Here is a 230,686-nt window from a genome sequence, read left to right on the forward strand (position 1 = left end):
CCGCGGCGTGGCTGCGGTGGTCGGCCCGGTGATGCGGAAGGCCAGCGACATCGCGATGAAGCCGTACGCCGGTGCCGAGCGCGGCTACCTGCGGTTGCTGCCCGGCGCGCTGGCCCACCCCGGCAAGGTGCTGGGCCTGGCCGCACTGGCGTTCGTCGGCACGATGGCACTGGTGCCGATGCTCGGCGCCGACCTGATCCCGCAGCTGGCGCAGGACCGTTTCGAAATGACGGTGAAGCTGCCGGCGGGCACGCCGCTGAAGCAGACCGATGCGCTGGTGCGCGAGCTTCAGTTGGCACACGGCAAGGGTGAAGGCGTGGCATCGCTGTACGGCGTCAGCGGCAGCGGTACCCGCCTGGATGCCAGCCCGACCGAAAGTGGAGAGAACATCGGCAAGCTGACCATCGTGATGGAAGGCGGCGGCAATCCGCAGACCGAAGCGGAGATCACCGAGCGCCTGCGCGACACCATGGGTCAGCACCCGGGTGCGCAGGTGGACTTCGCGCGGCCGGCATTGTTCAGCTTCTCCACGCCGCTGGAGATCGAACTGCGCGGCCAGGACATGGCCACCCTGGAAGTGGCGGGCCAGCGCCTGGCGGCGCTGCTGCGTGGCAACGCGCACTACGCCGACGTCAAGTCGACCGTGGAAGAGGGCTTCCCGGAAATCCAGATCCGCTTCGACCAGGAGCGTGCCGGTGCGCTGGGCCTGACCACCCGCCAGATCGCCGACGTGGTGGTGAAGAAGGTGCGCGGCGATGTGGCCACCCGCTACAGCTTCCGTGACCGCAAGATCGACGTGCTGGTGCGCGCACAGGAAACCGACCGTGCCAGTGTGGAGAGCATCCGCCGCTTGATCGTCAATCCGGGCAGCACCCGTCCGGTCACCCTGGACGCAGTGGCTGATGTGGTCGCCACCACCGGCCCGAGCGAGATCCATCGCGCCGACCAGACCCGGGTTGCCGTGGTCTCGGCCAACCTGCGCGACATCGACCTTGGCGCGGCCATGCGCGAAGTGCAGCAGATGGTGTCCGAACAGCCGTTGGGCGCCGGCGTGGGCCTGCACATCGGTGGCCAGGGTGAGGAACTGGCACAGGCAGCGAAGTCGCTGATCTTCGCCTTCGGCCTGGCGATCTTCCTCGTCTACCTGGTGATGGCCTCGCAGTTCGAATCGCTGCTGCATCCGTTCGTGATCCTGTTCACCATCCCGCTGGCGCTGGTGGGCGCGATCCTGGCACTGATGCTGACCGGCAAGCCGATCTCGGTGGTGGTGTTCATCGGCCTGATCCTGCTGGTCGGTCTGGTCACCAAGAACGCGATCATCCTGATCGACAAGGTCAACCAGCTGCGCGAGGCCGGCGTGGCCAAGCACGAGGCGCTGGTGGAAGGCGCCCGCTCGCGCCTGCGGCCGATCATCATGACCACGCTGTGCACGCTGTTCGGCTTCCTGCCGCTGGCGGTGGCAATGGGCGAGGGCGCCGAGGTGCGCGCACCGATGGCGATCACCGTGATCGGTGGCCTGCTGGTGTCGACGCTGTTGACCCTGCTGGTGATCCCGGTGGTGTACGACCTGATGGATCGGCGCGGTGATGCCTACTACCGCGAACGTGGCCGCAAGCATGCCGGTGAGGGCCTGCGCGGCGCCGAGGGCAGTGCAGCGGGCGCGGAGGAACCGGCATGAGCATTGCCGAGTTCTCCATCCGTCGGCCGGTCACCACCATCATGTGTTTCGTGTCGCTGGTGGTGGTCGGACTGATCGCCTCGTTCCGGCTGCCACTGGAAGCGCTGCCGGACATCTCCGCACCGTTCCTGTTCGTGCAGATTCCGTATACCGGCTCCACACCCGAAGAAGTCGAGCGGACCATCATCCGCCCGGTGGAGGAGTCGCTGGCGACGATGACCGGGATCAAGCGCATGCGCTCCTCGGCGACGTCCGAAGCCGCGTCGATCTTCATCGAGTTCAGCGACTGGGATCGTGATATCGCCATCGCTGCTTCCGACGCGCGCGAGCGTATCGATGCGATCCGCAGCGATCTGCCCGACGACGTGCAGCGCTACAACGTGTTCAAGTGGTCCAGCAGCGACCAACCGGTGCTGAAGGTGCGCCTGGCCAGTACCACCGACCTGACCACCGCCTACGACATGCTCGACCGCGAGTTCAAGCGGCGTATCGAACGGATTCCGGGCGTGGCCCGGGTCGAGATCACCGGCGCGCCGCCGAACGAGGTGGAGATCGCGATTGATCCGAACCGCCTGAACGCCCACGGCCTGAGCATCAACGAGCTGAGTGATCGCCTGCGCACGCTGAACTTCTCGATCTCGGCCGGGCAGATCGATGACAACGGCCAGCGCGTACGCGTGCAGCCGGTGGGCGAGATCACCGACCTGCAGGAAATGCGTGATCTGGTCATCAATGCCAAGGGCCTGCGCCTGGGTGACATTGCCGACGTGCGGCTGAAGCCGGCGCGGATGAGCTACGGCCGCCGCCTGGATGGCAATCCTGCCGTCGGCCTGGACATCTACAAGGAACGCAGCGCCAACCTGGTGGACGTCTCACGCGGCGCGCTTGCCGAGGTTGAAGCGATCCGCGCGCAGGACTCGATGCGCGACGTGCAGATCAAGGTGATCGACAACCAGGGCAAGGCGGTGACCTCATCCCTGCTGGAGTTGGCCGAGGCCGGCGGCGTTGGCCTGATCCTGTCGGTGACGGTGCTGTTCTTCTTCCTGCGCCACTGGCCGTCCACGCTGATGGTGACGCTGGCCATTCCAATCTGCTTCACCATCACCCTCGGCTTCATGTACTTCGCCGGCGTCACGCTCAACATCCTGACCATGATGGGCCTGCTGCTGGCCGTGGGCATGCTGGTCGACAACGCCGTGGTGGTGGTCGAGAGCATTTACCAGGAACGCGAGCGGCTGCCGGACCAGCCACGCCTGGCCTCGATCATCGGCACCCGCAACGTTGCCATCGCGCTCAGTGCCGGCACCTTGTGCCACTGCATCGTGTTCGTGCCCAACCTGTTCGGCGAAACCAACAACATCAGCATCTTCATGGCGCAGATCGCGATCACCATCTCGGTCTCGCTGCTGGCCTCGTGGCTGGTGGCGGTCAGCCTGATCCCGATGCTGTCCGCACGCATGGCCACGCCGAAGCTGGTGCATTCGCAGACCGGCGTGATCGCGCGCCTGCAGCGCAGATACGCGCAACTGCTGGACTGGTCGCTGCGCCATCGTGGCTGGAGCCTGCTGGGCATCCTGCTGGTGGTGCTGGTCAGCCTGGTGCCGATGAAACTGACCAAGATCGACATGTTCGGTGGTGATGGTGGCAAGGACATCTTCATCGGCTACATGTGGAAGGGCGCCTACACCTACCGGCAGATGTCCGAGGAAGTGGCCCGCGTCGAAGCCTGGGTCGAGGAGAACCGCGAGCGCCTGCACGTGCAGCAGGTCTATTCCTGGTACAGCGAACAGGAAGGCAGTTCGACCGTCGTCACTCTGGACGAGAAGTACGCCAAGGACATCAAGGCGCTGCAGGAGGAGCTGCGCAAGGGCCTGCCGAAGTCTGCCCGTACCGACTACTTCGTCGGCAACCAGGGCGGTGATGGTGGCGGCGGTGGCGGCAACCAGGGCGTGCAGGTACAGCTGGTCGGCGACTCCAGTGCCATGCTGCAGGAGATCGGCCAGGAAGTGCTGCCGCTGCTGGCCCAGCGCGCCGAGCTGCGCGATGTGCGCATCGACAATGGCGAGAAGGGCGGCGAGCTGAAGGTACACGTCGACCGCGAGCGTGCAGCGGCGTTCGGATTCAATGCCGAGCAGGTGGCCAGTTTCGTCGGCCTGGCGCTGCGTGGCGCGCCGATGCGCGAGTTCCGTCGTGGTGACAACGAAGTGCCGGTGTGGGTGCGCTTTGCCGGTGCCGAACAAAGCAGTCCCGAAGACCTCGCAGGCTTCAGCGTACGCACCGGTGATGGCCGCAGCGTGCCGCTGCTGAGCCTGGTCAGCGTCGATGTGGGTTCATCGGCGACCCAGATCGGTCGCACCAACCGCCAGACCACGCTGACCATCAAGGCCAACCTCGCAGAGAAGGTCACCGCGCCGGACGGCCGCAAGGCCATGGAAGCAGTGCTCAAGCCGATGAACTTCCCGGCCGGCTACGGCTTCACCTTCGACGGCGGTGACTACGGTGATGACAACGAGGCGATGCAGCAGATGGTGTTCAACCTGCTGATCGCGCTGGTGATGATCTACGTCGTGATGGCCGCGGTGTTCGAATCGCTGCTGTTCCCGGCGGCGATCATGAGCGGCGTGCTGTTCTCGATCTTCGGCGTGTTCTGGCTGTTCTGGATCACCGGCACCTCGTTCGGGATCATGTCCTTCATCGGCATCCTGGTGCTGATGGGCGTGGTGGTGAACAACGGCATCGTGATGATCGAGCACATCAACAATCTGCGCCGGGGCGGGATGGGGCGTACCCAGGCGCTGGTCGAAGGCTCGCGCGAGCGTCTGCGCCCGATCATGATGACCATGGGCACGGCGATCCTGGCGATGGTGCCGATCTCGCTGACCGATACGCAGATGTTCGGCAACGGGCCGGAGTACTCGCCGATGGCGCGTGCAATTGCCGGTGGCCTGGCCTTCTCCACTGTGGTCAGCCTGCTGTTCCTGCCGACGATCTACGCGGTGCTGGATGACCTGCGCAATGCGGTGGTGCGCCTGATCCAGCGCGCCCGTGGGCTGGAGAGGGTAGAGCCGGGCGCTGCCCGGCTGTAATGCACGACACAACGTGTTTGTGGTGGGGGGAGACCGGTCGTAGTGGGGCGGTCTCCCCCGTTTTTTTGTTCGCGGGCCGGGTCAGGCCTTGCGCAGGAACCAGGTGCGACGCGTGTATTCGTGGCCGAAGTCGACATGCCTGAACCGCGCGATCTCACGTGGACCACGCCGGTAGTAGCGCCAGGGCGCCTTCTCTGCCGGACGGGTCTGGCCATAGAAGACATCCATGTGGCCCACGGGCATCGACTTCGGTGTCACGTGCATGACCACGCTGCGACGAGTGCCGGCCGATGGGTGCGGGGCGCCGCCATGGAACAGCTGCGGGTGCCAGACGATCACGTCACCCGGCTGCACGTGCACTGCCTCCGGTTGCAGCCCAGCATCTTCGCACTGGCGTGCTACCGCGTCCTGATACGCCGTCCAGCCTTCCGGAGACATCGCGCTGACCGGGCCGTCGCCGAAGACTTTGCGGCGCAGTGCCTGCACATCGATGGGTGGTAGCAGGTGGCTGCGCGGAACCACGCGCAGCGGGCCATTGCTGTCATCAACTGCGTCCAGTGCCGTCCACACGCCCATGTAGCGTTCACCCGGGGAAGTGCAGAACACCGGCGTATCGCGGTGCAACGACTGTTCCGATCCGCGCTCGTAGTAGAGGCTGGTGTAGAGCGTGGTGGGCTCGCCGAAGAAGCGGTCACAGACATCGATGGCCGGGTTGTCGGTAAGCAGGCGCGTCATCGCATCCACCACCAGGTGCAGATTGACAACCCGATACAAGCGTTGGTGATCGTCAAGGTTGCGCGACACCGACTTGGGATTGCGCTGCTTGAAGCGCGCGATGCGCTCGTTGATGTCTTCCACCAGCGCGGGCGCGATGGCCTGGCGCACCACCACGAATCCATCGCGCATCAGCGCATCGTATGCATCCATCGCTGTATTCCTTCCTTAAATGTCGACTATAGCCATGCGTGGCCAGACGTTACCCCGCCACCTTGCTCCACACCTTGCCTGCAGTCAGCCACAGGCCCAGCATGCTGCCCAGGTTGGTCAGCATGAAGGTCAGCACCACGCGGGTGACGCGGTTGCGGTACCAGCCCTTCAACGACTGCGCGTCATCACGCAGCTTGAGGAAATCCTCGTAGGTCGGCTTGCGCAGGCGTGCCTCCACCAGTGCCGCGAACGCACCGGTGGGGATGCTCAGGCGGAACGGCTTGAACGGCGCCACCACGATCGCGGTGAGGATACTCAGCGGGTGGCTGCCGGCCACCAGGCAGCCCAGGCCGGCCAGACCGCCGGTATACATCGCCCAGGTCGCCAGCAGCTCGGTGCCCACGCCCAGTCCACCACGATAGAAGCCGACACCGATGCCGGTGGCCACGATGGCGAGGATCGCCAAGGTGAACCACGGGATGTTGCGCTTCTTCGGCACCGCTTCCAGCTGCTCGCGCAACGGCGCGGGCGCCTCGGTATCGGTTTCCAGGTAACGCGCCAGGCCGGCCAGGTGACCGGCACCGACCACCGCCAGCACTTCGCGCTGTTGCGGATCATGAGCTTCACGCAGACGTGTCGCCATGTAGCGGTCGCGCTCGCCGATGATCGTTTCGTACAGGGCCGGGCTCTCGCTGGCGAACTCGCCGAAGCTCGATTCCAGCATGTCACCCTGCTTCAGCTTCTCGATCTCGTCTTCGCCGACATCCTCGGACGAGAACAGGCCGGCGCCGAGGCCGGCCACCAGCTTCAGCTTGCCGAAGAAGCCCAGTCGCTGCGAAGCGCGGCGGAACGTCAGGCCCACTTCGCGGTCGATCAGGTGCACCGGCAGATTGCGCTCGCGCGCCAGGTCCACGGCACGCTTCAGTTCCGCGCCCGGTTCGATGCCGAGCTGTTCGGCCAGTCGACGCTGGTAGGCAGACAGCGCGAGGTTGGCCGCGAACAACGCGACGCGGCCCTTGCGGATCACTTCCACCAGGTCCAGTTTGGCCAGCGTGTCCGGGTCGCTCAGTGCCTGCAGGCGCTGCGGGTCCAGCTCGACGGCCACCGCATCGAAACGGCCGCTGTCGATGGCTTTTTCCACTGCCTCGACGCTGGCATGGGAGACGTGGGCAGTGCCCAGCAGGGTGTAGCGCACGCCATCGCGTTCGACCACGCGTACGGGCTGGCCGGCGAACAGATCGTCGCCGGTTTCGGGAAGGGTTTCGGTCATGGAATCATTCATTGGAAGGAGCGGAATCGGCGCCATCGCCGAGCGCGCGCTGCATCTGCACGGTGTCCAGCCAGCGGCCGTGCTTGCGGCCGAGGCCACGGAACACGCCCACCAGCTGGAAACCGAAGCGTTCGTGCAGCTTGATGGAGGCGGTGTTGGTCGGCTCGCCGATCACCGCCACCATCTGTCGATGGCCGCGCGCGGTGCAGGCATCGATCAGTGCCTGCAGCAGGCTGGTGCCGACGCCACGGCCCTGGAAACGGGCATCGACGTAGACCGAGTTCTCAACGGTCCACTGGTAGGCGATGCGCGTGCGGTAGGTGTTGGCATACGCGTAGCCGGCAACCTGGCCGTCGACCTCGGCCACCAGATAGGGGAAGCCGCGGTCGATGATGTCGCGCATGCGGCGCAGCATCTCGGCCTGGTCGGGAATGTCGTACTCGTAGGTGTTGACGAAGTCGGTCACTTCCACCGCGTAGATCGCAGTGATCGCAGCAATGTCGGCAGGGCCGGCATCACGGATGAGTACGGCCATGCGCGGGCTCCGGGTCAGTCGATGTAGCGCTTGAGCAGATCGCCGTAGGCGTCGATGCGACGATCGCGCAGGAACGGCCAGATGCGGCGCACGTGCTCGCTGCGTTGCAGGTCAACCTCACACATCAGGATCGTCGCGTCGGTGCCGGCTTCGGCCAGGAACTCGCCCTGCGGGCCCAGCACGTGGCTGTTGCCCCAGAACTGGATGCCCGAGGCGCCCAGCGGCGACGCTTCATGACCCACGCGGTTGCAGCTGAGCACCGGCACGCCGTTGGCCACGGCATGGCCACGGTGGCTCAGCACCCAGGCGTCGCGCTGGCGGGTCTTCTCGTCCTGCACGTCATCCGGGTCCCAGCCGATCGCGGTGGGGTAGAGCAGCAGTTCCGCACCGGCCAGCGCCATCAGGCGCGCCGCTTCCGGGTACCACTGGTCCCAGCACACCAGCACGCCAAGGCGGCCGACCGAGGTGTCGATCGGCTTGAAGCCGATGTCGCCTGGGGTGAAGTAGAACTTCTCGTAGAAACCCGGGTCGTCCGGAATGTGCATCTTGCGGTACTTGCCCAGCAACGTACCGTCTTTTTCGAAGACCACGGCGGTGTTGTGGTACAGGCCGGCAGCGCGGCGCTCGAACAGCGAGCCGACCAGCACCACGCCGTGCTTCTTCGCCAGCGCGCCCAGGCGCTCGGTGCTCGGGCCCGGAATCGGCTCGGCCAGGTCGAATTCATCGACCGATTCGTGCTGGCAGAAGTAGGGGCCGTTGTGCAGTTCCTGCAGCAGCACCAACTTCGCGCCCTGTGCCGCAGCGTCGGCAACACGCGCTTCGATCACCGCCAGGTTGGCGGCGGCATCACCGTGGTTGCGCTCCTGGATCAGGGCGACGGTAAGAGGGCTGCGCGAGTTCATGCGGGGCGATCCTGCGGGGGAAAACCCGCATGTTAACGCGGATGCGGCATGACAGCGTGTTGGCTGCTGAATGGTGCATGCAACCGGTAGCCGCCGGTCCATGCCCGGCGGATTCTGCAGATGCCGCTGCGCTCGCCGGGCATGGCCCGGCGCTACCGCGTGGATTACGCCTTCAACAGCCCCGCGGGCAGCTGCATGGTGATGCAGTGCAGGCTGCCGTTCTGCCAGATCAGCGAGCGGCAGGGCACCTGCACGATCTCGCGGCCCGGATGGGCCTGTGCCAGCACATCGCGGGCCAGGTCGTCGGCCGGGTCGCCATAGGCCGGCATCAGCACCGCACCGTTGACGATGAGGTAATTGGCATACGAAGCAGCCAGGCGGCGGCCTTCATCGATTACCGGCTTTGCCCACGGCAACGGGAACAGGCGGTACGGCTGGCCGTCGCGCGTGCGCAGTGCGGCCAGCTCGGCACCCATCGCCTGCAGTTCGGCGTAGTGCGAATCGCTGGCGTCGTCGCAGGCCTGGTAGACGATGCTGTCGGCCGAGGCGAAGCGGGCGAGGGTGTCGATATGGGCGTCGGTGTCGTCGCCTTCCAGATAGCCATGATCCAGCCACAGCACGCGTTCCTGCTGCAACCAGTTCCCCAGATCGGCGCTCAGGCTGTCGCGGTCACGGTCGGGATGGCGTTCGTGCAGGCACTTCCAGGTGGTCAGCAGGGTGCCTTCACCATCGGTCTCGATGCCGCCGCCTTCCAGTGCGAACGGAATGCTGCGCACCGTCGCGTCGTTGAACACGCCGGCCTGGTCGAGCACGCCGACCAGCTGGTCATCGAGGGTGGCATCGAACTTGCCGCCCCAGCCGGTGAAGCGGAAGTCCAGCAGCTGGAAGCTGCCGTCGGCGCGGCGCAGGGTGATCGGGCCCGAATCACGCAGCCAGGTATCGTCGTACGCGGCGGTGGTGAAGTGGACCTTGTCCATGTCGATGCGGTTGGAGCGCAGCCGCATCTCGGCATAGGTCTCCACGTCATCGTCGGCCACGCAGATCAGCACCGGCTGGAAGCGGGTGATCGCCGCAACCAGGGCGATGTAGGTCTCTTCCACCTGGCCCAGGCGCTCGGCCCAGTCGGTGTCGGCGGTGGGCCAGGCAATCAGGACGCCGCTCTGGGCTTCCCATTCGGCAGGAAAACGAAGGGTCTGGTTCATGGTCTCGCTACACGCGCCCGCCGGTGGCGGGCATGGGGGTCAACGGATCGGCGGCTTGGGGCCGATTTCGTTCGGATCCGCCTGGTTTGCCACCACGTCGATCACCTTCTGCTTCTCGAAGTAGACGGTGAACTGCGGGTACACCCAGCGGTGGATGGTCGGCCATTGCCGTTTCTGTCCGCCGCGCGGCTGCAGCTGCTCTGCCGGCGCGCCGAACTGGGACTGCACCTGCTGCATGCTCTGGCCGCGGACGGGCAGGGCGCCGGCCGGCTTTTCGCGGGCGCGGTCGACAAGCAGGGTATCGGCCAGCGCCGGGGTGGCGGCAGCCAGGGTGGCCAGTACGGCCAGGGTGCACAGGTAACGCGTCATCTCGATCTACTCCCCAGTGGTCAAGAACAGCGATTACAGCAAAAACGGCAGGAAAAAACCGCATAAACAAAAAACCGCCCGAAGGCGGCTTTTTGCATCGGGTCGGCCCCGCGTGGGGCCAGCCGCGGTCACAAGGACCGTTGGGCTTAGCGCTGACGCGCCTTGAAACGCGGGTTCGACTTGCAGATGACGAAGATCTTGCCACGACGACGCACGACCTTGCAGTCACGGTGACGGGCCTTCGCCGACTTCAGGGAGGACAGAACTTTCATGGCATACCTCGGCGTAAACAGTAGTTGTTCGGGTGGAGCGTGGCCGCGATATGCGAAAGACAATCGGCAGTTGACGCTCGTTCAAGCCCGCCATTCTACCGGGCTTTTCCCCATGGTTTCAAGTGGTTGCACAAATGGCCCGTTGCGGGGTGTCTGGCAGGGGCTAGAATGCCCCCTTCACACGCGCAAGGACCCCCATGAATCCACTCGTTCCCGTCCTGACCATCGACGGCCCATCAGGGGCTGGCAAGGGTACCATCAGCCGCATCGTGGCGCGCCGGTTGGGCTGGCACTACCTGGATTCGGGCGCTCTGTACCGCGCCGTCGGCGTGGCGGCCAGCTGGGCCGACATCGACACCTCCGATGCCTCCGCGCTGGTGCGCTGCACCTTTGATACCCATGTCCAGTTCGTCGAGCAGGGCGATGCCATGCGGGTCCTGGTCAATGGCACCGATGCCACCGACGAGCTGCGGCTGGAGACCACCGGAGCGCTGGCGTCGGCCATTGCCGCCATTCCCGAGGTCCGGGCCGCCCTGAAGGAGCGCCAGCGCGCATTCAGGATGGAGCCGGGGCTGGTCGCCGACGGCCGCGACATGGGCACCGTCATCTTCCCGGACGCCCCCTACAAGGTCTTCCTGACCGCCAGTGCCGAGGAGCGCGCCGAGCGCCGGCATAAGCAGTTGAAAGACAAGGGGGTTTCTGTTAACTTTGAAGACCTCCTGCGCGAGATCATGGCCCGCGACGCCCGTGATGCTCAGCGTACCGTGGCGCCCCTGAAGCCGGCAGACGATGCTGTCCTCATCGACACCACAGGCATCGGCATCGAAGATGTCGTTGCCAGAGTGATGGATCTGCTTCCGGTTCCGGCTGCCTGATCCGTTCGCGCGGGAGCTCTGCCAGCAGCATCGGTGGAGGTCGCGCATCTGCAGTGCTGTAAAAGCTCCGTCGCGCAATGATGCGTGGCGGTTTTCCTACTTCCACACACGACCTGCATTTCCGGGGTCGACCAACAGGCGGGCGGCAGCCATTCCCTGAAGGGAAGCCAGCCGACCCATGTGTCCAACAGAGTAAATCTAATGACCGAATCATTTGCCGAACTGTTTGAAGCCAGCCAGGCCAACCTGGCCAAGCTGAAGCCGGGCGCCATCGTCAGCGGTACCGTTGTTGAAGTCCGCGGCGACGTCGTGGTGATCAACGCCGGGCTGAAGTCGGAAGGCATCGTGCCGATCGAACAGTTCCGTAACGACGCTGGCGAAATCGATGTTGCCGAAGGCGACATCGTCAAGGTCGCCCTCGACTCGATCGAGAACGGCTTCGGTGAAACCGTCCTGTCGCGCGAGAAGGCCAAGCGCGCGATGGTGTGGGACGAGCTGGAAGAAGCGTTGGAAAAGAACGAAACCATCACCGGCCGCATCAGCGGCAAGGTCAAGGGTGGTTTCACCGTGGACATCAAGGATGTCCGCGCCTTCCTGCCGGGTTCCCTGGTCGATGTGCGCCCCGTGCGCGATCCGGCCTACCTGGAAGGCAAGGAGCTGGAATTCAAGCTCATCAAGCTTGACCGCAAGCGCAACAACGTCGTGGTCTCGCGCCGCGCTGTCGTCGAAAGCGAGCACTCGGAAGAGCGTGAGCAGCTGATGGACAAGCTGCAGGAAGGCGCGATCCTGAAGGGTGTCGTCAAGAACCTGACCGATTACGGCGCATTCGTGGACCTGGGCGGTATCGACGGCCTGCTGCACATCACCGACATGGCATGGAAGCGCGTGCGCCATCCGTCCGAAGTCGTGAACGTCGGCGACGAGCTGGACGTGCGCGTGCTGAAGTTCGACCGCGAGCGCAACCGCGTTTCGCTGGGCCTGAAGCAGCTGGGCGAAGATCCGTGGGATAACATCGCCCGTCGTTACCCGGCCAACAGCCGCGTGTTCGGCAAGGTCTCCAACGTCACCGATTACGGCGCATTCGTCGAAATCGAGCCGGGCGTCGAAGGTCTGGTGCACGTTTCCGAGATGGATTGGACCAACAAGAACGTCAACCCGTCCAAGGTTGTGCAGGTCGGTGACGAAGTTGAAGTCATGGTCCTGGACGTCGACGAGGAGCGTCGCCGCATCTCGCTGGGCATGAAGCAGGTTGCCGCCAATCCGTGGGAAACCTTCGCTGCCACCCACAAGAAGGGTGACAAGGTGTCGGGCCAGATCAAGTCGATCACCGACTTCGGCATCTTCATCGGCCTGGACGGCGGCATCGACGGCCTGGTTCACCTGTCCGACATCAGCTGGGCGACCACTGGCGAAGACATCGTTCGCAACTTCAAGAAGGGCGACAACCTGGACGCAGTGGTCCTGGCCGTCGATCCGGAGCGCGAGCGCATTTCGCTGGGCGTCAAGCAGCTGGAGCAGGATCCGTTCGGCCAGTACATGGCGACCAATCCGAAGGGCTCCAAGGTCGAAGGCGTGGTGAAGGAAGTCGACGCCAAGGGTGCGATCATCGAGCTGTCCGACGGCATCGAAGGCTATGTTGCAGCTCGCGACATCGCCAACGAGCGCGTCGACGACGCGACCCAGCACCTGAAGGTCGGCGACAAGGTTGAAGCCAAGTTCGTGGGCATGGATCGCAAGGGTCGTACCCTGCAGCTGTCGATCAAGGCCAAGGACGACGCTGAAATGCGCGAAGTGCTGGAGGAATACCAGTCCTCTTCGGCTTCCAGCGGCACCACCCAGCTGGGCGCGCTGCTGCGTGCACAGCTGAACGGCAACAAGTCCGAGTAATATCGGCCTTACGCTGTTCGTTGTTTCCTGGACGGCCCGGGCACTGCCCGGGCCGTTTCAGGCTGAGATGCCCCTGATGTGAGCCGGTAATGACCAAATCCGAACTGATCGAAATCCTCGCGCGCCGTCAGGCGCACCTGAAGGCCGATGATGTCGATCTGGCGGTCAAGTCATTGCTGGAAATGATGGGGGGCTCACTGTCGGCCGGCGATCGCATCGAGATCCGCGGCTTTGGCAGCTTTTCGCTGCACTACCGTCCGCCGCGCCTGGGTCGCAACCCGAAGACCGGCGAATCGGTTGCCCTGCCGGGCAAGCATGTCCCTCATTTCAAGCCAGGCAAGGAATTGCGCGAGCGGGTCAGCAGTGTGCTGCCGCTGGACGCAGATCCGGCCTGAGCCATCCGTCGCGCGACTTCGTGCGAATCCCACCACGAGTCGGATAAGCTACGGCCTCCTGCCAATGGAGCTGTCGCATGAAAGTTTTTCGTCTGCTGGTCCTGCTGGCGGTTCTCATCCTTGGTCTGATCATCGGTGCGGTCAACATGACGGCCATGTCGATCAACCTGCTGTTTACCCAATTGAACACGTCCGTCGGCGTGGCGCTGATTGCCGCCCTGCTGATCGGTGTCGTGGTCGGTGCTGGCCTGGTGCTGGTAAGCGTGGTCATTCCGCTCTACAGCCAGCTGCGCCGTGCCAACAAGTCGGCGGCTGCACCGTCGGCGCCGGTGGCCCCCTCCCAATCTTTTGATGGACGTTGATCGAAGATGGAATTCGTTTCCGAGTGGTTCTGGTTCTTCCTCTGTCTTCCGTTGGCGGCGCTGGCCGGCTGGGTAATCGGACGCCGCGGCGGTCAACGCCACGGTGACAACCAGGTCAGCCACCTGTCCAGCACCTATTTCCGTGGCCTGAACTATCTGCTCAACGAGCAGCCGGACAAGGCCATCGAACTGTTCCTGCACATCGCCGAGCTGGACAAGGAAACCTTCGAGACCCAGGTCGCGTTGGGCCATCTGTTCCGCCGCCGTGGTGAAGTGGATCGCGCGATCCGTCTGCACCAGGGCCTGGTCAACCGCCAGGACCTGAGTGACGCGCAGCGCGTGCAGGCCCTGCTGGCACTGGGCGAGGACTACATGAAGTCCGGCCTGCTGGACCGTGCCGAAACGGTGTTCACCGAACTGGCGCAGCTGGACCAGCGCGCACCGCAGGCGCTCAAGCACCTGATCGGCATCTACCAGGCCGAGCGTGACTGGGAAAAGGCGATCGACAACGCTACCCGCTTCGAAGATGTCACCGGCGAGCCGATGGGCAAGCTGATCGGGCAGTTCGAATGCGAGCTCGCCGAGCGCTTCCGTGGCGCTGGCAAGCTGGAAGAGGCGAGGGCGGCCATCGCCCGCGCTTACCAGGCCGATGCGATGTCGGTCCGTGCCGGCATCATCGAGGGCCGCCTGGAAACCGATGCAGGCAACGCCGAGGCTGCCGTGCGCGCCTTCGAGCGTGCTGCCCGCAACGATCCGGAGTACCTGCCGGAAGTACTGCCGGCGCTGATGGAAAACTACCGCAAGGTCGGTGACCTGGGCGGCGCGCGCGCCTTCCTGTCCGAGATGACCGAGCACTACCGCGGCATCGCCCCGGTGCTGGCGCTGACCCGCCTGATGGAAGAGCAGGAGGGTGTCGCACCTGCCCGCGCCTATCTTGGCCGCCAGCTCAAGGATCGCCCGTCGGTGCGTGGCGAATCGGCACTGATCGACCTCACTCTGGCCGAGGGCGCAGATTCCACCGCGACCCTGCACGACCTCAAGCACATCACCGACCAGTTGCTGGTGCGCAATCCTGCCTACCGCTGCACCCGCTGCGGATTCGGCGCGCGTACCCACCACTGGCAATGCCCCAGCTGCAAGGAGTGGGGCACGGTCAAGCCGCTGTTGAATTACGCGGTGCTCTGAACCATGCCGTGGCTTGTGATGGCCGCGCTGCTGGGCCTGGCCCTGCTCAGCGCGGCATTGACCTGGGCGGCGCGCGTGTACGCACTGCGCAGGCAGTTGCTGGACCAGCCCGGCGAGCGCCGCAGCCATAGCGTCGCCACCCCGCGTGGTGGCGGTATCGCCATCGTGATCAGTCTGCTGGTTGCGGCGGCCGTGGCCGCTTGCGTCTGGCCGGACGCTGCAGTCAGCCTGGCTGTCGCCAGCCTTGGCCTGGCGCTGGTTGCTGGCATTGGCTGGTGGGATGACCATCGGCCGCTCCCGGCCATGCGCCGGTTGCTGGTGCATTTCCTCGCCGCCGCCTTGCTGGCGGGACTGGTCAAGATGCACGGGGGCAGCTGGCTGCTGAGCCTGCTGGTGCTGTTCTTCACCGCCTCGCTGATCAACATCTGGAACTTCATGGATGGGATCAACGGGATTGCCAGCAGCCAGGCAGTCATCGTTGCGCTGGGCTTCGCGATGGTGCTGCCCTGGCCCTATTCGCTGGTGGCCATCGTGCTTGGCCTGGCGTGCCTGGGTTTTCTGCCATTCAATTTTCCGCAGGCCCGGATCTTCATGGGTGATGTCGGTAGCGGCGCGCTGGGCTATGCCGTGGCGGTGGTGCTGGCCGTCGCTGCAGTGCACACCGACATCAACTGGATCCTGCTGCTGCTGCCGTTGTCCGCCTTCCTTGTGGACGCGGGCTTCACGCTGTTGGCGCGCATGCTTTCCGGGCAACGCTGGATGGAACCCCACACCCAGCACGTCTACCAGCGCGCGGTCCAGGCAGGAGCCAGCCATCCCCAGGTGACAGGGATGTACTTTGTTTTGGGCCTGTTCAGTATTACAGTGTTCAATATCTGCACCAATTTGCAGCCGAGGTGGGAGGCTGCCGTAGCGGTCGCGTGGTTTGCCGCGTTGACCCTGCTGTGGCTCCTCCTGCGCAATGGATTGCGCCACCGATAAGGAATTACTCGATCTATGTCTTCACCCTGGCGGGACAGAATCCTCGGTCTGATGCCGCGTACGGCCATCGTCTGCCACGACTTGTTCATGGTATGGGCCTGTTGGCAGCTGCTGCATGCAGGTCGTTACTCGATCCTTGCCGACGCTCCCGCATTGCCGCTGTGGAACGTGGACACCACGCTGGTGCTGGCGCTGCAGGGCCTGGTGTTCTGGCGTATCGGCCTCTATCGCGGGCTGTGGCGCTTCGCCAGCGTCAGCGACCTGCTGAACATCTTCAAGGCCAGCTTCATCGGCCTGATCGCCATTGTTCTGGTGCTGGCCTGGAAGCGCTTCAACGGCGTGCCGATGTCGGTGCTGGTGATCTATCCGTTCGCACTGTCGGCACTGCTGGGCGCGCCGCGCCTGTTGTACCGGGCGTGGAAGGACTACCAGTCGCTGCAGTCCGATTCGTCCGCGCGCCGCGTGCTGATTCTTGGCGCCGGCCAAGCCGCTGAGACCCTGGTGCGCGACCTGCGCCGATCCGGCAATTTCGAGCCGGTTGGCCTGCTCGATGATGCACCGCACCTGCGTGGCGCCAAGCTGCAGAGCCTGCCGATCCTGGGCACGCTGGACGACGCACCGGCGGTGGCCCGGGAGACCGCGGCCAAGCTGCTGGTGATCGCCATGCCCTCGCTGGATGCCGTTGGCATGCAGCGCGTGGTGGCCATCTGCGAGAGCACCGGCATTCCGTTCCGCACGGTGCCCAAGCTCAGCGACATCCTGCAGGGTCAGTCGCTGCCGGGCCAGTTGAAGGAAGTGGCCATCGAAGATCTGCTTGGGCGCAAGCCGATCATGCCGGACTGGAACCTCATCCGCGGCTGGTTGGGTGGGCGCACGGTGATGGTCACCGGTGCCGGTGGCTCGATCGGGTCCGAGTTGTGTCGCCAGTGCGCGCGCCATGGTGCCGGTCGTATCGTGCTGCTGGAGATCAGTGAACTGCTGCTGTTGACCATCGAGGGCGAGCTGCGCCGCAGCTTCCCCGATGTCGAGATCGAAGCCGTGCTCGGTGACTGTGGCGATCCTGCGGTGATCCGTCATGCGCTGTCGCTGCACCCGGTCGACACCGCCTTCCATGCGGCCGCCTACAAGCATGTGCCGGTGCTGGAGCGTCAGCTGCGCGAAGCCGTGCGCAACAACATCCTGGCCACCGAGAACGTGGCCCGCGCCTGCCTGGAAGCCCGCGTCGAGCACTTTGTGTTCATTTCGACCGACAAGGCGGTGGACCCGGTCAATGCGCTGGGCGCCAGCAAGCGCTATGCGGAGATGATCTGCCAGAGCCTGGACCAGAAGTCCACGCACACCCGTTTCGTGACCGTGCGCTTCGGCAACGTGCTGGCGTCGGCCGGCAGCGTGGTGCCGTTGTTCCGCGAGCAGATCCTCAAGGGCGGCCCGGTTACGGTGACCGACCCGGAGGTCAGCCGCTATTTCATGACCATTCCCGAGGCCTGCCAGCTGATCCTGCAGGCGGCCGCGTCGGCGTCGCACGGCGCGATCTATACCTTGGACATGGGCGAGCCCGTGCCGATCCGGGTGCTGGCCGAACAGATGATCCGCCTGGCGGGCAAGCAGCCCTACAAGGACATCCCGATCATCTACACCGGCATGCGCCCGGGCGAGAAGCTGCACGAGACGCTGTTCTATTCCGACGAGGACTACCGGCCGACCGCGCACCCGAAGATCCTGGAAGCCGGCGTACGTGCGTTCTCGCGTGACGTCGTGCTGGGCAACGTGCCCAAGCTGCGCGAGGCGATTGCCAGGTACGACATCGATACGATCCAGGAAATCCTGTTCGCGACCATGCCGGAATTCTCGCCAATCGAACAGGATGCTTACATTTCTTCCGCTAAGGTTGTGCCCTTTCCGGCACGTGAGGCCAGCAGGCACCAATGAGCAAGCGCATTCGCAAGGCAGTATTTCCAGTAGCAGGTCTGGGCACGCGTTTTCTTCCGGCGACCAAGACGGTGCCAAAGGAGATGCTGCCGATCATCGATCGGCCGCTGATCCAGTACGCCGTGGATGAGGCGATCGAAGCGGGCTGTGACACCCTGGTGTTCATCACCAATCGCTACAAGCACGCTGTCGCCGACTATTTCGACAAGGCCTACGAGCTGGAGCAGAAGCTCGAGCGCGCGGGCAAGCACGAGCAGCTCGAATTGATCCGCCATGTGCTGCCGGAAGGCGTGCGCGCGATCTTCGTCACCCAGGCCGAGGCTCTGGGCCTGGGCCACGCGGTACTGTGCGCCAAGGCGGTCATCGGTGACGAGCCGTTCGCCGTGCTGTTGCCGGATGATCTGATCTGGAACCGCGGCGCGGGTGCACTGAAACAGATGGCCGACCTCAACGAGGCCAGCGGCGCCAGCGTCATCGCTGTGGAAGACGTGCCACACGACAAGACGGCCAGTTACGGCATCGTCGCCACCGAGGCGTTCGATGGCCGCAAGGGGCGTATCTCGCAGATCGTGGAGAAGCCGAAGCCGGAAGACGCGCCGAGCGATCTGGCGGTCGTCGGCCGCTACGTGCTGAGCCCGAAGATCTTCGAGCTGCTTGAGCAGACCCGGACCGGTGCCGGCGGCGAAATCCAGCTGACCGATGCGATCGCTGAACTGCTGAAGACCGACGAGGTCGATGCCTATCGTTTCGAAGGCACCCGTTTCGACTGCGGCACCCATCTGGGGCTGGTCGAGGCGACGATCCGCTTTGCGCTGGACAACCCGAAGCTGGCCGGCCCGGCGCGGGAGAAGCTGACGGCGATGCTGGCGGAATAAGGTTTTATCAAGCGCTCCGTCAGCGCCTTCCTGCCAAAGTGGGGGAGGCGCGGGCAGGCCGCTGCAGGACACGCCGTAAACCCATCCCTGGGGGCTCGATGGCGCCATCCATGGCGCCAACGGTCCTGCAGCGGCCTGCCCACGCCTCTCGACAGTTTCCTGCGGGCGCGGACGGGAAGGGTGGAATCAAGGGCAAGAGCAAAAGCAAAAAGGCAGCCGATGGCTGCCTTTTTTGTTTCCGCGAGCGTCGAGTCGGGGTCGGATCCCTTTGCGTAGCAAAGGGCTCTGACCCCAGCCTTTGATCCTGCCTTTGCTCATCCCTCCGCCGCGGGGAGGCTGGAAGGGCCGGGTTGGCAGGGCTGCCCGGGACCGTTGGCGCCATGGATGGCGCCATCGAGCCCCCATGGAAGGGTTCACGGCGTGTCCCGGGCAGCCCTGCCAACCCGGCCCACGCCATGAAGCCCAACGAGGCAACGCTTTGAACCTTACAGCGCCTCGAAAATACCCGCTGCGCCCATGCCGGTACCGATGCACATCGTCACCATGCCGTACTTCTGCTGGCGACGACGCAGGCCGTGCAGCAGGGTCGCGGTACGGATCGCACCGGTCGCACCCAGCGGGTGGCCCAGGGCGATCGCGCCGCCCAGCGGGTTGACCTTGCTCGGGTCCAGGCCGCAATCGCGGATCACCGCCAGCGACTGTGCAGCGAAGGCTTCGTTGAGCTCGATCCAGTCCAGCTGGTCCTGGGTCAGGCCGGCCTGCTTCAGCGCCTTCGGAATCGCGGCGATCGGGCCGATGCCCATCACTTCCGGGCGCACGCCGGCCACCGAGAAGCTGACGAAACGGGCCAGCGGGGTCAGGCCGTAATCCTTGATCGCCTGCTCCGAGGCCAGCAGCACCGCACCGGCGCCATCGCTCATCTGCGAGGAGTTGCCGGCAGTGACGGTGCCGCCGAACTGGCCGTTGCGGAACACCGGGCGCAGCTTGGCCAGGCCTTCAGCGGAGGAATCCGGACGCGGGCCTTCGTCGGTGTCGGCCACCTTGTTGCGGGTGATGATGCGCTTGCCGTCGGCCAGGTCGGGCTGGTGCGAGACGATCTCGTACGGGGTGATCTCGTCCTTGAAGTCGCCGTTCTGGATGGCGGCCATGGCCTTCTGGTGCGAGGCGAGGGCGAACGCATCCTGGTCTTCGCGCGAGACCTTCCATTCTTCAGCGACCTTCTCGGCGGTGATGCCCATGCCGTAGGCGATGGCGACGTGGTCGTTGTCGAACACGCTCGGGGCCATCGCGATCTTGTTGCCCATCATCGGCACCATCGACATCGATTCGGTGCCGCCGGCCAGCATGAGGTCGGCATTGCCAAGGCGGATGGCGTCGGCCGCCTGCGCCACGGCCTGCAGACCGGAGGAGCAGAAGCGGTTCACGGTCTGCGCGGCGATGGTGTTCGGCAGGCCGGCCAACAGCACGCCGATGCGGGCGACGTTCATGCCCTGCTCGGCTTCCGGCATCGCACAGCCGATGATCGCGTCATCGATGCGGTTGACGTCCACGCCCGGCGCCTGTGCGACGACGCTGCGCAGCACGTGGGCGAGCATGTCGTCGGGGCGGGTGTTGCGGAACATGCCCTTGGGCGCCTTGCCAACCGGGGTACGGGTGGCGGCGACGATGTAGGCGTCCTGGATTTGCTTGGTCATTGCAGTGATCTCTCGAAGTTTTTTGCCGGTGTGCCCACCAAGGTGGGCACCTACCAGAGGCAGAGGGATGCCGACCCGAAGCCGGCACCCACCATCAATCAATTACGCAGCGGCTTGCCGGTCTTGAGCATGTGCGCGATGCGGGCCTGGGTCTTTTCCTGCTGGGCCAGTTCGACGAAGTGCTTGCGCTCCAGGGTCAGCAGCCACTCTTCGTCGACCAGGGTGCCGCGGTCGACCTTGCCGCCGCACAGTACGGTGGCGATGCGCTCGGCGATCTCGTAGTCGTACGGGCTGATGAAGCGGCCTTCCAGCATGTTGACCAGCATCATCTTGAAGGTCGCGATGCCGACGTCACCGGCCACCTGGATGCGGCGTGCCGGCAGCGGCGGACGGTAGCCCGCTTCGGCCAGCGCACGTGCTTCGGCCTTGGCGATGTACAGCGCTTCGTAGCTGTTGAACACCACCTTGTCGGTGCTGCGCAGCAGGCCCAGTTCCTGGGCGTTGACCGCCGAGTTGGACACCTTGGCCATCGCCACGGTCTCGAAGGTCTTCTTCAGTTCGGCGAACACGTCACCGCCCGGGCCTGCGGCCTGCGAGGCGCGCACGGCCAGTTCCTTCAGGCCGCCACCGGCCGGCAGCAGGCCGACGCCGGCCTCGACCAGGCCGATGTAGCTTTCCAGGAAGGCCACGGTCTTGGCGCTGTGCATCTGGAATTCGCAGCCGCCACCCAGGGCCAGGCCACGCACCGCAGCCACCACCGGCACCAGTGAGTACTTGATGCGCTGGCTGGTGCGCTGGAAGTTGTGCACCATTTCCTCGAACTGGTCGACCTTGCCGGCCTGCAGCAGGCCGAGCGCGCCGGCCAGGTCGGCACCGGCGGAGAAGGGCTCCTTCTGCTGCCAGATCACCAGGCCCTGGAAGTCCTTCTCGGCGCGCGTGACGCACTCCTGCAGGCCATCCAGCACGTGGTCGGACACGGTGTTCATCTTGGTCTTGAAGCTGACCACGGCGATGCCATCACCGTCGTGCCACATGCGCAGGCCGTCGTTCTCGAACACGGTCTCGCCCGGTGCGAACTTCTCGCCCAGCAGCGGATCGGGGAAGCGCTGGCGCTGGTACACCGGCAGCGACGAGCGCGGCAGCTTGGCGTTGCGCGACGGGCTGTAGCTGCCCTCGGCGGCGTGCACACCGTCGCGGCCATCGAACACCCAGTCCGGCAGCGGGGCGTTGCTCATGCTCTTGCCGGCCACGATGTCATCGGCGATCCACTGTGCGACCTGCTTCCAGCCGGCGGCCTGCCAGGTTTCGAACGGGCCCAGCGACCAGCCGTAGCCCCAGCGGATGGCCAGGTCGACGTCGCGCGCGGTCTCGGCGATGTCGGCCAGATGGTAGGCGCTGTAGTGGAACAGGTCGCGGAAGGTCGCCCACAGGAACTGCGCCTGCGGATGCTGGCTCTCGCGCAGCTTGGCGAACTTCTCGGCCGGGTTCTTGATCTTCAGGATCTCGACCACTTCCGGTGCGGCGGCGCGGTCAGCCGGACGGTAGTCCTGCTTTTCCAGGTCCAGCACCACGATGTCCTTGCCGACCTTGCGGAAGATGCCGGCGCCGGTCTTCTGGCCCAGTGCACCCTTGGCAATCAGCGCATCCAGCCACTTCGGCGACTTGAAGAATTCATGCCACGGGTCATTCGGCAGGGTATCGCCCATGGTCTTGATGACGTGGGCCATGGTGTCCAGGCCGACCACGTCGGAGGTGCGGTAGGTGGCCGACTTCGGGCGGCCGACCAGCGGGCCGGTCAGGCCGTCCACTTCATCAAAGCCCAGGCCGAACTGCTGGGTGTGGTGGATGGTGGACAGGATCGAGAACACGCCGATGCGGTTGCCGATGAAGTTCGGGGTGTCCTTGGCGTACACCACGCCCTTGCCCAGGGTGGTGACCAGGAAGGCTTCCAGGCCTTCCAGCACGCTGGCGTCGGTGGTAGTGGCCGGAATCAGCTCGGCCAGGTGCATGTAGCGCGGCGGATTGAAGAAATGCACGCCGCAGAAGCGGTGGCGCAGCTGTTCCGGCAGCACGTCGGCCAGCTTGTTGATGCCCAGGCCCGAGGTGTTGGAGGCCAGCACCGCGTGGTCGGCCACGAACGGGGCGATCTTCTTGTACAGGTCCTGCTTCCAGTCCATGCGCTCGGCGATGGCCTCGATGATCAGGTCGCAGTCCTTCAGCTGTTCCAGCCCGGTCTCGTAGTTGGCCGGGGTGATGGCTTCGGCCAGCGACTTGCTGGCCAGCGGTGCCGGGCTCAGCTTGCCGAGGTTGGCGATCGACTTCAGCACGATGCCATCGGCCGGACCTTCCTTGGCGGGCAGGTCGAACAGTACGGTGTCGACGCCGGCATTGGTGAGGTGGGCGGCGATCTGGGCACCCATGACGCCGGCACCCAGCACGGCGGCGCGGCGGACTAGCAGGGAATTGGACATGGTGTAGGGCCTTTGTTGGTCAGCAGTTACTGGGTGGAATCAATGGAGGCGGGCAGGGCGCTGCCGCTGCGGGCGGCGGCGCGGAATCCGGCCTCGGCGAAATGGATCAGTTCATGCGCGGCATGGGCACGATGCGCCGTTTCGGTGACACCGGCGGGTCGCTTGATCAGCCCGAAATCGGCCATGGCATAGGTCAGCGAGCCGGCCAGGAAATCCAGGCGCCAATAGAGCTCCTCTTTGCTCAGGCCAGGCACGCAGGTGGCGATCGCCTTGCCGAACTCACGCAGCACGTGGCCGTAGTGGTCGGACAGGAACTTGCGCAGGTTGTCGTTCTTTTCAGCGTAGGCACGGGCGATCACGCGGACGAAGGCGCCGCCGTTCTGGCGGTCCTGGGCCAGCGCCAGGGCCGGCTCGACGAAGGCGGCCAGCACCGGCCGCAGTTGCCCAGGGTGTTCGTTGCGGGCGCGCTCGAGCTGGGCCAGGCGGGCACCGGTCATCTCGTCCATGCGGCGGCGGAACACCTCGTTGACCAGGTTTTCCTTGGAGCCGAAGTGGTAGTTCACCGCAGCGATGTTGACGTCGGCCTGGCTGGTGACCTGGCGCAGCGAGGTGCCGGCAAAGCCGTGCTGGGCGAACAGCTCCTCGGCGGCGCCGAGGATCCGGTCCTTGGTCGAGAAGTGGGCGGGCTTGGCCATCGGGCGGGCGGACCTTAATCAAACGATTGTTTGATACTAGAACCAGACGGTACCGTATGGCATTTTGCAGTGCAGCAAAAATGCCTGGGCCGGTCAGATTTCACTCAGGTGGGTGAATGGGCGGACCTGAACCTGTAGAGCCGAGCCCATGCTCGGCTGCTCTTCGGCCCAAAGGCCAGCCGAGCATGGGCTCGGCTCTACTGGAGGGCCGCACGGCCCTCTACCACGCGCGGGCTTTATCTTTTACAATCCGCACACGTTTATCAGGCTAAGCCCGCGTTTCGACGCGGCTTTTTTTTTGTTACCCTTCGGGCCATCAGCGGCCCGATTCCATTGGAGACATCCCATGGCGCTGGAGCGCACCCTTTCGATCATCAAGCCGGACGCCGTTGCCAAGAACGTCATCGGCGAAATCTACGCCCGCTTTGAAAAGGCTGGCCTGAAGGTCGTGGCCGCCAAGTACAAGCAGCTGTCGCGCCGTGAAGCCGAAGGCTTCTACGCCGTGCACCGCGAGCGTCCGTTCTTCAACGCACTGGTCGAGTTCATGATCTCCGGTCCGGTGATGATCCAGGCCCTGGAAGGCGAGAACGCCGTCCTGGCCCACCGCGACCTGCTGGGCGCCACCAACCCGAAGGAAGCCGCTGCGGGCACCATCCGCGCCGACTTCGCCGAATCCATCGATGCCAATGCCGCCCACGGCTCGGACTCGGTCGAGAATGCAGCGATTGAAATCGCCTACTTCTTCGCCGCCACCGAAGTCGTCTCGCGCTGAGAGTAATGCCGTGAACGAGGTCGTACAGAAAATCGCCATCCAGCCGCTGCCGAAGTCGGCACCCACGGCTGGCAAGCAGAACCTGCTCGACCTCGATCGCGCGGGCCTGGAGAAGTTTTTCGTCGAGGTTCTCGGCGAGAAGAAATTCCGCGCCCATCAGGTGATGAAGTGGATCCACCATCGCTACGTCACCGAGTTCGATGAGATGACCGACCTCGGCAAGGTCCTGCGCGCCAAGCTGCAGGAGCATGCCGAGGTCCTCGTCCCGAACATCATCTTCGACAAACCCTCTGCCGACGGCACCCACAAGTGGCTGCTGGCGATGGGCGTTGATGGCAAGAACGCCATCGAGACCGTGTACATCCCCGACAAGACCCGCGGCACGCTGTGCGTGTCCTCGCAGGTCGGTTGCGGCCTGAACTGCACGTTCTGCTCCACCGCTACCCAGGGCTTCAACCGCAACCTGACCACCGCCGAGATCATCGGCCAGGTGTGGATTGCGGCGCGCCACCTGGGCAACGTGCCGCACCAGATGCGCCGCCTCACCAACGTGGTGATGATGGGCATGGGCGAGCCGCTGATGAATTTCGACAACGTCGTGCGCGCCATGAGCGTGATGCGCGACGATCTGGGCTACGGCCTGGCCAACAAGCGCGTGACCCTGTCGACCTCCGGCCTGGTGCCGCAGATCGACCGCCTGTCCACCGAAAGCGACGTGTCGCTGGCGGTGTCGCTGCATGCGCCGAACGACGAGCTGCGCGAGACCCTCGTGCCGCTCAACAAGAAGTACCCGATCGCCGAGCTGATGGCCTCCTGCGCACGCTACCTGCGCGCCAACAAGCGCCGCGAATCGGTCACCTTCGAATACACCCTGATGAAGGGCATCAACGACCAGCCCGAGCATGCCCGCCAGCTGGCGCGGCTGATGCACCAGTTCGACAACGCGGTGCAGGCCAGGGACTCGGGCAAGGTCAACCTGATCCCGTTCAACCCGTTCCCGGGCACCCGCTACGAGCGTTCCGAAGAAGCGCATATCCGCGCCTTCCAGAAGATCCTGCTCGACAGCAACGTGCTGACGATGGTGCGCCGTACCCGTGGCGACGATATCGACGCCGCCTGCGGCCAGCTCAAGGGCCAGGTCATGGACCGCACCCGCCGCCAGGCAGAGTTCAACAAGACACTGCAGGCAGGGAAGGGGAGCGATGCGGCGGCCTGATCGCCTGCCGGTGGCCCTGTTCGCAGGCGCGCTGGCACTGGCAGCGGGCGGTTGCACGACCACGAGTGAGATTCCGATCGGCCCGGGCGGGGTCGCGCCGATCCACAGCGTCCGTGATGCACCGGGCGTACGCCAGAAGTTCCACTACGAGGATCTGCTGGCGCTGGCCGCCCGCGACATGCAGGTGGGCAATCTGGACGAGGCCGAGCGCAAGGTGCGCCGTGCGCTGAAGCTCCAGCCCAGCGGGGTGGATGCGGTGATGCTGCTGGCCGGAGTCGAAGACCGCAGGGGGCGCGAGCAGCAGGCGGGGGATGGTTTCCGTCGCGCTGCGGAGCTGGCGCCGCAACGCGGTGACGTGCTCAACAATTACGCGGCATGGTTGTGCCAGCACGGCCACTCGGCCGAATCGCTGGTCTGGTTCGATCGTGCCCTGGCTGCCCCGGACTACGCCACGCCCGCTGCTGCCCTGGCCAATGCCGGTGGTTGTGCGTTGGACGCTGGCCAGCTTGAACGCGCCGAGCGCGACCTGCGGGCCGCTCTGGCGCAGGTGCCGGACAACCCGGTCGCCCTGGAGGCGATGGCCCAGCTGAGCTTCCGTCGCGGCCAGTTCATGGAGGCCCGGGCCTTCGCCGAACGTAGGATTGCGGCTGCACCGGCCACGCGTTCCGTGTTACAACTTGCGTCTGAAATCGAGGCGCGACTGGGTGATCAGGCGGCATCTGATCGCTATCTTCAGCGGATTCGACAGGAATTTCCGCAGGACGCGGGCTCCTAACTCCAGGGTTGATGCATTGTGATTGATGACCAGACTGTGAGCGATCTCGAGACTGTGGCCGGCTGCGGCACCCGCCTGCGCCAGGCCCGCGAGGCCGCCGGACTGACCCTCGAAGACGTCGGCCAGCGCCTGCGCATGCCGGTTCAAGTGGTGAAGTCGCTCGAGCACGAGCAGTGGCAGAAGCTGGGTGCGCCGGTGTTCGTGCGCGGCCAGCTGCGCAGCTATGCCCGTCTGCTCGGTGTCGATGTCAGCGAACTGCTGGAACAGGCCCAGGTTGGCCCGGTGGTTCCGCCGACCCTGGTCAGCCACACCCACACCCCGCGTGCGCGCCGGATCGCCGAGAATCTCGGCCGCCGTGCGCTGTATGTCGGTATTACCGCCGTGCTGGCGGTCCCGGTCTGGTTCGCCACCCGTGGCCACTTCGATGGCACCGCGCCTTCGCCGAACACCGCCTCGCTGGACGTGATCCCGGCCGCCGTACCGGTTACCCCGGCCGGTCCCGGGTCCGCCGCTGCAGCGCCCGCCGAAGTGGCGGCCGCGCCCGTCATCAAGCCGACCGCTACCCCCTACGTCGCCTCGCTGGCCCCGGTGCCGCGGGCTGCGCCGGCGCCGGCCGCCAACCTGGACATGCAGTTCAGCGGCGACAGCTGGGTCGATATCGGTGGCCCCGATGGCGCCACCGTGGAGAAGGCGCTCATCAAGTCCGGTGAGAGCCGTAGCTTCACACCGGGCCAGGTTGCCCGCGTCACCTTGGGCAATGCTTCGGCGGTCCAGGTTCAGCAGAACGGCGCTATCGTCGATCTGACGCCCTATCAGCGAGCCAACGTGGCACGCTTTCAGGTATCCTCTGAAGGCTCCGTTGTCCCGGTTTCACACTGAGGCGCGGTTTCACCACCTTCGATAATCCCAATGGTCCCTCCCGACGGGCGGGGCGAGAGTACGCATGGCGATCGACGACCTGCTCGACGAGCACGAACAAAGTGAACGCGTCCGCAGCTGGCTGCGGAAGAATGGTGCCAGCATCCTCGGTGGCGTAGTCATCGCCATCGGTGCCATTGCCGGCTGGCAGTGGTACCAGAAGGACCAGGGCGGCAAGCTGGCCTCGGCCAATGTCGAGTACCAGAAGGCCCTGGCGGGTCTGCAGGCAAACAAGCTCGATGACGCGGCCAAGGCGGTCAAGGCGTTGGAGGCTGGCCCGTCCAGCATCTACGGCGACCTGGCGGCGCTGCAGCTGGCCAAGGCCCAGGTCGATGCGGGCAAGAATGAAGAAGCGCTGGCTACCCTGCGCGCGGTGAAGGTCGAAGGCGACCTGCAGCGCGTGGTCGACCAGCGCGTGGCGCGCCTGCTGGTGGCTACCGGCAAGGGCGATGAAGCGATCAAGCTGCTGGGCAGCGCCACCGACAGCAGCAGCCTGGAAATCCATGGCGATGCGCTGATGGCGCAGGGCAAGCGTGACGCGGCCCGCGAACAGTATGAGAAGGCGCTGAAGACGCTGGACGTGGCAGCGCCGCAGCGGCGACTGCTGGAAACCAAGGTTATGGACGCCGGCGGCACCGTCGCCGCCCCTGCGGAGTCGGTTTGATGAGTCAGAAGGTCATGATCACGCGCGTCGCCACCGTACTCCTGCTCGGTATGGCGCTGTCCGGTTGCAGCACCATGAAGGGCTGGTTCGCCGGCAAGGACGCAGCAGCGAAGAAGGCACAGGAGCCGGCGGAACTGGTGAAGTTCGAGCCGACCCTGAAGGTCAACAAGGCCTGGTCGGTCAACCTCGGCAAGGGCGAGCGCCGCATCGGCGTGCGCCAGGGCCCGGCAGTGGCCAACGGTCACGTGTTCGCCGCGGCGATCACCGGTGGCGTGCACGCCATCGACCTGCAGACCGGCAAGAAGGTCTGGACCTGGGAGCCGAAGAAGGAAAAGAAGAAGGCCAAGCTGCGGCTGTCCGGTGGTCCGGGCGTCGGCGAGAACCTGGTGGTCATCGGTACCCTCGATGGCCAGGTGATCGCGCTGGACATCAACGATGGCAGCGAGAAGTGGCGCGCACGCGTGCCGAACGAAGTCATCGCCGCGCCGGCCATTGCCCAGGGCATGGTCTTCGTGCGCAGCAATGATGGCCGCGTCACCGCGTTCGATGCCGGCAACGGCACCCAGAAGTGGTTCAACCCGAGCGAGCTGCCGGCGCTGACCGTGCGTGGCAACGCGGCGGTGGTGGCCGGTCCGGGCGTGCTGTTCATCGGCAAGGACGAGGGCAGCGTTGCTGCGCTGGCCATGCAGGACGGCCGCACGCTGTGGGACCAGAACGTCGGCACCGGCGAAGGCCGTACCGAGCTGGACCGCATGGCCGACGTTGATGGCGCCCCGGTGCTCGACGGCAATACGCTGTTCGTGAGCAGCTTCAAGAACCAGACCATGGCCATCGAAGGCCCGACCGGTCGCCCCCTCTGGGCGCGTGACCACGGCGGTGCCGGTGGTGTGGCGGTGTCTTCGGGCAATGTTTTCGTTACCGACAACAAGGGCGGCGTGTTCGGCCTGGACAAGGCCAGCGGCGCGGCGATGTGGTCGCAGACCGCACTGGCCCGGCGCTCGCTGACCGGTCCGGCGCTGCATGGCGACTACGTGGTGGTCGGTGACTACAAGGGATACCTGCATTGGCTGCAGGCCTCCGATGGCGCGATGGCGGCGCGGGCGAAAAGCGGCGGTGATGCGCTTCTGGCCCAGCCAATCGTCGTCGATGGGGTGCTGCTGGTGCAGAACGTTGATGGCAAGCTGACCGCATTCCGGTTGGCAAATTAATACGGAGTAATCGCGATGCTGCCTTTGGTCGCCCTGGTTGGACGGCCGAATGTCGGCAAGTCGACCATATTCAATGCACTGACCCGTACACGTGACGCCCTGGTCCATGACCAGCCCGGCGTCACCCGGGACCGCAACTATGGCGTCTGCCGGCTTGACGAGGACAACCATTTCCTCGTCGTCGATACCGGCGGCATCGCAGAGGAAGAAGAAGGCCTGGCTGGCGCTACCACGCGCCAGGCCCGCGCTGCCGCTGGCGAAGCTGACCTGATCCTGTTTGTCGTTGATGCCCGCGAGGGCACCTCGGCGATGGACGATGAGATCCTGGCCTGGCTGCGAAAGCTGTCGCGCCCGACGCTGCTGCTGATCAACAAGATCGACGGCACCGACGAGGACACCGTGCGTTCGGAGTTTGCCCGCTACGGCTTCAGCGAGATGCTGACCGTGTCGGCGGCCCACCGCCAGGGCCTGGACGACCTGCTGGACGAAGTCATCCAGCGCCTGCCGGAAGAGGGCAGCGGCGAAGAGCTGGACAACGATCCGAACCGCGTGCGCATCGCCTTCGTCGGCCGCCCGAACGTGGGCAAGTCGACCCTGGTCAATCGCATCCTCGGCGAAGAGCGGATGATCGCCTCGGACGTGCCGGGCACCACCCGCGATTCGATCTCGGTGGACCTGGAGCGTGACGGTCGTGAGTATCGCCTGATCGACACCGCCGGCCTGCGTCGCCGTTCGCGCGTGGACGAGGTCGTCGAGAAGTTCTCGGTGGTCAAGACCATGCAGTCGATCGAGCAGTGCCAGGTGGCCGTGCTGATGCTCGACGCCACCGAAGGCGTGACCGACCAGGACGCCACCGTGCTCGGCGCCGTGCTGGATGCCGGCCGCGCGCTGGTGATCGCGATCAACAAGTGGGACGGCCTGACCGACTATCAGCGTGAGCAGGCGGAAACGATGCTGTCGTTGCGCCTGGGCTTCGTGCCGTGGGCCGAATCGGTGCGCATCTCGGCCAAGCATGGTTCGGGCCTGCGCGAGCTGTTCCGTGCGGTGCACCGTGCGCACGAATCGGCGAACAAGACCTTCACCACCAGCGAAGTGAACAAGGCGCTGGAAGTGGCCTACGAGACCAACCCGCCGCCGACCATCCGCGGCCACGTCTCCAAGCTGCGTTATGTGCACCCGGCCGGCGCCAACCCGCCGACCTTCATCGTGCACGGCACCCGCCTGAAGGAACTGCAGGAGTCGTACAAGCGCTACCTGGAGAACTTCTTCCGCAAGCGCTTCAAGCTGATCGGTACGCCGGTGCAGTTCATCTTCCGCGAGGGTGCCAACCCGTACGAAGGCAAGAAGAACGTGCTGACCGAACGGCAGGTCAAGGCCAAGCGGCGCTTGATGAAGCACGTCAAGGGCAAGTGATCCACGAGAAGGCGGCCGCAGGGCCGCCTTTTTCGTTGTGGCGCGTTACGGCGCGCTTTCTCAGGCGCTGCCCCACGGCAGCAGCACCCCGCGGAACCTCATCCTGCCCGATGCCAGGCGGTCATAGGCCTCGGTCGCGTGGTCCAGGTCAAAGGTCTCGACCATCGGCTTTACCTTGCCGGTGGCGGCAAGCGCCAGCACTTCGCCAAGATAGTGCTGGCCACCATGGGTGGCGCCGATCACGCGCTGGCGCATCATGTGGAACGGTACGCCGTCGGACGAGATCGAGAAGGGCTGGCTGAAGTCCAGCCCGCACAGCACCACGCGTCCATCGACACGCAGGCCGGTCATGGCTTCTTCGGCCGAGCTGAATTCGTTGGTGGTCACCAGCAGCACGTCGGCGCCGCCGATCGTCTTCAGTTCCTTGCCACTGGCAACGACCTGGTCGGCGCCCAACTGCAGGGCAAGTGCATGCTTGTCCGCGGAATGCGTGATTGCGATGGTCTCGAAGCCACAGGCTCTGGACAGCTGCAGGGCGACGTGGCCAAGCCCGCCGATGCCAAGTACCGCGATCTTTTCCCGTGGCTGGGGTGCCGCATCGCGCAGCCCGCTCCAGGTCGTGTAGCCGGCACACATCATCGGCGCCGCATTCACGTAGGAGAGTCCGTCAGGCAGCAGTACCGTGCCTTCGGCGGAGATCGCGATGTACTGGGCATGGCCGCCCTGCGCGGCGAAGCCGGTGGTGCGAGGTGCATCGCAGTTCATTGCCGTCTGTCCGGACAAGGGACGGTTCTCGCGGCAGTAGGGGCAACGCCCGCAGGAGGACTGGACCCACGTGGTGCCCACGCGATCGCCCACCCGGCGCGAGTGCACGCCGGCGCCCACCTCCACCACTTCTCCGACTACTTCGTGCCCGGGCGTCTGCGGATAGATGTCGCCACCGTAACCCTGGGTTGCCCACACATCGGTGTAGCACATGCCGGACGCGTGAACCTTGACCAGTACCTGGCCCGGTTCGATCGCGGGTACCGGGACCTCCTGTACCTGCCACGGCTTGTTCGGCCCGGTCATCACAACCGCCTTCATCATCTTCATCGTCTTGATCCTGTCTCGGTGGATGAGCGCCGAGGGCCTGCGCCCGCGACAGCGCTGAGCGTAGAATCCGCTGACTATCAAGACAATCGCTTCAATATCTGACGACATGGTGAATATCATTCAGCAATCGGGTGGGGGTGATCTGGCGGCCTTCACCGCGTTCCTCGCAGTGGCAGCGCACCGCAGCTTCCGCAGTGCGGCGGCGGAGTTGAACATCACCCCGTCGGCGATCAGCCATGCCATCAAGACGCTGGAGCAGCGGCTGGGCGCACGCCTGTTCAATCGCACCACGCGCAGCGTCTCGCTGACCGACGCCGGCGAGCGCCTGGCGGAAAAACTGCGGCCAGCAATGGCGTCCATCGAGGAGGCGCTGCAGTCGGTGGATACCGAAGCGGGCACGCCGCGTGGCACCGTCCGCATCAATGCCAGCGAAGGGGCGATACGGCTCGTGCTGAAACCGGTGCTTGCACGGTTCCTGCGCCAGTACCCGCAGGTGCATCTGGACATCGTCAGTGACGGCAGGTTGGGCGATATCGTTTCGGACGGTTTTGATGCGGGAATCCGCCTTGCCGAAGCCGTGCCGCGGGACATGGTGGCGGTAGCGGTGACGCCGCCCATGCAGTTCGCGGCGGTTGCCTCACCGGCGTACCTGCACGCGCGTGGACGGCCACTGCGGCCACTGGATCTGCATCAGCACGACTGCATCCGCTTCCGGTTCGAGAGCGGGGCGATCTATCGCTGGGAGTTCGAGCGCCAGGGCGTCACCGAGCGGGTGAACGTCTCCGGGCCGATCACGCTGACGGACCAGCCGTTGATGGTCGACGCCGCCGTTGACGGCATCGGTATTGCGTTCGTTCCCGAGCATCTGGCGTTGGAGCCGTTGGCCGATGGTCGCCTGCTTCGGTTGCTTGAGGACTGGTGTCCCGAGTTCCCCGGTCTTTCGCTGTACTACCCGGGCCATCGGCATGTTCCTCCCGGGCTGAAAGCGCTCATCGGTGTTCTTCAGCAGCAGGTTGGAAGCAGGCAGCCGGCATAGCGCCGGGCTACGCTTGTAGTGCATCTGTAGAGCCGAGCCCATGCTCGGCTGCTTTTCGCGCATTGCCGCGCGCCAGCCGAGCATGGGCTCGGCTCTACAGATCCTGGTCAAGGCGGGCCGATGCCACGTGCGCGATAATGCGGCCATGAGCATTCCAGAGCTTTCCCCCGAACAGGCGCGAGTGCGCGTGGCCCATGGCGCGGTGCTGATCGACGTGCGCGAGGCGCATGAGCGGGCCGGCGGCATGGCCGAAGGCGCGCGTGGCGTCGCCAAGGGTGAATTGCTGGCTGACGCGGTCGCGCACCTGCCGCTGCCGGAACAGGAGATCCTGCTGATCTGCCAGAGCGGCAAGCGCTCGGCCGATGCGGCGCAGGCGCTGCTGGATGCGGGCTACACGAATGTGAGCTCCGTCGCTGGCGGCACCGTCGCCTGGCGTGAGTTGTCGCTGCCGTTGGTGCAGCCGCTGACCAGTGCCGCCGACCGCGATTTCTACGACCGCTACTCGCGCCATCTGCTGCTGCCGCAGGTGGGCGAGGGCGGCCAGCGCCGGCTGCAGCAGTCGCGGGTGCTGGTGCTGGGCGCCGGTGGGCTGGGTGCACCGGCCGGCTTCTATCTGGCGGCGGCCGGGGTAGGGCACCTGCGTTTCGCCGACCACGACCGTGTCGAGCGCAGCAATCTGCATCGGCAGATCGTGCATACCGAGGCCAGCGTCGGCCAGCTGAAGGTCGATTCGGCACGCGAGCGCCTGCTGGCGTTGAACCCGTCGATCGAGGTCGAGGCCGTGCCCGAGCGGGTGACCTCAGAGAACGTGGACCGCCTGTTGCAGGACGTCGACGTGGTGCTGGACGGCTCGGACAACTTCCCGCTGCGCTACCTGCTCAACGACGCCTGCATCAAGCACGCCAAGCCGATGGTCTATGCCGCCATCGAGCGCTTCGACGGCCAGGTGAGCGTGTTCGACGCCGGCCGCCAGCGTGGCGTGGCGCCGTGCTACCGCTGCCTGTTCCCGGAGCCGCCGCCGCCGGAGTTTGCGCCCAACTGCTCCGAGGCGGGCGTGCTGGGCGTGCTGCCGGGCCTGGCCGGGGTGCTGCAGGCCACCGAGGTGCTGAAGCTGCTGCTGGGCATCGGCGAGCCGCTGGTGGGGCGCCTGCTGCGTTTTGATGCGCTGGGCATGCGTTTCCGCGAGACCGGCATCGGGCCGGACCCGCAGTGCCCGGTGTGTGCACCGGGCGTGCCGTTCCCTGGGTATATCGATTACGCCGCGTTCTGTCGGGGCGGGTGAATCCGGCCGGGGGAACGCTCTGGTAGATGCCGACCTTGGTCGGCGCTCGTGTGCCAACCAAGGTTGGCACCTACCGAAGCGGGTGCATGGTTGGCGCCGACGAAAACATATGCATGGTTTCGGGATGATATTGGGGGTCATTCCCGGCATCGTTCCATCTCCAAGACAATAAAACGCAACACACGTGCTATTGCCGTCATCGGTGTTGCTCTATCGTTGAGTCCGATTTCGATTTCCGGGGAACCCACCGCATGGCGGTAGAAGCAGCGACCAGCGAGCTGGTCAAGGTCGTCGCCCTGTTGGGCGCAGCGGTGGTGATGGTGCCGCTGTTCCGTCGGCTCGGCCTGGGCTCGGTGCTGGGCTACTTTGCCGCCGGCCTGGCGATCGGCCCGTTCGGGTTGGGCTGGTTCTCCGACCCGCAGGCGATCCTGCATACCGCCGAACTCGGCGTGGTCATGTTCCTGTTCGTCATCGGCCTGGAAATGCGGCCCTCGCACCTGTGGAGCCTGCGCAAGGAAATCTTCGGGCTGGGCACGCTGCAGATCGTCACCTGCGCGCTGGTGCTGACCAGCATCGCCAAGCTGTTCGGGCTGCCGTGGCAGATCGCCTTCATCGGTGCCACTGGATTCGTGCTGACCTCCACCGCGGTGGTGATGCAGCTGCTCGCCGAGCGCGGCGATATCGCGCTGCCGTCGGGGCAGAAGATCGTCTCGATCCTGTTGTTCGAAGACCTGTTGATCGTGCCGCTGCTGGCGCTTGTCGCGTGGATGGCGCCGGCTGCCGGCAGCGCCGACGGTGAGGGCTCGCGCTGGATGTCGGTGGCGATCGGCGTGGGCGCCATCGTCGGCCTGGTGCTGGTCGGCCGCTTCCTGCTCAATCCGCTGTTCCGCGTGCTGGCCGAATCGAAGGCGCGCGAAGTGATGACCGCCGCCGCACTGCTGGTGGTGCTGGGTGCGGCGCTGCTGATGCAGCTGTCCGGGTTGTCGATGGCGATGGGCGCGTTCCTTGCGGGCGTGCTGCTGAGCGAATCGACCTTCCGCCACCAGATCGAAGCGGACATCGAGCCGTTCCGCGGCATCCTGCTGGGCCTGTTCTTCCTCAGCGTGGGCATGGCGCTGGACCTGGGCGTGGTGGCCGGCAACTGGCCGATGATCCTCGGCCTGGTGGTGGCGCTGATGGCGGCCAAGGCGCTGTGCATCTACGTGGTGGCGCGCTTGATGGGCAGCGACCATGCGCAGGCGCTGGACCGTGGCGTGCTGATGGCGCAGGGCGGCGAATTCGCCTTCGTGCTGTTCTCGGCGGCTGCGAGCGCCGGCGTGATCAGCCTGGACATCAATGCCAACTTCACCGCCGTGGTGGTGCTGTCGATGGCGCTGACGCCGCTGGTGGTGCTGGTCTACAAGCGCGTGGCGCCGAAGCCGACCGTCAGCCTGGAAGGCGTGGATACCGCCGATGGCCTGTCCGGCAGCGTGCTGCTGATCGGCTTTGGCCGCTTCGGCCAGGTGGCCAGCCAGTCGCTGCTGGCCCGCGACGTGGACGTGACCATCATCGACAACGACGTGGAGATGATCCACAACGCCGAGCGCTTCGGTTTCAAGATCTATTACGGCGACGGCACCCGTCTGGACGTGCTGCATGCGTCCGGCGCGGGCAGTGCGCGGGCGGTCGCGGTGTGCGTGAACAATGCCGAGGACGCTGACCGCATCGTCGAGCTGGTGGCCCATCAGTTCCCGCAGGCCAAGCTGCTGGTGCGTTCGTTCGATCGCGAACATTCGCTGCGGCTGATCCATGCTGGCGTGGACTTCCAGATCCGCGAAACGTTCGAGTCGGCGCTGCTGTTCGGGCAGGCCGCGCTGGTGGAGCTGGGCGCGGAGGAAGACGACGCGCGCGAGATCGCCGAGCAGATCCGCGAGCGCGACGCCGAACGCTTCGAACTGGAAATGGCCGGCGGCAATCTGCGTGCCGGCGCGCACATGGTGTTCGGCACCGCGCTGCCCGGCGTGCCGACGCCGACGCCGTTCACCGCGCCCAAGCGCAAGGCGCGCACGCTCAATGCGGATGAAGTGCCGGAAGAAGAAGAGGAATGATCGCCACGCGCCGCGCTTCGCGCTCGCCGGGCATGGCCCGGCGCTACCGGGGTGTCGCGCGATTCGTGGGTAGCGCCGGGCCATGCCCGGCGAGCGCAGCGGGCGATCGCGGCGGTGGGCGAGGGGCCGTGAATCGGGGACAATAGCGTCCCCGCCGCCCCACGCCCGCACCCGATGACCGACTCCGCCCCCCAGCTTCCTGCCCGCATCCTCGATGGCCGCCGTATCGCCGAGGACCTGCTCGACAGCCTGAAGGTGCGGGTCGACGCCCGTGTTGCCGCCGGTGGCAGCCGCCCGGGCCTGGCCGTGGTGCTGGTAGGTGGCGACCCGGCCTCGACCGTGTACGTGCGCAACAAGCGCCGCGCCGCCGAGAAGGTCGGCATCGGGGCTTATGACTACGATCTGCCGGCCGGCACCACCGAGGCTGAGCTGCTCGACCTGATCGACCAGCTCAACGCCGACCCGAAGATCAACGGCATCCTGATCCAGCTGCCGCTGCCGGGCATTCCCGATGCGCGCCGGCTGATCCAGCGCATCGACCCGCGCAAGGACGTGGACGGTTTCCACCCGGAAAACGTCGGCCACCTTGCCCTGCGCGAGTTCGGCCTGCGCCCGTGCACCCCGCGCGGCATCACCACGCTGCTGGGCCACACCGACCAGCCGGTGCGCGGCCGCAACGCCACCATCGTCGGCGTCAGCAACCACGTTGGCCGGCCGATGGGCCTGGAGCTGCTGATTGCCGGCTGCACCGTGACCAGCTGCCACAAGTTCACCCCCAAGGACGTGCTGGAACAGGCCGTGCGCAATGCCGACATCCTGGTGGTGGCGGTGGGCCGCCCGGGCATCGTGCCGGGCGAGTGGGTGAAGCCGGGTGCGGTGGTGATCGACGTGGGTATCAACCGGTTGGATGACGGCCGGTTGGTGGGCGATGTCGGGTTCGAGGCCGCAGCGCAGCGGGCGAGCTGGATCACCCCGGTGCCGGGTGGCGTGGGCCCGATGACCGTGGCCACGTTGATGCAGAACACGCTGGAAGCGGCGGAAGCCGGGGCCTGATCGGGCTGGGCTGCTTGCGCTGGGGCGTGGTAGCGCCGGGCCATGCCCGGCGGATTGTTGCGCCGCCGCTGCGCTCGCCGGGCATGGCCCGGCGCTACCGGGATCGCGTCGATGCCCCGTAATTCCCGCCGGTCCGCATGACCCGCTCCAGGTGGGTGCCAACCTTGGTTGGCACGATTCGTCCGGCATCGGGGCCCAGAAGGGGCGAAGGCATCTGCCTGTTTGTGCCAACCAAGGTTGGCACCTACCAAAGGCGGTTCAAGGGGGGGGCCAGCGCGGTGCGGGGGTCCCGGTCCATCGGATGAACAAACCACCGGCCGCGCGACACTGCGTCGCATCTACCCCCTGCCACAGGCCGCCAAAACAGGGTAAAATGTCGCGCTTCCCCACATCTCGGGTATGCCGATGCTGCGCATCCAGGCTGAAGCTCTCACCTACGACGACGTCTCGCTCGTCCCCGCTCATTCGACCATCCTGCCCAAGGACGTCAACCTCGAAACGCGGTTGACACGTGACCTGAAGCTCAAGCTTCCGATCCTGTCCGCCGCCATGGATACCGTCACCGAAGCACGCCTGGCCATCGCCATGGCACAGCTGGGCGGCATGGGCATCATCCACAAGAACCTGAGCGTGGAGCAGCAGGCCGCCGAAGTGGCCAAGGTCAAGAAGTTCGAGGCCGGCGTCATCCGCGACCCGATCACCGTCGGCCCGGAAACCACCATCCGCGACGTGCTGGCCCTGACCCAGGCGCACAACATCTCCGGCGTGCCGGTGGTGGGCAGCGACGGCCTGCTGGCCGGCATCGTGACCCACCGCGACATGCGCTTCGAGACCGAGCTGGACGATCCGGTCCGCCACATCATGACCAAGAAGGATCGCCTGATCACGGTCAAGGAAGGCGCCGCGTCTGATGAAGTGCTGCAGCTGCTGCACCGCAACCGCATCGAAAAGGTGCTGGTGGTCAACGATGATTTCGCCCTGCGTGGCCTGATCACCGTCAAGGACATCCAGAAGAACACCGACTTCCCGAACGCTGCCAAGGACATCGCCACCCGCCTGCTGGTCGGCGCCGCCGTCGGCGTGGGCGGCGATACCGATCGCCGCGTGGAAGCGCTGGTCGCTGCCGGCGTGGACGTGATCGTGGTCGATACCGCGCACGGCCACTCGCAGGGCGTGCTGGACCGCGTGACCTGGGTCAAGAAGAACTTCCCGAACGTGCAGGTCATCGGCGGCAACATCTGCACCGGTGAAGCCGCGCTGGCGCTGCTGGACAGCGGCGCGGACGCAGTGAAGGTGGGCATCGGCCCGGGCTCGATCTGCACCACCCGCGTGGTGGCCGGCGTGGGCGTGCCGCAGATCACCGCGATCGACCTGGTGGCCGAAGCGCTGCAGGACCGCATCCCGCTGATCGCCGACGGTGGCATCCGCTACTCCGGCGACATCGGCAAGGCGCTGGCCGCCGGTGCCTCGACCATCATGGTCGGTGGCCTGCTGGCCGGTACCGAGGAATCGCCGGGCGAAACCGAGCTGTTCCAGGGCCGTTCGTACAAGAGCTACCGCGGCATGGGCTCGCTGGCCGCGATGGAGAAGGGGTCCAAGGACCGCTACTTCCAGGACGCCGCCACCGCCGACAAGCTGGTGCCGGAAGGCATTGAAGGCCGCGTGCCGTACCGCGGCCCGGTGGGCGGCATCATCCACCAGCTGATGGGCGGCCTGCGCGCCACCATGGGCTACGTGGGCTGCGCCACCGTCGAGGACATGCGCAGCCAGCCCAAGTTCGTGAAGATCAGCGGCGCCGGCCAGCGTGAGAGCCACGTCCACGACGTGACGATCACCAAAGAGCCGCCGAACTACCGCTCCTGATGCGGGACGAGCAAAGAGGAACGAGGAAGCTGATTCCCGTTCCTCTTTCTCCATCTGCCGCTGAAAAATTCTGACGTTTTCGTTTTCCCTACTGCATTGCCGGGGCGCCATGACCAACATCCATAACGACAAGATCCTCATCCTCGATTTCGGCGCGCAGTACACGCAGCTGATTGCCCGCCGCATCCGCGAGCTGGGCGTCTACTGCGAAATCTGGGCGTGGGACCATAACCCGGCCGAGATCGCGGCGTTTGGCGCCAAGGGCATCATCCTGTCCGGTGGCCCGGAATCGACCACGCTGCCGGGCGCGCCGGCCGCACCGCAGGAAGTGTTCGACAGCGGCCTGCCGATCTTCGGCATCTGCTACGGCATGCAGACCCTGGCCGCGCAGCTGGGCGGTGCCACCGAAGCGGCTGACCAGCGCGAGTTCGGCCACGCCGAAGTTAACGTGATCAACCCGGATGCACTGTTCAAGGGCCTGAGCGACCACGGCGGCGAGCCGAAGCTGAATGTCTGGATGAGCCACGGCGACCACGTTTCCGTTGCACCCCCGGGCTTCACCATCACCGCCACCACCGACCGCATTCCGGTGGCCGCCATGGCCAACGAAGAAAAGCGCTGGTACGGCGTGCAGTTCCACCCGGAAGTGACCCACACCCTGCAGGGCCAGGCGCTGCTGCGCCGCTTCGTGGTGGACGTGTGCGGCTGCCAGACCCTGTGGACCGCCGCCAACATCATCGACGACCAGATCGCCCGCGTGCGCGAACAGGTGGGCGATGACGAAGTGATCCTGGGCCTGTCCGGCGGCGTCGATTCGTCCGTGGTGGCGGCGCTGCTGCACAAGGCCATCGGCGAGAAGCTGACCTGCGTGTTCGTGGATACCGGCCTGCTGCGTTGGCAGGAAGGCGACCAGGTGATGGCGATGTTCGCCGAGCACATGGGCGTAAAGGTGGTGCGCGTGAATGCCGCCGACCGTTACTTCAACGCGCTGGAAGGCGTGAGCGACCCGGAAGCCAAGCGCAAGATCATCGGCAACCTGTTCGTTGAGATCTTCGACGAAGAGTCGAACAAGCTGAAGAACGCCAAGTGGCTGGCGCAGGGCACCATCTACCCGGACGTGATCGAGTCGGCCGGCAGCAAGACCGGCAAGGCGCATGTGATCAAGAGCCACCACAACGTGGGCGGCCTGCCGGAGCACATGAAGCTGGGCCTGGTGGAGCCGCTGCGCGAGCTGTTCAAGGACGAGGTGCGCCGCTTGGGTGTTGAGCTGGGTCTGCCGCGCAGCATGGTTTACCGCCACCCGTTCCCGGGCCCGGGCCTGGGCGTGCGTATCCTGGGTGAAGTGAAGCGCGAATACGCCGAACTGCTGGCCAAGGCCGATGCCATCTTCATTGATGAGCTGCGCAAGGCGGATCTGTACGACAAGACTAGCCAGGCGTTTGCCGTGTTCCTGCCGGTGAAGTCGGTGGGCGTGGTGGGCGATGCGCGCGCTTATGAGTGGGTGATTGCGCTAAGGGCGGTGGAGACGATTGACTTCATGACCGCGCACTGGGCGCATCTGCCGTATGAGTTCCTGGGGACGGTGAGCAACCGGATCATCAATGAGTTGCGGGGGGTTTCAAGGGTTGTTTATGACATCTCGGGGAAGCCGCCGGCGACTATTGAGTGGGAATGAGTTGAAGGAACGAGGGCGCCGAGAGGCGCCCTTGTTGTATGTCAAGTGCTCCTGCAAATGGCGCACAGCTTGTGAGCTGATTGCCGCTGATCATCCCCAGTCAGTCATGCCGGCCACCTGCGACCGGGCCAAGGTTCAGAGTGGGGTGGCCAGACGCCGCTAATGGGGCAATTGCGTGGGAAATGCCGCATTTAATGGCTATGATTACCGCATTTGCGCCGCGCGGTCAGCTGAAGCTCTCATAGGTCCATGCCATAGCGCAGCGTTGGTATGCACAGAGTCATCTGGCCGGGTGAAGGGCAGGGACGGGGTGCGGCGTACGAAGCGGAAGCGCATCGCAGCAGGCGCCTCCGTCAGTGCAGTGGTTCTGGTGATTGGCCACAAGATGGAGCAGTGAGGAATATCCATGGATAACGTTTTCCAATTCCGCGATCAGCTCATCGAACGATACGGCAGCTTTTCTCGCAGTTTCGTTCGCATTGCTGCGTCTGATATCCAAGCTGAAGTCGAACACCAATATGCGCAAGGTCGCTATTGGCCTGAGCCGCTGGTGCAGATCAACCCGAATTACCAACGCCAAGGTACGGTGCAAAACCTCGCGGCTCAGGGGGTCTTGCATGCTGCCTGCGCAGAGATCTTCCAGGTCGGAAAGTCTGAAGGTTCGCCAGAACCCCTGCATCTTTACAAGCACCAGATGGAAGCCTTGGCCAAAGGCCAGGAGCGCCAAAGCTATGTGGTCACTACCGGAACGGGGTCGGGGAAGTCCCTGTCCTTTTTCATCCCGATCATCGACCGCATACTCAAGGCCAAGCAATCCGATGGCAAAGCACGTACCAGAGCCATTGTCATCTATCCGATGAATGCTCTGGCCAACAGCCAGCTGGAAGAACTCGACAAGTTTCTGCATGGCTATGAGCCAGAGCTTCGTCCCTTCACCGTCAAGCGCTACACCGGCCAGGAAAGCAGGGCGGAGCGCAGCGCCATTGCGGATGACCCGCCCGATATCCTGCTCACTAATTTCATGATGCTGGAGTACATCCTCACGCGCTTCGACGAAGTGGATCGGCGTGTGGTGGAACACTGCGAGGGACTTGAGTTCCTGGTGCTGGATGAGTTGCATACCTATCGTGGCCGTCAAGGGGCGGACGTTGCCTTGCTAGTTCGGCGCCTGCGAGAGCGCTTGAAAGCCGAGCAACTGGTCTGCATCGGCACGTCGGCCACCATGTCCAGCACAGGTAGCCAAGCCGACCGCAATCGTGTGGTAGCCGACGTGGCTAGCAAACTTTTTGGCACCCAGATTAGCGAGCATGACGTCATCGGCGAGACCTTGGAGCGCGTCACCAACCCGCTCAAGGACGTCAACGCCATCCGCACAGAACTGCCGGCGGCCATTACGCGGAAGCAGGATATCTGGGCTGACTTCGACGCCTTTCGCAATGATCCGTTGTCCATCTGGGTGGAGTTGAACCTGGGTATCGAACTACCTGCCGACGAGCCTCCCAGGCGGGCGAGACCCATGATGTTGGAAGAGGCCAGTCGCCGTCTCGCCGAAGACGCGCGTTGCCCGCCTGAAGCCGCTCGCACCGCCCTGCAGCGCTTTCTAGTGGCTGCCCATGATGTGCGCACGCCCCAGGGCAGGCCGCCTTTCGCGTTTAAGCTGCACCAGTTCATCAGCGGTCCCGGCAAGGTACTCACCACGCTGGAGGCGCGAGGTAAGCGCCATGTCACGCTCGATGCTCAGCGTTTTGCGCCGGGGCGACAGCAAGAGAATGTGCTGCTTTACCCGACTCACTTCTGCCGCGATTGCGGCCAGGAATACCTACCTGTCTGGCACGCACAGCAACCGGTCAACTTCAGCTCACGTGAAATCGACGATATCGCAGCAGAAGACGACGCCAGCTATGGCTTCCTGTGTCCTCTAGTGCCCGGGCAGCAATACGGCGGCCTGCTCGAAGACTTGCCGGAAACCTGGATCGACCTCAGCCGTAGCGAACCCAAAATCAAGCCAGCCTACAAGAATGCCGTTCCCTATATGGTCACGGTCGATGCCAAAGGGCAACCGGGCTCGGGGACGGAGTTCTGGTTCATTCCAGGAAAGTTCCGCTTCTGCCTGAACTGCGGTATGACACACGAAGCCCACGGCAAGGATGCCAACCGCCTCTCCAGTCTGTCCGGCGAAGGACGCTCTTCTGCCACTACCATGATTGCCCTGGCGGCCTTGCAACAATTGTTCGCATTTCCCGAAGCCGCGCCAGGGCAGCCTGACCCACGCAAGTTGCTTGGCTTTACCGATAACCGCCAGGACGCCGCTCTGCAGGCGGGGCATTTCAACGACTTCATTTTCCTGCTGACGCTGCGTGCCGGCTTGATCGGCGCACTGCAAGGCAGCGGTGGCCAACTCGATGAAGAACACTTGGCCGAAAGCACATTCAAGGCCCTCGGCTTTCAAGGGGTCGACGAAGCGACCTTGGTGGAGTATCTACGCGCCCCCAAGCTCATGGGACTGGCCCGACAAGAAGCGCAGCGCACATTGCGCTTCATCATCGCCTATCGGCTACTGCGTGATCTGCGGCGTGGCTGGCGCTTCAATAATCCGAATCTGGATCAACTCGGCCTGTTGCAGATTCGGTATCGGGACCTAGAGAGCTTTTGCGCTGACGCCAGCATCTTTGGTGCAAACAGCACCTTGACCAAATTGACGGCAGTGCAGCGGACAGTTTTGTTCGAACTACTGTTCGACGCCTTGCGCCGCCATCTTTGCTTGGAAAGTCGTTACCTCGACCCGGTCGAGCAGGACAAGGCACGCACCAATGCCCACACTTACCTGAATGAACGTTGGGCCTTCGCTCCCGACGAGAAACTCGATACTGGCCGCTATCTCATCCTCGGTAAGCGCCCGGAGTACAAGGGTAAGCCGCGTACCGACTTGGTGACAGGTGGTCCACGCTCCCGTCTGCTACGGCAAGTAAAGACGGCCGCCTTCTGGCGTAACAGCGCCTGCGCCAGCGAGGTCGCGCAGTGGAAAGATGTTGAGTGGGCTAAGCTGATCGAAGCGCTGCTGGAGTCCGCCAAGGACTATGGCTATGTACAGCGCCAACCTATCGACGCCCAGCTCGCAGGCTGGCGCCTAAACGCAGCTGCTCTGGACTGGTGCCTGATTGCCGATCAGCCACAAACTGACAGTAATCGAATCAACCAATATTTCCGTACCCTGTATCTCGGTATTGCCGATCTGCTGCGTCGGCCCTCGCATCCGCTGTTCGACTTCGAGGCCCAAGAGCACACGGCGCAGGTGGATGCGCCACGCCGGCAACTGCTGGAGCAGCGTTTTCGCTACACCGAGAAAGATAGGCAGGATTGGGCGCAGAACCCGGCCCACGAAGCGCCGCTAGAACGTCTGCCGGTAATGTTCTGCTCTCCCACGATGGAGCTCGGCGTGGATATCTCCGCGCTCAACACCGTGTACCTGCGCAATGTGCCGCCGACCCCAGCCAACTACGCCCAGCGCAGCGGTCGTGCGGGTCGCTCGGGTCAGCAGGCGCTCGTCATCACCTACTGCGCGGCACTCAGTCCGCATGACCAGTGGTTCTTCCACAATGCCGAGCAAATGGTGCATGGCGTAGTGCGAGCGCCAACCCTCGACCTGAGCAACCGCGATCTCATCGACAGCCATCTGCAAGCGGTCTGGCTGGCCAGCACCCAAGTGCCGCTGGACGACAGCATTGCGCCCATGCTGGATCTTGAACAGTCCGGCAAACCACTGAAACAGCCCTTGAACGAAGCGCTCCGGGCGCAGGCTGTCCAGTTGCGGGCCTTGGCCAGTGCGGGACGGGTCATCGACCAGCTTGAGGGGGAGCTTGAAGGCAGCGCCTGGTTCACTTCTGACTATGTGCGCCAGGTCATCGACAATGCGGCGCAAGCGTTCTCTGGGGCGCTGGAGCGCTGGCGCGTGCTGTTCGATGCTACCCGCCAACAGATGGATATGGCTGATCGCATCGTCAAGAGCCATACCGCTACGCACACGGAACGCCAGAATGCCCAGCGTCGCTACGGCGACGCCGCGCGCCAGTACGCTGTGTTGCTCAAGTCCGGCAACGGCCAGAACAATGACTTCTACACATATCGCTACTTGGCCAGCCAAGGCTTCCTGCCCGGCTACAACTTCCCGCGCCTGCCGCTGATGGCCTGGATTCCCGCCCGTGGCGGCCAGGCCGCCAATGGCAAGGATGACGAAGGCAGCATGGTCAGCCGGCCACGCTTCCTGGCACTGTCCGAATTCGGCCCCCGCAGCCTCATTTATCACCAGGGCCGCATGTATCGCGTGGTGCGTGCCAAACTCAACGTAGGCAATACAGACCACATTTCCGGCAGCAGCCAATTGGCCACTATTGCCTCTCTAGTGTGCAGCCAGTGTGGCTACGGCCATCTCGGCGAGCCGGGCGGCGAACAGCCGCTGGTCAATCGCTGCGAGAACTGCGACGCCTTGCTCACCGAGCACGATTGGGTGCGCGAGCTCTACCGCATCGAAACCGTGGAGACCGTGGCCACCGAGCGCATTTCCATCAACGACGAGGAGCGCCAGCGTCAGGGCTTCGAACTGCAAACCACCTACCGCTTTCTACCCGGCCCCGATGGTCGTATCCAGCAGCAAAAGGCCACGATCCAACAAGGCGAGGACGTGCTAGGCGAGCTCACCTACGCGCCGGCTGCGCAAATCTGGCGCATCAATCGCGGCTGGCGCAGGCGCAAAGACAAGGAGCAACTGGGCTTCTACATCAACCCCATCACGGGCACCTGGAGCAAGCAGGATGCACCGGATGCGGAAGACGACCAGGGCGGCGACGATGCTTTGCTGGAGAAGGTGCCTAACCAGCGCATCGTTCCTTTTGTGGAAGATCATCGCAATCTACTGATCTTCGCTCCCGTACATGCCCTGCCGCTGGAGGCTATGGCCACTTTGCAGGCCGCGCTCAAGCGCGGCATCGAAATGACTTTCCAGATCGAGGAATCCGAACTGGTGGTCGAGCCACTGCCGAAGTCCGACGAGCGCCGCGCCTTGCTGTTCTACGAAGCGGCGGAAGGAGGTGCGGGTGTGCTCACTCGCCTGGCAAACAATCGCAACGACCTTGCACTCGTAGCCAGCAATGCCCTGCAATTGATTCACTATCGCAATCCGCAGAGCGGCATTTGGAAGTTGGACGATTTGCAGTCGCTGGAACAGACCGATGCACTTGGCAATCATCAGTGCGAAGCCGGCTGCTATCAGTGCCTGCTGTCCTACTTCAACCAGCCGGATCACGAACACATCAACCGTCGCAATGCGGATGCGCTCAAGCTGCTGGTCGCGCTGGCTAATGCTCAGGTACAGCCTGTGGAATGCAACGCGGCCCCCGTTGCAGCGACGATCTTGGCAGACGAGCCACTAGACGCCTGGCTGTCCGCGCTCAGCCAGGCAGAGGGCGTGCAACCTGATGCGGTCAACGTGTCCGTCAACAATGGCGTAGCCACTGCGGCGGCTCAGTACAAAGCATCTCGTGCCTTGGTGTTTCTGTCCGCTGTGGACGATCAGACCACCAGCGTATTGCAGGACAAAGGCTGGCAGGTGCTCGATTTCTCGGACGCTTCACGCTGGCCAGAACAATTCGCCGCACACGCCGATGTGTTCGGTACCAGGGAATAAGCGCACATGACGATCCTCGAACACGACTTTCTGCCCGGAAATCTAGTGCGCGCCCGAGGCCGCGAATGGGTGGTGCAGAGCGACTCCCGCCGCGACTGGCTGCGCCTGCGCCCATTGAGCGGCGCTGATGACGAAAGCATCGCCCTGATCCCTGAGTTGGAACTGCATCCCGTCGAACCTGCCACCTTCGACTGGCCTGATCCTGCACGCGCCGGCAACCATGCCGCAGCGCTGTTGCTACGCGATGCCTTACGCATGACCTTGCGCGCAGGCGCTGGCCCGTTCCGCTCCTTTGGCAATATCGCGGTGGAGCCTCGCGGCTACCAACTTGTACCGTTGCTGATGGCACTGCGCCTGTCCACTGTACGCCTGCTGATCGCTGATGACGTTGGCATCGGCAAGACCATCGAAGCCGGCCTGATTGCACGAGAGCTCATGGATCGTGGCGAAATCGCCCGCCTGGCCATTCTCTGCCCGCCACACCTTGTCGAGCAGTGGCAAAGTGAGTTGGAAACCCGCTTCAACCTTCAGACCGTGGCATTGACTTCGTCTTCGGCATCCCGCATCGAACGTGATCTTCCGCACGGAGTGCGCCTGTTCGACCATCATCCCGTGGTGGTCGTCAGCCTGGACTACATCAAGAGCGAACGCCATCGCGAACAGTTTCTCGCCACCGCCCCCGAGTGCATCATCGTTGACGAGGCCCACACCTGCGCCAGTAGTGGCGCGGGCAAGCAATTGCGCTTCGAGCTGCTGCAACGCCTTGCCCGTGACGCGCAGCGACATTTGATCCTCCTGACCGCCACCCCTCACTCTGGTGACGAAACCGCCTTCTACAACTTGCTGTCGCTGCTCGATCCACGTTTTGCCGCATTACAAGGTCGCATGACAGCCTCCGACCCGCTGCGTCAGGAACTGGCCCGCCACTTCGTCCAGCGCCGTCGCAAGGACATCGTTGAATGGCAGGCCGAGACCCATGACGGACGAGGTTTTCCCCGCCGCATGAAGACCGAGCTCACCTACCAGCTCAGCGGCGAATGGGGCGCGTTCTTCGACGCCGTGCAGGATTACTGCCGCGAACTGGCTGAAACCGTTGAGCAGCAAGAACAGCAAGGCGGCGCGCGCCTCATCTGGTACGCCACCCTGGCATTGTTGCGCTGCGTGGCATCGTCGCCCGCAGCCGCCGTCAAGGCGTTGACTACACGGCTGGAAGGCACTGTGCCGGATGAGGCGCTTCTCGGCGATGAGCGCCTGCACGATGGCGAGGCCGACGACCTCTCTGGTAGTGATCTGGAGCCGCCTGCCCAGGTGCAAGACGCTGCGCCGCGCCTGCAAGCCCTGATCGCCGACGCGCAACGTCTTTCCGGCAAGGCGGGTGATCCAAAGCTGGCTGCGCTCCTCCGGCATATTGATCTTCTTGTGAAGGATGGCTACCACCCGGTGGTGTTCTGTCGCTACATCGCCACCGCTCATTACGTGGCCGAACACCTCAAGGCCGCTTTCCCCAAGGCCACCGTCGATGCTGTCACTGGCGAGCTTACCCCCGAAGAACGCCGCGAGCGCGTCGATGAGTTGGAGGATGCCGAGCAACGCATCCTGGTCGCCACCGACTGCCTCTCCGAAGGCATCAACCTGCAACATCTGTTCACCGCTGTCGTCCACTACGACCTGGCCTGGAACCCCACCCGCCACGAACAGCGCGAAGGCCGCGTCGATCGTTTCGGTCAGCAGGCCGATGAAGTGCGCTGCACCATGCTCTACGGGCAAGACAACCCGGTGGATGGCTTCGTGCTCAACGTCATCCTCAAGAAGGGCGAGGCCATTCAGAAGGAGCTCGGCGTGCTCGTTCCCATGCCCGAGGACGAAGCCCGCATCAATGCCGCCTTGGTCAAGGCGGCATTGATGAAACGCAGCGACAGTCGCACCGCATCGCCGCAGGTCGCATTCGACTTCGGTGAGCCGGAGCAATTGCTCGCTCCTCTGCAAGCCCAATGGCGCGACGCGCTGGAAAAAGCCAAGGCCAATCGCACTGTGTTCGCCCAGCGCCGCATCAAGCCAGACGAGGTGCTGCCAGAATGGCACAAACAGCAGCAGGCCTTGGGCACCCAGGCTGACGTGCAGCGTTTCCTGCAAAGCGCTTGCGTGCGATTAGGGTCACCACTGGAAATCGGTCGCAAGCAGACTGCACGCTTCTTGCCGCAGCACCTCCCCGAAGCCCTGCGCCAACGCTTGGCCGACGAAGGCATAGACAAACCCCAGTTCATCGACTCCAGCGAACTGCACCGCAGTCACCCGCTGGTTGGCCTTCTTGCCCAGCATCTGTTGGAAGACGCACTTGGAGGCGAACGTCCGCTGGCCGCCCGTTGTGCTGCCACTCTTACCAATGACGTGGAGGTCGTCACCACGCTCTACCTTCTGCGCCTGCGCCACCAGCTCAGCTACGTGCGCCGACGCGAACCCTTCCAAATGATGGCGGAGGAAACCGTTGCCCTGGCTGTGCAGGGCCGCAACGCTCCTCAATGGTTGGCTGACGACAGCGTGAGTCGCCTGCTCGAATGCACGCCCAGCGGCAACCTGCCGCAAGAGGCGGCACAGCGCGAAATCCGCACCGCGCTCGACTTCCTCGCTGCTAACCCGCAGCAACTGCAAGCGGTGGCCCAAGAGCGGGCTGATGCCCTGCTGGCCGACCACCAGCGCGTGCGAGAAGCCACCCGTGACGTCGGCCAGTACAGCGTCAGCCCCTGCCTGCCGGTCGATGTGATGGGCGTGTACGTGCTGCTGCCTGACTCGCTATAAGCCTCGGCCTGGAGAAGAACAACCATGAAACGCATCCGCAAGGCCCAGGCCACGCTGAACCTGCCCACCCTCAAGCTCGAAGGGGGGCTATTCCTGCCCGATCAACTGGAAAAAGCCGCTCAGGGTCGCGCTAACGCACAGCTAGAGGCCGACTATGGCACCCCCAAGGGCGTCAAGCTCAAGGACGAATACAGCCGCGCTTTCCAGATCGCCTGCGCCCAATGGCAGCACTTTGCCGCGCAGTTGGAGCGCGCCGACGTCGATGCTGCGCAGCTCACCACCGCCTTCGTCCACGAACTGCTGCGCGATGCCTTTGGCTACGCCGCCTTGCAAGCCGCGTCAGCACAGCAAGTGGGTGAACTGCGTTACCCGGTCAGCCTCATGGCAGGCACTTTACCCGTGCTGGTGGCCCCGCACACTCTGGGCCTGGATGAGGCCGACGCGTGCTTTGCCGTGCAGGGCGGCGGCAACCGCAAGAAGGCCCCATTCCAGGCCATGCAGGAATTGCTCAACGCCAGCGAACCGCTGCAATGGGGCATCGTCAGCAATGGCAAACAACTGCGCCTGCTGCGCGACGCGGCTAGCCTCACCCGCCCCAGTTTTCTCGAAGTCGATCTGGCTGACCTGCTCGGCGGCCAGCGCTACGCCGAATTCGCCAACGTCTGGCGCTTGCTGCACGCGAGCCGCGCAGCCCGCCTCGGCCAGAGCGTTACGGCGTGCATCTGGGAGCAATGGCGCAGCGAAGGTCAACAGGAGGGCACTCGCGTGCGCGACGGCCTGCGCAATGGCGTCGAGCAGGCCCTGCTGACCTTCGGCGCAGGCTTCCTGCAACACCCCGCCAACCACGCCCTGCGTGCTGCCCTGAACGACGGCACGCTTAGCAAGGACGATTACTTCCAACAACTGCTGCGCCTGATTTACCGGCTCATTTTCGTGTTCACCGTGGAAGAGCGCGGCGTGCTGCATCCGCAGGGAGACAGCGCCGAGGAACAAGCCGCCCGCCGCGCCTATGCCGAAGGCTATGCCCTGGCTCACCTGCGCGAACTCTGCCTGAAGCGTCGCGCCCGCACCCGCCATGACGACCAGTGGCAGGCCATTCGAATCGTGATCCGTGGTCTGGCGCGGGGAGAGCCGCGCCTGGCGCTGCCCTCGCTGGGCGGGCTGTTTGCCCCCGAACAATGCCCCGATCTGGATACCGCCAGCCTAGACAACACCCACCTGCTCACGGCCTTGCAACATCTGCGCTGGGCGGTGGTCTCGCAGGGCAAGGGCAGCAGCCTCACGCCGGTAGACTACCGCAATATGGGGCCGGAAGAGCTGGGCAGCGTCTATGAAAGCCTGCTGGAACTGGTGCCGGCCATCGACCTACCTGCACGCACTTTCGGCTTCGTCGGCCGTACCGAAGAAGGCAGCACCGCAGGCAACGCCCGCAAGCTCACCGGCAGCTACTACACTCCCGACAGTCTGGTGCAGGAACTGATCAAGAGCGCACTCGATCCCGTTATCGAGCAGCGCCTGGCGGCTCATCCGGCCAACCCCACCGAGGCGCTGCTGACCATCCGCGTAGTCGATCCGGCTTGCGGCAGCGGCCACTTCCTGTTGGCCGCCGCCCGCCGCTTGGCGGAAAAGCTGGCACAGTTCCGCAGCCTCGAAGGCGGGCAGGAAGGTGCCATCCAGCCGCAGGACTACCGCCACGCCCTGCGCGAAGTTGTGGCCCGCTGCATCTATGGGGTTGACCGCAACCCCATGGCCATCGAACTGGCACGCATGGCACTGTGGCTGGAAGGCTACGAGGAAGGCCGCCCGCTGGGTTTTCTCGACCACCACTTGCAAGTGGGCGACGCCCTCCTGGGCCTGACCGACCTGAACGTGCTGGAAAAAGGCATTGCCAAGGATGCCTTCAAGCCCTTGAGCGGCGACGACAAGGACGTCTGCAAAGAACTGGCCAAGGCCAACGCCGCCGGCCTCAAGCAGATCGCCAAGGATCTGCAAGGCATGCAGATGCTGCTGGGCGTGGACAACCACAGTGGCCTGGAAGCCCTGCGCGCCATTGAGGCCTTGCCCACCGACACGCCAGAACAGGTGGTGGGCAAGGAACAGGCCTGGCGCCACTTTTTGGAGGATTCCGCTCACAGCCCGCTGGCGCAAGCCGCCGATGCGCTGGTGGGCGCTTACCTGCTGCCGAAGACGGAGGGCACAGCAGAAGCCGTACCTACCAGCATCACCCTGCACGCGCTACTGACCGCGCCAGAACGCGCCAAGACCGAGCATGCCGCTCCTATCATTGCGGCCCGCGACGCCTGCGAGCAGTCCCGCGTGTTCCACTGGCCGCTGGCCTTCCCGCAGGTATTCGCGCAAGGCGGCTTCGACTGCGTACTAGGCAATCCGCCGTGGGAGCGCATCAAGCTGCAAGAAGAAGAATTCTTCGCCACCCGCCACTGCGACGTGGCGCAAGCCCGCAACAAGGCCGAACGCGCCCAGCGCATCCAGTGGCTCAGTGAAGGCATCCTGGGACGCCACCTGCACCCCAACCTGGCCCATGAGGTGCATGAGGACGAGGCCGAGAAGCGCCTCTACCGCGAATTTGTTACCGCCCGCCGCACAGCGGAGGCGGCCAGCGTGTTTGCCCATGTGAAAGGCACCGACGGCGGCCGTTATCCACTGACCGGCGTGGGCGACGTGAACACCTATGCGCTGTTCGCCGAAACCATCCTGCAAATCCATGCAGACAGTGGCCGCGCCGGCTTCATCGTGCCGACCGGCATTGCTACCGACGACAGCACCAAGGCGTACTTTGGCCACATCACCCAGAACCAGAGGCTGGTCAGCCTTTACGACATCGAAAACCGCGACGCGGTGTTTCCTTCCGTGCACCGTAGCTACAAGTTTTGCCTGCTCACCCTAGGCACAGCGGAACAGGCCGAGTTCGTCTGCTTTGCCTCCCAAGTCAGCCAACTGGCCGACTCGCGCCGCTGCTTCACCCTCACGCCCGATGAGTTCCGCCTCATCAACCCCAACACACTTACGTGCCCAGTCTTTCGGAGCGAGCGTGATGCGGAACTGACCAAGAAGCTATACCGTGCCGCCTCGGTGCTGATGCGCGATGCCGTAACCGTAGGCGAGGGCAAGCAAGCCAAAGTGGTGGAGCCTGAGCAGAATCCGTGGGGCATTTCGTTCATGCGCATGCTGGACATGTCCAACGACAGTCACCTGTTCAAAGACGAGCTAGTCGCCGACCACCTGCCGTTGTACGAGGCCAAGCTTATTCACCAGTTCGACCACCGCTGGGCTACCTACACGGTGGACGGCAACAGTCGCGATGTCACACTGCCTGAAAAGGCCGATCCGGATTTCACCGTCACTCCTCGCTATTGGGTCAGTCGCACCGAGGTGGAAGAACGTCTATGCAAGCGCGACCGCGATGGCCGCGTGATCTGGCAGTGGGAGCGGGATTGGTTGATGGGCTGGCGCCGCAATGCGAGAGCTACGGATGAACGCACAACTATTGCAACAGTGATGCCCATAAGTGCGCAAGGAGACAGTGTTTTCCTGTGGCTTGTAAATGAGGCAATTTCAGTCGAACACTCTGCTGCGCTCCTTGGTAGCCTAGGAAGCCTTACATTTGATTTTGTCGCAAGACAGAAAGTGGGAGGGGTTAACTTCAGTTTCTACTACTTTAAGCAGCTCCCGGTACTCGCTCCCACTGGCTACACCGAAGCCGACCTCGCCTTCATCGTCCCGCGCGTACTGGAGCTGACCTACACTGCCCATGACCTCTCCAGTTGGGCCAAAGACTTGGGCTACGACGGCGAACCTTTCCCTTTCGACTCCGACCGTCGCGCCACCCTGCGCGCCGAACTCGATGCCTGGTACGCCAAACTCTACGGTCTCACCCGCGACGAACTGCGTTACATCCTCGACCCCGCCGATGTCATGGACGAGGACTACCCCAGCGAAACCTTCCGTGTGCTCAAGAACAAGGAACAGAAGGAGTTCGGCGAATACCGTACTCAACGGCTGATCCTGGCAGCTTGGGATGCATTGGAAACCCAACAACCCCTCACGACTCCCTCACCAAAGCCTGCACGTCGTACGGCCGCCCTTCCAATTTATGCACAAGGCGGCACACCCGCTACCGAAGCCGAGGACTGGCTGGCAGGGTTGGTCTGCGACGTGCTCCTGCAAGCCGGACCGTGTGACGATAATCGCCTGCGACGCATTCTTGGGGGACGATTGTCGGAAGACACGCCACATGCCGAGAGACTGCATGATTGGCTGCGGCCGGTGAACACAGAGCGCTGGACGCTCATTTGTGATTGGCTTCGTGATCTGTTGGGCGTCGCTGCAACGGCACCGCTGTCCATCCACAACCCGGAAGCGCTGGCCGACATTATTGGCGATCATCGCACCGCATCGCTGGCTCGCTACTTGATCGAGGCTCGTCGCCACCATGAGACCGCTCTGGCAGAAGTGATGGCGGATTCGGCGTCGAATGCGCAGACAGACGAAACGCGCAAAAGGGGATAAGTGTCTATGAATGGTGTCACGCTTTCGACGACAGACCATGCTAAGCCACGCCTCTGGGTCGAAACAATGTGGTTGCTAGAGTCGTTGACATCCCAGCGCCTCATTCGCGAGATCCCCTTGCGGCGCGGGCTCAATCTGATCGTGTCGCCACCTGGAGCGGGCAGCTCCGGTCACGGCGTCGGGAAAACAGCCTTCTGCCAGTTGTTGCGCTTCGTACTGGATGATCCGCTTTGGTCCGGCGGTTCGACCTTACGCGACGAACTGCTGAGCAGTCGCGAGCTGAAAGAGGGGGCCGTCGCCGCCCGTGTGCATATGGGTGGTGAGGTGTGGACGGTCCTGAAGCCGTGGCTGCATCAGAAACACTATCGAGCTTCACGATCTGCTGATTGGCGTCAATTGGCAGCCAATGAAGCCGAGAACGAGTTCAGTGCCTACCAGGCTGCGCTGCGCCAGCATCTGGTCGAAATTTTGCCCGTTCGCGAGTTGCCAACCTCGAAGCAATCCATCGAGTGGCACCAGATTCTGGCCTGGTGTTCCCGCGACCAGAATGCGCGATACCAGAACTATTACCAGTGGCGCGCCGATGGCGTTGGATTCAGTCCGCCAGCGAGGTCGCCTGCAGCACTCGTGCAAATCGTGCTGGGTTTGTTGACTGACGCGACAACACTGCGCGACCTGGACAGCACCGCCAGGGAGATGGAGGATCAGAAATCGAAGTTGCAAGCACTGCGCAAGGAGCCCGCGCGTTTGTTGAAATACGTGCGCCGCCAACTGACCCGCCGCCTCGATGTCTCTGCCGCTACTCCGTTCCGGCAGGACGGCTTGCTTGAGCACCCAAACTTGATCGGAATCGCCAAGCAGCGTCATGAGGCTTATCAACAGGAGCTGTCGGCCATCGATGCTGAGCGGCAAGAGCTCGCGGAACAGCGTCAGGCGTGGGTGGAAAAGCGTGCGCCGCTGAAAGCTGGCATTGAGCGTCTGAGCAATGAGATCAAGCAGAACGAAGCCATGCTGGCCGGTGATATGCAGCGGGTAGCCGAGCTTCAGGAAGAAGCATCGTCTTTGCAACAACAGCTACCCACCCACTGCGACGCAGGAAGCCGATTGCTCAGGGATTGCAGTCATGTGATGGAGCGGGTCGAGCAGGCGCAGATCGATCGGAAGCAGCGGATCATTCTGCATCAGCGCTCCAAAGGAGATCTTGAAAGCGAACTGGCGCCCCAACGTCGCCGACGGGATGAGCTGGAGGCCGAGACAGCGCCCATGAATGCACAAGTTGCAGCCATCGATCAACGGGAAGCTGAGCTCATGACGAGGCACGCACAATCCTTGTCAGCCGACCAGCTTCTCAGTGATGCCATCGAAGACTACGAACACTACGAGAGCATTGCATCTGGAAAATCACAGTCAACCGATATCGTGACAGTAGAGCGAAAGCTGGAGTCGACTCGGCACCGTCACGAGCAACTTCAAATGCAGCATGAGAAGGAGCGTGAGGCAGTGAAGGGGCGTCGTCGGGCGATCAGTGAGTCTATGCAAGCTGTTGCCAAGTCGTTGCCCTCTTTCTTGTGGGGCGTTTTCAACGATGAGGATAAGCACCGCAACCATCCATTTCAGATGGGGCCAATGCATTCAACAACCTTCAAGGTTCTGGAAATTCTGGCCGGGGATATCGCCTGCTTGCTCGACAGCATATCTGCGGATAGCTTCCATCCTGGATTTCTGCTGCACGACTCACCTCGCGAGGCGGAAATGAGTGAGGCCATACTGTGGTCACTGCTCGGGCATGTCGCAGCGAGTAGAGGTGATTCTTTCCAGTACGTCGTCACCACATCGACTGAACCCTCAGACGCGTTCAAGTCTTTTGAGAGGCTCAGGCTGTCATCCGATAGCGAGGATGGTCTTTTGCTTCGTCGGCGGGTGGGTACAGAACAGGCGTCTTTGACATGAATACCGCGGTGAACCCACTACAGCGGGCGTTGGCAGAAAAAGCCGGCCACGACAACGGCTTCGAGCACGTGCTGTCATCTGCTAGCGATGCGGTGATACTGGCTTCGGCCCGTCATCGAAGCCAAGCGGTGGTGACAGCATTGGTCGGAGGCTTCGAGGTACGCTTTCAACCGGCAACGCCCGCACTGCTGCCGGAGTTGCTGCGTAGCTTCCAACCTTGGGCCAGAGCCGATGACGTTTTTTGTGTGCCGACTCTGCCCGATTTGGCGGCTCTCCTGCGCCGCACGGCCAGCCTGTCGCAGGCCTTGCCGAATCAGGCAGTGCGCGATTACCACGCGGTCGTGGCCCAGGCAGTCGAAACGATGCGTGCCGAAGCACTAGGCACGGAAGTCGAACGCCTGGTGCGTCAGCGCGTGGGGCAGGCGCGTTACCGCGATGCCTTGCTGACCTACTGGGGTGGTTCCTGCGCAGTGACCGGCGTCGCTGTGACTGAAGCGCTGCGTGCCAGCCATGCCAAACCCTGGGCTGAATGTGCCGACGATGCCGAGCGGCTGGATGCCTTCAACGGCTTTCTGTTGGTGGCCAATCTCGATGCGCTGTTCGATCGCTTTCTGATCAGCTTCGACGATACCGGGCATCTTCTGACCAGCCCCCGCCTGTCCCAAAGCGATCTGCCTGGGCTTGGCATTCATTCGGGAATGACGTTGCGCTGGCTGGCCAGCGAGCACCAGCATTATTTACAGTGGCACCGCGAGCGCTTCCTGCTCGGTGCCTGATCGAAGGAAAAACATGGCCAAGGCCGAAGCAAGCGTTGAAGAACTGGTATCAATGATCGAGCGGGGCGAACTGCGCTTGCCAGAGATGCAGCGCCAGTATGTGTGGCGCTCCACGCGAGTGCGCGATCTGCTGGATTCGCTGTATCGCGGCTACCCATCGGGCGCAGTCCTGCTTTGGGAAACGGATGAAGCTGTACCGCTGCAGGATTTCGCGATCAGCCAGAGCACGAATCCTTACCAGAGTACGCGGCTTCTGCTGGATGGTCAGCAGCGTCTGACATCGCTCTCTGCCGTCATTCGCGGCGAGCCAGTATCGGTGCGTGGTCGCCGCCGGCCTATCGACTTGCTGTTCAACTTGGAACATCCCGACCAGTTGGCGGTGGTGACCGAAGTGGAAGAGAACGGCGACGACGAGGACGATGCTGACGACGATAGCGAACTGATTGGCGATGAGACGGACTCGACCGAGGACGAACTGCTCAAGCGCTTCAACAAGATGACGTTCGTGGTGGGCACGAGGAAGCTGGAGCAGTTGCCGCATTGGGTGAAAGTGTCAGAAGTGTTCAAGACCGACAACGATGCGCCTTTCCTCAAACGTGCTGGCATTAGTGGTTTTGACGATCCGCGGTACGAGAAGTACAGCCAGCGCCTGGCCCGGCTACGTGGCATCCGCAAGTACGTTTATCGGATGGACGTGCTGGAACGCACGCTTTCCTATGATGAGGTCACGGAGATCTTCGTCCGGGTCAATTCACTTGGAGCCAAGCTGCGCAGTTCCGACCTGGCTCTGGCGCAGATCACTGCCAAGTGGCGGCACTCGCTACAGACGTTCCAGGATTTCCAGAAGGCATGCGCCAAGACGGGCTTTGACCTTGATCTCGGTTTGCACTTGAAGAATTTGATGGCGTTTGCCACCGGTCAATCACGTTTTCAGATCGTGGGTAGCCTGAATGTGGAGAAGCTGCAGAAAGCATGGAAAGAAGCCTGCAATGGCATGGAGTTCGCGCTCAACTTCCTGCGCAGCAATCTGGGCATCGATAGCCCGGCACTGTTGTCGTCGCCTTTCCTGCTGGTGGTGCTGGCGTATTTCGGGCATAGCCGCAACTATGCGCTGAGCAACGATGAGGCCCGCCAGCTGCGCTACTGGGCGCTGATGGCCAATGCCAAAGGCCGCTTCTCCCGAGGTTCCAGCGAAACCATTCTGGATCAGGATTTGGCAAATATTCGTCAGGGCGGAGCGGTGAGCGAGCTGATCGACCGGCTGCGGCTGCAGTTCGGCCGTCTGGACATTACCGCAGAGGAGCTGGAAGGGCGCAACCAGCGTAGCGCGCTGTTCAAGACCATGTTCCTGGCTTTCCGCGCTGCCGGTGCGAAAGATTGGTGCAGCCAATTGACCATTGCTCTGGATCATTCGGGCGCCCAGCATCGCTTGCAGTTCCATCACATTTTTCCCAAAGCCGTATTGAAGACCAGCTTCACTGCCCGCGAGGCGGATGACATCGCCAATCTGGCATTCATCGGCGGCAAGACGAATCGCGCGATCAGCGACAAGGCCCCGGCGGTTTACCTGCCCCCGCTGGTGGACCAGCTTGGCGAGCTAGCGTTCGCAGCACAGTGCATCCCGGTTGAGGCATCGCTGCTGGAAGTGGAAAGCTACAAGGCTTTCTTGCTTGAGCGACGCAAGAGGATTGCAACGGCGCTGAATACGTTTGTTGGGCCTGCAGAGTGAGCGGGTGGGCGGCTGTGTGTGTATGGCAAGTGTCTCATACCGCCTGACCTAGGGATGCTCTGATCAACTCCGTAGGTAGCGCCCGCCGCTGGTCGGAGGCCTGGGAGAAAGTGACGGCACGCGTTGAGGATGCATGCAACTGGCATTCGGCGACGGCAAGAGATCCTTCCTGGAAGTCCGCTTCTGACGGAAACGGAAGTTGATGCAACGAATGGCGTTGACCTTGCCAAATGTGAGCGCAGTCACTCCGGCCTAACCTCGTGGCACGCCCACTCAACCAACCCTCGGCAAGCCAGAAACAACCCATCAACCACCCCCTCATCCAAATGCCGCTCCGGGTCCGCTGCCACCCGGCAGCGGTCCGCCGCATGCAGCAGCTCCAGCACCGTCAGCGCCCCCACCATCGCGCGCTCGCTCCTGGCCAGGCTCACACGTCGACCGGGTGACACATCGGTTTCTGGCCAAGGATGCCCATCAGCCCCCTCGCAGCCGCGCATGCGCTTGAGGATGCCAAGCAGGTAGTTCAGGTCGGGCAGGGAAGCGTCGTCGTTGATGGGCTCAACAACGGTGTACGAGGAGAAGGTGTCGGATTCGCTCATGACGTCGGTTTCCTTGGCTGTGCTTAACAGCGCCACCGCGAAGAGGGTGGCGGACGATGCGTGGCTGCAAACCGGGATGATGTAGCGTCATAGAACCGGTGGATCCGAAGATCCCCACGCACCGCCCGCCAGAAAGGCCGACGGATTGCCCGCCGGCACCGGTTAAGGACGGTGCCGGCGGGCAAGCGCAAACTACAGACGCGTACATCAATGCGGGTTTGCAGACCCGGCCACCCGTTGTCGGTGGCGCGTCATGGTGTTTACGCCGCCGCTTCGAATGCAAATCGAAATTCGCGAAGAAATCGCGTGATTCGAGAGCGAAGATCCATTGTTGCACGCAGCATTCGTGCAACACGCGACGCCACAAGACGCATTCGCGCAGATGCCCTGCGGATTACGAATCAAAGTGGCGTAATGGCCCATGCCGCAAGTGCATAGCGCGACGGCCTTCTTTACAACAGTTCTTAGTCAGCCTCGGCAGACAACGGCACCCGATCAGTCGTACATCCCGAAAAGCGGTTCAAATACGACACACCAACGAGCATCGCAGCCTCAACCAACGCCGTCCTCGACGACCGCCGCATTCCCCACCAGCAACTCAATCATCGCTCGTGCCGCCGCAGACTGCCGCCGATGCGGTGCATAGATCACCGAAAACGGCCGCGATCTTCCCCGCAGCTGCGGCAGCACTTCCACCAACTGCCCGCGCCGCATCCGCTCGCGCACGATGAACGCATAGCTCTGGCAGATGCCGATGCCCTGTTCGGCCAGCGAGACCACGCCCAGCACATCGTCGGAGGTCTCGATGGACGAGCGCGGCAGCCAGTCCACGTCTCGCCCGCCGTCGCGGAAGATCCACGGCGCCAATCGCCCAGTACGCGGCATCACAAACGGCAGGCACAGGTGCTGCTGCAGGTCGTCCAGCGTCTGCGGCGTACCCCGGCGCTGCAGATAGTCCGGCGCGGCCACCAGCAACAGCGGCGCATCCTCAAGCTTCCGCCCCACCAGCCCGCTGTCCGGCAGCTGGCCCAGGCGGATGGCCAGATCGAAGCCTTCGGCCACCAGGTCCACGTTGCGGTTGGTGATGTTCAGTTCCACCTGCACCTGCGGGTACTGCTGCGCAAAGCGCGCCAGCACGGGCGGCAGCCGGTAGTGGCCATAGGTGGTGGGCACGCTCAGGCGCACGCGGCCGGCCAGCGCACCGTCCTGGGCCAGTACGTCGCGCTCGGCGTCGTCCAGCAGGCCGAAGGCGGTGCGCACCTGTTCCAGATAGAGCCGCCCGGCGTCGGTCAGGCCCACGCGGCGGGTGGTTCGCTGCAGCAGCTGCCGGCCCAGCCGCGCTTCCAGCCGGGTGACCGCGCGGCTCAGCACCGAGGGCGTCGTGGACAGTGCCACCGCGCCGGCGGTGAACGAGCCGTGCTCGACCACCGCCAGGAACACCTCCACATCGCCCAGGTAGTCGAACTTGCGGCTCATTTGGCTCTCCGGGGAACAGATGTTTTGCGATGGGGTCAATTTATCGCCGCTGGGGCGATGAATAAAGTAGCGACCATTCCCCGATAGGAGCTCCCCATGAACCTGATGACCCGGCTGGCCGCCGCGCTGGCCCTGACCCTGGCCGCCACCGGCGCGCATGCCGCCAACGTGCTGGTGGTGCTGTCCGACGAAAACCACCTGGACCTGAAGGACGGCAAGGTGCTGTCCACTGGCTTCTATCTCAACGAGCTGATGCAGCCGGTCAAGCTGCTGCTGGACGCCGGCCACGAGGTGACCTTCGCCACACCGCAGGGGCGGGCGCCGACGGTGGATGCGTCCTCGGTGACGCCGGCGTACTTCGGCAACGATGCTGCGCAGCTGACGCTGCACAAGGACCTGCTGGAGAAGCTGGCGCTGACCTCGCCGACGGCCTCGCCGGTGGTCAGCCTGGCGCGCGTCGAGCAGCAGGGCTACGCGCGTTTCGATGCGGTCTACATTCCCGGTGGCCACGCGCCCATGCAGGACCTGCTGAAGAGCCCGGCGCTGGGCCGGCTGCTGGCTGACTTCCACCAGCGCAACAAGACCACCGCGCTGGTCTGCCACGGGCCGATCGCGCTGCTGTCCACGCTGCCGGATGCCGCGGGATTCGTGGCAAAGCTGGAAGCTGGGGCGACGCCGGCTACGCCGAAGTGGATCTACAGCGGCTACCAGATGACGGTGATCAGCAACCAGGAAGAAGAGCAGGCCAAGCCGCTGCTGGGCGGCGGTGAGATGAAGTTCTACCCGCAGACGGCGCTGCAGCGGGCGGGGGCGAGGTTCAGCAGCAATGCCACGCCGTGGACGGGGCATGTGGTGGTGGACCGTGAGCTGATTACCGGGCAGAACCCGGCGTCGGCGCTGGAGGTGGGGCAGCGGTTGGTGGAGCGGTTGAAGTAAGTCGGTTTTTTCATCGCCTGCTGCGTCATGGCACCATGGTGGACTGGCCTCGTCCCTTTGGGCGAGGCCGGTTTTCCAGGGAAGCCATTCAACACGACATGCGAACGTCCATCCTCTTCACTCTCTCCATCCTGTGCCTGACCCTGCTGTCTGGCTGCGCCAGTGGGCCGGACTACCACCATTCCAATCGCGAGATCACCGGCGCGTTCGTGGCCGACGACGGCAAGCTGTACCTGTTACCGGTCTATGACGAGCCGATGCGCTTCGACGCGGCGCCGTTCCGTGATTACCGTGCGCTGATGGACAGCCCGCTGCGCGAGGCCGTGGTCTGTGCGCAGCTGTATTTCCGTGAGGACTGGCGCGTGCCGGCCGACAGGAGCAAGGTGCATGGCAGCTACGCGCTGCTGCTGCGGCCGGAGCAGGTGACGCCGGAACAGGCGGCGCGGTTCAAGCTGGAACGGTTGGAGATCAGCCCGCGGGTGGCCAAGGCCATCGATGGGTTGACGCGCCGGCCGTACATCCTTGAAGCCCGCACCCGCTACGAACTGGCGGCCAACCCGGACTGCAATCTTTCCAGGCAGGGCGGCAGCTATTACAGCGCGCTGTTCGAGAGTGATGGCGAGCGGGTGAAGTTGCCGGACGCTGCGGCGCTGACGGCGAAGGCGAAGCTGGCGCAGCCGATTACCGCGCGGGCTGAGCGGATTCGGCCGGAGGATACGGACAAGCCGGGTGTGGGGACGACGGCCGGGAAGGTGCTGGGCGCGGCGTTGGTGCCTGTGGCCGTTCCGGTGTTTGTGTTGAGCCTGCCGTTTTTGGGGCCGGATCATTGGAAGTGATGGGGTGTTGAAGCCAGAGCATCCACGAGTGGCGTGGATCTACTGGAGTCGCCGGTGCCTGAACGTTAATCGTGGAGATCTGTGTGGCAAGCACACTGGAAGCTGTGTTGAAAATCCTGGCCTTCGCTGTCCTTGCGGCACTTCCGCTGCTGACCATCTGGCTGATCCATCGGCGAGCGTCACTGAGAGCCCGTTCTGCGTTGGGATCAGGGCTGCGATTGAATTCCCCTCGCCGGATTTCTGGTACGTCCATGACCTTGGTGATGGTGGATGGGAAAGAGGATCGGGAGCACTATTTCTTTGATACAGAGTCCTTTTACCTGCGAAGGGGTCCGGTGCCCACGGTTGTTCCACTGTCGCAGATCACCTCAGTCACACGGACGTCTGACAGGATCTACGGGCGCTATGTCTGGCAGGTGTGCTTCAGCAAAGCAGCGGGCAGAAAGAGCGTAACGTTCACCAACAACCTGACGCTGTTCAACCGCGATTTTCTGCTTTTCCTGGAGGCGGTGCGGAGAGCCAATCCCCTGGCGACCGTTGAGCGAGCGGGCGTCCTCTTCTAACCGTGGTCCGCGACATGGGTAGCGCCATTCAAGGGGGCGGGCCCGTGAGGCTACACTGGCCACCTACGCCCTCATGGAAGCTCGCCCATGTTCAATGGAAAAGTCGCGGTAGTTACCGGCTCCACCAGCGGTATCGGTCTTGGCATTGCCACCGCACTGGCGCGACAGGGCGCCGACATCATGTTGAATGGATTTGGCGATGCGGCGGAGATCGAACGCATCCGTTCCAGCCTGGAAACCGAGTTTGGTATACGGGTGGCGCATGATGGTGCCGACCTTTCGCGTGGCGATGCGGTGCGGGATATGATCGCCAACGCCGTTGCGAAGATGGGGCGCATCGACATCCTGGTGAACAATGCGGGCATCCAGCACACCGCGTCGATCGAGGAGTTTCCCGTAGCGAAGTGGGATGCGATCCTCGCGCTGAATCTCTCGGCGGTCTTCCACTCAACGGCGGCGGCCTTGCCTTACATGAAACAGCAGGGATCCGGTCGCATCATCAACATCGCGTCGGTGCATGGGCTGGTTGGGTCGGTGAACAAGTCTGCCTATGTGGCGGCCAAGCATGGCGTGGTGGGGTTCACCAAGGTGACCGCGCTGGAGAACGCGGGCACGGGCATCACCGCCAACGCGATTTGCCCGGGTTGGGTGCGAACGGCGCTGGTCGAGCAGCAGATCACGGCATTGGCCGAGAAGGACGGCACGGATCAGGAGTCCGCGGCTCGCGCGCTGCTGGCCGAGAAACAGCCCTCGTTGCACTTCGTGACACCCGAGCAGCTGGGGGAGATGGTGGTGTTTCTGGCCTCGGATGCTGCGGCGCAGATTACGGGCACGGCGCTTCCGGTGGATGGCGGCTGGACGGCGCGCTAGCTGGCCGGCTGCCCGCCGGGCATGGCCCGGCGCTACCGGGAGATCGGTGTGGGGTCCGGTGTTGTCGGGAGGTTGGCGCGGTGGTTCGGCGTTACCGAAGCCGCGTTGGATCGATCAGGGGAATCTCGCCGAGCGCGCCCAGCGTGACGTGATGGCTGCAGAACCCGAACGGGATAGCTGTGGCGGGCCGCACCTTGTGGCGCGGCACGCTTTCGATTTCCCGTACCTCATCGACGGCCAGAGCGAGCGTTTCCGCGCCCGCCTGCATCAGCAGCATGGCCGGGCAGCCGTGGGCGAACGCGGACAAACCAATGGCCTGGCGCAGGTCGACCACCGGCAGGGCGTTGCCGCGCACGGTGAGGTGCGGACTCGTGCCACTGCCGGGGCGATCAAAGGTTTCCGGCCCGCGGATTTCAATCGCGGCGTCGACATCGATGGCAAACAGGTGGGTACCGGCCCGCACAACAACAACTTCAATGAAGGCAGGCGACGACGGGGCCGGTTCACCGGCCGAAGGGGAAGAGGGCTGCAAGAGGAACCTGTGGAAGGGTATTTAGACTGCGTCGCAATGATGCCGTGTTGACGTGATGTAACGCGTGCTTGACGGGTGAGCGGCCAATACGCGTTGCATGCGTCGTTCAGCAGAATCAAGGCGCCTTCACGGGTTGGCTTGGGCCGGGGGATCGCCAGCCATGGGCTGGCGCTACTGGGGTTTGGCGAAGACGTCCAGGCCTTTGCCAGTTTCCAGCAGCGACTTCAGGCTCGACAACACGATCGGCCAGCCCTGGCGGATGCCGGTATCCATGCCGCTGCCCGGTTCCAGCTCGTCATGGGTCACCGTCAGCTTGACCATGTCCTCATACGGCACGATCTCGAACGTCACCCGGCTGTAGGCCTTCGGGTTGTCTGCCTGTGAAGCGGCCGCCCAGGTGATCACCAGCCGCGAGGGTGGGGTGTTTTCCACCACTTCGCCAATCAGCTCGACCTTGCGTTCGTCGTTGGCGCGCACATGCTGCCAGCGCGAGCCGGGTTTCCAGTCCGAGACGTTTTCGTGGCCCCAGTAGGTGCGGGCAATCTCCGGCCGGGTGATGGCCTCGAACACCTTCTGCGGTGTGGAGGCGATATAGATCACGTGGATGAAACGGGTGGATTCAGCGCTCATCGTTATTCTCCTTCCAGTTCCTGTTTGAGGTCATGCAGCAGGCTCAGGCGCTGCTGCTCGAACTTGCTTACCCAGCGCGTATAGACGTCGTGCAGCGGCACCGGGTTGATGAAGTGCAGCTTCTCGCGGCCACGCCTGACGGTACTGATCAGGTTGGCGTCTTCCAGCAGGCCCAGGTGCTGGGTGACCGATTGCCGGGCCATCTGCAGGTGCTCGCAGAGCTGCCCGAGCGTCTGCCCGTTGCGCTCGCACAGCAGGTCCAGCAGGGTGCGGCGCGTGGGGTCGGCCAGTGCCTTGAACACCTTGTCTGCATCCATGGGGGCCTTCAGTTCCAGTTGTCGATCTTGATGTCGTGCGGGCTGGGCTGGCCGCGCCCGGTTTCCAGCAGGGATTTCAGGCTCATCAGGAAGATGGCCCATTTGGTGCTGCAGTGGTGCATGAATTCCACGCGTTCTTTCCAGCCTTCGTGAGTGAACAGCACGATGCAGTAGTCGCCGTCCTGGTGCAGGGCGAAACGCGCGGTGGTGCCGATCCATTCCGGCGGGCCGTCGATGAATTCCCACAGCACCAGCTCGTTTGGCTGCAACTGCAGCAGCTTCATCTGCATCGCGCCGATTTCCTGGCCTTTGGCGGTGAAGCGCGCGGTGACGGTGCCGCCGGGATGGCGGTCGCCGGTGGTGTCTTCGGCCCACCAGGCGGCGATGCCTTCGGGGCTGGCCAGGGCCTGGTAAACCTGGGCCGATGCGGCGTTGATGCCGACTCTGTGCGCGATATCCACCATGACTGCGGCTCCACGGTGGGCGGCGGGGTGCCGTCCGTGGGATCACAATAGGCAGGTAAATGCCTGCATGTCAACTCCGCCGCCGTGGAGCCTTGCCCGTGGTAGTGCCGGCCGCTGGCCGGCAACCAGGGTGGAGTGGGTGATTGCAGCTGCCGGCCAGCGGCCGGCACTACCGGTTGGCGGCGCGCAATGGACTTTTGGCCGTGGTGATGGCGGCTGCGCGGCGGCATTCTGGGCGGAGCTGGGCGATTGCAGTCGTTCGGGTTTGTTGAATGAAAGGAGCACTACGCGTGAGTGATGCAGGAAAAGAGGCGCTGACGATCCGTCGCGCCAGCGTGGCCGATGCGCCTGCGGTGCTGGGCTTGTTCGATGAGGTGATTGCGTGGTTCGTGGCCATCGGCAATCCGCAGCAGTGGGGTACCGAGCCGTGGTCGTCCATTCCGCGCCGTATCACCCAGGTGACCGATGCCTGCGCACTGCCCGGTGCGTGGGTGGCGGAAACCGCGCAGGGCGAGGTGCGTGCGTTCCTGGCGTTGGGCGAGGCCATACCGTATGTGCCTGCGGCGACCGAACCCGAGCTGTACGTGCGCGTGCTGATTGCTTCACGCGATGCGCGGGTGCGTGGTATCGGCCGTCGCCTGATGGCGTTCGCCGACGAGCAGGCATGCGCGGCGGGATTGGATTACTTGCGCGTGGATTGCTATGGCGGTGGCAATGGCGAGCTGGTGCGCTTCTACGAATCGTGCGGTTACGAACGGCTGTCGACCTTCAACGTGGATGGCTGGCCGGGACAGGTGTTGGGTCGTCGTCTGTGAACTGACGGCGTCTCAGTTCTCTGCGTCCTGCAGCGCCGCATGCAGTTTGTCGGTGATCTGCTGCAGCGCGGCCAGGTCATCGGCTGAGAGGTGGTCGAGGAAATTCCGGCGCACGCTGGTGACATGGACCGGCCGTGCTGCGCCAAGCTGGGTGCGGCCTTCTGCGGTCATGCGGATCACCACGACGTTGTCGCTGTCGGTGTCGCGCTCGATCAGCCCACGGCCGGCCATGCGGGTGAGCTGGTGCGAGAGCCGCGTCTTGTCCCATTCCAGGTAGTCCAGCAGTTCGCGCTGGCGGCGACAACGGTCCTTGGCCTTGCTCAGTTCCATCAGCACGACGAAGTCGGCACTGGAGAGCCCGGTGCTGCGGGTGATGTCGTGGACGATGCGGCCGGAGGTGATCTCGGCCATGCGCCGGAAGCCGCGCCAGGCGGCCCACTCGTCGGGGGTGATGGTGGGTGCGGTCATGAGTTCACGTTGCCTGTGTACGGTTGACGTGTCAACCATAACATTCTACGGTTGATATGTCAACCACTCCATGGGCTGCCTCATGCCGCACCCTCCACGTATCGCCATCATCGGCGGAGGCCCTGCCGGCCTGACCGCCGCCCTCATCCTGCATCGCGGCGGCCACCGCGTGTGCGTGTACGAGGGCGAGTCGTCGGGGCAGCAGCGCACCCAGGGCGGCACGCTGGATCTGCACGAGGATTCCGGCCAGGTGGCGCTGCAGCGCGCCGGTCTGCTGGAGGCGTTCCGCGCGGTGGCACGCCACGAGGGACAGGAACAGCGGACGGGCGATCCGTGGACCGGAGAGATTGTCGCCGGCGGATTCGGGCCGGAGGGAAGCATGGACAAGCCGGAGATCGACCGCGGCGACCTGCGCCAACTGCTGCTGGATGCGCTGCCGGCCGATACGGTGCAGTGGGGCCATTGCCTGACCGAGCTGGTGCTTGCACAGGCAGGCCAACACAGCCTGCGCTTCGCCAATGGTGTGCAGGCCGAGGCGGACATCGTGATCGGTGCCGATGGTGCGTGGTCGAAAGTGCGCGCAGCGCTGAGTGCCTGCCAGCCGTTGCCGACCGGTATTACCTTCTTCGAAGGCTGGATCGCACAGCCTGCGGCGGATATCGCGGCCATGGTGGGGCAGGGCAGCCTGTTCTGCTTTGGCGGCGAGGAGGCGCTGTTCGTGCAGCGCAACAGCGGTGATCGGTTCTGCGTGTATGCGGCGCTGAAGCGGCCTTCTGATTGGCTTGATGCGCAGATCGCGCAGCAAGGCATGCGCGCGCTGGTGACAGGCAGCTATACGGGTTGGGCCCCGAACCTGCGAAGGCTGCTGGACGCGTGCACCGACTTCGTGCGACGGCCGATCTACAGCCTGCCGGCGGATTTCCGTTGGGCACCGCGCAAGGGCGTGACGCTGCTCGGCGATGCTGCCCATCTGATGCCGCCGGTGGGCGTGGGCGTGAACCTGGCGATGCTGGATGCCTCGGATGTGGCGATGGCCCTGTGCACGCAGCCGGATGCAGTGAGTGCCATCCGCCAGGCCGAAGCGGTGGTCTGCGAGCGCGCCAGTGCGCTGATGCCGGACGCCATCGACGGGTTCCAGCGCTGGTTCACTATAGAAGCGACGGCTGACAGCGGTTGAGCCCGCTTGCAACGCGGGGACAGGAAGCACCTGCGTCACTGCGTCGCAGCCTCTCTGCAGGATGCGGTACATCGGTTCAGCGCTAGAGTGGGCATACCCATCCAGGAAGGAGACGCCCATGTACTACAGCAGTGGCAACTACGAGGCCTTCGCACGCCCGCGCAAGCCGGCGGGCGTGGACAACAAGACGGCCTGGTTCGTCGGCTCGGGCCTGGCTTCGCTGGCCGGTGCGGCGTTCCTGGTGCGCGATGGGCGCATGCCCGGCGAGCGCATCACCATCCTGGAGCAGCAGCAGATTGCCGGCGGCGCGCTGGATGGCCTGAAGGTGCCGGAGAAGGGTTTCGTGATCCGCGGCGGCCGCGAGATGGAAGACCATTTCGAGTGCCTGTGGGATCTGTTCCGCTCGATTCCGTCGCTGGAGATCGACGATGCCAGTGTGCTGGACGAGTTCTACTGGCTGAACAAGGACGACCCGAACTATTCGCTGCAGCGTGCCACGATCAATCGGGGCGAGGACGCGCATACCGATGGTCTTTTCACCCTGAGCGAGCAGGCGCAGAAGGACATCATCGCGCTGTTCCTGGCTACCCGGCAGGAGATGGAAAACAAGCGCATCAACGAAGTGCTGGGCCGCGATTTCCTCGACAGCAATTTCTGGTTGTACTGGCGCACGATGTTCGCGTTCGAGGAATGGCACTCGGCGCTGGAGATGAAGCTCTACCTGCATCGCTTCATCCACCATATCGGCGGGCTGCCGGATTTCTCTGCGCTGAAGTTCACCAAGTACAACCAGTACGAATCGCTGGTGCTGCCGCTGGTGAAGTGGCTGCAGAAGCGCGGTGTGCGGTTCCAGTACGGCACCGAGGTGACCGATGTGGACTTCGCGCTGCAGGAAGGGCGCAAGCAGGCCACGCTCATCCACTGGACGCGGGATGGCCAGGCCGGCGGCGTCGATCTGGGCGCGGACGATCTGCTGTTCATGACGATCGGCTCGCTCACCGAGAATTCCGACAACGGCGACCACCACACTGCTGCGCGCTTGAATGAAGGCCCGGCACCGGCGTGGGACCTGTGGCGGCGCATCGCGGCCAAGGATGCGGCGTTCGGACGCCCGGATGTGTTCGGCGCGCATATAGCGGAAACCAAGTGGGAATCGGCGACGGTGACCACATTGGACGCGCGCATTCCGGCGTACATCGAGAAGATTGCCAAGCGCGATCCGTTCAGTGGCAGGGTGGTGACCGGCGGCATCGTGAGCGTGCGCGATTCACGCTGGCTGATGAGCTGGACGGTGAACCGCCAGCCGCATTTCAAGAACCAGCCGAAGGACCAGATCGTGGTGTGGGTGTATTCGCTGTTCGTGGATACGCCGGGCGATTACGTGAACAAGCCGATGCAGGACTGCACGGGCGAGGAGATCACCCGCGAGTGGCTGTATCACCTGGGCGTGCCGGTGGAGGAGATCGACGAGCTGGCGGCGACCGGTGCGAAGACGGTGCCGGTGATGATGCCGTACATCACCGCGTTCTTCATGCCGCGCCAGGCCGGTGACCGCCCGGACGTGGTGCCGGAGGGCGCGGTGAACTTTGCCTTCATCGGCCAGTTTGCCGAATCGAAGCAGCGCGATTGCATCTTCACCACCGAGTATTCGGTGCGCACGCCGATGGAAGCGGTGTATACGCTGCTGGGCATCGAGCGCGGCGTGCCGGAGGTGTTCAATTCCACCTACGACGTGCGCACGCTGCTGGCGGCGACCGGCCGCCTGCGCGATGGCAAGGAACTGGACATTCCGGGACCGGCGTTCCTGCGCAACCTGCTGATGAACAAGCTGGACAAGACCCAGATCGGCGGGCTGCTGCGTGAGTTCAAGCTGGTGCAGGACGACTGAGCGAGCGCGGTGTAGGTAGCGCCGGGCCATGCCCGGCGGCTTCTTTCGGCACCGCTTCGCTCGCCGGGCATGGCCCGGCGCTACCGCCTGCACTTACACACCGCCGTCGGTGGAACGGCTGAGACTTTCCCAGGTATCGATGCGCTCTGCCATCGCAGCCAGCTTGCCGCGTACCAGTTGCAGGGCATCGCTGCCCAACAGCAGGTGCGTGGGTGGGTTGGGGGTGTCGATCACCTGCAGCATGGCCTGCGCGGCCTTGATCGGGTCGCCCAGCTGATGGCCGCTCTTTTCCTCGCGTGCGCGGCGGATCGGGTTGAACAGCGCGTCGTAGTCGCCGATGCTGCGCGAGGCCCGCACCATCGAACGACCGGCCCAATCGGTGCGGAACGAACCCGGCGCGATAGCGGTCACGTGGATGCCGAACGGCGCGACTTCCTTGCCCAGCACTTCGCTGATGCCTTCCAGCGCGAACTTGCTGCCGCAGTACCAGGCGATGCCGGGCAGGGTGATGAAGCCGCCCATGGAGGTGATGTTGAGGATGTGGCCGCGACGGCGCGCGCGCATGTGCGGCAGCACGGCCTTGATCAGCGCGGCAGGACCGAACACATTCACTTCGAACTGATGGCGCAGTTCGTCCAGCGTGGATTCTTCGAGGATGCCTTCGTGGCCGTAGCCGGCGTTGTTGACCAGCACGTCGATGGCGCCGATGTCGGCTTCGACGCTGGCCACCAATGCATCGATGGCGGCGGCGTCGGTGACGTCCAGCAGGCGGCCGAAGGCGTGACCCGGCGCGAGGGCTTCGAAATCCTGACGGGCGGTTTCGCTGCGCACGGTGCCGACCACACGATGGCCGGCCAGCAGGGCCTGCTGGGCCAGGGCGCGACCGAAGCCGCTGCTGACGCCGGTGACGAGGAGGAGGCGGGATACGGTCATGGCTGAGGGCTCGTGGCTGGGGTCTTGCACGTTAGTGGTTGAGCGCGGGGCGGCCCAGGCCTAAGCTTCGGTCGTTCTTGCCTATTCCTATGGGGCACCCGATGCAATTGACCGATGATCCGCTGCAGCATCCCGCACAGGCGCGCATGGTCGGCCTGTTGCAGGCGCTGGCCGTGGACGAGGGCTACACGCTGACGGCAGTGCCCGGTGTGCGGCTGCTGCGCTCGAACCGGCCACTGGCGCGCACGCCGGTGCTGTACGACCCGGGCATCGTGATCGTCTGCCAAGGCGTGAAGCGCGGCTATCTGGGCGGGCAGGTCTACCAGTACGACGCGCAGCACTACCTGGCGGTGTCGGTGCCGGTGCCCTTCACGATGGAGACCGAGGCCACGGCGGAGGCGCCGCTGCTGGCGATCTACCTGCATCTGGACCTGCAACTGGCGGCGGATCTGCTGATTGAACTGGGCGAGCGCGCCGCCGGCACTGAAGTGCCGGCACAGAGCATGATGTCCAGCCCGATGCAGGGCGCGATGCAGGCCACGGTGCTGCGCTTGCTGGAAGCGCTGGCTGATCCGTTGGAGGCAGACGTGCTGGGCGCCTCGCTGGTGCGCGAGCTGTATTTCAGGGTGCTGACCGGCGCACAGGGCGGGGCGATGCGCGAGGCGCTGGCCATGCGTGGGCGCTTCGGCCGCATCAGCAAGGTGCTGCGGCATATCCATGCGGCCTATTCGACGGCGCTGGATGTTGACGCGCTGGCGGCGCAGGCGGAGATGAGCGTGGCCACGTTCCATGATCACTTCCGTAGCATTACCGGCACCTCGCCGATGCAGTACGTGAAGTCCACGCGGCTGCACCAGGCGCGGCTGCTGATGTTGCGGCAGGGCATGACGGCCGAGGCAGCATCGTCGGCGGTGGGGTACGCCAGCCCGTCGCAGTTCAACCGGGAGTTCAAGCGCTTGTTCGGGTTGCCGCCGGCGGCCGAGGTGGCGCGCATGCGGCGAAGTTTTGCGTTGCCGCCGGCGCCGGCCGATGCGGTGTATGTGTCTTCGCATTGATTGCGGCATTCGCCGGGCATGGCCTGGCGCTACCAGGGAAGCCCGTGTCAGGTAGCGCCGGGCCATGCCCGGCGAACGAGGCGGTTGACAGGATGTCTACCTACTAGTAGGTTTGCACCCATGAAAGAGACACTCTCCCCCAAGGCCCACGAGATCCTGGCCCAGGCCCGTTCGCTGCTGGAGGCCGGTGGCTACAACGGTTTCAGCTATGCCGATGTGTCCGCGCGGGTGAAAATCAGCAAGGCCAGCATCCACCACCATTTCCCCAGCAAGGCCGACTTGGTGCGCACGGTCGTGGAGTTGTACCGCGCCGAAGCCCGCGAGGGCCTGGCGCTGCTGGACCGGCAGCTGGGCGACCCGTTGCAGGAGCTCAATGCGTACGTGGACTACTGGTCGACCTGCATTGCCGGTGGCACGGCGTCGTTCTGCATCTGCGCGATGCTGGCTGCCGAGATACCGATGATTCCGCTGGAAGTTGCCGACGAAGTGCGCGGGCACTTCGAGGATCTGACCAGCTGGCTGACCGTGACGCTGGAGAAGGGTGTAGCCAGCGGCCAGCTGCGCCTGCAGGGCACGCCTGCCGAAGAGGCCAAGGCCTTCATGGCGTCGGTGCATGGCGCGATGCTGGCGGCGCGCGGTTTTGGTGATGCAGCGACGTTCGCGGCGCTGGCACGGTTGTCGATTGCCCGGGTGAGCGCGGCGGTCTGAGTGATTCCCGGAAGGCCTGCGCGAAGCGGGTCTTCTTTTTGTCCATCGAATCTACCTACTAGTAGGTTCATAACTCCAACTGAGGTTGCCATGAGTCATCCGCTTTCTCCCTTGGGCGTCGTACACACCGCGATCAGCCTGATTCCCATCGTCGCCGGCGTTTACGGATTCATCCGCCATCGCGCTATTGATCCGGCTACGCGCGCCGGCAAGCTCTACCTGCTGGGATTGGTGCTGTCGGTGGTGACGTCGTTCACCGTCTCCAGCACCGGGGGCCTCAATCCGGGCCATGCGTTTGGTGTGGTGATCCTGCTGATTGCATTCGGTGGCGTGCTGGCGGCGCGGCTGCGGTTCCTTGGTCGGTTGGCGCCCTATCTGTCGGCATTCGCGCTGTCTTTCAGCTTCCTGCTGTCGCTGGTGCCGGGCGTGAATGAAACGCTGACGCGACTGCCGGTGGCGCATCCGATTGCGGCCGCGCCGCTGGCGCCGGTGATCCTGCAGACGCTGCTGGGGTGTGCGGCGGTGTTTGCGATCGGCTTCGTGGCGCAGTGCTGGCGGATACATGCGCGCAACACACGCGCAGGCGGCTGACGCTGCGCGGGACCGTACGGGTGATCAGTCTGCCAGCGGTGCTGGTGCGTGTTCGCCGTAAGTGGCGTTGGCGCTGCCGCAGGTCGCGTACGCCGCCGCGGCGGCAGGCAGGCCGGTGGCTTTGACGCCACGCCGCGAATCGCCCGCGAGCACTTCCACGTAGCGCTCTGCTGCCAGCGTGTCGTCGGGCAGAACGTAAAGCAGCACGCGCTGCAGGGTGGATTGGCCGTCCAATGGCTGTGGCTGGCGGAATGCAGGAACCTGCACGCGCGCGCTGTGCCATTCCTGCGGTGCGGCGGCAGTCTGCCAGCGAACCCGCAACGGCTGCTCGAGATTCAACAGCGCGACACCGGTGGTGTGGTTGGACGCCGTGCACGCAGCGGGGGGCGCAGCAATGGGCAAGATGGCGTCGTCGCCGATGTCCAGCGTCGCGCCGTTGATTTCCAGGCGCACGATCGGCGCGGCGCCGTAGTTGTGCGTCCTGAACTGCACCAGCCCTTCCACGCGGCTGCGCTCGAGCTCGTATTCGGTAGCGCCGGCCAGACGCGCCAGCGCGGGGGCAACCTCGACGTGGTCGGTATAGTGGTAGTAGAGGTGGACGATGTCTGGCCCCCCCGATGTGCCCCACACGGGGGTGAGCGCTGTGGTATCCGGATAGGACTGGCGATGCAGTGGCAGGCGGGTGCCGGTGCCCCCGGGCGGGGCGCCGTAATGGTAGTGCTTGATGCCTGGTTTCAGTCGTGCGTTGTCGTAGGGGAAGGCGCTGTCTGCATCGGACTGTGCGTTCGGGTAGCGGTGGAAGGCAACGAAGCGCTCGGGACTATCGCCTTGCATCGGCAGGTCGGGCCCGGCACCGGAGTAGGTGGAGGCATAGGGTGAGGTGTCCAGCCACAGTGCATTGCCACTGAGGTTGATGTGCGTTTCTGCGATGGCTGCGCGTGAGCCGCCGGTGGTGGTGTCCACGGTACTGTGCAGCGCGTGCCCCAGCGGAACGATGAGCAGGGCGAGGACAGTGGGCAGGAACATCAGGGCATGCACGCCGCCCGGCACGTGTCCGCGCTCGCGCACCATGTAACGGATCCAGGCCAGCAGGAGCACCAGCAGCAGCGGCACGCCAACCCACAGCGCGAGGGTGACCAACGCCACTACGCCCCAGCCGGGATTCGGGGTGCAGACTGCGATCAGGCCGAGCGCTGCGAGGAAACTGGCCAGTACCAGCGAAACGCCGATACCGAAGCGGTAGTTCCTGTACGGGGTAGCAGTCATCACCGTTCCATCGGCAGGCCGGGGCGTGCCTGCATCTTGCCGGGCGGATGGCTGCGTGGAAAGACCGGGCGGCTGTCAGCAGCCCACCAGCCGGTCGGCGCTGATGCCACTGCGATGCTGGTTGCGGTATTCGATGGGGCTGGCGTCGACCATGCCGCGGAAGTGCCGACGGAACGATTCCTGCGAACCAAAGCCCGCCTGTTCGGCCACCCATTGCAGTGGCCTGTCGGTGGTTTCCAGCAGTTCGCGCGCGTAGGCCACGCGCTCGCGGATGAGCCAGTCGATGGGCGACAGGCCGGTGGCTTCGAGGAACTGGCGCTGCAGGGTGCGCTGGCTCAGCGCGGCCTGTTCGGCGAGGCTGCCCAGCGAATGCGGTTCGCGCAGATTGCGCCGCATCCATTCCATCAGTTTCGCCAGCCGCGTGGGCTCGCCCAGCGGGATCGCGCGGCTGACGCGCTGGCTGCGTTCGGCATCGCGCCACGGCGCCAGCACCAGCCGCTCCGCTACGAGGTTGGCCACGCGTGCACCGTAATCCTTGCGCACCATGTGCAGCATCATGTCCATGCCGGTGGCCGACCCGGCCGAGGTGATGATGCTGCCGGCGTCCACATACAGCACGTCGTCGCGTACGTGGATGCGCGGGAACTCGCGGGCCAGTGTTTCGGTGAGCCGCCAGTGGGTGGTGGCCTGGCGGCCATCGAGCAGGCCGGCCCAGGCGAGCACGAACGCGCCGGAGCAGATGGAGGTGATGCGGGCGCCGCGCGCATGGGCGCGGGTGAGGGCATCGAGCAGGGCCTGCGGTGGGCGCTCGCTGGGTTCGCGCCAGCCGGGAATGACGATGATGTCGGCGTCGTCGACCGCACTCAGATCGTAGGGCAGCTGTACCTGTGCGCTGCCGAGCATGCGCAGCGCACCGGGCTCGCCAGCGCAGAGCTGGGTGCGGTACCAGGCCACGCCCAGTTCGGGGCGGATGGGTGCGAACAGGCCGACCGCGCAGCCGAATTCGAACAGGCCCTGGCCGTGGCAGGCCACGATGGCGACGGTGGGCGCGTTCGGTTCGGCAGGCAGGGTGGGCATGGCTTGATGCTACCGATGCAGGCACGTGCCGCTGAGTGGCGCGCGGGCATGAGGTGATGCCAGTGGGGTATATGGAGCGATCGCTCCCTTCTTGTAGAGCCGAGCCCACGCTCGGCTCAATACCGGAAGGGGGGGATGCATTCTGTCGCGGTCGCGAAGAGCAGCCGAGCGTGGGCTCGGCTCTACAGACAGTAGTGCACCGGCGCGGCCGCCTAACCTCATTACCAGCGGTCATGTGGCTGGCGCGATGTGACGGTCACATGACGCGATATCCGCTGTTGCGCGTTGGGCGCGGGCCCTTGAATGGAGGTGTGTCTCCGGCCCACCCCCACGAGCCCCCATGCCTGCTGCCCATATTCCTGCGCTGTCCACGCTCTCCCTTCTGATTGCGGCCGCCCTGGCCGCTGCCCCGGCGTATGCGGCTGATGCCGATGCGCCGTCGGCGACCACGGCCACTTCTGCGAACCTTGCCGCGTCCACGCTGGATGCGGTGGTGGTGACCGGCTCGCGTACCAGTACGCGCACGGTGAAGAACAGCTCGACGCCGATCGACGTGATTTCCGCCGAGGACCTGGCGGCTACCGGCCAGGCCAATCTGCTTGAAGCCCTGCAGCGCAGCCTGCCGTCGCTCAGCCAGATCGGCGGTTACCAGAGCGACCAGGAAAGCCTGATCCGCGGCTACCAACTGCGCAACCTGTCGCCGGGTTACACGCTGGTGCTGGTGAACGGCAAGCGCCGCAACGCCAGTGCGTACGTCAGTGGCGCCAACGGCGGTGGCTATCCGGGCCACGCCTGGGCCGATCTGGCGCTGATTCCGGTATCGGCCATCGACCACGTAGAGGTGCTGCGTGATGGCGCATCGGCCATCTACGGTTCGGACGCGATCACCGGGGTGATCAACGTGATCCTGAAATCGCAGGCGCACGGTGGCGATGTGTCGGTGGAGAGCGGGCAGAGCACCGATGGCGACGGCAGCCGCACCAGCGTGCGCGCCAACATCGGCCTGCCCTGGGGCGAGGATGGCTTCATCAACCTGTCCGGCGAGAGCACGCGCCAGCACCATGCAATCCGCACGCGACGCTACATCGACGGCTACCTGAGCTATCCGGCGGTGGACGGCAACGGCAACCTGGTGGCGCTGCGGCCGAACAACCGGCTGCCGGCCGGGGCGTCGCCGAACCCGGCCGAGGCCGGACGCGATGCCGAGGCCAACATCATCCTCAGCTCGCCGTCGTATGCGTTGAAGGCCTTCGCGGTGAACGTGGGCCATGGGCTGGGCGAGAACGCGCAGTTCTACGCCAATGCGACGGCCAGCGACCGTACCGCGCAGGCGATCCAGAATTTCCGGCTGCCGGCGACGATCTTCACCACCTACCGGGCGCCGGGCGTGCTGAACGTGTTTCCCGACGGCTTCCTGCCGGTGCTGGAAACCAAGGAGAAGCAGTACACCGGCACGGCCGGGGTGAAGGGCCAGGTTGCGGGCTGGGACTACGACGTCAGCCTGACCGGCAACCGCAACACGGTGCGTACCTACACCCGCAATTCGGTGAACTATTCGCTGCCATATCCCGGCTCGCCCACCGACTTCTACGACGGCAAGCTGGACTACCAGCAGGGCATCGCCAACCTCGACCTGCGCCGTGGCTTCGAGGTAGCCGCCTTCGCATCGCCGCTGGAAGTAAGTGCGGGTGCCGAGTACCAGCACGAGCAGTACGAACGCGGGGCAGGGCAGTGGGAGTCCTACACCGGCTTCGGTGCCGCTGCGTTCGTGGGCTATTCGACCGCCGATGCGGTGAAGGCCACCCGCAACAGCAAGGCGGTATACGCAGGTGCGGCGACCAACATCACCTCGCGCTGGTACCTGGATGCGGCCGCGCGCTGGGAAGACCATTCCGACTTCGGCACGGTGTCCACCGGTCGGTTGACCACGCGCTTCGACTTCACCGATGCACTGGGCGTGCGTGCCACGGTCAGCAACGGCTTCCACGCGCCGAGCCTGGGGGCGCAGTTCTACCAGGCTACCGGCAGCTGCCCGTGCGGTACCACGCTGGTGGCGCAGGTCGCTTCGCCGGCAGCGGTGGCGCTGGGCGCCACGCCGCTGAAGCCGGAGAAAGCCACCAACTACAGCATCGGTGTGACCTGGGACCCGAGCCCGGCCTTCCATCTGGCGGTGGATGCGTACCAGATCGACATTCGCGGCCAACTCGGCCAGTCCAGCCAGATCGGCTACAACGCGCAGGACCCGGCGCGGGTGACCGACAACAGCGGCACCGTGCTGACCGCCGCGCAGAAAAATACGATTGATGCGCTGCTGGGTACGGCTGGCATCAGCATCCTGCCCGGTGATGCGTTCTACGCCAGCTATTTCACCAACGTGGGCGACACCCGCACGCGCGGTGTGGAGCTGACCCTGGAAGCGAACCAGGAAACACAGTGGGGCAAGCTGCGCTGGACCTACGCGGCCAACGTGGGCCGCACCACCATCCAGAAGGTGAGCGCGATTCCGCAGGCGCTGCAGGGGCTGCCGAACATCAACCTGCTGACCAAGTCGAGCGAGTACGCACTGCGCTTCCGCACGCCGTCGCACACGCAGGTGGCGGGGCTGGGCTGGCAGAACGGGCGCTGGCGCTCGAACGTGGACTTCACCTACTACGGCCCGATCAAGCGCCTGAACAACGGCGTGGAGTACAAGCAGCCGCCGGTGCTGGTGACCAACCTGTCCGGTGGGGTGGAGCTGGGCGAGGGCTGGAGCGCGGCGCTGGGCATCAACAACGTGTTCGACAAGCGCACCCGCAAGGTGCCCGCGTACGCACGCAGCGCCACCGATGTGGCCAGCATCGAGACCACCTGGGACAGCGGTGATGTGCTGAGCAACGTCGGGACGTTCTGGTACGGGCGCGTCAATTACCGGTTCTGAGGTTCATGCCACACGCAGCCGAGCGTGGCTCGGCGCTACATGGGAGCGTTTCATGTCATCTGCATTGAATGTGGTTGCGTTGATTGGTTCGCCGACGGCATCGGCCAACTCGCGCACGTTGCTGCTGGTGCGGCATCTGCTGGAAGAACTGCGCGAGCGGATCAACATCAGCCTGGAGCTGGTTGAGCTGGCGCCGATCGCGCGCTCGCTGGGGCAGGCGCTGCAGCGTAGTGAAGTGGAGCCGCAGGTGGAGCGCGCGCTGGCCACGATTGAATCGGCGCAGCTGCTGGTAGCGGCCACGCCGGTATATCGCGGGTCCTATCCGGGCCTGTTCAAGCACCTGATCGACTTCATCGAACTGGACGCGCTGGTGGATACGCCGGTGCTGCTGGCCGCGACCGGTGGCAGTGAGCGCCACGCGCTGGTGATCGACCATCAGCTGCGGCCGCTTTTCAGCTTCCTGCAGGCGCATACGTTGCCGATCGGGGTGTATGCCACGCCGGCCGACTTCGACGGCGACCGCATCAACAGCGCTGCACTGCAGGCGCGCATCCAGCTGGCGGCCGAGCGTGCAGCGGGACACGTGGCGCCTCGGGCGGCGGCGCTGCCGGCGCCGCTGCGCAGGATCGCCTAGGACGTGGCGGTGCAGCTACGGCACCTGGCGTTCCTCACGCCCGGAAGCTATCTACCGGAACAACCCCGCGCGGGCCTGGACGCGACGCTGGCCTTGATCGCGTTTGCCGAACAGCTGGGCTATGACGGCGCGTGGGTGCGCCACCGCCACCTGGAACCGGGCATCAGCTCGGCAGCAGTGTTCCTGGCAGCGGCCAGCCAGCACACCACCCGCATCGAGCTGGGCAGTGCGGTGATCCAGCTGGGCTATGAAACACCTTTCCGCCTGGCCGAGGATCTGTCGTTGCTGGATGCGCTGGCCGGTGGCCGGCTGCAGGTGGGCGTCAGTACCGGCGCGCCGCCACACGGGGAACTGGTTGGGCCACTGCTGTACGACAGCGACCCTGCGCACATCGACTTTTCCCATGGCCGGGTGGCGCGGTTGCTGGAAGCGCTGCGGGGTGAGCCGTTGGGTGCCGCCGATGCCGAGGTTGGCAATGCTGCCACGCGCTATCGTCCGCGACTGCAGCCGCATGCACCGGGGCTGGTGGACCGGGTCTGGTATGGCGCTGGCTCTCTGCAGTCGGCGCGTTCGGCGGGTGAGCAGGGGCTGCATCTGCTGCTGGGCAACGTCAACCGCGCCGAGCTGAGTGATGACTTCTTCGTCGCCCAGCTACAGCACCTGCAGGCCTATCGCGCGGCATTGCCGTTGGGCAGCCCGCGCCGCGTGGCGGTGGGGCGTGTGCTGGTGCCCACCGATGGTGTGGATGCGGCCACGCGCCGGCGGATCGACGTCTTCAGTGCGCAGCGGCATGCGCGCACCCTGGCGCCGCAAGGGCCACGCCGCACCATGTTCGCGCCCGACGTGGTCGGCAGCACGGCACAGATCATCGCGCGGTTGCAGGCCGATCCGCTGCTGCAGCAGGTGGACGAGCTTCGCGTGGAGCTGCCCTATGAGCTGCCCGAGCAGGACTACCGGCGCATCCTCACCACGGTGATCGAGGACATCGCGCCGGCGCTGGGTTGGCGCGCGCCCGCGCAAGCGGCGTGACGTTACCAGCGTCCATAACGGCCAGCAGTCTGCTTATTGCCAACCTGCATCTGCATGGCCGGATCCGACCGTGGATTGTCGAGTTCTGGCGCTGGCATGCAGCCTTCCTTCTCTAGCATCGATATCGAAGCGGCAGTGCATTGCCGGCCCCTACGAGGACGATTCCGTGGCTGTAGACGCAACCCACAAACCCATCCTGTTCCTGCTGGACCGCGAGTTCGAGGACGGCCAGTTGCCCGGACAACGCTTCTTCTGCCGGCACAGCCTGCTGCTGGAAGGTGCGCTGTCGAGCATCGACGGCCTCGACGCGCAACTGGATGTGCGCCGCATCGGTTTCAGCCGGCCGCGCCGCGAGGTGATCGCCGAGATCGGCGAGCAGGACCAGTCGCTGCCGAAGCTGGTGCTGCCGCAGGGTGTGGTCAATGAACACGCCAGTGGTGAGTACCAGCAGCGCCAGTACATCTCCGGTGCCGAACCGATCCTGGCGGCACTGAACGGCCTGCTGGGCATTCCCGTGGCCCATCCCTGAGCGAGGACGTGACGATGAGCTACCTCACCAGCGTGTTGGACAAGAGCCCAGTGGCCGACGGCAGCACGCCGGAACAGGCGTTGCGCAACAGCCTGCAACTGGCACAGCGTGCCGAGCAGCTGGGCTATCACCGTTACTGGTTTGCCGAGCACCACGCGGCGCCGACGCTGGCCAGCCCGGCACCGGAAGTGCTGGCGGCGTGGGTGCTGGCGCAGACCCGGCGCATCCGCATCGGCAGTGGCGGGGTGATGCTGCGCCACTACGCACCGTACAAGGTGGCCGAGAACTTCAATCTGCTGGCGGCACTGGCGCCGGGGCGCGTGGATCTGGGCGTGGGCAAGGCACCGGGCGGTCTGCCGGCATCGACTGCCGCATTGGCCGCCGGTCGCCCGGCATTCGCCGATTTCGACCAGCAGCTGCGCGACCTGGAAGGCTATCTGTCCGATGCGCAGGCTGATGCGCAGGCGCGGCCGATTCCACAGACGTCGCCGGAGCGCTTCCTGCTTGGTGCTAGCCCGCAGAGCGCGCGGCAGGCTGCGGAACTGGGCTGGCGCTTCGTGTATGCCGCGCATTTCGACGGTGACCCGAAGCACATCGAGGCCGCCTTCGAGGCGTATCGCACGGTGTCCGCGCACGCCCCGTTGCTGGCAACGGTGGCCTTCGCCGCGCCCACCAGCGAGGCCGCTGCGCGCCATATCGGCGCGCTGCGGGTCTACAAGCTGCACCTGGGCCCCGGACAGACGGTGAACCTGCCCAGCCCCGAGGCCGCTGCCGAGTACGCACGGCAGGTGGGTGTCACTGATTTCCGCGTCGAAGAAACACGCCCCAGCGTGCTCTCTGGCGACGCGCAGCACGTACGCAGCGAGCTGGATGCGCTGCATCGACGCTTCGGCGTGGGTGAATTCATCCTCGACGCGCCGGTGGCCGACCTCGACGCACGCCTGACGTCCCTTGAACTGCTGTCGCCCGCACCCCGCGCGGCGGTGGCCTGACTGCTGGAGCGACCCCATGAGCACGACCCCGCGTCCCATCCCGTTCGGCATCATGCTGCAGGGCCCCGGCAGCCACATGCATGCCTGGAAGCATCCGTCCAACGCGCCCGATGCCAGCGTCAACCTGGGCTATTACATCGACATCGCGCGTACCGCCGAGGACAACGGCATCGCCTTCGGCTTCGTTGCCGACGGCCTGTACATCAACGAGAAGTCGATCCCGCATTTCCTCAACCGCTTCGAGCCGATCTCGCTGCTGTCGGCACTGGCGACGGCAACGAAGAAGATCGGTCTGGCCGGCACGCTGTCCACCTCGTACAGCGATCCGTTCACCGTGGCGCGCCAGTTCGCCTCGCTGGACCTGCTCAGTGGTGGCCGCGCCGGCTGGAACGTGGTGACCTCGCCGCTGGAAGGTTCGGGCCGCAACTACGGCCGCCCGCATCCGGAACACGCGCTGCGTTATCAGATCGCCGATGAGTACCTTGAGGTGGTGCAGGGCCTGTGGGATTCGTGGGACGACGATGCGTTCGTGCGCGACCGCGACAGCGGCACGTTCTTCGCACCGGAAAAGTTCCGTCGCCTCGACCACAAGGGCCGCTTCTTCCAGGTGGAAGGTCCGCTCAACATCCAGCGCTCGCCGCAGGGGCAGCCGGTGATCTTCCAGGCCGGCTCGTCCGACGATGGCATTGCGCTGGCCGGCAAGTACGCCGATGCGGTGTTCACCCACGCGCCCTCGCTGGAGGAGACCCGTGCATTCACCCAGAAGGTGAAGAACTCGGCGATCGCCCATGGCCGCAGCGCCGGTGACGTCAAGATCTTCCCGGGCATCGGCCCGATCGTTGGCCGTACGGCGGAAGAAGCCGAGGCCAAGTACCAGGCGATTGCTGCGCTGGCCGGGCTGGATGATGCCTTGGCGTATCTCGGCCGCTTCTTCGACCACCACGACTTCAGCCAGTACGACCTGGATGCGCCGTTCCCGGAGCTGGGCGATATCGGCGCCAATTCCTTCCGCTCCACCACCGACCGCATCAAGCAGGACGCGCGCGAGCAGGGCCTGAGCCTGCGCCAGGTGGCACTGCAGGCGGTCAGCCCGCGGCCGAATTTCATCGGCACGCCGGAACATGTGGCCGACGAACTGATCCGCTGGTTCGACGCCGGCGCCAGCGATGGCTTCATCCTCGGCTTCGCCGCGCAGCGCGAAGGCCTGGATGATTTCGTAACCTTGGTGTTGCCGCTGCTGGAAGCGCGCGGCTACCACCGCAGCGCGCTGGAAGGACAGACCCTGCGCGACCACCTGGGCCTGCCGCGCAAGGCAAGCCGGTATGCGACCGACGCCGAGCCGGCGCGGAAGGTGGGATAAGGCAATGAGCGGAGACATCTCGGTAGCGCCCGGCCATGCCCGGCGGAATGCGCCGGCAACGGGCGTACTGCCCGAAATCGCGGCACGTGCCGACGAGGCCATCGCGATCCGCCATGACCTGCACCAGCACCCGGAACTGGCCTTCGAAGAACACCGCACCAGTGCCCGCGTGGCGGAACTGCTGCAGCAATGGGGCTACGCGGTCAGCACCGGCATCGGTGGCACCGGCGTGGTCGGTACGCTGCAGCGCGGGCAGGGCAGTCGCCGGTTGGGCCTGCGCGCCGACATCGATGCGCTGCCGATCCATGAAGAATCCGGGCTGGCCTATGCCAGCCAGCGCGAAGGCCTGATGCACGCCTGCGGCCACGATGGCCACACCGCCATCCTGCTCTCGGCCGCCCACTACCTGGCACACCACGGCCGATTCGATGGCACGTTGCAGCTGGTGTTCCAGCCGGCCGAGGAAACCGGGTCAGGTGCTTCGAAGATGATCGCCGATGGCCTTTTCGAGCGCTTCCCGGTCGATGCCATCTATGGCCTGCACAACTGGCCGGGCGTTCCAGTAGGGCACTTCGGCTTCGTCGACGGACCGGCGATGGCGTCGGTGGACTGGGCGCGGCTGCGGGTGATCGGCAAGGGCGGCCACGGCGCCGAGCCGCAGGGCAGCGTCGACCCGATCCTGGCCGCTGCACACATCATCACCGCGCTGCAGAGCGTGGTGTCGCGCAATGTCGATCCGCGGCAGATGGGCGTGGTCACCGTCGGTTCGATCCATGGTGGGCAGGCCGCCAACGTGATTCCCGATGTGGTCGAGCTGAAGTTGACCGTGCGTGCGTACCTGCCGGAGGTGCGCGATACCCTGCGCCGACGGGTCACCGACATTGCCGAGCAGACCGCCGCTGCGTTTGGCGCGCGTGCCGAGATCGAATTCCCGCGCGGCTTCCCCAGCGTAATCAATCATCCGGAGCAGACGGCGTACATCCGCGAGGTGGCGGTACAGGGCTTCGGCGCCGGGCAGGTGGTGGAGGCCTTCGCACCGCGTACCGCCAGCGAAGACTTCGCCTTCCTGCTGCAGGCGCGGCCGGGCAGTTTCGTATTCGTCGGCAACGGCGACAGCGCGCCGCTGCACAGCCCGCGCTATGTGTTCAACGATGCGGCCATCGCCCCCGCGGCCAGCCTGTGGGCGCGCCTGGCCGAGCACTACCTGGTGGAGGACGTGGCATGAGCGTGCGGTACGACAACGATCGCTTCCTGTACACCGCGGTGGATGACCCGTTGGCGCGGCCGCTGTTTGACGGCCTGGAACAGGAATATGACAACCGCTACGCGGACGTGCGCCGTCGGATTGGTGGCAGCGCCCGCGAAGAGCTGCAGCGCTATCCTGCGGAGGCCTTCGCGGCCCCGGTGGGTGCGTTCGTGCTGCTGCTGCGCGACGGCGTGGCAATCTCCGGCGGCGCGTTCATGCCGCATCGCGATGAGGACACCGCCGAGTTCAAACGCATCTGGACGCTGCCTGGTCTGCGCCGGCAAGGCATCGCCCGTCGCGTGCTGCAGGAACTGGAAGACCAGGCTGCGCGGCAGGGCTATCGACGCGTGTTCCTGACCACCGGCTTCCGCCAGCCGGAGGCAGTCGGCCTGTACCTCAGCCACGGCTACACCGCGCTGTTCGACCTGGATGCAGACCCGGAAACCATCGCGCATCTGCCGTTCGAAAAACAGCTGGTGCCGCAGCCGCAGGTGGGTGTCGCGCCCGCCATCGCACTGCACGGAGCAGTGGCATGAGCACACCGTCCACTGCTATCGAGGGCATTCCCCGCCAGCCGGCCACGGCGCTGAAGATCGTGCCGGCGCGGCACCCGCTGCAGGTGATCGGTACGGTGCTGGCACTGGCGCTGATCCTGATCGGGCTGCAGTCGGTGCTGGGCAACCCGCGCTGGGGCTGGGGCACGTTCGCCGAGTGGTTCTTCGCCCGCCCGGTACTGGAAGGGTTGGGGCGGACCTTGTTGCTGACCGCGCTCGGTACCGGCCTCGGCTTCGCGCTGGGCACCCTGCTGGCCTTGGCCCGCGTCTCCGGCTCACCGCTGCTCTCGGCGGTGTCGTGGGGCTACGTGTGGCTGTTCCGTTCGATTCCGCTGCTGGTGCTGTTGCTGCTGCTGAACAACCTCGGCTACCTGTACAGCACCATCGAACTGGGCGTGCCGTTCACCGGCATCAGTCTGTTCTCGTACCCGACCACGCAGCTGATCGGCGTGTTCACTGCGGCGGTACTCGGCCTCACCTTGAACCAGGCGGCGTTCTCGGCGGAGGTGATCCGTGGCGGCATCCTGTCGGTCGACCACGGCCAGTACGAAGCGGCCGCAGCGTTGGGCCTGCCGCGCGGCCGACAGGTGCGCCGCATCATCCTGCCGCAGGCGATGCGTTCGATCCTGCCGGCGGCGTTCAACGATGTGATCGGGCTGGCCAAGAGCACCTCGGTGGTCTATGTGCTGGCGCTGCCGGAGCTGTTCTACACCGTGCAGGTGATCTACCGCCGCAACCTGGAGGTGGTGCCGCTGCTGATGGTGGCCACGGTCTGGTACCTGGTGATCCTGACGGTGCTGTCGCTGCTGCAGCGGCGGGTGGAGCAGCGTTTCGCGCGTGGCCAGCTGCAGCATGAGCGCAACGTGTCGCGGGTACCGTCGACGCTACCGCGCCCGGTGGTGCCGGCCATTGCACGCGTACCCAGCCGAGCGGCTTTTGCCGTGCCGATCGAGGCGGGCACGGGCGCCGCCGTTTCATTGCAGGGTGTGGGCAAGGCCTTCGGCGAGCAGACGGTGCTGGATGACGTGCACCTGGAACTGAAAGCGGGCAGCGTGACCGTGCTGATCGGTCCGTCCGGTGCCGGCAAGTCCACGCTGCTGCGGCTGATCAATCATCTTGAACGCGCTGACAGTGGCTTCGTCACCGTGGGCGGTCAGCTGATCGGCTACCGCCGAGACGGCGACACCCTGTACGAGCTGCCGGAAAGCGAGATCCGCCGGCGCCGCGCCGAAGTCGGCATGGTGTTCCAGGGCTTCAACCTGTTCCCGCACATGACCGCACTGGAGAACATCATCGAAGCGCCCATCGCCGTGCGTGGCATATCGCGCGCCCAGGCCGAGCAGCAGGCGCGCACGCTGCTGGAGCGGGTCGGGTTGGCCGACAAGGCCGATGCCTTCCCGCGGCAGCTGTCCGGTGGCCAACAGCAGCGCGTGGCCATTGCCCGCGCGCTGGCGCTGCAGCCGAAGGTGCTGCTGTTCGACGAGCCGACCTCCGCGCTGGACCCGGAGCTGGTGTCCGAGGTGCTGAGCGTGATCGAGGAGCTGGCCAGTTCCGGCACCACGCTGGTGATCGTCACCCACGAACTGGGCTTCGCCCGCCGCGTGGCCGACCACGTGGTGATGATGGACCAGGGCCGGGTGATCGAACAGGGCACGCCGGACGCGCTGTTTGAGCACCCGCGCCAGCAACGCACCGCCGATTTCCTGGCCAAGACCCTGTAACCCCTTTCGAGAAACCCCATGAGCCCAGCATCGCAGCGACGTCCCGCACGCAGCACCCTGTTGATCGTCGGTGTGCTGGTCATCGGCATCGCCGGCATCGTCTACTCACGCGTACGCCAGGGCCCTGATGGCGTGCCCGTTGCGGCGACATCACTTGCAGCCAGCAACGCGGAGATACTGAAGGGCACGCCCGATCCGAAGGCGCAGGCGCTGATTCCGGCCGGCTACCGTTTCGTCACCCCGGGTGCCTTCACCATCGCCACCCATCCCGGCCAGCTGCCGTTGGCCGACTACGGTGCCGACAGCAAGGAAGTGGTGGGCGTGGAGCCCGATATCGCACGATTGATCGCCGATGGCCTGGGCCTGAAGCTGGTGGTGGTGCCGGTGGCCTGGGCCGACTGGCCGCTGGGGTTGGAATCGGGCAAGTACGATGCGGTGCTGTCGAACGTGACGGTCACCGAAGAGCGCAAGAAGAAGTTCGATTTCTCCAGCTACCGTTTCGACCTGCTGGGCATCTACACCCGCACCGATGGACCGATCCAGAAGATCGCCACGCCCGCCGATGTTGCCGGGCTGAAGGTGGTGGTGGGCGCCAGCACCAACCAGGACCAGATCCTGCGCCAATGGGACAAGCAGAACATCGCCGCTGGCCTGAAACCGGTGGAGTACCAGTACTTCGATGACGCGGTGATCGGGCGGCTGGCGGTGATCACCGGGCGCGCCGATGTGTCGTTCGAGCCGAATGCCACCGGCGCCTATTCGGCACGCGATGGCAAGGTGCGCCGGGTTGGCCTGTTCCCGGGCGGCTGGCCGGATGCGGCGGCGATCTCGGTGACCACCCGCAAGGGCAGCGGCCTGGCCGATGCGGTGACCCAGGCGCTGAACACGCAGATCGGCAGCGGTACCTATGCGAAGGTGCTGGCGCGCTGGAACGTGGCCGAAGAGGCGGTGCCGCAATCGCAGACCAATCCACCGGGGTTGCCGGGGTTCTAGCGATGCCGCCTGGTAGGCGTCGAGCTTGCTCGACGGACGGCGTGCCGACCAAGGTCGGCTTCAACCGGGGTCAGGACTGCCAATCGATGTGGTCCGGGCGGGCGCCTGCATTGCCGTGAAAGAAACTGATCGCAGCAAAGCACGCTTCGACGTCGATGCACCATGCCAGCGGATAGCCATCCACCTGGCCGTTGTCGAGCCGGAAATAGGCATTGCCGGCGCGATGTTCGTTTCCGCAGGAATGGAAGCCGCCGTCGCCCGGCTCGTGCAGGTACATCAGCCACGCGTGTTCCGCATTGCGCAGCATGCACAGCGTTGGCCCATCGGGCACCGATGCCCACAGCTCGAACTGGGGCATCGATGCGGCCAGCGCCAGTGCGCTGGCCAGCTGTTCGTCGGTAGTGGCGGCGACCTGGCCGCCATTGAGTAGAAGTTCGATCACTTCGGTTCCTGCAGGGGCGTCATTACCAGCGTGCCTCAAGCATACGGAACGGGCCATCGAGCAGCACCCCGTCCTTGTCGAAGTTCTGTACCGATCGCCCGTCGACCCGCACATCCTTCGGCAGGGTGCGGCTCGGCCACCACACACGTACCGGCGTGCCCTTGCGCAGTCCCTTGCCGAGCGAGATCTGCAGCGTTCCATCGCGTTGGTGCGCCTGCATCTGCAGGGTGCCATAGGCAGTGGGCAGGCGGTCCACGGCCAGGCCTTCACCGGCCACCCAGGAAGGCGGCGTACCTGGCAGCAGCGACAGCGCATCATCGTCCTCGCGCATCAGCATGCCGAACAGGGTGCGGCCGTATTCGGCGCCGATCCAGGTGTGCGGCATGTCGCCCAGATAGCGTGGGAAACGCAACCGCGAATGCACGACCTCGGCCAGCACCTGCCATTCCAGCGGCCGGCGATCGTGCAGCAGGCCCTGCAGCAGCTCATCGGCCGCTTCAGGCTGGCCCAGGTGCACGTAGCTCAGCACGTTGCGGATTTCATACGGCGTGTAGGCATACAGCGCACCGGGCTGGCTGCGCTTGCGCACATCGTCCAGGTAACGGGCGAAGGTGGTGCGCAGGGCCTCGGCGGGCAGCACGCTCTGTGCGCCGGTCGGGTCCAGTGCGATCGACACACCGGTCGGGTCGCCGTCGCCGAGGTCGGCCGACGAGGGAATGAAATCGATGCCCTTCCATGCCATGGTCGCGCGGATCGAGGCATGCAGGGCGTCATACAACGCCTTGTACTGTTCGCGCGCCCACTTCGCGGTTTCGTGGTCGCCCAGTGATTCAGCCAACCATGCGCCGTCATGCCAGCCCTTCAGACCCCAGTAGTCGTCCCAGTAGCTGTGGGTGGGCGAGGGGTAGCCCTCGTGGCTGATCGACGGCGCAAGAATGCCGGCGAAGCGCTCCGGTGCGGGCTGGTCGGCCATGTAACCCGGCACCAGCGTGCGTTCGCGCAGTTCCTGCAGGAAGCGCAGCGCGGCCTTCACCTTCGGCAGATAGGCACGTACGCTTTCGGGCCCGCCATCCAGCCGTGCAACGTCGGCCACCAGGGTGACGTACTGGCCTTGGCTGTCGTACTCGATGTCCGAGCCGAAGCCGGTATTGACGCTGCCATCGTCGTTGAGGATGGGCGACACCAGGCCGTTGCCGTGCACGCCGTGTTCGCTGTACCAGGCCAGGTAGTCGCGCGCGACCTTGGCTTCGCCCATGCGCAGCAGCACGGCCGAGGTGGCCATGCCGTCGCGGATGAAGGAACGGTTGTAGTTGCGTGGGCCGGGCTGCATCGCCGGGCCGGTCTGGTTGATCAGCATGTACGCGGCCTGCGCGCGCAGCATGTCCACCAGCGAAGGATCGGGCAGGCGCAGGCCGACCTGGCCCAGGCGTGCCTGCCAATCGGCGGAGGCACGGCTGGCCAGCGTGTCGAAGGCCTTGTCGCCATCGCGCGGCAGCGATGCGAGGTCGAGGGTCGGTGCTTGCGGCAGCACGCCATTGGCATCGGCGGTGGCGGTGCCAAGTGGGAAGGCCACCACCACCGCATCGCTCGCACCGGGGGCCAGGCTGACGCGATAGCTCAACGCCGCCGCTGCCAGGCCTGCGCCGTCGCTTGCCTGCTGTGCGGCAGGCAGTTGCCCGCTGGCGATGGCCGACGTGATCTCGGTGTCGCCTTCGTTGACGAAGGGCGCGGCGCCGGCGGCATCCACCGCAGTGAGTGACTGCAGCAGCGTGCGGCCATTGACGCGCACGGCATTACCCTCGACGGCCACTTCGTGGATCGGCGACAGCCCGCCGTTCTGCCACGGCGGGTTCATCTGCATCGGTCGCACCGCCAGGGTCAGCGTGCCTTCGATCGCCGTGCTGCCGGTGTTGCGCAGGCGATGGCGCACGAAGGTGACCGGTTGCCCGTCGCGCTCGATGGCGAAGGCCTCGCTGCGCAGCTCCAGCCCCGGTTGCGGTGACCAGGTGGCCGATGGCATCGGCTTCCAGCCATCGCGAAGGGCGTGCTGCACCGGTTGTTCGGCGGCACCCGCCGCGCGGCCATCGGCACTGCGCCAGATCGGCTGCACCAGCGGTGCGCCCTTGTAGGCCTCGATGTTGCCGTACTCATCGAAGATCGATTTCTGCCGGCCGGCGTGCACGCCCACCGCGGTCCAGTAGGTCTGCTGCATGTGCAGCGACGCGGGGAACAAGGCGCGCTGCGCGCCGCTGGCGGCGATCTGGTAGCGCTTCATCGGCGTCATCACCGCCTTCGGGCCGAGCAGGCGGATGCGTTTGACCTGGGGGGCATCGCCTTCCACGGTCAACCGCAGTGCCTGCAGATCGAGTGGCGCGTCGGCCGCCAGCCAGCTCTGCTGCCGGGTCGCCGCCTGCGCATCGCGCGCCAGTTCGTGCCAGCGGCCTTGCGCATCCTGTGCCTGCAGGCGTGCAGCGCCATGCACGTTGGCCCAGTCCACCGCCAGCCCGGTGCTGGGCTGTGCACGGGGCAGGGTGATGTCGAGCGTATGCACGCCTGCTTTGCCCGCGGGGATGGCAACCGAGCCGCTACCCTGCCACAGCGCCGCGGACTGGGCGGCATCCAGCCCGGTCACCTGTGCAGTGAGCGCGGTGTCGAGCGGTTCCATTTCGAAGATGGAGACGCCCCAGTCGGAGGTGCGTTGCGGGCTGGCCAGGCGCAGGTAGCGGGCCTGGCGCGGTGCGAAGTACAGGGTCTCGATACCGCCCAGCGAATCGGCCATGACATAGGCCGTCTGCCACTGCTTGCCATCGAGCGAGGTCTGCAGCGAATAGCCTTCGGGGTTGGAGACATCCCAGGTGAGGCGGGTACCGGCCAGCATCGCCGGTTTGCCGAGATCGATCTGGAACCAGTGGCCGGGACTGAACGCGCCACCGGTCACCGTCCTCGGATCGTTGTCGATCAGGTGGCTGATCGCCATCGCCGGAACCTGCTGCGATGACGCGCTGGCCTGCCATTGCGCACGAGGCGGCAGGTTCTGTGCGCTTACGGCTGCAGCCAGTGCGAGGGTCGGCAGCAGCAGGGCCAGGGCAAGGCGCCGGTTCGGCGGGCAGGGGGCGATCCAGCGGTCGGCGCACAACGTCATTGCGAAGGCCTCACATCAGCAGGGCCCGGGAACGGGCGGGCCTACGCTAGCAAGGGATGTAACCGGTTACATGACGCGTCGCAATATTTCCCGGACATGCTCCAGCCCGACGTTTCATGAATGCGCACAGATCCGCTCGCGTAACCATCGATGCGCCGGATCGCGATGCACGCTGCGTGTACGCCCTGACGGGGATGGCTCTGGAACCCGGGCGGAGAGGCTGTAGGGTCGAAGCGACCAAGCTCACCCATTGAAGGTTGTCACTTGACAACCTGTGCAATCACATCCAGAGTTCGAGGGAAAGGAATGCCCCGTTCGCGCCATCCAGACAAAGACATTGAAGCTGCCCTCCGTTTCGCCGAGTCGCGTGGATGGTGGCTGCGGATCGGCGGCAGTCATGCCTGGGGACGAATGTACTGTCCCTACAACGACAAGGACTGCCGATGTGGCGAATTCTGTGTGGTGAGCATATGGAGCACGCCCCGGAATGCCTTGAACCATGCGCGAGCCTTGTGTCGCGTTGTCGAGAACTGCAGCCGTGAGCGATGACGCACCCGGCATCCTCCCAAGGACACGTAGATGATGGAATTCACCTTCATTCTCAAATATCGTCTGGCGGATTCAGGTACCGACGCTGGCTCGCTTGAGCAACGCCTTGCCGATGCCGGCTGTGATGATGCGCTGCTGGGCATTGGCAGGCCGGGCAGGTTGGCGCTTGAATTCTGCCGCCAGGCGGCCAGTGCCCGGGAGGCCGTGCTTTCCGCGCTGGCAGACGTCCAGCGTGCCGTACCCGATGCAGAGCTGATCGAAGTCAGTCCCGATCTGGTAGGGCTGACGGATGTCGCTGATCTGCTGGGCATGTCACGGCAGAACATGCGCAAGTTGCTGCTCGCGCACCCGCAGACGTTTCCGGCACCGGTGCACGAGGGCAGCGCGTCGATCTGGCACCTGGCCGATATTCTTTCGTGGATGCAGGCGCGCGGCAGCCAGAAGGTCAGCAGCGAGCTGGCGGAGCTCGCTGCTGCGGCGCTTCAGATCAATGTGGCGAAGGAGCAGGAACGACTGCTTCAGCATCCCGGCTGAGGGTCGCTGCGCGACTGGCCGTTACAGTTCCACCCGCTCCCACCAGCGCGTTCCCGCGGTCGGTGCCTGCATGTCCAGTGCCTCGCCCATCATCGGCGTGGCCACCGGCACGTTCTTCGCCGCAGCCAATGCGCTGATGCGTTCGAACGGCTGCTGCCACTCGTGCAGGGCCAGGTCGAAGGTGCCGTTGTGGATCGGCAGCAGCCACTTGCCGCGCAGGTCCAGGTGCGCCTGCAGCGTCTGTTCGGGTTGCATGTGCACGAACGCCCAGCGCTGATCGTAGGCGCCGGTTTCGATCATCGTCAGGTCGAACGGGCCGTACTTCTCGCCGATGGCCTTGAAGCCATCGAAGTAGCCGGTATCGCCGCTGAAGAAGATGCGGAAGTCGCCGTCCTGGATCACCCACGAGGCCCACAGGCTGCGATCGCTGTCACCCAGGCCGCGGCCGGAGAAATGCTGGCCGGGCGTGGCGGTCAGGCGCAGGCCAGCGGCTTCGGTGGACTGCCACCAGTCCAGCTGTTCAACCTTGGCCGCATCCACGCCCCAGGCAATCAGCTGGTCGCCCACACCCAGCGGCGCGATGAAGCGCGCGGTCTTGCCGGCCAGCTTCATCACGGCCGCGTGGTCGAGGTGGTCGTAGTGATTGTGCGAGAGGATGACGCCGGCAATCGGCGGCAGTTCGTCGATGCTGATCGGCGGTGCATGGAAGCGCGCCGGGCCCATCCATTGCACCGGTGATGCGCGTTCGGAGAACACCGGATCGGTCAGCCAGTACTGTCCGCGCAGCTTCAGCAGGATCGTCGAATGGCCGAGCCGGAACAGGCTGCGGTCAGGCGCTGCGTCCAGCGTGGCGCGGTCCAGCGTCTGCACCGGAATGGGGTGGTTGGGCACGGTGCCCTTGGGCTTGTTGAACAGGAAGGTCCACCAGATCTCCAGGCCATCGCGCAGGCCCATCGCCGGCTTCGGCAGGGCATTGCGGAACTTGCCTTCGCGGTACTGCGGCGAATCGGGGAAGTCGGGGAGGGACCAGGATTTGCAGAAGGTATAGGCGGTCACGGCGAGGATTCCGAGCAGGAGGACAAGGAGCAGGCGCTTCATGGGTGACGTCCGCAGGGTACACTGCACAGTGTAGTTTCCGATTTCCGGAAAGTACACTGTCGGGTGTAAAATGAGGGCGTTCGTTCAGCTATCTGGTCCCGCCATGTCCCGTGCCCCGCAACGCCTTACCGACCGCAAACGCGAGGCCATCGTCCGCGCGGCGGTGGAGGAGTTCCGGTCGGCCGGCTACGAGGCGACCAGCATGGATCGCATCGCGGCGGTGGCTGGCGTCTCCAAGCGCACCGTCTACAACCACTTCCCGAGCAAGGAAGAACTGTTCGCGCTGATCCTGGAAGAGCTGTGGCACAGCAGCGTGGCCAGCATCGAGCTGCCGTACCGCGCCGACCAGCCGCTGGACGTGCAGCTGCTGCAGCTGCTGCGGCAGAAACTGGACCTGCTGGGCGATGCCAACTTCATCGATCTGGCGCGGGTAGCGATGGCCGAGATCATCCATTCGCCCGAGCGTGCGCAGGCGATCGTCTGCCGCATGGGCGAGAAGGAGAGTGGCGTCAGCGCGTGGATCCGCGCGGCAATTGCCGATGGGCGGCTGCGCGAGGTCGATCCGGAATTTGCCGGCCATCAGCTGCAGGGGCTGGTGAAGAGCTTCGCGTTCTGGCCGCAGGTGACGATGGGTCAGGCGCCGCTGGCACCGGCCGAGCGCACGCGCGTGGCCGAGTCGGCGGTGGCCATGTTCCTCGGCTTCTACGCGGTGTAGAGCTCAGCCTGCGCGGTCACTGCGCGCCCAGATGCCGGAGGTAAGCGCAGAACATGTCGGCCACCGCATCGGAGTAAGTGCGTATCTGCGCTGCGGTGCGCGGTTCACTGGAGAATTCGCGGCCGGTGGCACCCAGCGTGGTGTCGATCAGATCAACCGCCAGCTGGCGCGTGCCCACCGAGGCCTGCGGCAGCACTTCGGCCATGAACGCGAGCATCGCATCGTCGGACTCGCTGCGTGCTTCCTGCGCTTCCGGCGCATCGCGGTACAGCGGCGCGGCATCGTTCAACGCGCCACGGGTCTGCGCTTCCTCGCATTCCGACACGATGAAGGCATGCACCCACGTGCGCAGGCGCTGCAGGTGCGGTTGCCGTGTGTCCTGCAGGATGTCGCGCAGCATCGCGCCGGTCTGCTGCCACTCGTCGCGCTGCAGGCGGAACAGGATCGCTGCTTTGTTGGGGAAGTACTGGTACAGCGAGCCGACGCTGACGCCGGCGCGTTCGGCCACCCGCGCGGTGGTGAACCGAGGGGCGCCTTCATGCTTCAAAACCTGAGCAGCGGCTTCGAGGATGGCCGCGACCAGGTCGTTCGATCGTGACTGACGAGGCTGTTTTCTCGAGGAAATCTGCGGCGGGCGGCGCTCGGGCATGGCGGTTTTCCAATGCGAATAGGCGGAACGGGGGATGGTCCGTATTCTTGATTGCGACGAATCATTCGCATTCCAACCCCGCCACCGAAAGGAACACCCGCCCATGTCCACCCTGATCTCCGCCCCGGTTGCGCCCCTGCTGGCGCGCCTGTTCACCGAAGCCGACAGCGCGCTCAGCCCGGCCTTGACCGCTGTTTCCGCCGAAGAGCGGCAGCGACTGCTCGGCAGCCGTACCGAATACCGGCGCCTGTACGGCGAGCTGCTGAAGGACCTGTGGCTGCCGGTGTCGCCGGAAACCGGCAACCTGCTGTACCTGCTGGCGCGCAGCAGCGGTGCCCGTACCATCGTCGAGTTCGGTACGTCGTTCGGCATCTCCAGCATCCATCTGGCCGCTGCGTTGCGTGACAACGGCGGCGGCCGCCTGATCACCACCGAATTCGAGCCGGAGAAGGCACGGCGTGCCGCCGGCCACCTGCGTGAAGCGGGTCTGGACGACCTGGTGGAGATCCGTGTGGGCGATGCACTGGAGACCCTGGCAGTGGACTTGCCCGATACCATCGATCTGGTGCTGCTCGATGGCGCCAAGGTGCTGTACGACGATGTGCTGGACCTGCTGCAGGAGCGGCTGCGTCCGGGCGCGCTGGTGGTGGCCGACAATGCAGACGACAGCCCGCGCTACCAGCAGCGCATGCGCTCGGGCAGCGCCGGCTATCTGTCGGTGCCGTTCGCCGAGGATGTGGAAGTGTCGGTGCGCCTCGCCTGAAAGATGCTCACGCCAGCTGCCGGAACTGTTCCGGCGGCAGGGCGTGTGCATACAGATAGCCTTGGCCGACATCCACTCCCAGCGCACGCAGCAGTTGTTCCTGTGCCGTGGTTTCGGTGCCTTCGGCGACGACGATGGCACCGCAGCGGTGCGCCACCTCCACGATGAAGCGGACGATGGACTGCGACTTGGCATCGGCCAACGTGGCGATCAGCGCCCGTTCGATCTTGACCTCGGCCACCGACAGCTGCGACAGCAGGATCAGCGTCGAGTAGCCGGCGCCGAAATCATCCAGTGACAGGCTCATGCCGGCGGCCAATAGAACCACGACGTTGGCGTCGACGACGTCGCGCTCGACGATCTCGGTCCACTCGACGATCTCCAGCCGCAACATCGCGCCGGGTATGCGCTGCTGCTCCAGCAAGGTGCACAGCCGCGCGCCGAAGCCGGGTTGGCGCAACGATTCGGCGGACACGTTTACCGCGATTGTCAGCGTGTGCCCGTCATCCCTGCAGTGGCCAAGGAAAGCGGCGGCCGCCTGCAGCGTGGCCCATTCCAGTTCGGCCAGGCGGCCGCGGCGGCGCAGCAGCGAAACCACCCGCATCGGCGCAATCAGGTGGCCGTCGTCATCGCGCATCCGCAACAGCGCTTCGGCGCCGACCAGGTGGCGGTCATGCAGGCGGAACTTCGGCTGGTAGTACAGCGGTGCGTCGGCGTGCTGCAGCCAGTGGTCCAGTGCGGTCTCGATCAGTGCATCCACTTCGCTGTCGCGCTGGATCGGATCGTCGAAGAACACCACGCCGGAGTCGATCGTGTTCAAGGCCAGGGTGACGGCGCGGAATGGGATGGAGCTGTCGTCCTGCGTGGGTGGCTTCAACTCGACCACTGCGCAGCGGAACACCGGGCGGAAGCCCGGCCAGTCATCGCCGATCACCGTGGACAACCGATCGGCCAACGCAGGCAGTTCGGTATCCGCGCGGAGATCGGCAAGGCTTGCGTCGAACAGCAGGATCGCCAGCGCGTTGTCTCCGAACTGATAGACCTCCATCGTGCCGGTCGGCCTTGCATGCAGCAGGGTACGGCGCACGGCTTCGGCGGTGTGCGGATTCCACAGGCCGCTGTCATTCAGGGAGCCATAGCGCAGCAGCAGATCCTGCAGGTTGCCCATCTCGGTCACGATCAGGCACGCATTGCCGCGATCTTCGCTGCTGCGCCAGTGGCGTTGCAGACGCTCGTCGAGGGCGCGCAGGTTGGGCAGGCCACTGATCGGATCGATGCGCATCCAGGCATGTTCACGTTGGCGCTGGGCATCGATCTGCGCGTCGTTGTAGACCAGTGCGAGTACCGCCGCCAGCACCAGCAGCGACACCGGCAGGGCCAGCACCCGCTGGGTGGCCAGCTCCAGCAAGGGCAGCTGCGCGCTGCCGATGATCGCCACGCCCAGCGCCAGTCCCAGCAGGGTCACGGCAATGCGCACCCCCCAGGCCTGCAGGATCAACCGCAGCGAGAGGTGGGTGAGCATATGCGGGTACATCCGCCCACGCAGCCAGATGCCTGCAAGCACCTGCAGCGCCGCTTCCAGGCCGGCCGGCAGGAAATACTGGGTGCCGGAGAACTGATAGCGCGCCAGCAGGCTGGCCAGCAGGCAGGTCACGCCGCCGCGCCAGCCGCCCAGCAGGCCGCTGATCAGCAGGATGTCGATGCCGAGGTTGAGCTTGACCACGCCTTGCGCGTAGCCGGCCACGAACCAGGAGTTGAACAGATAGATCAGGCCAAGAATCGCGCCGATGTAGACGCGGCGCCCTTCGATGGCTTGACCTTGGCGGCGGGTGGCGATCAGGAACACGCCGATCATGCCGATCACTGCGGTGGCCTGCAGCAGGTACAGCGGCAGGCTGGGCAGGGCGCTGTCCAGGATCCGGGTCGAAACCCTTGATAGCGCATCCATAGCCATAGCCGGTCCTGTGTGCGGCCAACTGCCAGTAGCCGCAGGGTAAACCACGGCCGCGTGTGCGGCCAAACCGGGGATGCCAGCGCGTGCTGAGCGTTAGTAACGTGGATCGGCGATCGCAGGCAGTACCAGCTCGCGAACGAAACTGGAGGGCGAGAGCTGCAGCAGGGCGCGCACCATCGCCACCACGTCGTGCAACGGCACGTACTCGCCATTGCCGCGTGCGGCGGCCTGCTGCAGGGGCACCGACAGTGCATCGTCGGTATTAAGGTAGCCCAGCTGCACCGTCGTCACGGCCAGCCGCTGCTGGCGGAAGCCTTCGCGCAGGGCATCGGCGATGCCGTTGAGCGCGAACTTGGACGCGCCAAAGGCCACCTCGGGGCGGCCACTGCGCGGCAGCGCCGAGGTTGAGCCGGTCAACACCAGCTGCGGGCGGCGTCCGCCGAGCACGCGCGGCAGCAGCTGCTTGAGCAGCAGCAGGGTGGCGGTGATGTTGACGTCCACCAGTTGCGCCAGCGCGCTGTCACTTTCGTTGAGGAAATCGTATTCGTCACTGAATGCGGTCTCCTCCCAGATGCCGAGATTGTGGATGAGCACATCGAGATCCGCCGGCGCCTGGGCTGCGATGCTGGCGGCCGCCCGTGCCGGCTGGCTCAGGTCTGCTTCTATCCAGTGCAGGTCGACGCCCTCGTCGGAGTCCAGCTGCGTGGGGCGTGTACGCGACACACCGATGACGGTATCGCCGGGCTGGCAGAGGCCTTCCACGAAGGCGCGGCCGAGGCCTTTGCTGGCACCGATGACCATGAGTTTCATGCGATGTCCTTTGCTGTGAAGTGTCCGCTTCGGAGAGAATCCAGGCTGTGACCGGGGCCGGAGCGGTGGAGATGGAAGCAGGATCGAGCGATGGCGATGTCATGCCCTTGCCGTCGCAGTGGTGCATCGCGCTGCGCGATGCGGATATCGAGATGCAGAGCATCGGCGTGTCGCGCGCTGATGTAGCGCGGGTGCGACGCCCGGGGTTGCCGGATGCGTTCCTGAAATCGGAAATGATCGATGCCTTCAGCGAGCTGGATGGCGAGATCCTTCGTCTGCGCTGGCTGCGGGCACAGGGACAGCCGGCGCCCAAGGTGCTGGATATGACGGAGGAGGGGGGGCGGCGCTGGCTGCTGATGAGCGCGTTGCCCGGCCATGATCTGGCATCGTCGCCGACGCTGCAGCCCACCCAGGTGGTCGTGCTGCTGGCCGACGCGCTGCGCGCCCTGCATGCGCTGCCGGTCGCCGCTTGCCCGTTCGATCATCGCCTCGCTTCGCGCCTGCCAGCGGTAGCCGCGCGCGTTGCCGCGGGGCAGATCGATGCGGATGATTTCGACGATGAGCGCCTGGGCAAGAGCGCGGAACAGGTCTATGCCGAACTGCTGGCAACCCGTCCGGCGGATGAGGATCTGGTGGTAGCGCACGGCGATGCGTGCCTGCCGAATCTGATCGCGGTCGACGGGCGCTTCAGTGGTTTCATCGATTGCGGCCGGCTGGGCGTGGCTGATCGTTGCCAGGACCTGGCGTTGGCCGCGCGCAGCCTGGTCCACAACTACGGCGACACCCGCTGGGTCGCACCACTGCTGACCCGCTATGGCATGCGTGCCGATGAAGATCGACTGGCGTTCTACCGCCTGTTGGACGAATTCTTCTAGGAGCATGCGCAGTCCGCTGGTGTTGCATGGCGCGTCAGGATCGGCCCTCAACAGCGGTTGAGGTCAAGCGCAGCGGCCTGAACGGCGACTGGCCGGAGGCTTTGGCTGCTGTGTAAAATGGACGAACGTTCGTTCATTGTTTGCCGCATGAACCGAACCGACCGCAACGAACAGCGTGCCTCGCAGATCCTGCAGGCTGCCCTGCAGTGTTTTCTGGTGAAAGGCTTCCACCAGACCAGCATGCGCGACATCGCGCAGGCGGCCGCGGTTAGCCTGGGCAATCTCTACAACCATTTCCCCGGCAAGGAGGCGCTGATCCTGGCCACGGCCGAAGCCGAGCAGGATGAGCTGCAGCCCCTGTTGCAACGGTTGACGGACTGCAACGGCGAACGTGCGCAGGTGCAGGGATTCCTGCAGGATTTTCACGCCTTGTGCCGGCAGCCGGAATGGGCGCTGCTGAGCGTGGAAGTGCTGGCCGAGAGCGCGCGCAACCCGGCGGTGGCGGCGGCATTTGCGGGCAACCGCGCGCAGTTGCAGCGCGGTCTGGCCGGGGCGCTGCAACAGGTCGTACGGCGTGAGCGCCGCCGTCCTGCGCTGCCGGCCGCGCTGCAGGCGCAGGTATTGCTGGATGCGATTGAAAGCGATGCGCTGCGGCAGGGGTTGGGCGAGGCGCGCGCTGCGGATGCCGACGTGCTTGATCCTGGCCTGCTGGCGGCGCTGCTCGGAGGGCGTTCGTGAGCAGCGACGATCGACGGTTGCATGGGCTGGACCTCGCGCGCTATCTCGCGCTGGCCGGCATGGTGCTGGTCAACTTCCGTCTGGCGATGGCCGTTGAAGCCGACGGTGGCGGGGTGCTTGCTGGATTCTTCCATCTGCTGGAAGGCAAGGCCTCGGCAACCTTCGTGACGCTGGCCGGGGCGGGGTTGATGCTGGCTACGCAGCGGCAAGCGTGGTGGCAGGCGAGCATGCAGACCTGGCGGCGGGCAGTGTTCCTGGCCGTACTCGGCCTGCTCAACCTGACCGTGTTTCCCGCCGATATCCTGCACTACTACGCGGTGTACTTCGCGGTGGCGGTGCTGTGGCTGCGCGCCTCGCCTCGTGTTCTGCTGGGCAGCATGATTGCCCTGGCGACGGTCTCGTTCTGGGCCTTGCTGCGCTGGGACTACAGCCAGGGATGGAACTGGCAGACGCTGGCTTACGAAGGTCTGTGGCAATGGCCGGGTGCGATGCGCAACCTGCTGTTCAACGGTTTCCATCCCGTGTTGCCGTGGCTGTGCTTCTTCCTGCTGGGCATGCTGCTGGCGCGGCTGCCGCTGTCGCAGCCACGGGTGCAGCGCGCCCTGCTGCTGCTCGGCCTGTTGTTGATGGGCGCCGGCCAGGCGTTGCAGCAGTGGGGCCACGGCACGGCGTGGCAGCTGTGGCTGGCGACGCAGCCGATGCCGCCCGGTCCGGCGTATCTGCTGACCGGCGCAGGCGCGGCGTGTGCACTGATCGCCACGTGCCTGTGGCTGGTGCGGCTGCATCCCGGTGATTGGCTGGAGCCGTTCACTGCGGCCGGACGGATGACGCTGAGCCTGTACGTGGCGCACATCCTGATTGGCATGGGCGTGCTGGAATCGCTCGGCCTGCTGGACGGAAACGCCAGCCTGTCGTGGGCGTTGATGGCCGCATTGCTGTTCGTGATGCTGGCTACCGCAGCAGCCTGGTTGTGGTCATGGCAGTTCGCGCGCGGTCCGTTGGAAGCGGTGATGCGACGCGTCGCCGGCTAGTTCTTTTGTCGCAGGACACCGATGTTGTGACCCGTTAGCCTGTGCGGATGCAGGGTCATCTGCGATAGTAGGTGTCGTCACCAAAGCACGCCTGCATCCATGTCATTCGCTTCGGCGCAGCAGATCGTTGAGGTCCTGCAGCAGTCCTACGACATCAACGCGACAGCGGTGGTGCCGCGTCCGGTGGGTGCCGACGCCAACGCGTGCGTGTTCCGCATCGATGCCCGCCACGACCACTGGTGGTTGAAGTGCCGCAACTATCAGGTTGCCCCAGCGGTCTGGGACAGCCTGCATTGGCTGCGTGGCACGTTGGGCATCGAAGAGATCGTTGCGCCCTGGCCGGCATTGGCCGGCGGTGCCTCGGTGCAGCGCTGGGGCCTGCAGTTCACGTTGTTCCCCTATATCGAAGGGCAATCGGGCTTCGAGGCCCCGCTGAGCCGTGCGCAATGGCGCCGGCTGGGCGAAGTGCTGCGGCGCCTGCATGAGGCCGAGGTTCCGCCGGCGCTGCGCCAGGCATTGCCGACGCTACGGCTTGAAACCGCGGCGGTCGATACGGTGGGTGCGTGGGTGCAGGATCCCTCGACGCTGGCCCAGGCGCAGGATCGATCCGGCAATGCGTTCCTGGCGCTGTGGCAGCAGCAGCGGCCGCGCATCGCCGAACTTCACCAGCGTGCTGAAGCACTGCGTCGTGCATTGCAGGACGAAGCACCCGCACTTTGTCTGTGCCACACCGATCTGCACGCCGGCAATCTGCTGATGGGGCAGGACGACGCGCTGCACCTGATCGACTGGGACGGCCTGGCGCTGGCCCCGCGCGAGCGCGACCTGATGTTTGTTGGCGCTGCGGTGGGTGGCCGCTGGGGGCGTGAGCATCCGCTGGGCTTCGCCGAGGGATATGGCGACGACCTCGGCGATCCGCGCTGGATCGCATGGTATCGGCACTGGCGCATCCTGCAGGACCTGATCGAGTTCGAGCAGATGCTGCTGGGCCCCGGCGCGGCGCAGCGCTCGCTGCAGCAGCACCGGCAATCACTGCATTACCTGGGCGAGCAGTTCGCGCCGGGCAATGTATTCGATGCGGCCGAGCGCGCGTATCGGGTGCTGTAGGGGTTTCGGCCGGGCTGCGCCCGGCACCTGCAGAGGCCGAAGCAACAGCAACAGCAACTGCTGCTTCCCGTGGGATGACGGGGTGGGTCCGGTTGTGGGGGACGCCGTAAATACGTCCCTGTAGGCTTGGGCGCGCCATCCATGGCGCTTACACCCCCACAACCGGACCCACCCCGCCTTCGACAGATCTCCGCAATCTGTTGGGATGGCATGACTTGCTCTTGGTGTGTGTCGACCTTGGTCGACACGTAGATCCATGCCATGCGTGGATGCTCTTCGATCATTTGATCAATTGTCGAAATGTTCGATTTCGATGGAGATTCATCCACGCATGGCGTGGATCTACCCGATCGCGGAGATCTGTCAGAGGTGGGGTGGTGTCGGATTGCGGGGTGTCAGCCGCATGGATGCGGCTGCCAAGCCTACAGGGACGTATTTACGGCGTCCCCGCAATCCGACACCACCCCGCCATCCCACGGAATGCCCGCTGTTGCTGTTGCTTCGGCTGTTGCAGTTGCTCCGGCCTCTGCGGGTGCCGGGCGCAGCCCGGCCAGACCCCTTACTCAGCCGGCTTGGCTGCCGCGCTCGCGGCGACGCTCGCTGCACGCCGTGACAGCACGGCTTCGCGATGCGCGATGTAGGCGTTGGCGGCGAGGATGATGCCAGCGCCAACGATCGTCCAGCGATCAACCGTCTCGGCGAACAGCAGCCAGCCACACAAGGTCACCAGCGGCAACTGCAGGAAGCTGATCGGGGTCAGCGCGGAGACTTCGCCCAGACGCAATGCGCGCGTCCACAGCAGCTGGCCGATGGTACCCAGCACGCCGGTGGCCAGCAGCCAGACCCAGGCGATGCCGGCGGGCCAGACCCAGACGAACAAGGCCGGAATCAGTGACAGCGGCACCCAGAACACGTAGGTGTGGAGCACCACGGTGTCGGCGCTGTCGATGCGGGTGAGCTGCTTGATCTGGATCGCCACCAGCGAGCTGAGCACGGCGGCGGCCACGGCGATCAGGCTGCCGGACGTGAAACCGGCAGTGCCTGGCCGCACGATCACCAGCACGCCGATGAAACCGACCACCACCGCCGCCCAGCGCCGTATGCGGACCTTTTCGCCCAGCCACAGCACCGCAGCGATGGTGACGAACAACGGCGTGGAGTAGGACAGCGAAACGGCCTGTGCCAGTGGCAGGTGGCCCAGCGCCCAGAACGCGCACAGCATCGACCCCAGGCCGATCGCGCTGCGCATGAAATAGCGCGGCAGCTGCTGGGTCTTCAACGGCGCGTGGCCCGGCCGCAGCAGCATCGGCAGCAGCGCAAGCAGGCCGAAGGCATTGCGGAAGAACGCCACTTCCTGGGTCGGCACGTAGCGGGTGGCATAGCGGATCGCCACCGCCATCAGGCCGAACGCCATGGTGCTGCCGAGCATCAGCAGCGCCGCCCGCAACGGGGTGGCGCTGGCGGGTAGGGCCGGTGTGCTCACCACTGTGCGCCGAGCAGGCGGGGCTCCGGTTCGATCGGCACGCCGAATTTCTCCAGTACCGAGGCGGAGATCCGCCGCGCCAGCGCCAGCAGTTCGGTGCCGGTGGCGTTGCCGTAGTTGACCAGTACCAGCGCATGGCTGGGCGCAACGCCGGCATCGCCCTCGCGGTAGCCTTTCCAGCCGCAGGATTCGATCATCCATGCGGCCGAGACCTTGCGGCGGTCGTCACGGTCTGCGGGGAACACCGGCAGCTCGGGGAAGTGCTGCAGCAGGACTTCCACCTGTTCCAGCGGCAGCACCGGGTTCTTGAAGAAGCTGCCTGCATTGCCCAGCACATCCGGGTCGGGCAGCTTGCGGCGACGGATCGCGATCACCGCATTGGCGACGTCCACCGCACTCGGCAGTTCCACGCCCTGCGCCTGCAGTTCTTCGCGGATGCCGGCGTAGCCCATGCGCAGGTCATGCAGCAGAGGCAGCTTCAGTTCAATGGCGGTGATCAGGTAGCGGTCCGGCTGCTGCTTGAACACGCTGTCGCGGTAGGCGAAGCCGCACTGTTCGTTGTCCAGCCGTACCCAAGTCCTTTCCTGGCAGTCCCAGGCCTCTACGGTCTGGATGAATTCGCCGACCTGGGCACCATAGGCGCCGATGTTCTGGATCGGCGATGCACCGGCCGTGCCGGGAATCAGCGCCAGGTTTTCCAGCCCGGACAGGCCTTCCTGCAGCGACCACATCACCAGCCCGTGCCAGGACACGCCGGCGCCGGCGCGGATCACGGCGTGGTCGGCGCGATGTTCAAGGAAGGTGATTTCGCGGTTGCCGAACACCAGCACGGTGCCGGGCAGGTCGTCGGCGATCAGCACGTTGCTGCCGCTGCCGAGCACCAGCAGCGGGCCATCGGCCACGTCCGGCAGGGCCAGGACCTCCGGCAGCAGCGCGGCATCGTGCAGTTCCAGCAACTGCGCGGCGCTGGCCTGCACGTGGAAGGTGTTCAGGGCCTGCAGCGGCGCGTTGCGGGTGAAGGTCCAGCGCAGCGGTGCTGCAGTGTTGTTGGTGTCGTCCATGGGGGTACTCACAGCGGTGCCACCGCGCCACGGCTGGGCGCTTCGCGTCGGCGTCGGATCGCCTCCACACAATCGGCGACCAGCGCCGGGCCCTTGAAGATCAGACCGCTGTAGCACTGCACCAGCGCCGCACCGGCGGCCATCTTGGCCACGGCGTCGGCACCGGACAGGATGCCGCCGACACCGACCAGCGGCACCGATTCGGGCAGGCGCGCGCGCAGGCGGCGCAGCACCAGGGTGGACTGCTCCAGCACCGGTGCACCGGAAAGCCCGCCGGCTTCATTGGCCAGCGGATCGCCGGCAACCCGGCTGTGGTCGACGGTGGTGTTGGTGGCGATCACACCGTCCACCTGCAGTTCGCCCAGCACGCGCGCGGCGGCGTCGATGTCGCGCTCGTTGAGGTCCGGGGCCACCTTGACCAGCATTGGTACGCGCCGGCCATGCTGCGCGGCCAGCGCTTCCTGGCGCTCACGCAGCTGGCTGACCAGCTGCCGCAGCGCGGTCTCTTCCTGCAGTTCGCGCAGGCCGGCGGTATTGGGCGAGGAAATGTTGACGGTGATGTAGTCGGCCAGCGGGTACACCTTGTCCATGCAGGCGATGTAGTCATCGGCCGCCTGTTCGTTGGGGGTGTCCTTGTTCTTGCCGATGTTGATGCCGAGCAGGCCGCGCCGGTTGCGCGCGCGTTCGACGTTGCGCACCAGCGCATCCACGCCTGCATTGTTGAAGCCCATGCGGTTGATGATCGCGTTGTGCGCCGGCAGCCGGAACAGGCGCGGCTTCGGGTTGCCGGCCTGCGGCCGCGGCGTGATCGTGCCGATCTCCACGAAGCCGAAACCCAGCGCGAACAGCGCATCGATGTGCTCGCCATTCTTGTCCAGGCCAGCAGCAAGGCCGACCGGATTGGGGAACGTCAGCCCGAACACCGTGCTGGGCATCGGCGCGATGCGTGCGGCCACCAGCGGCGTGGTGCCGGTGCGATAGGCCAGGTCCAGAGCGGACAGGCCGAGACCGTGAGCGCGTTCGGCGTCGAGCGAGAACAGGAAGGGGCGGGCAAGCGAATACATGCGTAGGTTTCAGTCCAGCGTGCCGAGGAAGGCTCGGGTTCGATATTCAAAAGCGACCTGGCCGTCGACCGCGTGGGCGGCGAACAGGTCCTGCAGCGCAGCCAGCATCGGCGCGTGGCGCGGATGGCCGGGCTGCGGCGCGTAGGAAGAGGACAGCAGGCGTCCGCTCAGGGCGTCCAGGTCCAGGTGCTGCACGTTCGGCAGTTGCACCATGCCGCGCAGGCCGGAGCCGAACCAGGCCTGCATGGTGGCGTCGTCCTGGTAGCGTTCGGCCACCGCGGTGTAGTCGGTGCCGTAGTCCAGCAGCAGTTGTTCGTAGCCGACCAGGAACGGACTGGCATCGAGCAGGCGCGAATTCCAGTAGATCAGCGCCAGGCCGCCCGGGCGCAGGATGCGCTGCCACTCGGCGCGCACGGCCACGGTGTCGAACCAGTGAAAGGCCTGCGCGGCACTGACCAGGTCAACGCTGGCATCGGCCAGGCCGGTGGCCTCGGCGCGGCCATCGACGGCGGAGAACTGCGGATACTGCGGCGCCAGCCAGTGTTCGGCGGCGGCGCGCATTGCCGCGTTGGGTTCGACGGCGACCAGTGGATGGCCGGCGGCCAGGAACTGCCGGCTGGAGATGCCGGTGCCTGCGCCGATGTCAGCAACCAGCGCGCTGGTTGCCACGGCCATGGGGCCATGCAGCCAGTCCATCAGCGCGACCGGATAGTCGGGGCGGTAGCGGACATAGTCCGCGACGCGGCTGCTGAAGCGTTCAGTGCTGTCCGGGGAGGTCATCGTGCTTTCACCAGCGCAGTCCAGGTTTGGCGTCGGCACCGGCCGCCACCATCGCGAAGATCAGGATGGCCACCAGGCCCACCGCAGCGAGGATGTTGAGCCAGCCCATGATCAGCCCGGCCAGGGCCATGCCATCGCCTTCCTGTTCGCCAGCACGGCGGCGGATCTCGGCGCGAGCCAGGTGCCCGGTGATGATCGCAACGAGGGCGGCGACACCCGGCAGCACGGTCCAGCTGCAGATGCCCGCGATCAGGCTGACCACGGCCAGGGCGTTGCTCTGTCGGGGTGGCACGCTCATCGAGTCCTCCGTGGCAGTGCCGACATGATAGTGCCTCTGCTCCGGCAATCCCATGGTCCGGCCAATGTCAGGCTGCCAGGCAAGGTTGGCAACCCTCGGAGCCGGGAGCGGGGTGGCGTTGGTAGGCGTCGACCTTGGTCGACGAAGGCACCGCCAACCAAGGTGGGCAGCTACCGAGGTATCGGCGCTAGCCCATCAACACCTGGCCGCCATCGACGTTGAGCACGTGGCCGGTGATCCAGCGCGCCAGCGGCGAGCACAGGAACAGCGCGGCATCGGCGATCTCGCGCGGCTGCCCGAAGCGGCCGAACGGAATCTTCGCCAGGGTGCCGTGGTACAGGGCGGGATCTTCGACGCGACGTCGATCCCAGAGACCATCGGCAAATTCGATCGAACCCGGGGCAATGGCATTGACCCGGATCCGGTCCGGGGCCAGAGCCAGCGCCTGCGAGGTGGTGTAGTGCGAGAGCGCGGCCTTGGCCGCCGCATACGGTGCACCGCCGGGACGCGGCTGCTGCGCGGCGATCGAAGAAAGATTGAGGATGCAGGCATCGGACGAGGCGCGCAGCCACGGCAACGCAAGGCGCGATGCGCGGACAGCGGCCATCAGGTCGATCTGCAGGCTGGCGGCCCAGCCGTCTTCGTCATCGGCCATGCCGTAGCCGGTGGCGTTGTTGACCAGCACATCGATGCCGCCGAGCGTGTCGGCAGCGGCCTGCAGCCAGGCGCTGATCCGGGCAGGATCACCCAGATCGGCGGAGAGGGTGTGCAGTTGCGTGCCCTGTGCCTGCGCATCGGCCTGCAGGGCGTCGAGGCCGGCCTGGCCGCGCGCGCAGGCCGAAACCTGCGCACCGGCGCCGGCAAACGCCAGCGCCAGTTCGCGGCCAATGCCCTTGCTGCCACCGGCAATCAATACCCGGCGGCCGGTGAAATCGATCACCGGCCGGCCGTCGTGCAGAGACGCGGTCTCTGCCATCACAGGTCGAACTTGATGCCCTGGGCCAGCGGCAGCGAATCCGAATAGTTGATGGTGTTGGTCTGGCGGCGCATGTAGACCTTCCATGCATCCGAGCCAGATTCGCGACCACCGCCGGTGTCCTTCTCGCCACCGAAGGCACCACCGATTTCCGCGCCCGAGGTACCGATGTTGACGTTGGCGATGCCGCAATCCGAACCGGCCGCCGACAGGAAGCGCTCGGCGGTCTTCAGGTTGGTGGTGAAGATCGAGGACGACAGGCCCTGCGGCACGCCGTTCTGCATGTCGATGGCTTCGTCCAGCGTGCTGTACTTCATCACGTACAGGATCGGCGCGAAGGTCTCGTGCTGCACCACTTCATCGCTGTTCTTCAGGCCGGTGACAATGGCCGGCAGTACGAAGTTGCCGGCGCGGTCGATGCGCGTACCGCCGGTTTCGATGGTGCCGCCGCTGGCCTTGGCCTTTTCGATGGACGCCAGGAACTGCTGCACAGCACCGTCGCTGTTCAGCGGGCCCATCAGGTTGGCCGGGTCAGTCGGATCGCCGATCTTGCCTTCCACCTGCTTGTAGGCCTTGACCAGCGTGGCCAGCACGTCGTCATGGATGGATTCGTGCACGATCAGGCGACGGGTGGTGGTGCAGCGCTGGCCGGCGGTGCCGACCGCACCGAACACGATGCCGGGGATCGCCAGCTTCAGGTCGGCGGTTTCGTCGAGGATGATCGCGTTGTTGCCGCCCAGTTCCAGCAGGCAACGGCCGAGGCGATGCGCAACCTTCTCGGCGACCGTGCGGCCGACCTGGGTGGAACCCGTGAAACTGATCAGCGGCACGCGCTTGTCGGCCACCATCTTTTCCGACAGTGCGGTGCCGGCGTCGTTGATCAGGAAGAACAGGTCCGGGAAACCGGCATCGCGCAGCGCTTCATTGCAGATGCGCATCGAGGCGATGGCGGTCAGCGGGGTCTTGTTGGACGGCTTCCACAGGCAGATGTCGCCGCAGATGGTGGCCAGGAACGAGTTCCATGCCCACACCGCGACCGGGAAGTTGAACGCGCTGATGATGCCGACCAGGCCTAGCGGCTGGTACTGCTCGTACATGCGGTGGCCGGGGCGCTCGGAATGCATGGTGTAGCCGTACAGCATGCGGCTCTGGCCCACGGCGAAGTCGGCGATGTCGATCATCTCCTGCACTTCACCATCGCCTTCTGGCTTGCTCTTGCCCATTTCCAGCGCGACGAGCGAACCGAGGGCATCCTTGTGCTTGCGCAGCGCTTCGCCGCACAGGCGCACGGCTTCACCGCGACGCGGGGCCGGGGTGGTGCGCCAGACCTTGAAGGCTTCCTGCGCACGCGCGATGACGGTCTCGTACTCGGCTTCGGTGGTGGCGCGGACCTGCGCGATCGGCTCGCCGGTGGTCGGGTTGATCGGGGTGATCAGCTCACCGCCGGTAGCGCTCGACCACTCCCCGTTGCCCAGGTAGGTGCCAGCGTTGATCGCGTCCAGACCAAGGGACTTGAGCAGCTCGGAAGACATGCAGACTCCTGTGTTTCGTTACGTTGTGTTTGGTGCCGTCGCGGGCAGGTGGGGGCGCGATGGACTGAACCGGCGATGGTAGCAGAGGGAGATTGCTGGGCTTTGGTGCGGTGCGGGGTGGATTGGACGTCAAAGACTCGACGTTGAACCCATCGACAGGCGTCCCGTTTGACATTAAATGATCCGCTTTGATGCAGTTTGACACATCAAAATCTAGCAATAGTTGCAATGACTTACACCGCAGCATGGACGTGCGGTCAGGCCTCGGTCCTGCCGAAACTTCTATCTTTTGGCACAGATATAATTCACAATTCAGTCACGCCTGATTGACAAACCTTTGACAATCGCGTGCTGGCTGGGGAGTCCACGCACGTGAAGACGAACAATTCAGCGTTCGGTCGAGTCGTGAATGGAGAAGTGCTTTGCTACATGGATCAGTAGAAGAACTTCCCGCAGAGCGGGCCCGGGTGGGCGGCCGCCGCGTCGAAGCCCGGGCTGCCCTTGAGTTGGGTTTGCGCCTGGGCGATCTGTTGCTGCTGCCAGGCATGGCGGTGCTCTCCCACATCGTGTTGTATGGCGCAGCTGCGCCGGATTCTTCCCAGCGAATCGTGTTTGGCGCGGTGATTCTCAGTGCCATCGTCTGCTTCTCCGTCGCGCCGCTGTATCGGAACTGGCGGATGCGCGGGTTGCTGGCCGACCTCTGGATGCTGTTGCTGGCCTGGTCCGCCACCTTCGCGCTGTTCTCGCTTTACGCCGTGGTGGTCGGACTTGCCGATGCAGTCCCGTCTACCTGGCTGATTGGCTGGTATGCATTCGGCCTGGGCTCGATGGCGGCGCTACGCGTCTTGCTGAGGGTACAGTTGCATCGCCTGCGTTCACGCGGGATGGACCACGAGCGGATCCTGCTGGTCGGGCTACGAGCCCCTGCTTTGAGGCTGCATCGCTTGTTGCGTGGGAAGCCGGAGCTCGGCAAGGACGTCATTGGCTACTTTGCCAGTGCGGGGGATATCGCCACCCGTCGCGGTGGTGACGCGCCGTGCCGCCTGGGGCAACTGGAAGACGTTCCGCAGTACATGGATCAGCATCGCGGCGAGTTCGATCAGGTCTGGGTGTCGATGCCGATGGGGCACGCGGCCGCGATCAAAGACATGCTCAAGCAGATTGAGCGATTTCCGGTGCCCGTGCGTCTGATCCCTGATACCACGGGTCTGGGGGCGCTCAACCCTGGCGTTCACCAGGTGGGTGATGTGACGATGATCGGTGTACGTCAAGGATTGGTGGATCATCGGTTTCGCTTGTTCAAGCGAGTCGAGGATATTGTCGTTGCCGGTGCGGCGGTGATCCTGCTGGCGCCGCTGTTTGCCGTGCTGGCCATCGGCGTGAAACTCAGTTCGCCGGGCCCGGTGCTGTTCCGACAGAAACGCCACGGGTTGGGCGGCAAGGAATTCTGGATGCTCAAGTTCCGCTCCATGCGCGCGCATGCAGAGAGTGCGGGGCAGATCACCCAGGCGACGCGTGGTGATTCACGTGTGACCAGGTTCGGTGCCTTCCTGCGCCGCAGCAGCCTGGATGAGCTGCCGCAGTTCTTCAATGTGCTCGGTGGGAACATGTCGGTGGTGGGGCCGCGGCCGCACGCGATCCAGCACAACAACCACTACGAGCGGGTGATCGAGCGCTACATGCATCGTCACTACGTCAAGCCGGGGATCACTGGCTGGGCGCAGGTGCATGGGCTGCGTGGCGAGACCCCGGAGCTGCGCTCGATGAAGAAGCGGGTTCAGTACGACATTGATTACATCCGGCGCTGGAGCCCGACGTTGGACGTGCGGATCATCGTACTGACGGCGTTGAAGGTGCTCGGTCAGAAATCGGCGTACTAAGGTGGCCGATCTCCGGAACTGCGACGTAATCCCATGAATCTGCTGGCGATTTCATCGCCTGTAACGCGCTTGTAAGGTATGCTGTGCGGCTGCCGCCGGCCCGTATGTTCTGGTCGCGCGTGCCGCAAGGAATGCCACAGGATCCAGATCAGTGTTCAAGAACGTTCTTTTTGTATGTGTGGGCAACATCTGCCGCAGTCCTTCAGCAGAGGTCATGCTGAGGGAGGCTGTCGCTGGCAAAGGCATCCAGGTGTCTTCGGCCGGTCTCGGTGCGCTGGTTGGCCACGGCATTGATGCCACTGCACAGGAGTTGCTGGTGGAGCAGGGCATGGATGGTCTGGATCATCGCGCACGCCAGATCGATGACGCGATTCTGGGGGCCGCTGATCTGGTGTTGACCATGGAGCGAAAGCACGTGCGTCGTATTGCCGAAATCGCGCCGCAGGCTTCCGGCAAGACCTTCCTGCTGGGCAAGTGGCAGCAGGATCGGGAGATTCCCGATCCGTACCGCCAACAGCGCCCGGCGTTCGAGCATGTCTACAAGCTGATGGCCGAGGGCGTGGAGAGTTGGGCGCGTCATCTTTGATGATGATGATCCACATCATTTGACTTTGGCTTCTAACGATCAGAATTGAATATGACTAGTGATACGCGCAACCCGCGCCCTGAAGAGGGCGAAGATTTTGATCTTCGTCAGATGTTTGGCACGCTGCTTGACAACAAGTGGTGGATCGCTGGGATCACAAGCTCGCTCGTTGCTGTGACAGCGGCGTATGCGCTGTTTGCAACGCCGATTTATCGCGCCGACGCAATAGTCCAGGTTGAGCCGAAGGCCCCCTCGATTCCGGGCCTCAACGACCTGAGCCAATCGCTTGGCATGGGAACTGCTGAATCCACGACCGAAATCGCGCTACTGCGCTCACGTACGGTCATTGGAACTGCAGTGCAGAAGCTCGGTCTGGAAATCGAAGTCGAACCGCGCAGGTTCCCTGTTGTCGGCGGCTACCTTGCTCGTCGCCACGATGCGGATGAGCCGGACACGCTTGCCGCAACCGTACTGGGCATGTCTAGCTTTGGCTGGGGTGGTGAAGATCTGAAGATCTTTCGGCTTGACGTTCCAGACAAGCTCCTTGCAAAGAAGCTGACGCTGATTGCCGGTGAGCAGGGGGCCTTCACCCTGCTTGACGACGATGGAGATGTCCTCGTTGCGGGGCGCGTTGGCGAGACGCTGAAGGGGCATGGCGTTCTGATGCAGGTCGAGCAGATGCATGCCGTACCGGGCGCGCGCTTTTCCGTGGTCAAGCAACGGTTGCAGGCTGTGGTCGGTGATCTTCAGGAGGCATTGATGATCGGCGAGGCGGGCAAGGATTCCGGCATCCTGAAGCTTGCCTACGACAATGCAGATCCCGCGCTTGCGCGATCGTTCCTGCAGGAGGTCGCGGAAGCCTATGTGCGGCAGAATGTCGACAGGAACTCTGCTGAGGCTTCCGCGCAACTTGAGTTCGTCAACAAGCAGTTGCCCGTCATTCGCCAGCAGGTGGATGCAGCGCAGAAGGCGCTGAGCGCCTACCAGACCCGCGCAAATTCGGTGGATCTGACGCTGCAGACCAAAGGACTTCTTGAACAGGAAGTGGCGGTCGAGACCAGTATTCAACAGCTCCGCCTTGAGCGGGCTGAGATGGATCGAAAGTTCACCAAGGATCACCCGGCTTACCAGTCGCTCATGAAGCAGATTGGAGATCTGGAGTCACGCAAGGCGGGCTTCCAGGGCCAGGTCAAGCAATTGCCGCAGGCCCAGCAGGAGCTTCTTCGTCTCACGCGTGACCTGCAGGTCAGCAATGAGATGTACATAGCCATGCTGAACCAGGCACAGCAACTGGATGTCGCCAAGGCAGGCACCGTGGGCAACGTCCGGATCGTTGATCCGTCCGACGTTGATGCAACCACGCCCGTAAAGCCTCGTCGTGGGCTTCTGGTCCTGATTGGCTTGGTGCTTGGCCTTGCGCTTTCCGTTGGATTCGTGATTCTGCGTCAGTTCCTGCGTCGGGGCGTGGAAGATCCGGCGGAGATCGAGGACATCGGCCTGCCGGTGTACGCGTCGATCCCCGTGAGCGTCAGTCAGCGGAATGACTCCGTGCGAGGCAACTTCAAACGGGATGGAAGAATGCATCTTCTGAGCATCCGTGAACCTGCAGATCTCGCTATTGAGGCCATGAGGAGTCTCAGAACGAGTCTTCACTTTGCGAGGCTCGAAGCAAAGAACAACGTCCTGCTGATTTCCGGAGCCAGCCCCAATGCCGGCAAGACCTTCGTTTCGTCAAACCTCGCAGCGGTCATTGCCCAGACTGGACAACGGGTTCTCGTCGTCGATGCTGACATGCGAAAGGGAACCCTCCATCGTGCATTCGGTGTAACGCAATCGCCAGGTCTTCCGGATCTGCTCGTGGGGCGCGCTGAACTGTCCGATGTAATTCGCCCGATTGAGGGGGTGAGCGGACTCCACTTCATTCCCCGAGGGAATGTTCCGCCAAACCCATCAGAACTGTTGATGCACGAGAACTTCACCCGGTTCATTGCAGGGGTGTCTGGCGCGTACGACATCGTCATCATCGATACTCCGCCGATCCTCGCCGTGACCGACGCTGCGATCATGGCCCATCACGCCGGGACCTCTCTTCTGGTTGCGCGTTTCGGGCTCAACCAGAAGAAGGAGCTTGAGTTGGCGCGTCGCCGCTTTGAACAGAACGGAGTAAAGCTAAAGGGCGCGATCTTCAATGCCGTTGAGAAGCGCGCGGTCGGTTACTACAGCTATGGTTACTACGAGTACAAATCGAGCGCCAACTGATGAATCTGAAGATTCAAACTTTCCAGTTCCAGGCGAAGTGATCTGCACTGCCGTTTGTTATCGACGTAGGCTACCTCGCCGAATCACCTGGCAGCTGTAGTTCGGAGCTGTGAAAAAATGAAAGCGCGAACCGCTTGGAGTTCCATCCGCAGACACCGTTTCATCTACGGCGGGAAGATGACGTTTGCCAGGGGGGTGCCAATCTTGGCCCTCCTGCTCGCGTCGATCCTGCTTACGGGTGATGCATTTGGCAGGGTTTCCATCGTGGTGACCGCGCTGGCTACCGCGTCGCTGCTGTCTGACTCCGGAATGGATGCCGCTGCAACGTGGTTGCTTGGAGGGGCGGATGAGGCCGCCAGCCCGGCACAGACCCTCTCGACGCTGATTGTGCTGAGAGTCTGCGTATCGATTGTCGCAGTGGTCGCACTCATCGCGCCGCAGGCTAGTGCGCTGGCGGGCGGCGGATCGGGCCTTGTGCTCGTCCTGACCTGCTCGCTTGCCGCTGCCGCCATGGCGTACTGCTCTGCCGTCAGGATTTCGCTGAGGGTTGCAGGTGCAGGTGAAGTTGAGGCACTTCTGTGGGAGAAGCTGGTCGGTGGGATGCTCTTCCTGCTGGCCCTGTTGTTGCTGGGCAGTAGTCTCGCTGACCATGTCTGGATCTATCCTGCGACGTGCCTGCTGGGCTGCCTGACCGTTCTATTAGGGCGCCGGCTCGGGCTCGCCGCGTTTGCGGTGAGCGATGTTCTCAGGTTGCTGAGATCGGCGGCGCCCTTCATGGTGACCACGATCTGCGCAGCGGTGGTGTGGAGACTTCCGGTCTTCCTGTTGGGCGCGGCGGGCAACTATGAGGCTGCAGGCTTTCTTGCCCTCGCAAGTTACCCCATCCTTCTCCTGAGCAGCATCTCTGTACTGTCCGCACCGCTGTTGTTCCTTCGCCGGGCACAGGATGCCCGGGAAGGGGGGGGCTTCAGGTCAACCGTCGCGATGGGGGGAGCATGCACCGTCGCGATCTGGCTGGGATATGCCGCTGTGGAGATCTCTGGTCTGTCACTTCCTATCGATGGGAGAGCGTTGGTGGTGCTGGCGGTCTTCGCGCCGGTTATGGTTCCTCTATGGCTGAATCCGCAGCTGTCCGCGTGGCTTCGCCTTCATGTATCGCTATGGGTGCCCACCGTTCCCGCGCTGTTCGGTGCGGCAGTTGGCGTAGCCGTGGTTTCAGTTTCCCTCAACAGTGCGCTGTCTGCCGTGGTCGGTATTCTCGCCGCGGAGTATTCGTCGCTTGCTTTCTACCTGGTTCTCAGGGGGCGGCAGATGAAGAATGACGCAGGAAAGGTGTAAGGGTTATGTTTGAGACGGACAAGCCTTATCTGATTGCCCTGCATCTCCTGGTTACGGTGCTCGCCGCGCTGCTGTGCTTCTCCGTTCAGGGGCGCCGCAACTACGGGCTTCCGTACCCGCTGACACCTGCGTCAATTGGCATCATTTCTATTGTTGTCGGTTCGCTTGCAGCCCATCTTCTGGCAGGTGATGACTACTTGGAATATCTGTTCCTGTGGGGGCTGCAGGTGGGCGGCGTGCTGGCAGGACTGGTTGCGGCAAAGCAGCTTCGCTCGGGTGGGCGACCCATGTGGACCTTGCCAAAGCGCCTGTCGATGCTCTGCTGGTTGACGATGGCCGCCAGTGTCTTGTCTGCCTTGGTATTCTTCGCCATCCAGGGCGTACCTTTCCTTGGTGGGGACGTCGAGCAGGGGCGAGTCGATGCGGCGGTTTCCGGAACCGGCTATCTGCGCCTGATGGCGTACATGAGCATCCCTGCATCTTCCCTGCTGGTTGCGCTGAGAAGGCGCTTTGGCTGGTTGAGTGCCGGGATTGCCTTCCTCATCATCGTCGGCCTGGCAAACCGCAGCCCGTTGCTCTATCTGATCTGTCCCATCGCACTCGCGACTTGGGCATATGGGCTCTATAAGCTCACCGGCCTGAGGGTCCTGGCGGGTGGCGTTGCCTTGGTTCTGATGGTGGCCGCAATTGGTGGCTATCGCGTGGTGAGCCAAGAGGCGTTCTACGATTACGCTGAGTACAGCGAGGATCTGGCAGCTGGGAACTACGCCGGCGTGGCGCTGACGGCGCTGACCCATTACGCAGGGGTTGTCCCAAGCAATGCAGTGCTGACCAAGCACCTGATTGATTCGGGCCAGATGAATCTGAAATTTGGCGAGACCTACTTCACCCTCTTCATTTCAGCGCTGCCCGGCGAACAGCTATCGCTTGACCGCGAAATCAAGGAACTTTCCGGAAAAGACTTCATCGGCGGCGGCACGCCACCGACGTTGATGGGCGAGGGGTATGCGAATTTCTGGTACTTCGGAACCTTCTTCAGTAGCTTCTTCCTGATTCTCGCCTTGTGTGCGATGGCCGGCAGGTTCTCCACCGCGGCCCGGGAGTCTGACGGTGATACGAAGGCGGTAGCAGCCTGCATCTACGGCTTCTTCGTATGCTGGGCGATCATGGCGCAGGTGGCGGGTCTGGCTGGAGCCAGTACCTTCCCGGTTGCTGCGGCAATCTTCTATGTATTTGCGTGGCGCGCTTGCAGCCGTGGAATGGGATACAAGTAATGGACGCACGTATTGAATCGATTGCATGGGCAATCCAATCCCCATCACGAAAGGTTGAGACTCGGCCCGCACGTTTGGTGCATGAGCTGACTCTGCTGGACGTGGTTGCCAAGCCAGCAGCTCATCAGTTTCATGGGCGTGGCGAGACTTCGGAACGCAATGAGAACAGAGGGCGTTGGCATCCGGTGCCGCGTGCCGGGGCGAAGAATGTCGCTGTCTTGTCTCCGGTTTTCCAGGGCTGGTCTCGGGAGGACGTGGTCTGGGCTGATTTCTATGACGACTGGTCGATAGCACCGGATATCAATCTCTGGCATAGGCTCCTGGCGACCATGACTTATTCCCGTATCCGACAAGGCGGGGCGAGAGGAGTGGTGGTCACCTGCAATACGCCTTATATGGCGGCAAAGTTGGGGCTGGGTCCGGAGTCGGTGGTTGCCAACGGCGTGGATTGCACCATCGCGCACTTGCCCTCGGGTGGCGACGACCGGAGACGGTTGATTGTCCTCGGCCATCTATTCAAGGGCCGAACAGACATAGAACTCCTTCGTTCGGCGCTCCTCGAGTGGCCATTTGATGACATCGTGATCGGTGCGCCCGGTACGGATCCGGCGGTACTCGGCATTCTGGATGCGTCGATTTCAGCCAATCGCCCAGTCAGGACATTCGCGTGGTTGTCATCGGAAGAGCTCGCCATGATGACCGGTGTCAGGACCGTGGGCCTTGTTCCGCACGTTGTTACCGACTACACGCTCAGCCAGGATCTCATGAAGGTCTACCAGCTGCTCGCGCTTGGCATCAAGGTGATCTGTCCGCGTCTTCTCTGGCCCAATGGCATTGATGATTCGATGGCCTTCCTTCATGGCATCGGAAGCGATCCTGGTGCGGTAGACGATTGGAACAATGCTATGTCCATTTCCCCGGCTCGGCGATTGGATTTCGTGGCCAGCCACTCCTGGAAGTCACGGGCGAGCAAGATTGCACAGCTGATTACACAGGGAGCGTATGCTTGACATCTCACTCGTAGTATTCAGGCCAAGCCTGCCCGATCTGCAGCGAACGCTGCATTCGCTCGCGGCCATCCGGAACGAGTTTGGTACGCTGTGGATCCTGATTTCCGGCAGGTCGGCGCTCCGTGCTTCCGTACAGTCGATGATCGACGACGCCGGCCTCGGCCAGTCGGTCCAGGTTGAACATCGCTTCGACAATCTGGGATTCGCCTCCGGCCACAACAGGCTGTTGAAGCGGGCATTCTCGGCGGGTGCCGTCCGTGTACTGGTGCTCAACCCGGATGTTCTTCTGGAACCGGGTGCGGTCTCGGCGTTGTCGGCTGCGGTGGAACAGCAGCCTGAGAACTGCCTGTATGGCCCAGCATTGGCGCGGATTGGTGCCGATTCAAGCTCGGTTGCACTGGTCGACAGCCTTGGGATTGCCTGGTCCCGGTCTGGCCGGCATTTCGATATCGATCAGGGCCTACCGCTGCCTCGGCTTGATGGAACCATGTCCGACGTCTGCGGCGTCACCGGTGCCTGCATGCTTGTTTCGGCTGGGGCGTTCGACACAATCGTGAGCGGTACTGGATATTTCTTCGACGATACATTCCTTGCGTATCGTGAAGATGCGGAACTCTGTATACGCGCGGGCCAGGTCGGCGTCGGCAGCAGGTCGGTCATGCTTTCAGGGTTCGGCCACGTCCGGTCGGTACGCGGTTTCCAGAGAGGCAAAGTGATTCCTGATCTGCTGGGTGTAAGGAATAGGTTTCTGATGAAGTGGCGATTAGGAAAGCATCGGCCAGGAAATTCGGTGCTGGCGGGATTTCGTGATGTTTTGGTGATTGTTGCCGTATTGCTTGGAGAGAGAAGTAGCATGCCTGGTCTGAAAGAGTCCTTTGCAATCAGGCGATATTCCATGGTGACGTCCAAGTTGCGGAGAACGAACGCATGAAGACGGTGCGGATTCTGGGTATTCGTGGCGTGCCTGCCACACACGGTGGGTTCGAGACGTTTGCCGAGCACCTGTCAAGATACCTCGTCGATCGCGGCTGGCGGGTTGTGGTGTATTGCCAGAAGGAGGGGGCTGGCCAATCGTACGACAGCAGCTGGGAAGGCGTTGAGCTCGTGAACATTCCCGTCTTCGGAGATGGTGCTCTGGCAACGGTGAAGTTCGACCTTCATTCGACGATTCACGCGTCGAAGTTCAAGAATGATATCTGCCTGATTCTCGGCTATAACACTGCGTCGTTCGCGGCGATTCTGCGCGCTCGCGGTGTCAGGACGGTCATGAACATGGACGGTATTGAGTGGTCCCGCGCCAAGTGGGGAATCGCGGCGAAGTCGTGGCTATGGCTCAACGAACGCGCCGGCTGCCATATCTGTGACGCGCTCGTAGCAGATCACCCGGAAATCGCCAGGCACCTGCAGACGCGCGTGTCGGCGAAGAAGATCACGACTATTGCCTATGGTGGCAAGGACGTCATGCATGCAGATCGCTCCCTGCTGGATTCGTTCGATGTTGTGCCCGGCCGATTCGCTACGGTGATCGCTCGGCCAGAACCCGAGAATTCGTTGCTTGAGATTGTCCAGGCCTACTCACGTACCAGGCGTGGGATGCCACTGGTCGTGTTGGGGAAGTATGACGACGGTATCGCTTACCACCGCTCGGTGATTGCGGCCGCAAGCCCTGAGGTCCGCTTTGTCGGGGCGGTCTATGACAAGAGTATCGTTCAGGCGCTTCGTTATTTCTGCGCGTTCTACATGCACGGCCATCAAGTTGGCGGGACCAATCCCTCATTGGTGGAGGCAATGGGTGCAGGCAACGCCATCATCGCCCATGACAATAGATTCAACAGGTGGGTTGCGGGTAGCGGGGCGCTGTACTTCAGTAGTGTTGAAGAATTGAGTGATCGTATTGCAGCAGTCCTTGACGGGGCCTCTGAGAGGGACAGGCTCAGTCGCGAAAGCAAGGCAAGATTTTCAGACGAGTTCACTTGGGATTTCATTCTTGCAAAGTACGAGACTTTGCTCGCCAAGACAATCAGAGCGAGTGCCGAGTAGTTCTAGCTTGATTTAAGGCTGCCGCTTGGTGGCGTCAGGAATATCGGGTTGCCGCGGCCCTCGTCGTAGCCGTTTTGCAAACGGCCGCCTCAGACCTTGGCCGACTCCGTGGCGGGTTCTTTCGCTGTTCTGGACGGGAGGGGCGTGCAGCGATATGGCTCCAGCCATGTGTTCTTCCAGAATGAATCTCCGGCGGCCAATGCGCTGCCTGGGATTTGCCACTTACTTAGTGCTGTTTCGTTGGTGCGGTGCCGGTGGGGCGGTGCCGGTGGGGCTGAAGGCAGCACATCGCCACAATGCAATCGATCTTGACGCATGATGCTTGCAGGGTGGGAGAGTCCCGGGCGAAAGCCTAGCTGTATGTGGTGGTCAGAGTTGTCGCGCTTCTGCGTGATTTCTTTCGCGTGCGTAAGAAGTCGTTCTGGCGAAATAGACGTCGCACGCCGCACGCCGCACGCCGCTCTGAGCGTCTAGTGCGTCAGGCAGTGCTCTCAATCGTCGATCGTACGCATGTTGTCGTAGAAGAAGCGTTCGTCGCGGTCGCCCGTCATGCCGTAGAGGCCGTACTTGCGTCCAAGCATGGCGCCGCCATCGCGGATCAGTGGGTTCCAGTTGAAGGCCGCGCGACCGCGCGTGGAGCGCGGCAGGAAGCCATCGAGCGGAATGCTGAAGTAGATGCCCTTGTCGAAGCTGCCTTCACCAAAGTCACGCGCCGAGACATTGGTCTTGGTCGCGTAGGCGCCCATCGTCACACCGTTGTCGAATACGCGGGCCAAGTCCAGAGTGGCACCCTTGTCGCCAGCGAGGTACTGGCCGACCGAGAGCGAGCCGATGATTCGCTCACGGGCGTCGAAGGCGTAGTAGATCGTGGCGTGGCCAGTGGTGATGCGATAGTCACGCAGACCCCAGTGCTGGTCGTAGTCACGCTGCTGCACCCGGTTGAGGTTTGCGCCGACCGCCCAGCGCTCTCCGCTAGGACGATATAGCAGCTCGCCGCCGACGCCCGCATACATCCACTCCAGATAACCCGCGTAGGCAATGCCATACAGGTCCGGTGCCAGCCGTCCGGCGATGTTGGCCTGCAGGTTGGGCAGCATCACGTCGGAGGTGGTCAGATACTGGCGGATGTCCGTGCGCACGCGTGGCAGGCGGCTGGGCGCGTTGTACTTGAACTTGTGGTAGTTGTTGATGATGTCTGCACTGACGGTGCCGGTCAACCAGATGTTGTCGCGTAGGAGCAGACTGCCTGAATAGTTGGCCGCAACCTGATACAGGATGAAGCCATCAGGGCCGCCGAGGTTCTGCCGGTAGCCGATGTTGAAGCCACCGCCAAAGGGGCTTCGTTTGGGCTTGTAAAGCGTTTCGCGCGCACGCGCATCTGCCGGCTGGAGTTCCGTGCTCCGGCGTAGCACATCCTCGCCGACTGTGCCGTCCAGGTAACCGGCGAAGGCTTCACGGTTGATCGACAGATCGGCGATGGGCATGCCCACGCGGGCGGTGCGCAGGGTGAACCAGTCGTAGTCATTGCCGGTTGCGTTGGCGAGGATGCGGGTGGCCCGGCCCAGGCCCTTGGCAGCGTGCAGGTAGCGTGTCTGGTAACCGTCGACGTACAACTCGTCGCCACGGCGTGAGATGCGCTCGACACGGAAACCTGCATTGCTCTGCAGTTCCGCGCTGATTGCGGCCCAGTCCAGCGCTGTCGCAGGCGGAGTGCTGCTGCTCTCGTCGCTGGAAGCAATCATACGGGTGGCAACGACTGCCCTGGGCAGCAGTCGCTGAGGTGGTGGGTCAAACGGCTTCGGTGCCGCAGGGGCATTGCCGGGGTTGCCTCGCAGGGTGAGCGAGAACATCGCCGCGTCGCCTCGCTCCCATGCTGCGGTCAGCTCGACATTGGGATTGGGCAGGTAGACCAGGCCCACGTTGATGGGCGTGCGCTGGCGCAGATTGTTGTTGCGGGGTTCGCGGCGATAGTCGTTGCCGTCGTATTCGATTTTGAGCAGCAGCTCATCCATCGGCGTTTGGTAGGTGATGCCACCAAAGATGCCGACCGGCCCCTTGAACATGTTGCTGAGACCAAATTTGCCCGCCTGCGAGATTTCGCTGTTTGCCACGGGGCGTCGGTTCTTGAAGCGATCATCGAGCGTTCCGAGAGGATTGGAAAAGTCTCCGCGGTTGCCGATGTAACCGGTGGCGAGCCCGAGGGATGCATCGATCGGCCCAAAGTTCTTGTTGGCGACTATGTATTCGCTGGAAAAGAAGCCCGTGCCGCCTAGGTCGCGAACGCCAAAGGCTACCTCCGGCAGCAGGCGTGACTCTTCCCATAGGCGCAGCTTGAAATCGATGGATTTGTCCTTGTAGTGCTGGTCACCGGCTACGCTCCTGCCATACAGCAGGTTGTTGACGTTGATGTAACGGAATGAGGTCTCCAGCCATGGGAATGGCTGCATTGTCAGGTTGTACCGCGCGTAGGGTGCGTTGTAGGAAGCCGTGAAGCTCAGATCACCATCGTCGGCCATGCGCGCCGTCGGCGTCTGCAGCAGGCCTACTCCGCCCCATTCATTGGAGGTGGGTGGCGGTGCCTCCTGTGCGTGCAGGGCGCTGGAAAGCGACAGGGCAAGCGCGCTCAGCGCAAATCGGGCGGGGCGCACCAAGCGCGCACGCGGGTAGGACTGGGTCATCACGGGCTGACAGGCTGGGTGGCGATGAACGCGGCAAAATCGCTGTTGAACAGCGGATCGATGCGCTTGATGAGCGAAGCACGTACGGGCACGAACACCGTGCCGCCGGCAGCGACAGCCTGGAGATCTGCGCGGTTCCAGAAGGCGATACCCAGCTGCTGGACGTGCCCATCGGGTTGGATTACATAGATGTTGTCGCGGTCGGCAAACACACTCGGACGACAGTCGCGCAGGTAGTCACGCGCGTCGCGCTGCGGGGAGTGGGGTAGCCGGCAGGTCTGCTCCACCGCACCCATGACGGTGATCGTGCGCGGCTGCAGCGGGAACCGCAGCGTATCGCCCGGAGCAAGTACCGGGTTGTTCGCGGGCTGCACCTGGATCAGCCGCGCGGCACCAGCAATGGGGGCGCGGCCGGTCGCCTGATGCGTGTCCAGCCAGGTCAGCAGTGTGTGCGCAAGTGCCGCAACCTGTGCGTCAGCAGACTCTGCCAGCTGCTCAGCACCGTACTGCAGCCCGGCACGCAACCGCGTCTGAGCTTGCACTGCCTGTGGTCGCTCGAAGCTGGCACCCAGCAGGTAGGCGTCGACGCGTGGGCGGGCCAACAACATGCCATCTGCCAGGCGGGCGCCGGCCGTCAGTTCGTACGCCCCGGCCGCGTCAGCCGCACCTTCAATATGCACCTGCGCGGCCTGGGCAGCACTGGCGGCAAACAACGCGGCGAGGATTGCTGGGTTGAGAGTTCTGAACGTCATGGCTCAATCCTTGGCCGGGCGATAGGGTTTGAGCTGGGTCAGCTCCGCAATGCGGCCGGGCGCCAGATGCTGGCGGCTCTTCCAGATGAAGCCGGTGGCGGGATCGGCCCAGTAGACATTGCGGCCATGCATGCCCCCGCCCTGCAATTGTTCGTCGAAACGCTGCAGGGTGCGGCTCGTGCCGAGGATGTCAACCTGCTCGAGTACGCCCCTGCTCAGGATGCCGGTCACGGCCACGCTGACCTGGTAGGCGGGCACCCAGTCATAGCGGCGTTGCACGGTCACTGGCGTGGTTACAGCACGCAGGTCGTTGAACGGAGAAGGGCCGTCGATGCGGGCACGCCATTGCTGCCCCAGCCCACTTCCACCCAGCAGCAGGCCGTGGCGATCCATCTCGAACACTGCATGTGAACCAGCGAACCACTGCTGACGGCCAGCGTCGACGTAGCCGAGCACTGCCACGGCAGCGATATCAGGCGCGTCCACTTGCATCTGCGGAAAACGATTGCTGGCCACGCGCTCGGCAGTTACCTGTGCCGGGCGATAGGTGATCAGCCGGAAGGCGTCCACTGTTGAACGGCTGCCGGTAGTGCAGCTGGTGAGCAGCAACGCGGCGACGATGGCCGGCAACAGCACGCCAAAGGCGCGATGTGCCAGGCAGTGGCGGGCCGCGTCCATGCGTGCCATATCAATTGTCCCTGATTTCGGTTCCGGTACGCGCCGCGTTGTACAGGATATTAGTGAAAGGCAGCAGCTGATTCACGAAGCGGTTCCAGCGGCTGACGCCGGCAGCGCCGACAAATACCACGTCGCCCGGTCGCAGGTGGAACTGGCTGCCGGCGGCAAAGGCAGTTGGCGAGCGCGCCTCCAGCTGGTACACAATCGAGGGCTCCTGCTGCAGGTCCGTGCTACCACGGATGACATACACGGCGTTGCCATTTGCGGTCTGCTGCAGCAGGCCGCGTGCACGGCCAAGCGCCTGATTCAGCGAGACATCGCCGGTGCGGAAGCTGTAGGCGCCGGGCTGATTGACTTCGCCCACCACGAAGATCTCCTTGCGATCCAGGTAGGGCACGAAGATGGAGTCGCCATCCTTGAGGAGTAATTGGCGACCGCCAAACTCGCGGGCCAGGGTTTCCAGATTGATGGTGTAGGTCGTGCCTTCCCGGCTGAGCTGGATGCCGGACAGATCGGCCTGCATGTTGTCCAGCCCGGCTTGGCTGATCGCGTCCGCAAGCGTCATCGGCGATGTGCCCATGGCGATCGGTGATGAGCGCTGGGCGGCGCCTGTCACCCAGACGCGCTGGCTGCCGTAGTTGAGGACGGACACATCCACCTGAGGCGACTCCACGTACTTGGCCAGACGATTGCTGATTTCTTCGCGGAGCTCCATTGGCGTCTTGCCCGACGCCATGACCTTGCCGATATAGGGATAGAACAATGTGCCGTCACTCTGCACAAGGCGCCCCGCCAGAGTGCCTTGCTGCTGTGGACCTGCCGGTACTGTCAGTTCTGGGTGATCCCATACGGTGACATAGAGAATGTCGCCGGCGCCGACGGTGTATGGCGCAGGTTGGTAATCGAACAGCGCAGCTGGCAGCGAATTCTGCGCCCGCGCGGCATTCTCCTGCGCTACAAGCTTCGGAGTGATGGTGACGATTTCCAGCTGGCCATTGCCGCTCTGGCGGTCAATGGCAAGGTCGCTACGGCGCAGGTGCTGCCCGGGTGCAAGCGCACAGCTGGACAGTGCCGCTGCGGCAAGCGCAGCGGCAAGAAGGCGAGGGGTAATGTTGTTCATGAGAAATGAGAGTCTGGCAGGCATAAAAAACCCCCGCCGGGTCGCGCCCGGCGAGGGCCTGAGTGATACGCAGTGCGTTGATCAGCCGCCGGTGCCGCCCGTGCCACCCGTACCACCGGTGCCACCCGTACCGCCGGTGCCGCCCGTACCGGGGCCGCCCGGGCCCGGGCCACCGGGATCGGTGCCGCTGCCACTGTCGTTGCTGCCGCTGGTGCTGTCGCCGCCGATGCTGTAGGCAACGGCCGCCGCAGCGACGGAGAGCACAGTGGTGCCGACCACGGCAGCAGTCGAGACGCCTGCAGCTTCTGCTCCGGCGACTTCAGCAGCAGTCTCGGTGCCGGCCGTAGCCTGCGCTTCCTGTGCGAAGCTCATCATCGGGGAGGCGGACAAGGCCGCCAGTGCCGCAACTGCGATCATCTTCTTGAACATGGGGATGCCTGCTCCGTCAGGGAAAATTCCTCGCTTATGTTCGGTGGACGAATCCTGGCTGTCAAGGTTTGTGAAAGTTACGTGTCAACGGTTGTGTTTGGCTGGCGTCGGGTGGCCGCGCAGATCGTGGCGTTCAAACGCTTGTCCGCGGCCGGACATTGTCCTCGCCGTGGCCTTCACGAGGTCATGGGTATGCAGGTCCGCAAGCAACGCCGGGATGGTCGTGGCGGCGGCAATGGCCATCAACGCGGCGCGGCCACGCACGGCCAAGACGCTTCCCCGCATCTGCGAGCCGTGCAGCACCCAAGCAGACGCGGCTAGGCCGAGGCTGAGTCCGATGACGATCTCAGACAGAGAGTGTGCTTGCAAAGGCAGTCGAGAGACGGCGATCGCCACGGCAAGCCCTGTGCCGGCGAGGGCCCAGGCCCGTAGACGTCGACTCCGACCGCTTGCCAGCAACCAGAAGGTCACGGGATAGACAGCGCTGGACATCGCGGCATGGCCAGAGATACCAGTGAAATCCAGATACTCCAAACCGAAACCCCAACCCATGAATGCGATCTTGCTGGCCAGCGTGATAGCGGCGACCACAATGACGACCGCCGCCCATCGCCACAGCAGGCGGCGGTGAGATGTTGGCAGGAACAAGGCTAGTACAGTGGCAAGTGGAAATAGGGCGCGGCTGTCGCCGAGTGCAGACAGGCTCTCCCAGAAGGTCATCATGCGTTTACATTGCGGGTGCAGCGGATGGAGACGAACAGAATACCGATGCTGGGCACTCTGCAGGAGACGCGCCGCTTGGTCCATTCAGCTGGACACGGTATCCTTTGCCGCTGCCGATGGCCCCGTAGCTCAGCTGGATAGAGCGTCCCCCTCCTAAGGGGAAGGTCGCCCGTTCGAATCGGGCCGGGGTCACCACAGTCGATCGTGAAAGTCCTCATGGTTCCGGCTTGCAGGTGGCAGCGCGGAACGGGGCGGGTCACGGCCTGCCGTCTTTGCTGGTAGCTGCCCTGGGCTAGAGTGCGGAGTGACATCCCCTCGCCAATGATCATGTCCGAGCACCTGCAGCCTGTGCAGTCATTGCACTACGCCACCATCGTCAGCTGGCTTGATTCGGCCGCGGCCACCCAGCGTTGGGCAGGGCCCGGCGTCGCATTTCCGCTGGCGCCGGATCGCCTGGCCCACGCCCTGGAACTGGAAGTCCGCCCTGGCTGGGTATTGCTGGACCCGCAGGACAACTGCCTTGGCTTCGGCCAGTACTGGCTGACCAGAGCCGATACCGCCCATCTCGGTCGGATCATTGTTTCTCCGCAGGCGCGCGGGCGTGGCCTTGGGCGTGTACTGATGCAATCCTTGAGCAGGCAGGCGCTGAAGGCGGATGGCGTCCGGCGGCTCACCCTGCGCGTGTATCGCGACAACGTGGCCGCGGTGGCTTTGTATCGCAACCTAGGATTCGTCGCGATTGAACAGGAATCTACGGCGGAGCTGCTGTTCATGGCCTGTCCCGCCGACTGAGCAGAGGGTACCGGGCTCTGCACTCCCGGTGCACATCACCTGCACGCGCTGCTGCAGCCGGACTCGGCAGTCTGGTGGCGTCCCCAACGGTTGCCTAGGAGCGCCCCCATGAATACCCCCGGCACCCCCAAGCCTTCCTGGCGCCAGCGCAACGTGCTGCTGACCGTCGCCGCAGTGCTGCTGGTGATCGTGCTGATCCTGCTCTTCGTGCCCTGGTAGCAGCGCGGCGGCCGCCAGGCGCGGCGCGATTCCCCTTCCACTTCAATGCCGCCGGTAGCCCATGGCCCGGCGGCATTTCTGTTGTGCACGTCCACCAGGCGTCTCGTCCGCGCTCCGAAAATGCGTGACGAATTGCCGGAAAGGGCGGTCGGGCTGCCGGATCCGTGCACGATGGCCCAGGGGGCGGTTGCTACAACTGTGCATGTGAGGCCGGGACGGAAATCGAAAGATCCCCGGGCTATCCACTGAGCAGCGGCCCTCGGCGGGCCGACGACGGGGAAAACAGACATGTGGCAGTCGACGACGTCGCGCATCAGCGCGGGCGGTGAATCCGTTCATCCTGGAAAAAGTGCACGCCCCGGCCGGACCGGACGATGCCTGGCCGCGGGCCTGCTGTTGCTGCTGTCGGCGATGCTGCCATCGCTGGCCTGGGCTGCAGCCTACGCGACCGGCGGCAGCAGCCCGTACCGCAACACCGTGCTGTGGCTGACCTGGGGTGGCGGCACCGACCTGGGCACGCACGGGGTGACGCTGAGCAACGGGGACACGTCGTCGATTTCCATGCCGATCGCCTCCGGCATCGACCTCAACGTCACCTGCAGCCTGGCCAACATTAGCGGTGGTGGCCTCCTGCAGAGCTATCGTCCAGGCAATTTCAGCGGTGACAGTCTGGATGACCTGTACAACGTCGGTGGTACCGGCGGCGCCAATCAGCTGATCGCGGGTATATCGCGCAGCAGCGGTACATCGTCTTTCGAGATCAACTGCGTCTCGACGCTGGGCGGCACGCCCTACCGCCTGCGCGGCGTGGTGATGGCCGATGCCGAGTCGATCAACAACAGTGGCGAGTTCGTCGAGGCCACCGCGCGCGGTACCTGGAACGTGGTCGAAGTGCGCAAGAACGTAGGTGCTGGCCCATACAACGTCACCAAGTCGATGATCGGTGCGAACAGCGTGGTCCGCTTTGGACCAGGCAACGACAACAACACCGCTGCGGTCACCTTCCTCAATTTCGACAATGCCGCGCATGCGCCGGGCAACTTTGCGGTGAACATGGGCTTTTCGATGCGCGGCAGCGGCACCACCGCCATCGCCATCGGCCTGCTGGTGCCGTACGCCGACTTCGGCGACGCGCCGCAGAGCTATGGCGATGCCATGCACGTGGTGGACGACCTGCAGTTCCGGCCAGATGGCCTGCCGGTCAACGCCACGCCCACCAACATCAATACCGCCGGCTATACACCGGGTGGTCTGGCACCGCCGCTGACCGACTTCCTGGGTACCGTCGGGCCCGATACCGAACAGCGCAGCAGCTACAGCGTCGATGCGAAGGGCGACGACAACTTCCCCGCAGGCAACCCCAACGAAGAGAACGCCTGGCCGACGACGTACGCGCTGACGGTGATGCAGGCCGGGACCCCAATCAATCAGTCGGTGGCGTGTGTGGGCACCGGCAGTGTGGCCGGCTGGATCGACTTCAACCGCAACGGCACATTCGACACGGGCGAGCGCAGCAACATCGCCACATGCAGTGGCGGCGGCGCCAATCTGAGCTGGACCGTGCCCACGCAGGTAAGTGCGGGTACCAGTTACGTGCGCCTGCGCTATGCGACCAATGCGGCGCAGATCCAGCAACCGACCGGCGTGGCCGATGACGGTGAAGTGGAAGACCACCGGATCACCATCACCGCACCCGCGCTGAAGGTGGTGAAGGGCAACAATGCCACCGGCGGCATCTGGAACTACGGCCAGGCTGGCACCCAGTACACGCTGACGATCAGCAACACCACCAATGTGCCGACCGGCAATCCGCCGAACGTACCGGCAGGTGCGATCACCGTGCGTGACCAGCTGCCGGCCGGCATTGTGCAGAACTGGACCGGCACCCTGACCAGCGGCAGCTGGAGCTGTACTGCGAGCGGCCAGGCGGTGACCTGCACCAGCAGCCAGGTGTTGTCGGCAGCCGGCACCCCTGGTGACAGCAGCAGCTTCACCCTGCCTGTGATCGTGTCCGCATCGGCAAGCGGCCTGTTGCGCAACCACGCCAGCGTCGGTGGTGGCTACGATCCGTTCAATGGTGGCAATCCGCCCGCACCGGGCGAGGCCTGCACCGACGCCAACCACTGCACCCGCAGCGATGTGACCGTTCCGGTCACCCGGGTGAGCTATGCAAAGCGCTCCAACACCACCGGTCCGGTGGCGGTGGGGGCGACGGTGAGCTACACCGTCGATGTCACCATTGCCGACGGCAACAGCCGCGACGTGCTGACCCTGACCGATACCCTCGGCACCGGCCTGGACTTCGGCAGCGTGACCAATGCCGGCGCCTTTACCTGCAATGCAGCCAATCCGCTGGTGTGCACGCTGCCAGCGGGCACCGTGCCGGGCACCTACAGCCTGACCTATGCGGCCACCGTCAACGCGCAGGCCAGTGGCCAGGTGGTCAATACGGTGGTGGGCACCGGTACCGATACTCCCACCTGCAGCAGCAACTGCACCACCACCACGCCGGTGGCGGCGCCGCGCATCTCGGTGTCCAAGGCCAGCGCTACGGCCGGCCCGGTCGCGGTGGGCGACAGCGTTGCCTACACAGTGAGCGTGGTCGTTGCCGATGCGCGCACCACCGCGGAGACCACGCTGACCGACACCCTGGGCACTGGCCTGGACTTCGGCAGCATGACCAATGCCGGCGGCTTTACCTGTGTGCCCGGCAATCCGCTGGTGTGCACGCTGCCAGCCGGCACCGTGCCGGGAACCTACGCGTTCTCGTATACCGGCATCGTCAATGCACAGGCTGTTGGCCAGGTGCGCAATGCCGTTGTGCCGAGCGGTCCTGACAATCCGACGTGTGTCGGCAGCTGTGATACCACAACGCCACTGGCCAGCCCGCAGGTGAGCTACGCCAAGCAGGCCTCCACCGGTGGACCGGTGCGGGTGGGCGACAGCATCAGCTATACGCTCAGCGTGACCGTTGCACGTTCGCGCACCACCGATGTGGTCACCCTCACCGATACGCTGGGCAGCGGCCTCGATTTCAGCAGCGTGACCAGCGCGGGCATCTTTACCTGCAATGCGGCCAACCCGCTGGTGTGCACGCTGCCCGCCGGCACGGTTCCGGGTACCTACAGCCTGAGTTACACCGCCACGGTCAACGCGCAGGCCAGCGGCACGGTACGCAATGCCGTGATCGGCACCGGCCCCGACACGCCTTCGTGCACGACCAACTGCGATACCACCACGCCGGTGGCGACGCCGGGCGTGAGCTATGCCAAGTCGGTGAACAGTGCCGGCCCCGTGTCGGTGGGTGACAGCCTGACCTACACCTTGACCACGGTCGTAACCAACTCGCGCACCACCGACGTGGTGACGCTGACCGACACGCTGGGCACCGGTCTGGATCTGGGCAGCGTGACCAGTGCCGGCGCCTACACCTGCAATGCGGCCAACCCGTTGATGTGCACATTGCCGGCCGGTACCACGCCGGGCAGCTACAGCTTGTCGTACACCGCCGTGGTCAACGCCCAGGCCACCGGCCAGGTGACCAATGCGGTGCTCGGCAGCGGCGGTGACAACCCGAGCTGCACCGTCAACTGCGATACCACTACGCCGGTGGCAGGCAGCCAGATCGATTACCGTAAGACCTCGGCCGCCGCCGGCCCGGTCAAGGTGGGTGACAGCATCGCCTACACCCTGACCACTGTGGTCAGCCGCTCGCGCACCACCACTGTGTTCAGCCTGACCGACAACATGGGGCAGGGCCTGGACTTCGGTTCAGTCACCGCCAGCACCGGCTTCACCTGTAATGCGGCCAATCCGCTGGTGTGTACGTTGCCGGCCGCCACCGCACCGGGCACCTACACGGTCAACTACACCGCAACGGTGAATGCACAGGCCAAGGGCAGCGTCAGCAATGCCGTGCTTGGCAGCGGCACCGGTACCAATACCTGCACCACCGACTGCACCACCACCACGCCGGTGCTGGCGGCGACGGTCACCTACCGCAAGTCCTCCAGCACGGCATCGCCGGTCAACATGGGGGATGCAGTGGACTACAGCGTTGAGGTGGTGGTCGCCAATTCGCAGACCAGCGATGTGCTCACCCTCACCGATACCCTGGGTGCAGGCCTGGACCTGCAGTCGGTGACCCAGCCGGGTTCCTTCACCTGCAATGCCAGCAATCCGCTGGTATGCACGCTGCCGGCAGGCACCGCACCCGGCACCTACACGCTGGGCTACCGCGCGCTGGTCAATGCGCAGGCCAGTGGCAGCGTCCGCAACGCGGTGCTGGGCAGTGGTGGCGATACCCCGACCTGCATCGGCACCTGCAGCACCGAGCACGTGCTGGCGGAGCCGCGCGTGGTGCTGGAAAAGCTGTCCGGCCCCGCCAGTGGCAGTGAAGTGCGCCCGGGTGACCGGCTGCGCTATACCCTGCGGGCCACCGTCGAGCGTGCTTCGCTGCGGCAGCCGTTGCAACTGGTGGATACGCCCGACGCAGGCCTGAGCGTGGATACGCTGCCGGCCGGCTGCGCGCAGCAGGGGGCCGACATCGTCTGCACGCTGCCGACCGGTACCCCACTGGGACAGCATGAATTCGTCTACCAGGCCATCGTCAACCAGGAGGCACGCACCGAGGTGCTGAACCGACTGCGTGGCCAGTACCCGGATGGTTCGCCGCCGCCGGAGTGCACCACCTGCGAAACGCGGCACAAGGTGATTTCGGACTTCGCGCTGCGCATCACCAAGACCGCCAACCCGCGGCTGGTGAAAGTCGGCGACCTGGTGCGCTACCAGCTGGTGGTCGAGAACGTCGGCAGCAGTCATTGGCGCGACGGCGTGGTGGTCGATACACCGCCGCCGGGCTTCAGCTACGTGGATGGCTCGATGCGCGTGGCCGACGACGACGGCGCGTTCTCGCTGGGCGGCAGCCAGACCCCGCTGCGCATCGGCGCGGTCGACATTGCCGTGGGCCGCAGTGCCACCATCACCTACCTGCTGCGTGTCGGTGCGGGCGTGCGTGCCGGCAACCACATCAACCAGGCCGTGGCCACTGCCGATGACGGCACTCCGCTGTCGAACGTGGCGACCGCTGAAGTGCGCATGGACGCCGATCCGCTGCTGGAAGACAGCCTGGTGTTCGGCAGCGTGTTCGATGATCGTGATGGCGACGGCTGGCAGGACAGCGCGGAACTGACCGGTGTACGCGTGCAGGGCGGGTTCGCGCCCGACGCTTACGTGCCGGGTTCGACAACGCTGGATCGTGGCGATGGCCCGCAGCCGTTGGCCGATGCCAGCGCGCCGCTGCTGCATGGCGTGCAGGTGGGCGTGGTGCATGGGCTTGCGTCTACCTCGGACACGGTCGAGAGCCACCAGGTGGTGATCCGCCAGCGTCTGCGCGAGCTGTCCTTTACCGATGATTTCGTGCTGGAAAGCGCACAGGGCCATCGCCTGAAGCTGGATGCGAAGGGTGTCACAACCGTGCAGCGCAGTGGCGAGGCGGCCAAGGGCCTGACCGCGGCCGAGCCGGTCGTGCATCGCGAGATCGCGCGGGTGGCCGAGGGCTATGAGGTTGCCTACGTGATCGGCAACCACGGCATCCAGGAGCAGGGCATTCCCGGCGTGCGCCTGGCCACGGTGGAGGGCCTGCTGATCGAGACCGATCCGTTCGGTCGTTACCACCTGGCCGATGTGCACGGTGGCGATGCGCGGTTGGGCCGCAACTTCATCGTCAAGCTGGATCCGGCAACGGTACCGGGTGGTTCCGAGCTGACCACCGAGAATCCGTTGCTGCGTCGGGTCACCCAGGGCGTGCCGACCCGCTTCAGCTTCGGCGTGCGCCTGCCGCCGTCGCCGCAGGCGGCTGCCGAGCGCGCCGAGCTGGCCTTGGGCGAGGTGTTGTTCGCCCCGGGCAGCAGCGAACTGCGCGCCAGCTATCGCCCGGTGCTGGCGAAGATGGCCGAGGCGGTTGACCGTTACCAGGGCGGTGACGTGGTGATTGCCGCCAACGGCGAAAGCCATGCATTGGCCTTCGCCCGTGCGGTGGCCGTGCGTGATGCGCTGCAGGCCGAGGTGGCCGAAGGGTCGCGCGCTGGCCTGAGCGTGCAGTTGCGTACCGATGTGCGCGATCCGCACTCGCTGGTTGCTGGCGTTGATGCCGGTGGTGCGTTGCTCGGCAACGTGCTGTTCGACACCGACAAGGCGGTGATCCGCGAGGAGTTCAGGCCGCTGCTGGCTGCGATCGCCGCGCGCCTGGAGCAGATGGGAGGCGGCCAGGTCAGCCTGGTCGGCCATACCGATGTACGTGGCAGCCATGTCTACAACCAGGCGTTGGGCCTGCGCCGTGCCAACGCCGTGTTCGAAGCGCTGCGCGTCCAGCTCAGCCCCGCCGTGCAGCAACGTCTGCGTGTGCGCAACGAGGAGACCGCCGCCACCCGCGCGGCGGCCCGCCAACAGGAGGCCCGCCGATGAGCGCCCATCACTCTGTTGCCCGGCGTCCTGCCCGCCTGCACCGCGCTGTGTTGTACCAGGCGCTGCTGTTGGGCCTGGCAGCAACCGCGCAGGCGGCGCCGCCGCCGGTCAACGCCGCGGCCAGCGACGCCGCGCCCATCCATTGCGAAGGCAACCAGTGCAGCGCCGAGGGCGACCTGCTGTTCACCCTGCGCTCGCGCAGCTTCGATGAGCCGGTGACCGAAGGCACGTCGACGCGCTCGTCGTCGCAGGTACTGCAGCCGGACCGCCGCGTAAGCATCGCGCTGGATGAGCCGGGCAAGGCGGCCGTGCGTGGTGAGTTCATGATCCGCTTGCCGGAGGGCGGCGCGATCTGGGCCACCGAAGACCCCGCCATGGGCCAGCCCGAGCTGTCGATTTCGGCGCCGGGGATGGTGGCCTTCGACCAGGGCCGCATCGCGCGTCCGGTCGAATTCTTCGTGCGTGGCAACTACACCGTGTTCATCAAACGCCTGGAAGTGAGCATCTACCGCGGCAGCGACAGCGACCGGGTCGCGCCCCTGGCGACCTTTGAACTGCCTGTGGCTGCGGTCGGGCAGGGCAGTTGGGACGGTACGCTGCCGGCGTCCACGCCGCTGCGTCGTGGCGACCGCCTGATCTATGTGCTGCGCGCGTACGATGCCGAAGGCAATGTCGATGAGACCTCGGCGCAGTCCATGCAGCTGGTGACGCTGGCCGAAGTGGAGCGCGGCAACCAGCAGCTGCGTGACGCCCTGGAAGATCGCCGCGGTACGGCCGTCGATGCCAATCAGGCCGCCTCGTTGTCGCTGCTGGAGCAGGTGTTCGACAGCAACGGCCTGCGTCAGCAGAACATTCCGGTGTACGGCTCGCGCGTGCGCCTGCGCGGCCGTGACCTGCCGCTTGGCGCGGCACTGAAGATCAACGGCGAAAGCTACCCGCTGGACCAGGACCGCAAATTCGCCGCGGAGTACCTGATGCCGATCGGTCACCACGCGTTCGATGTGCGGGTCGAGCGCCCCGATGCACCAGCGATTGCGCGCACGCTGGAGGTGGATGTCAGCGGCCGCTATCTGTTCGGTGTCGGCCTGGCCGATGTCACGGTGTACCAGAACAAGGCCAGTGGTGCGGGCCGCGACGTCGCCCGTGGCGAGCGCGATGATGATGTGCTCAGTGATGGGCGGCTGGCGTTCTACCTGAAGGCCAAGACGCGCGGCCGCTATCTGCTGACTGCACAGGCCGATACGCAGAACCGGCCGTTGGACGAACTGTTCACCGGCTTCACCACCGCCGATCCGCAGGACCTGTTCCGCAGCCTGGACCCGGACCTGTATTACCCCACCTATGGCGACGATTCGCTGACCCAGCGCGACGTCGACAGCATGGGCCGCTTCTACCTGCGCATGGACTGGGACAAGAACCAGGCACTGTGGGGCAACTACAACACCGGCCTGAGCGGTACCGAATACGCCCAGTACGTGCGTTCGCTGTACGGTGCTGCGCTGTCGTGGCGTTCGCGCGGCGCCAATGCATGGGGCGATGCGCAGACCGAACTGCGCCTGTTCGGCTCGCAGGCCGAGACCGCGCCGGGCCACAGCGAGTTCATCGGCACCGGCGGCAGCCTGTACTACCTGCGCCATGCCAGCATCCTGCGCGGCTCGGACCAGGTGGTACTGGAAATCCGTGACCGCACCACCGGCCGTGTCGAGCAGCGGGTGTCGCTGGTGCGCGGTGCCGACTACGAGATCGACGCACTGCAGGGACGCATCCTGCTGACCCGGCCACTGGCCCAGGTCAGCCGCGAGAACCTGCGCCGGATCAGCCGCGACGTGCCGCTGGACGGCTACGAGCAGCGCCTGATCGTCGACTACGAATGGGTACCGACCGGCTTCGACAATGACGACATCACCGCCGGCGTGCGTGGCAAGCACTGGTTCGGCGATCACGTGGCGGTGGGGGCTACCTATGTGGACGAACAGCGCGCCGGCCAGGACTATTCGCTGCGCGGTGCGGACCTGACCCTGCAGGCCGGGCGTGGCACCTACCTGAAGGTCGAACACAGCCGCAGCGAGGCGACCAGTGCACCGGTGTTCTTCTCCGACAACGGTGGCCTGAGCTTCACCCGGCTCAACCCCGAAGGGCCGCGCGAAGGCGAGGCGACCGCGGTGGAGGCCCGGGTGAACCTGCGCGAGCTGGGCTGGACCCAGCGCGACTGGAGTGCCGGTGCCTGGTGGCGGCAGGTCGACGGTGGTTACTCGGTGGGCCGCTTCGACACCGGCCAGCGCGTGCGTGAGCAGGGCGCCGAGCTGCTGGGCTACGTGACCGACGATTTCAGCCTGTACGCGCGTTACAGCGAAGCACGGCGCGGCAATGAATCGTTGATCCAGGCCCAGGCCACTGCCGAATGGCGGATCGGCGACAACGACCGCGTGTCGGCCGAGCTGCGCCGGGTGCAGGAAGACCGCGGCATCGGCAGCAATGCCGGTGTGCTGGCGGCAGCGCGCTACACCCATCGCATCGGTACCGCGCTGGACCTCTATGGTGGCGGCCAGCTGACCGTCGATGACGATCATGGCCGCTACGCGGACAATGATGCGGTGGTCGCCGGTGGCACCTACACCTTCGCCAACCTGTCCACGATCGGTGCCGAGGTCAGTGATGGTGATCGCGGCAGTGCCGCGCAGGTCAATGCCGAGTACAAGCTGACCCCGCAGCACAGCTTCTATGGTGCGTTCACCCAGTCCACCGACCGCAGCGAGTACGACCCGCTGTTCAGCCCGAACGCGCAGGATGGCTGGACGCTGGGCCAGCGCTGGCGCCTGTCTGACCAGGTCAACGTGTTCAATGAGAGCCAGTTCCTGAAATCCGGCGAGGAATCGGGCCTGGCCAACACCTTCGGCATGGATTTCTATCCGGCGGTGGGCTGGAACGCGGGCTTCACCCTCAGCGATGGCAAGCTGGATGCAAGCAGTGGCGAGGTCGACCGCAAGGCCATCAGCCTGTCCGGTGGCCGGTCGTCGCCGGGTACCGAGTGGCAGAGCAAGGTGGAGTGGCGTCGTGACACCGGTGCGGAGCGGCGCACGCAATGGGTCAGCACCAATCGCCTCAGCCATCGTCTCAATGACAGCTGGCGGATCGCCGCGCGGTTCAACTACGCCGACACCGACGATGCGATCAACCCGGTGGCCGGTGCACGCTTCATCGAAGGCAATCTCGGCTTCGCCTACCGCCCCTGGGATAATGATCGCTGGGCATTGTTCGGCCGATACAGTTATCTGTACGACCTGTCGACGATGGGCCAGGTCAACGGCGTGGACTACGATCAGCGTACCCAGGTGCTGTCGCTGGAAGGCGTGCACCGCATCGACCACCGCTGGGAAGTAGCGGCCAAGCTGGCCCGCCGCGAAGGCGAGGTGCGCTATGGTCGCGGCACCGGCCCGTGGTTCGATTCAGCAACGAACTTCGGTGCCGCGCAGCTGCGCTATGACCTGTACTACCAATGGCATGGCCTGCTGGAGTACCGCCTGCTGGACGTGCGCGATGGCGGTCGCCGGCAAGGTTGGCTGGCAGGTGTGGACCGTGATGTCGGCCGCAACTTCCGGGTCGGCGTGGGCTACAACTTCACCGACTTCAGTGACGACCTGACCAAGTTCGACTACACGCACCGCGGCTGGTACCTGAACCTGGTGGGTCGCTATTGAGGACAGGGCAACGCCAGGCCACGCCTGGCAAGCCCGCGACGGACACTACGGGTAGTGCCAGGCCATGCCTGGCAAAACAGCAACGTCGCTACCCAGTAGTGCCAGGCCATGCCTGGCAAAACAGCGGTCCCTCACTCCTGCTTGAGCAGCTCCACCAGCTGCCGCAACCGGTAAGGCTTGGGCAGGAATTCCACCTGCTCGGGCAGCGGCGGCAACTGCGAGCGCGCGTAGCCGGAGGAAAGAATCATCCGCGCCTGCGGCTGGTCCCGCGCCACATGCTCGCTCAGCTCGATGCCCGACATGCCGTTGGGCATGCTGATGTCACTGAACACCACATCGAAACGCGCGCCGCCCTGCAGCAGGGCGACCGCTTCCTGCGCATCCGCCGTGGTCGCCACGTCGATGCCGAAGTCGCGCAGGGCCAGCCCGATCATCTCGCGCAGATCGGTCTGGTCCTCCACCATCAATACGCGGATCGGATCATCGGTCATGTGCGGGGTCCTCGGTAGCAGGGAGCAGCAGGCTGACCGTGGTGCCGACACCGGGCGTGGTGGACACATCAACGAAACCGCCACTCTGGGTGGTGAATCCGAACACCTGGCTCAGGCCCAGACCGCTGCCCTTGCCGATGTCCTTGGTGGTGAAGAAAGGTTCGGTCGCGCGCTCGGCGATGTCCGGGGCCATGCCATGGCCCTCATCGCAGACGCTCAACGTCACATAGGTCCGTTGCCGGGATGTTTCGGCGTCGGGGTCCATGCGGTGTTCCAGCGCGGTGGCGATCAGTACCCGACCGCCCCCCACCGTGGCGTCCGCAGCGTTGCCGACCAGATTGGCGAGCGCTGTCTGCAGCTGCACGGTGTCACTGAGTATCGCAGGCAGGCCGGCCGCCAGCGCGGTTTCCAGGGTGACGCCGGCAGGGCAGGTGGCCTGCAGGGCGGGCAGCCAGTCGTGGATACGCGCATTGATGTCCAGCGTTTCGCGGATCAGGGTCTGCCCGGTACTGAAGGCCAGCAGCTGCCGGGTCAACAGGGCACCCCGATCGCTGGCCGCCTGCGCGGTGGTGAGCAGGGCATTGGCACGCTCATCATCACCCATGCGTGCCGACAGCAGGTCCAGCGCATTGACGATGGTGGTCAGCAGGTTGTTGAACTCATGGGCAAGGCCGCGGCTGAGCTGGCCGACCGTCTCGAACTGCTGGGTCTGGCGCAGCGCCCGCTGCGCGTCGCGCAGGAGCCGTTGCGCCTGCCACTGCTCGGTGATGTCGCGGGTGATCTTGACGAAGCCCACCAGCTCGCCGTTCTCGACCACCGACTCGATGACCACGCTGGCGCGGAACGGCGACCCGTCACGGCGCACCCGCCAACCTTCGGCGGCCTGGTGCCCGCTTTCCGCCGCCAGTCGCAGCAGCCGCTGCGGCTCGCCGGCATCGCGCTCGGCCGGCAGGTAGAAGCGCCCGAAGTGGGTACCGATGACTTCTTCCGACCGGTAGCCCTTGATGCGCTCGGCACCGGGATTCCAGCTGCAGACGATGCCGTCGGGATCGAGCAGGTACAGCGCATGATCGCGCACGCTGTCGATCAGCAATCGCAGCTGTCGGGAAGGGTCCGTCAACACGGACGGCGTCGAAGCGGCAGCGACCACGATGAAATGCGTATTACCTGTGTGAGGCACGAGAACGTAGGCAGTGCAGTGTGAAGAAGGTGTGCACGCAACGCCCGTGCCATTGGTCGTATGCGGCTGAATGCGACACGGAGTAACATCACCCCCCTTTTCCAATGTGGAACCGACCTGCATGCGTCCTGGTGCGACTACGCGTGATCGCTGGATCTGGATGACCTCGGCGGTGCTGGTGGCGGCTACGGCCGCGCTGGAACTGGTGGTGCCGCTGGGCTACGCGGTGTGGCTGGCCTATTTCATGGCCATCGGCGTCACAGTGTTCCAGCGCAGCGCCCGGGTACCGTTCGTGGTGGCCGTCAGCGCCTGCGTGCTGCTGGCGGTGGGCTACAACGTGGCGCCGGCCAGTACCAATTCGTCCTTCTCGTTCGTCAACCGGACCATCGGTGGCGCCGCTTTCCTGATGATCGCGCTGATCGCATCGCGCGCCATCCAGGCGCGGCGCGAAGCGATGCGCGCGCTGTGGCTGCAGGAAGCGGAGAACGCAGTGGCGCTCAGCCTGCGCGGTGAACTGGGGCCGGAACAGATCGCCGAGGCGGCGGTGACGGCACTGGCAACCCACCTGCGTGCGGACGTTGGAGCGCTCTATCGACTGGATGGAGGCCGCCTGCAGCTGACCGGTGGACTGGCCTTGCCGACCGGCATCCCGGCGACGCTGGGCCTGCAGGAAGGGGTGGCAGGGCAGGTGGCCCGCGACCAGCTGGCGCGGCACCTGCAGGGTGGCGACGCGACCACGCTGGAGCTGCAGACGAGCCTGGGACGTGTGCCTGTGCGCGAGCGCATCCTCGCCCCGGTCAGCAGTGACGGCGCCGTGGTCGGTGTGATCGAGCTCGGTCGCTCGGTTGTGGGTGATCAGCGTGCACTGGATGACGAACTGTTGGAGCGCTGCGCCGAAACGATCGGCATTGCACTGCGTACCTCGATGCTGCGCGGGCAGCTGATGGTGCTGCTGGAGGAGTCGCAGCGCCAAGGCGAAGAACTGCAGGCGCAGCAGGAAGAACTGCGCGTGGCCAACGAAGAGCTGGAAGAGCAGAGCCGCAGCCTGATGCAGTCGCAGAGCCATCTGGAACAGCAGCAGGCCGAGCTTGAGCAGAGCAATGTGCAGCTGGAAGAGCGCACCCACGAGCTGGAGGCGCAGAAGCAGGCGCTGCTGGTCGCGCAGGGCCAGCTGGTGCGCAACAGCAACGAACTGGCTGCCACCTCACGCTACAAGTCCGAATTCCTGGCCAACATGTCGCACGAACTGCGCACGCCGCTGAACAGTTCGCTGATCCTGGCCAAGCTGCTGGCCGACAACAAGGACGGCGCGCTCAGCGACGAGCAGGTCAAGTACGCCCGCGCCATCCTGTCGTCCAACAACGACCTGCTGGCGCTGATCAACGACATCCTCGATCTGTCACGCATCGAAGCAGGGCACGTCGAACTGGCCGATGAAGTGGTGGTGGTCGACAGCGTGCTGCAGCGGCTGCGTGAGACCTTCGAGCCGATGGCGCGGCAGAAGGGCCTGACGCTGCAGATCGAGGCCGATGGCCTGGCCCCCAGCCAACTGGTTGCCGACAACCAGCGCCTGCAGCAGATCCTGAAGAATCTGCTCGCCAATGCGGTCAAGTTCACCGAGCACGGCAAGGTCAGCCTGCACGTTCGCAGCGGCGGCAATGGCCGGATCCGATTCGAGGTCTCCGACAGCGGCATCGGCATCGCACGCGATCAGTTGCAGCTGATCTTCGAGGCCTTCCGCCAGGCCGATGGCAGCACCCGCCGCCGTTACGGTGGCACCGGCCTGGGTCTGTCGATCTCGCGTGACCTCGCGGTACGCATGGGCGGCGATATCCAGGTGGACAGCGAGCCGGGCCGCGGCAGCTGCTTCATTCTCGAACTGCCTCTGCAGGGCGCGCCGATGGCCGAGGCCGGCGGAGACACCGCAGTCGCCGCGCCTGAACAAAAGGCACCCGTCGCGCCGACGGCCCCTACGCCTGTTGCCCAGCGCTCCAGCGCCACTCCGGTCGCCGCGGTGGCCGATGACCGTGGCCGGCGCCACCACGCAGGGCGGTTGATCCTGGCCGTGGAAGATGATGCGGTCTTCGCCGAAGCGCTGGTGACGCTGGCGCACGAACTCGATTTCGACTGCGTGGTGGCCACCACCGCCGAAGAGGCGTTGGCGCTGGCGGCGGACCTGCGCCCCAACGGCATCCTGCTGGACATCGGCCTGCCCGACGTCTCCGGCCTGACCGTGCTCGAACGGCTCAAGCGCAACCCCGACACCCGGCACATTCCGGTGCACGTGGTCTCCGGCATGGACCGCAGCCAGGTGGCACGCGAGCTGGGCGCGATTGGTTTCGCGATCAAGCCGACCACGCGCGAGCGGTTGGTGGCAGCCATCGAGCAGCTTGAACAGACCAGCCAGCGCGACGTACGGCGCCTGCTGATCGTGGAGGACGACAACGACCTGCGCCGCAACCTGGAACTGCTGCTGGGCCGCGATCAGCTGCAGATCGCCGCTGTCGGCACGCTTGCCGCAGCGGTGGAACAGCTGAGCACGGTCACCTTCGACTGCATGGTGATGGATCTGTCGCTGCCCGACGGCAGTGGCTACGACCTGCTTGAGCACATGGCGGGCAACGATGATGTCGGCTTCCCGCCGGTCATCGTCTACACCGGCCGTGCCCTCAGCCGCGAGGAAGAGCAGCGCCTGCGCCGCTACTCCAAGAGCATCATCATCAAGGGCGCGCGTTCGCCCGAGCGCCTGCTCGACGAGGTGACGCTGTTCCTGCACAGCGTGGAGGCCAACCTGCCCAGCGACCAGCAGCGCCTGCTGCGCGAAGCGCGCCGCCGCGACACCGTGCTCGATGGACGCACCGTGCTGCTGGCCGAGGACGATGTGCGCAACATCTTCGCGCTGTCCAGCGTGCTGGAGCCGCTGGGGGTGACGCTGGAGATCGCCCGCAACGGCCAGGAGGCCGTTGATCGGCTGGCCCAGCGTGAGGTGGACCTGGTGCTGATGGACATCATGATGCCGGAGAAGGATGGCCTGCAGGCGATGCGCGAGATCCGCGCGCAGCGCCACCTGCAGGACCTGCCGATCATCGCGCTGACCGCCAAGGCCATGCCCGACGACCGTGAGCGCTGCCTGCAGGCCGGTGCCAACGACTACATCGCCAAGCCCATCGACGTGGACAAGCTGGTATCGCTGTGCCGGGTCTGGTGCTCGCGGCAATGAACGAGCAGGCGCTGTTCGACCTGGAGCTGAAGGTCCTGCTGGAAGCGCTGTACCAGCGCTACCACTACGACTTCCGCAGCTATGCGGTGTCCTCGCTGCGCCGTCGCGTCAGCCAGGCCATGCAGCGCTATGAGTGCGAGCGCCTGTCGGATCTGCAGCATCGGCTTCTGCACGAGCCGGAGCTGTTCGCCCAGGCCATGCAGTTCTTCACCGTGCAGGTCTCGGAGATGTTCCGTGACCCGGAGTATTTCCGGCAGATGCGCGAACAGGTGGTGCCGGTGCTGCGTACCTACCCCTCGGTGAAGCTGTGGGTGGCCGGCTGCAGTACCGGCGAGGAAGTGTGGTCGCTGGCGATCCTGCTGCATGAGGAAGGCCTGCTTGAGCGCAGCATCGTCTACGCCACCGACATCAACCCTGCGGCACTGGCCACGGCCGAAGCCGGCGCCTACGGCATCGACCGCCTGGCCCAGTTCAGCCGGAACTACCTTGCCGCTGGCGGTACCGGTTCACTGTCGGACTATTACACCACCGCCTACGACGGCGCGGTCTTCGACCGCCAGTTGCGCCGCAACGTGGTGTTCGCCGACCACAGCCTGGCCACCGACACGGTGTTTTCGGAAGTGCACCTGGTGTCCTGCCGCAATGTGCTGATCTATTTCAATCGCGACCTGCAGGATCGGGCGGTGGGATTGTTCCGCGAAGCACTGGTGCATCGCGGCTTCCTCGGCCTGGGCAGCAAGGAGTCGCTGCAGTTCGGTCGCCATCACGATGCGTTCGAAGCCTGTTCGCGGGAGCACCGCTTGTACCGGAAGGTGGCCTGATGGTGGCGATGTCCCGCCCTGAAGTAGTAGTGGTCGGCGCATCGGCCGGTGGCGTGGCCGCCCTGCAGATCGTGCTTGGCGCGTTGCCGGCCTCCCTGCCGGTGCCGGTACTGGTGGTGCTGCACCTGCCGCGCGACCGTTCCAGCCGCATCGCCGATGTGCTGGCACCGTACTGCGCGCTGACCGTGCGCGAAGCGGAGGACAAGCAGCCGCTGCAGGCGGGAACGGTGACGTTCGCGCCGCCGGATTACCACCTGTTGGTGGAAGACACGCAGGCCATCGCACTGTCGATGGACGATCCGGTGCTGTTCTCGCGGCCGGCCATCGATCCGCTGTTCGAATCCGCCGCAGCCGTGTTCGGCACGCGTGTGCTGGCGATCCTGCTGACCGGTGCCAGCAGCGATGGCAGTGATGGCGTGGCCGCGGTGCGCACCGCTGGTGGCCAGGCCTGGCTGCAATGCCCCGAGGAGGCCGAAGCATCGATGATGCCGGCCTCCGCCCTGCAGCATGCCGGCGCCGACGCCGTGCTGCCCCTTGAACTGATGTGTCGCCGCCTGAAGGAGTTGTTTGCATGAACCTGCTGCCGCCGGACCCTGCTCAGTCGCAGGCCCCGGTCAACCTGCTGATCGTCGACGACGTACCGCAGAACCTGGTGGCGATGGAGGCGCTGCTGCGCCGCGAGGGCGTCAACCTGCTGCTGGCCGATTCCGGCGCGCAGGCGCTGGAACTGCTGCTGGAGCACGAGGTGGCGCTGGCGCTGCTGGACGTGCACATGCCGGAGATCGATGGTTTCATGCTGGCCGAGCTGATGCGCGGCTCGCAGCGCAGCCGCGACGTGCCGATCATCTTCCTGACCGCCTCGCCGGACGATCCGCACAGGGTCTTCAAGGGCTACGAGACCGGCGCGGTGGATTTCCTGCACAAGCCGGTGGCGCCGCAGGTGATCCTCAGCAAGGTCAATGTGTTCATCGAGCTCTACCAGCAGCGACAGCTGCTGAAGGCACGCAACGAGGCGCTGGAGCGCGCGTTGAAGCTCAACGAGACCATGGCCGCGGTGCTGACCCACGACCTGCGCACGCCGTTGTCGGCCATCCTGCTGTGTGCCGACAAGCTGTCGCTGGAGCTGCCGGCCGACAATGCCGGCGCGCAGCAGACACTGAGCTATCTGGAAGCCAGCACGCTGCGGATGGCGCGCATGGTCGAGCAGTTGCTGGACTTCTCGCGGATCCGCAGTGGTGGCCTGCGCCTGCAGACCGGTTCCTGCGACCTGGCCGAGGTGACGCGTGCGGTGCTGGTGGAGGCCGGTGCCGGTCATCGGGCTGATCGCATCGCACTGGATGTGCGCGGTGATTCGACCTTGCAGGGCGACATGGATCGTTTGGGGCAGATCATCGCCAACCTGGTCGGCAACGCACTCACCCATGGCGCTGATGCAGTGGTGCAGGTGCAGGTCGATGGCGGCGATGCACGCGTGGTCGCGCTGCGCGTAAGCAACGCCGGCCATGTCGATGAAGCGTTGCTGCCGCGTTTGTTCGAGCCGTTCAAGGCAAGCTTCCACCAGAGCAACGGCTTGGGGCTGGGCCTGTACATCGTTGACCAGTTCGTGCGTGCCCATGGTGGACAGCTGAGCGCGCGCAACGACGCAGGACAGGTGGTGTTCGAGGCACTGCTGCCGCGCCGCGCCGATGGACGCAGCCCGGCCGTTTCCTGAATTCTTCAGCTGACGCGTGAGCGTACTGAGACGGACGCGTCCGCAACTGCTACCGTGGCACCACTCTTGCAAAGGAAGCTCCATGCCACTGCGTGCCATCGCCTACGTCAGCCAGTCCAAGCCGGATCTTTCCGCCGAACGTCTGCAGGCGCTGGTCGAAGATGCCGCGCGCTTCAACAAGGTGGCAGGGGTGACCGGCGTGTTGCTGAATGACGGCGAGCGCTTCCTGCAGTACATCGAAGGTCCACCCGATGGCATCGATTCGGTGTATGAGCGCATCCTGCAGGCTGGCAGTCATGTCGACATCGTCGAGCTCGCGCGCGGCCGGGTTGGCCAGCGTCAGTTTCCGTACTGGGCGATGCGCGTGTTGCCGGTGGACGCTGCGCTGCTGCGCCAGCTTTCCGCAGGGGACTGGGCGGGGTTCGCCCGTACGGTGAACGGTGACAGTGCACTGTTTACCGCGGTGGATCTGTTGACCGAGGTCGTGCGGCCGGCGCTCAGCGCGGGCTGATCGCTAGCGCTGCGGAGTGCAGTACGCCGCGTGCAATGCCTGCAGTACCCCCAGCGCCGGACCGTCCAGCAGCCGATAGTGCAGTGTCTGTGCCTGTCGTCGCGTTGCCACCACATCCAGATGGCGCAGCACGGCCAGATGCTGTGACAGCGCCGATGCGCTCAGGCCGGTCACCGCCTGCAGTTCCGGCACCGGTGCTTCGCCTTCCACCAGACGACACAACACACGCAGTCGCGCCGGGTGGGCCAGCGATTTCAGCAGGGCGGCCGCTTGTGCGGCATGCGCGGCCATCGCGGCACTGTCGGTGGTGATGCTGGGCACGGCTTGACCCGTTAGTTCAGGAAAGTCTAATTTAGGGAAATCTAAATTAAAGAGCAAGCCGATGCGCGCGATACAGAGGGGCGGGACGTGAACCTGCCATGGGCGGCAATTGCAGGCGGCGGCCTGATCGGTACGTCGGCAGTGGTGCTGCTGGCCACGCTCGGTCGGGTGGCAGGCATCAGCGGCATCACTGCAGGCGCCTTGGCCGCACCACGTGGTGATCGTGGCTGGCGCTGGGCCTTCCTGCTCGGATTGATGGTGGCTGCGGCGGCGGTGCTGAGCTGGCAGGCGGGCGCGGGACAACCACCGCGCGCGTTGTTGCGTGACGCACTGCCGCCCTGGCAATTGATCGCTGCCGGTGTGCTGGTAGGCGTCGGTACGCGGCTGGGCAATGGCTGCACCAGCGGCCACGGTGTCTGTGGCCTCGCCCGTGGTTCACGACGATCGCTGGTGGCGGTGCTGGTGTTCATGGCCTGCGCGATGCTCACCACGTTCCTGGCGCGCCACGGCGGAGGCCTGTCATGAGCCGCAGCCTGTGGGCCGCATGTGCTGCCGGTGGCCTGTTCGGCGCCGGTCTCGCGCTGGCCGGCATGACCGACCCGCGTCGCGTGCTCGGTTTCCTCGATGTGGCCGGCGACTTCGATCCCACGCTGGCCTGGGTACTGGCGTCGGCACTGCTGGTCAGTGCACTGGGGCAGTTCTGGCTGCGGCGGTGGCACCGCCCATGCTGCGCCGAGCGCTTCCAACTGCCGGCAGCGCAGGCGGTCGATAGGCGGTTGCTGCTGGGCGCGGCAGTGTTCGGCATCGGCTGGGGCTGGGTCGGCTATTGCCCGGGGCCGGCGCTGGCCGCGCTGGCGGTGGGCGCGCGCGAAGCCCTGTGGTTCGTGCCGGCGATGGCGGCTGGTTTCTGGCTGCATGACCGCTGGCTGCGCTGAGGTTTCACGTTTGCCTCACCGGTGCAGGGTTCAGATCACTTTTCCCGGGGAAAGGAGCATGGCATGGCGCGGATGAAGTGGAACGGCAGCGCGTTGTTGGCGGCGGCACTGGCGACGGCGTCGATGCCGGCCATGGCCTGCACGCGCGCGGTGTATCTGGGCGACAACGGCGATGTCATCACCGCCCGCTCGATGGACTGGAAAGTGGATGTCGCCACCAATCTTTACGTGTTGCCGCGTGGCATCGCGCGCACCGGCAAGGCCGGGCCGGGCTCGATCGCATGGACTGCGCGCTACGGCAGCGTGGTGGCCACCGGCTACGACATCTCCACCACCGATGGCATGAACGAGAAGGGCCTGGTCGCCAACCTGCTGTGGCTGGTCGAGTCGGAATACCCGGCTCAGCGCAGCGGCAAGCCCGGCCTGTCGATCTCGTTGTGGGCGCAGTACGTGCTGGACAATTTCGCCACGGTGGAAGAAGCCGTGACCGCCCTGCAGCGCGAGCCGTATTCGATCGTCACCGACAAGGTGCCTGGCGAAGACCGCCAGGCGACGCTGCATCTGTCGCTGTCCGATGCCAGTGGTGACAGCGCGATCGTCGAGTACATCGGCGGACGCCAGGTGATCCACCACGATCGCCGCTACCAGGTGATGACCAATTCGCCGATCTTCGACCAGCAACTGGCGTTGAACAGCTACTGGCAGCAGATCGGTGGCACGGTGATGCTGCCCGGCACCAACCGTTCGGCCGACCGCTTCGCGCGTGCGTCGTTCTACATCAACGCGATTCCGAAAGCGGAAGATCCGGTGGAGGCGCTGGCCAGTGTGTTCAGCGTGATCCGCAACGTGTCGGTGCCGTTCGGCATCACCACGCCGGGCGAGCCCAACATTTCGTCCACCCGCTGGCGCACGGTTGCCGACCACAAGCGGCGCCTGTATTTCTTCGAGTCGGCATTGACGCCCAACACCTTCTGGGTCGACCTGACCAAGGTCGATTTCGGCGGCAAGGTGCTCAAGCTCGATCTCGGCCGTGACCAGCGCAATACGTTTGCCGGGGATGCGCTGCAGCACTTCGTGCCCAGCGCGCCGTTCACCTTCCTTGGCGTGGAGGGTTAGCGCGAGGCTGTGTCGCCAGCGCCCGGCAACGTTGCGGGCCGGTAGCGGCGCGCGCACACTCGTTGTATGGGCGCGATCTTCCATCTACGACACTACGGCCAGGCCACCGGCCTGGATCGCCACGACTATGCGCAGTGGGTGTTGCCACTGCAGGGTGAGCTGCAGTTCGAGATGGAGGGCAGGGGCGGCCGTCTTGACCTGTTGCAGGGGGCCTTCGTGGCTGCCGGTGAGGCACACGACCAGGTGGCCGACGGCCCCAACGGTTTCGTGATTGTCGACTGCGGGCCGGGTGTGCTCGATGACGCGACCCAGGAGCACCTGTGCCGGCAGCGCTGGCTGCATCTACCTGCCTCATTGCGGCAGCGGCTTGCCCGGGTACAGGCAGGGCAGCCGGTGCCGGCGCTGCTGCCGGACCTTCTGCATACGTTCGCCCCGGCGGGCAGCGGCGCGCGCCTGCAGGGTTTGTGCGCTGCCGTGGAGGCAATGCCCGGACAAGTGTGGTCGGTAGCGCGCATGGCCGCCTTTGTCGGCATCAGCGAAAGCCGTCTGCATGCGGTGTTCCGGTGTGAGTTCGGGGTCAGCCCGCAGGCCTGGCTCAGTGCCAGCCGCCTGCGTTGGGCCAAGCACCAGTTGCGGGTCAGCCCGGCTTCGATCAGCGACATCGCACTGGCCGCTGGGTATTCCGAGCAGAGTGCACTGACCCGTGCGCTGCGCCGCGAATGCGGGCAGACCCCGGCAGCATGGCGGCGGGCGGGCGTCCAGTAGCCTCGGTCAATACGCTGCCCTCTCTGTCGCCTACACTTCGCGGCCTGTGCTCTCCCACCAAGAACCTGCAATGCGCAACAACCCGATTGCTCTGGGCATCGTCAATGGCATCGCTGCCGGAGCGCTATGGGGCGTGGTCTTCCTCGCGCCCGCCGTGCTGGACACCTTCAACGCACTGCAGCTCTCCGCTGGTCGCTATCTGGTCTATGGCCTGATCGCGGTGGCCCTGCTGCTGCCGCGCTGGAAGCGCTTGGCACCGAAGCTCGGCCGCGCCGAATGGATCGGCCTGTTGTGGCTGAGCCTGGCCGGCAACCTGGTGTACTTCCTGCTGTTGGCCACGGCGGTGCAGTGGGCCGGTGGCGCCGCTGCTTCGTTGATTGTCGGCCTGATTCCGGTGGTGGTGACCCTGGTCGGCGTGCGCGAGCAGGGGGCGGTGCCGTTGAAGCCGTTGCTGCCGGCGCTGGGCCTGTGCATGCTCGGGGTGGCGATGGTCGGCTGGGAAGCGCTGATGTCCGAACACCTGGGCACCCCCTGGCGGCAGCGCCTGATCGGCCTGCTGTGTGCGTTCGGTGCGTTGTTCTCGTGGGCGCTGTACTCCATCGGCAACAGCCGCTGGTTGGCGCGACGGCCTGATCTTTCCAGCCATGACTGGTCGCTGCTGACCGGCGTCACTACCGGCGGATTGTCACTGCTGCTGGTGCCGATGGCGTTCATCGGACACGCCGGGACTCATACGACCGCGCAGTGGAGTGGGTTCTGGGCCATCAGCGCGGGCGTTGCGGTGGTCGCTTCGATCCTCGGCAACGCGTTCTGGAACCGCGCCAGTCGCCTGCTGCCGCTGACCCTGACCGGGCAGATGATCGTGTTCGAAACCCTGTTCGCGCTTCTCTATGCCTTCGCCTGGCAGCGACGTTGGCCAAGCCTGCTGGAACTGCTGGCGATCGTGCTGCTGGTCGGCGGCGTGCTGTTGTGCGCGCATGCGCACCGCACGCCCCGCGCGATCACCGAACATGTCGGCTGAATCGACGCATTGAAGCCGACGATCACCGGTTTGTCTCAATTGCAACCAAATGCCGGCACGTTGGCCGATGATCGCCGCAAAGAAATATTGCGCCGCAACACTTGACAGGGGCCATCGTGCCGGTGTTTTCTGTACGTCATGGTCCTTGATGCCGCCAACGCCCGTCTGATCGCCCCCGCTACCGCGGGCCGTTCGACTGCGCCGGTCGCCATCACCACCACCATTACCACCACCACCGTCACCACTGCCCTGGTGCGGCCCGTCGTCTTCGTGTAACTCCCGAAAACAACGGCCCCGCACCATCCAGGTGACGGGGAAACTCGACCACCTGCATGCGACGGGGCCTCCAACCGAGGTCTGCATGTCTTCCATCGCCCCCGCCCATTCGCCTGCTGCGTCCGCTCTGGCTGCGCCGTCCACTGTCGTGCACAAGTTCGGCGGCACTTCGGTGGCCGACGCTGAGCGCTATCGCCATGTTGCCGATCTGCTGCTGGCCCGCCCCGAGTCGTTGCAGGTCAGCGTGGTCTCGGCCATGAAGGGTGTTACCGACGCGCTGATCGAACTGGCGCACCTGGCAGCCCAGGGCGATGCCGGCTGGCAGGAAGCGTGGCATGCACTGCGCGCACGCCATCGTGGTGCCGCGGTAGCGCTGCTGGGTGAGCAGGTGGGCGACACCGTGGACTGGATCGATGCACGCTTCGATCAGCTGGCCGAGGTGCTGGCCGCCCTGGCGGTGATCGGTGAACTGCCGCGCGAAGTGCTCGACCGCGTGCAGGGCCTGGGCGAAGTGTTCTCCGCACAGTTGCTTGGCACCCATCTGCGCGCGCTGGGTGAGGACTGCGCGGTGCTGGATGCACGCGATGTGCTGGTGGTCGGCCATGGCGAACTGGGCGTGGATGTCGACTGGGATGCCAGTGCCGGCCGTCTTGCCGCGTGGCGGCTGCAGCACCCGCAGCTGCGCGTGGTGGCTACCGGGTTCGTCGCCCGCGACCGCCAGGATCGCGTCACCACGCTGGGCCGCAACGGCAGCGACTATTCCGGTGCGATCTTCGCCGCGCTGTTCAATGCCGATGAACTGCATATCTGGACCGACGTCGACGGCGTGCTGTCGGCCGACCCGCGGCTGGTGCCGGAGGCTGTGCAGCTGCACGCGCTGAGCTACGACGAGGCCTGCGAGCTGGCCTACTTCGGGGCCAAGGTGGTGCATCCGCAGACCATGTCGCCGGCAATCCGGCTGGGCCTGCCGATCTTCATCCGCAATACGTTCCATCCCGGTCATCCGGGTACCCGCATCAGCGCCGAACGCTCGCCACGTGGTCCGGTAAAGGGACTGACGCTGAGCGCGGATCTGGCCCTGCTCAATCTGGAAGGCACCGGTCTGATCGGCGTGCCGGGTACCGCCGAACGCGTGTTCGCCGCGCTGCGCCAGGCGCAGGTCTCGGTGGTGATGATCTCGCAGGGGTCATCCGAACATTCGATCTGCTGCGTTGTCCGTGCTGGCGAAGCGGCGCGTGGTCGCGATGCCGTGGTGCAGGCGTTCTCGCACGAACTCGCAGCTGGCCAGGTACAGCGCGTGCAGGTCAGCGAGGGCGTCAGCGTACTGGCCGCAGTCGGCGATGGCATGGCGGGCCAGCCGGGCGTAGCCGCGCGGCTGTTCGAATCGCTGGGCCGGGCGCAGGTGAACATCCTGGCGATCGCGCAGGGATCGTCCGAGCGCAACATCTCGGTGGCGGTGGCAAGCGCCGATGCCACCCGCGCGCTGCGTGCCGCGCATGCGGGATTCTGGCTGTCGCCGCAGACGTTCGCGGTGGGGGTGATCGGTCCGGGCAATGTCGGCGCCGCGCTGTTGGACCAGTTGCTGGCAGCACGCCAGCAGCTGCTGGCCAAGGCCAACGTCGATCTGCGCCTGCGCGCGCTTGCGTCACGCTCGCGCATGCGCCTGGAGGCCGATGGGCTGCATGAAGACTGGCGGCAGGCATTGCAGGACGCCGGACAGGCAAGTGACCTGGACCAGTTCACGGAGCACCTGCTGGCCGCGCATCTGCCGCATGCGGTGGTGATCGACTGCAGTGGCAGCGCCGAGGTCGCCGAGCGCTATGAAGGCTGGCTGGCCGCAGGCATCCATGTGGTGACCCCGAACAAACAGGCCGGCGCCGGGCCGCTTGCGCGCTACCAGCGCATCCGTGCGGCGGCGGCCGCCAGTGGCGCGCGCTTCCGCTATGAGGCCACGGTGGGTGCCGGCCTGCCGGTGATCACCACGCTGCGTGACCTGGTGGATACCGGCGACGAAGTGTTGGCGATCGAAGGCATTTTCTCCGGCACGCTGGCCTGGTTGTTCAATCGCTTCGACGGCAGCCAGACGTTCTCGGAACTGGTCGCGCAGGCACGCTCGATGGGCTACACCGAGCCGGATCCGCGCGATGACCTGTCCGGTGTGGACGTCGCGCGCAAGCTGGTGATCCTGGCCCGCGAGGCCGGACACGCACTCAGCCTGGACCAGGTGCAGGTCGAGAGCCTGGTGCCGGCGTTGCTGCGCGAGGGAAGCGTGGACGACTTCATGGCCCGTCTGGGCGCATCCGATGACGCGCTGCTGGCACGGCTGCACGACGCCCGCGAGCGCGGTGCAGTGCTGCGCTATGTCGCGCGGCTGGGACCGGACGGTGCCTCGGTCGGCCTGCAGGAGCTGCCGGCGGACCACGCGTTCGCCAACCTGCGGTTGACCGACAACGTGGTGCAGTTCCGTACCCGCCGCTACTGCGACAACCCGCTGGTGGTGCAGGGCCCGGGCGCGGGTCCGGAAGTCACCGCTGCCGGTGTGTTCGCCGATCTGCTGCGGGTGGCGGCCGGCGAAGGGGCGCGCCTGTGATCGCACGCGCCTTCGCGCCCGCATCGGTGGCCAATGTGGCCGTGGGCTTCGACATCCTGGGCCACGCCATCGCCGGTATCGGCGACACGGTGAGCGTGCGCCGCATCGACGAACCACGGGTGCGCATCGACGCGATCCGCGGCAGTGCGGTGGAGCTGCCGCTGGAAGCCGCCGGCAACACCGCTGGCGCGGCGCTGATATCGCTGCGTGAGGGGCTGGGACTGGGCTTCGGTTTTGCCATCGAGATCGACAAGGGCATTCCCTTCGGCTCCGGCATGGGCGGATCGGCTGCCTCCTGCGTGGCCGCGCTGGTGGCGGCCAATGCGTTGTTGGATGTGCCACTGTCGCGCGAAGCGCTGTATCCGTTTGCACTGGATGGCGAAGCGGTGGCCAGCGGTGGCCGCCATGGCGACAACGTCGGCCCGCTGCTGCTGGGTGGCGTGGCGCTGTGCACGGCCGATCGCCTGGTGCCGGTTCCGGTGCCGACCAGCTGGCACAGCCTGCTGGTGCATCCACATGCGGTACTTGAAACCCGGCGCGCGCGGCAGGCGCTTCAGGGCAGCTATGCGTTGGGCGAATTCGTTGCGCAAAGCGCCAACCTGGGGCTGGTGCTGAGTGGTTGCCACCGCAGCGACGCATCGCTGGTGCGCGCCGGCCTGCGCGACGTGCTGGTCGAGCCGCGGCGGGCGGGCCTGATCGTCGGCTTCGACGCGGCGCGTGACGCCGCACTGGCTGCAGGCGCGATGGGCGCAGGCATTTCCGGCGCCGGGCCCAGCGTATTCGCCTGGTTTGAAGATGCCGACCAGGCGCGCGCGGCAGCGGAACCGGCGCGTGCGGCCTTCGCCGCTGCCGGTTTCGAGAGCGATGCCTGGATCTCGCCACTCGATGCACCCGGAGCCCACTTGTGCTGAATTCTCCCTTCCTACCGGATATCGATCCCATGCAATTCGTTTCGACCCGTGGCCAGTCGCCGGCTGTTGGACTCAGTGCGGCCATCGCCGCTGGTCTCGCGCCTGATGGTGGGCTGTACGTTCCGCAGGCGCTGCCGGCGCCGCGCACGCTGCAGGCCGGCGCGACCCTGGCCGACACCGCCGCTGACCTGCTGGCGCCATTCTTCGACGGGGATGCGCTGGCCGATGCCTTGCCATCGATCTGCCGTGAGGCCTTCGATTTCCCCGTGCCATTGCGTGCGCTGGGCAACAGTGGTGATCACGTGCTGGAGCTGTTCCATGGGCCGACGGCGGCGTTCAAGGACATCGGTGCGCGTTTCCTCGCCGGTGTGCTGTCGCGGCTGCAGACCGGCCAGGACCGCGACCTGACCATCGTGGTGGCTACCTCCGGTGACACCGGCGCGGCCGTGGCGGCGGCCTTCCATCGGCAGCCTGGTGTACGCGTGGTGGTGCTGTACCCCGATGGGCGGGTGTCACCGCGACAGGCGCATCAGCTCGGTTGCTTCGGCGACAACATCCAGGCGCTGCGGGTAGCCGGTTCGTTCGATGATTGCCAGGCGATGGTGAAGCAGGCACTGGGCGATCGTGATCTGCAGGCACAGGTACCGCTGAGTTCAGCCAACAGCATCAGCCTGGGCCGGCTGCTGCCGCAGATGAGCTACTACGCGCACGCGGCGCTGACCCATCATGCGCAGCATCAACGGCGCTTGAACCTGGTGGTGCCGACCGGCAATCTCGGCAACGCGATGGCGGCGGTACTGGCACGCGCGCTGGGCGTGCCGATCGGGCAGATCGTACTGGCGACCAATGCCAATGCGGTGCTGCCACGCTACTTTGGTGGCGACCAGTACCAGCCCGCGTCCAGCATTGCGACCGTGGCCAACGCCATGGACGTCGGCGCGCCCAGCAACTTCGAGCGGCTGCGCTGGCTGTACCACGGCGACGACGACGAATTGCGTGCAGCGTTCCGCGCCTTCGCAGTGGATGACGTGACCATCCGCGCGACCATCGCCAGTGCCCATGCCAGTAATGGCGAGCTGTTCTGCCCGCACACGGCCACGGCGGTGAAGGTGCTGCAGGACCTGCGCGCGGGCGGCGCCAAGGGCGATTGGGCAGTGGTCGCTACCGCGCACCCGGCCAAGTTCGAGGCGGTGGTTGAACCGTTGATCGGCGAAGCGGTGGCGGTGCCGCCGGCACTGGACGCGCTGCTGCAGCGTCCAGCGCATGCCGAGCCGCTGGCGGCCGATTACGCAGCGTTGCGCGAGGTGTTGTTGCGTTGACGGAGGCGTCTGCGTGGTTGCCGGCCGCTGGCCGGCAACCCGATACCGATCGGGCACTCAGCCCAGCACTTCACCGGCCAGACTGCGCAGGCCATCCTCGTCGAGGATCTCAACGACGTTCAGATGGGGCAGGGCGATCAGGCCCTGCTGGCGCAGCTTGGTGAAGGTGCGGCTGACCGTCTCCATGGTCAGGCCCAGATGGTCGGCAATGTCGCCGCGGCCCATCGGCAGCGAAACGCGCAGGCCATCGCCGCCCAGCTTGGCCTCGCGCGCGGCCAGGCGCAGCAGGAAATCAGCGAGTTTTTCCGCCGGTTGCAGGCGCGCCAATGCCAGCGCGGCATCCTGCGCGGCATCCAGCTCCTGGCAGGCGCGTTGCAGCAGCTTGCGCTCAAGGTGCGGATAACGGGCACGCAGGCCCTTCATCTGCGGCAGGGCGACGCGGCACACGCGGCTGTCGGCGATGGCCTCGATGTCGTAGCGATGGTGGTCGCTGCCGCTCAGGCCCAGGTAATCGCCGGGCAGCACGAAGCCATTGATCTGGCGGCGGCCGTCGGCAAGCGTGCGTACCAGCCGCAGTGCACCGCCGGTCAATGTATAGACATGCTGGCGCTCTTCGCCGCTGCGGGCGAGGGTGCTGCCCATCGTCACCTGCTGCGACACGGTCACCTGTTCCAGCGCCTGCACCTCATCGGGCGACAGCGCAGAGCACACCGCCAGGTGGCGTACCGAGCAGTGCAGGCAGTCCAGCGTGGCGCAGGACGGCGCGGCGGGGTCGTTGGTGGCGGGCGGAGCGCCGGAAGGCCGGGACATGTTGCGTGGGCGTATCGCGGGCGGGGGAGGGCTTTATGATACTTCAAGCGGCCGTTGGACCCCGTATTCCACGGCCACGCGATGCGGGGCGCTAGAATGTCGCCCCCTCCCACGTCCCCGTTCCCGCAGGAGTTCCGCCCGTGATCAAGCCCCGTACCCCGCCCGGCACCCTTGAACTGCTGCCGCGCGAGCAGATTGCGTTCCAGCGCATGCTGGACGTCATCCGCCGCAACTACGAGCGCTTCGGGTTCCTGCCGGTGGAGACACCGGTGTTCGAGCTGTCCGATGTGCTGCTGACCAAGTCCGGCGGCGAGACCGAGCGCCAGGTGTATTTCGTGCAGTCCACCGGCGCGCTGGCCAACGCCGCCGAATCCGGCGACCGCTCGCTGCCGGAAATGGCGCTGCGCTTCGACCTGACCGTGCCGCTGGCGCGGTACGTGGCCGAGCACGAACACGAGCTGACCTTCCCGTTCCGTCGCTACCAGATGCAGCGCGTGTACCGCGGCGAGCGTGCGCAGCGCGGCCGCTTCCGCGAGTTCTACCAGTGCGACATCGACGTGATCGGCAAGGACAGCCTGAGCGTGCGCTACGACGCCGAAGTTCTGGCGGTCATCCACGCGGTGTTTGCCGAACTGCGCATCGGTGACTTCAGCATCCAGCTGAACAACCGCAAGCTGCTGCGCGGCTTCTTCGAGAGCCTGGGCGTGGCCGAAGGAGAGCGCCAGCTGGCGGTGCTGCGCGAAGTGGACAAGCTGGACAAGCGTGGCCCCGACTACGTGCGCGAGACGCTGGTGGGCGAGGGCTTCGGTATTCCGGCCGAACAGGTCGAGAAGATCCTGGCCTTCGTCGCCGTGCGTTCGCAGGGTCATGCCGATGCGCTGGCGCAGCTGGCGGCACTGGAAGCCGGCGCCGGTTCGTCGGAGATCCTGCGTGCCGGCGTGGCCGAGCTGCGCGAAGTGCTGCAGCTGGTGCAGTCGCTGGGCGTGCCGGAGAGTGCGTACTGCTTGAACTTCTCCATCGCCCGTGGCCTGGATTACTACACCGGCACGGTGTACGAGACCACGTTGACCGACCACCCACAGATCGGTTCGATCTGTTCCGGCGGCCGTTATGAAGACCTGGCCAGCCACTACAGCAAGTCGAAGCTGCCGGGTGTGGGCATTTCCATCGGCCTGTCGCGCCTGTTCTGGCAGCTGCGCGAAGCCGGCCTGATCGAGGGCATCGAGGCCAGCAGCGTGCAGGCGCTGGTGGCGCTGATGGACGAGCAGGGCATGCCGCAGTCGCTGGACATTGCCCGTCGCCTGCGCGCCGGTGGCATCAACACCGAAGTGCAGATGGAGCCGAAGAAGATCGGCAAGCAGTTCCAGTACGCGGCCAAGGCAGGTATCCGTTTCGTGGTGCTGGCGGGCGAAGACGAACTGGCGCGCGGTGTGGTGGCGGTGAAGGACCTGCTGCGCGAGCAGCAGTTCGAGATCTCGCGCGACGAACTGGCCAGCACCCTGCAGGTGGAGCTGGAGCAGTCGCGGGTCATGGCGTGAAGCCCGCCGCCGCAGGGGCGCTGATGCTGCTCCTGCTGGCGGGCTGCCAGAGCGATCCGGCGCTGCGCAGCACCCGGATCGGCCCGGCGCAGTACCAGCTGGTGGTTGATCGCTGCCATGTGATCGACCGGGCGCAGCTGGAGCGGGATCTGCAGGCCCTGGCCGAGCGTGCGTGTGCGGGTCGGGCAGGGGGGCTGCAGAACCTGCAGTCGCATCCCAGCCGGCAGGGCAGCCTGTTCGGCGAATGCCTACGGCGCGGCGCGCTGCAGGCGGACGTTCACTGCCAGCCCTGAGCCGGGCCAGGCTCTTTATTTGAAAGCAGAACGCCCACCATTGGTGGGCGTTTCGCGTGCCTATACGAAGAGCAGTCGAGCATGGCTCGACTCTACAAAAGCCGTTCTCGATCACTTTCCCGGCGAGATCCACCAGATCGCGGCCAACTGTCGAAGGCGGGGTGGGTCCGGTTGAGGGGGCGTGAGCCGCATGGATGCGGCGACCGAGCTTACATGGACGTACTTGCAGCGTCCCCCTCAACCGGACCCGCCCCGCAAATCCTCAGGAAACCAGCTTTTGACGTTGCTTCGGCTTCTGCGGGTGCAGGGCGCAGCCCTGCCGTACCCCCAAAGCCCGCGATTTGACGCAGCGCGCAAGAATGCGTTAATGTACTAACACGCTATTACATTGATGCAAGAGTCCTGCCCGTGAAAGCCCGCCCCGACATCGCCGCCAAAGACCCGCAAGCCGATCTGGACGCCCTGGCCCAGGCCTTTGCCGCCCTGCGCGAGCCGGAACAGGTGGTCGCCTTCCTGCGTGACCTGTGCACGCCGGCCGAGCTGGAAGCCATGGCCGACCGCTGGAAGGTGGTGCCGCTGCTGCAGCAGGGCGTGCCCTACCGCGAGATCCACGAGCGCACCGGCGTCAGCGTGACCACCACCGGACGGGTGGCACGCACGCTCGAGCATGGCCATCAAGGCTATGCCGCCGCTGTCGACCGCCTTGCTTCGCGCTGATCCGCGCCCCGTTCCGAACTTCGAGACCTCCCCCATGAGTGCAACCCAGGCAGCGCCGGCGCGAGACCGGCTGCGTATCGCCATCCAGAAGAGTGGCCGGCTGGCCGAGCCCGCCCGCAACCTGCTCAGCGCCTGTGGCCTGAGCTGGCGCGAGAGCCGCGACAAGCTGTTCTGCTATGGCGAATCGCTGCCGGTGGACCTGTTGCTGGTGCGCGACGACGACATCCCCGGCCTGATTGCCGATGGCGTCTGCGACCTCGGCATCGTCGGCCGCAACGAACTGGACGAGCAGGCCGCTGCACGTCGCCAGATCGGCCTGCCGGATAGCTACCACGCGCTGCGTGGGCTGGGCTTCGGTCAATGCCGGTTGATGCTGGCGGTGCCGGAAGAGTGGCAATGGCAGGGGCCCGCACAACTGGCCGGTACCCGCATCGCCACCAGCTACCCGGCCATCCTCACGCAGTGGCTGGTCGCGCAGGGCGTGGATGCGCAGGTGGTGGAGCTGTCCGGCTCGGTGGAGATCGCGCCGCGCCTGGGCACCGCCGATCTGATCTGTGACCTGGTCTCCAGCGGCGCCACCCTGCGTGCCAACCAGCTCACCCCGGTGCACAACCTGCTCGACAGCGAAGCCGTGCTGGCCGGTGCGGTGCGCGTTCCCGATGATGCCCGCGGCGCCCTGCGCAGCATGCTGCTGCGTCGCCTGGACGGTGTGGTGCAGCGGCAGGATCGCAAGCTGCTGATGTTCCGCGCCAGCGAGGATCGCGTCGACGCGCTGGCGCAGCTGCTGGCCGATGCCGAACCGTTGGTGCGTTTGCCTGCCGATGGCGGTGCGTTGCGCCTGCAGACCATGTGCCCGGGTCCGTTGACCTGGCAGCGCATGGAAGAACTGGAGCGCGCCGGCGCCCAGGGCCTGATGGTATTGAGCGTGGAGCGGTCGCTGGCATGAATCGTCTTATCTGGTCGCAACTTGATGAGGCCGCGCGCAGCGCGGCGCTGACCCGCCCGGTGCAGACCGTGGCGCAGCAGACCCGTGATGCGGTGGCCACGCTGATCGCGCAGGTGCGCACGCAGGGCGATGCCGCGTTGCGCGCGATCACTGCGCGCTTCGATGGCGTGGACCTGCAGGATTTCGAAGTTTCCGACAGCGAGTTCGCTGCCGCCGAAGCCACCGTGCCGGCCGCGCTGCGCCAGGCCATGGTCGAGGCGGCCGAGCGCATCACCCGCTTCCACAAGGCGGGGATGGGCCAGGGCTATGCAGTGGAAACCGCGCCGGGTGTGGTCTGCGAGCGCATGCTGCGGCCGATCGGCCGGGTTGGCCTGTATGTGCCGGCCGGCAGTGCGCCGTTGCCGTCCACCGCGCTGATGCTGGGCGTGCCGGCGCAGTTGGCCGGTTGCCCGCAGGTAGTGCTGTGCACGCCGCCGCGTGCCGACGGAACGGCCGACCCTGCGGTGCTGGTGGCTGCGCGCCTGACCGGCGTGCAACGCGTGTTCAAGCTGGGCGGTGCGCAGGCGATCGCGGCGATGGCCTATGGCACCGGGAGCATCCCGGCGAGCGACAAACTGTTCGGGCCAGGCAACAGTTTCGTCACCGAGGCCAAACAGCAGGTTGCCCAAGACGGTGTCGCCGCCATCGACATGCCGGCCGGTCCGTCGGAAGTGCTGGTGATCGCCGATGCGGGCGCCAATCCGGCCTTCGTCGCCGCCGATCTGCTGTCGCAGGCAGAGCACGGCCCGGATTCGCAGGTGCTGCTGCTGACCGATGACGCAGCGATGCTGGCTGCCGTCGAGGCCGAAGTGGAACGCCAGGTGGCCCTGTTGCCCCGGCAGGACATCGCCCGCCAGGCGCTGTCGGCGTCGCAGTTGATCCAGGTGGAATCACTGGCGGATGCGTTTGCGATCAGCAACCGCTACGCGCCCGAACACCTGATCCTGGCCCTGCGTGAACCGCGCGATTGGCTGGGCCAGGTGCAGGCGGCCGGTTCGGTGTTCCTCGGCGACTACACGCCGGAAGCACTGGGCGACTACTGCAGCGGCACCAACCACGTGCTGCCGACCGCCGGTGCCGCGCGTGCCTACAGTGGTGTCAGCGTGGCCAGCTTCCAGAACCTGATCAGTGTGCAGAGCGCCAGCGCCGCCGGGTTGGCGGCGATCGGCGGCTGCGCGCGCATCATCGCCAGCGCCGAAGGGCTGGACGCGCACGAACGTGCGGTGGCGCTGCGCATGGAGGTGGCCGCATGAGCGCGGACATCGACGGCGTGCTGGCCTTGGTGCGCTCGGATCTGCAGGCCTTCGCCGGCTACAGTTCGGCGCGCAGCAGCGCTGTGCAGGGTGAGGTGTGGTTGAACGCGAATGAATCGGCGTGGGCCAATCCGGCCGACGCCACCGGTGGCAGCCGCCGCTACCCGGAGCCGCAACCGGCTGCGCTGCGTGAAGCACTGGCATCGCTGTACGGCGTGCAGCCGCAACAACTGCTGGTAGGCCGCGGCAGCGACGAGGCGATCGATCTGCTGGTGCGCGCCCTGTGCGTGCCCGCCCGCGATGGCGTGCTGGTGACGCCGCCGGTGTTCGGCATGTACGCGGTCTGCGCACGCCTGCAGGGTGCGCCGTTGATTGAAGTCCCGCTGATCGATGATGAAGAGGGCCTGCGCGCGGACCTGGATGCGGTGATTGCCGCTGCGAAGGGGCAGGGCGCCACGCTCGTTTTCCTGTGCGCGCCGTCCAATCCTGCCGGCAGCGATATCGCGCTGTCGGAGATCGAGCGCGTGGCCGTTGCCCTGCGTGGGCAGGCGCTGGTGGTGGTGGATGAGGCCTATGTCGAGTACGCGCAGCGCGCATCGGCGGCCACGCTGCTGGCCACGCACGCCAACCTGGCGGTGCTGCGCACATTGTCGAAGGCGCACGCACTGGCTGCGGCGCGCATCGGCACCCTGATCGCCGCGCCGGAACTGATTGCGGTGCTGCGTCGCTGCCAAGCGCCATACCCGGTGCCGACGCCATGCGCCGAACTGGCCGTGCAGGCACTGCAGCCGGTCGCGCTGGCACGCACCGCCGAACGCGTGGCCACGGTCATCGCTGAGCGCGAGCGCCTGGGCACCGCGCTGGTTGGCCTGCCGGGCGTCCTTCGGGTGTACGCATCGGCCGGCAACTACCTGCTGGTCCGCTTCGCCGATGCGCAGGCTGCGTTCGACGCGCTGCTCGCCGCTGGCGTGGTGGTGCGCGACCAGCGCGCTGCGCCGCAGCTGGGCGATGCGCTGCGCATCAGCATCGGCAGCCCCGAGGAGAACGACCGCGTGCTTGCGGCCCTGTCGGCACGGAGGGCTGCGGCATGACGCCCATCCTGTTCATCGACCGCGACGGTACCCTGATCGAGGAACCGGCGGATTTCCAGATCGATGCCTACGAGAAGCTGCGCTTTGTGCCGCAGGTGATCCCGGCGCTGCTGAAGCTGCGCGATGCCGGCTACCAGTTCGTGATCGTCACCAACCAGGACGGCCTGGGCAGCGAAGGCTATCCGCGCGCCAGCTTCGATGGCCCGAACGACCTGATGCTGCAGATCTTCGAAAGCCAGGGCATCGTTTTCCGTGATGTGCTGGTCGACTGCAGCTGGCCGCAAGACAACGCGCCGACGCGCAAGCCGGGCATCGGCCTGATGACCGCCTACCTCCAGGACCGCAGCATCGACTGGGCGCGCTCGGGCATGGTCGGCGACCGCATCACCGACCTGCAGTTCGCCGACAACCTCAACATCCGTGGCTTCCAGCTGCGCACCGAACAGTTCGGCGGCGAGTGGGACTGGCCTGGCATCGCCCACGCCCTCGCCGATGCGCCGCGTACGGCGGTGGTCCAGCGCAATACCAAGGAAACGAAGATCCGTGTCGAGCTGGATCTGGATCGTGCCGGCGATGCGCGCATCCACACCGGCCTGCCTTTCTTCGACCACATGCTGGAACAGATCGGCAAGCACGGTGGCTTCGCCCTGGACATCCGCGCCGAGGGCGATCTGCACATCGACGAACACCACACCATCGAAGACACCGGCCTGGCGCTGGGCCAGGCCCTGCGCGAAGCACTGGGGGACAAGCGCGGCATCGGCCGTTACGGTTTCACCCTGCCGATGGATGAAACCCTGGCCAGCGCTGCGCTGGATTTCAGTGGCCGCCCGTATTTCGTGTTCGAAGGTGAGTTCAAGCGCGAGCGTGTGGGCGACATGCCGACCGAGCTGGTCCCGCACTTCTTCCGTTCGCTGTGCGATGCCAGCGGCCTGAACCTCAACCTGCAGGTGCGCGGCGACAACGACCACCACAAGGTCGAAGCCTGCTTCAAGGCATTGGCGCGTGCGTTGCGGCCTGCGCTTGCGCGGCAGGGCACCGCATTGCCGACCACCAAGGGGGCGCTGTGAGCGAGGTCGTGCTGATCGATGCCGGCGGCGCCAATCTGGGTTCGGTGCGCTACGCACTGGAACGGCTCGGTGCCACGGTGCGCCTGGTCCGCGACCCCGCTGGCCTGGCCGGCGCGCAACGGGTGATCCTGCCCGGCGTGGGTGCGGCCGGCCCCGGCATGCAGCGCCTGCATGCGCAAGGACTGGTCGAGCCGCTGCGCCAGCTGCAGGTGCCGCTGATGGGTATCTGCCTGGGCATGCAGCTGTTGTTCGATCGCTCCGAAGAGACCGGCGTGGATACGCTTGGATTGATCCCCGGGGTGGTGCGCAAGCTGGTGCCGGCCTGTGGCATCCGCGTGCCGCACATGGGCTGGAACCGGCTGCTGCCGTTGCGTCCGTCGCTGCTGCTGCAGGGGGTGCCAGAGCGCGCCAGTGCGTACTTCGTGCACAGCTACGCCGCGCCGCTGAACAGCCATACCGTTGCCGCCTGCGACCACGGTGGACTGTTCACTGCCGTGGTCGAGCAGGGTCGCTACTTCGGCGCCCAGTTCCATCCCGAGCGGTCCGGCGACACCGGTTCGCTGATGCTGCGCAATTTCCTTGAGGGCACCGCTGCATGAGTTTCACCGTCTATCCCGCGCTGGATATCCGTGATGGCCGCGTGGTGCGGCTGCGCCAGGGCGACTACGCGCAGGAAACCCACTATGGCGATGATCCGTTGCCGCGTGCGCAGGCGTTCGCGGCGCAGGGCGCGCAGTGGATGCATCTGGTCGACCTGGATGCCGCACGTGCCGGTGGCTATACGTTGGCGCCGCTGTTGGCCGCGATCCGTGCGCAGACGCCGCTGCAGGTACAGACCGGTGGCGGCGTGCGCGGTCGCGACGACGTGGCGCGCATCCTCGATGCCGGCGCCAGCCGCGTGGTGATCGGGTCATTGGCGGTGCGCGAGCCGGAGCAGGTAATTGGCTGGCTGGCCGAGTTCGGCCCGGAACGGCTGACCATCGCCCTCGATGCACGCCAGGACGCGCAGGGGCAGTGGCAGTTGCCGGTGCACGGCTGGACCGAAAACGCGGGGGTGACCCTGGATGCGCTGGCCGAACGCTACGCGCAGGCGGGCATGCGCCATCTGCTGTGCACCGACATTGCCCGCGACGGCATGCTGGCCGGCCCCAACATCAGCCTGTACCAGCACCTGGTGGCGTTGCTGCCGGGCGTGGCGGTACAGGCGTCGGGCGGTATCCGCGATGTGGCCGATGTGGCTGCGGCGCAGGCCGCCGGCTGCGGCGGTGCGATTCTAGGCAAAGCGCTGCTGGAACAGCGGATGGACCTGGCGGAGGCGCTGGCATGCTGAGCCGCCGCATCATTCCCTGCCTGGACGTACGCGATGGCCGCGTGGTCAAAGGCGTGCGCTTCCGCGATCACGTCGACATGGGGGACATCGCCGAACTGGCCCAGCGCTATCGCGACCAGGGCGCCGACGAGCTGGTGTTCTATGACATCGGCGCCAGCCCGGAGGCACGCTCGGTGGACGTGGCCTGGATCGAACGCATCGCGCGCCTGATCGATATACCGTTCTGCGTGGCCGGTGGCATCGACAGCGTGGAGACGGCGCGCCGCGTGCTGTTCGCTGGTGCGGACAAGATCTCGATCAACTCACCCGCGCTGGGCCGCCCGGAACTGATCAGCGAACTGGCTGAGGAATTCGGTGTGCAGTGCGTGGTGGTGGGTGTCGACTCCGTACGCGAGGCCGACGGCCAGTGGCGCGTGCGCCGTTTCAGCGGCGATCCGGACAAGACCCAAGCGGTGCCGTTGCGCACGTTGGACTGGATCGTCGAGGCGCAGCGCCGGGGTGCCGGCGAGATCGTGCTGAACTGCATGGACAGCGATGGTGTGCGCCGCGGCTATGACGTGGAGCAGCTGCGGCAGGCACGTGCACTGTGCCAGGTGCCACTCATCGCTTCCGGTGGCGCGGGTGCGATGGAGCATTTCGCCCAGGCCTTTGACCAGGCCGACGTTGACGGTGCGCTGGCGGCCAGCGTGTTCCACAGTGGCGCCATCGCCATTGCCGACTTGAAGCGCTACCTGCGCGAGCAGCAGATCGAGGTACGAGATGTCTATTGATGTGCGGCCGTCGCCGCAGGCGCTGGAAACGCTGGACTGGAACAAATGTGATGGACTGTTGCCAGCCGTGGTGCAGGACATCGACACCCTGCAGGTGCTGATGCTGGGCTACGTCAGCGCCGAGTCGCTGGCAGCGACGCTGGCGATCGGCCACATGACCTTCTTCAGCCGCAGCAAGCAGCGTCTCTGGACCAAGGGCGAGCAGTCCGGCAATGTGCTGGCGGTGCAGTCGATCAGCGTCGATTGCGATGCCGATACGCTGCTGGTGCTGGCACGCCCGGCAGGCCCCACCTGCCACACCGGGGCGGAAAGCTGCTTCGATGGCGCGCCGAAGGACTTCCTTGGCGGCCTGGACCAGTTGGTCGCGGTACGTGAGGCGCTGCGTCCTTCCGGCAGCTATACGACGTCGCTGTTCGAGGGCGGCATCCGCCGCATCGCGCAGAAAGTGGGCGAGGAAGGCGTGGAGACGGCGCTGGCCGGGGTGGCGCAGGACGATGAGGCACTGCTGGGCGAGGCCTCGGACCTGCTGTACCACCTGCTGGTGCTGCTGCGCGCGCGCGGGCTGTCGCTGAAAGATGCTCGCGACGTGCTGGAAAAGCGCCATCGTTGAACAAGGTGTGCGGACCAACGGTCCGCACCTACAATATGGCGTCTTCTTTTGCCCGGACCGCCCCCATGAAACTGCCTGCCGCCTGGCTGTGCTGCCTGTTGCTGACCTCGCCGGCCTGGGCCGCAGACACCGTGGTCAGCGGCAAGGTCTATCTGGAGCGTGACGGCAAGCCGGGCCGCGGTGCGACCGATCCTGGCCTGGCCGGCGTGCAGGTGTCCAATGGCGAAACCATCGTCAAGACCGCTGCCGACGGCAGCTACAGCCTGCCGGTGCGTGACGGCCAGACGGTCTTCGTCATCAAGCCCGATGCCTATTCCTTCCCGAAAGCCGCCGACGGCCTGCCATCGTTCTGGCGGCACTACCGGCCGAACGGTTCGCCTGCGCTGAAGTACGGCGGCATTGCGGCCACCAGTGACGTCGCCCGCAACTGGGACTTCGCCCTGCAGAACGACCGGCATGACAGCCGTCGTGGCTTCCAGATGCTGGTGTTTACCGATTCGCAGACCGCCAGCCTGCAGGACATCGGCTACTACCAGCAGGCGATCGTGGCGCCGCTGGTGGGCCAGACCAAGGCGCGCCTGGGCACCACGCTGGGTGACATCGTCAACGACGACCTGACCCTGTACCCGGCGATCAACAAGGTCACCACCGAGCTCGGCGTGCCGTGGTTCCACGTGCCCGGCAACCACGACCTGGATTTCGACGCGGCCAGTGACGCGCATTCGCTGGACAGCTGGCGCAACATCTATGGCCCCGATACCTATGCGGTGGAAGAGGGCGGCGCCAGCTTCGTGTTCCTCGACGACGTGGTGTACGACCCCACTGCCAAGCCGAAGTATGTCGGTGGCCTGCGCGAGGATCAGTTCGCCTTCCTTGCTGCCTATCTGAACGGCCTGCGCAAGGACCGCCTGCTGGTGCTGGGCATGCACATTCCGCTGTTCGATGCGGCACCGGGGCGCGAGACCTTCCGCCATGCCGACCGCCAGCGCCTGTTCGACCTGCTGAAGGACTTCCGCAACGTGCTGGTGCTCAGCGGCCACAGCCACACCCAGCAGCACGTCTACCACGGCAAGGCTGACGGCTGGCAGGGTGCCAGGCCGCTGCATGAGTACAACGTCGGTGCCAACTGCGGTGCGTTCTGGTCGGGCGTGAAAAATGCCGCCGGCGTACCGGACAGCACCATGAGCGATGGCACGCCGAAGGGCTATGCGCTGCTGGACGTGGCCGGCAACGGCAGCTACCGCCTGCAGTACCGGGTGGCCGGTGCGGCCGCCAGCGAGCAGATCGGCCTGCATGCGCCGAAGGTGCTGCGCAAGGGTGCGTACCCGGCGTGGGGCATCTATGCCAACGTCTACATGGGCGAGGACGCCAGCGTGGTCGAGTACCGCGTCGATGGCGGCGCCTGGCAGCCGATGAAGCAGGTCAGCCAGCCTGATCCGCGGCTGATGGTGGAGAACGTCGCCGACGATCTGGCCTCGACGTTGCGCGGCTACGACCGTTCGCCGGAAGCCACCGCTTCGCCGCACCTGTGGCGTGGTGCGTTGCCGACCGATCTGGCCGTGGGCAGCCACAAGGTCGAGGTGCGTTCCACCCAGCCGGATGGTGCGGTGTTCACCGCCAGCACCAGCTACAACCTGCAGGCCGCGCAGCCCTGAGCGCGGGCCGGGCTGTCCTCACGCACTTCCATCACGAAAGGACGCAGCATGGACATCCGCTTCATGGCCGGCACCACGCCGGTCACCCTCAGCCGCCACTGGTTCACCGGCGCGATGATGCTGCAGAGCGCCAGTGAGAAGGTATGGGTGCAGCACCCGCTGCATCCAGGCACGCATTTCTCGTTCTCGCTGGTACAGTCGTGGCAGCGCCACATCGCCGGCCATGAAGTGCTGGTGGAGCGGACCCGGCCGCTGCTGTTCGCCGGGTTCCGCCCGCAGCGCCTGCGGGTGCTGGTGGACGGCGTGCAGGTGGCCGAGCAGGAAGGCATGTGAGGCCGGGCGGCGGCATCGCCGCGCTAGGCAAAGGACGTCCGATGCCTGAGAATCGGGACGATTCAATCGATCCAAGCAGGCCAGCGTGAACGTTGCAGCAGTGTCCCCGGTTCCATCCGAACCCGCCCGCAGCGGCGTTCCGCGCAGCCTGGTCGTCGCCGATGTCGGCGGTACCTTCGCCCGCCTGGCTGTGGCCGAGACCCTGCCGGGGCAGGCGCCGCGGCTGGGCAGCTACCGCACCTACGCCTGTGCCGACCACCCCAGCCTGGCGGCGATCCTCGCCGATTTCACCGCCAGCCTCGGCCAGCCGATGGCCAGCGCGGTGGTCGCCATCGCCGGCCTGCTCGACGGCGACACCCTGATCAACGCCAATCTGCCGTGGACGGTATCGCTGTCGGCAACGCGCCGCGAGTCGGGCCTGCCCGACCTGCAGCTGATCAATGATTTCGAAGCGGTGGCGCTGGCCATCCCGTATCTGCAGGCCGACACGCTGGTGCCGCTGAACGGCGACGCCGATCCGGCCAAAACCTTCCCGGCGCTGGTGCTCGGGCCGGGCACCGGCCTGGGTGCGGCACTGCGCTTCGCCGATGGCGAGCGCCCGGTGCTGGCCAGCGAGATCGGCCACGCTGCGTTGGGCGCCGGCAACGCGCTGGAACTGCACGTGCTGGGCCAGTTGCTGCAGCGCTGGCCGCACGTGGACAACGAACGCGTGCTGTCCGGCAGCGGCCTGATGAACCTGTACCCCTGCCTGTGCGAACTGCGCGGCGTAGAGCCGCAATGGACCAGCACCGAAGCGCTGATCGCAGCCGCGCGGCTGGGCGACGATGCGCTGGCGGTGGAAACCCTGCAGGTGTTCTGCGCCTGGCTGGGCAGCCTGGCCGGTGACGCCGCGATCGCGGTGGGCGCGCGCTCTGTGTACCTGGCCGGTGGCATTTCCACCCATGTGCAGGACTTCCTGGCCGACGGCCGTTTCCGTGAGCGCTTCCTCAACAAGGGCGTGCTGACCGACGTGCTGCGCCAGGTGCCGGTGTGGCGGGTGGAACATGGCCAGCTGGGCGTGCTTGGTGCAGCGGCCTGGCACGCAGCGCGGACGCCCGCGCACGATTGATCGGCGCTGCCGGCATCGGGCCGGCGGGCGCAGCATGCAGACGGAGGCGAAGATGGTGGATCGCAGGCAGTTCCTGCAGGCCGGTGCACTGGCCGCAGGTGTGGCAGCGTTGCCGGTGGTGAAGGCGCGCATGCAGGGCGGGGCCAAGGTGGTATCGACCTGGGACTTCGGCGTGCCGGCCAACCAGGCCGCGTGGAAGGTGCTGGCGCAGGGCGGCAGTGCGCTGGATGCGGTGGAAGCCGGTGCACGCTGGGCCGAAAGCGAGCTGTGCAATCCCACCGTCGGCCATTGCGGCAACCCGGACCGCGACGGCGTGCTGAGCCTGGACGCCAGCATCATGGATGGCGATGGCCGCTGTGGCGCGGTCGCTGCGCTGGTCGACATCCTGCATCCGGTCTCGGTGGCCCGCAAAGTGATGGAGAACAGCCCGCACGTGCTGCTGGTGGGCGAGGGCGCCCAGCAGTTCGCCGTGCAGCAGGGCTTCGAGCGCCAGCACCTGCTGACCCCGAAGGCCGAAGCGGCGTGGCGCGAATGGCTGAAGACCGAGAAGTACGCGCCGCAGATCAATGCCGAGCGCCGCGGTCTACCCGGCAACAGCGACAACCACGACACCATCGGCATGCTGGCACTGGACGCCAAGGGCAATCTGGCCGGTGCCTGCACCACCAGCGGCATGGCCTGGAAACTGCACGGCCGGGTGGGCGACAGCCCGATCATCGGCGCCGGCCTGTACGTGGACAACGAAGTGGGCGCCGCCACCGCCTCGGGTGTGGGCGAAGAGATGATCCGCAACGCGGCCTCGTTCCTGGTGGTCGAGCTGATGCGCCAGGGGCGCTCGCCGGCACAGGCCTGCCGCGAGGCGATCGACCGCGTGGTGCGCAAGCGCCCCGAAGCCAGCCGCACGCTGCAGGTCTGTTTCCTGGCAATGAACAAGCAGGGCGAGGTGGGTGCGTATGCGCTGCATCGCGGCTTCGTCTACGCCGTGTGCGATGCGCAGCGCCAGGATGACCTGCGCGACTCGCCGTCGATCTATGCGAGCACGCAGGCGTGAACGTGCGCCGCACGCTGGAGATCGCCAGCAATTCAGTGGCTTCGGCGTTGGCCGCGCAGGCCGGTGGCGCAGACCGCATCGAACTGTTCGACAATCTCGCTGAGGGCGGCACTACGCCGTCGTTTGCCAGCATCGCCATAGCCCGCGAGCGGCTGCAGATTCCGTTGTTCGTGCTGGTGCGACCACGCCCGGGTGATTTCCACTACGACGCGCTGGAAACCGAGCTGATGCTGCGTGATATCGCGCAGTGCCGCGCGCTGGGCTGCGACGGCGTGGTGATCGGTGCGCTGGATGAACAGGGCGACATCGACCGGCCGCTGTGCCTGGAACTGGTGCGGGCGGCCGGCCCGCTGCAGGTGACCTTCCACCGTGCGTTCGATGCCGCGCGCGATCTGCCGGCGGCGCTGGAACAGGTGATCGGGCTGGGCTGCCAGCGGGTACTGACCTCCGGCGGTCAGGCCAGCGCCGAAACCGGTGCCGAGGTACTGGCCGCGCTGGTCGCACAGGCGGCCGGCCGGATCAGCGTCATGGCCGGCGCCGGGCTTGGCCCGGGCAACATCGCCGCCGTGGCGCGGCAGACCGGCTGTACCGAACTGCATGCCTCGGCCAAGGGGCAGCGACGCTCGGCCATGCAGTTCCAGAGCCCGGCCCTGCGCGGCCTGGACCCGGACTGGAGCCAGACCGCGACCGCCACCGTGGCCGCACTACGGCAGGCACTGGACGGCTGACCGAATCCGCCGGGCATGGCCCGGCGCTACCGAAGCGGGTCCGCGCCACGGTTGGCGCATCCGCGTTCGCCGGGCATGCCCGGCGAACGCACAACCCGATCACGGACAAAATCGTTCCGCGCGCGTTTGTCGCAATCGTGTCATCGCTTCGTGCGTCGTTCTCTCAGCGATGTTTCGCAACCCGTTGAATTCTTTCGACACCGGGAGCCGATAGCGACGTGTTGCAGCGCGTTGCTGCGTCGCCGCATGCCGGGCGTGGTTCAGCTGTGCTTTAGTTTGGATCGATCCACAGGGGAGGGTGATCGAATCGAGATGGATCGATTCAACGCCCGGGATCGCCATCCGACCGCGCGCCCACCATCCAAGAGCAACCACCCATGGCTCAGTCCGTCCGCAACCGTCGTCATCTGCTGTCCCAGGCCCTCGTGCTTGCCTTGCTGCCCTTCGCAGCGGGCGCACAGGAAGCGACCACGTCCTCTACCAAGGACCTCGATGCCGTCACCGTTACCGGTTCGCGCATCAAGCGCGCCGGCGTCGAAGGTCCGGCCCCGGTCAACGTGATCACCGCCGCACAGATCCAGAAGGAAGGCTTCGTCACCGTCTACGACGCGCTGAAGACGCTCACCGAAGCGACCGGCACCGTTGAAGCGGCATCGCAGTGGGGCTCGCACACGCCCAACGCGAGCGGCCTGAACCTGCGCGGCATGGGGCCCAACCGCAGCCTGCTGCTGGTCAACGGCCGCCGCGTGGCCGACTACCCGCTGCCCTATGGCGGCGAGACCAATTTCTCCAACTACAGCAACATTCCTGCCGCTGCCGTGGAGCGCATCGAAGTGCTGACCGGCGGCGCGTCGGCGATCTATGGTTCGGACGCCATCGCCGGCGTGGTCAACGTCATCCTGAAGACCAACTACGACGGCGACGAAGTGCGCGTGCGCGGTGGTACCTCCACCGAAGGCGGCCGCGATACCTGGGACCTGTCCTGGGCGGGTGGCAAGACCGGCGACAACTGGAGCGTGACCTACGCTTTGCAGTACACCAAGCGCGATCCGCTGTTCGGCCGCGACCGGCCGCAGATGGACGACGCTGACGATGCGCTGTACCCGTCCTGGAACATGGAACAGCGCAAGGTCGGCTTCCGTCCCACCGCAGGCCTGGCGCTGATCGACCCGAGCAACGGCCAGCGCCTGGCACCGCCGGACGGCACCTGCGAGAAATTCGCTGGCGAGTACTACACCGCAGATCGGCTGGTCTACAACTACAACGCCAATACAGTGAGCAACACCGGCCGCCTGTGCGGCATGAGCGCCGACTACGCCAACTGGCTGCTGACCGGTGGCTCGGAGAACGTGTCGGGCAATCTCTATGGCACCTTCGATTTCGGTGATGGCCTGCAGGCCTGGAGCAACCTGGCGGTGTACCGGTCCGAGGCGATCTGGGGCACCAATCCCCCCAGCGTTTCGTTGATCGATGATGCCAACGGCTATTACTGGGATGCCAACCGCAATCGCCCGGTGCTCGGCGTGCGCCAGTTCACGCCGAACGAAGTCGGTGGCCTGGACACGCTGCGCAATACCAACCGCGAGTTGTCGTGGGATATCAGCGCAGGCCTGCGTGGACGCCTGGCCGATCGCTTCGACTGGAGCGCCACGGTTGGCCGTTCCTACTACCGCGTTGAAGAGCGGCAGAACGTGGTGGACGAACAGAAGTCGTACGACTTCTTCCTCGGCCCACGGCTGGGCACCACCGGCGACGGTGAGGCCATCTACGCATTGAACGAGTCGCGCTGGTGGAACCCGATCACCCCGGACCAGTACTGGCAGATGGGCACGGTCGCGAAGAATCGCGCCTCCTCCTACGTCAACCAGGCCTCGGCCGACATCACTGGTGAACTGTTGCAGGGCTGGGCCGGTCCGATTTCGTTCGCGGCGGTGGCCGAAGTGGCGAAGCAGGGCTATCACCTCAGCCCGGATCCGCGTGCCGGCATCGATTTCGACCTGCAGAACGTTGATCGTGGCGGCGGTGAGCGCACCCGCTATTCGGCCGGTGTCGAGTTCAAGATCCCCTTGGCCGACAGCCTGATCGCCACCGCTGCGGCACGCTACGACCGCTATGGCAGCTACAAGGCCGACGGCGGCGGCGAGGCGCTGGATGTCGGCAGCCAGAAGGAAACCACCTGGAACGCCGGCCTGGAATGGCGTCCGTTCGAGTCGCTGCTGGTGCGCGGCTCCTACGCGACCAGCTTCCACGCGCCGGACATGCACTACCTGCTCGGCCAGGCCAGCAGCTCCGAAGTGCTGACCTACGACCGCCTGCGCTGCATCGAGAGCGGCGCGTATCTGGTCAACAACTGCGGCGTGGGCAATACCGATGTCTGGTATGCGTTCGACGTGAACCGTCGGGGTACGCCGCTGCTGCGCTCGGAAACCGGCAATTCGTGGACGGTCGGCTTCGTCTGGGACGTACTGCCGAACCTGTCGATGAGCGCGGATTACTGGGCGATCAAGCTGGAAGACATGATCGTCGACGTCGGTGCGGACGAAGTGCTGGCCAGCGAGGCCGGCTGCCTGACCGGCAAGAACATGGACGGTACGCCGTGGGCGAATCCGGCTGGTGAGGCTTACTGCGACGGCATCCTGGCCCGGGTGAATCGTGACAGCAGCGGACGGTTGGTGTCGATCGAGCGCGGGCCGTTCAACCTGGCCAGCCGCGAAGTGCGTGGTATCGATCTGAGCGCGCGCTATCGGCTGGAGACGGCCGCATGGGGCAGCTTCCAGCTGGGGGTGAACTACACCAACCAGATCTCGACGAAGGAGCAGCGCTACGCCAACGATCCGAACCCTGAGCGCCGCGACCGTGACCTGCGCAGCAAGTTGCGCGCGAGCCTGGCCTGGCAGGGCGGCAACTGGAACGCGAACGTGTATGCCGACCGCATCGGCTCGGTGCCGGGCGTGCGCTATCACTGGGGCACCGACCGCCTGGACAACCCCGGCGGCTGCCTGCCTTTCGCCGATGGCTACGTGCCCAGCGACAGTCCGTCGTTGAACTGCCTGGAGCCTGCCACCCGTCCGGATGGATCGGCCAATCCGAACCCGAATGCGGGGCAGCAGACGGCGCGCTATTACGGCCGGGTCGGGCCGTTCATTACCTGGAACTTCAATGTCGGCTACCAGGTGACCGAGTTCATGAAGGTCAATCTGTACGTGAACAACGCGTTCAACGCGACCAGCTGGAACCACAAGGACCCCTACAAGGTCGACTACGATTTCGCCCCGACGCGTCTGCTTGGTGCGGTGGGGCGCGAGTTCGCGCTGGAGTATGTGTTCACGTTCTGAGGGACGGCGGCGCCGGGCATGACCCGGCGCCAGCCACGGGATGACGGGGTAGCCACGCATGGCGTGGCTCTACTGGGCGTTCGGGATGCCGGGTGGCCAGGCATGGCGTGGCTCTACCCAGGCTTTGCAGTAGATCCACGCCATGCGTGGATGGGCCGCTGGCCGGGCGGGGTGGATTTGACCTTCCCACGATGGCAAGGTCTAGGCTGGTCATCTCTCCAGATGGAACCAGGGAAACCAGGCCATGAGCACCTCAAGCGTTACCGCCGTCCCCGGGACGGCTTCCATCCTCAGCCTGCCGATCGAAGGCATGACCTGCGCCAGCTGTGTTGGCCGGGTCGAAGCGGCCCTGGCCAAGGTCGAGGGGGTCGCCAGCGTGTCGGTCAACCTGGCCACCGAGCGTGCGGACATCCGCTCCTCTGGTCCGATCGACCGCGACGCGCTGATCCAGGCGGTGGAAAGCGTGGGTTATGAGGTACCGGCTGCGACCACCGAACTGGCCGTGGAAGGCATGACCTGCGCGTCCTGCGTCGGCCGCGTGGAGCGTGCGCTGTTGGCGGTGCCGGGCGTCAGCCAGGCCAGCGTCAACCTGGCCACCGAACGTGCAACCGTGCGCGGCGTCGCCGGCATCGACGCACTGGTAGCGGCGATCGACAAGGTCGGCTACGCGGCGCACGCGATCGATGGCGGCACCCAAGTCGATGAGGAAGCGGCGGAAAAGAAGGATGCCGAGCGGGTGGCGCTGAAACGCGACCTGATCCTGGCCAGCGTGCTGGCAGCACCGGTGTTCGTGCTGGAAATGGGTTCGCACCTGATTCCCGGCATGCATCACTGGGTGATGTCCACGATCGGCCTCCAGGCCAGCTGGTACCTGCAGTTCGTGCTGACCACGCTGGTCCTGGCCATTCCCGGCCGGCGCTTCTACCAGAAGGGCTTCCCGGCGCTGCTGCGCTTGGCGCCGGACATGAACTCGCTGGTGGCGGTGGGTACCGCGGCGGCGTTCGGCTATTCGGTCGTGGCCACCTTCATCCCGCACCTGTTGCCGGCGGGCACGGTGAATGTCTACTACGAAGCGGCGGCAGTGATCGTCGCGCTGATCCTGCTCGGTCGGTTCCTGGAGGTGCGCGCGAAAGGCCGCACGTCAGAGGCGATCAAGCGCCTGGTCAACCTGCAGGCCAAGGTGGCGCACGTCAGTCGCGAAGGGCGCATCGTCGATATCCCGATCAACGAGGTGCTGCTGGGCGACCTGCTGGAAGTGCGTCCGGGCGAGCGCGTGCCGGTGGATGGTGAGGTGACGGAAGGTCGCAGTTTCGTCGACGAGTCGATGATCACCGGCGAGCCGATCCCGGTGGAGAAGTCGGCAGGCAGCGGCGTGGTCGGCGGCACCGTCAACCAGAAGGGCGCACTGACCCTGCGTGCCACGGCGGTGGGTGGGCAGACCATGCTGGCGCAGATCATCCGTCTGGTTGAACAGGCGCAGGGCTCCAAGCTGCCGATCCAGGCCGTGGTCGACAAGGTGACGCTGTGGTTCGTGCCGGCGGTCATGCTGGCGGCCCTCGCTACGTTCCTTGTGTGGTTGATCTTCGGGCCGTCGCCGGCGCTGACCTTCGCGCTGGTCAACGCGGTGGCCGTGCTGATCATTGCCTGCCCGTGCGCGATGGGGCTGGCGACGCCGACCTCGATCATGGTCGGCACCGGTCGCGGCGCCGAGATGGGCGTGCTGTTCCGCAAGGGTGAGGCGCTGCAGCTGTTGAAGGACGCCAAGGTGGTGGCGGTGGACAAGACCGGCACCTTGACCGAAGGCCGCCCGTTGCTGACCGACCTGGAGATCGCCGACGGCTTTGATCGCGCGCAGGTACTGGCGCGGGTGGCAGCGGTGGAATCACGCTCGGAGCATCCGATCGCCCGCGCCATTGTCGAGGCGGCGACGGAGGAGGGCATCGCGCTGCCGGCGATGCTTGATTTCGAGTCGGTGACCGGCATGGGCGTGCGTGCCACCGTCGATGGCGCACGCGTGGAAGTGGGCGCCGATCGTTTCATGCGTTCGCTGGGCGTGGACATCGGCAGTTTCGCCGTGCTGGCCGATCGCCTGGGCAACGAAGGAAAGTCGCCACTGTATGGCGCCATCGATGGCCGCCTGGCGGCGATCATCGCCGTCTCCGATCCGATCAAGCCGAGTACGCCGGCCGCCATTGCCGCCCTGCACCAGCTTGGCCTGAAGGTGGCCATGATTACCGGTGACAACGCCGCTACCGCACAGGCCATCGCCCGCCAGCTCGGCATCGATGAAGTGGTGGCCGAAGTGCTGCCGGAAGGCAAGGTGGAAGCGGTGCGCCGCTTGAAGGCGGCTTACGGTCAGATCGCGTTCGTCGGTGATGGCATCAACGATGCGCCGGCGCTGGCCGAGGCGGATGTCGGCCTGGCCATCGGCACCGGCACCGACGTCGCGGTGGAGTCGGCCGACGTGGTGCTGATGTCCGGCAACCTGCAGGGCGTGCCCAACGCCATCGCGCTGTCGAAGGCGACCATCGGCAACATCCGCCAGAACCTGTTCTGGGCCTTTGCCTACAACACCGCATTGATTCCGGTCGCGGCCGGTGCGCTGTATCCGGTATGGGGCGTGTTGCTGTCACCGGTGTTCGCGGCCGGTGCCATGGCCCTGTCCAGTGTGTTCGTGCTCGGCAATGCGCTGCGCCTGCGGCGCTTCCAGGCGCCGATGGCGGACGCGTCCCATGCGGCCCACTGAAGGAGCGATTGCATGAACATCGGTGAAGCATCGAAGGCATCCAGCGTGTCGGCCAAGATGATCCGCTACTACGAGCAGATCGGCCTGATTCCGCCCGCTGACCGCACCGGCGCGGGCTATCGCGCCTATTCGCAGGCCGACGTGCATCGGCTGCGTTTCATCCGCCGCGCGCGTGATCTCGGCTTTTCGGTGGCCGAGATCACCGACCTGCTGGGCCTGTGGAACGACACGTCGCGCCACAGCGCCGACGTCAAGCGCCTGGCCGAGCAGCACATCGATGACCTCGAACAGCGCATCGAGAACATGCGGCAGATGGCCGATACATTGAAATCGCTGATCAGCTGCTGCGCTGGTGATGATCGCCCCGAGTGCCCGATCCTGCAGCGGTTGGGTGAAGGCGAAGAGGGCGCTGCGCCGGTTGCAGCACCCGCAGGGGCAGTACGCAGGCGCGCGCGCAGGACCTGACCAAGACAGATGGAAAAGAAAATGCCCGCCCTGGCAGCTGCACAGGGCGGGCATCGTTCATGCAATCGGCAGCGTGATCAGGCCGTACGCGGCGGGAAACCCGCTTCGGTCAGCGCCGCGACGATCTGCGCTTCGCTGGCCGAGGTCTGCACCTGCACGCGACGGCTGGCCGGGTCGGCCGACACGGTGGCTGCCGGGTCGACCAGCTCGATCGCCTTGGTCACGCTGCGTGCGCAGCCACCGCAGGTCATGCCTTCCACATGGAATTCCATCTGTAGCTCCTTCGATTCACTTGGGGGTGGAGGCAGTGTGCACCTTGCAACGATGGCAGGGTCAAGCGTTCCCCGGAGCGAAGGGACCACAAAAAACGGCAGCCACCTGTACCAGCGCGGCTGCCGTGGAGGATCGTCCCCGCCAGTAGGCGGGGGCACTGCGTTAGAACTTCCAGTTCACGCCGAAGTACAGCTGGCGGCCGGCGTAGATGTTGGACAGCAGGCGGGCCTGGCTGTCGTTGCCCAGATAGCTGCGCAGCTCGGACTTGGTGGCGTTGAGCACCGAGGCGGTAACGGTCCAGTCCGGAGTCAGGTTGTAGGCCACGTTCAGATCGAGCTGGTCGTAGGGCTTGGTGTAGGTGGTGAGGCCGTTGTTGAGGCCGCCGACCACTTCGCCGCGACGGTTGTACGAGGCGCGTGCCAGGAACTTCTCGTTCTCGTAGAACACGGTCACGTTGGCCTGGTTCTTGGCGCTGCCCACCAGCGGCGAGGAACCGATCTCTTCGCCATCCAGCACGATCGAAGCCAGGTTGGTGTCGTTGTAGGTGTAGTTGGCCTGCACGCCCAGACCGAAGTCGAAGGTGTACTGACCGTACAGCTCCACGCCCTGCGAGACACCGTCGCGGCCGTTGGCCTGCGTTTCATACTTCTGCACCGTCACCGATTGCCCGCCAACGGTCATCTGCTGATCGCGCACCACCGGCACGGTGAAGTTGTCCACGTTCTTGCGGAACAGCGCCACGCCGGCCACCGAACCCGGCTTGAAGTACCACTCCAGGCCCAGGTCGAACTGCACGGCCTCGAACGGCTCCAGCGCCTTGTTGCTGCCCGAGCCGTACCAGCCGGGGGTGTCGGTGCCGCCGGCGACGCGGCGGTCGTTGCTGTATTCCTCGCTGACGTAGCGCAGGCCGCCCGGGTAGGCGATGGAGGTGTAGCTCGGGCGGGCGATCACCTTCGATGCGGCACCACGCAGCACAAGGTTGTCGGTGATGTCCCAGGCGATGTTGAAGCTGGGCAGGAAGTCGGTGTAGGTCTTGTCCAGCGAGCTGAGCGTGTAGACCTTGTCACGGACCTGGTTGTCCGGCAGGCGCACGAAGCCGCCCTGGCAGCGCAGGTTCGGATCGGCGGCCGGATCATCGCAGCTCATCGGTGCGCCGCTGGCGTTGTCCACGAAGTAGTCGTTGAAGCGCTCGACCGAATCGCTGGACTGGGCGAACTGCCTGGTGCGCACCACGCGCACGCCGACGTTGCCGCGCACGCGGTCGGTACGGAAGTTGGCCTGGAAGTAACCCGAGTAGATCTTCTCGTTGACGTCGTAGACGAAGTCTTCCTCGGTGCGGTTGTACGAACCGCCGTAGGTCTTGTTCAGGTAATCGATGTAGGCCGGGTAGTTGATGCCCGGGAACACGTTGGCGTTGAAGCCACCGGTGATGTTGCTGATCGGATTGGACAGGAAGAAGCCCGGCTGGGCATTGCCTGCCGTTGGATCGCAACCGGCCTGGTAGCGGTTGTTGTCATAGTCGGCCGGATCCAGGCCCGGGCACACCCAGTAGGTGTTGCCGGTGTTGCGGTGGACCTGGCCGTCACGGTACTTGGCGCCGAACTGGATCGAGTCCAGCCAGCCGGCTTCGAACAGCTTGGTGACGTCGGCCTGGAAGTAGTTCTGCTTGACCTCGGTCTGCATCCACGACGAATCGGTCGAGCCGGTGTCCACTTCGGCGATGCCGGCCATCAACTGCTGCTGCAGATCCGGCGAGAACTGCACCGACGGCGTGCCGGTCAGGTCCCACGCGGTGTACTGGTTGCCCGACTGCCATTGGTTGCCGACCTTGCGGCGCGGCTTGGCCGACATCCGGAAGTTCATCGACGGGCCACCTTCGGACCACGTGCGGCCACCGGTGAACGACGCCTTCCACAGCGGGCTGATGTCCCAGTCGATGGTCAGGTCGGCGGTCTGCGAGAGCGCCTTTTCCTTGCTGTAGCCACCGGTCAGCTGCGGGGTGGGGATGGTGCAGTCGTCCGGGCCCCAGCCACCGGGCTTCATGCCGGCCGCTGCGGCTTCGTCTTCACTGCAGTAGTAGGTCTTGCCGGCCAGCTTTTCGTACTGCGCACCGGTGACGATGCTGCCGCTGGGGTCGAAGCTGAGCCCGTTGAGCAGGCGGCCGCCATCCCAGTTGCCGTCCTGGTTGTAACGGGCCAGGTTCCACTCCGGCACCTTCAGCATGTTCTGGGTGTAATCACCCTGCAGTTCGAAGCGGAAGTAGTTGGCGGTCAGGGTGAGGTTGTCGATGGGCTTGAACTGGAAGGTCAGCTGGCCGCCCTTGCGCTCGCGCTTTTCTTCCTTCACCGCGAAGTTCACCGAGGTCGGCATGAAGAACTCGCTGTAGTTCTTGCCGGTCTGGTTGTTGAAGCCGGACTGGCCCCACCAGTAGTGGATGCCGTCCTGTTCCAGCAGGTTACCGTTGGCATCGCGGGCGGTGGTGTTGTTGCCGTACCACTGGTAGTCCTCGGTGCTGGCTTCCATGGTGCGGCTGGTGCGCTTCTGCTGGGTCACGCCGACCAGCACGCCGAAGCGCTCGTCCTTGCTGTGCCAGGAGTACAGCGCCGACACCTGCGGGTCGACGTCGTGGCTGGTATCGGACGAGGTGCCTTCCAGGTTCACGTAGCCGGAATTGGCTTCCATATCCAGCGGGCGGCGGGTGTGCAGGATGACCGTGCCGCCGATGCCGCCTTCGTCGATGCGCGCTTCCGGCGACTTGAACAGCTCGGCGCTGGACAGCATGTTCGACGGCAGCAGGGTGTAGTTGAACGAGCGGGTGGCTTCGTTGTTGGTTTCCGACGAAGCGACGAAGTTGCCGTTCAACTGGGTCAGGGTCAGGTCGGGCGCGAGGCCGCGCACGCTGACCGACTTGCCTTCGCCACCGCTGCGGGTGATGACCACGCCGGGCACGCGCTGCAGGGCGTCGGCCACGTTCTTGTCGGGGAACTTGCCAACGTCCTCGGCGGTGATCACTTCGACCACGGCATTGGCGTCGCGCTTCTGCTGCAGGCTCTTTTCGATCGCGTAGCGATAGCCGGTGACCTGGACGCTGTCCAGGGTGGTGGCATCCTGCGCGCCGGTCGTTGCCGCCTGCTGCGCGGAAGCGCCAAGCGGGGCGACGGCGGCGGCCAGGGCCAGCGCGATGGCCAGCGACAACGCGTCGTGGCCCTGCGTACGTGTTGAATGCTTCATTGCCATCTCTCCCTCTCTCCTGGATTGATCCGGTGACTGACTGACGCGGAAACTTGAATCGATCTAATTCGTGATGCCGATCTTGCCTTCGCCCTGCAGATGCAGCGAGCGCCTGGCGGATGACACGGCACGTCCTGTCTTGCTCCCCAACTCCCGGGCCATCGCGCTGTCGTCTTGGATCGATCTAAGCGATGGGCGGGGCGATTTTTAGCACGGCAACGGCGCCGGTGCATGTTGCTGCGCAATATGGCAGCGACGTGTCGTGCATATGACCCTTCGCGGAAAGTTGCTGTAAGCGGTTACATGCGCAAACGGGGTGGGTCGGCCGGGCTGCGCCCGGCACCCGCAGAGGACGAAGCCAGGGCAGCAGCAACGGCAACAGCAACAGCCACAGCACAGCGGCTTTCCGTGGGATGGCGGGGTGGGTCCGGTTGCGGGGGACGCTGCAAGTACGTCCCTGTAAGCTCGGTCGCGCCATCCATGGCGCTCACGCCCCCGCAACCGGACCCACCCCGCCTTCGACAGATTCCCGATGCCGTTGGTAGATGTCGACCTTGGTCGACACCTGGATCCATGCTATGCATGGATGAAATCCAATCGATGATTTCGAAATCGGTAGGTACATCCATCCACGGCTTGCGTGGATCAAATTCGTCGAAATCGAATATTTCGGTAGTTCATCGAACAGCATCCGCGCGTGGCGTGGATCCACGTGTCGACCAAGGTCGACACCCACCAGAATTCCGACAGATCGCCGAAAACTGTCGAAGGCGGGGTGGGTCCGGTTGCGGGGGTGTCCGCGGCATGGATGCCGCGGCCAAGCCCCCAGGGACGGGTTCACGGCGTCCCCCGCAACCGGACCCACCCCGCCATCCCACGGAGTGCAGCTGTCGCTGTTGCCGTTGCCGTTGCTGCTGCCCTGGCTTCGGCCTCTGCGGGTGCCGGGCGCAGCCCGGCCGAAGCCCACCTCTCATGCTGCGCCGCAGAATGCATTGGGCGAAATTCCCATGGTCTACTTGAATCGATCTAAATCCGCCGGGGTGCGGATTTGTACCGATGGAAACGAGGGCTCGGCCTGTGCGGCCGGTCCTTCGCTGCCGCCCTGCCGCCAAGGAGTCCTGCCCGTGACCAGGTTGTCCCACCGTCGTCCCGACCGCCGCCTGTCGGCACTGTCCCATCGGCCCCTGGCCCGCATCGCCTGCCTGTTGGCGCTGGCGGTGACGCCCTGGCTGCAGGCCGCGCCGGCCGCGCTGGAGCGCGAGGTCAATACCTTCATCGGCAGCAAGGATGACGGCAACACCTTCCCCGGCGCCTCGGCACCATTCGGCCTGATCCAGGTCAGCCCGATCGGCAGCCACTATTCGGGCTGGCGCTACGACGACGACAAGATCCGCGGCTTCGGCCATTCGTTCCTCTCCGGTGCCGGTTGCTGGGAGCAGGGCGGTCAGGTCTCGGTGCTGCCGGTGACGGGCAGCATCGGCCCCGGTGGCGACTTCGATACTGCCAACCCCAAGCAGTTCGACCACAAGGCGTACGCCTCGGCCTATACCCATGACGGCGAAATCGGCCAGGCCGGCTACTACAAGGTGCGTCTGACCAGCTACGGCGGCATTGATGCGGAAGCGACGGCGCGTACCCGCGCGGCTGCCGAGCGTTACACCTTCAGCCAGGGCAAGGGCGATGGCCACGTGCTGGTCAATGTCGGCCAGGCCAACGAGCGCCACTCGGTGATCGGCAGCGTGGTCGATGTGGTGGGTGATCGCGTGGTTGAAGGCAAGCTGGTCACCAAGAGCTTCTGCGGTGGCCATCAATACACTACCTGGTTCCGTATCGAATTCGACCGTCCGTTCAAGGCGCATGGCACCTGGGGCGAGGGCGGTGGCCTGCCGGGCGCGCGCCACAGCATGGAAGGCGAGCAGAAGCCGAATGGCGCGTGGCTCAGCTTCGATCTGGCCAAGGGCCAGTCGGTCACGGCCGTCAGCGCGATTTCGCATGTGGATGCCGAAGGTGCACGCACCAACCTGCGCGCTGAGGGCATGCAGGGCGGGGCGCTGCTCGGTTTCGATCGCATGCGCGCGCTGTCGCAGCAATCGTGGCGCGAGCAGCTGGCACGCGTCCGCGTGCAGGGTGGCAATGGCGATGACCGCACCGTGTTCTACAGCGCGCTGTACCACGCGCTGCTGCAGCCGCTGACCGGCAGCGATGCTGATGGGCGCTACCGTGGTTACGACGATGGCATCCATCGCGCCGATGGCTGGACCTACTACGAGTACTTCTCGCTGTGGGACACCTACCGCGCACAGAACCAGTGGCTGGCACTGACGCGCCCGGACGTGGCGCGCGACATCGGCCGCAGCCTGCTGGCGATCGACGAGCAGGGCGGCTGGTTGCCGCGCTGGGGCTATGCCAACTTCGAGACCAACATCATGACCGGCGACCCGGTCACCCCCTTCATGGTCGATCTGTGGCGCTTCGGTGCACTCAAGGGCCGTGAATCGCAAGCCTGGGATGCATTGCGCCGCAATGCGTTTGGCACGCCGCCACTGAACTCGCGGATGGCCGGCCGTTCCGGCAACCCGACCTATCTGGACAAGGGCTACGTGGTCTACGACCGTGCGTTCCCGTCCAAGGGCATGGATGTCGATCCGCACCATGGCGGCTCGGCGACGCTGGAATATGCGCTGGCCGACTGTGCGCTTTCGCAGATGGCCGAGGGCCTCGGCCACACGCAGGATGCAGCAACGTTGCGTGAGCGTGGCCGCAACTGGCGCAAGGTATGGGACCCGCAGGTACGTGATGCGGAAACCGGCTTCAGTGGCTTCCCGCGCGCGCGCACCGAAGATGGCCAGTGGTATACCCCGGCAGACGGCCATTACAGCCCGCGCTCGCACCATGGTTTCCATGAAGGCACCGCTTGGCAGTACCAGTGGCTGGCGCAGCAGGACGTGCCGGGCCTGGTCGAGGCGATGGATGGTCGCGAGCAGGCAGGCCGCCGCCTCGATGCGTTCTTCGCGATGGATGCGCTGCAGGCCGACCCGCTCAATGCCGCCCGCAAGGAATGGGTGGTCGGGCCGTACAGCTACTACAACCAGTTCCGCTACAACCCCAACAACGAGCCCGACCTGCATTCGCCGTGGCTGTACACGCTGATCGGCCAGCCGTGGAAGACCGCCGCGGTGGTGCGTGCAGCGCAACAGCTGTTCACCAATGCGCCCAATGGCGTGACCGGCAACGATGATCTCGGCACGATGTCGGCCTGGTACCTGTTCAGTGCGATCGGCGTGTACCCGGCGGTGCCGGGCAGCGGCGAGTTCCTGCTGCATACGCCGCGCTTTGCCAAGGTCGAGGTCGAGCTGGGCAACGGCCGCACCCTGCGCATCGAGGCGCCTGGCGCCGATGGCCGCCGCCTGCAGTACGTGCAGGGCGTGCAGGTCGATGGCCAGGCACATGCCCCGGTGTGGCTGGGCTGGAACCAGCTGCAGCAGGGCCCGAAGCTGCGTTTCGCCCTTGATGGCACGGCGCCGACGCAGGGCTGGGGCACGGCGGTGAAGGATCTGCCGGTGTCCTGGTGTGCGGCCCCGGGCAGCCAGCTGCACTGAGCCGGGCTGTGCCGTTCGAGGCAACCCAGCGAACGGCACGGCACGACAGGGCCGCGATCCATTAGGCTTGAGTATCCATCGGAGTGCGGGAAGACGATGAACGACAACGGCGACAGTTCCAGCAAGCGTTCCGGCAAGGCGGTGACGGTGACCGACATCGCCCGTGCCATCGGCGTTTCGCGCGCGACCGTGTCGCTGGTGCTGCGCGGCAGCCCGCTGGTCAACGTCGATACCCGTGCCCGGGTGGAGGCTGAGCTTCGCCGCCAGCGCTATGTCTACAACCGCGCGGCGGCGAACCTGCGGCGACGCACATCGTCCAGCATCGCGCTGGTCATCAACGATCTGTCCAACCCGTTCTTCGCCGAATTCGCTTCCGGTGTGGACGAAGCACTGGGCGGGCGTGGCTACGTGACCCTGCTCGGCAGTACCGGCGAGTCACCCGAGCGCCAGCAGGCGGTGCTGTCCACGCTGATGGAGCACACGCCTGCAGGCCTGATCCTGTCGCCGGCCGAAGGCAGCGATGCCGCGCTGCTGCGGCAGGCGCTGGGTGCCAATGCCAACGTACTGCTGTTCAACCGCGAGCTGGAAGGCGCCGAGTGGGACTTCCTGACCCTGGACAACCAGCATGGTGCTTACCTGGCCACCCGGCACCTGATCGAGCGCGGTCATCGCCAGATCGCGTTCTTCGGTGGCCACGCCGCATCGAGTTCCTGCCACCAGCGCCGCGCGGGTTTCCAGCAGGCACTGGCCGAAGCCGGTCTGGCGCTGCCGCCGGGCTGGATGATCGAATCGGCACCCAACCGCCTGGAAGCGGCCGCGCGTACGGACGAACTGTTCGTCGACGGCCATCGGCCGAGCGCGGCGGTCTGCTACAACGACACCGTCGCGCTGGGCCTGATGCTGGGCCTGAACTCGCGCGGCATCCGTCCCGGCGGTGATTTCGCGGTGACTGGTTTCGATGATATTTCCGAAGCGTCGGTCGCCGTGCCGCCGTTGACCACCTTGACCGCCGACCCGCGCGAGCGCGGCCGGCAGGCGGCATCCCTGCTGCTGCAACGACTGGAGGAACCGGATGCGCCCCCACGGCGCACGGTCGCCCCGGTACAGTTGCGCATCCGCGAAAGCAGTGCCGCACGTCCGAACTGATGCTCTGCTGCTGAACTGATTGCACCCTTCCACGCACCAACGACCTTTCGCGCATCGAGGCGCGTACCGCATGCCGATCTCCGCAACGCCCCGCCCATCCGGTTCCCCGGGCAACCAGCCTGCCGTCACCAACGGCAAGGCGCTGGCCGTGGTCACCACCATCTTCTTCATGTGGGGCTTCCTGACCTGCCTCAATGACATCCTGATTCCGCATCTGAAGGCGGTGTTCGAGCTGAACTACGCCAAGGCGATGCTGGTGCAGTTCACCTTCTTCGGCACCTACTTCCTGATGTCGCTGCCCGCAGGGCGGCTGGTGGCGGCGCTGGGCTACAAGAAGGGCATCGTGGCCGGCCTGGTGATCGCCGGCATCGGCGCGCTGGGTTTCTGGCCCGCGGCCGAGCTGCGCATCTATGGCGCCTTCCTCGGTGCGTTGTTCGTGCTGGCCACCGGCATTACGGTGCTGCAGGTAGCAGCCAACCCGTATGTCGCGCTGCTGGGGCCGGAGCAGACCAGCTCCAGCCGCCTGACCCTGGCGCAGGCGCTGAATTCACTGGGCACGGCCATTGCGCCGATCTTCGGCGGCATGCTGATCCTGTCCAACACGGCCATGAGCGGCGAGCAGATTGCTGCACTGCCGGCCGCCGAGCAGCTGGCCTACCGTACCGCCGAGGCGCACGCGGTGCAGGGTCCCTACGTGGGCTTGGCGGTGGCGCTGGTGCTGCTGGCATTGTTCGTGTTCCTGTTCCGCCTGCCGGCGCTGAACGACACCACCGAGCAGGCTGACGAGGGTCATCAGCACAGCTACCTGGACGCGCTGCGCAAGCGCCATCTGCTGCTGGGCGTGCTCGGCATCTTCTTCTACGTCGGCGCTGAGGTATCGATCGGCAGCTTCCTGGTCAACTATCTGTCGATGCCCACCATCGGCGGCTTCAGCGAGCAGGAAGCCACCCACTATGTGTCGGCCTACTGGACGATGGCGATGATCGGCCGCTTCGCAGGTTCGGCGCTGCTGGCGCGCTTCTCGCCGAGCCGCCTGCTGGCGATCTTCGCGCTGGTCAATGTCGGCCTGCTGACACTGACCATGATGACCTCCGGCAATGTCGCGCTGTACTCGGTGGTGGCGATCGGCCTGTTCAACTCGATCATGTTCCCGACCATCTTCGCGCTCAGCATCGAGCGTCTGGGCCCGCTGACCAGCAAGGGTTCGAGCCTGCTGATCATGGCGATCGTCGGTGGCGCCGTGGTGCCTTACCTGCAGGGTGTCCTGGCCGACCACGTCGGCGTGCAGGCCAGCTTCATCCTGCCGCTGCTGTGCTACGGCTACATCATTTTCTACGGACTGGTCGGCGCCCGCGCGCCGGCTGCCGGCACGCAGGGAGGCTGAGTCGAAAATGGGTTCCATCGTCTGCTTCGGCGAAATTTTGATCGATCTACTAGCGCAGCCACCGGCCTCGGCCGATACACCGCGCGCGTTCCTGCAGTACGCCGGCGGTGCACCGGCCAACGTCGCGGTGGCCGCCGCACGGCTGGGCGCGAAGACCCAGTTCGTCGGCATGCTCGGCCGCGACATGTTCGGCGACTTCCTGGCGGAGAGCCTGAGCGAACACGGCGTCGGCACCGACTACATCGTGCGCACCGACGCGGCCAAGACCGCGCTGGCCTTCGTGGCGCTGGACGCGGGCGGCGAACGCAGCTTCAGCTTCTACCGTCCGCCTGCCGCCGACCTGCTGTTCCGTGACAGCGACTTCCAGGCAGGCTGCTTCGATGGCGCGCAGTGCTTCCATGTCTGTTCCAACAGCCTGACCGAAGCGCACATCGCCGAAGCGACGTTCGCCGGCATGGACCGCGCGCGTACGTCCGGTGCGGTGGTCAGCCTGGATCTCAACCTGCGTCCGGCGCTGTGGCCGGCCGATGTCGACCCGACGCCGCGGCTGTGGCAGGCGCTGGAACGCGCCGATCTGGTCAAGCTGTCGCGGGAAGAACTGGAGTACCTGGCAGCGCCGCTTGGTGATGACGGCGAGGCACTGGTGCTGCGGCGCCTGCTGGCTGCGCAGGCACGCTGGGTGATCATCACCGACGGCGCCGCCACGCTGCATTGGTACACCCGCGAAACGCAGGGCAAGGTCACCAGCTTCCACGTGCCCACCGTGGACACCACCGCCGCCGGTGATGCCTTTGTTGGTGGCGTGCTGGTCGGTCTGCTGGAGCGGGGTGGGGCGGGTGCGGGCTTTGCCGCGTTCTGCCAGGACCCGCAGGCAATCGCCGCCACGCTGCGCTTCGGCGCTGCCGTTGGCGCACTGGCGGTGACCCGCAAGGGCGCGTTCGCTGCGATGCCCTCGTTCGATGAAGTGCAGCAGCTGCTGCAGGCACAGGACCTTCCCGCATGAGCACCTCGCCCGATTTCCGTTCTCCCGCTTTCCTGCGCGCGCACATCGCCGACACGATGGCGTTCTACCACCCGCGCTGCATCGATCCGAAGGGCGGTTTCTTCCACTACTTCCGTGACGACGGCAGCATCTACGATGCCAGCCATCGCCACCTGGTGAGCAGCACCCGTTTCGTCTTCAACTACGCCATGGCCTACCGCGAGTTCGGCAATGCCGAGTATCGCGATGCAGTCGAGCACGGCGTGCGCTACCTGCGCGAGGTGCATCGCAACTCGGCCACCGGCGGCTACGCCTGGACCCTGCGCGAGGGCGTGGTCGAGGACGACATGAACCACTGCTACGGCGTGGCCTTCGTGCTGCTGGCCTACAGCTGTGCATTGAAAGCGGGTATCGAAGAAGCCCGCACGTGGATGGACGAGACCTGGCAGCTGTTGGAAGCCCGCTTCTGGGAAGCGGAGCACGGCCTGTACCGGGACGAGGCCGACGGCCAGTGGAACTTCACCGGCTACCGTGGCCAGAACGCCAACATGCACATGTGCGAGGCGATGCTGGCTGCCTTCGAGGCCAGTGGCGAGCAGCGCTATGTCGAGCGCGCGCTGCAGCTGGCCGACAACATGACCCGCCGCCAGGCGGCCAAGGCCGGTGGGCTGGTCTGGGAGCACTACGACGTCAACTGGAACATCGACTGGGACTACAACCTGGACGATCCCAAGCATCTGTTCCGGCCATGGGGCTTCCAACCGGGGCACCAGACCGAGTGGGCCAAGCTGCTGCTGATCCTGGACCGCCACGTGCAGGCCGACTGGCTGGTGCCGACCGCGCAGCATCTGTTCGATGTGGCCGTGGAGCGCAGCTGGGACGAGGCGCGCGGCGGCCTGTACTACGGCTTCGCACCGGAGTCGCGGCGCCAGCCTGGCATGGACGGCGCGCCGATCGGCGGCGACAGCTTCGTCTGCGACGACGACAAGTATTTCTGGGTGCAGGCCGAGACCCTGGCTACCGCCGCACTGATGGCCGCGCGCACCGGCGATGAGCGCTATTGGCAGTGGTACGACCGTCTCTGGGCGTACTCATGGGAGCACTTCGTCGACCACCGGTACGGCGCGTGGTTCCGCATCCTCGACGCTGACAACCGCAAGTACAGCGACGAGAAGAGCCCGGCTGGCAAGGTCGATTACCACACCATGGGCGCCTGCTACGAAGTGCTGAACGTCGTTCGTTGAACATCGTCCGAATGCAGTAGTGCCAGGCCATGCCTGGCAAAAACAACAGGAGTCCGCACGTGCATCGCCTTCCCCTCGTTGTCCGTCTGCTTCTGCTGCTGATCGCGGCGACCGCATTCCCTGCAACCGCCGCACCGCTGCAGGCGCAATGGGAATTCCGCCTGCTGCCCGGCGACGCGCAGGGCGCGGCGCATCCGGGCCTGCAGCAGTGGCGCGCGGCCACGGTGCCGGGCAGCGTGCATACCGACCTGCTGGCGCACGAGCTGATCCGCGATCCGTACGTCGGCGCGCCCGAAGCCGAGCTGCAGTGGATCGGCCTGGCCGACTGGGAGTACCGCGCCCGTTTCGATGTGGACGCCGTCACCTTGGCCAAGCCCAACGCCGAGTTGCGCTTCGATGGCCTCGATACCTATGCCGAGGTGAAGCTCAACGGCAAGCCGCTGCTGCGTGCCGACAATGCCCACCGCACCTGGCGCGCCCGCGTCGAAGGTCGCCTGCGGGCGAAAGGCAACGAGCTGCAGATCGTGTTCCGTTCGCCGATCCGCACGCTGCTGCCGGGGGTGCAGGCGATGCCGCACAAAATCGCTGGCAATTATCCTTCGCCGTACGGCGATGAGCCCAAGGACGCGATGGTCGGCAACTTCGCGCGCAAGCCGGCCTACCACTTCGGCTGGGACTGGGGGCCGCGCTACGTGACGGCTGGGGTCTGGCGCGGCGTTGACCTGCAGGCATGGGGCGCGCATCGGTTGACCGACCTGGCCGTACGCACCGATGCGCTTGATGCAGGCAAGGCCAGGCTGGCCGTGGTGCTGCAGATGGAGCAGGGCGCGGTCGCCGGTCCGGTGGCGGTAGACGTTGAGGTGCGTGATCCCGATGGCCGCAGCGTTGCACGGGTGCAGCGCACGGTCGAGCTGAAGCCCGGCCAGAACAGCGTGGAGGTGCCGGTTGAACTGGCCAAGCCGCGGCGCTGGTGGCCGGTCGGCCATGGTGCGCAGGACTGCTACACCGTAATGGCCTCGCTCGACGGTGGCGCCGATTCCACGTTGAAGCGTGAGCAGCGCATTGGCCTGCGCACGGTCGAGCTGCGCCGCGAGCAGGACGACAAGGCAGGGCAGGGCTTCGCCTTCGTGATCAATGGTGTGCCGATCTTCGCCAAGGGCGCGAACGTGATCCCGTTCGACGCCTTCCCTGCGCGCGTTGATGCCGCGCGCCTGCGCCAGGTGCTGGTCGCCGCGCGCGATGCCAACATGAACATGCTGCGCAACTGGGGTGGTGGTTACTACGAAGACGATGCGTTCTTCGATATCGCCGACGAACTGGGCCTGCTGGTCTGGCAGGACTTCATGTTTGGCGGTGGCATGCAGCCGGGTTACGACCCGGCATTCCGCGCCAGCGTGGTCGCCGAGGCGCGCGACAACGTGCGCCGGCTGCGGCACCATCCCAGCATCGTGCTGTGGTGTGGCAACAACGAAGAAGAAACAGCATGGAAGGATTGGGGCCACGGCCGCGACCTGAAGGCCGCTGATCCGGCGTTCGCAGCGAAGGTCTGGCAGGGTTACGTCGATCTGTTCGGCAACGACCTGCGCCAGGTGGTGAGCGAAGACGGGCTGGGCGTGCCGTACTGGTCCAGTTCGCCCAGCAACGATCTGGACGAGAAGGCCAACGACTCCACCCGCGGTGACAAGCACTACTGGCAGGTGTGGGGAAATCCAGCGTTACCGGTGCAGGCCTATCTGCGCGAGACCCCGCGCTTCATGTCCGAGTACGGCCTGCAGGCCTGGCCTGCGGTGGCAACGGTGGACCAGATCGCTACTCGTGCGGAGCAGCGCATCGACAGTCCGGTGATCCGCGCGCACCAGAAATTCATGGCCGGCGAGGGCAATACGCGCCTGCTGCACTACATCGAACTGGGCTACGGCACGCCGAAGGACTTCGAGGACTTCGTCTATCTGAGCCAGGTGATGCAGGCCGATGGCATCGCCCTGGCGGCGCTGCACCATCGCGCTTCGCGGCCGTACACGATGGGCTCGCTTTACTGGCAGCTCAACGATGTCTGGCCGGGTGCCTCGTGGTCGAGCGTGGACTACTTCGGCCGCTGGAAGGCGCTGCACTTTGCCGCGCGCCGCTTCTTCGCGCCGGTCACCGTGGCGGCGCTGCGCGATGAGGGCAGGACGCGCGTGCGCCTGATCAACGACCAGGCCGCGCCGTTGGATGCACGGTGGCGCCTGCGGGTGATGGACGTGGAAGGCAAGGTGCTGCGTCGGCGCGAGCAGGCGGTGACGCTGGTCGCTGCCGGGGTCACCGACATCGGCAACTACGCGGATGCCGAACTGCTGGCCGGCGCCGATCCGGCGCGGACAGTGGCGGTGTTCGAACTGCTGCAGGACGGCAGGGTGACGGCACGGCAGGTGGTCGGATTCGTCGAAGCCAAGGACCAGGTGCTGCCACGGCAGCAGCTGACATCAACGTTGGCGATCGACGGTGACCACTACCGCCTGCGGCTGCAGAGCGCAGCGCTGGTGCGCGCGGCCTGGATCGATTTCGGCGCGCTGGACGTGCAGGTGGAAGACAACCTGCTGGACCTGCTGCCGGGCGAAACCCGCGACATCGCCGTGCGTGGCCCGGTGGATCTGACTGCGCTGCGAGAAGCGTTGAAGGTAAAAACCCTCAACGATCGTTGAGGGACACGCTTTGGTAGGTGCCAACCTTGGTTGGCACACCAGGAGCATGCCAACCAAGGTTGGCATCTACCAGAACCGGAAAGCCGACCATCGGGTGGGTGCGGACCGTTGGTCCGCACACCTTCTTGCCTACAGCTGGATCTGCTGGAAATTCTCGACCCGCTCGTGGCCGTTGGCGGCTGCGCCGATGCGCGGCATTGGGTAGTCGTCCAGGCGATCGATCAGGCGCGTCTGCAGGCCGGCTTCGCGGGCGGCGTCCAGTTCCTCGACCACATCGGACAGGAACAGGATCTCGCCAGCGGGAACGCCGATGGCCTGCGCGATATGGCGATAGCTGTCGGCCTCGCGCTTGCCACCAACTTCGGTATCGAACCAACCCGACACCAGCGGACTGAGGTCACCGGCATCGCTGAAGCCGAAGAACAGCTTCTGCGCCGGCACCGAACCGGAGGAATACACGTACAGCGGCAGGCCCGAGGCGTGCCAGCCCTTCAGCACCGGCGCCACTTCCGGGTAGAAGTGCGCGGTGTAGTCGCCACGACGGTAGCCCGCATCCCAGATCAACCCCTGCAGGGCCTTCAGTGCGGTGTGCTTGCGGTCCTGGTCGATCCAGCCCTGCAGCGTCTCGGCCACCAGGCTGTCCTGGCAGGCGCCGCCGATCTCGCTGGCGACGGCGTCCAGCCAGCGACGCACCTCTGGCTGCTGGCCATGTTCGGCGACGAAGCCGGGCAGCGCCTGGCGTGCGTACGGGAACAGCACGTTCTTGACGAACGAGATGCTGCTGGTGGTGCCTTCGATGTCGGTCAGGATGACGCGGGGCTGCATGGATCAGGACGCCTGGGTCGGAATGTAACGGGGAAATTTCTGCGCGATGTCGGTGCCGGTGAAGTGACCGACCCAGCCATCCGGCTCGGTGAAGAAACGGATCGCCACGAAGCTGGGCTCATCGCCCATGTCGAACCAGTGGGTGGTGCCGTCGGGCACGGCGATCAGGTCATCCTTCACGCACTCGATCTCATAGACCTTGTCGCCCACGTGCAGGGTGAACAGGCCGGAGCCAGCAACGAAGAAGCGCACTTCGTCTTCCTTGTGGAAGTGTTCGTCGAGGAACTTCTTCCTCAGCTCGGCGCGGTTCGGGTTGTCGGGGGCGATCGAGGCCACGTCCACGCTCTTGAAGCCGCGCTCGGCGACCAGGCGGTCGATGTCGGCGCGGTAGGCAGCAAACACCTCGTCCTGGCTTGCGCCCGGGGCGACCGGCGCGGTGGCCTGCCAGCGTTCAAAGGTGACGCCGATCTTCTGCAGTTCGGCAGCGATGACCGCGCCGTCCTGGGTATCCAGCAGCGGCGATTCGGGATGGGTGTCGTCGTAGATGCGCAGTCGGCTCATGGCGGCAGCTTGAACGTCTCGGGGGAGGACAGGGTAGCAGGGTGGCAACGATGGCCAGATTCCAGAATGGCATCTGGCCCTACTGGAAACGTCAGCGGCGCAGCTTGCGCAGCTCCAGCTCGCAGTGCAGCAGGAACTCGAATGCTTCCATGTGCCGGCGCGCTTCGGCCATGTCGCGACCCCAGGCGTACAGACCGTGGCCGTCGATCAGGTAGCCCCAGAGTGTCTGCGTGTCGAGCAGGGCGTCGACCTGGGCCGACAGCACGTCCATGTCCTGGGTGTTGGCGAACACCGGGATGTCGATGGCCATCTCGTGGGTGCTGTTGCCGGCGAAGGCCTTCAACAGTTCGTAGCCTTCCACCCGGATATGCCCTTGCGGCGCATACAGGCGCGAGGCGATGGTCTGCACCGGCGAATGGGTATGCAGCACGCAGCCGATCTCCGGGAAACGGCGATACAGCTGGGTATGCAGCAGGGTTTCGGCGGAGGGGCGCAGCGGGCGGCCGACGGCCTTGCCATCGAAGTCCACCACCATGATGTCGTCTTCGATCAGGCGGCCCTTGTCCTTGCCGGACACGGTGATCGCGGCGTGGCGGTCATCCAGGCGGTGGGAGAAGTTGCTGCTGGTGGCCGGGGTCCAGCCGGCCTGGGCCAGTTCGCGGACGTTGTCGATCAGCAGCTGGGCCAGTTCGCTCAGGCGCGCGGTGTCGTAGGGGAAGGTGGGGGTGTTCATGGGGGCGATTTTACTGGATTCGGCCAACGGCTGAGCCCCTCTGGCTGGTCGAGTAGAGCGGTTCATGGGGTGGGCGGGGCAGGTGGGCCGTGCAGGGGACGCTGCAAGTACGTCCCTGTAAGCTCGATGGCGCCATCCATGGCGCCAACGCCCCTGCACGGCCCACCCGCCCCACCCCTGACAGGTTCCTGCGGGCGGCCAGCCACGGAGTGAAGAAGGAAAAGCGAAAAGCGGGTCGCTTCGCTGCGCTTGCTCGGAGCGGAGCATGGCTCCGCTCTACAGCAGATTCGTCCCCGAACATTCATTTCCCGGAACGTTTCATCCACGCATGGCGTGGATCTACCGGACGGGGCAGGAGACTGTCGAAGGCGGGGAGGGGGGAGATTGCGGGGGCGTGAGCCGCATGGATGCGGCGACCGAGCTTACAGGGACGTACTTGCAGCGTCCCCCGCAATCTCACCCCTCCCCGCCAAACCCTCAGACCCGCCGGTGCCGTTGCTCTGGCTTCAAAGGCGGGTGCAGGGCCGCAGGCCCTGCAATGCAAAAAACCTCACTTCCCCCGCAGGCGGCTGTGCTTGAACCCGTAGAAGAAGTAGATCACGAAGCCGACAAACGTCCACACGCCCATCAGCATCCAGTTGTGCAGCGTCATCGCCGACAGCAGTGCGAGGCAGCTCAGTACGCCCAGGCTGCAGATCAACCACGCGCCGGGAATGCGGAACGGCCGCGGCAGGTCCGGCTGGGTGCGGCGCAGGATCAGCACGCCCGCACATACGGCCGCGAAGGCGATCAACGTGCCCATCGAGGTCAGTTCACCGAGGATGTCCAGCGGGAACAGCGCCGCCAGCAGGGCGATGCCGATGCCGGTGATCACCGTGTTGATATGCGGCGTGCGGTACTTCGGATGGATCTTGGTGAACACCGGCGGCAGCAGGCCGTCACGCCCCATGATCATGAAGATGCGCGGCTGGCCGATGATCATCACCAGCACCACCGAGGACAGGCCGATCAACGCACCGATCTCCACCACCACCCGCAACCAGCCCAGCTGCGGGTGCGCGGCCACGGCGGTGACCACTGGCTCGTCGGTGCCCAGCAGCTGGTAGGGCACCAAGCCGGTCATGACCGCAGCCATCGCGATGTACAGCACCGTGCAGATCACCAGCGACAGCATCATGCCGATCGGCATGTCGCGCTGCGGCTTGTGTGATTCCTGCGCGGCCACCGATACGGCTTCGAAGCCGATATAGGCGAAGAACACCATCGCCGCGCCGCGCAGCACGCCTTCCATGCCGTACTTGCCGGGGCCTTCGTTGGCCGGGATGAACGGGGTCCAGTTGCTGGTGTCCACGTACTTCCAGCCGACCACGATCACCAGCACGATCAGGCCGGTTTTGAGGATGACCATGGCCATGTTCATCGCCGACGACTTGCTGATGCCGACGTAGCACAGCCAGGTCAGCAGCAACACCAGGATCGCGGCGGGGACGTTGGCGATGGCACCGGTCGGGCGCAGCTGCGCGTCCAATGGGGCACTGACCAGCGCTGCCGGTAGATGGATGTCGAAATGGCTGAGCAGGCTGAGGAAATAGCCGGTCCAGCTGACCGCCACGGCCGAGGCGGAGACGCCGTACTCGAGCACCAGCATCCAGCCGATGAACCAGGCCGAGAGCTCGCCGAAGGTGGCGTAGGTATAGGTATAGGCGCTGCCGGAGACCGGCACCATCGCCGCGAACTCGGCATAGGCCAGGGCGCAGAAGGCGCAGCAGATCGCGGCCAGCACGAACGACAGCATGATGGCCGGGCCGGCGTGGTTGGCGGCAGCCTGGCCGGTGATGACGAAGATGCCGCCGCCGATCACCGCACCGATGCCGAGTGCGGTCAGGCCCCAGGGGCCGAGGTGGCGACGCAGGCTCAGGCCGTTGGCGTCTTCGTGGGCGGCGTGCGGGTGCTTGGTGGCCCACAGTTGCTTGAACATGTGTGGTGGTCTTGTGCGGTGCGCCCCGTGAACGGGCGCGGGCGGAAATGCTTGCGGATATCGACGGGCCGACGCAGGAGCCGGCCCGTCGGGAGGATCAGGGCGACTTGGCCAGCTTGCTGTGGCGCATGCCGTAGCCGAAGTAGATCAGCAGGCCCAGCACGGTCCAACCCACGAACAGGTGCCAGTGCACCACGAACGCCTGCCAGAACAGGAACAGGCACGACAGCGCGCCCAGCGGGCAGATCACCCACACCAGCGGCACGCGGAACGGGCGGTGCAGTTCCGGGCGGGTGTAACGCAGGATCAGCACGCCGATGCAGACCGTGGCGAAGGCCAGCAGGGTACCCATCGACACCAGCTCGCCGAGCACGTTCAGCGGCACCAGGCCGGCCAGCGAGGCGGCGATCACGCCGACCACGATCGTGGCCCAATACGGCGTGCGGAAGCGCTTGTGGACCTTGCCGAACACCTTCGGCAGCAGGCCGTCGCGCGAGATGGTGTAGGCGATGCGGGTCTGGCCCATCATCATCACCAGCACCACCGAGGACAGGCCGGCAATCGCGCCGATTTCCACCGCGGTCTTCAGCCAGGACAGGCTCGGGTAGGCTTCCAGTGCGGTGGCCACCGGCTTGTCGGTGCCCAGCAGGTGGTACGGCAGCATGCCGGTCAGCACCGCGCAGACGATGATGTAGACGATGGTGCAGACCGCCAGCGAGCCGAGCAGGCCGATCGGCATGTTGCGCTGCGGGTCCTTGGTTTCACCGGCAGCGGTGGAGACCGCATCGAAGCCGATGTAGGCGAAGAACACGATGGTGGCCGCGCGGAACACGCCGCTCCAGCCGAACTCGCCGGACACGCCGGTGTTTTCCGGGATGAACGGGTGCCAGTTGGCCGGGTCCACGTGGGCCGCACCGATACCCACGAACAGGCAGATCACGAACACCTTGATGGCCACAATGATCGCGTTGACGAACGCGGACTGGGTCACGCCCACGTACAGCAGGCCGGTCACCGCCGCCACGATCAGTACCGCCGGCAGGTTGAACAGCTTGCCGGAGGCGGCGAACTCGTGCCCGTTCCAGGCGATCGGCGCCGCACTCAGCGCGTCCGGGAACGGCATGTGCAGCGTGGTGGTGATGAAGCTGATCAGGTACGCCGACCAGCCCACCGCGACCGAGGCCGAGGCGAACAGGTACTCCAGCACCAGGCACCAGCCGATGAACCAGGCCATGCCCTCGCCGAGGGTGGCGTAGGAGTAGGAGTAGGCGCTGCCGGAGACCGGCATCATCGCTGCGAACTCGGCGTAGCACAGGCCCGCCAGCGCGCAGGCAATGCCGGCGAACACGAACGACAGCATCACCGCCGGACCGGCGTGGTTGGCCGCGGCCTGGCCGGTGAGCACGAAAATACCTGCGCCGATCACCGCACCAATGCCAAGCATGATGAGGTGTTTCGCCGTGAGGGTCCGTTTCAACGTGGCTTCGCCGTCCAGGCTGCCTTCGATGGGTTCGCCGGCATCGACGTGCCCGGCCGGTTCGACCGGCTTGACCCTCAACAGAGCTTTCAGCATGCAGTACTTCCTGATGATCGGATTGGGAGGGCTGCCGGTACATTGCCAGCGGCCCGAATGGTGAAGGCCGCGCAAACGGCCCGCTGTACCTTAGCCAATGCTGAAGGCACCGCACAAGCGCAAACGCAACAATGAGCGGCGATAATGGCCGGTATTTTTCCGGGCACCCCGCATTCATGAGCGAAACCACCGAATCCCTTGCCGTGCTTGACGATCGCCTGCGCCGCCTGCTGCATGACTATGCGCGCAAAGAACCTGCCCACGACGCCCTCGCTGCCGAATTCGGCACATTGATCGACGATGTAGAAGATGCTTTCCGCCGCGAGCGGCTGGCAGGCCATTTCACCGCCAGCTGCTGGCTGGTCAGCGCAGACGGCCAGCGCCTGCTGCTGACCCACCATCGCAAGCTGCAGCGCTGGCTGCAGCTGGGCGGGCATGCCGACGGCGACCGCGACCTGGCCCGGGTGGCGCTGAAGGAGGCCGAGGAGGAGTCCGGCCTGACCGGGCTGGTGCTGGACGATCCGGCGATCTTCGACCTGGACAAGCATTGGATTCCGGAACGCAAAGACGTGCCGGGTCACTGGCACTACGACGTGCGTTTCGTGATCCGTGCGCTGGGCGGTGAGGATTTCGTGCTCAGCGAAGAGTCGCTGGAGCTGGCCTGGCGCCCGGTGGCCGAGGTCGCCAGCGATCCGCAGTCGGATGAATCGATGCAGCGCATGGCGCGGCGCTGGCTGGCACGCTGATGTTTTCCGAATCCTGCACGGCGTTCATTGCGGCCCATGCCTGCGAGGAGGCGAAGGAGCAGGCCGCGCTCGCGCTGATCAAGGCGACGTTGCCGGTGGTCACCTCCATTGACTGGGGGCAGATTTCACAGCATCTGGAAACGGCGGGGGTTGCTCGCGAGCGCTTGGGGCATGAGCTCAGAGCGATGGCTGCGGCCATCGGGCTGGTTCCCAATGCGGTGTTGACCATCATTCAGGCGGACGACGCGGTTCCTGCGCTGGATGCCTGCTTGGAGGACTGGCTAATACATGCAGACGAGCTGGATTTCGTAGACACCCTTTTTCTGTCTGCCCAGGACAGGATCCTGATTCACTGGGACTTCTACAAGAATCTGCACGCGGCAAGGTTCTGAGAAAACCCATCCACGCATGGCGTGGATCTACCAGGGGATCGCCCCACCAGTAGATCTACGCCATGCGTGGATAGCGCATTGCCAGTAGTTCCACACCATGCGTGGATGGCGTGGTGCCGGATGCATTCCGCGGGGGCCCGCCCGGCGGCGCGCCACTCAATACAGAATGCGCGTGCGCAGCGTGCCCGGAATCGCCGCCAGTTCGTCACGCACCGCGCTGGCCTGTTCCTCGCTGGCGGTGATGTCGATCACCACGTAACCCACCTTCGGGTCGGTGCGCAGGAACTGGCCGTCGATGTTGACGTTGTGCCGCGAGAAGATTTCGTTGACCTTGGACAGCACGCCCGGCACGTTCTGGTGGATGTGCAGCAGGCGCAGGCTGTCGGCGTGCTCGGGCAGGGTCACTTCCGGGAAGTTGACCGCCGACAGGGTGCTGCCGTTGTCGCTGTAGCGCACCAGCTTGGCGGCCACTTCGATGCCGATGTTGTCCTGCGCTTCCAGCGTGCTGCCGCCCACGTGCGGGGTCAGGATCACGTTGTCGTGGCGGGTCAGCGGCGATTCGAAGATATCGCCGTTGCCCTTCGGCTCGACCGGGAACACGTCCAGCGCCGCGCCACCGATGTGGCCGCTGGCCAGGGCAGCATCCAGCGCATCGATGTCGACCACGGTGCCGCGGGCAGCGTTGATCAGATGCGCGCCACGGCGCATCTTCGCCAGCTCGGTGCTGCCGATCATCCACTGCGTGGACGGCGTCTCCGGCACGTGCAGGGTGACGATGTCGGCGCGCGCCAGCAGGTCATCCAGGCTGGCCGCGGCACGGGCATTGCCCAGCGACAGCTTGGTTTCCACGTCGTGGAAGATCACCTGCATGCCCAGCGATTCGGCCAGTACGCCCACCTGGGTGCCGATATGCCCGTAGCCGATGATGCCCAGCACCTTGCCGCGCACCTCGTGGCTGCCGCTGGCCGACTTCGACCAGCCGCCGCGATGGCACTCGGCGTTCTTCTGCGGGATGCCACGGGTCAACATGATCGCTTCGGCGATCACCAGCTCGGCGACGCTGCGGGTGTTGGAGTAGGGCGCGTTGAATACCGGTATGCCGGCCAGCTCGGCCGCATCCAGGTCGACTTGGTTGGTGCCGATGCAGAAGCAGCCGACCGCGATCAGGCGCTTGGCCTCGGCCAGCACCTCGGCGCTGAGCTGGGTGCGCGAACGGATGCCGACGATGTGCGCCTCGGCAATGCGCGCCTTCAGCTCGTCCTCGGGCAGTGCCTTGGTGTGCGCTTCGATCTGGCTGTAGCCGGCGGCGCTGAACACCTCTACGGCGGTCTGGCTGACCCCCTCCAACAACAGTACGCGGATATCCTGCTTCGGGAACGAGGTCTTCTTCGGCGACATGGGGCGGCACGGCCAGTGGGACAGGGGCTGACCACTATGCCAGATCGCAACGCCCATGGTGCAGTGCGCAATTGGTTGCAACTGCAGCTATCGAAGGCGGTGCGGGGCTGGACGCTGGCCCCCGCCGCTGGCACGCTTGCCCGTTCTTCACGCCCCGCGCTGGACCGTCATGACCGATTCCCGCATCGCCTCGTTGCAGCAGGCCTGTCCCGGCCTGAAGCTGAAGACCGACCCTGCCGACCTGGAGCATTACGGTCGCGACTGGACCCGGCGCTGGACGCCGGCGCCCTTGGTGATCGCGTTGCCGGCCACGGTGGAAGAAGTGCAGGCGGTGATGCGGTGGAGCGCGGCCGAAGGCGTGGCAGTGGTTCCGTCCGGTGGTCGCACCGGCCTGTCCGGCGGCGCGGTGGCGGCCCATGGCGAGCTGGTGCTGAGCCTGGAGCGGATGAACAAGGCGCTGGACTACGACGCCGTCGACCGCACCCTGGTGGTGCAGGCGGGCATGCCGCTGGAGGCGCTGCACAACGCCGCGCTGGGGCACGGTCTGATCTACCCGGTGGATTTCGCCGCGCGCGGTTCCTGTTCGATCGGCGGCAACATCGCCACCAATGCCGGTGGCATCCGGGTGATCCGTTACGGCAATACCCGTGAATGGATCGCCGGACTGAAGGTGGTCACTGCCACGGGCGAGCTGCTCGAGCTCAACAAGGGCCTGATCAAGAACTCCAGCGGCTACGACTTCCGCCAGCTGCTGATCGGCTCGGAAGGCACGCTGGGCGTGATCGTCGAGGCCACGGTGAAACTCACCGACCCGCCGCCGGCCAGCAACGTGATGCTGCTGGCGCTGCCCAGCTTCGACGTGCTGATGCAGGTGTTCGCCGCGTTCCGCGCGCGACTGCAGCTGCAGGCCTTCGAATTCTTCACCGACCGTGCGCTGGAGCATGTGCTGTCACACGGCGCGCAGGCACCGTTCGATGAAGTGCACCCCTATTACGTGGTGACCGAATTCGCTGCCGGCGACGAAGCCCAGGAAGCGGCGGCAATGGCCGCCTTCGAAGACTGCATGGGCAATGGCTGGGTCAGCGACGGGGTGATCAGTGCCAGCGATGCCCAGGCGGCGCAGCTGTGGCGCCTGCGCGAGGGCATCACCGAGGCGCTGGCGCGCTACAAGCCCTACAAGAACGATGTCTCGGTGCGGATCTCGTCGATGCCGGCGTTCCTGGCCGAGACCCAGGCGCTGATCGGCGACGCCTACCCGCATTTCGATGTGGTCTGGTTCGGCCATATCGGTGACGGCAACCTGCACATCAATGTGCTCAAGCCGGATGACACCAGCGATGCCGACTTCGTGACCCAGTGCGAGCACGTGACCAAGCTGCTGGCGCAGGTGTTGGCGCGCTTCAATGGCAGCATTTCGGCCGAGCACGGTATCGGCCTGGTCAAGAAGGGCTACCTGGACAGCACCCGTGGCCCGGCCGAGATCGGGCTGATGAAGGCGGTCAAGCGCGCGTTCGATCCCGAAGGGCGGCTGAATCCCGGCAAATTGTTCGACCTTTGACACGGGCAAAGACTTCACCCAGCCGTTACGCTCCACCCACCCAATCGATGAACTCCCTGACCATGATCCGTCCGCTTCTGCTGCTTGCCCTGTTGTCCCTGCCGCTGGCCGGCTTCGCTTCGAGCTTTGCCGGCACCTCGGCCGGGTCGGCGACGGGTGCCTCTTCGGGTTCCTCGGGCAGCAGCTCGGGCGATGACAAGGTGGTGCTGGCTGCACGCGATGATGCGGCGGCTTTTGTCGCCAGCGATGGCCAGATCCGTGGTGCACGCCTGCAGGCGGCGCTGGTGCACCTGCGCGAGCAGGATGCAGCTGCGCAGCAGCAGAGCGACCTGCAGCTGGCGCGCGCGCTTCTGGCGCGTTGATCCGGGCGGCATGACCTCCGCGTCATCGCTTGCTGTAGAGCCGAGCCATGCGCGGCTGAATGCCAAGCGCAGACGGGCAATCACAGCAGCCACGCATGGCGTGGCTCTATTGCTGATCGCTCACGCTGCGCATGCGGCTGAGCGCCTGCAGCTGGACCCGACCGGGCTGAGCCCGGCGCAGCAGCAGATGGCGACGCAGACACTGCGTGATGTGCAGTCGCTGCTGCCCGACGGCCTGTTGCGTGCATTGCCCGCGCAGGTGCAGGTCGGCTGGCGTGACGATCTGCCCGCGAACGTGCATGGCCGTGCCTTCGCCGGGCGCATCGCGCTGCGCCGCGACCTGCTGGATGACGATGTGGCCGGTGCCCGTCGTGCCCGCCGCAGCGCGCTGGTGCACGAACTAGCCCACGTCGCCGACCGTGGCGGCGCGAACTGGTCGCGCAGCGCCCGCTGGCGTGACCTTGCAGGTTGGCAGCGCAAACCCTGGCACCTGGGCCGTGGCGACAACGCATTCCGTGACCGCAGCCCGGATGCCTATGAACTGACCGACCCGGCCGAGTACCTGGCGGTGAACGCCGAACACTTCGTGCTCGATGCAGAGTTCGCGTGTCGGCGCCCGGCGCTGGCGCAATGGTATCGCGTACACTTGGGTACGCCGCCATCGTTGCCTGCGCCGCACTGCGCGGGCACCGTTCCGTTGCTGCAGGCCGACGCGGAAGAGGGCGCCGCTTCGCTGCTGGCACTGGACCCGGCCCGCGTCTACGCCGTGGACTATCTGTTCGCCGAAGGCAGTGCGCAGCCGATGAGTCGCTGGGGCCACAGCATGCTGCGGCTGGTGATCTGCCGTCCCGGCCGCGCGCCGGGACCGGACTGCAGGCTGGACCTGGAGCATCACCGGGTGCTGTCCTTCCGCGCCTTCGTCGGCGACGTGCAGATTTCCAACTGGCGCGGCCTGACCGGTGGCTATCCATCGCGCCTGTTCGTGCTGCCGCTGCAGCAGGTGGTGGACGAGTACAACAAGGTCGAACTGCGCGGACTGGCCTCGCTGCCGCTGCAGCTGGACCGCAGCGAGATCGCCAGCCTGCTCGAGCGTACTGCACAGGTGCACTGGAGCTATGACGGCCGCTATTACTTCGTCAGCAACAACTGCGCGGTGGAGACGGCGAAGCTGCTGCAGGCAGGTGTTCCGCGTCTGGGCGAAGCCGGCCTGGCCCAGCTGAGCCCGCGCGGGTTGCGGCGCCGGCTGGCACGGCTGCATGCCCTGGACGAGCAGGTGCTGGCCGATCCCGCGCAGGCCCAGGCGCAGGGTTACTACTTTGCGTCTGCGCGCGATCACTACCAGCAATTGTTCTCGGTTGCCGCAGCGCAGATGGCGTTGCCGGCGCGCGATGTGCGCGCATGGCTGGCGCTGCCGGCGCAACAGCGCGCACCGTGGCTGCTGCGCGGTGATGTGCGTGCCAGCGCCGGCCTGCTGCTGTTGGAACAGGCGGCGCAGCGGCGCGCGGAACTGCGGTCACGCGACGCACTGAAGCGACGGTTGCTGGCCGACCCGGACAGCGCGGCCACCCGTTCGCTGCGTGCGTTGCTGGAACAGAGCGGCCAGTGGTTGCGCCCGGGCCAGTTGCTGGCCGACGCTGGTTACGGCCTGCCGCAGGCGGAAGAACAGGCGGAAGTTGCACGGGCAGCGGCCGCTGCCAGCGCACAGACGGTACCCGCCTGGCAGTCGCTGCGCGTGCAGCTGCGCGCGCAGCTGCCGCCATCACAGCAGCGCGAGCTGGATGACATCGACCGCAATCTCGCTGTGTTGGGTGCGCGCGTACGTGAGCAGGCGGCCGAAGCGCCACCTACTGGCGCGGCAGCTCGATGACAAAGCGACTGCCGCCGGCCGTGCCCGGTGTGCAGTAGACCTGGCCGCCATGCGCATCGGCGATGGCCTTGACCACAGCGAGGCCGAGGCCACTGCCACCGCCCAGGCGCGATCGTGAGCCGTCGCCGCGCATGAACGGATTGAAGATGTCCGCGTGCAGGGCCGGGTCGATACCCGGGCCTTCGTCCTCGATCGCCACCTGCACGTGGGCCACGGTGTCATGCACGGCGATGCGTACCTTGCCCGGGTTGGCATAGCGGCGCGCGTTCTCCAGCAAGGCCAGCAGCGCCTGCCGCAACCGCGTCGGGTCGCAATGGGCGGGGTGCTCTTCGCGGCTGGTTTCCAGCTCCAGCACGAAGCCGGCACTGCGGAAAGCGGGATCGACCAGGGTCATCACCGAATGCACTTCGGCCACCACATCGGTGCGGGCGCGGCGCACATCAAGACGGGCATTGTCGGCCAGGCTCAGCACCCGCAGGTCCTCGATCAGCCGTGACAGGCCCTCGACCTGCGCCAGCAGGCTGCGGAACTGCGACTCATCGGGCTGGAACACGCCTTCGGCCAGGCCCTGCAGGCGGCCGCGCAGGATCGTCACCGGCGTGCGCAGTTCGTGGGCGATGGCCGCGTGCCACATCACCCGTTCGCTTTCCATGTGCTGCAGGCGGCGCGCCATCGCGTTGAAGTCGTCCACCAGCGCTGCGACCTCGCCGGGGGAGTTGGCCTCGGCCGTGGCGCGCGCGCCGAGATCGCCGCCCGCCAGCGCACGTACGCTGTCCACCAGTGAATTGAGCGGCGACAGGATGCGATGGGCCAGGCGGAACGAGGCGGCGATCGCCAGCGCCAGTCCGGTCAGGATCACCCCGACCATCCACGCCAGCTCGGGTCCAGTCGGCAGCCAGCCTTCCGGCTCTTCGGCGCTGGCCGGGAAGAACTCGATCAGTACCGCATACAGCAGCCACGAAGAGAGGATCACCATCACGATGACGCCGACGACCATCAGCGACATAGACACGATGATGTGCCGGCTGAGCCCGGAGCGGCGCATCAGCGGTCGGCCATCAGTCGGTAGCCGACACCGCGCACGCTGGCCGGAATCTGGGTGAGGCCCACTTCGTCCAGTTTGCGCCGCAGTTTGCTGACATGGCTGTCCACGGTGCGTTCCAGCGCTTCGCTTTCCGGCAGGCATTCGTGCATCAGCTCGCTGCGGCTGAAGATCCGTGACGGCGCCAATGCCATGCAATGCAGCAGCTTGAACTCGGTCAGGGTCAGCAGCAGCTCGTGACTGTAGCCGTCGCCTTCGACATGCACCGCGTGGGTGGCGGTGTCTATCAGTAACGGGCCGACGCGCAGGGCACTGGGCGCATCCGCCCGCGAACTGCGCAGCGTACGCCGCAGTACTGCGCGAACGCGCGCCGCCACCTCGGCGGGATTGAACGGTTTGACCACATAGTCATCGGCGCCCATCCGCAGCGCGGTCAGCTTGTCCAGATCCTGGTCCAGCGCGGTCAGCATGATGACCGGCGTTTCGCCGCGCTGGCGCAGCTGGGTCAGCACGCTCCAGCCATCCAGCCGCGGCAGCTGCACGTCCAGCAGTACAAGGTCCGGGCGCATGCTGCGATGCATGTCCAGGGCAATCTGGCCATCGGCCGCACGCAGGGTACGCAGGCCCTCGCGTTCAAGGTAGGCGGCAAGAATGTCGGCGATCTCGGCTTCGTCCTCGACGATCAGGACCAGCGCCGCGAGGGCAGGGGAGGCATGCATGGCAAGGCGAGGCCGGAAGGTGCTTGCCCTCCATCGTATCTCCACAGTTCCTCCATCGAAACCCCATCATCGCCACGCACACTGCGCGCTTCATGATTCGTCAGCCGCGTCTGCGGCACTGTGCACAGCAATGAGAACCTTCAGGACTCCGGTCGCGCTGGTCGCGGCCTTCGCCTTGGCCATGACGGCCTGCTCCCGCCCCGAACCCACCGTCGAAGCGGTGCCGCGTGTCAGCGTGGTTACCGTCGGCCCGCAGGTGGTGCAGCGCGATGATGAACTGCCCGGTCGGGTGGCGGCGGTGCGCACCGCGCAGATCCGTGCGCAGGTCGGCGGCATCGTGCAGCGCCGGATGTTCGAGCAGGGTGCGGAGGTGCATGCCGGGCAGCCGCTGTTCCAGATCGACCCGGCGGCGTTCCGCGCCGACGTCGATTCGGCGCTGGCGGCGCTGCAGCGCAGCGAGGCCGCCCTCGGCCGCAGCCGTGTGCAGTCACAGCGGCTGCAGGCGCTGGCCGCTGCGCAGGCGGTCAGCCAGCAGCATCGCGATGATGCCAGCGCCGAGCACGAGCAGGCCCGCGCAGCGGTCAACGAGGCACGCGCGATCCTGGCGCGACGCCAGCTCGACCTGCGCTACGCGACGGTCAGTGCACCGATCGATGGCCGCATCGACCAGGCATTGGTGACCGAAGGCGCGCTGGTCGGCGTCGCCGATGCCGAGCCGATGGCGGTGGTGCAGCAGATCGATCAGGTCTACGTGGACGTGCGCCAGCCGGCATCGCAGCTGCAGTCCCTGCGGCGTGGTGCGGTGGACGGCGAGCTGCCGGTGACGATCATCGGCGCGGCGGGTTCGCCGCTGCCCGAGCGCGGCCGGCTGTTGTTCTCCGGTGTCAATGTCGATGCACGCACCGGCGATGTGATCCTGCGCATCCTGGTCGACAACCCTGAGCGGCAGCTGTTGCCGGGCATGTATGTGCGTGCCCGGGTGCCACGCGGTGCGCCGGCCAGCGCGCTGCTGCTGCCACAGCAGGCGGTGCTGCGCAGCGCCGGTGGCCAGGCCTATGCCTGGGTCATCGCCGCCGATGGCAAAGCAGTGATCCGCACACTTGAGGTGGACGGCAGCGTCAACCGGCAATGGCTGGTGCGGCATGGCCTGAAGGCGGGCGAGAAGGTCGTGGTGGAAGGCCAGGAGCGCCTGCAGGAGGGCGTGCTGGTCGATCCGCGCGACTGGCAGGTGCCGGTCGCCAGCGCCAGTGCCAACGCCAACGCAACGCCGACACCCGCAAGCCAGGGCTGAGCCCTTCCAGGAACCTACGACATGGCTCGTTTCTTCATCGATCGCCCGGTGTTTGCCTGGGTGCTGGCGATCTTCGTCATCCTGGCCGGCGTGCTGGCCATCCCGCGGCTGGCGGTCGAGCGCTATCCGGCGGTCGCACCTCCCAGCGTCAGCATCTATGCCAGCTATCCCGGCGCCAGCCCGCAGACGCTGAATGATGCGGTGGTCGGCCTGATCGAGCGTGAGCTGTCCAGCGTCAAGCACCTGCTGTACTTCGAATCGTCGGTGGACACCTCCGGCGAAGCGTCGATCACCGCCACCTTCAAGCCCGGCACCGATCCCGAGCTGGCACAGGTGGACGTGCAGAACCGGATCAAGGCGATCGAGCCACGCCTGCCACGCAGCGTGCGCCAGAACGGCCTGTTCGTGGAGGCTGCCGACTCGGGGTTCCTGATGCTGGTGGGCCTGCGCTCACCCGATGGCAGCGTCAGCGAAGCGGCGCTGGGCGATTTCATGGCGCGCAACATCATCGAAGAGCTGCGGCGCATCGATGGCGTCGGCCGCGTGCAGTTGTTCGGTGCCGAACAGGCGATGCGGATCTGGCTGGACCCGCCCCGGCTGACCGGCTACGGCCTGACCATGGGCGATGTGGCCAGCGCGATCGAGCAGCAGAACCTGGAGATCTCGCCGGGTCGCATCGGCGATTCGCCCGGTGTTCCCGGCCAGCGCATCACCGTGCCCTTGAGTGCCGAAGGCCAGCTGTCCACCCCCGAGCAGTTCGCGGCGATCGTGCTGCGCGCCGGTGCCGATGGTTCGCGGGTGCTGCTGGGTGACGTCGCCCGGGTCGAACTGGGTGCGCAGAGCTATGCCTGGGGCACGCGCGAAGACGGCTACCCGGCGACGGCGGCCGGTGTGCAGCTGCGCCCCGGTGCGAACGCGGTGCGTACCGCCACGGCTGTGCGCGAGCGCATGGCCGACCTGCAGCCGCTGCTGCCGCAGGGCGTTGAATCCAGCATTCCGTTCGATACCGCGCCCTTCGTCAAAGTCTCGATCCAGAAGGTGCTGCAGACCCTGGTCGAGGCGATGCTGTTGGTCTTCGCAGTGATGTACCTGTTCCTGCAGAACTGGCGCTACACGCTGATCCCCGCCCTGGTCGCGCCGATCGCGCTGCTGGGCACCTTCGCGGTGATGCTGGCGCTGGGCTTCTCGATCAACGTATTGACCATGTTCGGCATGGTGCTGGCGATCGGCATCATTGTTGACGATGCGATCGTGGTGGTCGAAGGCGTGGAGCGGATCATGGCCGAAGAAGGCCTGCCGCCGCGGGAGGCCACGATCAAGGCGATGCGTGAGCTGACCGGTGCGGTGATCGGCATCACCCTGGTGCTGACGGCGGTGTTCATCCCGATGGCGCTGGCCAGTGGCTCGGTCGGTGCGATCTACCGCCAGTTCAGTGTGGCGATGTCGGTGTCGATCCTGTTCTCGGCACTGCTGGCGCTGAGCCTGACCCCGGCGCTCTGCGCGACGCTGCTGCGGCAAGGCACGCGTGGCCACCATGGCCGCGGTGGGGTGTTCGGTGCGTTCAACCGTGGCTTCGAGCGGATGACCGGTCGTTACCAGCAGGGCGTGGCGGCGGTCCTTCGGCGCAGTGGCCGGGTGATGGGCCTGTTCGCTGCCTTGCTGGTGGCACTGCTGATCGGCCTGCATTGGTTGCCGGGCGCGTTCCTGCCGGAAGAGGACCAGGGCTATTTCATGACCTCCATCCAGCTGCCGGCCGAAGCAACCGCCGAACGCACGCTGGCGGTGGTCGAGGCCTACGAACTGCATGTCGCCTCGCGGCCGGCGATCGCGTCCAACCAGGCCATCCTCGGCTACAGTTTCTCCGGCTCGGGCCCGAGCGCGGCGCTGACCTACACCATGTTGAAGGACTGGGGTGAGCGCGGCGGCAGCACCGCAGCGGATGAGGTGAGGGCGGCGCAGCAGGCCATGGCGACGGTGCCGGAAGGCGAGGTGATGAGCGTGATGCCGCCGGCCATCGACAGCCTTGGTCGTTCATCCGGCTTCTCGTTGGCACTGCAGGCGCGTACCGGCCAGGGCCAGGCCGAGCTGCGCGCCGCCCTGCAGCAGCTGTTGAAACTGGCGGAAGCCAGTCCGTTGCTGGCGGAGGTGCATGCCGATGGGCTGCCTGCGGGCAGCAACGTGCGGCTGGACATCGATCGCGCCAAGGCCGAAGCGATGGGCGTTGCATTCACCGACATCAGTGCAACGCTGTCGGCGGCGATGGGCTCGCAGTACGTCAACGATTTTCCCAATCGCGGGCGCATGCAGCAGGTCATCGTGCAGGCTGATGCGCCGTACCGGATGGAGCTGGAGGACGTGCTGAAGCTGTATGTCCGCAACAGCCAGGGCGGCATGGTGGCGCTGTCCGAGCTGGTCACTCCGCAGTGGACCGAGGCGCCGCTGCAGCTGCAGCGTTACCTGGGGTTCCCGGCATTGAACCTGTCCGGCGCACCCGCCAGCGGGGTCTCCACCGGCCAGGCCATGATCGAGATGGAGCGCCTTGCACAACAGCTGCCAGCGGGCTTCGCCCTGCAGTGGACCAGCCAGTCGCTGCAGGAGCGCGAGTCCGGGGCCCAGGCGCCGTGGTTGCTGCTGCTGTCGATGCTGGTGGTGTTCCTGGTGCTGGCGGCGCTGTACGAGAGCTGGTCGATCCCGCTGGCGGTGATGCTGGTGGTGCCATTGGGCCTGCTCGGTGCCGTTGCTGCGGTGCTGCTGCGCGAGATGCCCAATGATGTGTTCTTCAAGGTCGGCATGATCACGGTGATCGGGCTTTCGGCGAAGAACGCGATCCTGATCGTCGAGTTCGCCCGCCAGCTGCAACAGCAGGGACGCGGTCTGGTCGAAGCGACCATCGAAGCGGCACGCCTGCGACTGCGGCCGATCGTCATGACCTCGCTGGCGTTCGCGCTGGGCGTGGTGCCGCTGATGCTGGCGCAGGGGGCTTCAAAGGAAACGCAACAGGCCATCGGTACCGGCGTGTTTGGCGGCATGGTCAGTGCGACCGTGCTGGCCGTGTTCTTCGTGCCGGTGTTCTATGTGGTGGTGCAGGGGGCGCAGCAGTGGCTTGCGCAGCGCCTGCGCCGACGCCGGCCGACGCCGGGAGGACGTGTGGATGGAAAGCAGGTGGACGGAAAGCAGGTGGATGGAAAGCAGGAGCCCTGAGGGCCTGTACGAGGCGCAGCTGCGCGTGTTGGAGCAGCAGTTGCGGGATGCGCTGCTGGACGGCGACCATGGCGCAGCCACTGCGCTGCTGTCACCGGTGTTGTTCATGATGGACGGACAGGGCGGTCGGATGCTCGACCTGCCCTGGCTGCGGGACTGGCGGCAAGGACGCCTGCAGATTCTTGCGCTGCAGGTGCATGCAGTTGAAACGTTGCTGTGTGGACGCCTGGCGTTGTTGTCCGGCGATGTTCAGCTGCATGTGCACTGGCTGGGACGCGAACACGTGCAGCGCTTTCGCCTGTTGCGCGTCTGGACAAGCGCTTCCAGTGCCAGCGGCGCGCAGCTGCTGTCGATGGCGGTGCTGACAGGCTGAACACGGTCATGCAGCTTTCAGGCCCCGTTTGCGCGCAGATGGTAGGGTCCAAGGTCTCTGTAGTTTCGACAAGGAGTCGAGCCATGCGTGTAATTCCCAGTCTGTTGGCGGCTTCCCTCGGCCTTGCGCTGAGCGCCTGCCAGCCGGCGCAGACGCCGGCCGCCGGTGGCGCAGCCGATGCGGTCGCAACGCCGGCACCGGCACCTGTGGCTGCCGCTGTTGATGGCGGCGGCAACGAAACCCTCTATCGCTGCGGCGACCTCGACGTGCGCGCGACCTTCGACGGCGAAGACGCAGCGACGGTTGTGATCGGCGAGCGCAGGTTCGCGATGTCCTCCGAGCGCGCGGCCTCCGGCGCGAAGTATGCCGACGGCAAGGGCAACAGCTTCTGGACCCGCGGCAGCGATGAAGCGCTGCTCAGTCTGAAGGGCGAAGCGGATCGTGAGTGTGCAGCGGTGGAAGCGACCGAGGGCGATGGCAGTGCCGGCAACGCGGCGTTCCGTGCCACTGGCAACGAGCCGGGTTGGCTGGCCGTCGTCGATGGTGATGCACCGGGCCTGCAGGTGGACGTCGACTACGGCGAGCGCCGCTTCCAGGTCGCAAAGCCGACCGAGGGCGCGGACGGCTGGGTTGGCAAGGCGGCCGATGGCACCGACATCAAACTGAGCTTCCAGCGCACCACCTGCCAGGACGACATGAGCGGGGAAGCGTTCGAGGCCAAGGCGATGCTGACCGTGGGCACGCGCCAGTACCACGGCTGCGGCAACTTCGGCGGCAAATAAGAAAATGGGGACGGAGGGGATTACGTCGTTTGTGCCAGGAACGACGTAATCCCCTCCGTCCCCTTCTTTGCGTCAGCCCTCGCAGGGCTTCAGGTCCAGACCGGGAGACAGGTCGTAGCGCAGGTTCACACCGATCAATGCCTGCCTGATCGCGCAGTCGTCGCGATGGCGGGCCACCAGGTCGGCAAAGATCTTCTCTCGACCGTCGCAGAACCTGGCAGCAGCGGCCTCCAGCTCGCGGCGACGGGCGTCTTCGTAGGGTTCTTCGCCGGCAAAATGCTCGCAGCTGTTCTCCCGTACGATGAAGGCCTGCACATCGGCGGGCATGTCGCAGTAGATGCGGATGTCCTGCAGGAAAGCGACGTCGTCGGGGACGCTGCAACCGGCCGCGGCCCGCGCCTGTTGGTCCTCGTCGAGGGTGCCCGCCAGCGTGACCGCAGCATCTGCTTCATCCGCAGCCGGTGCAAGCGCAGCGGCAGCGCTGTCCGCAATGGCGGGCTGCGTCACCGCGTCTGCCGCGACCTCACCGGTGCTATCCGCTGCCTGCGGCGAGCACGCCGCAAGCAGGGACAGGCAGGCGATCAGCGCCGCGCGCTTAATCGGCACGGCCGGCAAATTCGCCGGTGGCGGTGTTCACCAGCACACGCTCGCCGTTGACGATGTACTCCGGCACCATGATTTCGATACCGGTGTTGAGCTTGGCCGGCTTCGGGCGCTTGGTGGCGGTACCGCCCTTCAGTTCCGGCGGCGTCTCGATCACTTCCAGCACCACCGAGGCCGGCAGCTGGATGGCCACCGGCTGCTCGTCGATCACCTGCACGTAGATGCCGGTCAGGCCGTCGGTGATGTAGCCGGCGTCATCGCCGATCACGTCCGCGTCCAGGGTGTAGGGGGTGTAGTCCTCGTCATCGAGGAACACGAACGCATCGCCGTCCTTGTACGAATAGGTGGACTGGCGGCGCAGCAGTTCGACTTCGACCAGGTTGTCGTCGGCATCGAAGCTGGCATCGAGCTTGTTGCCGCCCGGCACGCTGTACATGATGAAACGGAAGCGGACGTTGCCGCCGCGACCCTGCGGCGAGCTGCGCTCGATGTCGCGGATCTGGTAGACGCCGTTGTTGAACTCGACGACGTTGCCCTTCTTGATGTCGTTGGCTTTCATGATGATGTTGGTCGTTGGGGGAGGGCGCCGTCCCGGCGCCCGGGGGGAATCACTTCGGAGCGAGCCGGGTGGCGCCGTCCAGGCGGATGGTCTCGCCGTTGATATAGGTGTTGCCGAGGATGTGGCCGACCAGGCTGGCGAAGTCTTCCGGCTTGCCCAGGCGCGACGGGAACGGGATCGATGCGGCCAGCGACTCCTGCACGGCTTCGGGCATGCCATCGACCATCGGCGTCCAGAACACGCCCGGCGCGATGGTGTTGACGCGGATGCCGAAGCGCGACAGCTCGCGGGCCATCGGCAGGGTCATTGCCACCACGCCACCTTTGGAAGCGGAGTAGGCGGCCTGGCCGATCTGGCCTTCGTAGGCGGCAACGCTGGCGGTGTTGATGATGACGCCGCGCTCGCCGTCCACCCCGGCCTCGTTGTGCTGCATGCGATTGGCGGCGGCCTTGGCGACGTTGAAGCTGCCGACCAGATTGACCATCACCGTGCCCTGGAACCCGGCCAGCGGCATCGGGCCTTCCTTGCCCAGCACGCGGCCAGCGCCGAGGATGCCGGCGCAGTTCATGGCGACATTCAGGCCGCCGAGGAAATCGAAGGCCTGGTCGATGGCCGCCGACACGGACGCTTCATCACTGACGTTGACATTGAAATAGCGGGCGTTGTCCTGCCCCAGCCCGGCAACAGCGGCCGCGCCCTTGGCGTCGTTGAGGTCGAACAGGGCGACCTTGCCGCCCTGGGCAACCAGGTGCTGGGCCACGGCCAGGCCGAGGCCGGAGACGCCGCCAGTGATCACGGCACGTACGGAAGACAGCTGCATTGCACGGTCCTGCAGGTTCAAGAACCGCCGATTCTAACGGAAGCGACGGCAGCCGCCGTTGTGCACTGCGCCGCCGGCCTCAGCCCAGTTCGCGGGCGCGGCGCAGGCGACGCTCGAAGTCGGCGGCGGGCAGTCCGTGGGCGAACAGGAAGCCCTGGCCGACGGTCACCCCCAGGTCGAGCAGGCATTGCCGTTGCGGCTCGGTTTCCACACCTTCGGCGACCACGCCCAGGCCGAGGCTGCGGGCAATCGCGCAGACCGCCTCGCAGACCGCCACATCCGAGCGGTTGCGGGGGATGCCTTCAACGAACAACTGGCTCAGTTTCAGCCCATGGATGGGCAGCCGGCGCAGGTAGTTCAGCGCGCTGTAGCCTTCGCCGAAGTCGTCGATGGTCAGCATCACCCCCATCTCGCGCAGGCGGGCGAAAGTGCGCAGGGTGTCCGGCGCATCTTCGATCAGCACCCGCTCGGTGAACTCCAGCTCCAGCACGCTGCCGGGCAGGCCGAACTCATCCAGCACCTGCCGCACCCAGCGGGCAAGATCCTCACCGACGAACTGCCGCCAGGACACGTTGACCGCCACCCGCACCAGCCCGAGCCCATCGTCCTGCCATTGCCGGACCTGCCGGCAGGCTTCGCGCAGCGCCCATTGACCGATGCGCACGATGTCGCCGGTGTGCTCGGCGTGGCGGATGAACAGGTCCGGGCGCATCTGCCCCAGCTGCGTGTTGTGCCAGCGCATCAACGCCTCGCAGGCGATGGTGGCGCCGCTGCGCAGGTTGACCTGTGGCTGGTAGACCAGGTGGAACTCGTCGCCATCCAGGGCCTTGTGCAGCCGGCTCTCGATCTGCAGGCGGTCATGCTGGCGCTGTGCCAGTTCCGGGGAGAACACCTGCCAGCCGTTGCGGGTGCGTCGCTTGCACTCGTACATCGCGGTGTCGGCGTTCTGGATCAGCTGCTGCGGCCGGTTACCATCGCGCGGTGCACGGGCGATGCCGATGCTGGCGGTGACCGGGAACTCGTCGCTGCCCAGCTGGAACGGCGCCGAAAAGGCCGCAGTGATGCGCTCGGCCAGCTGTTCGGCCTGGTCCGGCTGGTCGCGCAGGTCACAGATCACCAGGAACTCGTCGCCGCCAAAGCGTGCAAGCAGGCCTTCGGTGCCGATCGCGGTGGCGATGCGCCGGGTCGCTTCGATCAACAGTTCATCCCCGGCGTTGTGGCCAAGCAGGTCGTTGACCACCTTGAAGCGGTCCAGGTCGATATACAGCACCGCCACGCGGTCGTGGCCGGGGCTGTGCATGCGCACGCCGAGGTCGCTCAGCACCGCATCGCGGTTCATGATTCCGGTCAACGGGTCGGTGCGGGCCTGCACGCGCAGGGTTTCCTCGGCCTGCTTGCGCTCGGTGATGTCCTGCACGGTGCCGGTGATGCGCGCGGCATCGACATCACCGGCCGAGACCTCGCCGATCATCCGGATCCAGAACGAGTGGCCATCGCGACGCTGGCCCTGCAGCTCCAGGCCGAAGCTGCTGCGGTGCTCGATGGTGTCGGCCAGCGCCTGTTGCAGGGCGGCGCGGTCGTCGCTGCGCAGGCAGTCCAGCAGGTCCGGCATGTCCTCAAGATCGGCCGGCTGGCCGACGATGCGCCGCGCCTCATCGGTGAGGTACAGGCGCTGCAGGCCACGATCCCACTCCCAGCCGCCGATGTGGGCCAGTGACTGCGCGCGCGCGAACAGGGTGTTGTTGCGCTTCAGTTCGGTGATGTCACTGAACATCGCATAGACATGGTCGGCCTGGTCGCAGCCGTTGCCGAACACCGGCACGTTGGTGGTGGACAACCACAGCATACGTCCGCGTGGGCGGTGGTACAGGCCGATGATGGTGCTGCGGATCATCCGCCCGGCCTGGAAGCAGCGGCTGGTCGGCCACTGTGACTGGGTCAGCGGATGGCCGTGTTCGTCGACGATGATCCAGGCTTCGGGATCGAGCATCGAATTCAAGCCCACGCCACCACCGGTTAGGCCGAGGATGCGGTGCGCTGCGGGATTGGCGGACAGAACGCGCAGATCACGGTCGAACAGGATCACGCCCTTGTCGATCGATTCCATCAACAGGCGATAGCGCGACTCGGCGCGCCAGCGCCCGCTCAGGTCGCGGGCGACGGCGACGATGCAGGGTTGGCCGCGGTCCTGAAAGCCGGCCGAGTGCACCTCCACCGGAAAGCGGCTGCCATCACCGCGCATGTTGGTCACTTCGATGACGTAGGTGTCGCCGCGGTTCAGCGCTTCCCACACCGGTTGCAGATGGTCGCTGGGCAGGTCGGGATTGAGCAGTTCGATCGGCTGGCCGACGATGTCCTCGCGCGGGCGGTCGTAGGCGACGATGCCGGCGCGGTTGACGTCCAGCACCACGCCTTCGGCGCTGAGGATGCTGACCGGGTCGGGCACGGCGTCGAACAACGCGGCATAGCGTGCCTGGGTATCCAGTTCGCGCTGCTGCGCATCGGCCAGCGCCTGCCGTGCCTGGCGCAGCAGCCTGGCCTGGGCCGGCGGCGGCGAAGCAGCCAGCGCCGCGTCCAGAGCGGCCAGCGCGACGTCGGTTGCGGCGGGTGTATCGCCGATGGCCGGACGGTCGCGCGGGCCGCTGTCGTTCATGTCGCCGCCAGCGCCTGCCCGACGCGGCTGGCGGTCGCGCGGCCGAGCAGTCCGGCCAGCCAGCGGCCGGTCTCGGCCAGCGACGGCAGGTCGACACCGCATTCCAGGCCCAGGCCCTGCAGCAGGTACACCACGTCCTCGCTGGCCACGTTGCCGCTGGCGCCCTTGGCGTACGGGCAGCCGCCGGCACCGGACACGGCGCTGTCGACCACGCGCACGCCTTCTTCCAGGCAGGTCGCGATGTTGGCGATGGCCTGGCCGTAGGTATCGTGGAAGTGCACGGCCAATGCGCTCATCGGGATCTCGGCAGCCACCGCCTGCAGCATCGCGCGGGCCTTGCGCGGCGTACCGACGCCGATGGTGTCGCCCAGCGAGATTTCGTAACACCCCATTTGATGCAGGGCACGGGCCACACGCACAACGTCGGCCAGCGGCACCTCGCCCTGGTACGGGCAGCCGAGCACAGTGGAAACGTAGCCACGCACGCGCACACCATCAGCCGCCGCACGGCGCAGGATCGGCTCGAAACGGGCCAGCGATTCATCGATGCCGGCGTTGGTGTTGGTGCGGTTGAAGGCTTCCGATGCAGCGGTGAACACCGCGACTTCCTGCACGCCGACGGCGCGCGCACGGTCGTAGCCCTGTTCGTTCGGCACCAGTACCGGATAGGCGATGCCCGGGCGGCGCTGGATGCCGGCATAGACCTCGGCCGCGTCGGCCAGCTGCGGGACCCAGCGCGGGCTGACGAAGCTGGTCGCCTCGATGGTGCGCAGGCCGGTGGCCGACAGGCGATCGATCAGGGCGATCTTGTCGGCGGTGGCCACGGCCTGCTTTTCGTTCTGCAGCCCATCGCGGGGGCCGACTTCGACGATGCGGACGAAATCGCTCATCGCAGCACCCCTACGGCAGGCGAGGCGGGACGGGCAGGGCGGATGGGATCGACTGGGGTCACGGCGGTTCCTGGGAAACGGAGGCGGCCCGGTCTTCGCCAGGCTGCCAGATGAGATACGCAGGCGGGTCGCACGAGCGGCCACGCCTGCGCCTGTTTTGACGGAGGGCCTACCCGGGCAGGTGGCAGACCGCCTCGATGTTGTTGCCGTCCGGATCGATCACGAAGGCGGCGTAATAGTCCGGGTGGTACCACGGGCGCAGGCCGGGCGCCCCGTTGTCGCGGCCCCCTGCGGCCAGGGCGGCGGCGTGGAACGCATCAACCTGGGCCCGTTCGCCGCAGACGAAGGCCACGTGCACGCCCTGGCTGAGGGGCGCCGCATTGCCCAGCCAGAAGAACGGTTTGCCGTGTTTGCCGAAACCCACGTGGTCGTGGGCGCCGGTCTGTTCGGCACTGACCTCCATCACCAGGCCGATCTGCAGCGGCGCCAGCGCCTGCAGGAAGAAGACCTTGCTGCGCGGCAGGTCGCCGGTGTTCACACCAATATGGTCCAACATGTCAGGCCTCCGTGACCCAGTGCGGTGCGCGCTTGTCGAGGAAGGCGCCCAGGCCTTCCTGGCCCTCGGCAGACACCCGCAGGCGGGCGATCAGGGCGGCATTGTCACGGTCCAGGCTGTCGCGATCATCGGCGTCGCGCACCTGCCGGATCAGCAGTTTGGCCGAGGCCGAGGCGATCGGCCCGGCCTTGTCGAGCAGGGCCAGCTGCCGCTGCACCGCTTCGTCCAGGCGCTCGGGCTCCACCAGATGGTGGATCAGGCCGATACGCAGGGCGGTGTCGGCGTCGAAGTGCTCGCCGGTAGCGAACCAGCGACGGGCCTGGCGGCTGCCGATGGCCTCGATCACATAGGGCGAGATCACTGCCGGCAACAGGCCCAGACGGCTTTCGGTCAGGCCGAAGCGGGCAGCGCTGGTGGCAATGGCGATATCGCAGCAGGCCACCAGGCCGACACCCCCACCGAAGGCGGCGCCGTGGACACGGGCCAGGGTCGGCTTGGGCAGCTCGTCCAGGGTGCGCATCAGCCGCGCCAACGCCAGGGCGTCCTCGCGGTTGTCCGCCTCGCTGGCCGTGGCCATGCCGCGCATCCACTGCATGTCGGCACCGGCGGAGAAGGAGGCGCCGTGGCCTGCCACCACCACCGTGCGCACCGTGTCATCGCGGCCGGCTGCTTCCAGGGCGGCGGTCAGCCGGGCGATCAGGCCGGCATCGAAGGCGTTGTGCAGCTCCGGCCGGTTCAGCCAGAGGGTCAGGACAGCGCCATTGCGCTCGATCTGCAAAGCATCGTTCATGGGATTCCGGGGTTGCTCCATACCTGTATGGATCATAGCGGGCCATTGGTCATGGGCCATGACGCGACGCGGGAATGTTAGAATCGAGAACCATTTACATCCAGCAGAGAACACGCTAGATGACGCTGTCCGAACTGCCCCTGCACACCTCGGCCGTGGTCGATTCCGTGCAGGACCTGCATGCCAACGATGCCATCGCCCGGCGCCTGCGCGAGCTGGGCTTCGTCAAGGGTGAGGAAGTGCGCCTGGTGGCGCGGGGTCCGGTCGGCGGCGAGCCGCTGCTGGTGCAGGTCGGGTTCACCCGTTTCGCGCTGCGTATCAGTGAGGCCCGGCGCGTGGTCATCGACCCGGCAAGCCAGGAGCGACGCGCATGAGTGCCACCGCAACCGCCGCACCGCTGCGCATCGCGCTGGTCGGTAATCCCAACAGTGGCAAGACCGCGCTGTTCAACCAGCTGACCGGCAGCCGGCAGAAGGTCGCCAACTACACCGGCGTCACCGTCGAGCGCAAGGAGGGCCGCCTGCGTGCGCCGTCCGGCCGCGAGTTCGCCGTGCTCGACCTGCCGGGCGCCTACAGCCTGCATCCGGCCAGCCTGGACGAGGCGATCACCCGCGACCTGTGCCGGGGCTTCTACCCGGGTGAGGCCGCGCCGGACGTCCTGTTGTGCGTGATCGACGCCACCAACCTGCGCCTGCACCTGCGTTTCGCCCTGGAGCTGCGCGAGCTGGGCAAGCCGATGATCATCGCCCTGAACATGGTCGACGCGGCGCAGCGCCGCGGCATCCAGATCGACGTTGCCGCGCTGGAGCGCGAGATCGGCGTGCCAGTGGTGGAAACCGTGGCGGTGCGCAAGCAGGGCGCGCGTGCGCTGGTGGAACGCCTGGACACGATGGTGCCGCATCTGGACGCGCCGTTGGCCGGTGTTGAGAGTGGCGCGGACTACCACGCGCAGGTGCGCGCGATCCTGGCCGCCGCCGTGCGCATGCCGGCGCGGACCGCGAAGATCGACGACACGCTCGACCGCTGGCTGCTGCATCCGGTGTTCGGCCTGATCACCCTGGTCGTGGTGATGTTCCTGATCTTCCAGGCGGTGTTCGCCTGGGCGACGCCGCTGATGGATGGCATCGAGGCCGGCTTTGCCTGGCTGGGTGAACTGGCCGCCAGCGTGCTGCCGGCTGGGCCGCTGACCAGTCTGTTGACCGACGGCATCATCGCCGGCCTGGGTGGCGTGGTGGTGTTCCTGCCGCAGATCCTGATCCTGTTCGCCTTCATCCTGGCACTGGAGGAGTCCGGTTACCTGCCGCGCGCCGCGTTCCTGCTGGATCGCATGATGGCGGCGGCGGGCTTGTCCGGTCGTTCGTTCATCCCGCTGCTGTCCAGCTTCGCCTGTGCCGTGCCGGGCATCATGGCCACCCGCAGCATCCAGGACCCGCGTGACCGCCTGGCCACGATCCTGGTGGCACCGCTGATGACCTGCTCGGCGCGCCTGCCGGTGTATGCGCTGCTGATCGGCGCGTTCATTCCGGCCGGCAGGATCGGCATCTTCAACCAGCAGGGCCTGGTGCTGTTCGGCCTGTACGTAGCCGGCATCCTCAGCGCGCTGGTGATGTCGTGGGTGATGAAGAAGTGGCGCCGCGACAAGAGCGAGCACCCGCTGATGCTCGAGTTGCCGTCGTACCGCATTCCGCATCCGCGCGACCTCGCCGTCGGCCTTTACGAGCGCGGCATGATCTTCCTCAGGCGCGTCGGCGGCATCATCCTGGCGCTGACCATCCTGCTGTGGTTCCTGCTGTCGTTCCCGGGCGCGCCCGCCGATGCGACGATGCCGGCCATCGACTACAGCTATGCCGGCCAGATCGGCCATGCGATGACGGCGGTCTTCGCGCCGCTGGGCTTCAACTGGCAGATCTGCATCGCGCTGATTCCGGGCCTTGCCGCGCGCGAAGTGGCGGTGTCCTCGCTGGCGACGGTATACGCGCTGTCGGCCGCCGATGACGATGCGGCGATCTCCGCGCTGTCGCCGGTGGTGGCTGATGGCTGGTCGCTGGCCACCGGTCTGGCCCTGCTGGTGTGGTTCATCTACGCGCCGATGTGCATCTCGACGCTGGCCACCATCAAGCGCGAGACCAACTCGTGGAAGCAGATGGGCTTTGCGGCGTTCTACCTGTTCGCCGCGGCGTATGTGGCTGCCCTGATCACCTACCAGGTGACCGTGGCGCTGGGGGGCGGCTGATGGACGCCGGCCTGCTGATCCAGTACCTGATCATCGCGGTGGCCGTGCTGGTCAGCGCCTGGGTAGTGCTGAAGAAGCAGGCGCCCGGCACCGTGCGCAAGCTGCGTGGCGCGCTGGCACTGGCGCTGCTGGGGCCGGGCCGCGCGGCCTGGTTGCAGGCGTTGGGCCGGAAGATCGCGCCGCCGGCCACTGGCGGTGGCGGCGCGTGTGGTGGTTGTGACAGCTGCGGGCCGACGCCGCCGAAGCAGCACTGAGCCTGCCTTTTCCGCTTTGCTGGGTGCGAAGCTTGGTGTTTTGGTGGGTGCGAACCTTGGTTCGCACACCCTTGATTTTCCTCCACGCACGGCGTGGATCTACGTTGCGGGCCGGACGAGGCGGGCCGTTCGCCGCGACGCGTCAACGCGCCTGCGCACCCAGCTCGGCCGCTTGAGCCAGCCAGCGTTCGCGCTGTTGCGGCGTGCTGCTGCGCACGGCACCCAGGCGGCTGACCTGCACCGGGCGGATGCCGCAGAATTCCAGGATGGTGCTGCGGATCTGGGTGATGCCCGGGTCGCGGTAGATCCACCGGTAGTACCAGGGCGGCGTGTCCAGGGTGGTGATGACCCGCGCGCTGCGTCCAGCCAGCAGCCGGTCCCACCACACCGAATCGCGCCGGTAGCGGAAGGCGAAGCCTGGCAGCAGCACGCGGTCGAAGAAGCCTTTCAACAGGGCAGGCATCGCGCCCCACCAGGTCGGGTAGACCAGCACAAGATGATCGCAGGCCTGGATCGCGTCGGCGGCATCCTGCAGGTCGGCTTCCAACGGCTGGATCTGGCGATAGCCGTGGCGAAGTACCGGGTCGAACTGAAGGTCGCCCAGGGCGATCAAGCGCACGCGGTGGCCGGCGTTGCCGGCGGCGGTTGCGTATCGCTGGGCGAGGGCGCCGCACAGGCTGTCGCGGTCGGGATGGCCAAGCAGGATCAGGATGGAGCGGGGCACGGCAGTCTCGGAAGCTGGAAAACCGCGACCGTGCGCTATGCCCCAGGGGCAGAGTCAAACACCGACGGGGCAGCCAGCGGCAGCCAGAACGCAAAGACCATCGCCCTGCTGCAGCCATTGCCGCAGCTCGTCCGCCACCTGCTGTAGTTCGACCTCGATGCGGGCAAGCCGCTCGCGCTCGGAAGCAATCGCAGCGCGCTGGCGCTCCAGCAGGACCAGCACTGCCGGCCAGTCGAGCTGGCCGTCGCTGCGCTGCAGGCGGGTGATGGCGGCCAATCCGATGCCCAGCCCCAGCGCCTGCCGGATCAGCTGCACCCACGCCACATCCTGTTCGCTGTAGTCGCGGTAGCGGTTCAGGCGCGGCACTGGCGGCAGCAGTCCGCGTGCCTCGTACAGGCGGATCGCCTTGGCGCTGGCGCCGGTGCGGCGCGCGACCTCGGAAATGCGCATGCGCTCAGTCCCGCACCAGTCCGCCATCCACCACCAGATTCTGGCCGGTGACCGCGCGCGCCCACGGGCTGGCGAAGAACAGCACGGCATCGGCGAACTCGGCCGGCGTGGTGACGCTGCGCAGCGGCGTGTTGGCGGCGATGTAGTTGAATACGGCTTCCGGCGTGGCGGCGCTGGCGTCGGTCGTGCGCAGCAGGCCGCCGGAGAGCATGTTGACGGTGATGCCGTGCGGGCCGAGATCACCGGCCAGGGTGCGGGTGAGCGACAGCAGCGCGGCCTTGGCGGCGGTGTAGTCGTGGTACGGCACCACCGGGTTCTGGAACAGGTTGGTGCCGATGTTGATGACCCGGCCGAATCGCCGCGCCTGCATGCCGGCCAGGGCGGCCTGCACGGTGTTGAGGGCGCCGCGCACGCTGCCTTCGAACTGCGCCTGGAAGGCCGGCCAGCCGATGTCGGCGGCGCTGTCGCGGGCATCGCCATTGAACGAGAACGAAGCCAGTGCGTTGTTGACCACGGTGGTCACGCCCTGGCCGAAGTGCGCCAGTGCGTGCTGCAGCAGGTTGTCGACCTGGGCGCGGTCGGTGACGTCGGCCTGCAGAGCGATGGCCTGGCCGCCCAGCTCGCTGGCCAGTGCACGTGCCGCTGCTTCGCTGCGGTGATAGTTGATGACAACCCGCGCGCCCTGCGCGGCGAAGGCGCGGGCGATGTGCTGGCCGAGGCCGCGACCGGCCCCGGTGACCAGTACCAGCTGTTCGCTGATCTGCATGATGGCCAGGCAATCCATGGCAAAAGGGCAGGCAGCGTAGCAGCGACAGTGCTTGCCGGACCATGCGTGCTGCCGCTAGCCTGCGTGCATGAACCAGACTCCCCTGCGATTGCTTATTCACGGCGCCTCCGGGCGCATGGGCCAGGCCCTGTTGCGGCTGGCCGCCGAACATCCTGATTCCCTGCAGATCGTCGCTGCGGTCACCGGCCGCGCGCCGGCCCAGCGGGTGATCGATGGTGTGCCGTTCTTCGCCGCCAGCGAGTTGCCGGGGGCGCCGGTGTTCGACGTGGCGATCGATTTCAGCCTGCCGGAGGGCTTCGATGCACTGCTGGCACTGTGCGTGGAGCGCGGCGCAGGCCTGGTGTCGGGCACCACCGGCATTTCCACTGCGCAGCGACAGGCGCTGGAATCGGCGTCGGTGAAGATCCCGCTGGTGTGGGCGTCGAACTTCAGCCTGGGCGTGGCGGTACTGGACGAGCTGGTGGAGCGTGCGGCGCAGGCGCTGGCCGGCTGGAACTGCGACATCGTCGAATCGCACCACACGCAGAAGAAGGACGCTCCCTCGGGCACGGCGCTGACCCTGGGCGCGGCGGCACAGCGCGGTGGGGCTGAGCCGCAGTACGCCAGCCTGCGCGCCGGTGACATCGTCGGCGAGCATCTGGTGCAGTTCACCGGCCTGGGCGAGCGCATCGAGCTGGTGCACCGGGCCACCAACCGCGACATCTTCGCCCGCGGAGCGCTGTTTGCCGCTCGCCAGCTGCAGGGCCGGGCGGCGGGCAGCTACCGGGTACGCGACCTGCTGGACGGGCCCGGGTAACGGGCCCGGGTCGATGGTAGATGCCAACCTTGGTTGGCAGCCGTTGCTGAACGCGCCAACCAGGGTTGGCGCCTACCGGAGCCGGGCAGGTGGGATGGCAGCGGCCCGGTCATCGGCCTGCATACGCCCCCGGATTGAAATGAATGCGCAATCGCCTGTTCATGAATGGCGATAACCGCTGGCGCACGCGCCCCGGCACCGCTACAATTCGCACTCGCCGAATCACGAAAGCCGGACCGGTCCCAGACCGTACGTCCGCGCTTTTTTGCAACCGGATTTCCGTGAAGCGCAGGCGTGACTTCGGCACCCCCTCGGTAGCCAAAGTGAGAATTCCGTGACCCAAGCCGCAATCCTCGTCCTCGAAGACGGCACCGTATTCGAGGGCGAATCCGTAGGCGCGCCCGGCCTGTCCGTCGGTGAGGTGGTGTTCAACACCGCCATGACCGGCTACCAGGAAGTGTTGACCGACCCGTCCTACGCCCGGCAGATGGTCACGCTGACCTATCCGCACATTGGCAACACCGGCATGACCGACCAGGACAATGAAGCGTCCAAGGTGTGGTCGGCTGGCCTGATCGTGCGCGACGTGCCGCGCCGCCCCAGCAACTGGCGCAGCCAGGTGTCGCTGCAGGACTGGCTGATCCAGCGTGGCGTGGTCGCCATCGCCGGCATCGACACCCGCAAGCTGACCCGCATCCTGCGCGAGAAGGGCGCCCAGAACGGCGCGCTGATGGCCGGCGACGGCATCGATGTGGAAAAGGCACTGGAAGCGGCCCGCAAGTTCCCCGGCCTGAAGGGCATGGATCTGGCCAAGGTCGTCACCACCGACAAGACCTACGTCTGGACCGAGGGCCAGCTGGACCTGGATGCCAATGCCTTCGTCAGCGTGCCGGCCAAGTACAAGGTCGTGGCGTACGACTTCGGCGTGAAGACCAACATCCTGCGCATGCTGGCCGAGCGCGGCTGCGAGGTCACCGTGGTGCCGGCGCAGACCCCGGCTGCTGAAGTGCTGGCGCTGAAGCCGGACGGCGTGTTCCTGTCCAACGGCCCGGGCGACCCGGAGCCGTGCGACTACGCGATCACCGCGATCAAGACCTTCATCGACGTGAAGATCCCGACCTTCGGCATCTGCCTGGGCCATCAGCTGCTGGGCCTGGCCTCGGGCGCGAAGACGATCAAGATGGGCCATGGCCACCATGGTGCGAACCATCCGGTGCAGGACCTGGACAGCGGCCGGGTGATGATCACTTCGCAGAACCACGGTTTCGCAGTGGATGAAGCGACCCTGCCGGCCACCCTGCGGGTGACCCACCGTTCGCTGTTCGACGGCACCAACCAGGGCATCGCCCGCACCGACGTGCCGGCCTTCTCGTTCCAGGGCCACCCGGAAGCGTCGCCGGGCCCGACCGACGTCGGTCCGTTGTTCGACCGTTTCGTGGCGCTGATGGACCAGGCCAAGGCGTGATCAGTACGCCGCCGGTTCGCCGGTGGCGTCGCGATGGACCGTAAGCCTCCGCATCGCGGCTGCCTCTGGCGCGGCGCTGCGGATCAAGATTCCTGATCGACAGCGTGCGATCACCCCCCTTGTCACGCTGTACTGACTTAGAGAAGAAAATGCCCAAGCGCACTGACCTCAAGACCATCCTCATCATCGGTGCCGGCCCGATCGTCATCGGCCAGGCCTGCGAGTTCGATTACTCCGGCGCCCAGGCCTGCAAGGCCCTGCGTGACGAGGGCTACCGCGTGGTGCTGGTCAACAGCAACCCGGCCACGATCATGACCGACCCGGAGATGGCCGACGCCGTCTACATCGAGCCGATCAACTGGCAGACGGTCGAGAAGATCATCGCCAAGGAAAAGCCTGACGCGCTGCTGCCGACCATGGGTGGCCAGACCGCGCTGAACTGCGCGCTGGACCTGGCCGACAACGGCGTGCTGGAGAAGTACAACGTCGAGCTGATCGGCGCCAAGCGCGAAGCCATCATGATGGCCGAGGACCGCGAGCTGTTCCGCGTGGCGATGAGCGAGATCGGCCTGGAGTGCCCGACCGCTGCCGTTGCGCACACCCTGGACGAAGCGCTGGAGATCCAGACCCGCGTCGGCTATCCGACCATCATCCGCCCCAGCTTCACCCTCGGCGGCAGTGGCGGCGGCATCGCCTACAACCGCGAAGAGCTGATCGAAATCGTCAACCGCGGCCTGGAACTGTCGCCGACCACCGAAGTGCTGGTCGAAGAGTCGGTGCTGGGCTGGAAGGAGTTCGAGATGGAAGTGGTCCGCGATACCGCGGACAACTGCATCATCGTCTGCTCGATCGAGAACCTGGACCCGATGGGCGTGCACACCGGTGACTCGATCACCGTGGCCCCGGCGCAGACCCTGACCGACAAGGAATACCAGCGCCTGCGCGATGCCTCCATCGCCGTGCTGCGCAAGATCGGCGTGGATACCGGTGGTTCGAACGTGCAGTTCGGCATCAACCCGGACACCGGCCGCGTGGTGGTGATCGAGATGAACCCGCGCGTGTCGCGATCCTCGGCGCTGGCCTCCAAGGCCACCGGCTTCCCGATCGCCAAGGTCGCCGCCAAGCTGGCCGTGGGCTACACCCTGGACGAACTGAAGAACGAGATCACCGGCGGCCTGACCCCGGCCTCGTTCGAGCCGTCCATCGACTACGTCGTCACCAAGATTCCGCGCTTCGCATTCGAGAAGTTCCCGGCCGCCGATGCACGCCTGACCACCCAGATGAAGTCGGTGGGCGAGGTGATGGCGATGGGCCGCACCTTCCAGGAGTCGATGCAGAAGGCCCTGCGTGGCCTGGAAACCGGCAAGGTCGGCTTCGACCCGACCGGCCTGGACCTGACCAGTGAAGACGATCTGCAGACCCTGCGCCGCGAGCTGAAGGCGCCGGGTCCGGAGCGCCTGTTCTTCGTGGGCGATGCGTTCCGCGCCGGCATGAGCGTGGAGGACATCTTCAAGCTGTCCTACATCGATCCGTGGTTCCTGGACCAGATCGAAGAAATCATCGCCGCCGAGACCCAGGTCGCGGCCGATGGCATCGACGCACTGGATGCGGCGCGCCTGCGCAAGCTCAAGCGCGCCGGCTTCTCCGACGCCCGCCTGGCCCAGCTGACCGGCACCAACGAAGCGGCCGTGCGTGCGCTGCGTCGTGCGCACAAGGTGCGCCCGGTGTACAAGCGCGTGGACTCCTGCGCCGCCGAGTTCTCCACCGGCACCGCCTACCTGTACTCGACCTACGAGGACGAGTGCGAAGCCGCGCCGAGCAACCGCGACAAGATCATGATCCTCGGCGGTGGCCCGAACCGCATCGGCCAGGGCATCGAGTTCGACTACTGCTGCGTGCACGCGGCACTGGCGCTGCGCGAGGATGGCTATGAAACCATCATGGTCAACTGCAACCCGGAAACCGTGTCGACCGACTACGACACCTCCGACCGCCTGTACTTCGAACCGCTGACCCTGGAAGACGTGCTGGAAATCGTCGAGCTGGAGCAGCCCAAGGGCGTGATCGTGCAGTACGGCGGCCAGACCCCGCTGAAGCTGGCACGCGCGCTGGAAGCCAATGGCGTGCCGGTGATCGGCACCAGCCCGGACTCGATCGACCTGGCCGAAGACCGCGAGCGCTTCCAGCAGCTGGTGGAAAAGCTGGGCCTGAAGCAGCCGCCGAATCGCATCGCCCGCAACGACCAGGAAGCCCTGCTGCTGGCGCGCGAGATCGGCTACCCGCTGGTGGTGCGCCCGAGCTACGTGCTGGGTGGCCGCGCGATGGAAATCGTCTATGGCGAATCCGACCTGGCCCGCTACGTGCGTGACGCGGTGAAGGTGTCCAACGATTCGCCGGTGCTGCTGGACCGCTTCCTCGACAACGCCGTCGAGTGCGACGTCGACATCATCGCCGACGCCCAGGGCAACGTCCTGATCGGTGGCGTGATGGAGCACATCGAAGAGGCCGGCGTGCACTCGGGCGATTCCTCCTGCTCGCTGCCGCCTTACTCGCTGTCGGCTGAAACCCAGGCAGAGCTGCGTCGCCAGGTGGTCGAGCTGGCCAAGGCCCTGAACGTGGTGGGCCTGATGAACACCCAGTTCGCGATCCAGACCGACGAGGAAGGCAACGACACCATCTTCCTGCTGGAAGTGAACCCGCGTGCCTCGCGCACCGTGCCGTTCGTGTCCAAGGCCACCGGCATGCCGCTGGCCAAGATCGCGGCCCGCTGCATGGCGGGCAAGACCCTGGAAGAGCAGGGCGCCACCAAGGAAATCGTGCCGGACTACTACTCGGTGAAGGAAGCGATCTTCCCGTTCGCCAAGTTCCAGGGCGTCGACCCGATCCTTGGGCCGGAGATGCGCTCCACCGGTGAGGTGATGGGCGTGGGTCGCAGCTTCAACGCCGCCTTCGCGCGTGCGCAGGAAGCCGGTGGCATCAAGGCGCCGCCGGTCGGCAAGGCCTTCGTGTCGGTGCGCGACCCGGACAAGAAGCGCGTGTTGCCGGTGGCCAAGGCCCTGCTGGCACGTGGCTACAGCCTGGTCGCCACCCGCGGCACCGCAGCGTGGCTGCAGCAGCACGGCATGGATTGCGAGATCATCAACAAGGTGGTCGAGGGTCGCCCGCACATCGTCGATTCGATCAAGAACGGCGAGATCGTCTATATCGTCAACACGACCGAAGGCCGTGCCGCGATCAACGACTCGTTCTCGATCCGCCGCGAGGCGCTGCAGCACCGCGTCACCTATTCGACCACCATTGCCGGTGCCAAGGCGCTGGTGGATTCACTGGAATTCCGCGGTACCGGCCCGGTCTGGTCGCTGCAGGAACTGCACAAGGAGTTGAACGCATGAGAGCACCCATCACGATGAAGGGCGCGCAGCGACTGCGCGATGAGCTGGATCACCTGAAGTCGGTCAAGCGCCCGAAGGTGATCGCCGCGATCGCCGAAGCGCGCGAGCATGGTGACCTGAAGGAGAATGCCGAGTACCACGCCGCGCGCGAGGAACAGGGCTTCATCGAAGGCCGTATCAAGCAGCTGGAAGGCGAGCTGTCGCACGCCGAGATCATCGACGTGAGCAAGCTCAATGCAGGCTCCAAGGTGGTGTTCGGCGCCAGCGTGACCCTGGCCGACGTGGAATCGGACGAAGAGAAGAAGTACCAGATCGTTGGCGATCTGGAGGCGGACATCAAACTGGGCCTGATCGCCATTTCCTCGCCGGTTGCCCGCGCGATGATCGGCAAGCTGGAAGGTGACTCGATCGTGATCGATGCGCCGGCTGGCCAGCGCGAGTACGAGATCGTCAGCGTCAGCTACCAGGACTGATCCGTGGCAACGGCGACCCTGCTGTTGCCGGCACGCAGCCGCTTTGCGGTGGCTGCATTGCCGGATGATGTGGCGCGTGCCCTGGGCCGCGCCACCACCTCGCAGGGCGACGCCGGTGAACAGGCGCAGCTGCTGCGCCACTTCACGGTCGCCGCGCCGCACTGGCCGGTGGCCGCGTTGACCCGCCAGCGTGACGTCGGCGATGCCGCCGGCGCCTGCTGGCTGCGTGCCGATCCGGCCTGCATGGTGCCGGACATGCATGGCGCGCGCATGATGGGCCACGGCGAAACGCTGCGGCCCAGCCTGGCCGACACGTTGGCCCTGCTGCCCGTGTTGCAGCCGCTGTTTGCGGATGCAGGCTTCGTGCTGGATGCACCCGATCCTTCGCGTTGGTACCTGCGGCTGCCGATCGGTACCGAACTGCCGGAGTTCGACAGTCCGGACGAGGTGCTGGGTGATGATCTGTTCTCGCACCTGCCACCGGGCGAGGCGGGCCGTCGCTGGCGAGCGCTGATGACCGAAGCGCAGGTGCTGCTGCACACCCATGCGTGGAACCAGCAGCGCGCCGCGCAGGGGCAGCAGCCGATCAATTCGCTGTGGTTCTGGGGCGGTGGCCTGATGCCGGTATCGGTGGCCACGCCACATGCGCAGGTGCGCAGCCGCGATGCGCTGCTGCAGGGTCTGGCCCAGGCCGCAGGCGTAGCGGTGGATGGCGAGCAATCGGTCGATGCACTGGTTGATCTGCGCCAGCTGCGTTCGTTGCAGCAGCTGGGCAACGACGCGATCCGGCCGCTGCTGGCCGCGCTCAAGCGTGGTGAGCTGCAACGGCTGGTGCTGGATTTCGAGGATGGCCTGCAGTTCCAGCTGGACAAAGGCCAGCGCTGGCAGTTCTGGAAGAAGCCGCGGCAGCTGCACGACGGTTGAGGCAAGGTGGTAGCGCCGGGCCATGCCCGGCGGATGTGCTATTGAACATCGGTGACGTAGGTCGGCAACTGCCAGTGCCTGCGGCTCGGGCCGGTGCAGTAGTGACCGACAAACTCCGCGCTCAGGCTCAGACGGGTTCCATCCCACGCCCAATGCCGGCTTGTACCGCAGGCATCCGTACCGGCCACGAATCCTTCTTCAAGGAACACGGCGTGCGGGTAGAGTGGAAACAGCGTGGTCCGGGCGATCAGCGTGGGTGCGAAGGGGGGACGGTCGCGGATCAGCCACGTACCCGCGGACACGATGTAGCGGCCGGTTGCACAGTTCAACAGGGCAAGGACATGGGTAGCATCCACCCGTTCGATGCGTAGTTGGCGCGACGACATCTGTTCGCAGGCGCTCCGCGCGGCGGCCACCGGCTGTAGTTGCTGAAGCAGGTCTGTCCGCTCAGCCAGTTGTCCATCCGTGTCATGTGCTTCGACCAGCAGGGGCGGTGCCTTCAGTGGTGGCGCGGCTACCGCGGCCGGCACCTTCGATTCGGGCTGTGCGCCCTTGCGCACCAGCGCGCCTGGGGTATCCAGCCGACCCTGTGCTTCGTCCATCTTCAACAGCAGCGTGCGCATGCCGCGATCCGACAGCGGCCAGGCGTGGCCCGAGGCATCGCTCATCTGGATGCGTTTGCCACTCACCAGCGCATCGATCATCGCTGCCACGTAGCGCGAGGGTAGTTCCAGGCCAAGGTCGAGCGCGTCGCTGTGGCCAATGGCACCGAGGTCCCTTCCGTCCACGCGCAGTCGCAACGTCCCTTCGGGTGCCACCGCCACAGGGGTACGTGGCGCGTCCTCGGCGCCCTCGGCCATTGACAGCCGTGCGGCGACTGCGGTCTGCGGCCCGCCGGCACGTTCGAGCAGCACGCTCAGCATCAGCGGTGCCAGTGGACCGTAGACTGCCAGCCGGCAGGTGCGGGTGTTGTCGCAGGCCAGCACCCCGTCACCCTCGACGAACGATGTGCCAAGCGGTTCAGCGGCCGAGGCAACCGAGGCCAGAGTGAGGGAGGCCAGCAGCGGCGTGCGTAACAGTGAGGATGCACGCACTCAACGAACCTCGCTGACCAGCGTCGGCAGTGTCCAGTGCCCGCCCGGCATGCCACGGCACAAGCCGGTACTGAACGCACTGCTTGGCTGGAATCTGCGGCCATCCCAGGTCCAGTCCGAGCCGGAAACGCAGTCGCCGATGCCTCGGCCCTTGTAGCGTGCGTACAGCGTGCGCCCGCCTCGCGAGAAGCCCTCTGCCTCCAGCGTGACCACCTCCGCTGCGTACGGTGACTGATCGTGCGCGATCCAGAAACCATTGCTGTAGTTGTACGCACCCATCTGGCACAGCGCCTGCACCAGCACATGGCTGTTGTCCAGCCGCTCGATCACCATTTCCGGGGTTCCCTTGTACTCGATCAGGCGCGGGCAGTCGTCGCTGTCGCCGAGCGTGGCAATCAGCGCGTCGCGCAGCGCTTCGCTGCTGCCCAATGCGCTGTCTTCGGAGCGTGGGGCCGTCAGCGCCGCGCTCACGATGACAGGCTTGACGCGCGCAGCCGGCACGCTCGCTTCGGCACGCGTGCCACGCCGTATCAGGGCGCCGGGTGTGCCCACGCGCCTTTGTACCTCGTCCATTTTCAACAGCACTGCAGCGGCACCACGATCGGAAATAGGCCAGCGCGTGCCCCTGCTGTCGATCACCTCGATGCGGGCCTGGCCGGGCAGGGCGGCCAGCAGGGCTGCAACCTGAGCCGGTCGCAGCGTGACTGCTTCGTCGGGCCCGGTGTCCTGCACGGGACCCAGATCACGTCCGTTCACCTGCAGGCGCATCGATCCTTCAGGCATTGTGCTTTCGCCATCCTCACCGACCCGCAGCCGCGCCTTCACTGCCGTGCCGGGGCCACCGGCACGTTCCAGCATCAGGCCCAGCAGGCTGTCAGCCTGTTCCGGGCCATAGCCGGCGGCACGGCAGGTGCCGGTGTTGTCGCAGGCCAGGAACCAGTCGTGGTGCACGAACTCGATACCGGGTTCCAGCGGTGTGTTTCCGGCATGGGAAGCAAGTGGCAGCAGGAGGCTGGCCAGCAGTACGGACAGCGGGCGATACATGGCGAATTCCGTTTCAGAAGCGAACAAGCATGGGCGATCAGCACGCCTGCGCCAAGCCCGCGCAGAGCCAGACACGCCGAGCGGGGTATCATGCGCGGGTCTTCCGTAACCCGGCGATGCCGATGTCCCTTGCCGCCGACGCTGTGCCGCCGTCTTCCGATACCCCGACGATCCGCCGCCGCGATGTTGCCGTACCCGGCGTCTGGCCGGACGGCACGCTGCCATTGTTGGCCCGCCTGTACGCCGCACGCGGAGCGCAGACGCCGGAGCTGGCGCTGCCCAAGCTGGGCAACCTGCACGCGCCGGAGCTGCTGACTGGCATCGACGCGGCCGTGGACC

Annotated in this window: 190 protein-coding genes, 1 tRNA gene and 1 pseudogene (2 of these 192 running past the window's edge); 126 read left to right on the forward strand and 66 right to left on the reverse strand. The window is 65.6% G+C overall.

Annotation, left to right across the window (positions count from 1 at the left end):
• Both QP457_RS09165 and QP457_RS09170 read left to right on the forward strand, forming a co-directional pair.
• Nucleotides 1–1,678: pseudogene (locus tag QP457_RS09165) on the forward strand (efflux RND transporter permease subunit) (its annotated part extends 1,778 nt beyond the left edge of the window); the annotation flags it as partial.
• Nucleotides 1,675–4,764: an efflux RND transporter permease subunit gene (locus QP457_RS09170; protein ID WP_205406401.1), complete on the forward strand. Its 3,090-nt coding sequence runs from the start codon at nucleotides 1,675–1,677 to the stop codon at nucleotides 4,762–4,764. The pseudogene QP457_RS09165 and the gene QP457_RS09170, both read left to right, overlap by 4 nt.
• A gap of 81 nt (nucleotides 4,765–4,845) precedes the next feature.
• Here QP457_RS09170 and QP457_RS09175 read toward each other — a convergent pair whose 3' ends face one another.
• From QP457_RS09175 to ykgO, 7 genes are all read right to left on the reverse strand, one after another.
• The gene (locus QP457_RS09175; RefSeq protein WP_205406402.1) at nucleotides 4,846–5,691 is read right to left on the reverse strand and encodes a phytanoyl-CoA dioxygenase family protein; all 846 of its coding nucleotides are present in this window, start codon (nucleotides 5,689–5,691) and stop codon (nucleotides 4,846–4,848) included.
• A gap of 49 nt (nucleotides 5,692–5,740) precedes the next feature.
• Nucleotides 5,741–6,973 carry a TraB/GumN family protein gene (locus tag QP457_RS09180; RefSeq protein ID WP_205406403.1) on the reverse strand — a complete coding sequence of 411 codons (1,233 nt, stop codon included), beginning with the start codon at nucleotides 6,971–6,973 and terminating at the stop codon, nucleotides 5,741–5,743.
• Entirely contained in the window at nucleotides 6,966–7,496 is a 531-nt protein-coding gene (locus QP457_RS09185) for a GNAT family N-acetyltransferase (protein ID WP_099821257.1), read from the reverse strand. The genes QP457_RS09180 and QP457_RS09185 overlap by 8 nt, the downstream gene beginning before the upstream one ends.
• Nucleotides 7,497–7,510: 14 nt before the next feature.
• Nucleotides 7,511–8,398, reverse strand: a complete 888-nt coding sequence (locus tag QP457_RS09190; RefSeq protein WP_025875046.1) for a carbon-nitrogen hydrolase — start codon at nucleotides 8,396–8,398, stop codon at nucleotides 7,511–7,513.
• Between the two features lie 164 nt (nucleotides 8,399–8,562).
• A complete protein-coding gene (locus tag QP457_RS09195) occupies nucleotides 8,563–9,600 on the reverse strand; it encodes an agmatine deiminase family protein (RefSeq protein ID WP_205406404.1) in 1,038 nt (345 codons plus the stop codon).
• A gap of 39 nt (nucleotides 9,601–9,639) precedes the next feature.
• Nucleotides 9,640–9,969 carry a hypothetical protein gene (locus QP457_RS09200; protein ID WP_089240526.1) on the reverse strand — a complete coding sequence of 110 codons (330 nt, stop codon included), beginning with the start codon at nucleotides 9,967–9,969 and terminating at the stop codon, nucleotides 9,640–9,642.
• A 146-nt stretch (nucleotides 9,970–10,115) separates the two neighbouring features.
• Nucleotides 10,116–10,241: a type B 50S ribosomal protein L36 gene (gene ykgO, locus QP457_RS09205; protein ID WP_005409283.1), complete on the reverse strand. Its 126-nt coding sequence runs from the start codon at nucleotides 10,239–10,241 to the stop codon at nucleotides 10,116–10,118.
• 197 nt (nucleotides 10,242–10,438) lie between these two features.
• Here ykgO and cmk point away from each other — a divergent pair, with 197 nt between their 5' ends.
• The 8 genes from cmk (at nucleotide 10,439) to galU (ending at nucleotide 18,730) form a co-directional block, all read left to right on the forward strand.
• Entirely contained in the window at nucleotides 10,439–11,116 is a 678-nt protein-coding gene (gene cmk / locus QP457_RS09210) for a (d)CMP kinase (protein ID WP_032977572.1), read from the forward strand.
• A gap of 201 nt (nucleotides 11,117–11,317) precedes the next feature.
• Nucleotides 11,318–13,003 (forward strand): 30S ribosomal protein S1, encoded by a 1,686-nt coding sequence (gene rpsA, locus QP457_RS09215; RefSeq protein ID WP_025875032.1) that lies wholly within the window; start codon nucleotides 11,318–11,320, stop codon nucleotides 13,001–13,003.
• Between the two features lie 89 nt (nucleotides 13,004–13,092).
• Nucleotides 13,093–13,398, forward strand: a complete 306-nt coding sequence (locus tag QP457_RS09220; protein ID WP_005409286.1) for an integration host factor subunit beta — start codon at nucleotides 13,093–13,095, stop codon at nucleotides 13,396–13,398.
• 77 nt (nucleotides 13,399–13,475) lie between these two features.
• Nucleotides 13,476–13,760 (forward strand): lipopolysaccharide assembly protein LapA domain-containing protein, encoded by a 285-nt coding sequence (locus tag QP457_RS09225; protein ID WP_025875021.1) that lies wholly within the window; start codon nucleotides 13,476–13,478, stop codon nucleotides 13,758–13,760.
• 6 nt (nucleotides 13,761–13,766) lie between these two features.
• Nucleotides 13,767–14,945, forward strand: a complete 1,179-nt coding sequence (gene lapB, locus QP457_RS09230; protein WP_032977571.1) for a lipopolysaccharide assembly protein LapB — start codon at nucleotides 13,767–13,769, stop codon at nucleotides 14,943–14,945.
• 3 nt (nucleotides 14,946–14,948) lie between these two features.
• The gene (locus QP457_RS09235; protein ID WP_205405676.1) at nucleotides 14,949–15,926 is read left to right on the forward strand and encodes a glycosyltransferase family 4 protein; all 978 of its coding nucleotides are present in this window, start codon (nucleotides 14,949–14,951) and stop codon (nucleotides 15,924–15,926) included.
• A 15-nt stretch (nucleotides 15,927–15,941) separates the two neighbouring features.
• A complete protein-coding gene (locus QP457_RS09240) occupies nucleotides 15,942–17,855 on the forward strand; it encodes a nucleoside-diphosphate sugar epimerase/dehydratase (protein ID WP_165780973.1) in 1,914 nt (637 codons plus the stop codon).
• Entirely contained in the window at nucleotides 17,852–18,730 is an 879-nt protein-coding gene (gene galU / locus QP457_RS09245; RefSeq protein ID WP_100552310.1) for a UTP--glucose-1-phosphate uridylyltransferase GalU, read from the forward strand. Before QP457_RS09240 ends, galU begins: the two co-directional genes overlap by 4 nt.
• A gap of 485 nt (nucleotides 18,731–19,215) precedes the next feature.
• Here galU and QP457_RS09250 read toward each other — a convergent pair whose 3' ends face one another.
• From QP457_RS09250 to QP457_RS09260, 3 genes are all read right to left on the reverse strand, one after another.
• Complete coding sequence (locus QP457_RS09250; protein WP_191078906.1) at nucleotides 19,216–20,424, reverse strand: acetyl-CoA C-acyltransferase; 1,209 nt, start codon at nucleotides 20,422–20,424, stop codon at nucleotides 19,216–19,218.
• A 98-nt stretch (nucleotides 20,425–20,522) separates the two neighbouring features.
• A complete protein-coding gene (locus QP457_RS09255) occupies nucleotides 20,523–22,895 on the reverse strand; it encodes a 3-hydroxyacyl-CoA dehydrogenase/enoyl-CoA hydratase family protein (RefSeq protein WP_089240532.1) in 2,373 nt (790 codons plus the stop codon).
• A 26-nt stretch (nucleotides 22,896–22,921) separates the two neighbouring features.
• On the reverse strand, nucleotides 22,922–23,590 hold the full coding sequence (locus QP457_RS09260; protein WP_025875011.1) for a TetR family transcriptional regulator: 669 nt from the start codon (nucleotides 23,588–23,590) through the stop codon (nucleotides 22,922–22,924).
• 346 nt (nucleotides 23,591–23,936) lie between these two features.
• Between QP457_RS09260 and ndk the strand changes: the two genes are divergently transcribed.
• The 7 genes from ndk (at nucleotide 23,937) to der (ending at nucleotide 30,556) form a co-directional block, all read left to right on the forward strand.
• Entirely contained in the window at nucleotides 23,937–24,362 is a 426-nt protein-coding gene (ndk, locus tag QP457_RS09265; RefSeq protein ID WP_008265389.1) for a nucleoside-diphosphate kinase, read from the forward strand.
• Nucleotides 24,363–24,372: 10 nt separating this feature from the next.
• A complete protein-coding gene (rlmN, locus tag QP457_RS09270; RefSeq protein WP_032977561.1) occupies nucleotides 24,373–25,578 on the forward strand; it encodes a 23S rRNA (adenine(2503)-C(2))-methyltransferase RlmN in 1,206 nt (401 codons plus the stop codon).
• Complete coding sequence (pilW, locus tag QP457_RS09275; RefSeq protein ID WP_205405675.1) at nucleotides 25,565–26,353, forward strand: type IV pilus biogenesis/stability protein PilW; 789 nt, start codon at nucleotides 25,565–25,567, stop codon at nucleotides 26,351–26,353. The genes rlmN and pilW overlap by 14 nt, the downstream gene beginning before the upstream one ends.
• 18 nt (nucleotides 26,354–26,371) lie before the next feature.
• Complete coding sequence (locus QP457_RS09280) at nucleotides 26,372–27,232, forward strand: RodZ domain-containing protein (protein WP_180166844.1); 861 nt, start codon at nucleotides 26,372–26,374, stop codon at nucleotides 27,230–27,232.
• Nucleotides 27,233–27,296: 64 nt separating this feature from the next.
• Entirely contained in the window at nucleotides 27,297–27,935 is a 639-nt protein-coding gene (locus QP457_RS09285; protein WP_100552316.1) for a tetratricopeptide repeat protein, read from the forward strand.
• On the forward strand, nucleotides 27,935–29,143 hold the full coding sequence (gene bamB, locus QP457_RS09290; protein ID WP_140227102.1) for an outer membrane protein assembly factor BamB: 1,209 nt from the start codon (nucleotides 27,935–27,937) through the stop codon (nucleotides 29,141–29,143). Before QP457_RS09285 ends, bamB begins: the two co-directional genes overlap by 1 nt.
• A gap of 15 nt (nucleotides 29,144–29,158) precedes the next feature.
• Nucleotides 29,159–30,556: a ribosome biogenesis GTPase Der gene (gene der / locus QP457_RS09295; RefSeq protein WP_025874993.1), complete on the forward strand. Its 1,398-nt coding sequence runs from the start codon at nucleotides 29,159–29,161 to the stop codon at nucleotides 30,554–30,556.
• Nucleotides 30,557–30,616: 60 nt separating this feature from the next.
• Here the strand turns inward: der and QP457_RS09300 are convergent, their stop codons facing one another.
• Nucleotides 30,617–31,651 (reverse strand): alcohol dehydrogenase catalytic domain-containing protein, encoded by a 1,035-nt coding sequence (locus QP457_RS09300; RefSeq protein ID WP_205405674.1) that lies wholly within the window; start codon nucleotides 31,649–31,651, stop codon nucleotides 30,617–30,619.
• A gap of 106 nt (nucleotides 31,652–31,757) precedes the next feature.
• Between QP457_RS09300 and QP457_RS09305 the strand changes: the two genes are divergently transcribed.
• The 12 genes from QP457_RS09305 (at nucleotide 31,758) to QP457_RS09360 (ending at nucleotide 58,105) form a co-directional block, all read left to right on the forward strand.
• A complete protein-coding gene (locus QP457_RS09305) occupies nucleotides 31,758–32,687 on the forward strand; it encodes a LysR family transcriptional regulator (protein ID WP_205405673.1) in 930 nt (309 codons plus the stop codon).
• 145 nt (nucleotides 32,688–32,832) lie between these two features.
• A complete protein-coding gene (gene moeB / locus QP457_RS09310) occupies nucleotides 32,833–33,969 on the forward strand; it encodes a molybdopterin-synthase adenylyltransferase MoeB (protein WP_205405672.1) in 1,137 nt (378 codons plus the stop codon).
• Between the two features lie 251 nt (nucleotides 33,970–34,220).
• Complete coding sequence (locus QP457_RS09315) at nucleotides 34,221–36,056, forward strand: monovalent cation:proton antiporter-2 (CPA2) family protein (RefSeq protein WP_205405671.1); 1,836 nt, start codon at nucleotides 34,221–34,223, stop codon at nucleotides 36,054–36,056.
• Nucleotides 36,057–36,230: 174 nt separating this feature from the next.
• Nucleotides 36,231–37,109: a bifunctional methylenetetrahydrofolate dehydrogenase/methenyltetrahydrofolate cyclohydrolase FolD gene (gene folD, locus QP457_RS09320; RefSeq protein WP_205405670.1), complete on the forward strand. Its 879-nt coding sequence runs from the start codon at nucleotides 36,231–36,233 to the stop codon at nucleotides 37,107–37,109.
• Between the two features lie 405 nt (nucleotides 37,110–37,514).
• On the forward strand, nucleotides 37,515–38,972 hold the full coding sequence (gene guaB / locus QP457_RS09325; RefSeq protein WP_205405669.1) for an IMP dehydrogenase: 1,458 nt from the start codon (nucleotides 37,515–37,517) through the stop codon (nucleotides 38,970–38,972).
• 109 nt (nucleotides 38,973–39,081) lie between these two features.
• Nucleotides 39,082–40,647 (forward strand): glutamine-hydrolyzing GMP synthase, encoded by a 1,566-nt coding sequence (gene guaA / locus QP457_RS09330; protein ID WP_089240554.1) that lies wholly within the window; start codon nucleotides 39,082–39,084, stop codon nucleotides 40,645–40,647.
• A 406-nt stretch (nucleotides 40,648–41,053) separates the two neighbouring features.
• Nucleotides 41,054–46,327, forward strand: coding sequence for a DEAD/DEAH box helicase (locus QP457_RS09335; protein ID WP_205405668.1), 5,274 nt, complete (start codon nucleotides 41,054–41,056; stop codon nucleotides 46,325–46,327).
• A gap of 6 nt (nucleotides 46,328–46,333) precedes the next feature.
• On the forward strand, nucleotides 46,334–49,123 hold the full coding sequence (locus tag QP457_RS09340) for a helicase-related protein (RefSeq protein WP_205405667.1): 2,790 nt from the start codon (nucleotides 46,334–46,336) through the stop codon (nucleotides 49,121–49,123).
• Nucleotides 49,124–49,147: 24 nt separating this feature from the next.
• Entirely contained in the window at nucleotides 49,148–53,650 is a 4,503-nt protein-coding gene (locus tag QP457_RS09345; protein ID WP_205405666.1) for an N-6 DNA methylase, read from the forward strand.
• Between the two features lie 6 nt (nucleotides 53,651–53,656).
• Nucleotides 53,657–55,600: a hypothetical protein gene (locus tag QP457_RS09350; protein ID WP_205405665.1), complete on the forward strand. Its 1,944-nt coding sequence runs from the start codon at nucleotides 53,657–53,659 to the stop codon at nucleotides 55,598–55,600.
• On the forward strand, nucleotides 55,597–56,376 hold the full coding sequence (locus QP457_RS09355) for an HNH endonuclease (RefSeq protein WP_240196602.1): 780 nt from the start codon (nucleotides 55,597–55,599) through the stop codon (nucleotides 56,374–56,376). The genes QP457_RS09350 and QP457_RS09355 overlap by 4 nt, the downstream gene beginning before the upstream one ends.
• Before the next feature lie 13 nt (nucleotides 56,377–56,389).
• The gene (locus QP457_RS09360; RefSeq protein WP_205405664.1) at nucleotides 56,390–58,105 is read left to right on the forward strand and encodes a DUF262 domain-containing protein; all 1,716 of its coding nucleotides are present in this window, start codon (nucleotides 56,390–56,392) and stop codon (nucleotides 58,103–58,105) included.
• A gap of 242 nt (nucleotides 58,106–58,347) precedes the next feature.
• Here the strand turns inward: QP457_RS09360 and QP457_RS09365 are convergent, their stop codons facing one another.
• Entirely contained in the window at nucleotides 58,348–58,704 is a 357-nt protein-coding gene (locus tag QP457_RS09365) for a hypothetical protein (protein ID WP_205405663.1), read from the reverse strand.
• Between the two features lie 552 nt (nucleotides 58,705–59,256).
• Nucleotides 59,257–60,180 carry a LysR family transcriptional regulator gene (locus QP457_RS09370; RefSeq protein ID WP_205405662.1) on the reverse strand — a complete coding sequence of 308 codons (924 nt, stop codon included), beginning with the start codon at nucleotides 60,178–60,180 and terminating at the stop codon, nucleotides 59,257–59,259.
• A gap of 96 nt (nucleotides 60,181–60,276) precedes the next feature.
• Here QP457_RS09370 and QP457_RS09375 point away from each other — a divergent pair, with 96 nt between their 5' ends.
• From QP457_RS09375 to QP457_RS09390, 4 genes are all read left to right on the forward strand, one after another.
• Nucleotides 60,277–61,116: a type 1 glutamine amidotransferase domain-containing protein gene (locus QP457_RS09375; RefSeq protein ID WP_205405661.1), complete on the forward strand. Its 840-nt coding sequence runs from the start codon at nucleotides 60,277–60,279 to the stop codon at nucleotides 61,114–61,116.
• A gap of 98 nt (nucleotides 61,117–61,214) precedes the next feature.
• Nucleotides 61,215–61,952 (forward strand): hypothetical protein, encoded by a 738-nt coding sequence (locus QP457_RS09380; RefSeq protein ID WP_205405693.1) that lies wholly within the window; start codon nucleotides 61,215–61,217, stop codon nucleotides 61,950–61,952.
• A gap of 83 nt (nucleotides 61,953–62,035) precedes the next feature.
• The gene (locus QP457_RS09385) at nucleotides 62,036–62,515 is read left to right on the forward strand and encodes a hypothetical protein (protein WP_286041515.1); all 480 of its coding nucleotides are present in this window, start codon (nucleotides 62,036–62,038) and stop codon (nucleotides 62,513–62,515) included.
• An 87-nt stretch (nucleotides 62,516–62,602) separates the two neighbouring features.
• A complete protein-coding gene (locus tag QP457_RS09390) occupies nucleotides 62,603–63,385 on the forward strand; it encodes a 3-hydroxybutyrate dehydrogenase (RefSeq protein WP_205405660.1) in 783 nt (260 codons plus the stop codon).
• A gap of 91 nt (nucleotides 63,386–63,476) precedes the next feature.
• Here the strand turns inward: QP457_RS09390 and QP457_RS09395 are convergent, their stop codons facing one another.
• The 4 genes from QP457_RS09395 to QP457_RS09410 form a co-directional block, all read right to left on the reverse strand.
• Entirely contained in the window at nucleotides 63,477–63,917 is a 441-nt protein-coding gene (locus QP457_RS09395; protein ID WP_240196601.1) for a chemotaxis protein CheW, read from the reverse strand.
• Between the two features lie 171 nt (nucleotides 63,918–64,088).
• Nucleotides 64,089–64,547 (reverse strand): SRPBCC family protein, encoded by a 459-nt coding sequence (locus tag QP457_RS09400; protein WP_205405659.1) that lies wholly within the window; start codon nucleotides 64,545–64,547, stop codon nucleotides 64,089–64,091.
• A 2-nt stretch (nucleotides 64,548–64,549) separates the two neighbouring features.
• Nucleotides 64,550–64,864 carry a metalloregulator ArsR/SmtB family transcription factor gene (locus QP457_RS09405; protein WP_100436164.1) on the reverse strand — a complete coding sequence of 105 codons (315 nt, stop codon included), beginning with the start codon at nucleotides 64,862–64,864 and terminating at the stop codon, nucleotides 64,550–64,552.
• An 8-nt stretch (nucleotides 64,865–64,872) separates the two neighbouring features.
• Nucleotides 64,873–65,328, reverse strand: coding sequence for an SRPBCC domain-containing protein (locus tag QP457_RS09410; protein WP_205405658.1), 456 nt, complete (start codon nucleotides 65,326–65,328; stop codon nucleotides 64,873–64,875).
• 290 nt (nucleotides 65,329–65,618) lie between these two features.
• Between QP457_RS09410 and QP457_RS09415 the strand changes: the two genes are divergently transcribed.
• Entirely contained in the window at nucleotides 65,619–66,143 is a 525-nt protein-coding gene (locus tag QP457_RS09415; protein ID WP_205405657.1) for a GNAT family N-acetyltransferase, read from the forward strand.
• Between the two features lie 12 nt (nucleotides 66,144–66,155).
• On the opposite strand, the gene QP457_RS09420 is transcribed toward QP457_RS09415, so the two are convergent.
• Nucleotides 66,156–66,611: a MarR family winged helix-turn-helix transcriptional regulator gene (locus QP457_RS09420; RefSeq protein ID WP_205405656.1), complete on the reverse strand. Its 456-nt coding sequence runs from the start codon at nucleotides 66,609–66,611 to the stop codon at nucleotides 66,156–66,158.
• Between the two features lie 82 nt (nucleotides 66,612–66,693).
• Here QP457_RS09420 and QP457_RS09425 point away from each other — a divergent pair, with 82 nt between their 5' ends.
• A complete protein-coding gene (locus QP457_RS09425) occupies nucleotides 66,694–67,788 on the forward strand; it encodes an NAD(P)/FAD-dependent oxidoreductase (protein WP_205405655.1) in 1,095 nt (364 codons plus the stop codon).
• Nucleotides 67,789–67,906: 118 nt separating this feature from the next.
• Nucleotides 67,907–69,676 carry an oleate hydratase gene (locus QP457_RS09430; RefSeq protein ID WP_205405654.1) on the forward strand — a complete coding sequence of 590 codons (1,770 nt, stop codon included), beginning with the start codon at nucleotides 67,907–67,909 and terminating at the stop codon, nucleotides 69,674–69,676.
• A gap of 93 nt (nucleotides 69,677–69,769) precedes the next feature.
• Here QP457_RS09430 and QP457_RS09435 read toward each other — a convergent pair whose 3' ends face one another.
• Nucleotides 69,770–70,609 carry an oxidoreductase gene (locus tag QP457_RS09435; protein ID WP_205405653.1) on the reverse strand — a complete coding sequence of 280 codons (840 nt, stop codon included), beginning with the start codon at nucleotides 70,607–70,609 and terminating at the stop codon, nucleotides 69,770–69,772.
• A 101-nt stretch (nucleotides 70,610–70,710) separates the two neighbouring features.
• Between QP457_RS09435 and QP457_RS09440 the strand changes: the two genes are divergently transcribed.
• From QP457_RS09440 to QP457_RS09450, 3 genes are all read left to right on the forward strand, one after another.
• Entirely contained in the window at nucleotides 70,711–71,664 is a 954-nt protein-coding gene (locus QP457_RS09440; RefSeq protein WP_205405652.1) for an AraC family transcriptional regulator, read from the forward strand.
• Between the two features lie 120 nt (nucleotides 71,665–71,784).
• Nucleotides 71,785–72,372, forward strand: a complete 588-nt coding sequence (locus QP457_RS09445) for a TetR/AcrR family transcriptional regulator (RefSeq protein ID WP_205405651.1) — start codon at nucleotides 71,785–71,787, stop codon at nucleotides 72,370–72,372.
• 90 nt (nucleotides 72,373–72,462) lie between these two features.
• Nucleotides 72,463–72,963 (forward strand): hypothetical protein, encoded by a 501-nt coding sequence (locus QP457_RS09450; protein WP_205405650.1) that lies wholly within the window; start codon nucleotides 72,463–72,465, stop codon nucleotides 72,961–72,963.
• 24 nt (nucleotides 72,964–72,987) lie between these two features.
• Here the strand turns inward: QP457_RS09450 and QP457_RS09455 are convergent, their stop codons facing one another.
• Entirely contained in the window at nucleotides 72,988–74,229 is a 1,242-nt protein-coding gene (locus QP457_RS09455; protein ID WP_205405649.1) for a hypothetical protein, read from the reverse strand.
• Nucleotides 74,230–74,304: 75 nt separating this feature from the next.
• On the reverse strand, nucleotides 74,305–75,306 hold the full coding sequence (gene ftrA / locus QP457_RS09460) for a transcriptional regulator FtrA (RefSeq protein WP_100552342.1): 1,002 nt from the start codon (nucleotides 75,304–75,306) through the stop codon (nucleotides 74,305–74,307).
• 340 nt (nucleotides 75,307–75,646) lie between these two features.
• Here ftrA and QP457_RS09465 point away from each other — a divergent pair, with 340 nt between their 5' ends.
• From QP457_RS09465 to QP457_RS09510, 10 genes are all read left to right on the forward strand, one after another.
• Complete coding sequence (locus tag QP457_RS09465; RefSeq protein WP_205405648.1) at nucleotides 75,647–78,223, forward strand: TonB-dependent receptor; 2,577 nt, start codon at nucleotides 75,647–75,649, stop codon at nucleotides 78,221–78,223.
• 52 nt (nucleotides 78,224–78,275) lie between these two features.
• The gene (msuE, locus tag QP457_RS09470; RefSeq protein ID WP_205405647.1) at nucleotides 78,276–78,857 is read left to right on the forward strand and encodes an FMN reductase; all 582 of its coding nucleotides are present in this window, start codon (nucleotides 78,276–78,278) and stop codon (nucleotides 78,855–78,857) included.
• Nucleotides 78,858–78,866: 9 nt separating this feature from the next.
• Entirely contained in the window at nucleotides 78,867–79,886 is a 1,020-nt protein-coding gene (locus QP457_RS09475) for an LLM class flavin-dependent oxidoreductase (RefSeq protein WP_286041521.1), read from the forward strand.
• A gap of 166 nt (nucleotides 79,887–80,052) precedes the next feature.
• Complete coding sequence (locus QP457_RS09480; RefSeq protein ID WP_089240600.1) at nucleotides 80,053–80,415, forward strand: DUF3088 family protein; 363 nt, start codon at nucleotides 80,053–80,055, stop codon at nucleotides 80,413–80,415.
• Nucleotides 80,416–80,429: 14 nt separating this feature from the next.
• Nucleotides 80,430–81,407 carry an LLM class flavin-dependent oxidoreductase gene (locus QP457_RS09485; protein ID WP_089240602.1) on the forward strand — a complete coding sequence of 326 codons (978 nt, stop codon included), beginning with the start codon at nucleotides 80,430–80,432 and terminating at the stop codon, nucleotides 81,405–81,407.
• Between the two features lie 16 nt (nucleotides 81,408–81,423).
• On the forward strand, nucleotides 81,424–82,767 hold the full coding sequence (locus QP457_RS09490; protein ID WP_205405645.1) for an LLM class flavin-dependent oxidoreductase: 1,344 nt from the start codon (nucleotides 81,424–81,426) through the stop codon (nucleotides 82,765–82,767).
• Between the two features lie 4 nt (nucleotides 82,768–82,771).
• Nucleotides 82,772–83,992, forward strand: coding sequence for a M20 aminoacylase family protein (locus QP457_RS09495; protein ID WP_205405644.1), 1,221 nt, complete (start codon nucleotides 82,772–82,774; stop codon nucleotides 83,990–83,992).
• Entirely contained in the window at nucleotides 83,989–84,549 is a 561-nt protein-coding gene (locus QP457_RS09500) for a GNAT family N-acetyltransferase (protein WP_180166875.1), read from the forward strand. Before QP457_RS09495 ends, QP457_RS09500 begins: the two co-directional genes overlap by 4 nt.
• Nucleotides 84,546–86,288 (forward strand): amino acid ABC transporter permease/ATP-binding protein, encoded by a 1,743-nt coding sequence (locus QP457_RS09505; protein WP_205405643.1) that lies wholly within the window; start codon nucleotides 84,546–84,548, stop codon nucleotides 86,286–86,288. Before QP457_RS09500 ends, QP457_RS09505 begins: the two co-directional genes overlap by 4 nt.
• Before the next feature lie 18 nt (nucleotides 86,289–86,306).
• Nucleotides 86,307–87,281 (forward strand): ABC transporter substrate-binding protein, encoded by a 975-nt coding sequence (locus QP457_RS09510; RefSeq protein WP_180166876.1) that lies wholly within the window; start codon nucleotides 86,307–86,309, stop codon nucleotides 87,279–87,281.
• A 70-nt stretch (nucleotides 87,282–87,351) separates the two neighbouring features.
• Here QP457_RS09510 and QP457_RS09515 read toward each other — a convergent pair whose 3' ends face one another.
• Nucleotides 87,352–87,723 carry an Imm1 family immunity protein gene (locus tag QP457_RS09515; RefSeq protein WP_205405642.1) on the reverse strand — a complete coding sequence of 124 codons (372 nt, stop codon included), beginning with the start codon at nucleotides 87,721–87,723 and terminating at the stop codon, nucleotides 87,352–87,354.
• Between the two features lie 22 nt (nucleotides 87,724–87,745).
• Nucleotides 87,746–90,865, reverse strand: coding sequence for a discoidin domain-containing protein (locus QP457_RS09520; protein ID WP_205405641.1), 3,120 nt, complete (start codon nucleotides 90,863–90,865; stop codon nucleotides 87,746–87,748).
• Between the two features lie 306 nt (nucleotides 90,866–91,171).
• On the opposite strand from QP457_RS09520, the gene QP457_RS09525 reads away from it, so the two are divergent.
• Entirely contained in the window at nucleotides 91,172–91,414 is a 243-nt protein-coding gene (locus QP457_RS09525; RefSeq protein ID WP_165376954.1) for a hypothetical protein, read from the forward strand.
• A gap of 33 nt (nucleotides 91,415–91,447) precedes the next feature.
• On the forward strand, nucleotides 91,448–91,948 hold the full coding sequence (locus QP457_RS09530; RefSeq protein ID WP_205405686.1) for a DNA-binding protein: 501 nt from the start codon (nucleotides 91,448–91,450) through the stop codon (nucleotides 91,946–91,948).
• Nucleotides 91,949–91,969: 21 nt separating this feature from the next.
• Here the strand turns inward: QP457_RS09530 and QP457_RS09535 are convergent, their stop codons facing one another.
• Nucleotides 91,970–93,046: an MBL fold metallo-hydrolase gene (locus QP457_RS09535; RefSeq protein WP_108266033.1), complete on the reverse strand. Its 1,077-nt coding sequence runs from the start codon at nucleotides 93,044–93,046 to the stop codon at nucleotides 91,970–91,972.
• Nucleotides 93,047–93,149: 103 nt separating this feature from the next.
• Here QP457_RS09535 and QP457_RS09540 point away from each other — a divergent pair, with 103 nt between their 5' ends.
• On the forward strand, nucleotides 93,150–93,761 hold the full coding sequence (locus QP457_RS09540; RefSeq protein WP_205405640.1) for a TetR/AcrR family transcriptional regulator: 612 nt from the start codon (nucleotides 93,150–93,152) through the stop codon (nucleotides 93,759–93,761).
• 16 nt (nucleotides 93,762–93,777) lie between these two features.
• On the opposite strand, the gene QP457_RS09545 is transcribed toward QP457_RS09540, so the two are convergent.
• Nucleotides 93,778–94,410: a TetR family transcriptional regulator gene (locus QP457_RS09545; RefSeq protein WP_205405639.1), complete on the reverse strand. Its 633-nt coding sequence runs from the start codon at nucleotides 94,408–94,410 to the stop codon at nucleotides 93,778–93,780.
• A 103-nt stretch (nucleotides 94,411–94,513) separates the two neighbouring features.
• On the opposite strand from QP457_RS09545, the gene QP457_RS09550 reads away from it, so the two are divergent.
• Entirely contained in the window at nucleotides 94,514–95,173 is a 660-nt protein-coding gene (locus QP457_RS09550; RefSeq protein ID WP_180166884.1) for an O-methyltransferase, read from the forward strand.
• Between the two features lie 7 nt (nucleotides 95,174–95,180).
• On the opposite strand, the gene QP457_RS09555 is transcribed toward QP457_RS09550, so the two are convergent.
• Together QP457_RS09555 and QP457_RS09560 are read right to left on the reverse strand one after the other, a co-directional pair.
• Complete coding sequence (locus tag QP457_RS09555) at nucleotides 95,181–97,121, reverse strand: bifunctional diguanylate cyclase/phosphodiesterase (protein ID WP_205405684.1); 1,941 nt, start codon at nucleotides 97,119–97,121, stop codon at nucleotides 95,181–95,183.
• A 99-nt stretch (nucleotides 97,122–97,220) separates the two neighbouring features.
• Nucleotides 97,221–97,937, reverse strand: coding sequence for an SDR family NAD(P)-dependent oxidoreductase (locus tag QP457_RS09560; protein WP_205405638.1), 717 nt, complete (start codon nucleotides 97,935–97,937; stop codon nucleotides 97,221–97,223).
• Between the two features lie 71 nt (nucleotides 97,938–98,008).
• Here QP457_RS09560 and QP457_RS09565 point away from each other — a divergent pair, with 71 nt between their 5' ends.
• The 4 genes from QP457_RS09565 (at nucleotide 98,009) to QP457_RS09580 (ending at nucleotide 101,688) form a co-directional block, all read left to right on the forward strand.
• A complete protein-coding gene (locus QP457_RS09565) occupies nucleotides 98,009–98,812 on the forward strand; it encodes an APH(3')-II family aminoglycoside O-phosphotransferase (protein ID WP_205405637.1) in 804 nt (267 codons plus the stop codon).
• A 147-nt stretch (nucleotides 98,813–98,959) separates the two neighbouring features.
• The gene (locus QP457_RS09570) at nucleotides 98,960–99,550 is read left to right on the forward strand and encodes a TetR/AcrR family transcriptional regulator (RefSeq protein ID WP_205405636.1); all 591 of its coding nucleotides are present in this window, start codon (nucleotides 98,960–98,962) and stop codon (nucleotides 99,548–99,550) included.
• The gene (locus QP457_RS09575; protein ID WP_205405635.1) at nucleotides 99,547–100,581 is read left to right on the forward strand and encodes a DUF418 domain-containing protein; all 1,035 of its coding nucleotides are present in this window, start codon (nucleotides 99,547–99,549) and stop codon (nucleotides 100,579–100,581) included. The genes QP457_RS09570 and QP457_RS09575 overlap by 4 nt, the downstream gene beginning before the upstream one ends.
• Nucleotides 100,582–100,680: 99 nt before the next feature.
• Nucleotides 100,681–101,688, forward strand: coding sequence for an aminoglycoside phosphotransferase family protein (locus QP457_RS09580; RefSeq protein WP_205405634.1), 1,008 nt, complete (start codon nucleotides 100,681–100,683; stop codon nucleotides 101,686–101,688).
• Nucleotides 101,689–102,247: 559 nt separating this feature from the next.
• On the opposite strand, the gene QP457_RS09585 is transcribed toward QP457_RS09580, so the two are convergent.
• From QP457_RS09585 to QP457_RS09615, 7 genes are all read right to left on the reverse strand, one after another.
• The gene (locus QP457_RS09585) at nucleotides 102,248–103,117 is read right to left on the reverse strand and encodes a DMT family transporter (RefSeq protein ID WP_205405680.1); all 870 of its coding nucleotides are present in this window, start codon (nucleotides 103,115–103,117) and stop codon (nucleotides 102,248–102,250) included.
• Between the two features lie 50 nt (nucleotides 103,118–103,167).
• A complete protein-coding gene (murB, locus tag QP457_RS09590; protein WP_205405633.1) occupies nucleotides 103,168–104,232 on the reverse strand; it encodes a UDP-N-acetylmuramate dehydrogenase in 1,065 nt (354 codons plus the stop codon).
• 8 nt (nucleotides 104,233–104,240) lie between these two features.
• Nucleotides 104,241–105,296 (reverse strand): quinone-dependent dihydroorotate dehydrogenase, encoded by a 1,056-nt coding sequence (locus tag QP457_RS09595; RefSeq protein WP_180166891.1) that lies wholly within the window; start codon nucleotides 105,294–105,296, stop codon nucleotides 104,241–104,243.
• A 9-nt stretch (nucleotides 105,297–105,305) separates the two neighbouring features.
• Complete coding sequence (locus QP457_RS09600; protein ID WP_205405632.1) at nucleotides 105,306–106,076, reverse strand: class I SAM-dependent methyltransferase; 771 nt, start codon at nucleotides 106,074–106,076, stop codon at nucleotides 105,306–105,308.
• 7 nt (nucleotides 106,077–106,083) lie between these two features.
• Complete coding sequence (locus QP457_RS09605) at nucleotides 106,084–106,374, reverse strand: DUF4190 domain-containing protein (RefSeq protein ID WP_205405631.1); 291 nt, start codon at nucleotides 106,372–106,374, stop codon at nucleotides 106,084–106,086.
• Nucleotides 106,375–106,561: 187 nt separating this feature from the next.
• A complete protein-coding gene (locus QP457_RS09610; protein WP_205405630.1) occupies nucleotides 106,562–107,350 on the reverse strand; it encodes an SDR family oxidoreductase in 789 nt (262 codons plus the stop codon).
• Nucleotides 107,350–108,882, reverse strand: a complete 1,533-nt coding sequence (locus QP457_RS09615) for an aldehyde dehydrogenase family protein (RefSeq protein ID WP_025874884.1) — start codon at nucleotides 108,880–108,882, stop codon at nucleotides 107,350–107,352. The genes QP457_RS09610 and QP457_RS09615 overlap by 1 nt, the downstream gene beginning before the upstream one ends.
• A gap of 422 nt (nucleotides 108,883–109,304) precedes the next feature.
• Here QP457_RS09615 and QP457_RS09620 point away from each other — a divergent pair, with 422 nt between their 5' ends.
• The 8 genes from QP457_RS09620 (at nucleotide 109,305) to QP457_RS09655 (ending at nucleotide 119,269) form a co-directional block, all read left to right on the forward strand.
• Nucleotides 109,305–110,762 carry an undecaprenyl-phosphate glucose phosphotransferase gene (locus QP457_RS09620; protein ID WP_240196599.1) on the forward strand — a complete coding sequence of 486 codons (1,458 nt, stop codon included), beginning with the start codon at nucleotides 109,305–109,307 and terminating at the stop codon, nucleotides 110,760–110,762.
• A 151-nt stretch (nucleotides 110,763–110,913) separates the two neighbouring features.
• The gene (locus tag QP457_RS09625) at nucleotides 110,914–111,348 is read left to right on the forward strand and encodes a low molecular weight protein-tyrosine-phosphatase (protein WP_205405628.1); all 435 of its coding nucleotides are present in this window, start codon (nucleotides 110,914–110,916) and stop codon (nucleotides 111,346–111,348) included.
• Between the two features lie 51 nt (nucleotides 111,349–111,399).
• Nucleotides 111,400–113,607, forward strand: a complete 2,208-nt coding sequence (locus tag QP457_RS09630; protein WP_205405627.1) for a polysaccharide biosynthesis tyrosine autokinase — start codon at nucleotides 111,400–111,402, stop codon at nucleotides 113,605–113,607.
• 177 nt (nucleotides 113,608–113,784) lie between these two features.
• Nucleotides 113,785–114,945 carry an oligosaccharide flippase family protein gene (locus QP457_RS09635; RefSeq protein ID WP_275890691.1) on the forward strand — a complete coding sequence of 387 codons (1,161 nt, stop codon included), beginning with the start codon at nucleotides 113,785–113,787 and terminating at the stop codon, nucleotides 114,943–114,945.
• 5 nt (nucleotides 114,946–114,950) lie between these two features.
• On the forward strand, nucleotides 114,951–116,219 hold the full coding sequence (locus tag QP457_RS09640; RefSeq protein WP_205405625.1) for a hypothetical protein: 1,269 nt from the start codon (nucleotides 114,951–114,953) through the stop codon (nucleotides 116,217–116,219).
• Complete coding sequence (locus tag QP457_RS09645) at nucleotides 116,219–117,229, forward strand: hypothetical protein (RefSeq protein WP_205405624.1); 1,011 nt, start codon at nucleotides 116,219–116,221, stop codon at nucleotides 117,227–117,229. The genes QP457_RS09640 and QP457_RS09645 overlap by 1 nt, the downstream gene beginning before the upstream one ends.
• Nucleotides 117,222–118,160 carry a glycosyltransferase family 2 protein gene (locus tag QP457_RS09650; RefSeq protein WP_205405623.1) on the forward strand — a complete coding sequence of 313 codons (939 nt, stop codon included), beginning with the start codon at nucleotides 117,222–117,224 and terminating at the stop codon, nucleotides 118,158–118,160. Before QP457_RS09645 ends, QP457_RS09650 begins: the two co-directional genes overlap by 8 nt.
• Nucleotides 118,157–119,269, forward strand: a complete 1,113-nt coding sequence (locus QP457_RS09655) for a DUF1972 domain-containing protein (protein ID WP_205405622.1) — start codon at nucleotides 118,157–118,159, stop codon at nucleotides 119,267–119,269. The genes QP457_RS09650 and QP457_RS09655 overlap by 4 nt, the downstream gene beginning before the upstream one ends.
• 491 nt (nucleotides 119,270–119,760) lie before the next feature.
• Here QP457_RS09655 and QP457_RS09660 read toward each other — a convergent pair whose 3' ends face one another.
• From QP457_RS09660 to QP457_RS09685, 6 genes are all read right to left on the reverse strand, one after another.
• On the reverse strand, nucleotides 119,761–121,785 hold the full coding sequence (locus QP457_RS09660; RefSeq protein WP_240196598.1) for a YjbH domain-containing protein: 2,025 nt from the start codon (nucleotides 121,783–121,785) through the stop codon (nucleotides 119,761–119,763).
• Nucleotides 121,786–121,946: 161 nt separating this feature from the next.
• Nucleotides 121,947–122,699 carry a capsule biosynthesis GfcC family protein gene (locus QP457_RS09665; RefSeq protein WP_205405620.1) on the reverse strand — a complete coding sequence of 251 codons (753 nt, stop codon included), beginning with the start codon at nucleotides 122,697–122,699 and terminating at the stop codon, nucleotides 121,947–121,949.
• Nucleotides 122,700–122,702: 3 nt separating this feature from the next.
• Nucleotides 122,703–123,377 (reverse strand): YjbF family lipoprotein, encoded by a 675-nt coding sequence (locus QP457_RS09670; RefSeq protein ID WP_205405619.1) that lies wholly within the window; start codon nucleotides 123,375–123,377, stop codon nucleotides 122,703–122,705.
• 10 nt (nucleotides 123,378–123,387) lie between these two features.
• The gene (locus QP457_RS09675) at nucleotides 123,388–124,497 is read right to left on the reverse strand and encodes a polysaccharide biosynthesis/export family protein (protein ID WP_205405618.1); all 1,110 of its coding nucleotides are present in this window, start codon (nucleotides 124,495–124,497) and stop codon (nucleotides 123,388–123,390) included.
• Between the two features lie 81 nt (nucleotides 124,498–124,578).
• Nucleotides 124,579–124,926, reverse strand: a complete 348-nt coding sequence (locus QP457_RS09680; RefSeq protein WP_205405617.1) for a hypothetical protein — start codon at nucleotides 124,924–124,926, stop codon at nucleotides 124,579–124,581.
• Nucleotides 124,927–125,010: 84 nt separating this feature from the next.
• A complete protein-coding gene (locus QP457_RS09685; RefSeq protein ID WP_205405616.1) occupies nucleotides 125,011–125,649 on the reverse strand; it encodes a phosphatase PAP2 family protein in 639 nt (212 codons plus the stop codon).
• Between the two features lie 118 nt (nucleotides 125,650–125,767).
• Here QP457_RS09685 and QP457_RS09690 point away from each other — a divergent pair.
• From QP457_RS09690 to QP457_RS09705, 4 genes are all read left to right on the forward strand, one after another.
• Nucleotides 125,768–125,844, forward strand: a tRNA-Arg gene (locus QP457_RS09690).
• 132 nt (nucleotides 125,845–125,976) lie between these two features.
• Nucleotides 125,977–126,441: a GNAT family N-acetyltransferase gene (locus QP457_RS09695; RefSeq protein WP_205405615.1), complete on the forward strand. Its 465-nt coding sequence runs from the start codon at nucleotides 125,977–125,979 to the stop codon at nucleotides 126,439–126,441.
• Nucleotides 126,442–127,071: 630 nt separating this feature from the next.
• Nucleotides 127,072–133,125, forward strand: a complete 6,054-nt coding sequence (locus QP457_RS09700) for a CshA/CshB family fibrillar adhesin-related protein (protein WP_240196597.1) — start codon at nucleotides 127,072–127,074, stop codon at nucleotides 133,123–133,125.
• The gene (locus QP457_RS09705; RefSeq protein ID WP_205405614.1) at nucleotides 133,122–136,823 is read left to right on the forward strand and encodes a TonB-dependent receptor; all 3,702 of its coding nucleotides are present in this window, start codon (nucleotides 133,122–133,124) and stop codon (nucleotides 136,821–136,823) included. The genes QP457_RS09700 and QP457_RS09705 overlap by 4 nt, the downstream gene beginning before the upstream one ends.
• 131 nt (nucleotides 136,824–136,954) lie before the next feature.
• On the opposite strand, the gene QP457_RS09710 is transcribed toward QP457_RS09705, so the two are convergent.
• Complete coding sequence (locus QP457_RS09710; protein ID WP_089240789.1) at nucleotides 136,955–137,314, reverse strand: response regulator; 360 nt, start codon at nucleotides 137,312–137,314, stop codon at nucleotides 136,955–136,957.
• Nucleotides 137,304–138,437: a PAS domain-containing sensor histidine kinase gene (locus tag QP457_RS09715; protein WP_100465734.1), complete on the reverse strand. Its 1,134-nt coding sequence runs from the start codon at nucleotides 138,435–138,437 to the stop codon at nucleotides 137,304–137,306. Before QP457_RS09715 ends, QP457_RS09710 begins: the two co-directional genes overlap by 11 nt.
• Nucleotides 138,438–138,615: 178 nt before the next feature.
• Here QP457_RS09715 and QP457_RS09720 point away from each other — a divergent pair, with 178 nt between their 5' ends.
• The 5 genes from QP457_RS09720 (at nucleotide 138,616) to QP457_RS09740 (ending at nucleotide 144,757) form a co-directional block, all read left to right on the forward strand.
• The gene (locus QP457_RS09720; protein WP_205405613.1) at nucleotides 138,616–141,714 is read left to right on the forward strand and encodes a response regulator; all 3,099 of its coding nucleotides are present in this window, start codon (nucleotides 138,616–138,618) and stop codon (nucleotides 141,712–141,714) included.
• Nucleotides 141,711–142,535, forward strand: a complete 825-nt coding sequence (locus tag QP457_RS09725) for a CheR family methyltransferase (RefSeq protein WP_100465185.1) — start codon at nucleotides 141,711–141,713, stop codon at nucleotides 142,533–142,535. Before QP457_RS09720 ends, QP457_RS09725 begins: the two co-directional genes overlap by 4 nt.
• Complete coding sequence (locus QP457_RS09730) at nucleotides 142,535–143,110, forward strand: chemotaxis protein CheB (RefSeq protein ID WP_180166912.1); 576 nt, start codon at nucleotides 142,535–142,537, stop codon at nucleotides 143,108–143,110. The genes QP457_RS09725 and QP457_RS09730 overlap by 1 nt, the downstream gene beginning before the upstream one ends.
• Nucleotides 143,107–144,246 carry a hybrid sensor histidine kinase/response regulator gene (locus tag QP457_RS09735; protein WP_205405612.1) on the forward strand — a complete coding sequence of 380 codons (1,140 nt, stop codon included), beginning with the start codon at nucleotides 143,107–143,109 and terminating at the stop codon, nucleotides 144,244–144,246. The genes QP457_RS09730 and QP457_RS09735 overlap by 4 nt, the downstream gene beginning before the upstream one ends.
• An 82-nt stretch (nucleotides 144,247–144,328) precedes the next feature.
• A complete protein-coding gene (locus QP457_RS09740) occupies nucleotides 144,329–144,757 on the forward strand; it encodes a BLUF domain-containing protein (protein ID WP_180166914.1) in 429 nt (142 codons plus the stop codon).
• A gap of 3 nt (nucleotides 144,758–144,760) precedes the next feature.
• Here QP457_RS09740 and QP457_RS09745 read toward each other — a convergent pair whose 3' ends face one another.
• Nucleotides 144,761–145,048, reverse strand: coding sequence for a metalloregulator ArsR/SmtB family transcription factor (locus QP457_RS09745; RefSeq protein ID WP_205405678.1), 288 nt, complete (start codon nucleotides 145,046–145,048; stop codon nucleotides 144,761–144,763).
• 117 nt (nucleotides 145,049–145,165) lie between these two features.
• Here QP457_RS09745 and QP457_RS09750 point away from each other — a divergent pair, with 117 nt between their 5' ends.
• The 9 genes from QP457_RS09750 (at nucleotide 145,166) to thrC (ending at nucleotide 154,011) form a co-directional block, all read left to right on the forward strand.
• Complete coding sequence (locus QP457_RS09750) at nucleotides 145,166–145,603, forward strand: YeeE/YedE thiosulfate transporter family protein (RefSeq protein WP_205405611.1); 438 nt, start codon at nucleotides 145,166–145,168, stop codon at nucleotides 145,601–145,603.
• A complete protein-coding gene (locus QP457_RS09755; protein ID WP_205405610.1) occupies nucleotides 145,600–146,013 on the forward strand; it encodes a DUF6691 family protein in 414 nt (137 codons plus the stop codon). Before QP457_RS09750 ends, QP457_RS09755 begins: the two co-directional genes overlap by 4 nt.
• Before the next feature lie 63 nt (nucleotides 146,014–146,076).
• Entirely contained in the window at nucleotides 146,077–147,129 is a 1,053-nt protein-coding gene (locus tag QP457_RS09760; RefSeq protein ID WP_180166917.1) for a linear amide C-N hydrolase, read from the forward strand.
• 66 nt (nucleotides 147,130–147,195) lie between these two features.
• Nucleotides 147,196–147,894, forward strand: a complete 699-nt coding sequence (locus tag QP457_RS09765; protein ID WP_205405609.1) for an AraC family transcriptional regulator — start codon at nucleotides 147,196–147,198, stop codon at nucleotides 147,892–147,894.
• A 70-nt stretch (nucleotides 147,895–147,964) separates the two neighbouring features.
• Nucleotides 147,965–148,915, forward strand: a complete 951-nt coding sequence (locus QP457_RS09770) for a DMT family transporter (protein ID WP_205405608.1) — start codon at nucleotides 147,965–147,967, stop codon at nucleotides 148,913–148,915.
• 138 nt (nucleotides 148,916–149,053) lie between these two features.
• On the forward strand, nucleotides 149,054–149,191 hold the full coding sequence (locus QP457_RS09775) for a hypothetical protein (protein ID WP_164745120.1): 138 nt from the start codon (nucleotides 149,054–149,056) through the stop codon (nucleotides 149,189–149,191).
• Between the two features lie 85 nt (nucleotides 149,192–149,276).
• Nucleotides 149,277–151,781, forward strand: coding sequence for a bifunctional aspartate kinase/homoserine dehydrogenase I (gene thrA, locus QP457_RS09780; RefSeq protein ID WP_205405607.1), 2,505 nt, complete (start codon nucleotides 149,277–149,279; stop codon nucleotides 151,779–151,781).
• Nucleotides 151,778–152,692 carry a homoserine kinase gene (locus QP457_RS09785; protein ID WP_205405606.1) on the forward strand — a complete coding sequence of 305 codons (915 nt, stop codon included), beginning with the start codon at nucleotides 151,778–151,780 and terminating at the stop codon, nucleotides 152,690–152,692. Before thrA ends, QP457_RS09785 begins: the two co-directional genes overlap by 4 nt.
• A 29-nt stretch (nucleotides 152,693–152,721) precedes the next feature.
• Complete coding sequence (gene thrC / locus QP457_RS09790; RefSeq protein ID WP_205405605.1) at nucleotides 152,722–154,011, forward strand: threonine synthase; 1,290 nt, start codon at nucleotides 152,722–152,724, stop codon at nucleotides 154,009–154,011.
• Nucleotides 154,012–154,068: 57 nt separating this feature from the next.
• Here the strand turns inward: thrC and QP457_RS09795 are convergent, their stop codons facing one another.
• Entirely contained in the window at nucleotides 154,069–154,821 is a 753-nt protein-coding gene (locus QP457_RS09795; protein ID WP_099818299.1) for a helix-turn-helix domain-containing protein, read from the reverse strand.
• Between the two features lie 140 nt (nucleotides 154,822–154,961).
• Here QP457_RS09795 and hisS point away from each other — a divergent pair, with 140 nt between their 5' ends.
• The 19 genes from hisS (at nucleotide 154,962) to cueR (ending at nucleotide 175,899) form a co-directional block, all read left to right on the forward strand.
• Nucleotides 154,962–156,359: a histidine--tRNA ligase gene (gene hisS / locus QP457_RS09800; protein WP_205405604.1), complete on the forward strand. Its 1,398-nt coding sequence runs from the start codon at nucleotides 154,962–154,964 to the stop codon at nucleotides 156,357–156,359.
• A 23-nt stretch (nucleotides 156,360–156,382) separates the two neighbouring features.
• The gene (locus QP457_RS09805) at nucleotides 156,383–156,652 is read left to right on the forward strand and encodes a hypothetical protein (protein WP_205405603.1); all 270 of its coding nucleotides are present in this window, start codon (nucleotides 156,383–156,385) and stop codon (nucleotides 156,650–156,652) included.
• A 408-nt stretch (nucleotides 156,653–157,060) separates the two neighbouring features.
• Complete coding sequence (locus tag QP457_RS09810) at nucleotides 157,061–157,369, forward strand: YerC/YecD family TrpR-related protein (protein WP_205405602.1); 309 nt, start codon at nucleotides 157,061–157,063, stop codon at nucleotides 157,367–157,369.
• Between the two features lie 34 nt (nucleotides 157,370–157,403).
• Nucleotides 157,404–158,315 carry an ATP phosphoribosyltransferase gene (hisG, locus tag QP457_RS09815; protein ID WP_205405601.1) on the forward strand — a complete coding sequence of 304 codons (912 nt, stop codon included), beginning with the start codon at nucleotides 157,404–157,406 and terminating at the stop codon, nucleotides 158,313–158,315.
• Complete coding sequence (gene hisD, locus QP457_RS09820; protein ID WP_205405600.1) at nucleotides 158,312–159,607, forward strand: histidinol dehydrogenase; 1,296 nt, start codon at nucleotides 158,312–158,314, stop codon at nucleotides 159,605–159,607. Before hisG ends, hisD begins: the two co-directional genes overlap by 4 nt.
• A complete protein-coding gene (gene hisC / locus QP457_RS09825; protein ID WP_205405599.1) occupies nucleotides 159,604–160,698 on the forward strand; it encodes a histidinol-phosphate transaminase in 1,095 nt (364 codons plus the stop codon). Before hisD ends, hisC begins: the two co-directional genes overlap by 4 nt.
• A complete protein-coding gene (gene hisB / locus QP457_RS09830) occupies nucleotides 160,695–161,768 on the forward strand; it encodes a bifunctional histidinol-phosphatase/imidazoleglycerol-phosphate dehydratase HisB (protein WP_205405598.1) in 1,074 nt (357 codons plus the stop codon). The genes hisC and hisB overlap by 4 nt, the downstream gene beginning before the upstream one ends.
• Nucleotides 161,765–162,367 carry an imidazole glycerol phosphate synthase subunit HisH gene (gene hisH, locus QP457_RS09835; RefSeq protein WP_205405597.1) on the forward strand — a complete coding sequence of 201 codons (603 nt, stop codon included), beginning with the start codon at nucleotides 161,765–161,767 and terminating at the stop codon, nucleotides 162,365–162,367. Before hisB ends, hisH begins: the two co-directional genes overlap by 4 nt.
• On the forward strand, nucleotides 162,364–163,098 hold the full coding sequence (gene hisA, locus QP457_RS09840) for a 1-(5-phosphoribosyl)-5-[(5-phosphoribosylamino)methylideneamino]imidazole-4-carboxamide isomerase (RefSeq protein ID WP_205405596.1): 735 nt from the start codon (nucleotides 162,364–162,366) through the stop codon (nucleotides 163,096–163,098). The genes hisH and hisA overlap by 4 nt, the downstream gene beginning before the upstream one ends.
• Nucleotides 163,092–163,868 (forward strand): imidazole glycerol phosphate synthase subunit HisF, encoded by a 777-nt coding sequence (gene hisF, locus QP457_RS09845; protein ID WP_099818308.1) that lies wholly within the window; start codon nucleotides 163,092–163,094, stop codon nucleotides 163,866–163,868. The genes hisA and hisF overlap by 7 nt, the downstream gene beginning before the upstream one ends.
• Complete coding sequence (hisIE, locus tag QP457_RS09850; RefSeq protein ID WP_205405595.1) at nucleotides 163,858–164,478, forward strand: bifunctional phosphoribosyl-AMP cyclohydrolase/phosphoribosyl-ATP diphosphatase HisIE; 621 nt, start codon at nucleotides 163,858–163,860, stop codon at nucleotides 164,476–164,478. The genes hisF and hisIE overlap by 11 nt, the downstream gene beginning before the upstream one ends.
• A 65-nt stretch (nucleotides 164,479–164,543) precedes the next feature.
• Nucleotides 164,544–166,133, forward strand: a complete 1,590-nt coding sequence (locus QP457_RS09855; protein WP_205405594.1) for a calcineurin-like phosphoesterase family protein — start codon at nucleotides 164,544–164,546, stop codon at nucleotides 166,131–166,133.
• 48 nt (nucleotides 166,134–166,181) lie between these two features.
• Nucleotides 166,182–166,466: a hypothetical protein gene (locus QP457_RS09860; RefSeq protein ID WP_025874818.1), complete on the forward strand. Its 285-nt coding sequence runs from the start codon at nucleotides 166,182–166,184 to the stop codon at nucleotides 166,464–166,466.
• An 85-nt stretch (nucleotides 166,467–166,551) separates the two neighbouring features.
• A complete protein-coding gene (locus QP457_RS09865) occupies nucleotides 166,552–167,574 on the forward strand; it encodes a glucokinase (protein WP_205405593.1) in 1,023 nt (340 codons plus the stop codon).
• A 52-nt stretch (nucleotides 167,575–167,626) separates the two neighbouring features.
• On the forward strand, nucleotides 167,627–168,625 hold the full coding sequence (locus tag QP457_RS09870) for a N(4)-(beta-N-acetylglucosaminyl)-L-asparaginase (RefSeq protein WP_205405592.1): 999 nt from the start codon (nucleotides 167,627–167,629) through the stop codon (nucleotides 168,623–168,625).
• Nucleotides 168,622–169,353 carry a copper homeostasis protein CutC gene (locus QP457_RS09875; protein ID WP_205405591.1) on the forward strand — a complete coding sequence of 244 codons (732 nt, stop codon included), beginning with the start codon at nucleotides 168,622–168,624 and terminating at the stop codon, nucleotides 169,351–169,353. Before QP457_RS09870 ends, QP457_RS09875 begins: the two co-directional genes overlap by 4 nt.
• A gap of 377 nt (nucleotides 169,354–169,730) precedes the next feature.
• Nucleotides 169,731–172,688: a TonB-dependent receptor gene (locus tag QP457_RS09880; RefSeq protein WP_205405590.1), complete on the forward strand. Its 2,958-nt coding sequence runs from the start codon at nucleotides 169,731–169,733 to the stop codon at nucleotides 172,686–172,688.
• A 244-nt stretch (nucleotides 172,689–172,932) separates the two neighbouring features.
• Nucleotides 172,933–175,434: a heavy metal translocating P-type ATPase gene (locus QP457_RS09885; RefSeq protein WP_205405589.1), complete on the forward strand. Its 2,502-nt coding sequence runs from the start codon at nucleotides 172,933–172,935 to the stop codon at nucleotides 175,432–175,434.
• Between the two features lie 12 nt (nucleotides 175,435–175,446).
• The gene (gene cueR / locus QP457_RS09890) at nucleotides 175,447–175,899 is read left to right on the forward strand and encodes a Cu(I)-responsive transcriptional regulator (protein WP_100552412.1); all 453 of its coding nucleotides are present in this window, start codon (nucleotides 175,447–175,449) and stop codon (nucleotides 175,897–175,899) included.
• Between the two features lie 77 nt (nucleotides 175,900–175,976).
• Here cueR and QP457_RS09895 read toward each other — a convergent pair whose 3' ends face one another.
• Entirely contained in the window at nucleotides 175,977–176,171 is a 195-nt protein-coding gene (locus QP457_RS09895) for a heavy-metal-associated domain-containing protein (RefSeq protein WP_089240853.1), read from the reverse strand.
• 163 nt (nucleotides 176,172–176,334) lie between these two features.
• Complete coding sequence (locus QP457_RS09900) at nucleotides 176,335–179,409, reverse strand: TonB-dependent receptor (RefSeq protein ID WP_205405588.1); 3,075 nt, start codon at nucleotides 179,407–179,409, stop codon at nucleotides 176,335–176,337.
• 1,154 nt (nucleotides 179,410–180,563) lie between these two features.
• On the opposite strand from QP457_RS09900, the gene QP457_RS09905 reads away from it, so the two are divergent.
• The 6 genes from QP457_RS09905 to QP457_RS09930 all read left to right on the forward strand — a co-directional run bounded on the left by QP457_RS09905 (nucleotide 180,564) and on the right by QP457_RS09930 (nucleotide 190,439).
• The gene (locus QP457_RS09905; RefSeq protein WP_205405677.1) at nucleotides 180,564–183,002 is read left to right on the forward strand and encodes a GH92 family glycosyl hydrolase; all 2,439 of its coding nucleotides are present in this window, start codon (nucleotides 180,564–180,566) and stop codon (nucleotides 183,000–183,002) included.
• A gap of 96 nt (nucleotides 183,003–183,098) precedes the next feature.
• Complete coding sequence (locus QP457_RS09910) at nucleotides 183,099–184,148, forward strand: LacI family DNA-binding transcriptional regulator (RefSeq protein WP_099818319.1); 1,050 nt, start codon at nucleotides 183,099–183,101, stop codon at nucleotides 184,146–184,148.
• A gap of 70 nt (nucleotides 184,149–184,218) precedes the next feature.
• On the forward strand, nucleotides 184,219–185,532 hold the full coding sequence (gene fucP / locus QP457_RS09915) for an L-fucose:H+ symporter permease (protein WP_205405587.1): 1,314 nt from the start codon (nucleotides 184,219–184,221) through the stop codon (nucleotides 185,530–185,532).
• A gap of 7 nt (nucleotides 185,533–185,539) precedes the next feature.
• Entirely contained in the window at nucleotides 185,540–186,535 is a 996-nt protein-coding gene (locus QP457_RS09920) for a carbohydrate kinase (RefSeq protein WP_205405586.1), read from the forward strand.
• Nucleotides 186,532–187,758 (forward strand): AGE family epimerase/isomerase, encoded by a 1,227-nt coding sequence (locus QP457_RS09925; protein WP_205405585.1) that lies wholly within the window; start codon nucleotides 186,532–186,534, stop codon nucleotides 187,756–187,758. Before QP457_RS09920 ends, QP457_RS09925 begins: the two co-directional genes overlap by 4 nt.
• Nucleotides 187,759–187,817: 59 nt before the next feature.
• A complete protein-coding gene (locus tag QP457_RS09930) occupies nucleotides 187,818–190,439 on the forward strand; it encodes a glycoside hydrolase family 2 protein (RefSeq protein WP_205405584.1) in 2,622 nt (873 codons plus the stop codon).
• Nucleotides 190,440–190,568: 129 nt separating this feature from the next.
• Here the strand turns inward: QP457_RS09930 and mtnC are convergent, their stop codons facing one another.
• The 5 genes from mtnC to QP457_RS09955 all read right to left on the reverse strand — a co-directional run bounded on the left by mtnC (nucleotide 190,569) and on the right by QP457_RS09955 (nucleotide 196,109).
• Nucleotides 190,569–191,264, reverse strand: a complete 696-nt coding sequence (gene mtnC / locus QP457_RS09935) for an acireductone synthase (protein ID WP_205405583.1) — start codon at nucleotides 191,262–191,264, stop codon at nucleotides 190,569–190,571.
• A gap of 3 nt (nucleotides 191,265–191,267) precedes the next feature.
• Nucleotides 191,268–191,825 carry an acireductone dioxygenase gene (locus QP457_RS09940; RefSeq protein WP_180166943.1) on the reverse strand — a complete coding sequence of 186 codons (558 nt, stop codon included), beginning with the start codon at nucleotides 191,823–191,825 and terminating at the stop codon, nucleotides 191,268–191,270.
• A gap of 91 nt (nucleotides 191,826–191,916) precedes the next feature.
• Nucleotides 191,917–192,558, reverse strand: a complete 642-nt coding sequence (locus tag QP457_RS09945; protein ID WP_059064090.1) for a methylthioribulose 1-phosphate dehydratase — start codon at nucleotides 192,556–192,558, stop codon at nucleotides 191,917–191,919.
• A 550-nt stretch (nucleotides 192,559–193,108) separates the two neighbouring features.
• A complete protein-coding gene (locus QP457_RS09950) occupies nucleotides 193,109–194,536 on the reverse strand; it encodes an amino acid permease (protein WP_205406391.1) in 1,428 nt (475 codons plus the stop codon).
• 97 nt (nucleotides 194,537–194,633) lie between these two features.
• Nucleotides 194,634–196,109: an amino acid permease gene (locus QP457_RS09955; protein WP_025874781.1), complete on the reverse strand. Its 1,476-nt coding sequence runs from the start codon at nucleotides 196,107–196,109 to the stop codon at nucleotides 194,634–194,636.
• Nucleotides 196,110–196,285: 176 nt separating this feature from the next.
• On the opposite strand from QP457_RS09955, the gene QP457_RS09960 reads away from it, so the two are divergent.
• Both QP457_RS09960 and QP457_RS09965 read left to right on the forward strand, forming a co-directional pair.
• Nucleotides 196,286–196,855, forward strand: coding sequence for an NUDIX hydrolase (locus QP457_RS09960; RefSeq protein WP_176429880.1), 570 nt, complete (start codon nucleotides 196,286–196,288; stop codon nucleotides 196,853–196,855).
• A complete protein-coding gene (locus tag QP457_RS09965; protein ID WP_205406390.1) occupies nucleotides 196,855–197,247 on the forward strand; it encodes a hypothetical protein in 393 nt (130 codons plus the stop codon). Before QP457_RS09960 ends, QP457_RS09965 begins: the two co-directional genes overlap by 1 nt.
• A 156-nt stretch (nucleotides 197,248–197,403) precedes the next feature.
• Here the strand turns inward: QP457_RS09965 and serA are convergent, their stop codons facing one another.
• A complete protein-coding gene (gene serA, locus QP457_RS09970) occupies nucleotides 197,404–198,645 on the reverse strand; it encodes a phosphoglycerate dehydrogenase (protein ID WP_089240876.1) in 1,242 nt (413 codons plus the stop codon).
• A gap of 169 nt (nucleotides 198,646–198,814) precedes the next feature.
• Here serA and QP457_RS09975 point away from each other — a divergent pair, with 169 nt between their 5' ends.
• The 3 genes from QP457_RS09975 to QP457_RS09985 all read left to right on the forward strand — a co-directional run bounded on the left by QP457_RS09975 (nucleotide 198,815) and on the right by QP457_RS09985 (nucleotide 202,432).
• Nucleotides 198,815–200,203 carry an FAD-binding oxidoreductase gene (locus QP457_RS09975; protein ID WP_205406389.1) on the forward strand — a complete coding sequence of 463 codons (1,389 nt, stop codon included), beginning with the start codon at nucleotides 198,815–198,817 and terminating at the stop codon, nucleotides 200,201–200,203.
• 62 nt (nucleotides 200,204–200,265) lie between these two features.
• Nucleotides 200,266–200,565: a DUF2388 domain-containing protein gene (locus QP457_RS09980; protein WP_089240880.1), complete on the forward strand. Its 300-nt coding sequence runs from the start codon at nucleotides 200,266–200,268 to the stop codon at nucleotides 200,563–200,565.
• Between the two features lie 100 nt (nucleotides 200,566–200,665).
• Complete coding sequence (locus QP457_RS09985) at nucleotides 200,666–202,432, forward strand: DUF4105 domain-containing protein (protein ID WP_286041549.1); 1,767 nt, start codon at nucleotides 200,666–200,668, stop codon at nucleotides 202,430–202,432.
• On the opposite strand, the gene QP457_RS09990 is transcribed toward QP457_RS09985, so the two are convergent.
• Nucleotides 202,410–203,477, reverse strand: a complete 1,068-nt coding sequence (locus tag QP457_RS09990) for an ATP-binding protein (RefSeq protein ID WP_100465229.1) — start codon at nucleotides 203,475–203,477, stop codon at nucleotides 202,410–202,412. The genes QP457_RS09985 and QP457_RS09990 overlap by 23 nt on opposite strands.
• The gene (locus QP457_RS09995; protein WP_089240884.1) at nucleotides 203,477–204,193 is read right to left on the reverse strand and encodes a response regulator; all 717 of its coding nucleotides are present in this window, start codon (nucleotides 204,191–204,193) and stop codon (nucleotides 203,477–203,479) included. Before QP457_RS09995 ends, QP457_RS09990 begins: the two co-directional genes overlap by 1 nt.
• 130 nt (nucleotides 204,194–204,323) lie before the next feature.
• Between QP457_RS09995 and QP457_RS10000 the strand changes: the two genes are divergently transcribed.
• The 4 genes from QP457_RS10000 to QP457_RS10015 all read left to right on the forward strand — a co-directional run bounded on the left by QP457_RS10000 (nucleotide 204,324) and on the right by QP457_RS10015 (nucleotide 209,840).
• On the forward strand, nucleotides 204,324–205,484 hold the full coding sequence (locus tag QP457_RS10000) for an efflux RND transporter periplasmic adaptor subunit (RefSeq protein ID WP_205406387.1): 1,161 nt from the start codon (nucleotides 204,324–204,326) through the stop codon (nucleotides 205,482–205,484).
• A 21-nt stretch (nucleotides 205,485–205,505) separates the two neighbouring features.
• Nucleotides 205,506–208,685: a multidrug efflux RND transporter permease subunit gene (locus QP457_RS10005; protein WP_205406386.1), complete on the forward strand. Its 3,180-nt coding sequence runs from the start codon at nucleotides 205,506–205,508 to the stop codon at nucleotides 208,683–208,685.
• Nucleotides 208,666–209,058: a nuclear transport factor 2 family protein gene (locus tag QP457_RS10010; RefSeq protein ID WP_180166952.1), complete on the forward strand. Its 393-nt coding sequence runs from the start codon at nucleotides 208,666–208,668 to the stop codon at nucleotides 209,056–209,058. The genes QP457_RS10005 and QP457_RS10010 overlap by 20 nt, the downstream gene beginning before the upstream one ends.
• A gap of 83 nt (nucleotides 209,059–209,141) precedes the next feature.
• The gene (locus QP457_RS10015) at nucleotides 209,142–209,840 is read left to right on the forward strand and encodes an MliC family protein (protein ID WP_205406385.1); all 699 of its coding nucleotides are present in this window, start codon (nucleotides 209,142–209,144) and stop codon (nucleotides 209,838–209,840) included.
• Nucleotides 209,841–209,912: 72 nt separating this feature from the next.
• On the opposite strand, the gene QP457_RS10020 is transcribed toward QP457_RS10015, so the two are convergent.
• From QP457_RS10020 to QP457_RS10050, 7 genes are all read right to left on the reverse strand, one after another.
• Nucleotides 209,913–210,446, reverse strand: coding sequence for a hypothetical protein (locus QP457_RS10020; RefSeq protein ID WP_205406393.1), 534 nt, complete (start codon nucleotides 210,444–210,446; stop codon nucleotides 209,913–209,915).
• On the reverse strand, nucleotides 210,436–211,002 hold the full coding sequence (yeiP, locus tag QP457_RS10025) for an elongation factor P-like protein YeiP (protein ID WP_006363947.1): 567 nt from the start codon (nucleotides 211,000–211,002) through the stop codon (nucleotides 210,436–210,438). Before yeiP ends, QP457_RS10020 begins: the two co-directional genes overlap by 11 nt.
• Before the next feature lie 49 nt (nucleotides 211,003–211,051).
• Entirely contained in the window at nucleotides 211,052–211,822 is a 771-nt protein-coding gene (locus QP457_RS10030) for an SDR family NAD(P)-dependent oxidoreductase (RefSeq protein WP_100465235.1), read from the reverse strand.
• A gap of 79 nt (nucleotides 211,823–211,901) precedes the next feature.
• Complete coding sequence (locus QP457_RS10035; protein WP_180166956.1) at nucleotides 211,902–214,475, reverse strand: EAL domain-containing protein; 2,574 nt, start codon at nucleotides 214,473–214,475, stop codon at nucleotides 211,902–211,904.
• Nucleotides 214,472–215,365 (reverse strand): hydroxymethylglutaryl-CoA lyase, encoded by an 894-nt coding sequence (locus QP457_RS10040; RefSeq protein ID WP_205406384.1) that lies wholly within the window; start codon nucleotides 215,363–215,365, stop codon nucleotides 214,472–214,474. The genes QP457_RS10035 and QP457_RS10040 overlap by 4 nt, the downstream gene beginning before the upstream one ends.
• Nucleotides 215,366–215,534: 169 nt before the next feature.
• On the reverse strand, nucleotides 215,535–215,921 hold the full coding sequence (locus QP457_RS10045) for a VOC family protein (protein ID WP_099818342.1): 387 nt from the start codon (nucleotides 215,919–215,921) through the stop codon (nucleotides 215,535–215,537).
• A 1-nt stretch (nucleotide 215,922) separates the two neighbouring features.
• On the reverse strand, nucleotides 215,923–216,711 hold the full coding sequence (locus tag QP457_RS10050) for an enoyl-CoA hydratase-related protein (RefSeq protein ID WP_205406383.1): 789 nt from the start codon (nucleotides 216,709–216,711) through the stop codon (nucleotides 215,923–215,925).
• A gap of 119 nt (nucleotides 216,712–216,830) precedes the next feature.
• Between QP457_RS10050 and QP457_RS10055 the strand changes: the two genes are divergently transcribed.
• The 3 genes from QP457_RS10055 to QP457_RS10065 are packed head-to-tail and all read left to right on the forward strand — an operon-like array spanning nucleotide 216,831 to nucleotide 219,198.
• Nucleotides 216,831–217,085 (forward strand): FeoA family protein, encoded by a 255-nt coding sequence (locus tag QP457_RS10055; RefSeq protein WP_089240906.1) that lies wholly within the window; start codon nucleotides 216,831–216,833, stop codon nucleotides 217,083–217,085.
• Nucleotides 217,082–218,944 (forward strand): ferrous iron transport protein B, encoded by a 1,863-nt coding sequence (gene feoB / locus QP457_RS10060; RefSeq protein WP_205406382.1) that lies wholly within the window; start codon nucleotides 217,082–217,084, stop codon nucleotides 218,942–218,944. Before QP457_RS10055 ends, feoB begins: the two co-directional genes overlap by 4 nt.
• Nucleotides 218,944–219,198 carry a DUF6587 family protein gene (locus QP457_RS10065; protein ID WP_205406381.1) on the forward strand — a complete coding sequence of 85 codons (255 nt, stop codon included), beginning with the start codon at nucleotides 218,944–218,946 and terminating at the stop codon, nucleotides 219,196–219,198. Before feoB ends, QP457_RS10065 begins: the two co-directional genes overlap by 1 nt.
• 142 nt (nucleotides 219,199–219,340) lie before the next feature.
• Here the strand turns inward: QP457_RS10065 and QP457_RS10070 are convergent, their stop codons facing one another.
• The 3 genes from QP457_RS10070 to QP457_RS10080 are packed head-to-tail and all read right to left on the reverse strand — an operon-like array spanning nucleotide 219,341 to nucleotide 221,156.
• Nucleotides 219,341–219,922, reverse strand: coding sequence for an NAD(P)H-dependent oxidoreductase (locus QP457_RS10070; protein ID WP_180166960.1), 582 nt, complete (start codon nucleotides 219,920–219,922; stop codon nucleotides 219,341–219,343).
• Nucleotides 219,923–219,976: 54 nt separating this feature from the next.
• Nucleotides 219,977–220,372 (reverse strand): MerR family transcriptional regulator, encoded by a 396-nt coding sequence (locus QP457_RS10075; RefSeq protein ID WP_205406380.1) that lies wholly within the window; start codon nucleotides 220,370–220,372, stop codon nucleotides 219,977–219,979.
• A gap of 4 nt (nucleotides 220,373–220,376) precedes the next feature.
• Nucleotides 220,377–221,156, reverse strand: a complete 780-nt coding sequence (locus tag QP457_RS10080) for a 3-oxoacyl-ACP reductase (protein WP_205406379.1) — start codon at nucleotides 221,154–221,156, stop codon at nucleotides 220,377–220,379.
• A gap of 70 nt (nucleotides 221,157–221,226) precedes the next feature.
• Between QP457_RS10080 and dapB the strand changes: the two genes are divergently transcribed.
• The 5 genes from dapB (at nucleotide 221,227) to QP457_RS10105 (ending at nucleotide 228,209) form a co-directional block, all read left to right on the forward strand.
• Nucleotides 221,227–221,955, forward strand: a complete 729-nt coding sequence (dapB, locus tag QP457_RS10085; protein ID WP_180166963.1) for a 4-hydroxy-tetrahydrodipicolinate reductase — start codon at nucleotides 221,227–221,229, stop codon at nucleotides 221,953–221,955.
• A 334-nt stretch (nucleotides 221,956–222,289) separates the two neighbouring features.
• Nucleotides 222,290–223,420 carry a glutamine-hydrolyzing carbamoyl-phosphate synthase small subunit gene (gene carA / locus QP457_RS10090; RefSeq protein ID WP_180166964.1) on the forward strand — a complete coding sequence of 377 codons (1,131 nt, stop codon included), beginning with the start codon at nucleotides 222,290–222,292 and terminating at the stop codon, nucleotides 223,418–223,420.
• 149 nt (nucleotides 223,421–223,569) lie between these two features.
• On the forward strand, nucleotides 223,570–226,812 hold the full coding sequence (carB, locus tag QP457_RS10095) for a carbamoyl-phosphate synthase large subunit (RefSeq protein ID WP_180166965.1): 3,243 nt from the start codon (nucleotides 223,570–223,572) through the stop codon (nucleotides 226,810–226,812).
• Between the two features lie 8 nt (nucleotides 226,813–226,820).
• On the forward strand, nucleotides 226,821–227,285 hold the full coding sequence (gene greA, locus QP457_RS10100; protein WP_176022519.1) for a transcription elongation factor GreA: 465 nt from the start codon (nucleotides 226,821–226,823) through the stop codon (nucleotides 227,283–227,285).
• A 3-nt stretch (nucleotides 227,286–227,288) separates the two neighbouring features.
• Nucleotides 227,289–228,209 carry a phosphoglycerate mutase gene (locus tag QP457_RS10105; RefSeq protein ID WP_205406378.1) on the forward strand — a complete coding sequence of 307 codons (921 nt, stop codon included), beginning with the start codon at nucleotides 227,289–227,291 and terminating at the stop codon, nucleotides 228,207–228,209.
• Between the two features lie 38 nt (nucleotides 228,210–228,247).
• Here the strand turns inward: QP457_RS10105 and QP457_RS10110 are convergent, their stop codons facing one another.
• Both QP457_RS10110 and QP457_RS10115 read right to left on the reverse strand, forming a co-directional pair.
• Nucleotides 228,248–229,303: a DUF1176 domain-containing protein gene (locus QP457_RS10110; protein WP_205406377.1), complete on the reverse strand. Its 1,056-nt coding sequence runs from the start codon at nucleotides 229,301–229,303 to the stop codon at nucleotides 228,248–228,250.
• Complete coding sequence (locus tag QP457_RS10115) at nucleotides 229,304–230,347, reverse strand: DUF1176 domain-containing protein (RefSeq protein WP_205406376.1); 1,044 nt, start codon at nucleotides 230,345–230,347, stop codon at nucleotides 229,304–229,306.
• Nucleotides 230,348–230,469: 122 nt separating this feature from the next.
• Between QP457_RS10115 and recJ the strand changes: the two genes are divergently transcribed.
• Nucleotides 230,470–230,686, forward strand: partial view of a single-stranded-DNA-specific exonuclease RecJ gene (recJ, locus tag QP457_RS10120; protein WP_205406375.1) — the 5' end (the start) only. It continues 1,541 nt past the right edge of the window; the window shows 217 of its 1,758 coding nt (coding positions 1–217); the start codon lies at nucleotides 230,470–230,472; its stop codon lies off the right edge, out of view.

The sequence above is a fragment of the Stenotrophomonas sp. As-7 genome, assembly GCF_030291015.1.
GTDB lineage: Bacteria > Pseudomonadota > Gammaproteobacteria > Xanthomonadales > Xanthomonadaceae > Stenotrophomonas > Stenotrophomonas lactitubi.

Bases quoted from the DNA above. Each gene is read 5' to 3' on its own strand.
- QP457_RS09170 (WP_205406401.1), top strand. From the start codon at position 1,675: ATGAGCATTGCCGAGTTCTCCATCCGTCGGCCGGTCACCACCATCATG.
- QP457_RS09175 (WP_205406402.1), bottom strand. From the start codon at position 5,691: ATGGATGCATACGATGCGCTGATGCGCGATGGATTCGTGGTGGTGCGC.
- QP457_RS09180 (WP_205406403.1), bottom strand. From the start codon at position 6,973: ATGAATGATTCCATGACCGAAACCCTTCCCGAAACCGGCGACGATCTG.
- QP457_RS09185 (WP_099821257.1), bottom strand. From the start codon at position 7,496: ATGGCCGTACTCATCCGTGATGCCGGCCCTGCCGACATTGCTGCGATC.
- QP457_RS09190 (WP_025875046.1), bottom strand. From the start codon at position 8,398: ATGAACTCGCGCAGCCCTCTTACCGTCGCCCTGATCCAGGAGCGCAAC.
- QP457_RS09195 (WP_205406404.1), bottom strand. From the start codon at position 9,600: ATGAACCAGACCCTTCGTTTTCCTGCCGAATGGGAAGCCCAGAGCGGC.
- QP457_RS09200 (WP_089240526.1), bottom strand. From the start codon at position 9,969: ATGACGCGTTACCTGTGCACCCTGGCCGTACTGGCCACCCTGGCTGCC.
- ykgO (WP_005409283.1), bottom strand. From the start codon at position 10,241: ATGAAAGTTCTGTCCTCCCTGAAGTCGGCGAAGGCCCGTCACCGTGAC.
- cmk (WP_032977572.1), top strand. From the start codon at position 10,439: ATGAATCCACTCGTTCCCGTCCTGACCATCGACGGCCCATCAGGGGCT.
- rpsA (WP_025875032.1), top strand. From the start codon at position 11,318: ATGACCGAATCATTTGCCGAACTGTTTGAAGCCAGCCAGGCCAACCTG.
- QP457_RS09220 (WP_005409286.1), top strand. From the start codon at position 13,093: ATGACCAAATCCGAACTGATCGAAATCCTCGCGCGCCGTCAGGCGCAC.
- QP457_RS09225 (WP_025875021.1), top strand. From the start codon at position 13,476: ATGAAAGTTTTTCGTCTGCTGGTCCTGCTGGCGGTTCTCATCCTTGGT.
- lapB (WP_032977571.1), top strand. From the start codon at position 13,767: ATGGAATTCGTTTCCGAGTGGTTCTGGTTCTTCCTCTGTCTTCCGTTG.
- QP457_RS09235 (WP_205405676.1), top strand. From the start codon at position 14,949: ATGCCGTGGCTTGTGATGGCCGCGCTGCTGGGCCTGGCCCTGCTCAGC.
- QP457_RS09240 (WP_165780973.1), top strand. From the start codon at position 15,942: ATGTCTTCACCCTGGCGGGACAGAATCCTCGGTCTGATGCCGCGTACG.
- galU (WP_100552310.1), top strand. From the start codon at position 17,852: ATGAGCAAGCGCATTCGCAAGGCAGTATTTCCAGTAGCAGGTCTGGGC.
- QP457_RS09250 (WP_191078906.1), bottom strand. From the start codon at position 20,424: ATGACCAAGCAAATCCAGGACGCCTACATCGTCGCCGCCACCCGTACC.
- QP457_RS09255 (WP_089240532.1), bottom strand. From the start codon at position 22,895: ATGTCCAATTCCCTGCTAGTCCGCCGCGCCGCCGTGCTGGGTGCCGGC.
- QP457_RS09260 (WP_025875011.1), bottom strand. From the start codon at position 23,590: ATGGCCAAGCCCGCCCACTTCTCGACCAAGGACCGGATCCTCGGCGCC.
- ndk (WP_008265389.1), top strand. From the start codon at position 23,937: ATGGCGCTGGAGCGCACCCTTTCGATCATCAAGCCGGACGCCGTTGCC.
- pilW (WP_205405675.1), top strand. From the start codon at position 25,565: ATGCGGCGGCCTGATCGCCTGCCGGTGGCCCTGTTCGCAGGCGCGCTG.
- QP457_RS09285 (WP_100552316.1), top strand. From the start codon at position 27,297: ATGGCGATCGACGACCTGCTCGACGAGCACGAACAAAGTGAACGCGTC.
- bamB (WP_140227102.1), top strand. From the start codon at position 27,935: ATGAGTCAGAAGGTCATGATCACGCGCGTCGCCACCGTACTCCTGCTC.
- der (WP_025874993.1), top strand. From the start codon at position 29,159: ATGCTGCCTTTGGTCGCCCTGGTTGGACGGCCGAATGTCGGCAAGTCG.
- QP457_RS09300 (WP_205405674.1), bottom strand. From the start codon at position 31,651: ATGAAGATGATGAAGGCGGTTGTGATGACCGGGCCGAACAAGCCGTGG.
- QP457_RS09305 (WP_205405673.1), top strand. From the start codon at position 31,758: ATGGTGAATATCATTCAGCAATCGGGTGGGGGTGATCTGGCGGCCTTC.
- moeB (WP_205405672.1), top strand. From the start codon at position 32,833: ATGAGCATTCCAGAGCTTTCCCCCGAACAGGCGCGAGTGCGCGTGGCC.
- QP457_RS09315 (WP_205405671.1), top strand. From the start codon at position 34,221: ATGGCGGTAGAAGCAGCGACCAGCGAGCTGGTCAAGGTCGTCGCCCTG.
- folD (WP_205405670.1), top strand. From the start codon at position 36,231: ATGACCGACTCCGCCCCCCAGCTTCCTGCCCGCATCCTCGATGGCCGC.
- guaB (WP_205405669.1), top strand. From the start codon at position 37,515: ATGCTGCGCATCCAGGCTGAAGCTCTCACCTACGACGACGTCTCGCTC.
- guaA (WP_089240554.1), top strand. From the start codon at position 39,082: ATGACCAACATCCATAACGACAAGATCCTCATCCTCGATTTCGGCGCG.
- QP457_RS09335 (WP_205405668.1), top strand. From the start codon at position 41,054: ATGGATAACGTTTTCCAATTCCGCGATCAGCTCATCGAACGATACGGC.
- QP457_RS09340 (WP_205405667.1), top strand. From the start codon at position 46,334: ATGACGATCCTCGAACACGACTTTCTGCCCGGAAATCTAGTGCGCGCC.
- QP457_RS09345 (WP_205405666.1), top strand. From the start codon at position 49,148: ATGAAACGCATCCGCAAGGCCCAGGCCACGCTGAACCTGCCCACCCTC.
- QP457_RS09350 (WP_205405665.1), top strand. From the start codon at position 53,657: ATGAATGGTGTCACGCTTTCGACGACAGACCATGCTAAGCCACGCCTC.
- QP457_RS09355 (WP_240196602.1), top strand. From the start codon at position 55,597: ATGAATACCGCGGTGAACCCACTACAGCGGGCGTTGGCAGAAAAAGCC.
- QP457_RS09360 (WP_205405664.1), top strand. From the start codon at position 56,390: ATGGCCAAGGCCGAAGCAAGCGTTGAAGAACTGGTATCAATGATCGAG.
- QP457_RS09365 (WP_205405663.1), bottom strand. From the start codon at position 58,704: ATGAGCGAATCCGACACCTTCTCCTCGTACACCGTTGTTGAGCCCATC.
- QP457_RS09370 (WP_205405662.1), bottom strand. From the start codon at position 60,180: ATGAGCCGCAAGTTCGACTACCTGGGCGATGTGGAGGTGTTCCTGGCG.
- QP457_RS09375 (WP_205405661.1), top strand. From the start codon at position 60,277: ATGAACCTGATGACCCGGCTGGCCGCCGCGCTGGCCCTGACCCTGGCC.
- QP457_RS09380 (WP_205405693.1), top strand. From the start codon at position 61,215: ATGCGAACGTCCATCCTCTTCACTCTCTCCATCCTGTGCCTGACCCTG.
- QP457_RS09390 (WP_205405660.1), top strand. From the start codon at position 62,603: ATGTTCAATGGAAAAGTCGCGGTAGTTACCGGCTCCACCAGCGGTATC.
- QP457_RS09400 (WP_205405659.1), bottom strand. From the start codon at position 64,547: ATGAGCGCTGAATCCACCCGTTTCATCCACGTGATCTATATCGCCTCC.
- QP457_RS09405 (WP_100436164.1), bottom strand. From the start codon at position 64,864: ATGGATGCAGACAAGGTGTTCAAGGCACTGGCCGACCCCACGCGCCGC.
- QP457_RS09410 (WP_205405658.1), bottom strand. From the start codon at position 65,328: ATGGTGGATATCGCGCACAGAGTCGGCATCAACGCCGCATCGGCCCAG.
- QP457_RS09420 (WP_205405656.1), bottom strand. From the start codon at position 66,611: ATGACCGCACCCACCATCACCCCCGACGAGTGGGCCGCCTGGCGCGGC.
- QP457_RS09425 (WP_205405655.1), top strand. From the start codon at position 66,694: ATGCCGCACCCTCCACGTATCGCCATCATCGGCGGAGGCCCTGCCGGC.
- QP457_RS09430 (WP_205405654.1), top strand. From the start codon at position 67,907: ATGTACTACAGCAGTGGCAACTACGAGGCCTTCGCACGCCCGCGCAAG.
- QP457_RS09435 (WP_205405653.1), bottom strand. From the start codon at position 70,609: ATGACCGTATCCCGCCTCCTCCTCGTCACCGGCGTCAGCAGCGGCTTC.
- QP457_RS09440 (WP_205405652.1), top strand. From the start codon at position 70,711: ATGCAATTGACCGATGATCCGCTGCAGCATCCCGCACAGGCGCGCATG.
- QP457_RS09445 (WP_205405651.1), top strand. From the start codon at position 71,785: ATGAAAGAGACACTCTCCCCCAAGGCCCACGAGATCCTGGCCCAGGCC.
- QP457_RS09450 (WP_205405650.1), top strand. From the start codon at position 72,463: ATGAGTCATCCGCTTTCTCCCTTGGGCGTCGTACACACCGCGATCAGC.
- QP457_RS09455 (WP_205405649.1), bottom strand. From the start codon at position 74,229: ATGACTGCTACCCCGTACAGGAACTACCGCTTCGGTATCGGCGTTTCG.
- ftrA (WP_100552342.1), bottom strand. From the start codon at position 75,306: ATGCCCACCCTGCCTGCCGAACCGAACGCGCCCACCGTCGCCATCGTG.
- QP457_RS09465 (WP_205405648.1), top strand. From the start codon at position 75,647: ATGCCTGCTGCCCATATTCCTGCGCTGTCCACGCTCTCCCTTCTGATT.
- msuE (WP_205405647.1), top strand. From the start codon at position 78,276: ATGTCATCTGCATTGAATGTGGTTGCGTTGATTGGTTCGCCGACGGCA.
- QP457_RS09485 (WP_089240602.1), top strand. From the start codon at position 80,430: ATGAGCTACCTCACCAGCGTGTTGGACAAGAGCCCAGTGGCCGACGGC.
- QP457_RS09490 (WP_205405645.1), top strand. From the start codon at position 81,424: ATGAGCACGACCCCGCGTCCCATCCCGTTCGGCATCATGCTGCAGGGC.
- QP457_RS09495 (WP_205405644.1), top strand. From the start codon at position 82,772: ATGAGCGGAGACATCTCGGTAGCGCCCGGCCATGCCCGGCGGAATGCG.
- QP457_RS09500 (WP_180166875.1), top strand. From the start codon at position 83,989: ATGAGCGTGCGGTACGACAACGATCGCTTCCTGTACACCGCGGTGGAT.
- QP457_RS09505 (WP_205405643.1), top strand. From the start codon at position 84,546: ATGAGCACACCGTCCACTGCTATCGAGGGCATTCCCCGCCAGCCGGCC.
- QP457_RS09510 (WP_180166876.1), top strand. From the start codon at position 86,307: ATGAGCCCAGCATCGCAGCGACGTCCCGCACGCAGCACCCTGTTGATC.
- QP457_RS09520 (WP_205405641.1), bottom strand. From the start codon at position 90,865: ATGACGTTGTGCGCCGACCGCTGGATCGCCCCCTGCCCGCCGAACCGG.
- QP457_RS09525 (WP_165376954.1), top strand. From the start codon at position 91,172: ATGCCCCGTTCGCGCCATCCAGACAAAGACATTGAAGCTGCCCTCCGT.
- QP457_RS09530 (WP_205405686.1), top strand. From the start codon at position 91,448: ATGGAATTCACCTTCATTCTCAAATATCGTCTGGCGGATTCAGGTACC.
- QP457_RS09535 (WP_108266033.1), bottom strand. From the start codon at position 93,046: ATGAAGCGCCTGCTCCTTGTCCTCCTGCTCGGAATCCTCGCCGTGACC.
- QP457_RS09540 (WP_205405640.1), top strand. From the start codon at position 93,150: ATGTCCCGTGCCCCGCAACGCCTTACCGACCGCAAACGCGAGGCCATC.
- QP457_RS09545 (WP_205405639.1), bottom strand. From the start codon at position 94,410: ATGCCCGAGCGCCGCCCGCCGCAGATTTCCTCGAGAAAACAGCCTCGT.
- QP457_RS09550 (WP_180166884.1), top strand. From the start codon at position 94,514: ATGTCCACCCTGATCTCCGCCCCGGTTGCGCCCCTGCTGGCGCGCCTG.
- QP457_RS09555 (WP_205405684.1), bottom strand. From the start codon at position 97,121: ATGGATGCGCTATCAAGGGTTTCGACCCGGATCCTGGACAGCGCCCTG.
- QP457_RS09560 (WP_205405638.1), bottom strand. From the start codon at position 97,937: ATGAAACTCATGGTCATCGGTGCCAGCAAAGGCCTCGGCCGCGCCTTC.
- QP457_RS09565 (WP_205405637.1), top strand. From the start codon at position 98,009: ATGGAAGCAGGATCGAGCGATGGCGATGTCATGCCCTTGCCGTCGCAG.
- QP457_RS09570 (WP_205405636.1), top strand. From the start codon at position 98,960: ATGAACCGAACCGACCGCAACGAACAGCGTGCCTCGCAGATCCTGCAG.
- QP457_RS09580 (WP_205405634.1), top strand. From the start codon at position 100,681: ATGTCATTCGCTTCGGCGCAGCAGATCGTTGAGGTCCTGCAGCAGTCC.
- QP457_RS09585 (WP_205405680.1), bottom strand. From the start codon at position 103,117: ATGCTCGGCAGCACCATGGCGTTCGGCCTGATGGCGGTGGCGATCCGC.
- murB (WP_205405633.1), bottom strand. From the start codon at position 104,232: ATGGACGACACCAACAACACTGCAGCACCGCTGCGCTGGACCTTCACC.
- QP457_RS09595 (WP_180166891.1), bottom strand. From the start codon at position 105,296: ATGTATTCGCTTGCCCGCCCCTTCCTGTTCTCGCTCGACGCCGAACGC.
- QP457_RS09600 (WP_205405632.1), bottom strand. From the start codon at position 106,076: ATGACCTCCCCGGACAGCACTGAACGCTTCAGCAGCCGCGTCGCGGAC.
- QP457_RS09605 (WP_205405631.1), bottom strand. From the start codon at position 106,374: ATGAGCGTGCCACCCCGACAGAGCAACGCCCTGGCCGTGGTCAGCCTG.
- QP457_RS09610 (WP_205405630.1), bottom strand. From the start codon at position 107,350: ATGGCAGAGACCGCGTCTCTGCACGACGGCCGGCCGGTGATCGATTTC.
- QP457_RS09615 (WP_025874884.1), bottom strand. From the start codon at position 108,882: ATGTCTTCCGAGCTGCTCAAGTCCCTTGGTCTGGACGCGATCAACGCT.
- QP457_RS09630 (WP_205405627.1), top strand. From the start codon at position 111,400: ATGACTAGTGATACGCGCAACCCGCGCCCTGAAGAGGGCGAAGATTTT.
- QP457_RS09635 (WP_275890691.1), top strand. From the start codon at position 113,785: ATGACGTTTGCCAGGGGGGTGCCAATCTTGGCCCTCCTGCTCGCGTCG.
- QP457_RS09640 (WP_205405625.1), top strand. From the start codon at position 114,951: ATGTTTGAGACGGACAAGCCTTATCTGATTGCCCTGCATCTCCTGGTT.
- QP457_RS09645 (WP_205405624.1), top strand. From the start codon at position 116,219: ATGGACGCACGTATTGAATCGATTGCATGGGCAATCCAATCCCCATCA.
- QP457_RS09650 (WP_205405623.1), top strand. From the start codon at position 117,222: ATGCTTGACATCTCACTCGTAGTATTCAGGCCAAGCCTGCCCGATCTG.
- QP457_RS09655 (WP_205405622.1), top strand. From the start codon at position 118,157: ATGAAGACGGTGCGGATTCTGGGTATTCGTGGCGTGCCTGCCACACAC.
- QP457_RS09660 (WP_240196598.1), bottom strand. From the start codon at position 121,785: ATGGCCGACGATGGTGATCTGAGCTTCACGGCTTCCTACAACGCACCC.
- QP457_RS09665 (WP_205405620.1), bottom strand. From the start codon at position 122,699: ATGACGTTCAGAACTCTCAACCCAGCAATCCTCGCCGCGTTGTTTGCC.
- QP457_RS09670 (WP_205405619.1), bottom strand. From the start codon at position 123,377: ATGGACGCGGCCCGCCACTGCCTGGCACATCGCGCCTTTGGCGTGCTG.
- QP457_RS09675 (WP_205405618.1), bottom strand. From the start codon at position 124,497: ATGAACAACATTACCCCTCGCCTTCTTGCCGCTGCGCTTGCCGCAGCG.
- QP457_RS09680 (WP_205405617.1), bottom strand. From the start codon at position 124,926: ATGTTCAAGAAGATGATCGCAGTTGCGGCACTGGCGGCCTTGTCCGCC.
- QP457_RS09685 (WP_205405616.1), bottom strand. From the start codon at position 125,649: ATGATGACCTTCTGGGAGAGCCTGTCTGCACTCGGCGACAGCCGCGCC.
- QP457_RS09695 (WP_205405615.1), top strand. From the start codon at position 125,977: ATGTCCGAGCACCTGCAGCCTGTGCAGTCATTGCACTACGCCACCATC.
- QP457_RS09700 (WP_240196597.1), top strand. From the start codon at position 127,072: ATGCTGCCATCGCTGGCCTGGGCTGCAGCCTACGCGACCGGCGGCAGC.
- QP457_RS09705 (WP_205405614.1), top strand. From the start codon at position 133,122: ATGAGCGCCCATCACTCTGTTGCCCGGCGTCCTGCCCGCCTGCACCGC.
- QP457_RS09710 (WP_089240789.1), bottom strand. From the start codon at position 137,314: ATGACCGATGATCCGATCCGCGTATTGATGGTGGAGGACCAGACCGAT.
- QP457_RS09720 (WP_205405613.1), top strand. From the start codon at position 138,616: ATGCGTCCTGGTGCGACTACGCGTGATCGCTGGATCTGGATGACCTCG.
- QP457_RS09725 (WP_100465185.1), top strand. From the start codon at position 141,711: ATGAACGAGCAGGCGCTGTTCGACCTGGAGCTGAAGGTCCTGCTGGAA.
- QP457_RS09730 (WP_180166912.1), top strand. From the start codon at position 142,535: ATGGTGGCGATGTCCCGCCCTGAAGTAGTAGTGGTCGGCGCATCGGCC.
- QP457_RS09735 (WP_205405612.1), top strand. From the start codon at position 143,107: ATGAACCTGCTGCCGCCGGACCCTGCTCAGTCGCAGGCCCCGGTCAAC.
- QP457_RS09740 (WP_180166914.1), top strand. From the start codon at position 144,329: ATGCCACTGCGTGCCATCGCCTACGTCAGCCAGTCCAAGCCGGATCTT.
- QP457_RS09745 (WP_205405678.1), bottom strand. From the start codon at position 145,048: ATGGCCGCGCATGCCGCACAAGCGGCCGCCCTGCTGAAATCGCTGGCC.
- QP457_RS09755 (WP_205405610.1), top strand. From the start codon at position 145,600: ATGAGCCGCAGCCTGTGGGCCGCATGTGCTGCCGGTGGCCTGTTCGGC.
- QP457_RS09760 (WP_180166917.1), top strand. From the start codon at position 146,077: ATGGCGCGGATGAAGTGGAACGGCAGCGCGTTGTTGGCGGCGGCACTG.
- QP457_RS09765 (WP_205405609.1), top strand. From the start codon at position 147,196: ATGGGCGCGATCTTCCATCTACGACACTACGGCCAGGCCACCGGCCTG.
- QP457_RS09770 (WP_205405608.1), top strand. From the start codon at position 147,965: ATGCGCAACAACCCGATTGCTCTGGGCATCGTCAATGGCATCGCTGCC.
- QP457_RS09775 (WP_164745120.1), top strand. From the start codon at position 149,054: ATGGTCCTTGATGCCGCCAACGCCCGTCTGATCGCCCCCGCTACCGCG.
- thrA (WP_205405607.1), top strand. From the start codon at position 149,277: ATGTCTTCCATCGCCCCCGCCCATTCGCCTGCTGCGTCCGCTCTGGCT.
- thrC (WP_205405605.1), top strand. From the start codon at position 152,722: ATGCAATTCGTTTCGACCCGTGGCCAGTCGCCGGCTGTTGGACTCAGT.
- QP457_RS09795 (WP_099818299.1), bottom strand. From the start codon at position 154,821: ATGTCCCGGCCTTCCGGCGCTCCGCCCGCCACCAACGACCCCGCCGCG.
- QP457_RS09805 (WP_205405603.1), top strand. From the start codon at position 156,383: ATGCTGCTCCTGCTGGCGGGCTGCCAGAGCGATCCGGCGCTGCGCAGC.
- hisG (WP_205405601.1), top strand. From the start codon at position 157,404: ATGAGTGCAACCCAGGCAGCGCCGGCGCGAGACCGGCTGCGTATCGCC.
- hisD (WP_205405600.1), top strand. From the start codon at position 158,312: ATGAATCGTCTTATCTGGTCGCAACTTGATGAGGCCGCGCGCAGCGCG.
- hisC (WP_205405599.1), top strand. From the start codon at position 159,604: ATGAGCGCGGACATCGACGGCGTGCTGGCCTTGGTGCGCTCGGATCTG.
- hisB (WP_205405598.1), top strand. From the start codon at position 160,695: ATGACGCCCATCCTGTTCATCGACCGCGACGGTACCCTGATCGAGGAA.
- hisA (WP_205405596.1), top strand. From the start codon at position 162,364: ATGAGTTTCACCGTCTATCCCGCGCTGGATATCCGTGATGGCCGCGTG.
- hisF (WP_099818308.1), top strand. From the start codon at position 163,092: ATGCTGAGCCGCCGCATCATTCCCTGCCTGGACGTACGCGATGGCCGC.
- hisIE (WP_205405595.1), top strand. From the start codon at position 163,858: ATGTCTATTGATGTGCGGCCGTCGCCGCAGGCGCTGGAAACGCTGGAC.
- QP457_RS09855 (WP_205405594.1), top strand. From the start codon at position 164,544: ATGAAACTGCCTGCCGCCTGGCTGTGCTGCCTGTTGCTGACCTCGCCG.
- QP457_RS09860 (WP_025874818.1), top strand. From the start codon at position 166,182: ATGGACATCCGCTTCATGGCCGGCACCACGCCGGTCACCCTCAGCCGC.
- QP457_RS09870 (WP_205405592.1), top strand. From the start codon at position 167,627: ATGGTGGATCGCAGGCAGTTCCTGCAGGCCGGTGCACTGGCCGCAGGT.
- QP457_RS09880 (WP_205405590.1), top strand. From the start codon at position 169,731: ATGGCTCAGTCCGTCCGCAACCGTCGTCATCTGCTGTCCCAGGCCCTC.
- QP457_RS09885 (WP_205405589.1), top strand. From the start codon at position 172,933: ATGAGCACCTCAAGCGTTACCGCCGTCCCCGGGACGGCTTCCATCCTC.
- cueR (WP_100552412.1), top strand. From the start codon at position 175,447: ATGAACATCGGTGAAGCATCGAAGGCATCCAGCGTGTCGGCCAAGATG.
- QP457_RS09895 (WP_089240853.1), bottom strand. From the start codon at position 176,171: ATGGAATTCCATGTGGAAGGCATGACCTGCGGTGGCTGCGCACGCAGC.
- QP457_RS09900 (WP_205405588.1), bottom strand. From the start codon at position 179,409: ATGGCAATGAAGCATTCAACACGTACGCAGGGCCACGACGCGTTGTCG.
- QP457_RS09910 (WP_099818319.1), top strand. From the start codon at position 183,099: ATGAACGACAACGGCGACAGTTCCAGCAAGCGTTCCGGCAAGGCGGTG.
- fucP (WP_205405587.1), top strand. From the start codon at position 184,219: ATGCCGATCTCCGCAACGCCCCGCCCATCCGGTTCCCCGGGCAACCAG.
- QP457_RS09920 (WP_205405586.1), top strand. From the start codon at position 185,540: ATGGGTTCCATCGTCTGCTTCGGCGAAATTTTGATCGATCTACTAGCG.
- QP457_RS09925 (WP_205405585.1), top strand. From the start codon at position 186,532: ATGAGCACCTCGCCCGATTTCCGTTCTCCCGCTTTCCTGCGCGCGCAC.
- mtnC (WP_205405583.1), bottom strand. From the start codon at position 191,264: ATGCAGCCCCGCGTCATCCTGACCGACATCGAAGGCACCACCAGCAGC.
- QP457_RS09940 (WP_180166943.1), bottom strand. From the start codon at position 191,825: ATGAGCCGACTGCGCATCTACGACGACACCCATCCCGAATCGCCGCTG.
- QP457_RS09945 (WP_059064090.1), bottom strand. From the start codon at position 192,558: ATGAACACCCCCACCTTCCCCTACGACACCGCGCGCCTGAGCGAACTG.
- QP457_RS09950 (WP_205406391.1), bottom strand. From the start codon at position 194,536: ATGTTCAAGCAACTGTGGGCCACCAAGCACCCGCACGCCGCCCACGAA.
- QP457_RS09955 (WP_025874781.1), bottom strand. From the start codon at position 196,109: ATGCTGAAAGCTCTGTTGAGGGTCAAGCCGGTCGAACCGGCCGGGCAC.
- QP457_RS09960 (WP_176429880.1), top strand. From the start codon at position 196,286: ATGAGCGAAACCACCGAATCCCTTGCCGTGCTTGACGATCGCCTGCGC.
- QP457_RS09965 (WP_205406390.1), top strand. From the start codon at position 196,855: ATGTTTTCCGAATCCTGCACGGCGTTCATTGCGGCCCATGCCTGCGAG.
- serA (WP_089240876.1), bottom strand. From the start codon at position 198,645: ATGTCGCCGAAGAAGACCTCGTTCCCGAAGCAGGATATCCGCGTACTG.
- QP457_RS09975 (WP_205406389.1), top strand. From the start codon at position 198,815: ATGACCGATTCCCGCATCGCCTCGTTGCAGCAGGCCTGTCCCGGCCTG.
- QP457_RS09980 (WP_089240880.1), top strand. From the start codon at position 200,266: ATGATCCGTCCGCTTCTGCTGCTTGCCCTGTTGTCCCTGCCGCTGGCC.
- QP457_RS09990 (WP_100465229.1), bottom strand. From the start codon at position 203,477: ATGCGCCGCTCCGGGCTCAGCCGGCACATCATCGTGTCTATGTCGCTG.
- QP457_RS09995 (WP_089240884.1), bottom strand. From the start codon at position 204,193: ATGCATGCCTCCCCTGCCCTCGCGGCGCTGGTCCTGATCGTCGAGGAC.
- QP457_RS10000 (WP_205406387.1), top strand. From the start codon at position 204,324: ATGAGAACCTTCAGGACTCCGGTCGCGCTGGTCGCGGCCTTCGCCTTG.
- QP457_RS10005 (WP_205406386.1), top strand. From the start codon at position 205,506: ATGGCTCGTTTCTTCATCGATCGCCCGGTGTTTGCCTGGGTGCTGGCG.
- QP457_RS10010 (WP_180166952.1), top strand. From the start codon at position 208,666: ATGGAAAGCAGGAGCCCTGAGGGCCTGTACGAGGCGCAGCTGCGCGTG.
- QP457_RS10015 (WP_205406385.1), top strand. From the start codon at position 209,142: ATGCGTGTAATTCCCAGTCTGTTGGCGGCTTCCCTCGGCCTTGCGCTG.
- yeiP (WP_006363947.1), bottom strand. From the start codon at position 211,002: ATGAAAGCCAACGACATCAAGAAGGGCAACGTCGTCGAGTTCAACAAC.
- QP457_RS10030 (WP_100465235.1), bottom strand. From the start codon at position 211,822: ATGCAGCTGTCTTCCGTACGTGCCGTGATCACTGGCGGCGTCTCCGGC.
- QP457_RS10035 (WP_180166956.1), bottom strand. From the start codon at position 214,475: ATGAACGACAGCGGCCCGCGCGACCGTCCGGCCATCGGCGATACACCC.
- QP457_RS10040 (WP_205406384.1), bottom strand. From the start codon at position 215,365: ATGAGCGATTTCGTCCGCATCGTCGAAGTCGGCCCCCGCGATGGGCTG.
- QP457_RS10045 (WP_099818342.1), bottom strand. From the start codon at position 215,921: ATGTTGGACCATATTGGTGTGAACACCGGCGACCTGCCGCGCAGCAAG.
- QP457_RS10050 (WP_205406383.1), bottom strand. From the start codon at position 216,711: ATGAACGATGCTTTGCAGATCGAGCGCAATGGCGCTGTCCTGACCCTC.
- QP457_RS10055 (WP_089240906.1), top strand. From the start codon at position 216,831: ATGACGCTGTCCGAACTGCCCCTGCACACCTCGGCCGTGGTCGATTCC.
- feoB (WP_205406382.1), top strand. From the start codon at position 217,082: ATGAGTGCCACCGCAACCGCCGCACCGCTGCGCATCGCGCTGGTCGGT.
- QP457_RS10065 (WP_205406381.1), top strand. From the start codon at position 218,944: ATGGACGCCGGCCTGCTGATCCAGTACCTGATCATCGCGGTGGCCGTG.
- QP457_RS10075 (WP_205406380.1), bottom strand. From the start codon at position 220,372: ATGCGCATTTCCGAGGTCGCGCGCCGCACCGGCGCCAGCGCCAAGGCG.
- QP457_RS10080 (WP_205406379.1), bottom strand. From the start codon at position 221,156: ATGGATTGCCTGGCCATCATGCAGATCAGCGAACAGCTGGTACTGGTC.
- dapB (WP_180166963.1), top strand. From the start codon at position 221,227: ATGAACCAGACTCCCCTGCGATTGCTTATTCACGGCGCCTCCGGGCGC.
- carB (WP_180166965.1), top strand. From the start codon at position 223,570: ATGCCCAAGCGCACTGACCTCAAGACCATCCTCATCATCGGTGCCGGC.
- QP457_RS10115 (WP_205406376.1), bottom strand. From the start codon at position 230,347: ATGTATCGCCCGCTGTCCGTACTGCTGGCCAGCCTCCTGCTGCCACTT.